The organism is Devosia sp. GW821-FHT12F11 (assembly GCF_058806655.1).
In genome coordinates this window covers 279390-505049 of the sequence record NZ_JBXAPX010000003.1, presented here as the reverse complement: position 1 = coordinate 505049, position 225660 = coordinate 279390, and the positions used below count along the sequence as shown (strand labels likewise).

The following is a 225660-nucleotide window of genomic DNA, read 5'->3' as shown; positions in this document are numbered from 1 at the left end:
CACATCGGCCGCCTGGAAGTAGCTGGGCGGGATCGAGGCGAAGGCCGAGTTGAACAGCATCATCGAGAACGCCGCGCCGCGCCAGGTGTTGAAGATGACGATCACCCAGAACGGCTGCTGCAGCAGGAAATCGCCAGCCGGCAGGCCAAGTCCCCTGAGGATCATGTTCAGCGTGCCGTTGTCGTAGTCGAGGAAGGCGAACCAGGCGAAGCCGATCACTACTTCCGGCAGGATCCACGCCGCGATGACCGCGGTCTCGACGATGCGCTTGAGGGCAGGGGGGATGGTCTGCATCAGCCACGCGAGCAGCAGCCCCAGCAGCGCCTGACCGACCAGCGCCGACAGCAGCACGAACTGCGTGGTGAGGATCAGCGAAAAGCCGAACTGCCCGCGCGTGAAGAACGTCGCCGGGTCGAATAGCTGGAAGTAATTCGTGAGCCCGACAAACTCCGGGCTGAGCGCGGTCTTCCCCAACAGCGTCCGGTTGGTGAACGAAACGAAGATCACCCAGAAGAACGGCAGCAGCACGAACACGCCAACCAGCGCAGCGGCAGGCGCGAGGAATGCTGCGCCGGCGCGGTGGGAAAGGAGCGAGAAGTTCTTCTTTTTCATGCTGAAAGATTGGAGCGCGCTGCTCCCCCCTCCCAACCTCCCCCGCAAGGGGGGAGGTGCCCGCCGGTGGAATTGGCGCGATCCTGCCAGGTACACTGAACGGCACCCTCCCCCTTGCGGGGAGGGTTGGGGAGGGGGGCGGCGAGCCCGGATGCCTCAGTCGCCAGTAACCGTCTCAATGTGACAAACCCCAATCGAAAAAAGGAACCTCCCCGGCCGCCCAGAGGGTGCCGGGGAGGCGTTCCCAGGGAGCGCCCGGCTCAGGGAGGGCCGGGCGTGGGAGGACTTCGGAGCGTGGTCAGCAAAAGTTGCGAGACTTTTGCGGTTCGACCACGCGACAGACCAGTAAGCCGAAGCTAGAGCTTCGAAACCGTATTGGCTTCGCCGACAATGGCGATCACCGCGGCCTTGTAGGCGGCCATCGCGTCTGCCGGGCTGGCCTCGCCCGAGACCACGCTTTCGGTCATACGCTGAATCTCGGCCGAGACCTTGTTGTAGTTCGGGTCGTTCGGGCGCGCTGTGGTCAGGGGCAACAGGCTCTCCTGCGTCTTCTGCAGGTAGACATTGTTCGGCGTCGCCACGTCGTCGCGGATGCGGCGGGCCTCACGGAAGCCCTGGAACGCGGTCAACGACTCCTGGCTGTTCATGTAGCTCAAGAGCGCCCAGGCCTCGGCCGGGTTCTTGGTGGCGGGATTCAGCACGAAGCCGGTGCCGCCCGAAACCGTCACATAGTCCTGCCCACGGTAGCCTTTGCCCGGCTCCTGCGCCGGCATGGAGGCCCAGGTGACTTCGGCATCGCGGTTCTCGAGACCGAATTCGGCGCCCGGCGCCATCACCGAGTTGAAGAACCAGTCGCCTTCGACGAGGAGCGCAGTCTTGCCGTCGCGGAAGTTGGTGAAGGTGCGGTTGCGACCGTCGCCGAGCAGCTGTGCGCGCTGATCGCCCAGTTGCTCGTCCACGTAGATGGTCTTGTAGAGGTTGAGGGTATCGAGAATGCCCTGGCTCGAAACGATGTACTTGCCGTTCTCGTCGACGACGCTTTCGCCCGTCCCGAGGATGGCCATGTAGTAGCCCTGCATGGTGGTGGCTTCGCCCATGTTCACGCCGGCATTGAGCTGCAGCGGGAACGAGTCGGGGTTCGCCTTCTTGATGGCGCGTGCCGCGTCGAGCAGTTCGGCCCACGATTTGGGCTGGAAGGTATCGGGGTCGAGCCCGGCCGACTTCAGCAGCTCCTTGCGCACGAAGATGGCGCGAACGTCCGTGCCGAGCGCCAGGCCATAAGCCTTGCCGCCATAGCTCATCAGCGACTTGGCGCCTTCCGAAATGTGGCTCCAGCCTTCCCAGCTGTTGACGTCGGCGCCGGCCACTTCATCGAGCGGCTTCAACAGCCCGCCTTCGACGAACGAGGGGATCAGGAAGCCGTCGAACGCGGCGACATCAGCGCCCGCGCCGGTCGAGAAATCGAGCGCCAGTTGCTGGGTCATCTGCTCGTCCTTGCCGCCGAACTCGTTCAGCGACACGGTGACGTCCTTGCCCTCGGCCTTCATCTTTGCGGTGAAACCGGGGATCACGCTGTCCTTGATCCAGGTCGCGGTCTCGCTGTTCACCCCCCCGACGACGCAGCGGCAGATCACCGTCAGGTCGACCGCGAAGGCGGGCGTGATCATCGTAGTGGCAGTTGCAAGCCCCAGATACAGGGCGCGCAGGCGATTGCTCATCGCGAAATTCCTCCCTTGGTGGCGCCGCTTTGCGGGCGCCGAATTGGCGAAAGCAGCGGTCAATCCTCCCCGCCGCAGCTCACGATCTCAGAATGAACACGCTTTCATTCATCGTCAAGGCGTAGAATGCCTGTTGCGAATGACAGCGATATGACGACTGAGTAGAATGTTTGTTCCATTCGCGCGCCGGTCGGTCATTGTTCCGTAACATCATGGGTTTAGCCTATTCTGGCGTCGGATCGGGTTGACAGCGCGGGAAACCGAACGGCAGAACAGTTTTGCACACGATTTCAATGCGGAGCGTTTCCAGGAAAGGGTGCAGACCTTTCCGGTTCGGAAGTGCAACAACGCAAAAACCTGGAGACGGTCGACGTTTCAGCGAAACGGCGAGCGGCTCGAACGCAGTAAGGCAGACCTTTTTGAGCGATCCGGCCACCCGCAACCGCAGCCGCGCGACCGCCGACATGGTGGCTCGCACCGCCAACGTGTCGCGCGTTGCGGTCAGCCGTGCCTTCAACCCGCATGCTTCGATCAAGCCGGAGAAGCGCGACCTGATTTTGAAGGTGGCGCAGGAGCTGAACTACACGCCGGATATGGCCGCCCGCTCGATGGTCACCGGCCGCTCGCATCTTGTCGGCATCATCGTGCCCGATATCTCCGGCCCCTGGGAGAGCCAGGAGCTCGACGCCATGACCACGGCGCTGCAGGCCGAGGGCTTCGCGACGCTATTGTTCCGCACCCGCGATGATCTCTCGCTCGACGAGACGCTCCTCACTTACATGAAGGGCTTCAACCCGGATTCGGTCATCGCCTATGCCGAGAACGTTCGCCCCACCACGCTTGCCCGGGTGCTCGATCGCGCCGTGCCGATCTATATCGGCTACCCCGATGAGGAAGCGGCGGAGGAGGAGGCCGCGCCACTGTTCGATCGGCTCGACGTGCTGCAGCGTGAAGGCATCGAACAGGCCGTGGCGCTGATGCAGGGTTATGGGGCCCGCCGCTTCGCCTTCCTCGCCGGCAAGAGCAACTCGCTCGCCACCCAGTCGCGCGAGCGTATGGTGCGCAAGGTGGTCGCCGAGCGCGGCCTGCCGCCGCCGATCCGCATCCAGGGCGACTACATGTACGATACCGCCTATCGCGAGACGCTGAACCAGTTCCGCCTCGGCGAGCCGGTCGATGCGATCTTTGCCGCCAACGATGTCGGGGCATTCGGCGCCATCGATGCGCTGCGCACCGAACTCGGCCTGCGCGTGCCGCAGGACGTCAAGGTCGTCGGTTTCGACGACATCCATCAGTCGCACTGGAAGAGCTACAACCTCACCACCGTGAAGCTCGACCTCGCCGAGCGCACCCAGGCGCTGCTGCGCCTGATCCTCCGCCGCCTCAAGAACCCCACCTCACCCTCGCTCACCGAAACCGTGTCGACCCGCCTGGTCGTCCGCGGCACCGTGGGCTGATCGCCAGAGTTATGACCCGCAAGATCCACCTGGTCTTCAAGACCCACCTCGATATCGGCTTCACCGACCACGCAACGAAGGTCCGCGCCCAGTACCACGAGCGCTTCATCCCGCAGGCGATCGATACCGGCGAGCACTTCTTCGCCGAGGATCCGGAGCATCCGAAGTTCATCTGGACCACCGGCGCCTGGCTGATCTGGGATCACCTGAACTCGCAAAGCGCAGAACGGGTGCAGCGGCTCGAGCGCGCCATCGATCGCGGCCTGATCCGCTGGCACGCGCTGCCCTTCACCACCCATTCCGAACTGATGTCGCCGTCCGTGTTCCGCGCCGGCTTGAGCTACAGCCAGGAACTCGACAAGCGTTTCGGCAAGCAGACGATTGCCAGCAAGATGACCGACGTCCCCGGCCACACCATCGGCATCGTGCCGCTGCTCGCCGAGGCCGGGGTCAAGTTCCTGCACCTGGGCGTCAACTCCGCCTCGCCGCCACCCGATGTCCCCGACGTTTTCCGCTGGCGCGCCCCGGATGGCGCCGAGATCGTCGTGCTGTATCAAAAATCCTACGGTGAGACCTCGTTTCCCGAGGGCTTTGACGAGGGTCTCGGCTTCGCCCACACCAACGACAATATGGGCCCGCAAAGCGTCCCGCAGACCGCTGACGCCTGGCGCGAACTGCAGGGGCATAACCCCGATGCAGAGATCGTCGCCTCGACCCTCGATGCTTATGGCGAAATTCTCTGGGCCCGCCGCGAACAGTTCCCGGTCGTCGACCTCGAACTCGGCGACAACTGGATCCACGGCGCCGGCACCGATCCCGACAAGATCAAGCGCTTCCTGCACCTGCAGCGCCTTTACGACGGCTTTGCCGAGCAGGCACCCAGCCCCAGCCGGCTCGCTTTCGGACGCGGCCTCACCATGGTTGCCGAACACACCTGGGGCGTCGACATCAAGTCGTACCTGCGTGATGACAAGGCCTGGGATCGCCCGGCCTTCGAAACCGCTCGTGCCGCCGACTACCGCTTCCAGTACTCTGAGGCCTCATGGGCCGAGCAACGCGCCTATCTCGATGCGGCCGTCGCTGAGCTCGACCCCGCCGACCGAGCTCTCGCCGAAGCCGCCGAAGATCCGGCGATCGAAGGCACCGGCTGGTTCGTCGAAACCGAGCCCGATACCGGCGACGTGATCCTTATCCGTTCCCCCGCCGGGGTCGAACTGCGCGGGGAGGGGGGCAGCCTCCTCGGCTATCGCTACGAGAGCTACGATGCCTCGGACGTTGCGGCGCACATGGATACTTATCTGACGCACCGCGCTCAGTGGGCCATCCTCGACCACATCAAGCCAGGCCTCGACCGCGCTGCCTCGGCGCGCTCCGCCACCTTCACCCCGAAACTGGTGGACGGCGCCGCGACCCTCGATGCCGGCGCGCACGCCGCTCTCGGCGCTCCGTCACGCATCGCCTACCGCTTCCGGGCGCTCGACAGCCGTCACCTCGAGATCACCGTCGAGTTGCTCGACAAGCCGGCGAACCGCATGCCTGAGGCGAGCTTCGTCACCTTCACGCCGGCAGGCGCGCATGACTGGCAGTTCCTGAAGATGGGGCAGTGGCTGCCGGCCAACCGCATCGCCCATAAGGGCGGTGGTCAGCTTCAGGCGGTCGCTGCGGTCCGGACTGCCGGCCTTGAGTTCCGTCCTCTCGACACGCCACTGGTCGCGCCGACTGCGACCAAGTTCATGCCGTTCAACCCCAGCCCGCCGGATTTCTCCGCCGGCCTGCGCTTCAACCTCCACAACAACAAGTGGGGCACCAACTTCCCCATGTGGTGGGGCGCCAAACGTTTCGAAGCGCGGTTCGTGCTGGAGCTCTAACCCGCATGGCGGGGGAGGGGGATGGCGACCGGACTATCGGCGCCAGACCTACCCCAGCACCGAAGCCGCAATCACGCCGGCAAAACCGACCAGCGCCACCGAGGCGACCTTGCGCACCACACCGGCGTGCCGGTCGCCGGCTGCCGCGCCGATCGCCCGTCCTAGAAGGATCCACGCGAACCCCACCAGCGGCACCAGCAGCGCAAAGCCGAGCACGTACCAGCCAAGCTGAGGGTTGTCGGTCGGGATGATGCTGAGCGAAAAGATCAACGCCTTGGGGTTGAGCAGCGTGGTGACGAACACCGCCTGCATGCCGATGCTGGTCTGGCCCTGCGTCAGCCCGGCATTGTGCCGCCAGAGCTTGATCGCCGTCCAGATGAGGTACAGCACCACCGCTGCCTTGAGCGTGATCCCCACCAGCGGGTAGCTGTGAATCACCGGCCCGAGCACGATGCGGATCGTGCCGACGGCGATCAGGTAACCGGCGAGTTCAGCCACCAGCAGCCGCACCGACCGCCGCACCCCCACCGTGGCTCCCGATGTTGCCAGGAGCGTATTGGTCGGCCCGGGGGTGCCGAGCAGGGTCAGCACCGCAAGCATGAACAGGATCGGGTCGGTCATCGGAATGAGGGTCTCATACGCGCTACGCGTGAGTGCAGCCGATCAGCGGCCGGCACGCAAGTGCCTCACCTGAGGTAATGCGCCCGCATCTGCCGCGGCGTCAGCCCATAAGCGTTGCGGAACTGCACGTAGAACTGGCTCAGCGCCGAGAAGCCGCTTTCGAACGCCACGTTCTCGATGCTGAGGCTGCCCTCGAACAGCAGCGAACGCGCTCGGATCAGGCGCATGCGCACCACGAACTTGTGCATCGGCACCCGCATCACTTCGGTGAACAGGTTCAGTGCGTAGTTGGGGTGCAGACCCACGACCTTGGCCACGTCCTCGGCCCGTAGCGGCTCGGAGAGGTTTTCGAGGATGTGGCGGATCATCGCTACCACGTAGCGCAGCGGCGAGGCCGCCCGTGTGGTCGAGCCGACGCACTCGATCCACGGCTCCATCAGGATGTCCCAGCCGGTCACCGCGGCGCGCCGCAGCATCAGCGCGATCTCTTCCTTGAGGATGTCGGTTCGCTCCGCATCGCCCGAGCGGTAATCCTGGTACCAGCGCGTCAACGTGTCGGCGCCGATCGTCTCAGGCGGCAGCATCACCACCCCGCCACCCATCATCGTCTCGGTGAGCTGCCCGAGGTTTGGCATGTGCAAGAAACTGTCGAGCGGCAGGTAGACATTGCACTGCCGGCTGTCGTGGTTCGTCCCGTAGTCGATTGCTGTGGTCTGGTGCGGGATGCCCGCCCAGAACAGCACCAGCCGGCCCGAGGGGATGCGTAGCGGCCGCCCGTCGATGACGTAGTCCATGCTGCCGGTGGTCAGCCAGTTCAGCTCGATATGACCGTGGAAGTGCTCTTCCGGCATGATCTGCGGATCGAACCAGCGGATGCCGAAACGGCCAAACGCCTGCGTCTGCGCGTAAAATCGCCGGTCCGGCCGCGGCACCGGAGCGGTGGCTTTCTCGCGCGGCTTGCCCGGCAGGAAGTGCTGCGGCTGCTCGTTCATCGGCTGTGCGACAATCTGTAAAAACCGGAAATACTCATTCAGATAATCGGATTGTTCGCTTTAGTGCAAGGTCTACCCTTTTGAGGCTGGGACAAGTGGTGGCGGGTTGGAGGCCTGCCGCCGGGTGCGTGTTGCGCCGGTCTCGAGCCTAGGGAGGAAACATGCGTAAACACCTATTTGCCCTTGGCGGGGCAAGCCTTCTGCTCGGCGTGTCGCTGCTTGCGGCGCAAGCCCAGACAGTCGCGCCGACCACGCCGCCCGATCCGCCGAAATTCGATGCCCAGGGCACCCCGAACTTCGTCGGTATCGCCGATGTCTATGAGTACAAGGCGCTGGCCGAGTACCACGAGCCCGACTACGTCAAGGCCTTCGTCGATGCGGGCAAGCTCCCGCCGGTGGCCGAGCGTCTGCCCAAGGAACCGCTGGTCTTCAAGACCGCCAACATGCCCGACGGCAATGGCGTCTATGGCGACGTGATGCGCCACGTGATCGGCGGCCGGCCGGAAGGCTGGAACTACATGGCCGGCCAGTCACAGGGCTGGGGCGGCATCGATATCGGCACCATGGAGTGCCTGACCCGTACCGGTCCGCTGTTCGAGATCAAGGCCGAGGAACTGGCGCCGATGCCAAACCTCGCCAAGAGCTGGGAATGGAGCGAGGACGGCCACAAGCTGACCATGCACCTGATCGAAGGCGCCAAGTGGTCGGATGGCGTGCCCTTCACCTCCGAAGACATCATGTTCTACTGGGAAGACAACATCGTCGATCCCAACGTCTCGCCGCTCAACGGCGCGACGCCCGAGACTTTCGGCGAGGGCACCACGCTCGAGGCCATCGACGACTACACCATCGTCTGGACCTTCAAGGACGCCTTCCCCAAGCAGTACATCTACCAGATGGCGTACGGCACCTTCTGCCCGGGCCCGGCGCACATCTTCAAGCCGCTGCATCCCAAGTACAAGGCCGGCGCGACCTACGACGAGTACAAGAACGCCATCAAGCCGGAATACATGAACATCCCGGTCATGGGCGCCTGGGTGCCGGTCGAGTACCGTCCCGACGATATCGTCGTGATGCGCCGCAACCCTTACTACTGGAAGGTCGACGAGGCGGGTAACCAGTTGCCCTACCTCAACGAAGTGCACTACCGCCTCTCGACCTGGGCGGACCGCGACGTGCAGGCCGTGGCCGGCACCGGCGACTTCTCCAACCTCGAGCAGGCCGAAAGCTATGTCGAGGCGTTGAAGCGGTCCGCCGATCCCAACGCTCCGGCGCGTCTGGCCTTCGGTGCCCGCACCATCGGCTACACGCTCTACCCGAACCTCTCCGGCAATGGCTGGGGCGAACCGGATGAGCGGCAGCAAGCCGTCCGCGAGCTCAACCGCAATGCCGACTTCCGCAAGGCCATCAGCTACGCGCTCGATCGTCAGCGCCTGGGCGAAGCCCTGGTGAAGGGCCCGTTCACCGCCATCTATCCGGGCGGCCTCTACGCCGGCACGACCTACTACGACAAAGACTCGACGGTGTACTATCCGTTCTCGCTCGAGGACGCCAAGGCTCTGCTGGAAAAGGCCGGTCTCAAGGACACGGACGGCAACGGCGTGGTCAACTTCCCGGCAGGTACCGCCGGTGGTGCAGACGTGGAGATCACGCTGCTCGCCAACGCCGACTACCAGACCGACAAGAACCTGGCCGAAGGCGTCATCTCGATGATGGAGCCGCTGGGCATTCGCGTCATCGCCAACTTCCTGACCGGCACCCAGCGTGACGCGACGGAACAGTCGGGCAAGTTCGACTGGCGTGTGGCCCGTAATGGCGCCGAACTGATCGCGGTGGTGCAGAACACCGTCGCGCTGGCCCCGACCGGTCCGCAGATCAGCAACTCGCACCGCGCCGGCACCGACGGCACGATGGACCTGCTGCCGTTCGAGCAGGAGATGGTCGACACCGTCAATGCGTTCATCGCGACCGACGATGCCGAGAAACGCAAGGACCTGATGAAGACCTACCAGAAGCTCTACACTGAGAACCTCTTCGGTATCGGGCTGACCCAGTACCCAGGTGCACTGATCATCAACAAGCGCTTCGCCAACATCCCGGCCGGCGCCCCGATCTTCATGTTCAACTGGGCTGAGGACAACATCATCCGTGAACGCGTGTTCGTGCCGGCCGACAAGCAGCAGGGCTACGAACTGCACCCCGACACCCTCCCGGGTGAGCCGGGCTCTGCCGGGCCGGTGAAACTCTAATCCCGACCTGACGGAATCCGGGCAAGGGGGCTCCGGCCCCCTTGCTACCTAGCCGGAGGAGATTTGATATGCAGCTGCTGCGCTTTCTGGTGACGCGAATCCTGGCCGCCCTGCCGGTCCTGCTGGTTCTGAGCGTCGTTACCTTCGCCATTATCCAGGCCCCTCCGGGCGACTACGGCGACTACATCCGCTCCATGCTCATCAACCAGGGCGGGGCGACGATCGAGGAAGCCGAGAAGCAGGCTGCGATCTACCGCGAGCAAAACGGCCTCAACGAGCCGCTGCCGGTCCAGTACGTCAACTGGATCAGCGGCATCGTCACCCGCTTCGACTTCGGTCACTCGCTCTACTACAACAAGCCAGTCGGCGACGTGGTGACGGAGCGCCTGCCGCGCACCATCCTCCTCGCGCTGACCTGCCACTTCTTCGCGTCGGTGATCGGCATCGGCATGGGTATCATCGCCGCCACCCGACAATATAGCTGGATCGACACCACCTTCGGCATCATCTCGTTCCTCGGGATGACCGTGCCGAGGTTCCTGCTGGCGCTGATCATCATCTACATCCTCGCCTTCAAGCTGAACGTGCAGGAGCTCGGAAGTTTCTTCTCGTCGAGATATGGAGGGGCGCCATGGAGCTGGGACAAGTTCATGAACCTGGTCAGCCACGTCTGGCCGGTGGTCTTCATCGCCACCTTCGGCGGCCTCGCCTACAACATGCGGGTGATGCGGGCCAACCTGCTCGACGTGCTCAATAGCCAGTATGTCGAAACGGCCCGCGCCAAGGGCTTGTCCGAGGGCGCCGTCATCATGAAGCATGCCGTGCCCAACGCGCTGCATCCGCTTATCGCCTACCAGGGCGTGGCGCTGCCCTACATGCTCACCGGCGAGATCGAAGTCGCCATCGTCTTCGGTCTGGCAACGGTCGGACCGGCCATCGTCGGTTCCATGGCGGTGGGCGACGTCTATGTCACCGCCACCTTCGTGCTCGTCCTCGCTGCGACGCTGATCATCGGCAACATCATCGCCGATCTCCTGCTCGCCGCCGTTGATCCGCGCGTCCGTCTGGGTGGGGAGAACCGCGAATGAGCACCATTGCCGACAAGCCCACGCTCAGTACGACAGAAACTGGCGCCGCCAACCTCGCCGAACTCGCCACCCCGGCCGGACACCAGTTGCCCCCGGCCGACCCGGTGGTCGACACTCCCGTCGCCAGCCGCTTCAGCCATGGCAACGAGACCTATGCCACGCTGGTGTGGCGCCGCTTCCGCCGCTCTACCATGGGCATGATGGGGCTGGTGCTCACCGTCGCGTTGCTCACCATGGCGATCTTCGGCGATTTCTTCGCACCGATGGATCCCAAACGCGCCGAGATCGCCTTCGCGCCGCCCGACCACGTCGAGTTCAGTGCCCCCGACGGCGGCTTCAGCCTCATTCCCTACGTGTACCCGATCGTCGAGACCGGTGAGTTCGACCCTGTCACCTTCCAGCCGATGACCGGTCCGGATCGTACCAATCCCACGGCGCTCGGCTTTTTCGTGCCGGGCCACCAGTATCACCTGCTCGGCGTCATCCCGTCCAACATCCACTTCTTCGGCTCCGTCGACGGCCGCCCCATCCACTTCCTCGGCACCGACAAGTTCGGCCGCGACATCCTTTCGCGCGGCATCGTCGGCTCGCAGATTTCGCTCACCATCGCGCTGGTGGTGGTGCTGCTGACGACCACTATCGGCACGCTGGTAGGCATCGCCTCGGGCTATATCGGTGGTCGGCTCGATGCCTGGGTGCAGCGCTTCGTCGACCTGGTGCTCGCCTTCCCGCAACTGCCGCTCTACCTGGCGCTCGCTTCGCTGATCCCGGTGACGGCGCCGTCGCCGGTGTTCATCGCCTTCGTCATCGGCGTCATGGCGGTGCTCGGCTGGGCCCAACTGGCCCGCGAGGTGCGCTCCAAAACCCTGGCGCTCGCCCGCATCGAATATGTGCGTGCCGCCATCGCGGTCGGCTCGTCCGATTGGCGCATCATCCTGCGCCACATCCTGCCCAACGTCTCGAGCCACCTGATCGTGGCGGTGACCATCGCCATCCCCTCGGTCGTGCTGCTCGAGAGCTTTCTCGGCTATCTCGGCTTCGCCGTGAAGCCGCCGCTGATCTCCTGGGGCCTGATGCTGCAGGATACCGGCACTTTCTCGGTGATCGGCTCCTATCCCTGGATCCTCTCGCCCGTCGTCTTCGTGCTGATCACCGTGTTCGCTTTCAACGCGCTCGGCGACGGCCTCCGCGACGCCATCGACCCCTACTGAGGTGAAGAGATGAGCACCATCGACAACAACGATCTCTCTCCGCCCGAGCGTTACGATCTGGGCAGTCACGGCCGCGAACTGATCCTCGACGCCCGCAACATCGCGGTCGATTTCAAGGTCGAAGGCGGCATCGTCAATGCCGTGCGCGATGTCTCGTTCCAGCTCCACAAGGGCGAGACCATCGCGTTGGTGGGGGAGAGTGGCTCCGGCAAGTCGGTCACCGCCCGCACCGTCATGCGCCTGCTGACCAAGCGCGCGACCATCAGCAGCAAGTCTCGTATCACGCTGGGCGACAAGGATATCCTCACGCTCCCCGACGCCGGGATGCGCAAGCTCCGCGGCAACGACATCTCGATGATCTTCCAGGAGCCGATGAGCTCGCTGAACCCGATCTACACCGTCGGCGCCCAGCTCTGCGAAATCCTCCACCTGCACAACCGCATCTCCGGAGCCGAAGCGATGAAGCGCGCCCGGCAATTGCTGGAGGACGTGCAGATCCCGGAACCGGAAGCGCGGCTCCGGCAGTATCCGCACCAGATGTCGGGCGGGCAGCGGCAGCGCGTCATGATCGCCATGGCGCTCGCCAATCGCCCCGATGTGCTGATCGCCGACGAGCCGACCACCGCGCTCGACGTCACCGTTCAGGCCCAGATCCTCAACCTGATCAAGGACCTGAAGTCGAAATACGGTATGGCGGTGATCCTCATCACCCATGACCTGACCATCGTCAAACAGTTCTCCGACTACGTCTATGTCATGCAGAACGGCCGGGTTCAGGAGCACAACACCACCGAGGCGCTGTTTGCCAACCCGCGCCACAGCTACACCCGGCACCTGCTTGCCTCCGAACCCAAGGGCTCGGCCAGGCCGATCGAGGCCAACTCGCCGACGGTGCTCGAAGGCAAGGACGTAAAGGTCGCCTTCACCCTGAAACGCGGCGGCTTCTTCAGCCCCGATTTCTTCGAACTGGTCGCCGTCGACAAGCTGTCGCTCAATTTGAAGAAGCACGAGACCCTCGGCCTCGTCGGCGAATCCGGCTCCGGCAAGACCACTTTCGGCCAGGCGCTGATCCGCCTGATCGGCAACCAGGGCGGCGAGATCCTGTTCGATGGCGAACGCATCGATACCAAGGATCGCAAAGCCATGCGCCCGTTGCGCAGCCGCATGCAGATCGTCTTCCAGGATCCGTTCGCCTCGCTCAACCCGCGCATGAGCGTGCGCCAGATCATCGAGGAGGGCCTGATCGTCAACGGACTCGGCGGCAACTCGCGCGAGCGCGGTGACCGGGTCCGCCAGGCGCTGCGCGATGCCGGGCTGCCCGATACCATCCTCAACCGCTTTCCGCATGAGTTTTCGGGCGGCCAGCGCCAGCGCCTCGCCATCGCGCGGGCCATCGCGCTGGAACCGGAGTTCATCCTGCTGGACGAGCCGACCTCGGCGCTCGACCTCTCGGTACAGGCCCAGATCATCGAACTGCTGCGCAAGCTCCAGGCGGAGAAGGGCCTCAGCTACCTGTTCATTTCGCACGACCTCAAGGTCGTCAAAGCCCTGTGCCACCGGGTGATGGTCATGCAATACGGCAAGATCGTCGAACAGGGGCCGGTCAACGAGGTTCTGGAGAACCCCAAGACCGAATACACATCGCGGCTCGTCAGGGCTGCCTTCGAAATCGCGGCCTGATCCGCCGCCGAACTGGACCTATCGGAGAGACTTATGGCCAACCCCAAGATCACCTTCATCGGCGCCGGCTCATCGGTGTTCATGAAGAACATCGTCGGCGACATCCTGCAGCGCGAGGCGCTGACCGGCGCCGAGATTCGCCTGATGGACATCAATCCGCAGCGCCTCGAAGAGAGCGCCATCATCGCTGGCAAGCTGGTGAACACCCTCGGCGTCCCCGCCACGGTGAAGACCTTCTCGAACCAGCGCGAGGCGCTCGACGGCACCAACTTCGTGGTCGTCTGCTTCCAGATCGGCGGCTACGAGCCCTCGACCGTCGTCGATTTCGAGGTGCCCAAGAAGTACAACCTGCGCCAGACCATCGCCGATACCCTCGGGGTCGGCGGCATCATGCGTGGCCTGCGCACCGTGCCGCATTTGTGGTCGATCTGCGAGGACATGCTGGAAGTCGCCCCCGAGGCGGTGATGCTGCAGTATGTCAACCCGATGGCCATCAACACCTGGGCGATCGCCGAGAAGTACCCGACCATCAAGCAGGTCGGCCTCTGCCACTCGGTGCAGGGTACCGCCATGGAACTGGCCCATGATCTCGACATTCCCTATTCCGAGATCCGCTACCGCTCGGCCGGCATCAACCACATGGCCTTCTACCTGAAGTTCGAGCATCGCCAGCCCGACGGCTCGTACCGCGATCTCTACCCGGACCTGGTTCGCGCCTACCGCGAGGGCAGGGCGCCCAAGCCGACCTGGAACCCGCGCTGCCCCAACAAGGTTCGCTACGAGATGCTGACGCGTCTCGGCTACTTCGTCACCGAGAGCTCCGAACACTTCGCCGAGTACACCCCGTACTTCATCAAGGAAGGCCGTGAGGACATCATCGAGAAGTTCGGCATCCCGCTCGACGAGTACCCCAAGCGCTGTGTCGAGCAGATCGCCAGGTGGAAGACCACCTCGGAGGAGTACCGCAAGGCCAACACCATCGAGGTCAAGCAGAGTAAGGAATACGCTTCCGAGATCGTCAACTCGGTGTGGACCGGTGAGCCGGGCGTCATCTACGGCAACGTCCGCAACAATGGCGTCATCACCAACCTGCCGTACAACGCCGCCGTCGAAGTACCGTGCCTCGTCGACGCCTCCGGCATCCAGCCGACCTATATCGGCGACCTGCCGCCGCAGCTGACGGCGCTGATCCGCACCAATATCAACGTGCAGGAGCTCACGGTCGCGGCGCTGATGACCGAGAACAAGGAGCACATCTACCACGCTGCGATGATGGATCCGCACACTGCTGCCGAACTCGACCTCGAGCAGATCTGGAACCTCACCGACGACCTCCTCGCCGCCCACGGCGACTGGATCCCGGCCTGGGCCCGCCCGGCCAAGAAGCAGCGCGTGGCGTAAGGCGCACTGACAGAGACGGCCCCTCTCATCCTCCCCTCATGGGGAGGCCGGGAGGGGAGCGTCTGCTTCAGCAACAAGCTCTCCTCCCTGACCTGGCCCCGCGGCATCCCGCGGGGTTTCTTTTTTACCCCTCTCGGCTAAGGGGAGGGCATGGCTACCCTGCTCAACCCCACTCCCGACGCCACCATGCTCAGCCGCGCCCTGGCGCGCTGGTCGCTGACTCGTCCGACCCTGCTCGTCGAGACCTCGACGAGCTTCGTCTACCGCGTCGAGCGTACTGGCCAACCGCCGGCCGTGCTGAAGCTCTTGAAGCCCGGCACCGGTGATGACGAGCGCAATGGCGGCAGCCTCCTGGTCTGGTACGCCGGCAATGGCGCCGCTGCCGTCTACGGTCTCGCCCGTGACGCCGTGCTGATGGAGCTGGCCGATGGTGAGACCCTCGGCGATGTCGCCCGCGCCGGTCGCGACGCCGAGGCCACCGAGATCCTCTGCGACACCGTCGAAAGGCTCCATACCCCTCGCGACGCCACGCCGCCCGCCGGTCTCACCCCGTTGCGCCAGCGCTTCGAGGCACTGTTCCGGGTCGGGGCTGCCGCCTGGCCGCGCCAGGCCCGCGATCTCGTCGGCCGCGCTACCGGGATCGCCTACAACCTGTTCGACAGGCCGATGGAAACCCTGCCGCTGCATGGCGATGTGCACCACGACAACATCGCGCACGGCAGCCGAGGTTGGGTCGCGATCGACCCGAAGGGCCTCATCGGAGATCCGGCCTACGACTACGCCAACAGCTTCCTCAACCCTGAGGAAGGCGACGACTTCGTCATAAGCGCCGCGCGCGTCGGCAGCCACTCCCGCACTATCGCCGCCCGCTCCGGCATCCCGCGCCGCCACCTGCTCGCCTGGGCTTCGGCCCACGCCGCCCTCAGCGCTGCCTGGGACATCGAGGACGGCAACCCGGTGACGCAGCAGATCAGCATCCTGCCGCTGCTGCTCACCGCCTACGACACTGCCTGACGAGAAATCTGTTTCACCCCGCGCGCTGAACTCTCTGCCGCTTGCTGCATTTCCCTCCGTCAGGGGCGGCGAGCCTCGTCGTCTCCGAGTCTTTGCTCAGTCGCGCTTTCGAACGGAAAAGTCTGCGATTTTTCCCGAAAGCGCTCCAACAGGGAGAACGGCCATGAAAGTCAGCGAATGCATGAGCACCGATGTCGAGCTTTGCTCACCCGATGACACCATCCGCTCCGTCGCGCGTACCATGCGCGAGATCGACGCCGGCTCGATGCCGGTCGGCGAGAACGATCGCCTTGTCGGCATGATCACCGACCGCGACATCTGCATCCGCGCCGTGGCGGAGGGCATGGGCCCCGAAACCCGTGTCCGCCAGGTGATGAGCTCCAGCCCGCGCTGGTGCTACGAGGACGAGGAACTGTCCGACGTCTCCGACCACATGGCCGAGTTCAAGATCCGCCGCCTGCCGGTGCTCAACCGCGAAAAGCGCCTGATCGGCATGATCTCGCTCGGCGATGTCGCTCTCGCCGACAGCGGTCGGGCCAGCGCCCACGCGTTGCACGAAATCTCCGAACCCGGCGGCATGCACAGCCAGCACTAGGGTTCGAGCCTCTCTCAGTCGGCTGATCCTCCCCCGCGCGGCGGGGGAGGATGGCACCGTCGGCTGCTTCAGTTTGCCGTCAGATCTTCCAGGCCAGCGTCACGGCTCCCAGCGCAACCAGGCCCACGCCGATCCAGCTCTGCACGGTCAGCTTCTCCCCCAGGAACAACACGCCGAAGATCGCGACGAGCACGACGCTCAGCTTGTCGATCGGCGCCACTTCCGCGGCCTGCCCAAGCTTCAGCGCCCGGAAATAGGCCAGCCACGATGCCCCCGTCGCCAACCCCGACAGCACGAGGAACAACCAGGTCTTGCCCGAGATCGTGTCGAGCGGCTGGAACTTTCCCAGCCCCAGGACAATCCCTGATAGCACCACGATGATTACCCCGGTCCGGATCAGCGTCGCGAAATCGCTGTCGATGTTCTCGATGCCGACCTTGGCGAAGATCGCCGTCAGCGCGGCGAACACCGCCGAGAGCAAGGCCCAGAACAGCCAGCTGTCGAATGGCGAGGCCATGATCATCCTTCCTGTCTGGTGAGAAATGCCTTGGGCGCCGCCCCGGTCAGCTTCTCGAATGCGTGGTTGAACGCCGCCTGATCGAAATACCCCAGCCGGTGTGCCAGCTGGGTGAGTGTTTCCGGCCCCCCGGCGTTCAGTGCTTCCACCGCCTCCAGCATCCGATATCGGTCGATGACCCATTTGGGCGGCACCCCGACATACTCGTCGAACAATCGCTGCAGCGCCCTGAGTCCGAGCCCGAACGCTCCGGCCAGCTCGCCGGCTGAGACCAGTTCGAGGTTCGCCTCGGCAAATCGCACGATCTGCCGCGCCAGCCCGGCCTTCTCGTCCGGTTGCGGTAACTGCGCCCGAACCAGTTCCTCCATCCGCTCGGCCATGCCGACGGGATCGTTGAGGCCGGTGAATTCCTCCTGCATGGCTGTCGATGTTCGCGAGAACACCGTCTCTACCGGCAGCCACGTGTCACTCAGCACACTCACCGCGCGCCCAAAGAACGGCCGGAACGCGCCCGGCCAGAACTTCGTCGCGAACACCCGGCCCGAACCGCTGAGAGTGGTCTCGAACACCCCGGTTGCCGCGCCGAAAATGCCGGTCTTGCCACGCGAGTCGATCACCACATGCTGGTTGGGGTGGCTGAGATTGCGCTGCGTATAGGGCGGGCGCTCGCCCAGGTCGTAGAGGATCATCCAGTGGTGCTCGACCCAGTCGGCCAGGTCTTCTGACGGCTCGAACCGCGTCAGCTCGAAATGCTCGAAGCTGGTCCGCTTGTGCAGCAGCCCGCGTGCCGGCTTCACGGCCGCATCGATCGGCCTGGGATCACTTTGCCGCATCAGGTCAGCGCACGCCGCTCATCTCAGAGGTCCGCACCACGTGGTGCTGCACGAACTCGGTCCGCTCCACCAGGAACGCGTCGTCCTCGGGGTAATACTGTGCCCGCTGGTAGTCCTCGCCGGCGAAGCGCTTCACCGCCTCGAGGTCGGTCCACCAGCTCAGCGTGGTGATGGTGCTGAGCCCGTCGGCTTCGGCGCTGGTGAGAATCTGGAAGCCCAGGTTGCCGGCGGTCGCGGCGTAGTGGGCGGCTCCCGTCTCCTCGATATAGGCGACGTAGCGTGCTTCGTCCGCGGTGCGGATACGGGCCGACCATTGGCGCAGGATCATCCGCTAACCTCCTCTGTCGCGAAACTACAATTCCAGACGGCGCCGCTCCGCTAGCTTCCCCGTCCAAGCAAGGAGAACCCGATGAAGACCGCCAAAGGCACGATTCTGCATAACAACTGGGACGAGAAACCCTACCACGAAGCTGCCCCGCTGAAATCGAGCGAAGCAAAGATCGACATCGTCATGCACGGTGCCATCGAAGCCACCGGCCCCGGCCGCTACCTGATGCAATACCCCACCACCGACACTTGCCACTATGCCGGCTACCTGGTCATGGACGGCACGCTCGACGGCAAGTCCGGCCAGTTCATCGTCTATGAGGTCGGCGACTGGACCAACGGCATCGCCGCCAGCAAATGGCAAATCGTCGAAGGCTCCGGCACAGGCGAGCTAAAGGGCATCACGGGGCAGGGCAGCTACGCCGCCGAGCACGACAAGACCGTGCATTACGAGCTGAGCTACGAAATTAGCTGAAGCAGACGGCCCCCTCCCATCCTCCGCCCTTAAAGGGGGAGGTGCCGCATCGAGTGTCGGTCACGATCGAGCCACAACCTCGACTCTTCACCTCCCCCTTCAGGGGGGAGGCCGGGAGGGGCCGTCTCTATCGGCTACGCGCCGCCCATCCCCCGAACCAGCTCCAGAAACTGAGCATGCCCCAGCGCCTTGCTGGCTGCCTGCTTGTATTCCTTCACCAGTCCAGCATGCGTCTCGCGCGCGAATTTTCTCAGCTTCGGATCGCGCGCCATCTCCGCCTTGGCCACCGCGGGATCGAGCAGCCCCAGGCCATCAAGCACCGGATAATGTAGCTGCGTTTCGACATGCGGCAGCCCGAACAGGTAGTCGGCAAAATGCTCGCGCCGCGGCATCTCGGTCTTCCAGCGCTCGAGCCGCTGTCTGGTCTCCGGGTGGATCCGGTGCGCTCGCACCTCGCGCCAGAACGGCGTGTCGTCCCGTTCCGTCATATAGTGGGTGTTCACGAAGGTGCGGAAATCGTCCACCTGCCGCCCGACGCGGCGGTTATAGTCGTCGCGCAACGGCTGCCCCATCTGGGCGGGGTCCCGCAGGTACTGCCCGGCGAACATCATCATCTGCACGATCGTGCCGTGGATCGAGGTCGATTCCAGCGGCTCGAGAAAGCTCGAGCTCAGCCCCACCGCCACAACATTGTTGATCCACGCCTTCTCGAGTCGCCCGATCTTGAACTGGATATCGCCGCGCACCTCGATCTTGCGCCCCAGCACCCGTTCCACCTCGGCATGTGCCTCGTCGGGGGTGCGGAATTCATCCGAGTACACGTAACCGCAACCATACCGGTACTGCGTCGGGATCTGCCACATCCAGCCCGCTTCCTGGGCCCAGGCGCGGGTATAGTTGGCGATCTCCTCACCCGGCTCCACTGGCAGCCAGAAGGGCAGGGCCCGGTTCACCGGCAACTCGTGCTGGCACGAAATCCATGGCGCCTGCATCTCGCCGACGATCAGGCGCTTGCGGAACCCTGTCGCGTCGATGAAGAAATCGCCCTCGAGCTTCTGCCCGTCCTCGAACACCAGCGCCGTGACGTCGCCGGTCTCGCCGTGCCGCTCCACCCCGGTCAGCACGTTGTCGACGATCTCGACGCCCTGAGACTTCTCCTTGAGGAACTTGCCGACCAGCGATTGGTCGAAGTGATAGGCCGGCAGGAACGGTCCGAGTGGGATCAGCGATCCGTCCGCCTTCCTGGCCCATGGCGCCTTCTTCTGCTTCAGCAGCGGCCCGAACAGGTGCATGTCCTGCACCGGCTCGTTCACCGACACCGCATAGACGTTGAGATAGTCCGACGGCGCCCCCGGCGGTGGCCGTACCACCGCGTGCGGATCATCGATCGGCCCGTAGTAGGTAAAACCCTTCCGCCGCCAGTCCTCGTGTCGGATCCCCAGCTTGTAGGTGGCCTCGGTCTTCCTGAAGAACTCGAAGATATCGATGCCGAAATGCGTCAGGAACACGTGGAACGCCGCGGTCGTCGCTTCGCCCACCCCCACTGTCGGAATCTTGGAGGATTCCACCACGCTCAGCTTCGCATCGAGCTTCAGCCGCTTGATCGAGTCCTGGATGATGAAGGCAGCGATCCACCCGGCGGTGCCGCCGCCCACGATAACGAAGTGCGGTTGTTCCGCCATGTTCGTAGTCCTCCCTCAGCGGAGGAAACGCGATGCAGGGCGGGGCGGCAAGAGGCGAGCGGCGACGGAAAGTCCGGAAAGCTAAGGTCGATCCGGCTGCTCGTCGGAAGTTACCGTGGAAGCCGATAAAGTTCTTCGATCAGGCCGTTTTCGTCCTCGATCGCCAAAGGCGTGCAGAACGACAGCCAAACGATCACAACAAACAGACAAACTCCCCACATGATCAGTGCGGCGATGAATATCCTGCGTCGATGTCTATCGTCTAACAGTTCTGGACTGCCGCGCGTCATAACGTCCCCGGTGGGAGTTGAAGCACGCGTTCACGAAGTCAGTCAAATCACGCTATCCGGCGGAGAACGACTGCGTGAGTCCTTGCGTTAGGTGCCGGCCTACTCGAAGGCGGAGATGGCCTGGCTACTTGAGAAGCTCTCTGGGCACAAACAGGATGATGATCGAGACGACCAGGTTGCCGTTGGCGCGCGGCAGTCCACCATCTGGATTTCTATAGATCGCATACCCTGCCGCGGCCCACAGGGTCGCCCCCAGGTACACCAGGGGAAGCAACAGCAACCACACTACGTAGGACGGGCTCGGTACAGGAGAACTCAGCAACGCCAGTGTGAGCGCGACTGCCACGATGGCGATGGCGATGAGGGTGTATCGCCAGCGATTGACGGTCAGATCCCGCAGAGTTGCCTTCGAATAGCCTTCCTCGGCCTTACCCATCATACCCGGTACACCCGCTCGGCGTTTTTCGAGAAGAGCTTCTCCTGTTCTGTCCGGCTGGCGCCGTTGACGATCTCCCGGCTGGCGTTCACCCACTTGGTGAGGTCGGCAAACAGCGTGACCACCGGATGGTCGCTGCCCCACACCACGCGGTCCCACCCGAACGTCTCGATGACGAACTCGACGTAGGGGCGGATCGTGTCCACGGTCCAGGAATCGTCCACGTTGGCCAAAATCCCTGAAACCTTGCACACCACGTTTGGCAGATCGGCGATCCGCTCCATCCGCGTCGTCCAGCTCTCCCATTCGCGCTCGGCGATCTTGGGGTTGCCGCAGTGATCAAGCACGAACTGCGTTTGCGGGCACGCCTCGATCAGCGGCGGCGCCAGCATCAGCTCGTGTGATTTCACGCAGATATCGAAGCTCATGTCGTAGCGCGGCAAGAGCCGGATATTGTCGATGAAGGTCTGCGTCTGGCTCAGTTCCGCCGGCTGCCCCTGCAGCAATCGCCGGATGCCTTTGACCTGTCCCAGCTCTCGCATCCTCTCGAGGTGCCTTTCGAAATCCGCGTGTTCCGGCCGCCCATTGGCGATCGCCCCGATCACCCGATCGAGCCCCAGAACGAACTCGGTTTCTGCGGCGATCTCGGGTTCGGCGACATCTACTTCCATATGCAGCGCCGCCTCGATGCCCAGCGGGGCCGCCTCCGCCCAGTAGCTCTCGACATGCCACGGCTTGTTGATCGCCGGCGCCCCACCCAGCCACGGATAGGAGAACCTGTCGGGATAGATCAGGTGCAGGTGCGTATCGACAATGCGCATGAAATCAGCCGTTTGAAGTGTGAATCCGAACTGAGAAGTTAGCCTGTCGACACCCCGCCTGACAGGCCAGTCTTTCGGCTATAGCTGCACCGCAAGCCCGCTCCGGATGCTTTCGTCCGCCGCGATGCAGATCCTGAGCGATTGCACGGCGTCATTCATGTGCCGGCTGAGGTCGATATCCTCGACGATGGCGCGATATACATAGTCCTGCTCCCGTGCGCAGAGCGCATCGTGGTGTGGCTCGCCCTGCATCGAGATGTACTCGTCGGCGTTGGCGAAGCTCCCGTCCGGCGCGAGCGCCGCCCGGTGCACCCGGATCTGGTCGGTCCGCGTGTGGGTGTCGAGATCGTCCGATCTGGCGCCCGGCTCCATGACGATCGACACCGCGCCGTTCGGGGTCATCACGTCCTTGATGAAGAAGGCGTTCTCCGAAACCATCGGTCCCCACGCCGCCTCGTACCAGCCGCGCGAGCCGTCCTCGAACAGCACTTGCAGCGCGCCGTAATTGTACATGTCCGGCGCGATCTCGTCCGAGAGGCGCACCCCCATGCCGCGCACCTCGACCGGCCTTGCGTCGGTGATCTGGCACATCACGTCGACATAGTGCACGCCGCAGTCGACGATCGGCGACGTCGTCTCCATCAGAGTCTTGTGCGTCTGCCAGTTGGCCCCGCTCGATTGCTGATTGAGGTTCAACCGGAACGCATAGGGACCGCCGAGCTTGCGCGCTTCCTCGATGAAACGGATCCAGCTCGGGTGGTGCCTCAGAATGTAGCCCACCACCAGCTTCCGCCCATTGGCCCTGGCGGCGGCGACCACCCGCTCGGCATCGGACACCGTCATTGCCAGCGGCTTTTCGACGAACACATGCGCGCCCTGTTCCAGCGCCATCACCGCATAGTCGGCATGCGTATCGGTGTAGGTGTTGATCGATACCAGGTCCGGTTTCAGCTCGCGCAGCGCTGCCTGATAGTCGGCCAGCACCTGGTAGCCGGCGAGCTCCACGTCGAGCTTCGGCGCCCGCCGGTTCACCAGCCCGACGATCTCGAACCCCGGGTGCCGGTGATAAGCCAGCGCATGGCTCCGCCCCATATTGCCCAGGCCCGCCACAAGTACACGAACGCTCATCTAAACTGCTCCAGGTCCTGCTCTCCCCGGCGAAGCCGGGCAACGTTTGGTTGGGCGGCGCCCCTTGCGCCTGCAATCACGCACAGAGTCATTCCTGCGAAAGCGGGAACCGCTGTTTTCCACGAGCGCTGCAAACCGAGATTCCCGCTTTCGCGGGGATAACCCTGCGGATAACTCGGCGGTAGAGCCGGCTCATGTACCCGACGAACCCGTGGCCCTGTCCAGCCTGGCGTTGAGCTCGATCGCTGCCGCCTCAAGCCGCTCGGCCGAGCCCTCCGCAAACGCCGCCGGCAAGCCATAGTAGCGGTGCGCCTCGAGCACCTCGTAGCCGCCGAACGGATATTCGGACGCCGGCGGAATATACCCTGGCACGCCATCGGCAAAGCTGTTGACGAAATGCACGCGCGCCGCATCGCCGCGCACGTTCAACGCTGACTGCGCGAACATCTCGCCCGGCATGAAGCTCAACCGCACCCCAGCCCAGTCGAGCACCGTCACCTTGCCGGTCCACGGCGCAGTCGGCCGCAGCGCGACGGTCCCGGCCCAGTCCGCCCAACACTCGTAGAGCGCCGCCCAGGCCGGATCGGACTCGGCCGCCTTGGCCCGCCATTCGGCTGCCAGTACGGACAGGGGCACCGTCTCGTTCCGCTCGAGATCGAGCGTCACCGCTTGGGTCGCCGCGGCAATCCTGCCATTGCACCGTTCGAGTCCTGCTGCCGAAACACTGGCGGCGATCCGCCGGCCCAGCCGTTCGGCCTCGGCATAGGTGCGATCCGCCGTTGGTACCGTGCTGATCGACGAATGCGGCGAGTGCCCCGTGCTGATGTCGCCCGCGCATCCGGTCAGGAACACCGCGATGATCCCAGGATCGGCGGCCTCCAGCGCCTCGCGCACATAGTGCGGAAAGTCGGCCGTGTACTGCCGATTATAGGCCGCGAGCACCACCGGGTGACAGGCGTGTGCAGCGAGGATGGCGATCGGCTTGCCGTCGACGCCGTCGATCCGCAGCACCGGCAGGGTCGGGTCGATGACGCCGCCGTCGTGCCGCCGGTTGAAGGCGATCCCGGGATTGTCGCCGGTGCCGGTCGAGAGGAGTGCTGGCCGCTGCGCCGCCACGGCCCGGTCGATCGCCTCGACGCACCCGTCTTCCAGCCGCGCCAGAAAGCCGGCGTCAAATTCGGTTCCGCCGCGACCGGCCATGCTCACTGGTCCGCCATGCGTATGCGTGGCGATCACCGCCACCCTGTCGTCGGGCAGCACGCAGCGCGAGCGGATTCGCGCGCAGCTCTCCTCGTGCAGCCCGATCACGTCGGCGACAACGATTGCCGTATCGCCTACGGCAATGGCCCGCGCCGTCAGCGCATCATGGCTGCCGGTCGCCGGCTGGGTGCGGGCTGCATAGCCGGACATCATCAGTCCGGCTGGCGGCGTAATATCGATGATCGAGGCGCCCGCCAGCAGCGGCGATATTTCCGGCATTCCAACCACGCTCCCATCGACTTCTTCGCGGGGCGGCATTAATGCCAAAAACATACCACTTGTCGAGCGTAGCCCTCGCAGAATCCGCTTCGACCGCCGGTATGGGACCGATCTCACAGAGGGCCGGGCCCTTTTGGCCTAGAAACCGCTTGGTCAATGGTCTTTTATTGGTATTATGGGATGAATGTGGGACGACACCCGCGCCGGGCCGATTTGCCCGGTGGTTTTGGTCCGGGACGGGCAATTTGACCAGCAACCTCTTCAGCGCCGAAGCCATCATCCTGCCGCAGGGCGGTCCGCTCTACCTGCAGCTGAAGCGCTGGATCGAGGATGCGGTGGCCCGGGGCGCCATCAAGCCCGGCGATGCGCTTCCCTCCGAGCGCGACCTAGCCGCCAAGGTCGAGGTTTCCCGCGTCACCGTGCGCAAGGCCGTACAACATCTGGTGCGCGATGGCCTGCTGATCCAGCGCCATGGCTCTGGCACCTTCGTTGCGCCGCAGCAAAGCCGGGTCGAGCAATCGCTGAGCCAGCTCACGTCCTTCACCGAGGACATGGCGCGCCGTGGCATGGCTGTGCGCGCCATCTGGCTCGATCGCGGCATCTGCGACCCATCGCCCGACGAGACCGTAATTCTGGGGCTTTCGCCCGGCGATCGGGTCGCCCGCGTGGCGCGCCTCCGCCTCTCCGGTGATATGCCGCTGGCCATCGAGCGCGCGGCGCTCTCCGCCGAGACGCTGCCCGATCCGGCTGCGGTGGGCTCGTCGCTCTATGCCCATCTCGACAAGACCGGCAATCGCCCGGTGCGCGCCATCCAGCGCATCCGCGCCGCCAATCTCGAGGAGGACGATGCCCGTCTCCTCGAAATCCCCGTGGGCGCCGCCGCGCTCCATATCGAGCGCATCGCCTATCTGCCTTCGGGCAAGGTTGTCGAGCTGACCCGCTCGGTCTATCGCGGCGACACCTATGATTTCGTCGCCGAACTCAGAGTCGGCGAAGCCGCCCGCAAATGATCGCAAACCGTGAGTGATGCCGTGACCACAGCCGCCAACGCCAGCTACATGCGCCAGGAAGTCGAGGAGACCCCGTCGGCGATCGCCCGCCTGCTCTCCGAGGGCAAGGCCGATTTCGCGGCCGCCGGCAAGGCGCTCCGCGCCGCCGACCCCACCGCCATCGTCACCATTGCGCGGGGCTCGTCGGACCACGCCTCGTCGTTCCTCAAATACTCGATCGAGTTGTTGGCCGGCGTGCCGGTCGCCTCGGTCGGCCCCTCGGTCTACTCGATCTACGGCCGCGAGCTGAAGCTCAAGGGCACTGCCGCCATCGCCATCTCGCAGTCGGGCAAGAGCCCCGACATCGTCGGCATGACCCAGTCGGCGAAAAAGAACGGCGCGCTCACCTTCGCACTGACCAACACCCCGGACTCGCCGCTGGCCCAGGCTTCCGACCAGACCATTGCGCTTCGCTCCGGCGAGGAGAAGTCGGTGGCCGCCACCAAGACCTTCGTCGCCTCGGTCGTCGCGGGCCTCGGCATCGTCGGAAACTGGTTGGAAGACAAGGCGCTGCTGGCGGCTCTGGACTCACTTCCTGAGGTGCTCGAGGAAGCCGTGCATTGCGATTGGTCGCCGCTGCTCGGCGCGCTCGACAAGCACCAGTCGCTTTATGTCCTCGGCCGCGGCCCGGCGCTCGCCATCGCCAACGAGGCGGCGCTGAAGTTCAAGGAGACCTGCGGCATCCACGCCGAGGCCTACAGCGCCGCCGAGGTCATCCATGGGCCGGCCCGCATCGTTGAGCACCACTTCCCGGTCCTCGCGCTTGCCGCGCGAGACGCCGCCGAAGCCTCGGTCGCCGAAGTCGCCGAGCGGCTGGCCGGGCAGGGCGCTCGTGTCTTCATCACATCGGTCAACGCGACCAGCGCCGAACGCCTGCCGTTCGCCGCCTCCGGCCACGCCATCACCGACGCCCTGGCGCTGATCGTCAGCTTCTACGGCTTCGTCGAAGCCCTCAGCCGCCGCCGCGGCTTCGATCCGGACCGCCCCCCGCACCTCAAGAAGGTGACGGAGACCATATGATCGGAAGGGCCCCGCGTGCAGGGCATGCTCCTCCGCGCCGTTCGTTCGCTGGGTACGCCACCCAGCACGGCGGCGTGGCGGGATTCGGCGCTCATTGGCCTTGCGGCGCTGCTGCTGATCGCCGGCCTGGCTGCCGCCTCGGGCCTGTTGCGCTACGAGCCACGCTTCGATCCACTGCTGCTGACGGTGTTCTTCATTCCCGCCCTGACCGAGGAACTGATTTTCCGCGGCCCGCTGCCGGGGAGGGGCGAAAGCGCACGCCCGATCGTCTGGTACGCAGCCGGTGTGCTGGTCTTCGTCTTGTGGCACATCGTCGAGGCGCTGACCTTTCTGCCGCGCGCCACTCTGTTCTTCACGCCTGGCTTCCTCTTGATTGCCGCCGTGCTGGGCACCGCCTGCGCCGCGCTGCGCTATCGCACAGGCTCGCTGTGGCCCGCGGTGGTGCTGCATGGCGTTGTGGTTCTGCTCTGGCAGGCGCTGTTCGGTGGTCCGAGCGCAGCCGAGCTGATGCAGGGATAATTCAAACTCAGACGAGGAGGCCGGCCGATGCCCGCCACTAAACAAGCCTTCACCGGAGCCCGCATCTTCGACGGCGCCGAATGGCACGACCACATGGCGCTGGTCGTCGCCGACGGCAAGGTCGAGGGCCTGATTGCCACGGATTCACCCACCGACGCCATTCGTGTTCCCGCCGATGGCGCGATGATCGTCCCCGGCTTCCTCGACCTGCAGGTCAACGGCGCCGGCGGCGCGCTGCTCAATGATACCCCGACGCTCGATGCCATCCGCACCATCTGCGCGACGCTGACGCAATTTGGCTGCACCGGGAGCCTCCCGACCCTGATCACCGATACGGTACCCAAGAACGAGGCCGTCATCGCCGCCGGTGCCACTGCGGTGGAGCAGCACGTTCCCGGCTTTCTCGGCCTCCACCTCGAGGGTCCACATCTGTCCATCGCCCGCAAGGGGGCGCACGATCCGGCGCTGATCCGCCCGATGGACGAAGCCGACCTGCAGCGGCTGCTTGCCGCCAAGCGCGCGCTCCCGACTCTGCTCATTACCGTCGCCGCCGAAACCGTTGGCCCGGAACAGATTTCCCGTCTCGCCGCGGCCGGCATCATCGTCAGCATCGGCCACTCCGACGCCAGCTACGTGCAGGTGGCCGCTGCCGCCAAGGCCGGCGCCTCGATGGCCACCCACCTGTTCAACGCGCAGAGCCAGATCGGCAACCGCGAGCCGGGCCTTGTCGGCGCCGTGCTCGACCTGCCCGGGCTCGATGCCGGGCTCATCGCCGACGGCATCCACGTCCATCCGACCTCGATCGGCATCGCGCTTCGCGCCAAGCGCGGCCCCGGCCAGGTCTTCCTCGTCTCAGACGCCATGTCGATCACCGGCACCGACTGGACTGAGTTCGAGCTCACCGGCCGCACGGTCTATCGCAAGGATGGCGCCCTGCGCCTTGCCGACGGCACCCTCGCCGGCGCCGACCTCGCGATGATCGACGCCATTCGTTATGTCCACCAGACCATCGGCGTGCCGCTCGACGAGGCCCTGCGCATGGCGAGCCTCTATCCCGCCCGTGCCATCCGCGCCGAAGCCGACCGCGGCCACCTCACCAAAGGCGCCCGCGGCGACTTCGCGGTCCTCAGCGATGACCTGAAGGTGCGCTCCACCTGGATCGGTGGCGAGAAGGTCTACGGGGCCTGACAAAACAAAGCGGCCGTCCGAGGGACGGCCGCTTCAAAACCCGCTCGGCTGTTATCAGAAGCCGAAGTTGAGGCCGGCCTTCACGGTGTGAAGCTGCATCGACACGTCGACATCTGCGTTGACCGGTGCGCCGAAGCTGTAGGTCTCGGCCCCGAGATCCGTGTAGGCATACTCGCCGAACAGCGAGATGTTGTCTGCAAGGGCGATTTCGACGCCGGCTCCTGCTGTCCAGCCCACATGCGTGTTGCTGACCTGCACCCCTGCCGCATCACCAGTACCGCCGCCATAGGCCACACCGGCCTTCACGTAGGGCAGCACGCCATCGAGCGCGAGACCAATACGCGCGGTAGTCGAACCGAGCCAGTCGACGGTATCGTCAGCGCCGCCACCATCCTCGTCGGAAGCGATGGCCGAGATGCTGAGATCGGTCTGCACGCCGAACACGATGGTATCCGCTTGCACGTTATAGCCCATCTGTACGCCGCCGAGGAACCCGTTGACGGGTTGTTCCTCGTCATCGGGATCGATGATGACGCCGTCCAGAAACATCGTGCCGGAGCCGTACCCGACATGCGCGCCAGCGTAGAAGCCGGACCAATCGACGCTCGAAGCCGCGGCGATAACCGCTGGCTCCTCGACAATGAGGTCGGCGGCTTGGGCCGCGCCGGTAACGGTCGCTACGGCAACGCCAAGCAACAGGATGTGTGCAATCTTCATGCTGAAAACCCCCAACAATATAGTGGAGTCAACATAGGTTGCGTCGGCGAAATCGGTCAAGCGACGATCATACTGCTGCCGTACTTTAGTCACGCGAAGCCAGATCGGCTTCCGGCAGAAGTCATGACGACGCCGATCTTACCCGCGACCGATATACGGCATCGTGGTCGCCATCACCGTCATGAACTGCACATTCGCCTCGAGCGGCAGCCCGCTCATATAGAGAATCGCATCGACCACGTGCTGCACATCGAAAGTCGGTTCCGGCTCCATCGTGCCGTTGGCCTGCAGTGACCCGGTGGTCATCCTGGCGGTCATGTCGGTGGCGGTGTTGCCGATGTCGATCTGCCCGCAGGCGATGCTGAAAGCCCGTCCATCCAGCGAGATCGCCTTGGTCAGCCCGGTGATCGCGTGCTTGGTCGCGGTGTAGGCGGCGGCGCCGGGGCGGGGCACATAGGCCGAGATCGAACCGTTGTTGATGATCCGTCCCCCTTGCGGCGTCTGGTCCCGCATGGCCCGGAACGCTTCGCGCGCCACGTAGAACGCGCCGTTGAGGTTCACGTCCACCATGCCTTGCCAGGTCGCGATATCGGTATCACCGAAGCTCGCCTGCGGGGCGAACCGTCCGGCATTGTTGAACACCACGTCGACGCGACCCAGTTTGGCTTTGAGATCCGTGAAGTAACGGTGCACTGCAGCCGGGTCGGTAACGTCGCAGACGCCGCTATACTGTGCCGAACTCAGCCGCGCCGTTTCCGCCAGCTCCGCCTCGCGCCGCCCCAGAATCGCTACGCGAAACCCCGCCTTGCCCAGCCCGATTGCCGTTGCACGCCCGATACCCGAGGTCGCGCCGGTCACCACCGCCACCTTGCCGTCTGTCATTTTCTGCTTTCCCGCCCTTTGTTGCCGTCATATGGACGAGGACTTGCGGCATAGGCAAGGCAGCCATTAGCAAGAGATACATGTCCCCTTCCCGTCGAGCGCCCAGCAACCAACCGCCAGATGGGACGGTGGAGAAGCTGCTGCGGCGCGGCATGGCATTGCATCAGGCCGGCCGCGGTCAGGAGGCGGCTAGCCTCTACCAGCAGGTGCTGCATCTCAACAGCCGCCACCCGGCAGCCAACCACCTGTTGGGGCTGACGCGGCTGCAGGCGGGAGAGCCGGCGACCGCCATCCGTCACATTGCCGTGGCGCTCACGGCCGAACCCTCCAACCCGCAATATCTGGCCAATATGGGGGTGGCGCTCAACGCCGCCGGTCGCAACGATGAAGCGGTGGAGGTGCTGCAGCGCGCTGTGGCGATCAACCCGGCCTCAGCGGAAACATACTCGAATCTCGGCATGGCCAACCGCGCGCTGGGGCGGTTCCGCGAGGCTGCCGACGCGTATCGGCACGCCACCAAGATTCGGCCGACTGAGGCCGCCTTTCACTTCAGACTGGCCAGTGTGCTGCGCCACGAAGGAGACCACGTCGCGGCGGAGGCGTCTTACCGCAAGACGATCGAACTGCGCCCCAACTATGCCGAGGCCTATGACCGGCTCGCCTTCATGCTGATCGACCAAGGGCGCGCAGTGGAGGCGCTGGAGTTGCTCGACAGGGGACTGGCTGTCCTTCCCGAGGCGGCTGCCCTCCATCTGCAGCGCGCGCGCGCGCTGCGTGCGAGTGGGCAACTGGAGCAGGCGATCGCCGGGTTCGATCGCACCCTCGCGCTGCAGCCGACCCTCGGCGAGGCGCACCTGCAGCGCGCTACTACCCTGCGCCACCGGCAGCGCGATAGCGCCGTGGCGGCGATGGAGCAGGTGTTCCGATCAGAGGATCACGACGCCCTGGACCGCATCTATGCCGGCTTCGGGCTCGGCAAGGCGCTGGCAGACATTGGGGATCACCTCGGTTCGATTGCGGCATTCATCGAAGCAAACCGCATGCAACGACAGCGCGTCGCCTTCTCGCTGAGCGATGAGATTCGCGTGCTGCAGTCGGATGTGGTGCGCTTTCGCGACCTCGATGCGGCGATGCTGAGCAGCGCTTCTTCGGAAGAAAGCCCGATCTTCATCGTCGGCCTGCCTCGGTCGGGGAAGAGCACGCTCGAACTGATCCTTGCCGCGCACCCGGCATTTGCGGGCGCCGGAGAGTTGCCGACCATGGGCAGGCTGGCGCGTGAACTGATCCGGGAGGGGGGGGGGCAACCATTGTCGGCGATTGCCCCCGACCGCTTCGCCGCGCTTGGGCGAACCTATATGGCTGAAGCTCAGCGGCTGGTTCAGGGTGGCAGACGCGTCGTCGACACGATGCCGGCCAACTACCACTATCTGGGCTTCATCCGCCTCGCCCTGCCCAAGGCGCGGATCATTCACTGCGTGCGCCCGCCCGCCGAGCATCGCGTCGCCATATTTGAGAAGTTCCTCACCGGCGCCGGGTTCGAATACTCGAACGATCTCGGCGAGTTGCGGGGCTATCACGCAGCCTATCTGCAAATGATGGGCGATTGGCATGCGCGCTTCCCGGGCTTCATCCACGATCTCGACGTTGGCGCCCTGCTGTCGGATCGTCGGGCGCTGATGGAGAGCCTGCTGCAGTTCTGCGACGCCGGCTGGGACGATGCGTGCCTGGCATCGGTGCAGTCGGAACCGCAGCAGGATGACTGGTCGAGCGACGAGCGCGCCGTCAATCATTTGGCCCACATGGCCGCCTGGCAACGGCTTCATCCGGAGCTCTGGACCTGAGTCCGGCGGAGCGGATGCCCCAGTTGGCGTCGATTCCGGCAGGCCCGGCTGCAAGTGTTAACGGCCCGTTTCCAAACCTGTGCCGAATTTGCAACAGCCAGTCTGCAACCACCTTGGCGCTGCCCCAATTCGGCCATTCTGCGATTGCGCCTCCCGAACTCCTGCGTAGAGTGGGTCTTGCGAATCCATGCATGGGATCGTTTGTCGGTCGCAAACGCGACGGCAACACACACAAAAGTGTGGTCGCGTTTCGACAAGCCGCCGGGCAACTGGCAAAACGAATGACTGACTTTGGAGGTCAATAATGAAAATCAGGAGCCTTCTTCTGGGTTCTGTGGCGGCAGCGGGTCTCTCGACCGGCGGCGCTTTCGCGGCCGATCTCGGCGTGCTGACGTCGCTCGACGTTTGCGACGCTCTGGGCCTGTCGGGTCTGACGATCTCGTCCGACACCAACTGCCTGCAGATCACCGGCGAAGTGAAGTACAAGTTCGTCTGGGGCGACTACAAGGATCTCTCGTCGGAAGCGGATCTGTTCCACGTTGCGACTCCGGCCGACGGTGGTCTGAAATGGATCGGTGGCGGTGACGGCGGCAACGGCCCCGACAGCAACCTCGACTGGCAGTCGCGCTTTGACGCCTGGATCAAGTTCGTTGCGACCGCCGACTCCGATTTCGGTCCGGCCAAGGCGGTTCTGAAGCTGAAGCAGGTGACCGACGCTCGCGTCGACAACGAGGGTGCCCGTTACTACGGCGGTTCCACCACCGGCGACGAGGGTACTGTCATCGTCGATGGCGTCACGTACGCCGTTAATGGTCCTGGCTCGGTCGTCCTCGACGAAGCATACGTCTCGATCGGCGACTCCACCGTGATCATGGCGGGCAAGAAGGGCTCGATCATGAACAAGGCTGATGACGAGCCGCTGACGTGGCTCAACCTGTTCAACGCGGAAGACGTTGACAATGGCGTCAGCTGGGGCCCGCTCGCGGGTACCGATGGTCTCGATGACGGTGGCATGGTCATCCAGGTCACCTCTGACCTCGGCAATGGCTTCACCATTAGTGCCGGTCTCGAGAAGCTCGACAACCAGCAGCAGCCGCTCGAGGGTGCTGGTACCGCTGTTGGCGTGATCGCCTACGCTGGTGAAGGCATCTCGGCTCACATCACCGGCGCCGCAGCTGGCGTGCTGGATGGCGAAGTTGAGGCTTGGGGCGTCCACGCCGGCTTTGCCGGCACGTTCGACAACTTCAAGGTCGTGCTGGCTGGTGCCTTTGGCCATGATGAAGTTGGCCCGACCAACGACTACTGGAACGTTCTGGCTTCCGCTTCGGCGACCTTCGACATGTTCACCATTGCTGGTGCTGTCGAGGCCGTTGATCAGGATGGTACGACCGACTTCGGTGCCTCGGGCTCTGTTAGCTTCGCAGTCACTGAGGGTGTTACGCTGAACGTCGGTGGTCGCTGGTACCAGGCGAACATCACCCCGGTCGTTGCCGACCAGGGCGACAGCTTCCAGGTTGCGGCTGGCGTTTCGGCTGCTGTTACCGAGTCGATCACCGTCACTGGCGAAGTCGGCTACGTGCAGAACCCGTCTGACGAGCTGTTCTACGGTTCGGCCAAGCTGGCTTGGGCTCCGGGCGGTGGTTACACCTCCTCGATCAAGGGCACTGTTACCTCCGAGACGCTCGGTGCGGACATGGGCTACAAGATCGAGACCGAGTTCAAGAAGACCTTCGAGTAAGCCTTACGGCCCAATCGGATTGGAAAGGCCCGGCATCAGCCGGGCCTTTCTGTTTGTGCGGGGTATTCACAGAGTTGTCAGGCTTCGTTCATTTGGCCGCATTTATCGGTTCATGCTGACATTGTGGAATTGTCAGTGGCGTTGACGCACTTCTCCGATTCAGTGTTTGGCGCTATGGCTCGTCGTCGGCATGGCGTCGGCGGATTTCTTGTTTCGGGGGCGGCATGAGCGGCATCTTCCTGCGCTGGGGTGTACCAGCCTTCGTCACGGTCATCGGCGGCACGGTCGCCGCCGTGGCGACGAGCGGAAGCGCCATCCCGCCGGATCTCGCGAGCCGCACCAGTGCCGTCATCGCCGGTCCGGAGTTCGAGTGGGCAAAGCTCAGTTTCGACATGCGCGATGCCACCATCACCGGCACCGCGACCACCCAGGCGATGATCGACGAGGCTGTTGCGAAAGTTGCCGCTGTGCACGGCGTTCGCAGCGTCACCTCGAAAGTGGTGCTCGCCGAATATGTCAGCCCATTCCCGTTCATCGCGACGGTCGACGGCGGCGTGCTCACCCTCTCCGGCGGCCTGCCGGACGAGGCGGCGCGAGCCGAGATCCTTGCGGTGGCCGGGCAGGGGGTGCGCGACGAGACGCGATTGATGTCGGGCGCCCCGAACCGGGCCAACTGGGTTGCCGCGGTGACCTACGCTCTCGGCTATGCCACGCAGCTCGATGAGGGCGAAGTCGCGCTCGCCGATCTCAATCTCACCATCTCAGGTCGAGCCAAGTCGCCCGAGGCATATGCCGCGCTCGCTGCAGCTGAGGCAGCGAAGGCGCCGACCGCCGTCAACCTCGCCTACCGCGAGGTGCAGCCGGCGCTGGCCTCGCCGTTCGAATGGCGCGCCGAGTATGACGGGCAGAAGCTGACCCTGTCCGGCGCCACGCCGAGCGAGGCGCTGGTCGGCGAACTGGAGGCGTTGGCGCCCGCCGGAACGAGCGTTTCCACCAGCCTGTTGCTTGCCTCCGGTGCGCCCGTCGAGTTCGCTGCCTCGGCGAAGTTGCTGCTGCAAAATCTCCTGAAACTGGAAAGCGGTAGCGCAACGATCTCGGGCAACACTTCAACGCTGGCCGGCTCTCCGGCCGATGCCGCGGCGGCCGAATCCGTCCGTGTCGCCATGACCCCGTCGGGCGCCGCGGTGACGCTCGGACCGCCGCATATCGGCGAGTACTGGCTGAGCGCCGAGCGCGGCGCGAACGGTATCGCGTTGGACGGTTTCGTGCCCGACGCGGCCCTGCGGGATCGCCTCGAGGCGCTCGACAATGTCGACGCTGCCGGGCTCGAGCTCGGCCGCGGCGCGCCGGAGCGGTTCGAGTCTGCCATCGATTTCGTGCTCGAGACGCTGCGCCGGATGAGCGAGGGACACGCCACCATCCAGGGGACAGTGATCACCGTCGAGGGCCGGGCCGCCACCGTCGCGGACTTCGAGGCAATCGAGACGCGGCTGGAACTGGGCGCGCCGCAAGGCCTGATCCTCGCCAACACCACGGTGAAGCCGCCTTTGGCGACGCCCTTCACCTTTGCTGCTGAAAAGAACGCCGCCGGGCAGTTCGCGCTGTCGGGCTACGTGCCGAGCGCGGCCGTGCGCAAGGCCCTTGCGGCGGGCCTGCAGCCTGCCGCGACCGATACGACCGTCATCGCCGACGGCAACCCGGCCGACTTCGAGGCCGCAGCGCTGAAGGCGCTCGGCGTGCTGCAGCTGCTCGATAGCGGCAAGATCAATTATGACGGTGCCAGCTGGAGCCTCAGCGGTGCCGTCGACACGCCGCAGGAGGCGTTTGCCGCTGAATCCGCTTTCGCCGCCACCGGTTTGCGGACCGCGGGCTGGACTTATGCCGTCATCCTGCCCGGCGCCGTCAAAACGGCGGCGCTGCCGGTTGTTGATCCCTATGTCTGGCGGGCGCAGAAGTCGGCCGATGGCAGCATCGCGTTCACCGGCTTCGTGCCGACCGAGCAACTGAAGCGCTACCTCGCTGGTCATGCCGGCGCCAAGGTGGTCGACGGAACGGCGCTGGGCGGAGGGGCCCCCGAGGGGTTCATCCCGGCGGCGATCGGCGGCCTCGATGCCCTGTTGGCGCTCGACGAGGGCACGCTGGCGCTGTCGGCCGGCAACTGGTCGCTGACCGGTAAGCTGCCGACCACCGCGGGCCGCTACGAGGTCGAAACGGCCCTGCGCGCGGCAACCGACACCTCGGCCTGGCACGTGGCACTTCAGGCGGCCGACGCGGCGCCGGTGGTGACGCCGTTCGTCTGGTCGGCGGTGAAGGCGGCCGACGGCAGCTTCACGTTCTCCGGCTACGTGCCGACCGAGCAGGTCCGCCGCTTTGCGGCCGTTCGTGCCGGCAAGGTCAGCAGCGACACCACGTTGGTCGGGTCGGGCGAGCCGCAAGGCTTCATTGCCGACTCGCTGGCCGGCCTCGACGCATTGCTCAAGCTCGAGAGCGGCGAGGTGATGTACGACGGCAAATCCTGGTCGATTTCCGGCCAGCCGCTCTCCCCAGCCGACGCCGACGCCGCGCGGGCAGCTCTCGCGACGGCGGCCGATGGTGGGGCCGGGTGGACAGAAGCTCTGGCCGAACCCACACAACCAGCGCCCGCGCCCGAACCGGCTCCCGTCGCACCGCAACCTGCCGACCCGGCCGCCGCCGAGGTCCCAGCAGCGCCGGTGGAACCGGCGCCAGTTGAGCCTGAACTCGCGACTGCTGTGGCGGAGCCCGCCGTCGAGCCGTCCCCGGCGGTCGAGGTTGCGCCCACCGAGCAGAACGTTGCAGCGGTCGAACCCGAGCCAACGGTCGAGCCGCAGCCGGTGGTGGAACCCGCAACGCCGGTAGTCCGCAACTACCTGTTCGAAGCCAGCAAGCCGCTCGGCGGGCCGATCACCTTCTCGGGCGCTGTGCCGGCGGAACCGATGCGACGGCACCTTGCTGTCATCGCCGGCAATGACTCGTCAGAGGCGCTGACCATCAGCTCCGACCTGCCGGGTGACTTTGTCACCAATGCCGATGCCGGCAGCCGTGCGCTGGCTTTGCTGGCCGATGGCGAGTTCGGGCTCGATGGCGACCGCTGGGTGTTCTCCGGCCGGGCCGAAACCGAGGAGGCCAGGCAGACGGCGCTCACCGCGCTGGCGGCGGTTCCGACGCTTGATCACTGGGAGACCAGTGTGACGTTGCTGCCGCCGCTGGATGTCTGCCGCGACAAGGTGACGGCGTTTGCGGCCCGCAACGCCATCGTGTTTCAGTCAGGTAGCGCCCGGATCGCCGAGGAATCGGTTCCGGCGATCGACGAGCTGGCCGGCTATCTGGCGCTTTGCCCTGAGGCGACGGTCAACGTCGAAGGACACACCGACGCCGACGGCGAGGATGAGGCCAACCTGGCCCTGTCGGTGTCGCGCGCCGAGGCTGTCGTGGATGCGCTGATCCTGCGCGGCATCGGGCCGGAGCGACTCTATGCCATCGGTTACGGCGAGAGCCTGCCGGTCGCCAGCAACGAGACGCGCGCCGGCAAGCAGGCCAACCGCCGGATCGTCTTTACCCTCGCGGACGAGTAACGAACGCATATGACCCTGGATTCTCTCATCTATCTGCTCGAGGTCTACTGGCCGTTCGTCATGGTGGCGGGAGCAATCGGTCTCGTCACCGGGTGGCTTTCCGTTCGCGTTCGGAAGGGTTGAGGTCTCAGATGCTGAACCCCGCCCACATTCTCGAAATCGCCCTTCTGTTGCTGGTGGCGTTCCTGTTTGGCGCAGTCATCGGCTCGCTCGCGCGACTGGCTGTCTCTCGGTTGGCGCCGTCCAGGGCAGTTGCCCCGACCGCGGTCATGACGGCCACAGCCGCCGCTGATCTACCCAAGCTGGAGGATGCGCCGGCGCTGGTGGCCGCTCCGGTGATTGGCGAAGTGACCAAGACGCCAACGCCCACGGCTCCCGCCGACGTTCCGGCGCCCGATTTCACCGAGGCGTTGTTGGCGCTGGCCGGCGACAAGCCGGGCAGCCTTGCGAGCAAGATCCGGATGCCGAGCATCGCGCCGCTGCCGGCCGTTGCTGTGACCAAGCCGGCCGAGGCGATTGGGCCTGCTCGAGTGGCGGGCGAGACCACTTCCGGTCGCGCCGTGGCGCATCCGCGTACCACAGTCCAGCCCGCCCGCGTCATCCCGGTAGCAGGGGCGAGCGCCGAGGTCATTCCATTCCCGCTCGAGCGGGTTGCAGTGGAGGCTTCCGAGCCAACGGTCGTCGTTGCCGCCCCCCCAATGCCGGCGGCTGAACCAGCCGTTGCCGTCGTGGCAGAGCAGCTGGCGCCGGAACCCGAAGTAATGACCGAGCCGGTCGTCGAGTTGGAAGTCGCTCCTTCCGTCGAAGCAGAAGTGCAGCTCGATGTTGCGGCAGCCATCGAAACAGAGGCCGGTGCATCCCTGGAGCTGCCCGCCGCAGTCGCCGCGGCGAATATTGACGCGGCAGACGTGTCCATCGAGGAGACGCCCGCCACGACTGCCGAGATCGCTCAGCCCGACATATCGTCGCCACAGGAGCCGGTGGCCGCCGCACCGGAACCGGTCACCCCCGCCGCGCCCGAGACCAGCGCCGAAGACGATGAGGCCGCTGCCATGCGGGCCATCGAGGGCAACTGGTCGCCGCGTCGCGCTGCGTCGCCACGGACCCGCAGGGCAGACCTGCCGGAAGTTTCAGCCGAGACCGCCGTCGCCGCGTCGGCTGCCGCTATCGGGACCGAAACAGAGGCCGCCAACCTGGCGGCGACAACCGAGCCTGCAGTGGCTCCCGGCAGACCCCAGGGCATTCCGGCGCCGCGCCTGGGCGTGAAGGATGACCTCACGCATGTCATCGGCATCCTGCCGATCATCGAGACGGCACTGAACAACCTCGGTCTCTACCATTTCGACCAGGTCGCCGAGCTCACCGATGAGAACGCCGGCTGGATCGAGAACCATCTCGGCATTCCCCAGCGGATCGGGCGCGAGCACTGGCGGGAGCAGGCGCGAGAACTTGCACTGGCAATGGCCGGGACGAAGAAGGCGGCGGGCCAGCAGTAGAGCACAGCTTCGATCTGGCAGCGCTGAGATAGCCGTTGGGCTGGACCATTGACTACCCACCGGCTGTCATCCCAGCGAAAGCGGACCCAAGCCTCAGCCTGCGCCAGCCGAGAGTTGGGTCCCTGCTTCCGCAGGGATGACATCGAGGGTGGGCAACGCATCGGTGACCTGGGCTGCTTCAGAGTCGAACGCATCGCTACGACGGCTCGGCTCAGACCCATACTCACCACTCAGGCTGCTTTGGCGCGCCGCTTGACCAGCCTTCGCACGAACTCGGCGATCGGGCCGACATCTTCGGGAGTGTTGAGCAGGGCAGGGGATCCCGAGCCCTCGATCACATAACCCTCGGCGTCACGGCGTCGCCGCAGCATCTCCTCGAACGTCTCCCGCCGCACCTGTTCCGTGAGTTGCGTGCGCATCAGCAGCAGCGGCGCACTGGCGAGCGCATCATAGAGCTGCCACTGCGGCACCAGGATATCGTCGTGCTCGAAGGCCTCGAGCAGGCCGGTCAGGTGCGGATCGAACAAGGCGCGGACCCGATTGCGCTTGTCGAGAAAGTGGGTGCGGGCCGCCAGCACATCGAGCAGGCCCTCGGTGGCCGCCGGATAGTCCGGCGCCAGCATGCGCCGTGCCATGGTGCGGAAGCCTGCTTCGGAGCGGTTTCCCTCGAGATCCCTGAGGTTGTTGCGCAGGCGGACCAGGCCGCGCGGATCGGAGACCGGGCCGGCATCGATGAGCACCGCGCCGGTCACCAGGTTCGGTCGCTCGGCAGCCAAGGCCATCACCACCTGGCCGCCATAGCCCTGGCCGACGAAAATGCCGCCATCGACCGCCAGCGCCGCCAGCACCTGGATCAGCTCCAGCGCATCGACCGTCGAGATGTAGCGCGATTTGTCGGTGCGATCAGTCGAACGACCGCGGCCTTTGAGGTCGACGAGGACGATCGGCCAGTCGTCGCCGTAGACGCGGTGGAAGTGGTTCGCGAAGTCGGCGTAATCCGACATGTTGCGCTGGTAGCCGGGCACGCAGACCAGAGGAATGCGCCCAACGGCCAGCCGACCGGAGACGTGGACCGCGATCTGTTCGTCCGCCAGCCCGACAATGTAGCGCGTCACTGGCAGCGCAGCGAAACTGCGATGATCGTCGGGCGAGGTACGCGGGCGGGAGAACATCATCGAGCAATAGCAGAGTTTGCGGCCGTCCCAACTATCGGCCCGCGGACTATCCCGGGATCTTTCTAAGCGCCTCGTCGATGCTCAGGTCGTCCTTGCCGAGCCGGGCTCGGTAGACGAGATAGTTGCCGAGCACGCGCTTCACATAGGTCCGCGTCTCCTGGACGGGGATCAGTTCGACCCAGACGACCGGGTCGATGGCGTCCGAACGCGGGTCACCGAAGGTATTCACCCACTTGCGGGCGTTGCCGGCGCCGGCATTGTAGGCGGCGGCGGCCAGCAGCAGCGAGCCATCGAAGCGTTCGAGCTGCGCCTTGAGGTAGGTCGAGCCGAGCAGCGCGTTGTACTCGCCGTCGCTGGTCAGCCGGCTGGCCGAGTACTTCACGCCAAGCTTGCCAGCGGTTTCCTTGGCGGTCGCCGGCATCAGCTGCATCAGGCCACGCGCCCCGGCTGACGAGATGGCGTCGACCTGGAAGCGGCTCTCCTGCCGGGTGATGGCATAGATCGCGGCCTGGTCCATCGAGGCCAGCTTGGTGCTGGGCAGACCGTCCTTGGGGAAGTTGAACAGGTCGAGCGGCGTGCCGCGCTTTTCTGCCGTGTCGGCGATGGCGATGGCGAGATGGTGCGCATCGAGCGTCTGGGCGAGCTTGGCCGAGAGCAACAGATCGGCGCCATCGGTAAAGCTCTCGGCAAAGCTGCGGAGCAGCGGGACCGCCAGGTCCTTGTGGCCATTGTCGGCGAGGAGCCGCACGGCGCGCACTGGTTCGCGGCTTTCGAATCCGGCCTCGGCCTGTTTCCAGGCGGGCATGTCGCGCAACTCGGTCGAAGGTTTGCCGAGGGCGGAGCGGGCCAGTTGGCCGTAGTAGATGGTGCCGAACGCCGCAGCCTTGGTGAACGCCTCGGTGGCTCCGGCTTCGTCGCCCAGCGCCTGCCGGGCCCGGCCGAGCCAGTAGTTCGCCTGCGTGACCGAGTCGGGCAGCGTCGAGTGCTTGGTCATCTCCTCGAAATGCGGAGCAGCCGCCTTGGCATCCTTGAGAAACGCCAGCGCGATCCAGCCGGCATGGAAATGCGCCTCGACCAGTCGGCCATCCGGGCCTTCGCGATAGCCATCGGCGGCGCGGTAGGCGCGCTTCACTTCGCCCAGCGCCAGCAATTGGCGGGCGAGGGTGCGGCGCTCGTACCAGAACTCGGCGGCGTCGGGCGGTGTGCCCTTGGCCTTGTCGAGCCAGTTGATGGCGTCGTCCCAAAGTTCGAACTGCCGGGCGCGCTGGGCGCGGCTGAACTGGTAGACCGAGTTGGTGCGCATCGACGGATCGACCGCGTCGAGCAGCTTCCTGGCGTTCTTGGCGTTGCGCGACACTGCGTTGCGGGCCACCGCCAGCGATTTCTGCGCCGGCGTCATGTACTGCATCAACCGTTCGACGCCGGTGGCCCGATCATGCATCATCAGGTGTATGGCGCGGGCCCAGTGCGCATCGCGATCGAGCAGCCCGCCGAGCCGGTCGAGCACCTTGGCCTCGGTGGCCTTGTCGAGAAAGTTCTCGGTCCAGATGGCGCGCGCGATGCGGGCGGCGCGCTCCTTCTGGCCAGCGCCGACATAGGCCTCGGCGAGCGCAATCTGCGCGGCCAAAGTGTTGGGCATGGCGCCGCCGAGCCGTTTGATCAGCGTCGGGCCGTCGGCCTTTTCCTTGGTCAGCGCCTCTTCGAGCCGGGTCTTGAATACGGCGCTGGCAGCAAAATCGGGGGCGTCGGCGATGAACTTCTGCACCGAGGCGGCCGGCACTTCGCCGTTGCCGTAAAAGATCGCGGCCCACTGGATGGCATGGCGTTCGGCGGTGTCGGTAATACCGGTGGCGAGCGCATAGGCGTCCGCCTGCCTGCCGTCGGCGAGCAGTTCGAGCGCGTCCTTGAACTTGGCCGAAGCGGTCTTCGTATCGGCGACCGGTGTCTGGGCCGAGATCGAACCGGTGGTGACGGGGTCGACCAGCGAGGCCTGAACGGCGGGCGTAAGCGGCTGTCGGGCGACGGGCACCACTACATCGGCGGTCGCAGCATCGTTGGCGCGCGAAAACAGGATCGGCAGCGTCGCAGCGCCGAGCACCCCCAGGCCAACAATCCCAGTAGCGATCAGGCGGCGGGCGCCTCTCGCAACAACCATGGTAACCGTCCTGTTGGTCCGCAATAGGAAGTCCAACAAGGTGCCCCCACCCTTGCAGCGTCCTAAGGTTGCACGGCGCGCGTGAACGTTTGGTTAGCCACTCGGTCCTTGTGGGTGTGCGTCACGCCCTCTATCGACAGCTTGCTTGTCGCGCCGCACGAGAAAAACTATGGTGCGCGATTGTGGCCCCCCGATGATCGGGATGTGGCCATGTTCTGGCCACACGGCCCCACCAATCACAGCCGCGACCGCCATGGGGCGGCGCCATACGACGAGGAACTGACCCGAAATGTTGCGAGGTTCGATCACAGCGCTCATCACTCCGTTCGCGAACGGGGCGCTGGATGAGAAAGCCTTCAGCAACTTCGTCGATTGGCAGATCAACGAGGGCTCGCACGGGCTGGTGCCGGTCGGCACCACCGGCGAAAGCCCGACCGTCAGCCATGAAGAGCACCGCCGCGTCATCGAGATCTGCGTCGACGTGACGGCCAGGCGCGTGCCGGTGATCGCCGGCGCCGGCTCGAACTCGACGGCCGAGGCGGTGTCGCTGGCGCGCTTCGCCGAAGAAGTCGGCGCCGACGCCGTGCTGTCCGTCGTGCCCTACTACAACAAGCCGACCCAGGAGGGGATGTTCCAGCACTTCTCCGCCGTGGCGTCGGCAACGGCGCTGCCGATCCTTCTCTATTCCGTCCCGGGCCGCACCGTGGTCGACCTCTCCGTCGATACCATCGTGCGCCTCAAGGAGGCGCATCCGAACATCCTCGGCGTCAAGGATGCGACGGCCAACATGGAGCGGGCCAGTGCGCAGCGAATGCGTCTGGGCGCTGATTTCGTCCTGCTGTCGGGCGAGGACGTGACGGCGCTCGGTTTCAACGCCCACGGCGGCCACGGCTGCATTTCCGTAACCTCCAACGTCGCGCCGCGTCTCAGCGCGCTGTTCCAGAACGCCTGCCAGCAGGGCAACTTCGCCGAAGCGCTGGCCCTGCAGGACAAGCTGTTCCCGCTGCACAAGGCGCTGTTCCTCGAAAACAATCCCGGCGGCGTCAAATACGCGGCCGCGAGGCTCGGGCTCTGCCGCAACGAGTTCCGTCTGCCGGTGGTGCCGGTGTCCAAGGACAACGAGAAGGCCATCGACGCGGCCTTGTCGCATGCGGGCCTGCTGCCCAACTAAGTGAGCGAGTAGCAAATAGGGAGTAGCCAGTAGGGCAAGGAGCCTTGCGTCTCTCTTTTCCGGCTATTCGCTGTTCGCCAACACCTATTCGCTGGAAACCATGGCTAAGACACCCAACAAACCGGCGATGATCGTCACCGGCCCGATCGCGGAGAACCGCCGGGCCCGGTACGATTACGAGATTATCGACACGCTCGAGGCCGGCATCGTTCTGACCGGCACCGAGGTGAAATCGCTGCGCACCGGCAAGGCCCAGATTACCGAGGCCTATGCCTCGCCCGAGCGCGGCGAGCTCTGGCTGATCAACGCGCATATCCCGGAATACCTGCAGGCCAACCGCTTCAACCATGAAGAGAAGCGCCCGCGTAAGCTGTTGGTCAAAAAGAAGGAACTGGCACGCCTCAGCCAGGACGTCGAGCGCGCCGGCAACACGATCGTGCCGATGAAGCTCTACTTCAACGAGCAGGGCCGGGCCAAGCTGCTGATCGGCGTCGGCAAGGGCAAGAAGAGTTTCGACAAGCGCGAAACCGAGCGCAACCGCGACTGGAACCGCGACAAGTCGCGGATCATGAAAGAGGGCGGGCGCGGTTAGGGCCGATTAGCCCGAAACACACGCGCCGCCCTCCATCATTGGGCGCTACTTCAGGGCTTCGCTGAAGAACTTCGCGAACGAGCTTTCCACCAGTGCACTGACCTCGGGCTGGTCGCTGTAAAAGCCGTAACCGTGGTCGGCTTCGGGGACGAGGACGATCGAGGCGGCGGGGTAGGCGGCAACGACTGCTTCGTTCTCGGCCGGCTTGATCACGACGTCCTTGTCGCCATGGACCACCAGCATGGCGCCCTTATAGGCGCTGATGTTCTCGAGCGGCTTGGAAGCCAGCAGTTCGTCGAACCACTGTTTGCTCAGCTTCTGCTGCTGCCCGAACATGGTCGTGTAATCGGCATAGCCCTTGTCGCTGGAAGCCTCGGCATAAAGCCGCTCGTACTCGGCTTCCGATCCGCCCGCGAAGAACAGCAGCAGATCCTTGCCCGGATTGGCTGATGGCGCGAGCAGGCCCATCGCCTTGTACGGATTGCCCTCCGTCTCGCCGATGGTCAGCGCGATGCGGCCGCCCATGCTGTAGCCGAGGATGCCGAGGCGAGCAGGATCGGCCGGGAAGTTCTGAAGCAGGTAGGCGAGGCTGGCGTTCGAGTCCGAGATCATGTTGCTGAGGTAGCCCTCGGTGAACGGTTCCTTGCTGTCGCCGCTGCCGGGGAAATCCATGCGGATGGTGAGGATGCCGGCATCAGCCAGGGCCTTGGCGAGGCGCTCGAAGCCGCCGCCCTCCTGCCGGCCACCGCCGTGGCCGTGATTCATCACCACCGCGGGAAAGGGGCCTTCTCCATCCGGAACGACAACGGTCGCGGGAACGGCACGGGCGCCGTTCATCACGGTGACCTCGCTCACCGTCTCGGCCTGCGCCATCGTCGCGACCACGAGGGCGAACGAAGCGGCGGCCAACATTGTCATTCCGGTCTTGACGACTTGCATAGGCGCTTCCCTTTGAAGGTGCTGAGAAAAATCCGACTGACGAGGGTGTCACCGGCTCTCCGGGAGTGTCAACGGCGACCTTGGCCCACTCCAGCGCTCAATCGCTTGCGTCTTCAGGGATTGTTCTTGCCCTTGCCTTTGCCGGGGTTGCCCTGCTCCGTTGGGCCTTCATCGCCCTCGCCGCCGTTGCCGAGGCCGTTATTCCCCTTCGCTTCGCTCGGGGGAGGGGGGGGCGGTGGTGATTCCGGCACGGGCACGATCGGCGGTGGATCGGTCGCGGCGAGGCGACGGGGCGACTCGCGCTCGATCTGCACGGGTGTAATGCACTGAGCAGGGCGGGTGACGCGGAAGTCCCGCAGCAACCGCGACTGCGAGGCGACATAGGGGAAGGCACCGGCGACCTTGAGCCGCTCGGCCTCGCGCGTCACAATGTCGGCCTCGCGTTTCGACACCAGTTGCGCCACGCCGCAGCGCTCGCTGAGCGTCACGCATTCTCCCTTTGTCGGGCAGAGGATGACGGCACCGTGGAACAGCACGACGCTGGTTTGCCCCGTCCGGCCTTCGACGGTGAAGTCGAACTCGGTGCCGCGGATGCCGATCGTGCCGGTGGGCGTTGCGATCCTGTAGGCGTTCTTGTCGCCATTGCCGGTGATGAAGCGGAAGGTGCCGGCCAGTGCGTTGACCGCGAACTTCTCCGGCGTCCCGTCATTGCGCATCAGGTAGCGCTCGATCACGAGGCTCGAGCCGCGGCCGATCACGAGGCGGGTCTGGTCGGAGAATACCACCTGGACTTCGCCGTTGAGGCCGGTGACCACCGTCTCGCCTTCGCGCAGTTCGGAGCCCTTGAGCAGGCTGACCCGGGTTTGGCCGAAGCCGCCCGTCGCTTCAGGCCGGACCTCAGCGACCTGGCCAAGTGAATCCGCTGCCTTGGCATTCGCCGCCAGCAGTGCGACCAGCAGTACAAAGAAAATTCGAAGACGCGCCATGACCGTGGACCTTGGTCCCTGTCCGTTCGCATATTAAGACTTTGTTTACGTGCGAGTTCAACTGTCGATTTCGTGAGCACGACAGATGACGGCGGCGTTGCTCTTGGCCGGGACAGGTCGTCTACGCGGCAATTGCCCGCGCCGCGCGCCCCACAACGTCCTCGAACATCGCCGTGGTCAGTACACCCGTGTTCGTGTTGTAGCGCGAACAGTGATAGCTATCGAACAGCGTCGCACCGCTCGAAAGCTGGTGCTCGACGCCGTGGCCGAAGGCGAATCTCGAGCGCTTCTCGCCCAGCGTGGTCAGCAACGAATCGTGCGCGATGCGGCCCAGCGCCAGGAAGGCGCGGGGGCGGTGATGCGCGATTGCGGCGCCGAGAAACGGCCGGCAGGTCTTGATCTCGTCGCCGGTCGGCTTGTTCTGCGGCGGCACGCAGCGGACCGCATTGGCGATCAGCACGTTCTGCAACTCGAGCCCATCGTCCGGCCGTTGCTGGTAGTGCCCGGTAGCGAGGCCGAACTTTTCGAGCGTGGCGTAGAGCAGGTCGCCGGCATAGTCGCCGGTGAACGGACGGCCGGTGCGGTTGGCGCCCTTGAGGCCCGGAGCGAGGCCGACGATCATCAGCCCGGGATGGGCGTCGCCCCAGGTCGGCACCGGCGCGTTGAAGAAGTCCGGATAGGCGCGCTGGTTGTCGTGCCGGAAGGCCACGAGGCGAGGGCAGCGCGGACAATCATGCGGTGGGTTGGTCTCAGGCAATGGCAACCGTCGGGCGTTCAGGAAAGGTTGCAGACTTTTCCGGTTCGAACGCGCGACAATCAAGAGATTCCAGCATTGCTCGGTTCGATGAACGAGAAATGCTGGGGGTGCTCAGCTTTCCTTAGGGTCCACGGTCGCCATGGTGCGGTCAACCGGCGCGCTCCGTTCTACCTGCGCGGACGTGCGATCGACCGGCGGCGTACGGCCGACGATCTTGGCGAGATCGGCAACATCCATGAAGAAATCCGCCTGTCGGCGCAGATCGTCGGCGATCATCGGGGTCGGTGTGGTGAGTGTCGAGACCACGGTGACGCGCTTGCCCTTGCGCTGCAATGCCGCGACCAGCGCGGTGAAATCGCCGTCGCCGGAGAACAGCACCAGGTGGTCATAGTACTGGCTCATCTCGAGGGCATCGACAGTGAGCTCGATGTCCATATTGCCCTTGATCTTCCGGCGCCCCGAAGCGTCGGTGAACTCCTTGGCGGGCTTGGTGACGACGGTGAAGCCGTTATAGTCGAGCCAATCGATAAGGGGCCGGATCGAGGAGTACTCCTGGTCCTCGACCAGGGCAGTGTAGTAGTAGGCGCGCAGCAAGTACGACTTGGACTGAAACTCCGCGAGCAGCCGGCGATAGTCGATGTCGACGCCGATGGCCTTGCTGGTCGCATAGAGATTCGCGCCATCGATGAAGAGAACTATCTTCTCGCGCGGATCAATTGACATGCCTGTTCTCCTGACCGGGGCGGCCGGCCTCTCAGGCTGCCCGGCATAAACTATCATTGGCTTACCGCTAGGATCGAAGGGTAGCCCATTTAAGGCGTGGTCCGCTCCCTAAGTTCGGAATACGCGCTTAATCCCGGGAATTTGCAATCCCCATAAATTCGGAGCCACCCGGTCGGGATTCGGCCCGGCGAGCCAAGCCGTTGTTCCGTCACACGAAACAAAAACTGCGTAGCCCCTACGTCCCTGTGGTAAAAACACGCCGCCGTGTGCCGGGAGCGAAATCCTTGTGCCCACCGGCCACCTCGTGTATGAGGGCCGCTTGATCCCACAACATCCTGGAGACGTACGTGGCCCGCGTCACCGTCGAAGACTGCATTGAGAAGGTTGAGAACCGTTTCGACCTCGTGCTGATGTCCGCGCACCGCGCTCGCATGATCTCGGCTGGTTCGTCCATCACCGTCGATCGCGACAACGACAAGAACCCGGTCGTGGCGCTGCGCGAGATCGGCGATGGCACCATTTCCCCTGAAGACCTGCGGGAGGACCTGATCCACTCGCTGCAGAAATACGTCGAGGTCGACGAGCCCGAAAAGCACGCCGCTCCACTGCTCGATGCCAATGCCGACGAAGACAGCGACACCTTCGACACCATCAGCGAAGACGAACTGCTGCGCGGTATCGAATCCCTGGCTCCGCCGGAGCGCCGGGACGACTAAGCTCCGATTGATCGGCGGCTGATCTCGCATATATAGTCTTGAGGCGTCGGGCGTTTCCGCCCGGCGCTTTTTTGTTTGCATCGTCGCTCGGGCGAGATCAGGAAGGGTCGTGGGACGTTTCCGGGCAACCTCGCGCCGAAGAGACGTGAGCCGCCGAGGCGGGGCCGCGTAGGAGAGTGCGGTAACCCTATGATGCGTCAGTACGAACTCGTCGAACGGGTGCAGGCCTACAACCCGAATACCGACGAGGCACTGCTCAACAAGGCCTACGTCTATGCCATGCAGAAGCATGGCACGCAGAAGCGCGCCTCGGGTGACCCGTACTTTGCCCACCCGCTCGAAGTCGCCGCTATCCTCACCGACCTGAAGCTCGATGACGCCTCGATCGCCGTGGCGCTGCTGCACGACACCATCGAGGACACCGATGCGACCCGCGCTGAGATCGACCAGCTGTTCGGGCCGGAGATCGGCGCCATCGTCGATGGGCTGACCAAGATCGACCGGTTGCAGCTGGTGACCCGCGAGGAAGCGCAGGCCGAGAACCTCAGAAAGCTCCTGCTCGCCATCTCGGCCGATGTGCGCGTGCTGCTGGTCAAGCTCGCCGACCGGCTGCACAACATGCGCACGCTCGACTTCATGCCCGAGAACAAGCGTAAACGCATCGCCACCGAGACGATGGATATCTATGCGCCGCTGGCCGGCCGCATGGGCATGCAGGATATGCGCCAGGAGCTGGAGGATCTGGCATTCCGGGTGCTGCAGCCGGATCACTACAAGGCGATCACCGATCGGCTCGACGAGATGAAGTCGGAGTTCGCCGACACCATCAAGACCATCAAGACCGAGCTCAGCGAGAAGCTGAAGGGCGACGGCATCGACGCGCGGGTTTCGGCGCGGGTGAAATCGCCATGGTCGATCTTTACCAAGATCGAGCGCAAGCAAATCGCGCTGGAGCAGCTGTCAGACATGATCGGCTTCCGGGTGATCGTGCCGAGCGTGGCCGATTGCTACCGGGCGCTGGGGATCGTGCATACCAACTGGAAGGTCGTGCCCGGCCGCTTCAAGGACTACATCTCGGTCCCCAAGCACAACGACTACCGCTCGATCCACACCACCATCGTTGGGGTGGGGCGGCAGCGTGCCGAGCTGCAGATCCGCACCGAGGAGATGCACCGCATCGCCGAGCTCGGCATCGCCGCACATGCTCTCTACAAGGAGGGCGCCACCGACATCCACAAGATCGAGAACGAATCCAAGGCCTTCGTCTGGCTGCGTTCGACCATCAGTCACCTGACGGCCGGCTCGTCGACCGAGGATTTCCTCGAATACACCAAGCTCGAGCTGTTCCAGGACCAGGTGTTCTGCTTCACCCCGCGCGGCCGGCTGATCGCGCTGCCGCGCGGCGCGACGCCGATCGATTTCGCCTACGCACTCCACACCGACATCGGCGACACCTGCGTCGGCGCCAAGATCAACGGCCAGATCGTGCCGCTGGTGACCCAGCTGCGCTCCGGTGACGAAGTCGAGATCATTCGCGACCAGAACCACCTGCCACCGTCGAACTGGGAGACCATCGCCGCGACCGGCAAGGCCCGCGCCGCCATTCGCCGCGCGGTGCGGCTGCAGGCGCAGGCCCGCGCCTACGCGCTCGGCGAGCACATGGTTTCGATCCTGCTCGAGCGCGAAGGCACCGGGCTCGACGATGCCGAGTTCAAGCTGCTCGCCGAAGGGCTGAACCAACCGGGGAAGCGCGAACTGCTGATCGCGCTGGGCGAAGGCAAGATCGGCGGTGAAGACCTCGACACCCAGGTCATGGAGGTCAAAGGCATCAAGCGGCGGCGCAAGAAGATCGACCTGCCGGTGCCCGACAAGGCCGAGGGCTGGTTTGCGCTGAAGGCAACAGACGAGTTCCGCTTCCGCGTGCCGGGCAACCCGCGCTCCGGGCCAAGGGCCAAGGCGGCGCTGACCCAGCTCGATTTCAACACTCGTGTCGAGGTGTCGCCGGAGGGCGTGGTGCCAGGCGACCGGCTGGTCGGCATCATGACGCCGGATACCCCGATCATCATCTATCCGATCCATTCGGACGCGCTGTCCGAGCTCTACGACAGCGATGTCGCCTGGATCGACGTGCGCTGGGACGTGGCGGGCCGCGAAGACCGCGATCATCCCTGCGTCATCTCGATGCAGGCCCAGAACAAGCCGGGCTCGCTGGCCCAGATCTCCACGGTGATTGCCGCCTGCGAGGCCAACATCCATAATCTGGTGATGCGCATGGAATCGCCCGATTTCCATCGGTTCATCTTCCAGATCGAGGTCCGCGACCTCGCCCAACTCACCGACGTGCTGAACTCGCTGAAGCTGGCGGCCGGGATCTCGGATGTGCAGCGTGCGACGGTCGCCGAGGCCCGGGCGCTCGACCGACTGGAATGGACTGCGCCCGAACGGCAAGAGGAGCCCGCGTGACCACCGACGAAGTACTGGACCTGTTCCGTGAGAGCGGCGCGCTGCTCGAGGGGCATTTCATCCTCTCCTCAGGCCTGCGCTCACCGATCTTTTTGCAGAAGGCCAAGGTGTTCATGCACCCGGCCAAGGCGGAGAAGCTCTGCCGCGCGCTGGCGGAAAAGATCCGCGCCGAGGGCTATGGCGACGTCAGCCAGATTGTCTCCCCGGCGGTAGGCGGCATCATTCCTGGCTACGAGACGGCACGGCACCTGGGCGTGCCGGCAATCTACACCGAGCGCGTCGAGGGCAAGTTCGAGCTGCGCCGCGGCTTCGAACTGCAGCCGGGCGAGAAAGTGATCATCGTCGAGGATATCGTCTCGACCGGTATCTCGATCCGCGAGTGCATCGAGGCGATCAGGAAGACCGGCGCCAATGTGGTCGCCGCCGCTTGCCTGATCGACCGCTCCGCCGGCGAGGCGGAAGTCGGCGTGCCGCTGGTCTCGCTGGTCGAGTACAAGGTGCCGGCCTATCCGGCCGACGCATTGCCGCCCGAGCTGGCGGCCATCCCGGCGATCAAGCCGGGGTCGAGGGGGCTTTCGTGATGGCCGCTTGGATCACCGCGACTCTGGCGCGCAAGGCGGAGATGCACCTGTGATCATCGGGCTCGGCAACGACCTCTGCGACATCGGGCGCGTGCAGAAGGTGCTCGACAAGTACGGCGATCGCTTCACGCATCGGATCTTCACCGAGATCGAACGGCAGAAATCGGATCGCCGCGCACAGCGCGCAGCCTCCTACGCCAAGCGTTTCGCGGCCAAGGAAGCCTGCTCGAAGGCGCTGGGGACCGGCCTTAGTTTCGGCGTTTATTGGCGCGACATGGGCGTCGTGAACCTCCCCTCGGGCAAGCCGACCATGAAGTTGACCAATGGCGCTGCCCGCATCCTGGAGCGGCTTGTTCCGGCCGGTCACAAGCCACATATCCACCTGACCATTACCGACGACGGCGGCATGGCCCAGGCGTTCGTCATTATCGAGGCGCTGCCGGTTGACCAGGCGGCGACCCTCCCGTAACCACTTGACCCCTAGGGGTAGAGGCGAGAAATGAGCCAGTCCATGTCGAAAGCCGAAGCCAAGGCCGGCAAGAAGAAGAACGAGCTGCTCGAGACGATCATCGTGATCATCGAGGCGCTGGCGATCGCCTTGATCTTCCGGACGTTCCTCTACCAGCCGTTCTCGATCCCCACCGCTTCGATGCAGCAGACGCTGATGATCGGCGACTATTTCATCGCCAACAAGTGGACCTGGGGCTTTGGCAAATACTCGTTCCCGATCGCCCTGCCGTTCAACGGCCGCATCTTCGGCAGCGAGCCCAAGCGCGGCGACGTGGCGGTGTTCCGCAACGAGATCACCAACGAAGACTACATCAAGCGCGTCATCGGCATGCCGGGCGACCGCATCCAGATGAAAGAGGGTCGGCTCTACATCAACGGCACCATGGTCGAGCGCGAGCAGACCGGCACGGCGACCGATACCGACAGCTATATGACCACCGTGCCGGTGACCGTCTACACCGAGACGCTGCCCAATGGCGTCAAGCACACCATCCAGGAAATCTCCGATAACGAACAGCTCGACAACACCGCCGAGTACGTCGTTCCGGCCGGGCATTTCTTCATGATGGGCGACAACCGCGATCGCTCGGCCGACAGCCGCGTGCTGAGCCAGGTCGGCTACGTGCCCCTCGACAACCTGATCGGCAAGGCCGAGGCGCGGTTCTTCTCGATCAAGAACAACCTGCCGCCGTGGCAGCTGTGGGAATGGCCGGCCAACGTTCGTTGGGACCGGATGTTCCAGTCCGTGAACTGATGGCGAAGGGACGCTCGCACGAAAAGCTCGAAGCTCGTCTGGGATATCGCTTTGCCGACCCGGACCTGCTTGATCGGGCGCTGACTCACTCCAGCGCCGTTTCTCCCGGCAAGCGCATCGAGCGCTCCTACCAGCGGCTCGAGTTCCTTGGCGATCGCGTCCTCGGCCTTGTGGTTGCCGATATGCTGTATCGCCGGATGCCCAAGGCCAATGAAGGCGAGCTGTCGCGCTCGCTCAACACCCTGGTGCGCAAGGAAACCTGCGCTGCCATCGCCCGGCAGCTCGACCTCGGCTCCGAGATGAATCTCGGCGACAGCGAGGCGCGGACCGGTGGCGCCAACAAGGACGCCATCCTCGGCGACATCGCCGAAGCGGTGATCGGCGCCATCTTCTGCGATGGTGGGCTGGGCCAGGCCTACGAGATCGTCGAGCGGCTGTTCGGCGAACAGCTTGACCATGCCGGGCATGTCCGCGCCGACCCCAAGACCACGTTGCAGGAATGGGCGCAGGGCAGGGGGCTCGAGCCGCCGCTCTATGCCGAGATCGAGCGCACCGGTCCCGACCACGCGCCGGAATTCACCATTGCCGTGCGGCTGGGCGATTTCCCCGCCATCACCGCCACCGGCCCCTCCAAAAAGCTCGCCGAGCACAAGGCCGCCGAGGCTTTCCTGATCCGCGAGAAAGTCTGGCGCGACACGATATGACCGACAAGAACGAAATGCCCGAGGCAGCCGAGCTGCCGGTGGCCGGCGAAAATACCCGCTGCGGCTTCGTCGCGCTGGTCGGTGCGCCGAACGCCGGCAAGTCGACGCTGCTCAACTCGCTGGTGGGCACCAAGGTTTCGATCGTCACGCACAAGGCGCAGACGACGCGCTCGATGATCCGTGGCGTGGTGACCGAAGGCGACGGCCAGATCGTCTTCATCGACACCCCGGGCATCTTCGCGCCCAAGCGGCGGCTCGATCGCGCCATGGTCGAGGCTGCCTGGACCGGCGCGGGCGATGCCGACCTCGTCGCCCTGATCGTCGATGCTGAGCGTGGCGTCACCCCGGAAATCGAGGCGCTGCTTCAGGGGCTCGAGAACGTCCCGCACCCCAAGGTGCTGGTGCTCAACAAGGTCGACCTGATCAAGCCGGAAAAGCTGCTCAAGCTGGCCGAGTCTCTCAACGGGCGCCTGCGCTTCGAACAGACCTTCATGGTCTCAGCCCTGACCGGCAGCGGCGTGCAGGACTTCCTCAACTGGGCCCTGAAGCGCATCCCGCTCGGCCCCTGGCACTTCCCCGAGGATCAACTCACCGACCTGACGCTGCAGATCACCGCTGCGGAAGTCACGCGCGAGAAGCTGTTCCTCCGCGTCCATGACGAAATCCCCTACAACGCCACGGTCGAGGGCGAGAAGTTCACCATCAACAAGGATGGCTCGTACCGGATCGACCAGGTGATCTACGTCACCCGCGACACGCACAAGAAAATCGTGCTTGGCGCCGGCGGCCAGACCATCAAGGCGATCGGCGCCGAGGCGCGCAAGGAACTGATGGAAATCTTCGAGGTGCCGGTGCACCTGTTCATTTTCGTCAAGGTTCGCGAAAAATGGGGCGACGACCCCGAGCGCTATCGCGAGATGGGGCTGGAGTATCCGCACCAGAAGTGAGGGCGCGCCGCGGCGCGACGGTCCATGCAATGGGACGGTGAAGGCCTCATTGTCGGCGTCCGCCGACACGGCGAGTCGAGCGTCATCGCCGAGGTGATGGTCGAGGGCAGGGGGCGGCATCTCGGGCTGATCCGTGGTGGACGATCCTCGAAGCTCGCAGCAACGCTGCAGCCGGGAAACTCCGTGCAGGTCAGCTGGCGCGCCCGGCTGGAAGAGCACCTGGGCACCTTTACGCTGGAGCTGCTGGAGGCACGCGCCGCCGGACTGATCGCCGACCGGGTGAAGCTCTATGCCAGCCAGATCGTCTGCGAGCACCTGCGGCTGCTGCCGGAGCGCGATCCGCACGATCGCCTGCTCGGCCTCGCCATCCGCATCCTCGACCAGGAGGGCTCGGTGCTCGAACTCGGCGCCTCGGTGGCGCGCTTCGAGTTGATCCTGCTCGACGAGCTGGGCTTCGGTCTTGATCTCTCGAGTTGCGCCGCAACCGGCACGACGCGCGATCTGACCCATGTTTCGCCCAAATCCGGCCGGGCCGTCAGTCGCGCCGCCGCCGAACCCTACCTGTCGCGGCTGTTGCGGCTGCCGCCGTTCCTGATCAGTAGCGCCGACCCCACGCCCGAAGATGTCGGCAACGCCTTCGTGCTGACCGGGCACTTCCTCGATATGCATGTCTGGCTGCCGCGCCAGCTCGAACCGCCGGCGATCCGCGAAACGTTCATCGAGCTGGTGTCCAGGCCTACCAATTGATCCATCGGCGCGCCTCGCGCGTTGCTGTCCCAAGGAGAGGGCCATGGCCGAGCATCTGCGCATCGACACCGCGTCGCGGATCATCGCCGCGCCTCCCGAGACGATCTATCAGGCGTTCGTCGATCGGGACGCACTGCTGGCCTGGCTCCCGCCCGACGGCATGACCGGCGAGATCCTTGAATTCGAGCCGCGCCCCGGCGGCACTTTCCGCATGGCGCTGCACTACAGCGTGCCCGGGCACGGCAAGACCACTGAGGACACCGATGTGGTGGACTCGGAGTTCGCCGAGTTGGTCCCCGCTCACCGTGTGGTGCAACTGGTGCGCTTCAAGAGCGACGACCCTGCCTTCGCCGGCACCATGCGCATGGTCTGGGACCTCGAGCCTGCCAATGGCGGCACCCGCGTGATCTTCCTTGCAGAGGACGTGCCGCCGGGTATCAGCAAGGAAGATCACGATAGCGGGCTGCGATCGTCGCTGGAGAACCTGGCGCGGTATGTGGAGGGGAAGTAGGGGCTGACGGGAGATCGGTGAATCAATGGTGGCATGTCCAACCGTAGTTCAGGAACTCCAAGCGTCCCCCACCCACGGTGTCACCCCGGCGAAGGTCGGGGCCCATCCTGAGATGCTGAGGTGAGTCGAAGCGCACAACCGCCCGCTGACGAACAACGCGAAGCATGCTTGAGTGCAAGGATGCGCAAGATCTTCATCGTCTACATTATGGCGAGCCGCAAAAACGGGACGCTCTACGTTGGCGTTAGCGGAGTTCCCGAGCATCTGGCAGCATAAGAACGATTGGTTCGAAGGCTTCACCAAACGCTACGGCGTCAAGCGGCTCGTCTGGTTCGAAGTGCATGAAGATGCCGAGGCCGCCATTCAGCAGGAGAAACAGCTGAAGGAGTGGCATCGGGCATGGAAGATCCGGTTCATCGAGGCACGCAATCCCGAGTGGCGCGATCTATATCCGGAGGTGACCGGCGAGCGGTGACTTACAGCAACATCTCAGGATGGGCCCCGGCCTTCGCCGGGGTGACTCCGCGGGTGGCTAGAGCTGGGCAGAACTCAGGTGCTAAGCGTACTTCGCCGGCTTCGGGCCAGGTGGCGGGGGCGGCTCCTCGATGCCGAGTCTGCGGCGCAGCTTGCCGAGCGCCAGCGATTGCATCTGGAAGCGGGTGGCGGTCAGCGGCGTGATCACCACCACTTCAGTGCCGGTTGCCTCGTCGATGGCGGCGACGCGCATCTGCTGGCCGAGTTGCGTGAACTCGAAGAGGACTCTATGCCCGGAAGGTTGTTGGCCGGACGGACGATTGTCGGGTCCGGCCATCGTGATCAGCCTTCGCCGAAGTTGACGATGCCCTGCGCGTCGAACTGATAGACGTCGTCGCGGAAGCTCACCGTGCCCTGCCGGTTGGCCCAGGCGGTGATGTAGGTGGTGTGGATCGGGATCTGCACGTCGAGCTTGATGTCCTCGCGCATACCCTGTTCCCACGCGGCCATGACGCTTTCGGGGGTCCAGCCGCCACCATTGTCGCGCAGCAGCCACGCGACCAGCTCTTCGATGTTCTCGCAGCGCATGCAGCCCGAGGAGTGGAAGCGGGCGTTTTCCCCGAACAGCGCCTTCTGCGGCGTGTCGTGCATGTAGACGTCGTACTTGTTGTAGAAATCGATCTTGCAGTGACCCATCGAGTTCTCTCCGCCCGGATCCTGCCGGAAGGTGTACTTCACCGCCTCGGTGGTCTGCCAGTTGATGGCGGTCGGGGGAATTTCGTTGCCCTTGCCGTCGAAGATACGGATGCGGAACTTGGTCAGGTATTCCGGATCCTCGTTCATGTACTTGATCATGTCCTTCTCGATGATGCTCTTGGGCACCGTCCAGTAAGGATTGAACTTCACCTGGAAGATCTTGGAATTGAGGATCGGCGTGGCGCGGTCGACCTTGCCGACCACCGAGTTGTGGCGCTGAACCACCTGCGCGCCTTCGACCGCCTCGACCGTCGCGGCCGGGATGTTCACGGCGACGTAGCGATCGGAGAGCGCCGAGGCCCACTGATCGATGCGCTGCGCGTTGAGGCGGAGCTGGTTGAGGCGATAGTCGGCCGGCACTGAGAGCGCGTAGAAGGTCGCTTCGTCCACCGTTCCGTTGATGACGAGGCCATGGCGCGCCTGGAACAGGCGCACGGCAGCGTCGAGCCCAGCGTCGAATTCATCGTTGACGCGCTTTTCGAGCGGCATGTCGCCGTTGATCATCAGGCGGCGCTTCAGGAGAGCCGCTGCGCGACGCGACTCGCCCAGCTTCAGCCCGAAGGTTTCCCGCGTCGGTGCTTCCCAGCTGCCATTGGCGGCGATGAACGCTTCATAGTTCTGGATCGCCAGCTGCAGGTTGTACGAGGTGTCGTAGCTGAGGATCGGTTCGATCGTGTCGACCAGGCTCTTGGCGGTGGCGGTGTTGCCTTCCTGATCGACGTTCTTGATCCGCTTCTCTTTGTTGAACGAGTCCCAGAAGTTGTCTTCCTGCGCCCTGGCGATGGCCGGCATCGCCAGGCCGGCTCCCATCGCCGCCATGGAGGTCAGGAGATTCCGTCGATTCAGCCGCATCAAGTCACCCAAAGTCGCCATTCCGAGAGGTTGTCCCTCATAGCATCGGCCCCAGTATGGCTCCAACGCGGTCAAGCAGGTGTGAACTGCCGGCCGTTTGAACGCACAAAACCCAGGGACTTGCAGTGACGAGGGATCAGCCTGCAATTGCTTCGATGCATAGCCGTATTCTGGGCATAAATAAGAAACGCCGGCTTAAAGCCGGCGTTTGCTGAACCTGCTGTGGCCGAGATGCCACACTGGTTGGGGCGGAGCGCGCTCCACCCGAAGTCAGAGCAAGCTCTGCCCGGGATCAGAGCTTGTAGAGGATCTGGTCGACCCAGAAGCGCTCCAGGCGGCCGAGCGCTTTGTTGAGGCCCTCGAACGTCTCGCCGTTGAGGCCGCCGACCTTCTCGATCGACTTCAGGTGACGATCGTAGAGCTCGTCGATCACCTCGGCCACTTCCTCCCCCTTGGGAGTGAGGCGGATGCGGACTGAACGGCGGTCGGAACGCGAACGCTCCTGGAAGATGTAACCAGTCTCGACCAGCTTCTTGAGATTGTACGAGACGTTCGAGCCGAGGTAGTAGCCACGCGAGCGCAGCTCGCCGGCGGTCATCTCGGCGTCGCCGATGTTGAACATGAGCAGCGCCTGGACGGGGTTGATATCGTCCCAGCCCATCCGGTCGAACTCGTCCTTGATCAGGTCGAGCAGCCGGCGATGGAGCCGTTCGACACGGCTGACGGCTTCTAGGTAGAGCGGCTTCAGCCCGAGAGCTTCTTCCGGAACCATTGCCTCTGCGGCGTTGGATTTGATTGCCATTGTTGCCTCACTGTCCTGTCGTCTTGCGCGATTTCTTCGCGTCTCATAGGCCCCAAACTACGGGGGCCCAAATAAGATGGCCTTAAGCCGTAGACTTAAAACTATCTTACGGAAAAAGTTCAGGAATTTGGCTTTACGAGAGGTAACCGCAGGTCAGAAAATTGTAACCTGAATCGTCCGTTACCCGCCGCATGTCTCCCGAAAGTGGGTACCGGTTTCGGGACAAAGACATGCGCAAAGAACGGCTAAGGCGCACGAGCGCATCTGCAAGATCGCGACGCGCCTTAGGCTTCAGTCGTGGGCGCGGCGCAGCCGGAAGCTGAGGAAGAACAGCACCGCGATGCCGCCGACCAGCAGCAGCCTGAGGGCAAACCCAAAGGCGCCCATCTCGGCGCCGGGCACTCCGCCCAGGTAGAGCGCCAGCTCGACGAGGGTGGCGCCGACCAGCAGAACGGCGCCCCAGCTGGCGCGGATCCACAGGCCCACCGCGGCGAACAGCCGGGCGAGGCAGAACACCGTGAGGAAGGCAAAGCCCGTCGGCCCGAGCTGGGCGATGGGGCTGACGGAGCCGGAGGAAACCCCGAGCAGGCGGGACGCATCGGCAAGGCCGAGCAGCAGCGCGATGATCGCGATGATCCTCAGATAGCGCCCGGCAAGTTCGCTCTTGAAATCCATCCGGCGTGGATAGCGCGGATGGCCGGGTGCGACAAGCGCAAGCCTTGGCGCAGGACTGCAGTGCCTGATAGAAGCGCGGCGACCAAGCCGAACGCTCGCAGGAAAAGGTGCGGACCTTTCCGGTTCGCGAGCGCGATCACCAATACTCGGAACGCCCCATGAGCACGAACTGGCCCAAGCACGATATGAGCTTTCTCGGCGGGCGGCGGCAACGCCGGCTGCGCGGCACCGGCTGGATGCGCAACATGGTGCGCGAAACGGTGCTGACGCCGCATGACCTGATCTGGCCGCTGTTCATCATCGAAGGGCACAACGAGCGCACCGCCATCCGCACGCTCCCCGGCGTCGAGCGGCTGAGCGTCGATCTCGTGGTCGAAGCGGCCAAGGCCGCCGCCGCCGAGGGCATCCCGGCGCTGGCGCTGTTCCCCAATACCCAGGACGATCGCCGCAACGCCGATGGCAGCGAAGCCTGGAACCCGGACAACCTGACCGCGCAGGCGCTGTGCGCCATCCGCGATGCCGGCGTCGATATCGGGCTCATCACCGACGTGGCGCTCGACGAGTATTCGTCCGACGGCCAGGACGGGCTGGTCCGCGATGGCGAGATCCTCAACGACGAGACGGTCGAGGCGATGGTCAAGGCCGCGCTGATGCAGGCGAGGGCAGGGGCCGACGTCATCGCCCCGTCCGACATGATGGATGGCCGCGTTGCCGCCATTCGCCGGGCGCTCGATGCCGAGGGCTTCGATCACGTCGCCATCATGGCCTACTCGGCCAAGTTCGCCTCGGTCTTTTACGGCCCGTTCCGCGAGGCGGTCGGCTCGGGCAGCCGGCTCATTGGCGACAAGCGTACCTACCAACTCGACTACGCCAATTCGGACGAGGCGCTGCGCGAAGTGGCGCAGGATATCGCCGAAGGCGCCGACATGGTGATGGTGAAGCCGGGGCTGCCTTATCTCGATATCGTGCAGCGCGTGAGCGACGCGTTCGACGTGCCGCTGTTCGCCTATCAGGTGTCGGGCGAGTACGCGATGATCCGCTTCGCAGCCGAAGCCGGGGCCATCAACGGCGAGGGCGCCATGCTGGAGAGTCTGATGGCCTTCAAGCGGGCCGGGTGCGATGGCGTGCTGACCTACTTCGCGCTCGAGGCGGCGCGCCTGCTCAACACCTAGCGGCGCAGGGGGCGCTTGCAGCCGATCAGATATCGATACGCCTGCCGCCGCTGCAGGTCCCCGATAGTTTCGATGGCGGGGACACCGATCCTGCTGGAGAGGTGCAGGACGAGGTCTGCTCCGACGCAAAGTCCGACATGCGCGCCCCAACTGTCGGGATTGTCGTGAACGAGCACCAGGTCGAACGGCTCCATTCGCTCAGCTTCGGCCGTATAGTCCCGATCCTGCCACAACTCGTCGGATCGCAGGTCGGGCAGGACGAAGCCGTGATGGCGGAGCACGGCGTAGGCGTATTGCTGGCAGTTCGCGCCGCCCTCGACCCCAAGCACGCCGGGCGCGCCTGGAAAATGGCCGGCATTGTAGCGCACAGCCCTCAGATGCGGCGGAATGGCAATGCTGGAACGGCTCAGATCAAGCAAGTCGACTCCCACGATTGCTCGCCCGGACGGGCAGGCTACCGAGCAGACTGGCGTTACGCTCGGCCGCTGGCCAGGGATTTTTCGGGCTCCCACTTGTGTGGGACCTCATGGTCCCCATCTTTCCCCTCATGAACCAGGGCAACACCATGAGCGACCATCTTCCCGACCCGTCCAACGCGCCGGAACTGTTCGATGGCGTGCTGCTGCGTCGCGCTGCGGCGTGGCTGATCGACTGCGTGATCATCACCTTCATCACCATCGCCGCACTGCTGGTCGGTGGCATTTTCGGCATCGTGACGCTGGGGCTCGGGCTGCTGGCGCTGCCCATCATCATCCCGGTGGCGATCCTCGGCTATTATGCGGCTACGCTGGGCTCGCCGATGCGGGCCACGGTCGGCATGCAGATGATGGATATCGTGCTGACGCCCGTGCGCGGTACGCCGCTCAACGGCTGGAGCATCCTCATCCACCCGATCCTGTTCTGGGTGACGGTGTGGATTTCCTGGCCGTTCTCGATCCTGTTCGCGCTGTTCACGCCCCGTCAGCAGATGCTGCACGACCTCGTCGTGGGCACGCTGATGCTGCGCCGCTCACCGATGCAGCGGTTCTGGCGCTCGGGCGGCATGCACTCGGCCTGATCCAGAGGCACTGATCGTGGTGCGCTGAGGCATGATGAGCCATTGCCGGGCCATCGGGTCACGTCTATCCTCTGGGCATCGCTCGAAGGACGACGATGACCGATCAGACGCCCGAGAACACCCAGCTCTTCCTTACGGCGGCCATGCCGTGTCCGTATCTGCCGGGCCGTCAGGAACGCAAGCTCTTCACTCACCTGACCGGCCGCCGCGCCGCCTCGCTCCACCACCTGTTGAGCGATAACGGCTTCCGCCGCAGCCAGAACCTGATCTACCGGCCGGCTTGCGATGGCTGCTCGGCCTGCCAATCGGTCCGCATCGTGGCGCAGGAATTCGTGCCGTCGGCGCGCTACCGGCGCATTCGCAAGGCCAACGCCGACATCGCGGTCGAGGTTTGCCAGCCGCGCGCCACCGCCGAGCAGTTCGCGCTGTTCAAGCGCTATCTGGATGCCCGCCATGCGGGCGGCGGCATGACCCAGATGAGCTTCGTCGACTACGAGTACATGGTCGAGGATACCCCGGTGCAGACGGTGGTGGTCGAGTACCGGCTCACCTCGCATCCGCGGCGACCTCTGGTGGCCGTCGCGCTGACCGACGTGATGCCGGACGGGCTGTCGATGGTCTACAGCTTCTACGACCCGCTGCTCGACAAGCGCGGGCTCGGCAACCTGCTGATCCTCGACCATATCGAGCAGGTCAAGCTCGCCGCACTCACCTATGTCTATCTCGGCTACTGGGTGAAGGACTCGCCCAAGATGGCCTATAAGGGCCAGTTCCGCCCGCTCGAGGTGCAGCGCGGCCCATTGGGCTGGCGGCGGCTCGAATAGCCGTCAGGCCTTTCCGCGCAGGCGGCGTGAGAATGACCGCACCTGCTGCAGCAGCGGAAACCACAGCGGACGCAACCTCTCGCTTAGCGACCATCCGGCCTTGACCGGATGATAGATGCGGTCGCGCTGGCGAAATTTACGCGGCGATTGCACGAAGTAGCTGAAGGCACGCGGCGGCCGGTAGGCATGCGTCGTGCTCGACGCCATCAGGTCTTCGAAGGTTCCGTCATAATGCAGGCCGCGACGCTCGGGTGGCGTCAGCGCGTCGTAGCCGCCGATCTCGGCGATCGAAAAGCCGCCGGCCCGTGCCATCGAAGGCAGCACCATCTCGAAATGCCCGCGCCAACCCGCCTGCAGCAGGCCAGCGCGGTAATGCTCGATTAGCTGTCGCGACAGACGTGAGATCGGCATGAAGGCGATGAGCGGGTCATCCGGAGCCGCCTCGGGTTGCTCGTAGATGGGGGCGAAGTAGAAGTCCCGATCGGCGCTGAGGGGCCGGAGCCGCGTGGTCAGCAAGTCGCCCTCGTAGGCCGCTGCGGCGCGGAAGAAAGTCGCCCAGTGACCTGAAAAGTCGACGTCGTATTCGACCAGCCAGAGGCGATCATAGCCGGCAAGCCTGGGGTTGAGGAAGGCGGTCATCCAGACCAGATCCACGTAGCCCCACGGGGTCGCGCGCTGCAGGTGTTCCTGGTAGCGCAGCGGGAAATGCGCTGCGGTCTCCGCCATTCGCAGCACGAGGTCGGGTGCCATCCCATGGGGGAAGCCGACCTCCTCATCGCCTTGCTGATAGGCGAGAAACACGTCGAGAACCGGACCGGCCTCACGCTTGAGCCGCGCATAGTGTCTGGCGATTTCCGGTCCCCAGACGTGGGTCACGAACACGGCACAGTCACGCCGCCCGACGTCGGGCTTCATTCTGGTCTCGGTCAATTCCAGCGTCCGCGCTAGCCGACAAACTTGTTGTTGCGCGGGAAACCCGTCGGGGGTTGCCTGCCGGCGGAGGCACGATCGCCCAGCCATTCGGTCAGCTCGGCCATGGACTTGCTGAAGGTGCGGCCGGAGGAGTCGGTCCAGGTGAGGCCGACCCCGGAGGGGAACGTCTTGAGGTCGCTGAGCCCGCCATCCTTGTACTTCTGCAGCCGCACGCCTTTGCCGCGGCCCATCTCGGGCAGTTGCTCAAGCGGGAACACCACCATCTTGCGGTTCTCGCCGATCACCGCGAGCATGTCGCCCTCGACCGGCGCGATCAGCCGTGCTTCCTCGGTATCGCCGACGTTGAGCACCTGCTTGCCCTTGCGGGTGTTGGCAATCAACTCGTCCTCTGCGACGACGAAGCCGTCGCCCTTGCGCGAGGCAATGACGCGCTTGCGGCCCGGCCGGTAGACGAAGAGATCGACGAGGTCCTGGCCCTCCTCGATATCGACCATCAGCCGCACCGGCTCGCCCTGGCTGCGTCCGCCCGGCAGGCGGTCACCCGCGAGGGTGAAGACCTTGCCGCCGGTGGAGAGCAGCAACAGCTTGTCGGTGGTCTGGGCATGCAGGAACAGTTTCAGCCGGTCGCCGGTCTTGAAGCCCTTGTCGTCGATCTCGGTGGTGTGGCCGCGCATCGAGCGGATCCAGCCCTTTTCCGAAAGGATCACCGTGATCGGCTCGCGCTCGATCATCTGCGTCGCCACTTCCTCGTGGTCGATATCCATCGCTTCGGAGAAATCGGTCCTGCGGCCCCAGCGCGGGTGGCGCGTGACACCATCCTTCTCGAACTTGGGGTAGGCCTTCTTGAGGTCGCCGATCTGCTTGGCGATCTCGCCCCACTGCTTCTTGTCCGAGGCGATGAGGGCGTTGAGATGCGCCTGCTCTTCGCTCAGCGTCTTGTGCTCGGTGCGGAGCTCGATTTCCTCGAGCTTGCGCAGCGAGCGCAGCCGCATGTTGAGGATCGCTTCGGCCTGCACGTCGCTCAGGTTGAAGGTCGCCATCAGCGACGCCTTGGCATCATCCTCCTCGCGGATGATGCGGATCACCTCATCGAGGTTGAGATAGGCGACGATATAGCCGTCGAGCACTTCGAGCCGGCGGGCGATCTCGGCCAGCCGGTTGTTGGTGCGGCGCACCAGCACGTCCTTGCGGTGCTCGAGCCAGGCGACGATGGCCTCTTTGAGGCTCATCACCCGCGGCACGACCCCGCGATCGAGGACGTTCATATTGAGCGAGATGCGCTGCTCGAGGTCGCTCAGCTTGAACAGCTGCTCCATCAGGATGGCCGGGTCGACCGTGCCTGCGCGTGGCTCGATGACCAGGCGGACGTCGTCGGCGCTCTCGTCGCGGATGTCCTTGAGCAGTGGCAGCTTCTTGTTGAGCAGCAGCTCGGCGATCTTTTCGACCAGCTTGGACTTCTGCACCCCATAGGGGATTTCGGTGACGACGATCTGGTAGACGCCGCGCCCCTTGTCCTCGCGCTCCCAGCGGGCGCGCAGACGGAACGAGCCGCGGCCGGTCTCGTAGGAATTGAGGATCGAGGCCTGGCTTTCCACCAGGATGCCGCCGGTCGGAAAATCCGGACCGGGGATGTAGCGCATCAGATCGGCGGTGGTGGTGCTGTCGCGCCCGTTGTTGATCAGGTGCAGCGCCGCGTCGCAGATCTCATCGACGTTGTGCGGCGGGATCGACGTCGCCATGCCGACGGCGATGCCAGTCGAGCCGTTGGCTAACAGGTTCGGGAAGTTGGCGGGCAGCACCGAGGGTTCCTCGGTGGCGCCGTCATAAGTCGGCTTGAAGTCGACCGCGTTCTCGCCGAGGCCCTCGAGCAGCCGCGAGGCCACCTCGGTCATGCGCGCTTCGGTGTAGCGGTAGGCCGCCGCCCCATCGCCGTCGATATTGCCGAAGTTCCCCTGGCCGTCGACCAGCGGGTAGCGCATGGCAAAATCCTGCGCCAGGCGGACCATGGCGTCATAGATCGACTGGTCGCCGTGCGGGTGGAAGCTACCGATCACGTCGCCGACCACCTTGGCCGACTTCTTGTAGGCGCCGCCGGGATCGAGGCGCAGCAGCCGCATGGCATGGAGAATCCGGCGATGCACCGGCTTCAGGCCGTCGCGGGCATCGGGCAGGGCGCGCTGGGTGATGGTGGAGAGGGCGTAGGAGAGGTAGCGCTCCTCGAGCGCCTCGCGGAGATCCACGACCCGCTTGTTCTCGCCATCGGGCGGGAGGGTATCGGGATCGTCGCTCATCGGGTGGTCTCAGTCATGCGAATCATTTTCGCACTATAGCGATTGGGGCCTCGAACCGGGCGTGCAGCAAGGCCGCATCCCCGAAGTTTAGCGGTTCGTCGCAGCCGGCCTGACGTGGGAGCAAAACCCGAGAAGCGCCGCAACGGGTTGCGCCGGCAACGGCTTGCGCTACGATCACCACATGCTTCGCCTCATCCTTGTTCGCCATGCCAAATCCGCCTGGGACGATCCGGGGCTGACCGATTTCGACCGACCGTTGGCGCTGCGTGGTATCGCGGCGGCGGCATGGATCGGCGACACCCTGACCAAGCACGGCTGGTTGCCCGACCGCATCGTCTGCTCCACCTCACGCCGCACGCGCGAAACGCTGGAACTTGCAATGGCCCGCCTGCCGGCCAACGGTCCCAGACCTGACGTGGTCTGGAGCGATGCCGTCTACGACCGGCGCGACCATGACTATCTGGGCCTGATCGCAGAGCAGGGGGGCGACACAAAAGTGCTGATGCTGGTGGGGCACAACAGCGCCACCGAGAACACAGCGCTGGCACTGAGCGCTGGCGGTGAGGCCTTGGGGAATTTTCCGACTGCAGGCATCGCTGTGATCGACTGTGAGGTCTCTGACTGGATGGAGCTGGCGCCTCGCTGCGGGCGCCTGCTGCATTTTCTGCGGCCGCCGAAGGGGTAGCCCGGGACGGGGCGCCGCAAGGGGCGCCCCGATGCTGCAATCAGAGATTGCAGCGATGGTAGCGGCCATCATAGCCAAGGAACATGTCGGTCTCGGCGTTGTACGAGCGATAGCGCGCCTCGCAGGCTGCGACATGACCATCGAAGCCGTCATAGCGGTCGACGTTGCGGTTCATGCTGCCGACGATTGCGGCGCCCACGGCAAAGCCGAAGATGCCGGCGGCGACGCCGCCGAGGTTCGGCTGGTTCCAGCGATACCAGTTGCGGTACTCGTTGGTGCCCCACCGATTGTGATTGCGGCGCCAGTCATCGCAACCGCGCCAGTTCGGGTGATCGAGGCAGCGCTCCGAAACGTAGCGCTGCTGCTGGCCGATACTGATATTGACGGAAGCCGCGCTGGCAGGGGCGGGGATCATCATGATGCCGGCAAGACCGGTACCGATAATCGCGGAGGCGAGCTTTTTCATGTGAGACTCCTGGTCTTCTTGTTATCGACGCTTGCCCTGACAACGTGCAGCGACACGCATAGTTGCTGCGGAGGCAGGGGGCAGGGGCTTTCATCGGCCGGCCAGTTCTGCGATAACGGGGCGTTCGCGCGACTGGCGAGATCAGATGGGGCACCATCGGGGAACGCGAACGAGCAGCTGCCGCTCGCCTGGGCACCCAACCGAAACCCCATGGGAGCCCGCATGAACCGGACCATCCAAAGATATTGCCAGGCTGTCGTCAGCTTGGAATCGCTTGGGCCAGCGTGCTACACGCACGCCAACCGAAACCCCAATCCTTCTGCCCCGGGAGACGCCAAATGAGCGCCGCCACGTCCCTTCCGCTCTTTCCCCGCTTCTTCACCAACACGCTGGCCGAGACCGATCCTGAGATCGCCGAGGCCATCAAGCTGGAACTCGGTCGGCAGCAGCACGAGATCGAACTGATCGCGTCCGAGAACATCGTGTCCAAGGCCGTGCTCGAGGCCCAGGGCTCGATCATGACCAACAAGTACGCCGAGGGTTACCCGGGCAAGCGCTATTACGGCGGCTGCCAGTACGTCGACATCGCCGAGAACCTCGCGATCGAGCGTGCCAAGGAGCTGTTCGGCGCCAACTTCGCCAACGTCCAGCCGAACTCCGGCTCACAGATGAACCAGGCGGTGTTCCTGGCGCTGCTCGAGCCCGGCGACACCTTCATGGGCCTCGACCTGAACTCGGGCGGTCACCTGACGCACGGCTCGCCCGTCAATATGAGCGGCAAGTGGTTCAAGGTCGTCTCCTATGGCGTGCGCCAGGACGATCACCTGCTCGACATGGATGAAGTCGCCCGTCTCGCCCGCGAGCACAAGCCCAAGCTGATCCTCGCGGGCGGCACCGCCTATTCCCGCGTGTGGGATTGGGCCCGCTTCCGCGAGATCGCCGATGAAGTCGGCGCCTTCCTGATGGTCGACATGGCGCACATCGCTGGGCTCGTCGCCGGCGGCGTGCACCCCTCGCCGGTGCCGCACGCACACGTCACGACCACCACCACGCACAAGTCGCTCCGCGGCCCGCGCGGCGGCATGATCCTTTGCAACGACGAGGCGATCGCCAAGAAGATCAACTCGGCGGTGTTCCCGGGCCTGCAGGGCGGGCCGCTGATGCACGTCATCGCGGCCAAGGCGGTGGCCTTCAAGGAGGCGCTGCAGCCCGAGTTCAAGGCCTACGCCCGCCAGGTGGTGGCCAATGCCCGCACCCTCGCGGCGACGCTGATCGAGAACGGTCTCGACGTGGTTTCCGGCGGCACCGACAACCACCTGATGCTGGTGGACCTGCGCAAGAAGAACGCCACCGGCAAGCGGGCGGAAGCCGGCCTCGGTCGCGCCTACATCACCTGCAACAAGAACGGCATCCCGTTCGACCCGGAGAAGCCGTTCGTCACCTCGGGCATCCGTCTGGGCACCCCGGCGGCAACCAGCCGTGGCTTCGGCGAGGCCGAGTTCCGCGAGATCGGCAAGCTGATCGTCGAGGTGCTGGATGGCCTGCGTGAAGCCAACTCCGACGAAGGCAATGCCGCCGTCGAAGCGGCGGTGCGCGACAAGGTCATGGCGTTGACCTCGCGCTTCCCGATCTACGCCGACTGAGCATAGCTTCGCTTTCGCGGAGCATCCCTGGAGCCTACCGATGCGCTGCCCCTATTGCGGAAACGACGACACGCAGGTCAAGGACAGCCGGCCGACCGAGGACTCCAACGCCATCCGTCGCCGCAGGATCTGTAATGCCTGCGGCGGCCGTTTCACCACCTTCGAGCGCGTGCAGCTGCGCGAGCTGCTGGTGGTCAAGAAATCCGGCCGCAAGGTGCCGTTCGACCGCGACAAGCTGGCTCGCTCGGTGGGCACGGCGCTCAGGAAGCGCGACGTCGAGCCCGAGCGGGTTGAGCGCATGATCTCGGGCGTGGTGCGCCAGCTCGAAAGCCTCGGCGATGTCGAGGTGACTTCCGATCAAATCGGCGAGTTCGTCATGGAGGGGCTGAAGGGCCTCGACGATGTCGCCTTCGTGCGCTTTGCCTCGGTTTACAAGAACTTCTCCGCGGCTGACGATTTCCGCTCATTCCTGACCGAGCTCGGCAACGACGAGCGCCTGAAGCCCAATCACGACGATTGAGATTGCGGTTCGTGCGCCCAGTGGCTAAGCCAAGGGCAGAACATTGCGCGCTTCGGCGCGCACAACAGAATGACTTTCCAATATGGCCCAGCCCAAGCCGCGTGATCCCTCCGCGCCCCGCACCGCCAACCAGCGCGGTGCGGCCCGCCTCGCCGCCGTCCAGGCCCTCTATCAGATGGATGTCGGCCGCCAGACGCTCGAGGATACGCTCAGCCAGTTCAGCGCCATCCACGTCGGCCGAGAGGTCGAGGGCGAGGAGTATCTGCCGGCCGATGCCGATTTCTTCCGCCAGATCGTTACCGGCGTCATCAAGGCGCAGCTGCAGATCGATCCGGCGGTCGACAACGCGCTGGTCGACGGCTGGCCGATGCCCCGCATCGACGCAACGCTGCGCGCAATCCTCCGGGCCGCGACCTTCGAGTTGCTGCGGCGCAAGGACATCCCGGCGCGCGTGGTGATCACCGAGTACGTCGACGTCGCCAAGGCGTTCTACGAGGATGACGCCCCCAAGATGGTCAACGCAGTTCTCGACGGCGTGGCCCGAGCGGCCGGCCGCGAAGACGAAGCGGCGAGAGCCAGGTAGGGCAGGATGGACGAGCGCGCCACCAGCATAGGCTCGCCGCTCCGCAATATCGGTCTGCTCGCCGTGGCCCAGGCGATCCTCGGCTCGAACCAGGCGATCATCATGTCGATCGCCTCGCTGACCGCCGCGACCATGGTCGCCGACAAGGGCTTTGCCACTGTCCCCGTCACCCTGATGATCATCGGCACCGCGCTGGCCACCGGGCCGGCGGCGCTGCTGATCCACTCGCTGGGCCGGCGAGAAGGGCTGATGCTCGGCGCCTCGATCGCCATTCCCGCGGGTGTGATTGCGGCGCTCTCGGCCTGGCTCGACCAGTTCTGGTTATTCTGCCTCGCACTTGCCGTGTTCGGTATCCCGGCGGCGTTCGCCAACCAGTACCGCTTCGCCGCGGCCGACAGCGTGCCGCCCAACCTCAAGTCGCGGGCCATCTCCTGGGTGCTGTTCGGTGGTGTGGTGGCGGGCTTTCTCGGCCCGCAGATCAGCGCCCACACCAAGGGCTGGATTCCCGGGCATGAATTCGCCGCCACCTATCTGGTGATGGGTCTGCTGGCCCTGGTTGCCATCGCGGTGATCAGCCGCACGCGCCTGGCGCCGACAGTAAAACGGGCGGAAGACCGCAAGGCTGGCCGTCCGCTGGGGGTGCTGCTGCGCGACACCGGCATCTGGGTGCCGATGCTCGTCGCTGCGATCAGCTACTCGCTGATGGTGCTGGTGATGGTCGCAGCGCCGCTGGCCATGGTCTATGTCTGCGGCCACACCACCGAGGAGGCGGCGTTCGCCATCCAGTGGCACATCGTCGCCATGTTCGCCCCGAGCTTCGTCACTGGGGCGATCATCCAGCGCATCGGCGCCAGGCTGACGGCAGCGCTTGGCTTGCTGCTGATTCTCTTCGCAGCCGGCGTCAACCTGCACGGCATCACCACGCTGCACTTCGATATTTCGTTGATTCTGCTTGGTGTTGGCTGGAATTTTGGATTCATCGCCGCAACCGCCATGCTCGCCGCCGCCTATCGGCCGGAAGAGGCTGCCAAGGTACAGGCCGCCAATGAGCAGGTGGTGTTCGGCGTCATGGCGCTGGCCTCGATCGCCTCCGGCCTGTTGCTGCAACTGATCGGCTGGGAAGCCATCAACCTGCTGGCCATCCCGGTCGCCGCCGCGGCGATCCTGGCGCTGGCATGGGTGAGCTTTCGGCCGAGCAGGGCGCAGGGGCAGGCGGGTTAGCTTTCGGGCACGCCCCACTCTCTGGCCGTCATCCCGGCGAACACCGGGGCCCAGTGCATCGGGCGCTCTGCGAGCACGAAACCATCCGACCTTGCTGCGATGGCCCGGCGCCGCTCACGCCTGGTCTGACCGTCCGAGCAGTGGTCCCGGCATTCGCCGGGACGACGGCCGGAGGGGTGGTCGATAAAGCAGGGTAGCGAGGCCCTAGATCGAGCTGATGATCGATTCGAGGAAGGTGCGATCCTGGCCATAGGACGGGGTGCGGCGGCTCTCGATCGAGAAGGTCTTGCCGTCCTTGACGCCCAGGCGCTCGGTATCGACCACCTTGTTCTTCTTGTCGAAGTAGACGACGAGCAGGGTACGCTCCTTGCTCAACTCCATGCCGAATGCGGTCTGCTGCACCTTCTCGCCGAGGTAGTACCAGGCGGTCTCGGTGGCAAAGGAGTTGGTGACCTGCGGCGAGCCCAGCACGGCGGTGACCAGCGCGGCGCTCTGGCCGACGCGAATCTGCGCTACCGCATCTTCCGATATCTCGTAGCCGCGCGCCTTGGACTGCGTAAGGCTCATGCCGCTGCCGCAGGCGGCGAGCGACAGGCTGACGAGCACGGCGGCGGTCATCGGGAAGAGGCGGCTAGTGACGGTGCGCAAAGGCATCAATTTGACTTTCCCGATCGCTGTCTACTATTAGCACGGCCTTGGCCGGCCGGGCACTGTGTAGCTGTCAAAGGCGCCCGCTGGCAAGCTGGCTTGCGTCCTTGCCCGAACCCTTCCACACCGGCAGCACCTTGTCCCGCAAAACCGCGGAGTGCGACTGATGATATTGAACTTGTTCAGGAAAAACCCGTCCTCCGACGCTGTTTATGCCGTCTATACAGCCATTGTGGCGCAATCCCGGCAGCCTGTCTTCTATGCCGACTGGGGCATTCCCGACACGGTCACCGGCCGTTTCGACATGATTTCGCTGCACATGTCGCTGCTGTTCCGGCGCCTGAGGGTCGAAAAGCAGGCCGGCCACGAGTTCAGCCAGGCGCTGTTCGACCTGTTCTTCAAGGACATGGACCGGTCGCTGCGCGAAATGGGAGCAGGGGACATGGCCGTGCCCAAGAAGGTTCGCAAGATGAGTGAGATCTTCTACGGCCTGATGACCAGCCTCAACGAGGCGATGGACCGCGATGACCGGCCGGGGGTCGAGGCCGTGCTGCGCCGCAATGTCTACGCCGAGGCCGAAGCGACCCACGCGCCGCAGCTGGCCGCCTACCTGTTCACCCAATATGACAAGCTCGCCGGCCAGTCGCTTGCCGACATCGCCGGGGGACGCCTCGAAATGGCGGCCGCGGCATGAGCACTGACCAGTTCCGTATCCCCGACGCCAGCATCCGGCTCGATTCGATGCCGGCCGCCGGGCGCGACCTGGCGCTGGTGGTGGGCCCCGCCGATCGGCTGGCGATCGCCGAGCAGCTCGGCATCACCGCCGTCGAAAAGCTCGAAGTGAAGCTGCACGCGGTGCGCTTCAAGGGCGGCATGCGCGTCACCGGCCGGCTGGTCGCCACCACCGTACAGCCGAGCGTGGTGTCGCTGGAGCCGGTGACCCAGGAGATCGCCGAGCCGATCGAGCGGGTGTTCCTGCCTGGTGGCGAGAAGGCCTATGCCGGCCCGGCCGACGCCGAAATCTTCGTCGACCTTGAAGGCGAGGATGTGCCGGACCATTTCGAGGGCAACGAGGCGGACCTTTCGGCACTGATCATCGAAACCCTGGCGCTGGCGATCGATCCGTACCCGCGCCAGCCGGGCGAAGCCTTGGGCGCGCTGCGCGACGATGGCGACACCGAAAGCGATTTGCCCTTCGCCGGCCTCAAAATCCTCAAGACTCCCGAGGACAAGGGCTAGAACGCTTCTCCTTGAAAACTGTGAAGCGCTCTAGGACCCCGCCACATCCGGGTGATATCTTGTTTGGGGTAAGCGTTTGAGTATGTTGAAACCCGTCTCCGTCAGGGGACGCTGGACCGGGCGGCGATGAGCGATTCCATCCGTATCTCCGTCGACGCCATGGGCGGCGACAAAGGGCCCCGCGTGGCCATCGAAGGCGCGCGGCTGTTCTGGCGCGAGCGCAAGAACACCACCTTCATCTTCCACGGCCGCGAAGCCGACCTGAAGCCGCTGCTCGACGAGTTCCCCGACCTCAGGAAGGTCTCGCGCATCGTCAACGCCGACATCGTCATCTCGATGGAGGAAAAGCCATCGCAGGCGCTGCGCAAGGGCCGCGGCACCTCCTCGATGTGGGCGGCGATCCAGTCGGTGAAGGACGGCGAGGCCGATGTCGCGATCTCCGGCGGCAATACCGGCGCGCTGATGGCGATGGCGACCTTCTGTCTGAGGCCGATCGAAGGAATTTCCCGCCCGGCGATCGCCGCGCTGTGGCCGACGCTGCGCTCCGACATCATCGTGCTCGATGTTGGCGCCACCGTCGGCGGCGACGCCAAGCAGTTGACCGATTTTTCGATTCTCGGAGCCGCCCTGGCGCGGGCGCTGTTCGATCAGGAGCTGCCCACCGTCGGCCTGCTCAATGTCGGCACCGAGGAGATGAAGGGCCACGACGAGGTGAAGGAAGCGGCGCGCATCCTGCACGCGGCGAGCGGCGAGGGCTTCATCTATCACGGCTTCGTCGAAGGCGATGATATCGGCAAGGGCACCGTGGACGTGGTCGTCACCGAGGGCTTTGCCGGCAACATCGCGCTGAAGACTGCCGAGGGGACCGCCCGGCAGGTCGGCGCCTACATCCGCAACGCGCTGAAGGCCGACATCATCTCGATGCTGGGCGCAGCCATCGCCGGCCAGGCGCTGCAGGCGCTGCGCCGCAAGCTCGACCCGCGCAACATCAATGGCGGGGTGTTCCTCGGCCTCAACGGCGTCGTCATCAAGTCGCATGGCGGCACCGACGAGGTCGGCTTCAAAGGCGCCCTGAGCCTTGCCTATGAGATGGCCCGCAGCCGCGTCATGGACAAGATCGGCGAGGGCATGCGCCGCTTTCCCACCCTCAGCGTGGTGCCCCCGACCGAGGCGGCGCCCACTCCCGAAACCGAGGCGAAATCCGCGTGACCGACAAGAAATCCATCATCCGCAGCGTCGGCTCCTACCTGCCGGCGCATGTGGTGACCAATGACGAACTGGCCAAGACTGTCGACACCTCCGACGAGTGGATCCAGCAGCGCACCGGCATCAAGCAGCGCTACATCGCGGCCGAGGGTGAGAACACCTCCGATCTCGCTGCTGCCGCCGGCCGCAAGGCGATGGAGAATGCCGGCATCACCATCGAGGACATCGACCTCATCCTCGTTGCGACGACCACGCCGGACATGACCTTCCCGGCGACGGCGGCGGTGGTGCAGCAGAAGCTCGGCATGCACCATGGCGCGGCGTTCGACATCCAGGCGGTGTGCTCCGGCTTCGTCTACGCCGTCGCGACCGCCGACTCGTATTTGAAGAACGGGCTCGCCAGGCGCGCCCTGGTGATCGGCGCCGAAACCGCCTCGCGCATCCTCGACTGGAACGATCGTACCACCTGCGTGCTGTTCGGCGATGGGGCCGGGGCAGTGGTGATGGAACTCGGTAAGGCCGGCGAAGAGCGCGGCGTGCTTGCCACCTCGCTCCGCTCCGACGGTCACTACTGGAACAAGCTCTACACCGATGGCGGGCCGAGCTCGACGCAGTCGATGGGCCACATCAGGATGGAGGGCAAGGAGGTCTTCAAGCACGCCGTCGGCATGATCACCGATGTGGTCTACAAGGTGCTCGAGGATACCGGCCACACCATCGACGACCTCGATTGGTTCGTGCCGCACCAGGCCAACAAGCGCATCATCGACGGCGCCGGGGTGAAGCTCGGCCTGCCGCCCGAGAAGGTGGTGGTAACCGTCGACCGTCACGCCAACACCTCGGCCGCCTCTGTTCCGCTGGCGCTCCACACCGCCGTCGCCGATGGCCGCATCAAGCGCGGCGACCTGGTGATGATCGAAGCAATGGGTGGCGGCTTCACCTGGGGCGCCTCGCTGATCCGCTGGTAAGGCCCCACGCCGCGATCGACTTCGGCGACGCCCTCAAGCCATCCAGTGGGTGCTGGAGGTCGTTCGCCGACCTCCGGGAGGCCGTTTGCCGACCTCGGGGAGGCCGTTTGCCGACCTCGGGGAGGCCGTTTGCCGACCTCGGGGAGGCCGTTTGCCGACCTAACGCCTTTGATTGGTAAGCCAGATTGCCAGTGACGTGACAGCGCGTTAATCTTTGCCACAAATCCGTGGGTGGGGGCGCCTGACGGGCACCTGTTATCCCAGCTGGGCAAAAAACGGAGGGGCGGCATATGACGCAGAGAACGGTCACGCGAGCCGACTTGGCGGAAGCGGTCTACGAAGCGGTGGGGTTGTCCCGCACCGAGTCGGCGGAACTGGTGGAGCGGGTGCTCGACCTCATCGGCGACGCACTGGTGGAAGGGCACAACGTAAAACTCTCCTCGTTCGGCTCGTTCCAGGTGCGCTCCAAGAACGAGCGAATTGGCCGCAATCCCAAGACCGGCGAGGAAGTGCCGATCCTGCCGCGACAGGTTCTGGTGTTCAAACCCAGCAACGTGTTGAAATCCAAGATCAACAAATCTATGGTCCGGTCTGGAAAATAAGACTCTTTCCGGGCGGGTGAGTCCTTTTGGACAAGTCTCCAGACGCGTTTCGCACGATATCCGAGGCAGCCGACGAGCTGGACCTGCCGCAGCACGTGCTGCGCTTCTGGGAAACGCGATTCTCCACCATCAAGCCGCTGAAGCGTGGCGGCGGCCGGCGCTACTACCGGCCTGAGGACGTGCTGCTGCTCAAGGGCATCCGGCATCTGCTCTATGATCAGGGCTTCACCATCAAGGGCGTGCAGCGGATCCTGAAGGATCAGGGCATTCGCTATGTCATCGGCATCGGCGAGGGCCGCCCGGTCGAGGCGCTGGAGCACCAGCCCGCCGACACCGAGCCCGAGGAGGATTTCACCTCCGAGTCGGCGGTGATCCCCGAAGACGATATGACCGATGCTCCGCCGGCGCCGTCGCGCCTGAAGCTTCCGAGCTTCAAGCCCAAGCCGGCCGGCCTCACGACCGCTGATCGCGACAAGCTCTCCGACGTGCTGCGTGAACTGCTCGACTGCAAGCGGCTGCTAGAGCGCGCTCGCGAAGGTTAGCGCTCGACGCCTTCGTCGGCGTTTTCGGATTCCAGCACGCCGAACGACTGCGACGAGCCGTTGCCGCTGTTCGACACAGCCCCATCGACACCAAGTCCGCGGCGCAGCAATTCGCGGACTGCTGCCGCACGGCTCGGCATGCGGTTGGCGAAGCGGAAGTCGTCGAGAACGCGCAGTTCGTCCGCTTCAAGCATGATCTGCAGCCGCTCGCCGCGGACTAAGTCGTTACCCTTGTAGGTTTTCTCTGACATCGCGAAGCAGGAATGAGGTTGCGTTACTCATTCAACTCATTGCAAGCAGAATGGTTGCCTGCAAGCGGAGCACTCATTCGCCACAAACCGCTGCAAAGCGGCAACGTGCTAACTCCCTTTTTCCTCGATTTGTCGACCGCACGGGCGCATGTGAAAGGGAAAGGAGACAGCCAGTGCTATTGAACACGCAATCGGATGGTTCAGGTTTTGGAACGGTGCTGATCGTCGAGGACGAGGTACTGGTCTCGATCATGATCGAGGATTTCCTGCTCGACCTGGGCGCAGCCGAAGTCATCACCTGTGTGACCCCGAACGAGGCCGAAGCCACGATTGGCAAGCGTTCGATCAACTGCGCCATTCTCGATGTCAAAGTCGGCGGCGCCGACAGCTTCGGATTGGCTGACGTGCTGACCCATCAGGATGTTCCATTCTTCTTCGCGACAGCCTCCGGGCCTGAGGCAATAGTGGAACGGCACCGGCACCGCCCCATCCTCGCCAAGCCATTCTCGAATGCGCAACTGCTGGAGTTTCTGCACGCCACGATGGCGGGGCAGGGCAGGGATCGTTAGAGCTTTTTCGTCTCGAAAGCTCAAGCAAAACAGAAGGGGGCCGGACGGCCCCCTCTTACTTTGCGACCTCGGCCGTCAGCCCCGCTTCGGGATCTGCACATCCTTGAGCATGATGGTGAAGATCATCGCCAGCACATAGACCCCGGCAAGGAACAGGAACAGCGTGTTGAAGCCGGCGGTGTAGTGGCTGAGAACGACTTCGCGCGTCGCCTCCGGCAGGCCGGCCGCGATGTGCGGGCTGAGGCTGGTGAGCCCGCCCGGCACGGCCGCCGCGATGTCGGCGGGGAGCTGCGCGTTCTGCTGTGTCAGCGCCCAGGTCATGACCGCGCCGTTGACGGCGAGCCCCAGCGAGGCGCCGATGGTGCGCGCCTGGGTGATGAGGCCGGTGGCGGCGCCGATATCCTGCAGCGGTGCGGCTGCCTGGATCGCGACCATCAGCACCTGGAACTGCAGGCCCATCGAGATGCCGAACACCGCCATCAGCAGCGCCATGATCCAGACGGGCGTGTGCGCGTCGACGAAGGTGTAGCCGACCATCAGCAGCGCGCCGACTGCCATCGCGGCCACCGGCATCCACTTATAGCGGCCGGTGGCCGCAATGACCCGGCCGGCAAGCATCGAGACGACCATCGAGGTTGCCGATGCAGGCAGGAACAGGAAGCCGACTTCGGCGGGGCCGAACCCGGTGATCACCTGGAAGTAGAGCGCGAAGTAGAAGAACTGGCCGAGAGTTACGACGCCCGCGAGCAGCGAGACCAGCGTCACGATGGTGATCGTGTGGTTCCGGAACAGCCGCAACGGCACGATTGGCTCGGCGGCGCGACGCTCGGTCACGACGAACCAGATGGCTGCGGCAATGCCGATGACCGGCAGGGCGAAGGTCAGCAGATCCGGGCCGGTCGGGTCGATCACATGGTCGCCCCAGTAGACGATGGCGGTGGTCGCGACGGCGAGGAGCACGCCGCCGAGGTAGTCCACCTTGTGCCGCTTCTCGACGAACTTCGAGCGCATGGCGAGGAAGATAAGCGCGAGGACGACGATGCCGACCGGCAGGTTGACGAGGAACACCCAGCGCCAGCCGAACAGGCTGGTGATGTAGCCACCGGCGACCGGCCCCAGGATCGAGCTCAGCGCGAACACTGCGGACGAATAACCCTGATACTTGGCGCGGTCGCGCGGTCCGAACAACTCGCCGATCATCGCGAAGGCGGAGACCATCAGCCCACCGCCGCCGATGCCCTGCAGCACGCGCGCGGCGATCAGCGATTCCATCGACCAGGCGAGACCGCAGGCGGCAGAGCCGATGAGGAACAGCACAATCGCCGTCATCACCACGTTCTTGCGGCCGTACATGTCACCGAGCTTGCCGTAGAACGGCGCCACTGCTGCGGTGGAGAGCAGGTAGGCCGAGCCGACCCAGCCGAACAGATGCAGATTGCCCAGTTCGCCGGCAATGGTGGGCAGCGCGGTGACGACGATCTGCATGTCGAGTGTCGCCATGAACATCGCGATCAGCGCGCCGAAATAGACGAGCAGCGTCGCGCGGTCGGGGCGCGATGGCGCCTCGGCGACCGGCGCGGCGCCGGAAATGGGGGATGAGTCAACAGTCATGAAATGCCTCCGAAACTCGGAGCGGGGTTATGTGCCTCGGGCAAAAGTATGTCAACGACAATTGCATGACACGCGCACATAATTGACCGAAGCATGCATTCATGCTACCGCGGCGCCCATGATCAGCAGCAAGAGCGGCGACGGCCGCGAACCATTTCCCGATCTTCCCACCATCTGCCAGACACGCGGCGATCGCGAGATGGTTGAGCTCGCCGAGCAGGCCGGTCTGTCGCCAAATGCAGCGGAGGCCGTAGCGGCCATCGACGCGGTGATGCACAAGGTTCGGCGCTCCATTCAGCGCCGGGATTTCGGTCGGCAGGTGATGGCCCAGATGGACCCCAGCCTCGACGTCAGCCATCTCGATGCGATCAGCGCCATCGCGCACAAAGGTGAGGAAATCACTGAGGTAACCGTTGGCCTCGTGGCGGAGCGGCTGGGCATCGACCCCTCGCGCGCCAGCCGCGTCACCTCCGACCTGGTAGAGCGCGGTTATGTGCGGCGGGTCGCCTCGCAGCAGGATGCGCGGAGGATCTGCCTGGAACTGACCAAGAAGGGCGGCAACTTCGTCGAGGCCGTCCGGCGTAACAAGGTACAGATATTCACCCGGGCGCTGGCGCAGTGGAACGAGCACGAGCTGATGGTGTTCGCGGCGCTGTTCGAGCGCTTCTCCAATTGGGCGACTGATGAGAACGGCGTGGCACGTTCGGCCGAGAATATCCGTCGCCTGCTCGATGAAGCAGAGGCAACACCTAGGGAAACCGCAGACGCCAAATAGCGGCTGGACGGGCGGCTTGCGCCGCCGTAACCGTTCTCCATGTCGAAAACCACCGCCGCGACGCTCGCGCTCACCAAGGCCGGCATCGCCTTCAGACACTTTCCCTACGACTATGACCCGGACGCGCCGCGTATCGGGCTGCAGGCGGCCGAAGCGCTGGGCAGGGCGCCCGAGCAGGTGTTCAAGACCCTGATGGCCGAGGTCGACGGGAAGCCGGTTTGCGTCGTCGTTCCATCTGACTGCGAAGTCAGCATGAAGAAGCTCGCCGCGGCCTTCGGCGGCAAATCCGCCAACATGATGAAGCCGATGGACGCCGAGCGCCTCACCGGCTTCAAGGTCGGCGGCATCAGTCCGTTCGGGCAGCGCAAGAGAGTTCCGACCGCCATCGACGAAACCGCCGAATTGTTCGACGAAGTGCTGATCAACGGCGGCCAGCGCGGGCTTCTGCTTGGGCTGACACCGGCCGACGCGGCGCGGTCGACCGAAGCGAAGCTGGTCGATCTCGTCGCCTAGAAGACCGCCAGGTACTTCAGCAGCGAAACGACGCCGATGATGATCACCACGATCTGGATGATCTGCTTGACGCGGGCATCGACCGGCAAGCGCTGGACCAGCCACAGGATCAGTACGACGACGAGGAAGGTGATGAGGATTCCGATGAGGACGGACATCTGAAGTCTCCGTGACGCTGCGGAAATGCAGGTGCTTGCTCAACGCGCAGGCGCGCAATTCGTGGCACGCGGCCGAAAACTTCGTGTCATATCCGAATGTTGGCAGCGACCGCGGAACCCTCGCAGGGCGCTGCAAGTTGCATGGCGATGACCGATCCGACCGATCTCATTGCACCGCCTGGGCTGCATTTTGGCCCCCTCGGGGCCAATTGGGTGCACCTGTGCATCGACATGCAGCGCATGTTCGCCGAACCGACCGAGTGGCATGCGCCCTGGATGGAGCGCGTGCTGCCCGAGGTGGTTCGGCTGGTCGAGATGGGGCCGGAGCGCACGGTGTTCACCCGTTTCATTCCGGCCCGCTCGGCTGACGATGTCGGCGGCACCTGGCGCCGCTACTACCAGCGCTGGGCCTCGATGACCGGCGAGCGTCTCGAGCCCGGGCTGCTCGAGCTGATCCCGGCCCTCGCGTTGCATGTGCCGCCGGCCCGCGTGCTCGACAAGCCGATCTACAGCCCGTGGCTGGGCAGCCGACTGCACGCCGACCTCTTGGCCGGCGGCGTCGACACGGTGGTGATCTCCGGCGCCGAAACCGAGGTCTGCGTCATGGCCGCCGTCATCGGCGCCATTGACCTCGGCTACCGCGTCATCATCGCCACAGACGCCATCTGCTCATCCGCCGACTCTACCCACGATGCCATGCACCACATCTATGACAGCCGCTTCGGCATGCAGGTCGAAACTGCCGAAGTGGCCGAGATTGTGGAAGCGAAGGGGCGATAAGGTGGCTATCCCCGCTGACCGCCGCGTCGCTAACCGCTCGTTAAGCTGTTGGCTCAAATGCCATTGATCGGCGGCCTTGGGTGGTGAACCTCAGCGCCCGGTAACTGCCTCTCACCGCTGACCCCACCATGACCACCGCCGACCACCTCGACGGGGCCGGACCCTTGCGTCCTGCCCAAAACTATCCCGAGATCATCGAGGTGCATGGAACGGCGCGGATCCACAACCGGATCACCCGCGGCCGTATCGGCATCGTCGCGATGCTGTTGGTGGCGGGCTTCCTGCTGATTGGCGGCCGGCTGGTGCAACTGGGGCAGGTGAAGGTCGACGACAGCATCGAGGGCGTCACGCGCGACATCATCCAGGCGTCGCGCCCACCGATCGTCGATCGCAACGGCATTGCCATCGCCGTCGACATCCGCGTCCCCTCGCTTTACGCCGAGCCCCGCCGCATCGTCGACGCAGCGAATACGGCGGCGCAGCTGCGCATCGTGCTGCCGGATCTCGATGAGGGCTGGCTGCGGCAGCGCCTCTCCGGCGACAAGGGCTTCGTGTGGCTCAAGCGTGAGCTGACGCCGGCCATCAAGGATCGGGTGATGGCGCTCGGCCTGCCGGGCATCGATTTCATCGAGGAGAGCAAGCGTTTCTATCCAGCAGGGGCCGAGCTCGCCCACGTCATCGGCAGCGTCAATGTCGACAACCAGGGCATCGCGGGGATGGAACTGGCCATCGACCGCGACGATCTTGCAGTGCTGCAGGAGGTCGGACTGGCGCGCGGCGCCGAGCTCGAGCCCAAGGTGCTGTCGATCGACAGCCGCGTGCAATACGTGATGCGCAGCGAGCTGCTGGCCGCACTGGCGCGCTTCCGCGCCATTGCCGCTGCCGGAGCGATTGTCGACGTGCGGACCGGCGAAGTGATCGCCATGGTCTCGCTGCCGGACTTCGACCCGAACGAACCCGCCACTGCGCTAAAGCCCGACAGCTTCAACCGCATCACCAACGGCACGTTCGAGCTGGGTTCGACCTTCAAGACCATCACTATTGCGGCCGCGCTCGACAGCGGCGCCGTCGGCATCGACGATATGATCGACGCGCGCGAAGGGGTCCGCTTCGGCCGCTTTCTGCTCGATCACGGCCGGCATGAGATCATGTCGGTCTCGGACGTGTTCCGCTATTCCGACAATATCGGCACCATCCGCATCATGGAGAGCATGGGGAAGGACAGGCTTCGGGCGTTCCTGGGCGCCGCCGGCTTCGACCAGCGCTCCGGGATCGAACTGCCCGAGCGCGCCGCGCCTCGGGTGCCTGAGAGCTTTTCCGATGTCGGCGCCGCCACTGCCTCCTATGGCTACGGCTTTGCTGCGACGCCGATGCACATGCTCACGGCCGTCGCCGCGCTGATGAACAAGGGCAAGCTCGTGCCGCCGACGCTGTTCCGCCGCAGCGAGTCGGAGGCCGCGCAACTGGCGCGCCCGATCGTCAGCCCCAGGACCAGCGACGAGATGATGTACCTGTTCCGCATGAACGCGCTGCTCGGCTCCGGCCGCAACATGGACGCCGAAGCCGTTGGCTACCGCACCGGCGGCAAGACCGGTACCGCCGAGAAGACCATCAACGGTCGTTACTCCAAGACCAAGAACGTCACCGTCTTCACCTCCGCCTTCCCGATGGAGGATCCGCGCTATGCAATGCTGGTGATGCTCGACGAGGCCCAGGCCGAAAACACTCGCTCCACCCGTGAAGCCGGCTGGAACGTCGCGGTGGTCAGCGGGCAGATCATCCAGCGGATCGCCCCGATGCTGGGCATTCTCCCTACCACCGCCGCCGGCATCGACGACCGGCTGATGCAGCTGGCTACGCGCCCGGACGCGATCGACAGGTGATCTTTCACGCTGTTTGTTCCGCCTGGAGCGCATTGCCGCAAAAATGCCTCTTGCCTCAAAAGGCTGGTTTCTGTAGGCCTCCGCACCAGTCGGGGTGTAGCGCAGCCTGGTAGCGCATTTGTCTGGGGGACAAAGGGTCGTCGGTTCAAATCCGGCCACTCCGACCATTTCTCCCAAAGCCTAGAGGATAGCGGATTGGATATTGCCCCCAGCGATCCGCTCCCGGAGGAACTGTCGCTTGTCGCCGGCAGCCTCGAGCGCTGGCCGGTTGCCGCAGGCGGCGCACCGGTCCTGATCAATCTATCCGAGAATCACACCTTCCGCATCGACGGGGCCAGCGGTTCGCGCCATGTTCTGCGCCTGCACCGGCCGCGCTACCAGTCGCGGACTGCCATCGGCAGCGAGCTCGCCTGGCTCGAAGCGATCACCGACGACACCGAAATCCCGGTGCCGCGGCCGATTCCCGGGGCGGATGGCGAGATTGTGCAGGAAGTGGCGCCGGACCGCTTCGCCGCCTTGTTCGCCTTCGAGAGCGGCGTCGAGCCTCAGCCCGATGCCGATCTCGTGCCGCTGTTCGCAACGCTCGGGCGCTACGCCGCGACGCTGCACAACCACATTGCCAACTGGCAGCAGCCTGAAAAATTCGTCCGTCCGATCTGGGACGCGGTTGGCATCCTCGAGTCCTCGGGGCTGTGGGGCGACTGGCGCAAGGCTCCGCATGTCGAAGGCGACACCCTGGCGACGCTGACCGAGCTCGATGCGGCGCTACGCGCCGATCTCAGGGCCTATGGCACCGACATCGACCGCTTCGGGCTGATTCACGCCGATATGCGGCTTGCCAACCTCTTGGTCGACGGCGAGCACACCGTGCTGCTTGATTTCGACGATTCCGGCTTTGGCTGGTTCCTCTATGACCTCGCCGCGAGTCTCTCGTTCATCGAGACCTCGCCGCAGGTGCCGGCGCTGATCCGTGCCTGGCTCGGCGCCTACATGGAAATCCGGCCGCTGAAGCCGGAAGATCTGCGGATGATCGATACGCTGATCCTGCTCCGGCGCATGGCGCTGTTGGCATGGATTGGCTCACACGGCGAAACCGACCTGGCCAAATCGCATGCGGAACGCTTTGCGCTGGACACGGCGACAATGGCGCGAAAGTATCTGAGCCGCTGACGGCCGGGGGAGGGCGCCATGCGCATCCTCGCCGTCGCCGATCTACACTACAACCTGCCGCAGTGCGATTGGCTCGTCTCGGTTGCCAGCCGCTATGACTTGCTGATCATCGCCGGAGACTTGCTGGACGGTAGCTCCCTGGTCACCACCAGCGCACAAATGGTGGTGGTGCTGAAATATCTCGAGCGGCTGCGCGCCATCGTGCCGCTGGTGGTCTGCTCGGGCAATCACGATCTCAACCACGCCTATTCGACCGGCGAGCGCTATGCGCGCTGGGTGCCCTACGCGCGCGGCAACGGGGCTCATGCGGACAATGAGAGCTTTGCCATCGGCGAGGACAGCATCACCATCTGCCCGTGGTGGGATGGCGATATCGCCAAGCACGCCATCGGCCGGCAATTGGCGGAAGCGGCGGCGACGCGCGGACGCAACTGGTTCTGGGTCTACCACGCGCCACCGGCAGAAGCGCCGGTGAGCTGGTCGGGCTCGCGCTACTACGGCGACGTGGAGCTCGCGGGCTGGATCGCCCAATACCAGCCGCAACTGGTGTTCAGCGGCCACGTGCACGAAGCACCGTTCGCCCGCGGCGGCTCATGGGCTTCGCGGCTGGGCGACACCTGGATCTTCAACCCTGGCCGGCAGGTGGGCGAGGTGCCGACGCACATCGTGGTCGATACCGAGCTCAGGCAGGCGGCGTGGTTCTCCTTCGAGGGGGCGGGGACGCTCGACTGGGGGAGTGGCGGCGTGCCGGAGGAAATGCTCGAGTGGCCGGCCTGGTTGCCGCGGGCAGCCTAGGGCGCGACCAAATCAATGACCTAGAGCCGCGGGTCGGGCTTGCCGTCGGCGCCGACCGGGGCGGCCGTCTGCGCCGGCAGTTGCTGGTTCACCAACGCCTCGAGCACTTCGTCGACCATGCCGAGGTGATCATCTCGGTCAGCGAACTGGTGCTTGAGATCGGCCAGATAGGTGGTGGCGTCGATCAGCCGGCTGGCAAGAATACGGGCAACGTGGAAGACGATCTCCGGCCGCATCTGCAGGAAACTCTCGGCATCCTCGATGCGGTGGACGGTCACCGGTTCGATAGCACGCACTGTGGCGCTATGTGGCCGGCCGAGCAGGGCGGAGATTTCGCCGAACACTGCGCCGGGCTCATCGACCAGCGAGACGCGGACATCACCGCGCAACACTTCGACGGCACCCTCAACCAGGATGTACAGCACGCCGCTGCTCGGACCCTCATTGATCAGCACGTCGCCAGTATCGTAGCGAACCTTGCCGAGGTCGACGGTAGAGGCGAGTACCGCCTGCATCGAGCTGTTCTGAGGTTCCACGGCTGCCCCTCGCTGTCGCATCTGGCAGCAATCATGCTCTCAGGGAGCCGGCGCCGCCAAGCCAAATCGCTTGTCGACCCCGCCGTAAGCGGCAGTGACGCCCCATATCAGGCCGGCGACGAGGAAGAAATGCCGCCAGTGGTCGATGTCGATGATCGCCGCCTCGCCGGCGAGTGGCACGAACACCGCGACCAGCGGGATCAGCAGCAGGCGGTTGGGACCGGGCCGGGCGATGAAGGTGGCGCTGCGCCACAGCGTCACGCCGATGAACAGGATGAAGGCAAACCCTCCACCCCAGCCATAGGCGTGCAGCACATTGACGTAGGTATTGTGCGGCTCTTCCTTGACCCGGAGGTTGCGGAACTCGAGCGGGCCAAGCCCGAGCGGATGCTGCAACGCCAGGTCGAACGCATAGCCCTGGCGGCCGAAGCGGCCGCTTTCGCCGGTATCGTAATTCTGCGATTGGGTCCTGAGCTCGATGAATGAGCGGAACTGCGGGATCGACAGGATACCGGCTGCCGCGACGACCAGCAGCATCAGGCCGGCCATGGCGAGCAGCAGCATGCGAACCCTCTGCCGGGCATGCGCTTCCAGCACGAACACCAGCACATAGACGATGGCGCTGGAGATGGCGATATGCCCCCAGGCAGCGCGCGAGAAGCTGGCGAACACCCCGACGACGAGCACTCCGTAGGCGAGCGCCGCCCAGATGGCGCGGCGCGGCGTCCCCAGCAGCACGCGCTGCAGCACGTACATGGCCGGGAGTACCAGGAACGGGCCGAAGACGTTCGGATCGTTGAAGAATGCTTTGGCGCGGTCATAGCGGGTGAACAGCTCGTGCCCGACGCCGAGATAGCCGAGCGTGCCGAGCACGGCCGAGAGTACGGCCGTGGCGAGGTAAGCGCCGATGATCAGCCGCATCCGGGCCTGCGGCGCGTCGGCAACGTAGTTCGCCACCCAGTACGAGGTAAAGAACAGGAAGATCGTCACCGCCTGGTAGACCAGCGCGTCGGGGATGGTGCTGAACCTCACCTGGAACGCCGCGATGATGGCGAATGGCACGAAACTCGCAAACAGCACCAGCAGCCCCAACGTCGAGCGGCGCAGCGTGAAGCCGGCGAACATCGAGACGCCGAGCACCGCGAGGAACGCCAGTTCGTATGGCGCCGGTTCGGTGATGACGAGCCCGCCGGCGAAGATCCAACCAACGACGAGGGCATCGAGCAGGGTGGTGGCGCGGGCGCGCAGCCAGGTGGCGGCGAGGACGGGGGAGGCCGTCGAAGCCGTAGCACTCATCGTGCCACCCACTGGGTGTCATCCCTGCGAAGGCAGGGACCCATTTCACGGCTCGCACCAGCTGCGAGTTGGGTCCCAGCTTGGCTCGCCCCGGTCATTTCAGAACGCGTTCTTGCGCTGGGTGAACAGCGAGATCGGGGTCATTGCGACGATCTTCACGTCCAGCCAGAGCGACCAGTTTTCAATGTAGTAGAGGTCGCATTTGACTCGTTGCATGATCTTGTCGACCGTGTCGGTTTCGCCGCGCCAGCCGTGGATCTGGGCCCAGCCGGTCATCCCGGGCTTCACCCGGTGGCGGGCGAAGTAGCCCTCGACCGCATCGTAGTAGAGCTGGTTGTCGGCCTTGGCCGCCAGCGCGTGCGGACGCGGACCGACGATCGAAAGTTCACCCAGCAGCACGTTGAAGAGCTGCGGCAACTCATCGATCGAGGTCTTGCGGATGAACTTGCCCACTTTGGTGACCCGCGGGTCGTCCTTGGTCACCAGTTTGATCGCATTGGCATCGAGCATGTCGGTCCGCATCGAGCGGAATTTCCACATGTCGATCAACTGGTTGTTGAAGCCGTGCCGCTTCTGGCGGAAAAACACCGGCCCCTTGCTCTCGAGCTTGATGGCGATCGCCGTCGCGATCATCACCGGGGAGAGCAGGATCAGCGCGGTGACGGCGACCAGTTTGTCGAACAGCCACTTGAACACCAGGTTCCAGTCCGAGATCGGCCGGTCGGCCATGTCGAACACCGGCACGCCGCCGACATAGGAATAGGCCTTCGAAGTGAAACGCAGCTTGCTCATGTGGGCGGAGAGCCGGATATCGACCGGCAGCACCCAGAGCTGCTTCAGCATGTCGAGCACGCGGTGTTCGGCGAACAGCGGCATCGAGACGATCACCAGGTCGATCCGGGTTTGCCGGGCGAACTCGATGAGCTCGACGACGCGCCCGAGCTTGGCGAGGCTGGCGACGGATTCGGGCGAGCGATCGTCGTTGCGATCGTCGAACAGGCCGAGCAGGTCGATATCGTCGCGCCCGGTGGTCTGGATCGATTCGATCAGCGCCTCGGCATCCTTGCCGCCACCGACGATAACGGTGCGGCGCTTGAGCTTGCCCTGCCGGGTCCAGTGCATCACCACCTGGTGCAGCACCATGCGATAGACCGCGAGCACGCCAAGCCCGGCGCCCCAGAAGGCGAGGATCCAGGGGCGCGACAGCGCGTGGCCACTATCGTAGAGCAGCACCAGCCCACCGAGCAGTGCGAAGGCGGCGGTCCAGCCGAGCGCTGTCTTCCAGAGCTGTGAGGCGCCGCGCCGGTAGGCCGCAATGCCGTGCAGTCGCAGCAGGTTGATGAACACCTGCGCCACGGCGACGACGCCGAGCGTGGTGACGACGCTGAGCAGGGTATCGCCGCCATTGAGCCCGAACAGCGCCACCCCGGTTGCAATCAACAGGACGATCTCCGCCACCTGTGCCACGCCGACGACGACCGCGGCGGAGTAGGTGGGGGCGATCGGCTGATCGGCGAGGGCAGCGGCAAGGTCGCTTAGCCGTGGTGGCGCAGCTTTCGGCTTGGGCGGCTGCGCGACATGCTCGAGGACGGCCTGCTGGGGGTCGAGGTGGAACATTGGGGGCTCTTCGTTGGGCTCTTGTTGTGTGGCGGCTCTAGGAGGAGAGGACTGAAGACGGAGCGAAACCACCGGGCGCGCGGGCGGCGAGAACCTGCCGGTAAAGCGCCTCGATCTGGTCGGTCATGTGCGCAACCGAGAAGCCGGAGCGGATATGAGCGAGCCGCATTTCGGCCTCGCGGGCCGCGGCGGCCGGATCGTCGAGAGTGGACTGCATGGCCCTGCGAAGCGCCGCGGCATCGGCGGCGGGCAGCAGGCTCGAAGCGGTGGGGCCGTAGATTTCCCTGACGCCGCCGACGTCCGTGGCGATCACCGGCCGGCCGGCGGCCGCAGCTTCGAGGATCACATAGGGCAACGACTCGGCAAGCGACGGCACGACGGCGATGCGGCCCAGATGCAGTGTCGGCCGCGCCGGCTTGACGCCGAGCAACGTGACCCGCCCGGTCAGGCCCAGGCTGGCGATCTGCGACCTGATCGCATCGAGATCCGGACCACCGCCTGCCATCACCAGCGTCGCTGGACGGCCGTCAGCGGCGCGGAGATCGACGAGCGCATCGAGCAGGTAGCTGATGCCCTTGACCGCGCGGAACTCGCCGATGAACACGAAATCGGCCGCCTCGGGACCGGGCACGATCGGCTCGAACTCCGCCGGCATCAGGCCGTTATGAATCACCGGGCCCGGGCAGGAGGGTTTGCCGATCTGCTCTGTGTAAGCCCGCTGCGCGAAACCGCTTTCGAAGACGATCGCGTCGGTGGCGCCAAGCAGCGCGCGCTCGATCATCCGAAACAGCTGGCCGGCGGCCGAGCCGGGCCGGTAGTTCAGCACGCCACCATGCGGCGTGTAGAGCGAAACGCGCTGCCGGGCGCCGATGCGGGCCAGCCGGGCGTTGAGCCCGCCCTTGGCGCCGTGGCCGTGCAGCACGTCGATCTGCAGCACGTCGGCGAGGCGGCGAATCCTCAGCGGCGTCGCGAGGTCGGCAGCCCCGAAAGTGCGGGGGATCGGCAACGAATGAATGCCAAGCGGCGCCAGCGGGCGGAGCTTTTCCAGCCGCTCATCGGTCAGCGCATCGGTGTGGAGGCTGTCGGCGACGATGCCGATCTCGTGACCGCGCGCCGCCAGTTCATGCGTCAGGTCGTAGACGTGCCGGAACAGCCCACCAACCGGGGCACGAAGGATCTGGAGGATGCGGAGCGGACGAGATGCGCTGGACATGGGCCAGCGTTAGAAGGGCCGGGGTTTCCGAACCCTTTAGAGCCAGCGCTCCGACACTACGATGGTATCTCCGGGGTAAATGGGGAAGTCGAGGTTGACCGATCCCTTCACCATCTGGTTGCCCTGGCGGCGGTAGATTACCGCCTTGCCGCGATCCGCCGTATCGGAGAATCCGCCCGCCGTACTGACCGCCGCACGCACCGTCATGCCGTAGACATAGGGGAACTGGCCGCCGTTCTTGACCGCGCCCTGGATGAAGAACGGCCGGTAAGTCTCGATCTCGACTGCAACACTGGGCTCGCGGATATAGCCCTCGGCCAGCGCCGCGGTGATCGAGGCGGCAGCGAGCTGGGTGGTCTTGCCACGGACCTTCACCGGCCCGACCAGCGGCAGCGCCACGGCGCCCCCATCGTCGACCTGGTAGCTCTTGGAGAGTTCGGCTTCGCCATAGACGCTGACCCGCACCACGTCGCCGGTATCGAGCGTGTAGGGGCCCTTCACCTCGACCAGATAGGTCGACGGCTTGCCGTTGATGGCACAGGCCGCAAGCGGCACGAGCAGCAAAATGAGAAGGAAACGCAGCCAGCGCATGGCTATCCCGAAAAACCCTGATCAGGGCGCCAGTGTCGCGGTGCTATGGTTAACATTCTGCTTAGAAAATCGCCGCGGGATCGTCAGATTGCGAGCGGCTTAACTGAATGCTTACCACGCTGGCCCCATAGCTCAGGGATAACAGTGAGGGCGGGCGAGTGAGTTCGGATTTCGAGCGCGCCGACGATATGCGGATGGATGTGGGGGCGCTGATCGCCGCCGTGCTGTCGCGCGGACTGCGCATCCTGCTCGTCACCGTGCTGCTGCTGGTCGCCTCTGCTGCGGTGCTGCTGTTCATTCCCAAGAGCTACGAGTCGTCGGCGAGCCTCTTGGTCGAGCCGCGCAGCAACATCTACACGCGCGCCGCCATGGACGTAACCTCGGCCGGCAATGCGGTGAACACCGAAGCGCTGATGTCGAGCCAGATCGAGCTGATCAAATCACGCGACCTGCTGCTCGAAGTGGTCGATTCGGAAAATCTCCGCTCGGTACCCGAATTCTCCAATGCCGGCTTCTCGCCCATCGGTTTCGTGCTGCGCCTGATCGGGCGCGGGCCGGAGCAGCGCAGCGTCGATGAGACTGTGCTCGGCAACCTTGCCGACCGCATGACGGTGATCCGTGAGCGCGATTCGGCGGTGATCTCGATCTATGTGCGCTCGATCGATGCCGAGCTCGCGGCGCGCATCGCCAACGCCATCGCCGCCGCCCATGTGAAGCGCCGCGGGGCGCAGTCGCTGACCGATACCGCCGACGCCACCGTGTGGTTACAGGAAGAGATCGACAAGCTGCGCCCCAAGGTGAGCGCAGCCGAGACAGCCGTCGCCAACTACAAGGTCGAGAACGACCTGTTCGTCGGCGCCAACAGCATCCCGGTGACCGACCAGCAACTGACCGTGGTCGCCACGCAGATCGCCGAAGCGCAGCAGCGCAAGAACGACGCGCAGGCCCGCTCGCAGGTGATCCGCGGGCTGCTCGACAAGGGCCAGTCGCTCGACGGCGTCAACGATGTCCGCAACTCGGTGGTGATCCAGGGGCTGCTCGAAACCAAGGCAAACCTGCAAGCCGAACTTGCGCAGAAATCGACGACCCTGCTGTCCAACCATCCGACCATCAAGGCGTTGAAGGCGCAGATCGGCGAGCTCAACAAGCAGATCACCAGCGAGGCCGACCGGGTTGCCGATTCGCTCGAGGCCGAGGCCAAGGTCGAGGCCGACCTCGAGCAGCGGCTGCGCGACGACCTGACCCGCGCCAAGCTGACGGCCGGTGACGCCACCAAGGGCGGCGTGACGCTCGACAGCCTCGAGCGCGAAGCCAAGGCGCAGCGCGACCTGTTGGAAAACTACCTCGCCCGCTACTCCGACGCGACGTCGCGCACGGCGTCGAACTCGGCATTGCCCGATGTCCGCATCGTCAGCGAGGCGGCGCCTTCGGTCGAGCCGGCCTCGCCAAAGATCCCACTGATCCTCGGCGCCGTCGGCTTCGTGGCGCTGGCGCTGCAGGTCGGCGCGATCCTGTTCGGCGAGCTGATGTCGGGCAGGGCGCTGACCGAGCGGACGCGTGCGGCAGGGCCGGAGCGGGAAGATCACGTCTATGACGCCGAACTCGCCCAGATCGACAGCGACATGGCCGACGAGGCGATCGACGGCGAGCTGGAGCATGCGGTGGAGTCCGGCATCGCCCCGCCGCCGGCAGCTGCCCGTCGGGCCGACGACGATCTGGCGCAGCTCTCGGCAGCCGTCACCACGCACCAGTTGCGCACCGTGCTGCTCGCCAGTCTCGATGGTGGCCAGGAAACGTTGGCGGTGATGGACCGGCTGCTCGAGGATGCGCTGATGAGCGATCTCAGCGCCGTGGTGGTGGACGCCGGCAGCGGCGAAACCAGCGCTCTGCTCGGCCTCACCGACCTCGCTGCGGAGCAGGCTGATTATGGCGACGTCATGCAGCGCGCTGGTGACAACCTTGCCGAAGTGCCCTGGGGGCGCCTCCCATCGCTCGACCGCCGCTCCTCCCGCCCTTCGATCTTGATCGAAGCGCTGGCCGATATCTATCACGTGGTGATCGTCGATACCGGTCGGGTCGGTGTCGCTTCCAGTCTGCCGCTGTTCGCAGGCGCCCGGGCGACCGTGGTGCTGGTCACCAGCGAGGACGCCAGCCCGGTGGCGATCGGCGTAGCCCGCCGCGATATCGCGGCGCTCGGCTTCGAGCTTGGTCGTGTCGTCCGCCTTCCCGCCGTCAGGGCGGACGTGGCCTAGGCTCGTGACAACGCTCAAGTACAGGCTGATCGGCGCCGCCTTCGAACTGTTGTGGGCAAGCGGCGTGACGCACCTGGTCCGCAGGCGCTCCAAAGCCCGCGGCGTGATCTTCACGCTACATCGGGTGCTGCCGGACGATCCGGCGGACTTCGCCCCCAACGCCATTCTCCAGGTCAAGCCCGACTTTCTCGCCTTCGCCATCACCCGCGTGCGCGAGCTGGGCTTCGATATCGTCGATATGGACGAGGCGGCGCGCCGCATCGAGGCCGAGGAGCCGGGCAAGCCCTTCGTCGTGTTCACCTTCGATGACGCCTACCGCGATAACCTCCGGTACGCCCTGCCGGTGCTGCGCCGGCAGCAATGCCCGTTCACCCTCTACGTACCAACGGCGCTGGTTGATGGGGTAGGGGAGGTGTGGTGGCAGGCGCTCGAGGACATTATCGCCGGCCAGAACGCGCTGGCCGTCACCTATGCCGGCGAGACCGAGTACCACGCGACAGCCAATCTGGAAGAAAAGCAGCGAGCCTATGACGCGCTCTACCGCCGGATGCGCACCATGCCCGAGGCGGATCGGGTCAAGCTGATCCGCGATATCGCAGGCCAATACGGGTTCGATCTCAAGCAGCATTGCCGCGAGCTGATCATGGACTGGACCGAGCTTCGGCACTTCGCCGCCGATCCGCTTTGCACCATCGGCGCCCATACCGTGCACCACTACGAGCTGGCCAAGCTCGGCCCGGTCGATGCCCGCAACGAGATCGAGCAATCGGTCCGCATCCTCAAGGCGCAGTTCGGCAAGACGCCGCTGCACCTGAGCTACCCGATCGGTGGCGCCGCCTCGGCCGGCCCGCGGGAGTTTTCGCTGGCCCGCGAGCTGGGGCTCAGAACAGCCGTGACGACGCGTCCCGGCGGGCTATATGCTGGGCACCGGCACAGCCTCCATTCGCTGCCGCGGGTGTCCCTCAACGGCCTGTTCCAGTCCAAACGCTATGTCGATGTCTTCGCGACCCCGGCCGTGTTCGCAATGCTGCCCGGTTGATCGCTTCTTTCTCATGTCCCTTCTCGTCCTGATTCCCCGGAGCTCTTATGGCTGACCTCATCGTCGATGGCGCGAACCCGGTGTCCGGCACCATCCGCCCGTCGGGCAACAAGAACGCGGTGCTGCCCATGCTCTGCGCCACCTTGCTGACCGACGAAGAGGTGACGCTCACCAACGTCCCCGAGATCAGCGATATCGACAAACTGGTCGAGTATTTCCGCTCCAAGGGCTCGCGCGTACAGCGCAGCCTCGAGGCACAGACGCTGACCATCCAGCATGACTTCAAGGCCTTCGCCACCTCCGACGCCGAACTGCCGGTGGGCATTCGCGCCGCCGTGCTGCTGCTGGCTCCGGTGCTGCTGCGCAGCGACCACCTGATCTTCGACACCGAGGCCAAGGGTTGTGCGCTGGGCGTGCGCGAGATCGACCCGCACCTCGAGATTCTCGAGCGCTTCGGCGGCACCATTGCCGGTACGCACCCCTACCGCATCGAGCGCCGCAACCAGATCAAGGGCGTCGACCTCTGGCCCGACTACGCCTCGGTCACCGCCACCGAGACCTTCGTGATGATCGCGGCGCTGGCGCATGGCACCTCGACCATGAACAACGCCGCCTCCGAGCCGCACGTACAGGCGCTGTGCGACATGCTGGCGGCGATGGGCGCCGATATCGACGGCATCGGCACCTCGCGGCTGACGGTGCGCGGCGTGGGCAAGCTCGTAGGCACCACCGCCCGCGTACCGGACGATCACCACGAGGTCGCAACCTTCCTCGCCATCGGCGCCGTCACCGGTGGCCGGCTGACCGTCGAGACCGACATGGGCCCGCAGCTGACGCTGATCCTCCGCCAGTTCGGTAAGCTCGGGCTGGAGTTCGAGGTCGAGGACGGCAAGGTCACGGCCACCGGCTGGACCCGCAAGGTCACCGAGCCCTACACCGCCGAGATGCTGCCCAAGATCGAGGCGGCGCCCTGGCCGTATTTCCCGGCCGACCTCTTGCCGCACGCCATCGGCATTTCGGTAGGCTGCACCGGCGACATCCTGTTCTGGAACAAGGTCTATGAGGGGGCGCTCGGCTGGAGCGCCGAACTCTTGAAGTTCGGCGCCCGCGTGCACCTCTCCGATCCGCATCGGCTGGTGGTGTTCGGCGGCAACCCGCTGCGCCCGGCAACGGTTGAGGCGCCCTACATCATTCGCGTCGTGGTGGCGCTGCTGCTGGCGGCGATTCAGATCCCCGGCGAGTCCCGCATCAAGAATGCCGACCCGATCCGCCGGGCCTATCCGCATTTCGTCGAAAAGCTAACCAAGCTCGGTGCCAAGGTGCGCTGGGAGTAAGGGGTCTTCGTAGCCGGTGCGTGGGGCTCCCCCCTCCCAACCTCCCCCACAAGGGGGGGAGGTGCCGTTCGGCGTGTGAGGCACGATCCAGCCAATCTCACCGGCCCGACACCTCCCCCTCGATGAGGGAGGCTGGGAGGGGGTGGGGCAGCAGACGCGATGCCAGGGCGATCGGAGACGAGTCGGGTGTTACTGGTCCGGCTTCGCCATCCAGCGGATGATCCAGGTCGCGGGGTAGAACCAGCTCATCCCCATCACCGCGAAGAAGCCGATCAGCAGCCACCACACCGCGGCGCCGAGGAAGCTCATGTAAATCCACATGCCGAGCACCGACCAGATGACGAGCGAGGCGAGGATCAGGACGGTGCCGAGGAGTTTGCGGGTGGACTGGGTCATAGCCTTGCTGGCGCGATGCGGCATCGCGCCCATTGAACGGGGTCGCTGCCGGGAGTAGTTCGGGGCCGAAAGGAACCCATCTTGGCTCTCAGCGCAACCGAACAATCCGTCACACCGTCGACGCCGGCGACCGACCGGCTGAAGCCGGTGCGCATCTGGCTCTACGGCATGGCGCTTCTAGTGCTGATCATGGTGGTGGTCGGCGGCGCGACGCGGCTGACCGAATCCGGGTTGTCGATCACTTCGTGGAAGCCGATTTCGGGCACCATCCCGCCGCTCAATGATGCCGACTGGCAGGCCGAGTTCGAGGCCTACAAGCAGATTCCGCAGGGCGTGCAGAATTCCTGGATGGGGATCGAAGACTTCAAGTCGATCTTCTGGTGGGAGTGGGCGCACCGCTTCCTCGGCCGCGTCATCGGCTTCGCCTTCGCCATCCCGTTCGTCGTGTTCCTGTTCCAGCGCCGCTTCAACTGGAACCTTGCCGCGCCGCTTGCCGGGCTGTTCGTGCTCGGCGGCTTCCAGGGGTTTCTCGGCTGGTGGATGGTCTCGTCCGGCCTGTCGGAACTCACTTCGGTGTCGCAATACCGGCTGGCCGCACATCTGGGCGCCGCTTCGCTGCTGTTCATCGCGTTGATCTGGGTGGCGCGGCGGCTCGAGCCCGCCAAGCCCGCCAAGCCCGCCAGTCCCGCCGGCTGGCCGGTCTGGGGGCTGCTGGCGCTGATCCTCATTCAGATCGTCGCCGGCGCCTTCGTTGCCGGGCTCGATGCCGGCATGGGCTACAACACCTGGCCGCTGATGGATGGAGCGCTGATTCCGCACGGGCTCGACGCAATCGACCCATTCTGGAAGAACCTGTTTGAGAACACCCTCACCGTGCAGTTCATCCACCGGATGATCGCCTATGCAGTGGTGCTCTATCTCGGCTGGCTGCTGTGGCGCCAGTCGAAGCGCGGCGGTTTTGGCGGCGTGCACGGCTGGCTGCCGCGCATCTCGCTGCTCATCCTGTTGCAGGTGGGGCTCGGCATCGCCACGCTCCTTAGCATGGTGCCGATCTCGCTGGCGCTCGGCCACCAGGCCTTGGCCTTCATGCTCGCCGGGCTGGTGACGGCCTATCTGGCGGATACGACAGTGCGCCGGGCCTAGGCACGACCCTGGCCCAGGACTCGGTGTCATCCCCGCGAAAGCGGGGATCTCCGTTTGCGATCGTGCCGTCGGCCAGAAAACAGAGGTTCCCGCTTTCGCGGGAATGACCCGGTGGACGGCGGCGACATTCGATCGGTGGTGATATTTAGAAAAATCAATGACTTAGCATGTGGTATCATAATACCGACAAAGCAAGCTATTGAAATTACAGCAAGAAATCTTTCCGCTTGACGCTTTCCAGTGGCGTCCGTATATCCGCGCCACGAATACGGGGCAGGGGACACTCTGCCTGCTTTCAAGGAAAACGAGATGAGCACCTACACGGCGAAGCCGGACGAGATCCAGAAGAAGTGGATCCTGATCGACGCCAAGGATCTGGTGGTTGGCCGTGTCGCCTCCATCATCGCCATGCGTCTGCGCGGCAAGCACCTGCCGACCTACACCCCGCACATGGATACCGGCGACCACGTCGTCGTGATCAATGCCGACAAGGTGAAGCTGACCGGCAAGAAGCTCGATCAGCGCCGGTTCTTCTGGCACACCGGTCATCCCGGCGGCATCAAGGACCGTACGCAGCGTCAGCTGCTCGAGGGCCGTTTCCCCGAGCGCGTGCTCGAGAACGCCGTCCGCCGCATGATCCCGGAAGGCCCGCTCGGCCGCAAGCAGTACGGCAACCTGCGCGTCTATGCCGGTGAGACCCACCCGCATGAAGCCCAGGCGCCCGTGAAGCTCGACGTCGCTTCGTTCAACTCCAAGAATGTGAGGGCCAAGTAATGGCCGAGACCATCAATTCGCTCGAAGACCTGGGCGCTGCCAACGTCGTCGCTGTTGCTGCCGACGCTCCCGTGCACGTGCAGAAGCTCGACGCGCAGGGCCGTGCCTATGCCACTGGCAAGCGCAAGAACGCCATCGCCCGCGTCTGGATCAAGCCGGGTGCCGGCAAGATCACCGTCAACGGCAAGGAATTCAACGCCTTCTTCGCCCGTCCGGTGCTCCAGATGGTGCTGCAGCAGCCGATCGTCGCCGCCTCGCGCGTCGACCAGTACGATGTCATCGCCACCGTTTCGGGGGGCGGTCTGTCGGGCCAGGCCGGTGCCGTCCGTCACGGCATCTCCAAGGCTCTGACCTACTTCGAGCCCGAGCTGCGCGGCGTGCTGAAGGCCGGCGGCTTCCTCACTCGCGACAGCCGCGTGGTCGAGCGTAAGAAGTACGGTAAGGCCAAGGCCCGTCGTTCCTTCCAGTTCTCCAAGCGCTAAGCTTCGAGTTCTCAGAATTTGCCGAGGGGCCGGAGCGATCCGGCCCCTTTGCTTTGTACTGGCGGGCAGCGACAACCCGACATTTGGTGGGGAGCACGGCCGCCGGCCCGTCAAGAGTGATCGCCGCGCTCACGGGAAGGGAAGGGTTGCCGTCGCTTGCCCCCCGCGATACCCATTGCCGCCCCTGAGTTGAGCCGCCAATGCCGCAGCCCAAGACCGTTCTCATCGTCACCGATGCCTGGCACCCGCAGATCAACGGGGTGGTGCGCTCGATCGAGCTGGTGATCAAGGAGATGGAGAAGCGCGGCATCGCGGTAAAGCTCCTGACCCCGAACGAGTTCAGGACCTTCCCGATGCCCGGCTATGGCGAGATCCGCCTGAGCCGCACGCTGATGAAGCCGGTCTATGCGCGGATCGAGGCCGCGGCGCCCGACGCCATCCATATCGCCACCGAAGGGCCGCTCGGTATCATGGCACGCCGCTGGTGCCGTAAGCGCCGGTTCGAGTTCTCGACCGCCTACCACACGCAGTTCCCGGAATACCTGCGCGCCCGCCTGCCGGTACCGCTGCGCTGGAGCTACCGGTTCCTGCGCTGGTTCCACGGCGCGGCGAAATACTGCCTCGTCGGTACGCCGCACCTCAAGATGCTGCTGGAACAGCGCGGCTTCACCAACGCGGTGATCTGGCAGAAGGGCGTCGATACCGAGCTGTTCAACCCGGCGCGGCGCGAACCGCTTGCCTACGATGGGCCGGTGTTCCTCTATGTCGGCCGCGTCGCGGTGGAAAAGAACATTGAGGCATTCGTCTCGCTCGACCTGCCGGGCACCAAGCTGGTGGTCGGTGGAGGGCCGAGCCTCGAGAAGCTGAAGGCCGAGTACCCCGACGTGGTATTCGTCGGCCCCAAGCAGGGCGAAGAACTGGCCAAGTTGTTCGCCTCGGCGGATGTGTTCGTATTCCCTTCCAAGACCGACACCTTTGGCCTCGTGCTGCTTGAGGCGCTGGCCAGCGGCACCCCGGTGGCGGCCTTCCCGGTGACCGGACCGATCGACGTGATCGGCGATGCCCCGGTCGGCGTGCTCGATCATGACCTCAGGGCCGCGGCGCTCAAGGCGCTCGAAGTGTCCCGCGATGGCTGCCGCGATTATGCGGAGCAGTTTTCCTGGGCCGCCAGCACCGACCAGTTTCTGCAATATCTGCCGGTGAAGGGCGAAGTTAGTTCGCCTTGACTCTAATTAGAGCAATCTCTAAATAAGCCCCCGTCGCAACGCGAGCGGGTCTTATGGGTATCAACGCCGTCTTCGAAGCGCTGTCGCACCCGGTGCGCCGGGAAATCCTCCAGCTCCTCAGGGGCGGGCCGATGTCGGCCGGCGCGCTGGCCGAGCACTTCACGCTGTCGAAACCCACGCTCTCCGTGCATTTCGCCAAGCTCAAGGAGGCCGAACTGGTGGCCGTCGAGCGGCAGGGCACCAGCCTCATCTACCACCTCAACATGTCCATTCTCGAAGAGGCGCTGTCCGGCCTCTTGAGCCTCAAGGAGCCCAAATGATGCGCCCGCTGTTCACCCCGATCCGCATCGCGCTGCTCGTCGCCCTCCTCGCGGCGTTCACCGCCGGCCTCGTGTTGGTCCCGGCCGACGCCATGCTGCCGGTCCATTGGGGCGTGAGCGGCGAGGCGGACGGGTTCCTGCCGCGCGAATGGGCGCTGCTCATCCCACTGCTGATGATCGTCCTTGTCTGGGCGATCTTCTACGTCGTCGGCCGTGTGGCCGAGCCTTCCGACGCCGCTGCGGGACGTCACACTGCGGGGGTGGTGATCACTGCGCTCACCGGCCTCGCGCTGGTGCTCGAGGCCGCTACAGTGCTGATCGGCATTGGCGTCGCGATCAACATGGTGCAGGTGCTTGGCCTGGCGCTTGGCGTGCTGCTGGTGATCCTGGGCAACGCCATGCCGAAATCCCAGCCCAACAGCTTCGCCGGCCTGCGCTTGCCGACGACTCTGAGCGACGCCGCCAACTGGCAGGCGACACACCGCCTTACCGGGCTGCTCTGCATGATCGCCGGCCTCGTGCTGATCGTCGCCGCGCTGCTGCTGCCCGCGCCAACCCTCGTCTGGTGGTTGCTCGGCTGCGTGTTCGCGCCGATCCTGATCGGCGTCGTGTACTCCCTGGCCTACGCCCGACGGCGGACTTGACCGGGAACCGTTTCCGCCACTAAAGCTCCGTAATCCTCGCTCACGGTTCGGACATGACTCAGGGAGTAGCAGCGCCAATCGCAGCCGCCGGCTTTGCAGCCGGAGCGGTCGCGCGCGCTAGCGCCCCCGCTCGCTAGCTCTCCCCGAGCGCCGCCATGCGGCTGGGGAGAGCGGAACCAAACGAGCCCGGCGGTCGTGATCGGCCGCTTAACCGAGTCAAAACCATAATTCCGCGATAATCGGCGCCTCACTGAAGGCGCCGCGGCATCAGGGAGCGCTTCCGGGAAAAGTTGCAGACTTTTCCGGCTCGGAAGCGTGACAAAGAAAGTCCCTAGTGCGTCGCGGTCCACCGAGGTTCCAATGAACGACGATTTCCACCGCATCCGCCGCCTTCCGCCCTACGTCTTCGCCCATATCGATCCGATCAAGGCCAAGCTCCGCGCCAACGGCGTCGATATCATCGACCTGGGCATGGGCAACCCGGACATGCCGACGCCGCAGCACATCGTCGACAAGCTCAAGGAGACGGTGAAGGACCCGCGCACCCACCGCTATTCCTCATCCAAGGGGATCCCCGGGCTCCGCAAGGCGCAGGCGAGCTACTACGGTCGCCGCTTCGGCGTGAAGGTGAACCCCGACACCCAGGTGGTAGCGACGCTCGGTTCCAAGGAAGGCTTCGCCAACATGGCTGCGGCGATCACTGCGCCGGGCGATGTGGTGCTGGTGCCCAACCCGACCTATCCGATCCACGCCTTCGGCTTCATCATGAGCGGCGGTGTCGTCCGCTCCATGCCGGCCGAGCCGGACGAGAATTTCATGCGCGCGCTCGATCGGGCTGTCAGGCACTCGATCCCCAAGCCAATCGCGCTGATCCTCAACTACCCGGCCAATCCGACCGCCTATACGGCGTCGCTGGATTTCTATAAGGAAGTGGTCAAGTACTGCCGCGAGCACTCGATCTTCATCCTCTCCGATCTCGCCTATTCCGAGATCTATTTCGATGACGAAGTGCCGCCCTCGGTGCTGCAGGTCGAGGGTGCGATGGACATCACGGTGGAGTTCACCTCGATGTCCAAGACCTACTCGATGCCCGGCTGGCGCGTCGGCTTCGCCGTCGGCAACGAGCGGCTGATCGCGGCGCTGACCCGCGTGAAGTCGTATCTCGACTATGGCGCCTTCACCCCGATCCAGGTCGCCGCCGCGTCGGCCCTCAACGGCCCGGACAGCGTCATCGAAGACGTGCGCACCGTCTATCGCGACCGCCGCGACGTGATGGTGGAGAGTTTTGGCCGTGCCGGTTGGAACATCCCGTCGCCCAAGGCGACGATGTTCGCCTGGGCCCCGATTCCCGATCAGTTCGCCCACCTGGGTTCGCTCGAGTTCGCGAAACTCCTGATCCAGGAAACCGGCGTTGCCGTCGCCCCGGGGGTCGGCTTCGGCGAGTATGGCGACCAGTACATCCGCCTCGCCCTGGTCGAGAACGAGCAGCGCATCCGCCAGGCGGCACGGAACATCAAGAAGTTCCTGCAGAGCCAGCCGAGCCACGGCAACGTGGTGCCGATCACCGCCGCGAAGTAAGGCGGACAGATCAGAGTTTGCAACGGCCCGGTCAGTGACCGGGCCGTTTGCTTGTCGGCGCTGCATCCCTGCAGCGGGCGGCGAATCCGCTTGCCCCAATAACATGACTGTGATTATCAGCTTTCAGCTTGCTGGAGGCCATGTCATGTTCCGCCCACTTCTTGTTGCGTTCGCGCTGTTGTTCGCCGCTGCTCCGGCGCTGGCGCAGTCCTTTCCAGTCACCATCAAGCACGCCTTCGGCGAGACGGTGATCGAGAAGGCGCCCGAGCGGATCGCTACCTGGGGCTGGGGCAACCATGATGCGCTGCTCGCACTGGGGGTGGTCCCGGTGGCCATGCCGTTCTCCACCTATGGCGGCGGCGACAATGGGCTGCACCCCTGGGTAGAAGAGAAGTTGAAAGAACTTGGCGCGGCGACGCCAGTGCAGCTTTCTGACAGCTCCGACATCCCGTTCGAGCAGATTGCCGCCCAGAAGCCGGATTTGATAATCGCAGTGTTCTCGGGCATCAGTGCCGAACAATACGCCCGCCTGAGCCAGATCGCGCCGACCGTCGCCTATCCAGACCAGCCCTGGAGCACGCCGTGGCAGGACGTGACCAGAATCGTCGGTCGGATCGTCGGCAAGCCGGCGGAAGCCGAACAACTGGTCGTCAATACGCTGAAATTCGTTGCCGACGAGGCAGCGAAATATCCGGAGATCGCCGGCACCACCTTTGCCGGGGTCAACGACTTCGACGGTTCGATCGCCGTCTATGACGCGCTCGATGCGCGCATGAAGTTCCTCACCGATATCGGGCTGGTGCTGGCGCCCAGCGTCACCGAGCTGTCGCCCAAGGACGGCTCGTTCTATTACCCGCTGAGCTACGAGCTGTTCGACCAGCTCACCAGCGACATCCTCATTACCTACTACGAGACCCAGGCCGCTTCGGACGAGTTCTTCGCAAAGCCCTACGCGCAGAGCCAGCCGCAGTATCAGAAGGGCGCTTTCGCCTCGCTGGTCGGCATCGAATATGTGGCCGCCGTTTCGCCGCCGAGCGCGCTGTCGTTGCGCTGGGGCTTTCCGCACTACGCCGAAATCATCGCCGCGGCCGCCCGCAACGCCAAGAAGTGAGATCTCACATGAAGCTGGTCCTCCACGCCATCGGGGCGCTGTTCCTCGCGCTGCTCGCTTCGCCTGCACTGGCGCAGAGCTTCCCCGTCACCATCAAGCACGCGCTGGGCGAGACGGTAATCCCGGCTGCGCCGCAGCGCATCGTGACGCTCGGCTGGTCCTCCACCGATGCTGCCATCGCGCTCGGCACTGTGCCGGTGGGCTTCCCGAGCTTCCGCTCGGCCGGCTTCGACAAGGACATCGTGCCGTGGGTAGAGGAGGGGATCGCCAAGGCTGGCGGCGCCACGCCCGTGACCTTCGATGACACCGCCGGTGCGCCGATCGAGAAGATCGCGGCGCTCAAGCCCGACCTGATCCTTGCAGTCTACTCCGGCATCACCGAGGACGAGTATAAGCTCCTGAGCCAGATCGCCCCGGTCGTGGCCTACCCCGAACATCCCTGGACGGCGACCTGGCAGCAGGTGATCACCATCTCCGGGGAGGCGATGGGCAAGCCTGCCGAAGCGACTGCGCTGGTTGCCGAGCTCGAGGCCTTCATCAAGGCCGAGGCGGCCAAGTACCCGGCGCTGTCAGGTAAGAGCGCCGTGACGCTGATCGACTACAATGGCGCTGCTGCCATCCATTCGGCCGACGACGCGCGTGCCAAGCTCCTGGCGCTGGCCGGGCTGGTGATCCCGGAGCGCTCGCCGGCCGGCGGCGAGCTGCAGGGCTTCTGGTATCCGCTGAGCTACGAGAATTTCGACCAGATCCCCGCCGACATCCTGATCGGCTTCTTCAACTCGCCCGAGCTGGCCGACGAGTTCTTCGCCCGCCCCTATATCGCGGCCGCTTCGCAGGTGAAGAGCGGCGCTTATGTGAAGATGGACGACCGCATCCTCAACATGTCGGTGATCTCTTCGAGCGCCCTGTCGATCAGGTGGGGCATGCCGCGCTACTTCGAAAAGATCGCCGCAGCGGCCGAACAGGTGGGGAAGTAAGCGATGCGCACATTGCTTAAGCTCGCAATCGGCCTGGTGCTGGTCGTCCTTGCCTCCGCGAGCGTGGCTGCGGAGGCGTTCCCGGTCACCATCAAGCATGTATTCGGCGCGACCACGGTGGCGAAGCCACCCGAGCGCATCGTCACCTGGGGCCTGTCCTCGCAGGACGCGCTGATCGCGCTGGGCAAAGTGCCGGTTGGCATGCCGACGTTCCGCTCGGAGGGCTTTGACCACGACATCCTGCCCTGGACGGCAGAGGGCATCGCTGCACTGGGCGGTGCCGAGCCGTTCATCTTCGACAACGCCACCGACATCCCCGTCGAGCAGATCGCGGCGCTGAAGCCAGACCTCATCCTCGCCGTTCACTCAGGGATTAGCGCCGAAGATTATGGACGCCTGAGCCAGATCGCTCCCGTGATCGCCTACCCCGGAGAGGCCTGGACGACGACCTGGCAGGACGTCATCACCATAACCGGCCGGGCGATCGGCAAGCCGGCCGAAGGCGAAGCGCTGGTCGCCGACCTGAAGCAGTTCGTCCTCGATCAGGCTGCTGCGCGCCCCCAGATGGCCGGCAAAAGCTTCGTCACCCTGATCGACTACAACAACGAGATCGGCATTCATTCGGCTGCCGACACCCGGGCCAGCTTCCTTGCCAGTGCCGGCATGGTCATCGCTGAAAAGGTCGATGGCGCCGGCGAGGGGGAACTCTACTGGTATCCCCTGAGCTACGAGCTGTTCGACACGATCCCGGCGGACATCCTGATCGGCTACTTCCACACTCCGGCGCTCGCCGATGAGTTCTTCTCGCGTCCCTTCGTCAAGGCGGCACCCCAGGTGGCGAGGGGCGCCTATGTCAAAATGGATGACCGCGCCCTCAACATGGCAATGATCTCGATGAGCGCGCTGTCGCTGCGCTGGGGCGTACCGCGCTATTTCGACAAGATCGCCGCGGCCGCCGAGCACGTTGGGAAGTAGGCCCGGTCCATCAATCCTATTGACGGATAGGGTCTTTCCTATCCATAGCTCTCGGACCAACTCCGAGAGCTTTTCTATGTCCGATATCCAGTCGTTCCGCCAATCCGTCGAAGCCTTCATTGCGGCGCGCGGCTGGACCCCGACCCGGTTCGGACGGACCATCGCGGGCGACCCGTTATTCGTGTTCGACTTGCGAGAAGGGCGCGAGCCGCGCTCGGATACGCGGACTCGAATCCTCAAGTCGATGCAGGACCATGCCGATGCCGCGCTCGAGGCGCCGCTCCGCATCGGCGTCGCCGGTCTCGGCAATGTTGGCGCGACGCTGGTCCGCATCATCCAGAAGGATGGCGAGGAGCTGACGCGCAAGTTGGGCCGCAAGATCACCGTCACCGCAGTGTGCGCCCGCTCGCGCAGCCGTGACCGGGGCATCGACGCGACCAATCTCGAATGGTTCGACGATCCGGTGGCGCTGGCCAAGTCCGACAGCATCGACCTGTTCGTCGAGCTGATCGGCGGCGAGGACGGGCCGGCGCTGGCCGCCGTGAAAGCCGCGCTGGAGATCGGCCGGCCGGTGGTCACCGCCAACAAGGCGCTGCTGGCGCGGCATGGCGTGAACCTCGCCAAGGCGGCCGAGGAATCGGGCGCCCAGCTTGGCTTCGAGGCGGCGGTGGCCGGCGGTATTCCCGTCATCAAGACGCTGCGCGAGGGCCTTGGCTCGGCCCGTATCGCCCGCGTCTACGGCATCATGAACGGCACCTGCAACTATATCCTCACCCGCATGGGCAACGAGGGCATCAGCTTCGCCGAGTGCCTCGCCGACGCGCAGAAGCTTGGCTATGCCGAGGCCGATCCCAGCTTCGACGTCGACGGTTTCGACACCGCGCACAAGCTTGCCATTCTCGCCTCGCTCTGCTTCGGCTGCGAGATCGCGCCGGATGAGATTTTCGTCGAGGGCATCACCAGCATCAGCCAGGCCGACATCAAGGTGGCAGGCGATCTGGGCTACAAGATCAAGCTGCTCGGTATCGCCCAGCGCTCGGCCGACGGCATCGATCAGCGCGTGCACCCGACGCTGGTGCCCAAGACCTCGGCGGTGGCCGGCGTCGATGGCGTGCTGAACGCCGTGGCGCTCGAGACCGACCATGTGCACGAGCTGCTGCTTGCCGGTCCCGGCGCCGGTGGCCCGCCGACCGCCTCCTCGGTGCTCTCCGACATCCTCGACATCGCCCGCGGCACGCGGGTGCCGCCGCTCGGCGTGCCCGTCGCAGAACTGACGCCGTATCGGCGCGCGCCGATCCGTGAACACGAGGGCGGCTACTACATCCGACTAAATGTCAGGGATGTGCCCGGCGCGTTTGCCGCTATTGCTACCCGCATGGGTGCCGCGGGCATTTCTCTCGAAAGCGTCATCCAGCGTCCGGATTTGCGTGTTAGCGAGCCGGGCGTGACGGGGACCGAGTCCCGCACGGTGGTGCTGCTCACGCACTCCACCATGGAGCAGACCGTCCGTGACGCCCTGCAGGCGATCAAGGGCGACGGCTTCATCGTCGGCGATCCGCAGATGATCCGGATCGAACAACTCTAGGAGCCCTCCCGGCACAGCGGTTCGGGACGGCGACCGCATAGGCCACGTACAGCCCCCATGCGGCGGGGCAGGGAGTGCTCATGAAGCTCAGCAAGTCCGATACCGACCGGCAGGCGGCCATCGATCGTTCGCTCACCCTCGAACTGGTGCGCGTCACCGAAGCGGCGGCGCTCGCTGCTGCCACCTGGCGTGGCAAGGGCGACGAGAAAGCGGCTGATGCCGCCGCCGTCGAAGCGATGCGCGGCGAGATGGGCAACGTGCACATCCACGGCCGGATCGTCATCGGCGAGGGCGAGCGCGACGAGGCACCGATGCTGTTCATCGGTGAGCAAGTGGGCGCCGGCGACGGCCCGGAAGTCGATATCGCTGTCGACCCGCTCGAGGGCACGACGCTGTGCGCCAAGAACCAGCCGGATTCGATCTGCGTCTTGGCGATGGCCGAGCGCGGCGGGCTGCTGAATGCTCCCGACGTCTACATGCACAAGATCGCCATCGGCGCCGGCTACCCCGCGGGCGTGGTCGACCTCGACCAGAGCGCCACGCTCAACGTCAAGGCGCTGGCCAAGGCCAAGGGCGTGCCGGTCAACGAGATCACCGCCTGCGTGCTGGATCGGCCGCGCCATGCCGCGCTGATCGATGACTTGCGCACCGCCGGCGTCGCCATCAAGCTGATCTCGGACGGCGATATCGCCGGCATCATCCACGCGGTGAACACTGAGGATACCGGCATCGACATCTACCTCGGCTCGGGCGGCGCTCCCGAGGGGGTGCTGGCCGCGGCGGCTCTGCGCTGCATCGGCGGCCAGATGCAGGGCAAGCTCATCCTCGATACCGATGACAAGCGCGCCCGCGCGCTGAAGATGGGCATCACCGATCCGAACCGGAAATACCGCACCGACGAGCTGGCCTCCGGCGACGTGCTGTTCGCCGCCACCGGCGTCACCGACGGCAGCCTGTTGAGCGGCGTGCGCTACGGCAAGAACTCGGTCCGCACCAACACCGTGGTGATGCGCTCGTGGAGCCAGACGGTCCGCTGGATCACCGCGGAGCACCGGCGGTAACGGTTCGGCGCATAGGGAACAACTTCAGCCAAACCCACCAGCCCAGCACCTCCCCCTTGATGGGGGAGGCCGGGAGGGGGTGGGGCCGCCCGTGGGGTGGTTGAGTTGTGGTGGGCGCTGGAACTGAATTCAGTGCGGGGGGCTCCCCCCTCCCAACCTCCCCCACAAGGGGGGAGGTGCCGTTCAGCGTTGATGGCACGATCCCGCCACCGGCCTACAAAAACAAAACGGGCCGCCCACTGGGCGGCCCGTTCGCATTCGGTAATCGGAAGCTTACGCTTCCTGGATGGCGCTGATCAGCCAGCGGCCGCCGTTCTGGCGCTGGAAGGTCCAGACCTCAGTGGTCTCGGTGACCCGGTCGTCGCCGGAGACGATCTCGCCAGTGCCGCGGTTGCGGGTGACATCGCGGCTTTCGTAGCGCATCGCCACGCTCGCGTAGTCGGTACCGCCTTCGCGCCAGGCCTCGGCCACGTCGCCGGCGAGGAGGTTGACGTCGAACACCTCGTTCCGCAGGCCCTTGGAAGCGTTCTCGCCCAGTTCCTCGGCGAGGTAACCCATCACCTCGGGTGTGGTGATCCGGCGGAGCGCCGCATAGTCCTCGCGCGAGTAGGCGTCCTGCATCTGCTTGAGCTGGTTCTCGAAGGCGCCGAGGTCCTGGTCGGTGATGCCGACCTCGTCGCGCCGGCCGGCACGCTGCGAAGCTGCCGAGCGCTGGCCGCGCGGAGCCGCAGTGCCACCGCCACCGCCGTAAGCGCGCGCCGTGTTCTGCGCCTCATAGTTCAGCGGGCCACCAGCCATCGCCGGGCGCTGCTGCCTGCGCCTGAGGAAGAAGCTGACGATCAGGCCGATGATCACCACCTGCACCAGGAGGGCGAGCATGCCGCCAAAACCACCGAAGCCGAACCCGAACAGCATGCCGAACAGGCCGGAGAACAGCAGGCCGCCGAGCAGCGCGCCGCCAAACCCGCCGAACAGGCTCGGGCGGGCCGGCGTCGTGGCATTACCCACGGTATTCCGCGTCGTGCTGTTGGTCATCGTGTTCTGCACCGGCGCCGTGGTGTTCGGCGACACCTGTGTCGACGGCACGCTCCGCTCGGTGCGGATGCCGCGGCTGCCGAAGCTGCCGCCGCGCCGCGCTTCTGCGGTATCGACCGCAACCAGCGAGAAGGCCATGATCAGCGTGGCAAGGAGGGCCGAAAACCTGAAGCCCTTCGAAGCGAACATTGTGGTTCCCCGTGTAAAATGTTGCAGCTGATATGGGGGCAAAGGCCCTAAAAGTTTAGGCCCCGGCGAGGGGGCCGTGCCGATTTTTCCAACCGGGCGGCGCTCGGCGAGAAAAACCACAGCCACACCCTCGACTATCACCCGCTTTCTGCTTACCTCGCGGGGTGATGGACGAGCCGCGCCCCAACTTCCTCGACGTATCGAATTCTGCCTTGGGCCGCGCCTGGGTGGATCGGCTCGATCCGGCAGCGGCGCGCACCGCCGCCGCGATCGGCCAGCGCACCGATCTCTCTGAAATCCTCGCCCGCATCGTTGCGGGGCGGGGCGTCAGTGTAGACGCGGCCGAGAGCTACCTGCAGCCGACCATCCGCGAGCTGATGCCCGACCCCTCGACGCTGGCCGGCATGGATGCGCTGGCCGAGCGGCTGGCCAAGGCCATCACTGACAACGAGCCGGTGGCGCTGTTCGGCGACTATGATGTCGATGGCGCCTGTTCCTGCGCGCTGATGGCCCGGTATCTGAGGCATTTCGGGCTCGACCCGCAGGTGCATATCCCCGACCGCATCTTCGAGGGCTATGGGCCCAACACCACGGCGATCGACAAGCTGGTCGACGGCGGCGCCAAGCTGCTGATCACGCTCGACTGCGGCACCACCAGCGACGGCCCGATCGCCCATGCCCGCGAGCGCGGGCTCGACGTGCTGGTGATCGACCATCATCTGTCCGACGCCGAACTGCCGCCCGCCAATGCGCTGGTCAACCCCAACCGTCCCGATGACATCTCCGGCCTCGGCTACCTCTGCGCTGCTGGCGTTACCTTCATGGTGCTGGTGGCGACCAACCGGCTGCTGAAGCAGCGCGGCGACACGGGCCTGCCCAACCTGATGACGATGATCGACCTCGTGGCGCTGGCGACGGTCTGCGATGTCGTGCCGCTCAAGGGCCTGAACCGCGCCTTCGTCGCGCGCGGCCTCGAGGTGGCGCGTACCGGTTCCAACCGCGGCATCGGCGCCTTGGCGCTGGCGGCGCGGCTTTCCGGGCCGCTCAACGCGTATCACCTCGGTTACCTGATCGGGCCGCGCATCAATGCCGGCGGCCGCATCGGCGATGCGGCGCTCGGTACAAGGTTGCTGTCGCTCGACGACGAGCAGCAGGCGCTGATGATCGCGGCGCAACTCAACGAACTCAACAGCGAACGCCAGCGTATCGAAGTCGAGGCGGTGGAGGAGGCAGCGCGTGCCGCCGAAGCCGAGATCGGTGGCGGCGAGGGGCCGCCCGTGCTGGTGCTGGCCTCGGCCAACTGGCACCCCGGCGTGGTTGGCTTGATCGCGGCGCGACTGCGCGAGCGCTTCGAGCGCCCGACCTTCGCCATCGCGCTGGCGCCCGACGGCACCGGCACCGGCTCGGGCCGCTCCATGCCCGGCGTCGACCTCGGCAGCTCGGTGATCGAGGCGGTGGAACTGGGTCTTGCCGCCAAGGGGGGCGGCCACGCCATGGCGGCGGGCGTGACGCTGAGGCCGGGGCAACTCGGGCCGTTCCGCGCCCACGTCACCGACCGGCTGGGCAACAGCGTCAGCGCGGCGCGGGCGCTCACCGCGCTCGAGATTGATGCGGCGATGACGGCGCGCGGCGCCAACCCGCAATTCGTGCATGAGATCGAGCGGGCAGGGCCGTTCGGCGCCGGCAACCCGCAGCCGGTGTTTGCCTTTCCGGCGCACAAGGCGAAGTTCGCCGAGATCGTCGGCACCGGCGGACATGTGAAGTTCACCCTTACTGCCGACGATGGTGCGCGACTCAAGGCTATCGCCTTCCGCGCCGCCACCACCGCGCTTGGTGAAGCGCTGCTGAGTGCCGGCAACGATACCCCGCTGCACCTGGCGGGGACGCTGTCGATCGACCACTGGCAGGGCCGCGAAGAGGTGCAGTTCCGCCTGCTGGACGCGGCCCGACCGGGCAGTCGCTAGCCGCCCGTGCGGGCGCTCTGAGGGTTGAAAGTCATGCTTGCATATCCACTTATGACGACTAAAGTGCTGCCCTAATTCACGGGGAGCCCCGTTGCCCGGTCGCGTCTTTGCGGCCCCGCTGCGGCGCTGGTTTGGCCGCTCGGCGGAGCGGACTTAGTCTGGAATGTTGCGTCATGGATAAGCTTGCGGTTGAAACGAGGGCAGCGTCGCCCACGCCGTGGACCCATCTGCTCTCGACCATTGCGGCCTTTCTCGGAAAGCGGCTGATCGGCCGCCCCAGGCACGGCGCGGTCACCATCACCTTCCCGAACGGCAAGGCCCGAACCTTCGGCGATCCGTCGACCGGGGTGCACGCACGGTTGACGCTGCACAACTTCAAGGTGCTGCAGAAGACCCTGCAGCGCGGTACCGTTGGCTTCGCCCAGGCCTATATCGACGGCGACGTCGAGATCGAGGACCTGACGGCGCTGTTCCGCTACTTCCTGCAGAACCGCGACGTGCTCGATAGCGGCGAGAACTCCTGGTATGGCCGCGCCGCCCAGGACATCACCTACCACCTGAGCCGGCACAACTCGAAAGAGGGGTCCAAGAAGAACATTTCCGAGCACTATGACCTCGGCAATGACTTCTATGCCGAATGGCTCGACCCCTCGATGACCTATTCTTCGGCCATCTTCACCTCCGACGAGCAGTCGCTCACCGACGCGCAGCACACCAAGTACCGCCGCGTTGCCGAGCTGGCCGGCGTCAAGGCAGGCCAGCGCGTGCTGGAGATCGGCTGCGGCTGGGGCGGCTTTGCCGAAACCGCCGCCAAGGATTTCGGCGCCGAGGTTTACGGCATCACGCTCTCGGCCGAACAGCTCAAGTATGCCAACGAACGCCTTGAGCGGCAGGGGCTCGACAAGCTCGCCACCATGCATTTCGAGGACTATCGCGACACCCGCGGTGAGTTCGACCACGTCGCCTCGATCGAGATGATCGAAGCGGTGGGCGAAGAACACTGGCCGAGCTACTTCAAGACCGTGCACGACCGGCTGAAGCCGGGCGGCACCGCCGCGATCCAGGCGATCACCATCGGCGAGCAGGATTTCCACGACTACCGGGCGCGTCCGGATTTCATCCAGCGCTTCATCTTCCCCGGCGGAATGCTGCTGACCAAGACCGCCATGCAGGAGCAGGGCGACAAGGTCGGGCTGGTCCTCGAGAACGTCGAGACCTTCCGGCTGAGCTATGCCAGGACGCTGAAGCTCTGGCGCGAGCGCTTCCTCGACCGCTGGAACGATATCAAGAAGCTCGGCTACACCGAGGAATTCCGCCGCAAATGGGTGTATTACCTGAGCTACTGCGAGGCGGGCTTCTTCGAAGGCTCGATCGATGTCGGCATCTACCAGTACCGGCGGCCGGCCTGAGAGCCGGTTCGCACTTGGAGCCGCCACGAACTCGATGTCATCCCGGCGAAGGCCGAGACCCATCCTGAGATTTCGCCGGCAACTGTGTGGCCCGATAGACCTCAGGATGGGCCCCGGCCTGCGCCGGGGGATGGATCGGGGCATCAACCCTCACCCCACCAGCGTCTCCCGATAGAACCGCAGCACCGCCTCGGCGTCGACGCCCACCGCAATCGTCTGGCTCGGTCGGCCGTCCCAGGCGCCGGGCGGATAGTTGCGTCCATCGGGCTTGATGATGGTCTGCCCGATGGCGATCCCCTCGGTGACCACCCGGATGGCGCCGGTCTCGGTCTTGTAGAATTCCGGATGCAGCGCCAACGCTACCGCGCTTGAGTCGTGCACGTAGAAGCCGTCGAGCCCGGCGCTTTCGCGGTGGAAGTTCTGGTAGAACGCCGAAATGGCGCGCACGAATGCCCCGTCGTCACCGGCGGCGGCCGCGAGTTCGGCTACGTAGGTTTCCGTCATCACCGTCGCCTGCGTCACGTCGAGCCCGGCAATGGAGATCGGCCAGGCCGCGCCGAACACGATGTCGGCGGCATCCGGATCGCCCCAGATATTGGCTTCGGCCACCGGCGTGACGTTGCCGGTATGGCCGTTGCGGCCGAAGGCGCCGCCCATCACCACGATCTGCTTCACCAACTCGACGATCTCCGGCGCCTGGCGCATGGCGCGCTCGAGATTGGTCATCCGTCCCACCGCGATGATGGTGATCTCGCCCGGGTTGGCCTTCACCAGGTCGATGATCAGTTGGTGCGCCGGGCGCGAATCCGCAGTCGCGGTGATACGAGGCAGGTCGATGTCGCCGAGCCCGTTCATGCCGTGAACGAAGGTCGGCGGCGCATCCGGCTCACCCACCAGCGGCGCGCCAGCGCCCGCAGCCACCGGAGCCGAGAAGCCGAGTTTCTGCTTGAGGTACAGCGCGTTGCGCGTCGTCGTCGCGATGTCGGCATTGCCGAACACAGTGGTGACGCCAACAAGCTCGATCCGCTTGTGGCGGGCGAGGAGGAGCAGGGCCATGGCGTCGTCGACGCCCGGGTCGGTATCGTAGATGACTTTGAGTGTTTGCATGCGCGATATCATGCATGCCGTCGCACCCGGCGCCAGTGTCGGCATCACGCGGCCCAATACTTGGGCAGCTTGCCTCCAGCATGTAAGGCGGTGGGCAGTTGCAGCTCAGCCGGCCCCGGTTAGTTGCGCTGGCCAAGTGTTCACCGTCACCGGGAACAGGGGTCCGGGCGCATCTAAGCTTGCATTGGCGCAATTTGAGCGCATCTTTGCATAAAATTCGCGGCGCCGGGCGGCTCGTCCCGACTACGCATTTGTGCGAAAACTCATTCCAGATGACGGAACGCCACCAGAATCGGTGATAACGGTTTCGTGAGCAACAGGGGTGACCTCTCGATGGCCAAGGCGCTCTACCTCGTGATTCAGAGCCGCGACAACTGGTGGGTCGATTTCGAGGGCAAGGCGCACGGTCCGTTCCCCTCCCGCTCCAACGCCGCCCTCGAGGCTCAGTCGCTCGCCCGCTTCCAGGCCCATAGCGGCCGCGAGGCCGAGGTGCTGGTCCCGGACGAGCAGGGCCGATACTGGGTGGTCTGGTCGAGCCTCTCCGATAACGGCCGAACGTTCAGCCCCTATCGGGTGGCGAGCTAACTCGCATTTCTTATCCCGACCACCGGGTCATTCCCGCGAAAGCGGGAACCTCTGTTTTCTTGGCCTGAGACACCATAAAACGGAGTTCCCCGCTTTCGCGGGGATGACATCCAGCGTGGGGCACCCATTGGGGACGCCCCTACCGGATCATCTTGCGCGGCACCTTGCGCACGAGGATCTCCTCGTGCCCGTCCTCATGCGCCCGCGTCATCCGGTGGACGCCATCGAGGATCAGCCAGCGGCCCTTCAGCCGGGTGATCTCGATCGGGAATACCAGGCTGGACGCCCGCACCCGCCGATACTCCGTGTCATAGCGATAGGGCGAACGCAGCACCTGGCGCGGCGTCAGCGCATAGCGGTGCCCGTCGAGTTCCCACAGCGGCACATCGAGGTGCCAGAGCAGCTTGTCGATCGGAAACGCCTCGGAGGGCAGGTCCAGCGCCCACAGCGCCTCGACGTCCCAATCGAAGGCGTACCAGTATTCTTCGATGGCCGGCGGCAGCTCGATCACGTCCCGGTCTCGCGTGTGGCCGCTAAGCCATAGCACCGATTGGTGAAACCCGCATGACTCACGGCCACGCGGCCGAAACATGACTTGACTAATCAGCATAGCGCGCTGATAGGTGACCCGAATAATCAACATATCCGGGTCCACCAATGTCCCTCAAGATGCTTGCCGCGACTGCCTGTGCGACGCTCCTGCTTTCAGTGCCGGGAGCCGCCCTGGCCGAGGCCTGGACCTATGCCGACGGCTCGGGCAATACGGTGACGGTGGACCACGTGCCGACCCGCATCATCGCCAGCCAGGACGCCGCCGCAGGCCTGATCCCGCTCGGCATCCGCCCGGTCGGCATTTATGCCGACAGCGCGGTTGCCGAGGCCAAGGCGCTCGAGGGGCTTGACCTCACCGGCATCGAGATCATCGGCGAGGCCTGGGGCGAGGTCAGCGTCGAGAAAGCTGCCGCGCTGAAGCCCGACCTGATCGTCGGCGAGTGGTGGCCGCTGGACAGCACCTGGAGCGGTGGCGCCGACGTGGTCACCGCGCTGAAGCCGCTGGCCCCGATCACCGGTCCGAAGCAGGGCGCTTCGATCGTCACCCTGATCGAGGACTACGAGAGACTGGCCGCGAGCCTTGGCGCCGACCTCTCGGCTCCGCAGGTCGCCGCCGACAAGGCCGCCTTCGAGACCGCGCGCGAAAAGTTCAAGGCGGCAGTCGCCAGCAAGCCCGATCTGTCGGCGCTCGCCGTCTGGGCCGGCACCGACGCGCTCTATGTCGCCGCCACGGAAGGCTCGTCCGAGCTGATGGATTTTGCCTCCTGGGGGCTCAAGCTGATCGATCCGGCGATTGCCGATGACCGCGGCTACTGGGAGACGCTGAGCTGGGAGAACGCCGACAAGTACCAGCCTGACCTGATCCTCGTCGACAACCGCTCGAAGGCCACCATCGAAACCGCCAAGTCCCAGGCCACGTGGACCACGCTACGCGCCGCCGCCGCAGGGCAGGTGACCGACTGGCCGGCATTCTGGCTGCGCAACTATGCCGCTTATGCCACGGAGCTCGACAAGCTCAGCACCGCCATCGACGCTGCCGACGTCAGCATCGGCGATTGAGTGTCGGCCTCCGCCACATCGGCGACAGGCCTGCCCGCAGCGGCACGCGCTGGCGGCTTCCTGCTGCTGGCGCTGACGCTTGTCGTCGTGCTGGCGCTTTCGATCACCGTCGGCGCGCGACCGATCGCGCTCGGTGACATCTGGAACGCATTGACGGCGTTCGACCCGACGCAGACCAACCACAAGGTCATCCTCGACCTGCGCCTGCCGCGCACCCTGGTCGGCCTCTTGGTCGGCGCAGCGCTCGGGCTCTCCGGCGCGATCCTGCAAGGCGCGACGCGCAACCCTCTCGCTGACCCCGGCATCCTCGGCATCAATGCCGGCGCGACGCTCTGTGTGGTGCTCGGCATCTCGGTGTTTGGCATCACCCAGCTCTCGGGCTATGTCTGGCTGGCCTTCCTCGGGGCAGGGGCGGCGATGCTGGTGGTCTACCTCGTCGCTTCGCTGGGCCGCGAAGGCGCAACCCCGGTGAAGCTGGCGCTGGCCGGCGCCGCGGTCACCGCCGCACTCACCTCGGTCACCAGTGCCATCCTCATCACCAATGTGGAAACCCTCGACCAGATCCGCTTCTGGCAGGTCGGGGCGCTGACCGGCCGCACCACCGACATCCTGCTGCAGGTCTCGCCGTTCATCCTCGCCGGCATCGTGCTGGCGTTGCTCACCTCGCGCATCCTCGATGGCCTGGCGCTGGGCGACGATGTCGCCCGCGGCCTTGGCCTCAAGGTGCAGCGCGGCCGCGCCATGGTTGGCTTTGCCGCGGTGATCCTCGCCGGCGCCGCCACCGCCGCCGCCGGCCCCATTGCCTTTGTCGGGCTCACTGTGCCGCATCTCGCCCGGGCTTTCACCGGCCCGAACTACCGCTGGATCCTGCCCTATTCGATGCTGCTGGCGCCCATCCTGCTGCTCGGCGCCGACATTATCGGCCGCATCATCGTGCCGCCGGGCGAGTTGCAGGTCGGCATCGTCACCGCGGCGCTCGGTGCGCCGTTCTTCATCGCGCTGGTGCGGCGCAGGAAGCTGGCCGAACTATGAGCGCCGCCTCGAGCTTTGCCCCGGTCGGCGCCGTCGTTGCGGTGCGCAAGCGCCTGCAGCGCCGCTATGGCCTCGTGGTGATCGGCCTGGCGCTGCTGTCGCTGGCCGTCGCCAGCCTCTCGATGTCGATCGGCGATTACCCACTGCCGCTTGCCGATGTGGCGCGCTCGCTGCTCTCGCCCTTCACCGGCAATGCCGATGCGGCGAACGACTTCATCGTCCTCGGCGTGCGGCTGCCGCGCGTCATGGCCGGGCTGCTTTCGGGAGCGGCGTTCGGGCTCTCCGGCATCATCTTCCAGACCATTCTGCGCAACCCGCTCGCCAGCCCCGATATCGTCGGCATCACCACCGGCGCCAGCGCCGCGGCGGTGCTGGCGATCATCATCTTCAAATGGTCGGGGCTCGGCGTTTCGATCATGGCCTGCGGCGGCGCGGTGCTGACGGCGCTGCTGATCTATGGGCTCGCCTGGCGTGACGGGGTCACCCCGTACCGGCTGGTGCTGATCGGCATCGGCATGGCGGCGCTGGCCGGGGCGGTGGTGTCCTATCTCTTCACCCGCGCCCGCATCATGGAAGTGCAGGAGGCGCTGAGCTGGCTCACCGGCAGCCTCAATGGCTCGACCTTCGAGAACCTCACCCCGCTCGCCATCGCGCTCCTGGTGCTGGCGCCGCTGGCGGCGCTGCTGTCGCGCTCGCTGCGCACCCTGCAGATGGGTGATGACGCGGCGCGGGCGCTGGGCACCCGTGTCGAGTTCTCCCGCCTCGGGCTGATCCTCGTGGCCGTGCTGCTCGCCGCCTTTGCCACGGCCGCCGTCGGTCCGGTGTCGTTCGTCGCCTTCATCGCCGGGCCGATCGCAAGGCGCCTGCTCGGGCCTTCCGGCAACGCGCTGCTGCCGGCGGCGCTGGTCGGCGGCCTCGTCACCAACGCCGCCGATTTCGTTGCCCAGCACATGCTCGGCCGCAACCAGTTGCCGGTCGGCGTGGTCACCGGCGCGCTCGGCGCCGTGTTCCTCATCTACCTGCTTGCCGCTGCCCATCGTTCGGGTCGCGGCGGCTGATTGGAGGCCCAGGATGTCAGTGAACCATCAGCTCTCGGCCGCCGACCTGACACTCGGCTATGGCGATCGCACCATCGTCGACAAGCTGAGCATCGACATCCCACCCGGCAAGTTCACCGTCATCGTCGGCGCCAATGCCTGCGGCAAGTCCACCCTGCTGCGCGGGCTGGCCCGCCTGCTGACCCCGAGCGCCGGCACGGTCTATCTCGATGGCCGCGCCATCCACCAGATGCCGACCCGCGAGGTCGCGACGCTGCTCGGCGTGTTGCCGCAGACCCCGGTGGCGCCCGACGGCATCACCGTTGCCGACCTCGTCGGCCGCGGCCGCTATCCGCATCAGGGCTGGTTCCGCCACTGGGTGGCTGCCGATGACGCAGCGGTCGCCACCGCGCTGCACGCAACCGATACGCTCGATCTCGCCGGCCGCGCCGTCGATGAGCTCTCCGGTGGCCAGCGCCAGCGTGTGTGGATCGCCATGGCGCTGGCGCAGGAAACCGAGCTGCTGCTGCTCGACGAGCCGACCACCTTCCTCGATATCAACCATCAGGTCGAAGTGCTGGACCTGTTGACCGACCTGGTACAGCAGCGCGGCCGCACCGTCGTTGCCGTGCTGCACGATCTCAACCTCGCCTGCCGCTACGCCGACCACATCGTCGCCATGCGCGACGGAAAGATCGCCGCCTCCGGCGCACCGGCCGAGGTGGTGACGGTCGAACTGGTGAAATCGGTGTTCGGCATGAACGCCGAGGTCTGCGCCGACCCGGTGTCGCACACCCCGATGATCGTGCCGGTCGGGCGGCACCGGGTGAAGCCGCGGCTGAAGGCGGCAGCCGAGTAGCGGGCGGGCCACCTGACTGGTAGAGACGGCACCCCTTCATTGGTCAGTCCTGGCGCTCGTCGTGCCGGGCGAGGAACTCGCGCACGGCATCCCAGAACAGCGGTTTGTTGACGGCCTCGTGGCTGACATTGGCGATGATTGAGAGCTCCCCGGCGCCCAAGTGCCGGTAGAGGCGATCGGCTTCATCGATCCCGCCCAGTTGGTCTCGATCGCCCATGATCACCAGGGAAGGCACCGAGATCGAAGCGAGCTGCCGGTCACTGTAGGTTGGTAGGGTGAGCCAAAGCGTGGAGATCTGCTTGAGGAACGCCCGCCAGTAGTCCGGACCGTAGTGATGGGCATGCGCGACCTTGATCTGTTCGAAATACGGGCCGAACTCCTTGGCCAGCCGATCGAGGTCGACCTCGCCCGGCACCGAAAACCCCCATGAGCGAAGTCCTTCCAGCATGGGTTGGGTCAGTCGGCTCACGGTGCCGCCCATGACCAGCGCTCCGGCCTTGCCCGGATGCCGGAGCCCGAATTCCAGCGCCGTCTGGCCACCGTCGCTATAGCCGACGATCAGTGGCTTCTTGAGCCCGAGCGCCGCGATGAAGCCGGCGACATCGTCGGCGAACTGGGGGTAGCTCATCTTCTGGGCAGGGTTGTTGGTCCTGCCGTGTCCTCGCGTATCGAGCGCGAAGACTCGATAGCGGTCGGCCAGTCGCGGCATCGCCTCGCCCCAGGAGTCGGCGGTCGCTGTTCCGCCGTGCAGCAGCAGCAGCGGCTGGCCGCGGCCTTCCTCGAGGTAGTGCACCTCGAGGTCGCCGATCATCACGCTGTGCGGCTTGGCGCTCATTGCTCGTCGAGCCACTTTCCCATCAGGTCGATCAGGTAGTTGGTGCCGGCCTCGCGATCGGCCATCTTGTCGAGGCCATCGAGGAAAGCGCCGTCTTCCTTCACCACCATGCGCGTGCCGGCCCCGTCGGGGAACAGCTCGATGGTGGCCAGAGACACCGAGATGCGCGCGCCGTTCTTCAGCATCTCGTAGGTGTAGATGATGCGGTTGTCGGGCACGATGTCGCGATAGGTGACGTCGAACACATAGGTGTCGCCGCCCATCTCGGCTTCGTTGAATTCACGGCCGCCGACGCGGAAGTCCATGACATCCTTCGGCTTGTCCGGGCTCGGCGAGCCGAACCACTGGCGCTTGAACTCGGGATTGGACCAGGCGGAGTACACCTTGCTCGGTGCATGCTTGTACTTGCGTTCGACGGTGAAGCTGCCATGGGCGATGGAACGTTCGGTCATTTGGTTTCCTCTCAGGCTTGGTTGATGACGTTGAATTCGAGGTGGGTGACGCCGGGCGAAGCCGCGACCACCCGGGTACGGGCGAGCTCGATCTGAGCATCCCCAAGTTTGTCGAAGAGGCGGGTGCCGCCGCCAAGCAGGACGCTGACCACCTGGACGCGGATGACGTCGGCGAGGCCGGCGCGCAGGACCTGCTGCGCTGCCGAAGCGCCCATCAGCACGACATCCTTGTCGCCTGCCGCCGTTCGGGCCTGTCGCACGGCGCTCTCCACTCCGTCGGTGACGAAGCGGAAGCTGGCGCTCTTCATCTGCTGCTCGGGCTTGGGGTTGTGGGTGAGGACGAACGACGGCACCGGGTAGGGTGTGTCGTTCCAGTGCTGCAGGCCGACGTCGTAGGTGCGGCGCCCAACGATCACCGCGCCGACCGTGCTGAAGGCGAGGTCGATCTCGGCGGCGTCCGCGGCCTCGGTGCTGCTGTAGCTGTCATCGCCGGCCTTGGTGCCGCTGCCCGCGAACATCCACTCGTGCAAGCGCTCGCCGCCCACTCCCATGCCGTCGCGAACCGAGACGTTCGGGCCCGCCACGTAGCCATCGAGCGACATCGAAAAACTCAACACAACTTTGGCCATTCGATCCTCCTGGGCAAAGCCCGCCCGCTGCCGGAAACGCGGTCTCCAGCCGATTGTCTCAGTTCTGTCGTTCATGACGCGCTGGGGGCGCGCTACTTCGCCGGTTTGTCCGGCCCACTGGGCAGCGCATCGAGGAACGCACCCAGCCGATCCAGCCGGTGCTCCCAGCCGATGCGTCGATCATTGATCCACTTCTCGGCCATGCTCAGCGCTCCCGTGTCGATGGTGCAGGTCCGCACCCGTCCCACCTTCTGCGTCGTCACCAGCCCGCTCTGTTCCAGCACCTGGAGGTGCTGCACGATGGCGGGCAGGCTCATCTTGAACGGCTCGGCCAGCTCGCTGACCGAGGCGGATCCCCGGCTCAGTCGTTCGATCATCCGCCGCCTGGTGGGGTCGGCCAATGCCTGGAACATGAGATCGAGGGGCTCTGTCTCTTGGTTAAGCATGATCTTAAGTATCTCGGTGCAAGGACGCTGTCAATACGTAAGTGATTGCTTAAGTGATTTAGTTGGCTGAGATGCTGACCGCCTGGACAGTCCAGGCGCTGGGCTGTTGGTCATCGAGGCGTTTGACGGAAATCAGTTTGGGCGGTCCGCTCAACTGGCCGAAATAGCTGGCAAAAGCCGAGTCCGCCGCGTCGCGGCCAATGCCGATCCGCATGATGCCGTCGATCGGGCAGAGCCGCGTCGCGTCGAACAGGTACCAGCGATCGCCCAGATAGGCTTCGAACACGGCATGGAAGTCCTGCGGGATCAGATCGAGCGCGTAGGCCGAGACGAACCGCGCGGGGATGCCGAGCGCCCGGGCGAAGGTGATGCCCAGATGCGCGAAATCACGGCACACGCCGGCCCGCAGCGTAAAGGTGTCGTAGGCCGAGGTGCTGATGTCGCTGGAGCCTTCGAGATAGTCGACATTCTCGAAGATCCAGTTGCAGATCGCCGTCACCTTTTCGTGGCCGTTGGCGATGTCGCCGAAGGTGCGCCAGGCGAACCGCCCGAGTTTGTCCGATTGGCAGTAGCGCGACGGCGACAGGTGGCCGAATACCTCAAAGGGCAGCGCGGCGACCGGCACCTGGGCGATCTGACCGGGGTCGCCGACGAATGGCCGGGTCTCGATCTCGGCGGTGTAGCTGATCTGGTGCTGCCCGACCGGCAGCACCATGCGGCGATAGCGATTGCCCGTCTCCGGCACCACATGCGAGTCGGTCGGCACGCCGCTCGAGATGCTGAACCGCTCGGCGAGAATGTTCTGGCCGGCATTGCGCTGCGCCTCGACATTGAGGATCAGCGTCGTATCGGCCGCCACATCGTATTGCAGGCTGCAGTTCACGGAAAACTTCATTGCACCACCCAGTTGTATGCGCCTCAATTCGGGGCAGGTCGGGAAGTTCCGCGGAACCGCCGCGACAGTTCGGCTGTTCTGACCACGGGCACAAAAGCGGAAGCGGCGATGACTGTTCTGAGAGTACGCCACATCACGACGTACAGCTACGCACGGCCAGTGCGCTTTGGCCAGCACCGGGTGCTGTTCCGTCCGCGCGACAGCCACGACCAGCGACTGCTGAGTTCGGCGATCACCGTGTCTCCGGACGCCGAGATCCACTGGATCCACGACGTGTTCGGCAACTGTATTACCGTCGCGGAGTTCGGTGAGGCGGCCAGCGAGCTGCGCTTCGAGACCGATATCATGCTGGACCACACGCCACTGACGGTGCCGCGCTTCAAGACCGAGGAGCGCGCCAAGACATGGCCGTTCGAGTATGACGCCGAGACGCTGCCGGACCTTGCGCCCTACATGCGGCCGCACCATCCAGCGCCAGAAGTCGAGGCGTTTGCGAGGAAGTTCGCTCATTCCGGCGTGGCGATGGAGACCGGACACCTGCTGATGACCATGACCGCCGGCATCCGGGAGAGTTTCAAGTACTCCCGCCGCACCGACCCTGGCACGCAGCTGCCGCTACAGACGCTGACCACTGGCACCGGCACCTGCCGCGACTTCGCACTGATGATGATCGAAGCTTGCCGCAGCCTCGGTTTCGCCGCGCGTTTCGTCACCGGCTACATCTATGTGCCGTCGCGGGATTCGGGCATGGCCATGCGTGGCGGTGGCGCCACCCATGCCTGGGTGCAGGTTTTCCTCCCCGGCGCCGGCTGGGTCGAGTTCGACCCGACCAACGGCATCATCGGCAACAAGGATCTGATCCGAGTTGGCGTTGCGCGGGAGCCGCGGCAGGCCAAACCGCTCAGCGGTAGCTTCATCGGCGACCGTGCGGATTATCTCGGCATGGACGTGCAGGTGAACGTTACTGCCGATGGCGGGCGTCACAAAGTGCAGGTCGAGGCTGAGGCAGCCGGGCGGCGGCTACGCGAGGCCAATGCAGCGAGATTTGCCGGACAGAATTAGCCTTCCGGACCATTGCGCAGGCGGACCAAGTCGTTACACCTCGGGGCCGCAACAATCGGACTTCGGGAGAGCGTGAGAATGGCCGGCAGCGTCAGGTGGGGAATTTTGGCGACCGGCTGGATTGCCGAGCAATTCGTGAAGGACCTGAACCAGCACGGCCATAAGGTCACCGCCGTCGGCTCGCGTAATGAGGCCAGCGCCAGCAAGTTCGCCGCCGAGTTCGGCATCCCCACGGCGCACGGCAGCTACGAGGCGCTCTGTGCCGATCCCAATGTCGACGCGATCTACGTCGCTACGCCGCACCCGATGCACGCCGAAAATGCCAGGCTGGCGCTGAGCCACGGCAAGCACGTGCTGATCGAGAAGGCCTTTACCGTCAATGCCCGCGAAGCGCAGGAGATCGTCGATCTCGGCGCGAGCAAGGGCCTCGTCGTGCTCGAAGCCATGTGGACGCGCTTCCTGCCGCACATGCTGCGCATCCGTGAGATCGTCCGCTCCGGCGTCCTGGGCGAGATCCGCTCGGTCGTCGCCGATCACACGCAGGACCTGCCGGACGATCCGAAGCACCGGCTCAACGCGCTGGAGCTCGGCGGTGGTGCGCTGCTCGACCTCGGCATCTACCCCATCTCGTTCACCTTCGACGTGCTCGGCGCACCCAAGACCATCGCCGCCACCGCGCGCCTCAAAGAGACCGGAGCGGATGGTACGGTCGCGACCATGTTCACCTATGAGTCCGGCGCCATCGCGCTGACGCTGTCCGGCAGCGATACTGCCGGGCGCAATATCGCCACCATCCACGGAACCGAAGGCCGCATCGAGATCGACAAGGTCTGGTACACCCCCACCAGCTTCCGCCGCTTCGACGCCAGCAACAGCGTGGTCGAGGAATACATCTCGAAGGTCGAGGGCCGTGGCATGCAGTACCAGGCTGCCGAGCTCGAACGCCTCGTCGCCGAAAAGCAGACCGCCGGCACCGTCCTCTCGCCCAGCGAGAGCGTCGCCATCATGGCCTGCCTCGACACCATCCGGCAGCAGATCGGGCTCAAATACCCGACCGAGTGATCCGCCTTTCCCTGTTCGATTTCGTATTCGGAGGAAACTGATGAAGTATCGCTATCTCGGCCGCAGCGGCCTGTTGGTCTCGCGCCTCTGCCTGGGCACCATGACGTTCGGCAATTCGCAGTGGGGCTGCGACCAGGAGACCTCGGGCGCCATCGTCAAACGCTTCGTCGAAGGCGGCGGCAACTTCATCGATACCGCCAACGGCTATTCGGGCGGCGCCTCGGAGACCATGCTCGGCGTGGCGCTGAAGGACCACAGCCGCGACCAGCTGGTGATCGCCACCAAATGCTGGTTCCCCGCGGACCCGGCGGTGACCTCGCGCGGCTTGAACCGCAAGCACATCATCGAGGCCTGCGAGAAGAGCCTGAAGCGGCTCGATACCGACTATATCGACCTCTACCAGTTCCACGGGCCCGATCCGTACACCCCGATCGAAGAGAGCCTGCGTGCCGCCGACGACCTGATCCGCGCCGGCAAGATCCGCTACCTCGGCTGCTCGAATTTCTATGGCTGGCAGATCGCCAAGACCAACGGCGTCGCCGCCCTCAAGGGCTATGAGCCGCTGGTTTCGGCGCAGCACCTCTACAACCTCGTCCGTCGCGACATCGAGCGCGAAATCCTGCCGGCCTGCGACGACCAGGGCCTCGGCATGATCTGCTGGAGCCCGCTCGCCGCCGGCATGCTCACCGGCAAGTACCGTGGCGAGGATAAGCCCGACGAGAAATCCCGCATCGGCCAGCAGGCGGCGATCACCCTGCCGCGCTACTGGTTCGAGGATTCGCTGAAGATGATCGACAAGGTCGTCGAAGTGGCGGGCCGCCTCGGCCGAACCCCGAGCCAGGTGGCGCTCAGCTGGCTGCTCGGCGATCCGAGGGTCACCGCCGCCATCATCGGCGCCCGCCGCGTCGACCAGGTCGCCGAGAACCTCGAAGCCGGCGATTTCGACCTGCCGGTCGAGGTGCGTCAGGAACTCACCGACGCCATGCCGCTGAAGCTCGGCTATCCCTACGAGTGGATGGACACCAACCTGCCGGGCACCTTCGGCAAGGCGGAACTGGAGCCGACCCACACGCAGCGGCTGCCGTAGTCACCGGCGGTGCCGTGATCCTCCCCCGCGTGGCGGGGGAGGGGGACCATCCGCAGGATGGTGGAGGGGGCGGCCAGACCCAGTCGCTCCTCACTTGCGCTCGGATCGCGCTGCGACCGCCCTAATTCCACGCCGGCACCTCTTGCTGCCCCCTCCACCGCCTTCGGCGGTCCTCCTCCCCCGCCACGCGGGGGAGGATCACTGAGAGGCCGGCGTTCAGTTCCAGTCCGGCTCTCCAGCAAACCGGTGCCCGCTGATCCAGTCCTGATCCAGCTCCACTCCCAACCCCGGCGCCATCGACACCTGCATCTTGCCGTCCTTGATCTGCAGCGGATTTGACAAAGCCCACTGGATACTGTCCGCCCGCCGGGTGCACTCGATGCGCGGGCAGTTAAACACCGCCGCCGCCAGTTGCTGGCTCGCCGCGTTCATCAACAGCCCGCTGACATTGTGCAGCGTGATTGGCGTGCGGTAGAGCGCCGCGAGATCGGCGATCTTCTTGGTGCCGGTGATGCCGCCCGAGCTGATGATGTCGGGCTGCAGGCAATCGACCGCCTGGTGCTGGAGGAACGGCAGCGCCCCCTCCGGCAGTTCGATATTCTCGCCGGTCATGATCGGGATGTTGGTCGATCGCCGGAGCGCCAGCCAGTTCTCCGAAAAGCCCGGCTGCAGTGGGTCCTCGTAATAGATCGGCTTGATCGCCTCCGCCGCCTCGGCCACCGCGATGGCGCTCGGCGCATCGAGCTCGTTATGGCAATGGACGATGATGTCGATCTCCTCGCCCAGGTGCTCGCGCGCCAGCTCGTAGGAACGTCCGATCTTGCGGATGTCGCCGGGCGACAGGCTCGGCACATATTCCTGCATCTCGATGCCGATGGCGTCGTGGATGTCGACCTTGAAGGTCTTGAAGCCATGCGGATCGGATTTCAGGTCATCAGCCGCTTCGGCCCAGGCGCCGGCATCGGTCAGGTCGAAATGCGGGCAGTGCGAATAGAGCTCGAGCTCGGTGCGGAACGCCCCGCCGAGCAGCCTATGCACCGGCTGGTTGAGCAGTTTGCCCGCCAGATCCCACAGCGCCATGTCAATGCCGGAGCAGATCATGATGTGCGCCGGGCGTTGCCGGTAGGCGTAGAACAGGTTGTGGTGATGCACTCCGATATCGAGCGGGTCCTTGCCGATCAGTTGCAGATGCGGCAGCCGCGCGCCGCCTTCGGCGTGGGTGAGCAGCGCCGCCCGCACCAGGTCGCCATCGAGGTCGCCGCATTCGCCATAGCCGGAGATGCCGGCATCGGTATCGACGCGGATCAGGCAGAAGCCGCTATCGAGCCGCAACGCCGTTATTGCGGTGATCCGCGCCTGTCCGCGATCCCCCTCCGACAGATGACCCACAGCCGACATCGCAATTCCCCTCCGTTTCGCCGCTCTCTATAGCGACGAGCAGAGGGGCGGCAAAGGCCGTCAAATGCCTCGCGCGCCGCGTTCCGGGATATCGAGCCCCAGATGCGAGCGCAGCGTCGTGCCCTCGTATTCGGTGCGGAACAGCCCGCGCTGCTGCAGGATCGGCACCACGTCCGAAAAGAACAGCCCGGAGCCTTCGGGATGGTAGGTCGGCATCACCACATAGCCGTCGCAGGCGTCGGCAAGGAAACGTTCGGCCATCTGGTCGGCGATCTGCTCGGGGCTGCCGGTCAGCGTCCAGTGCCCATCCGATCGGCCGGTGAGCTTTACCAGCTCGCGCAACGTCCAGCCGTCATTGAGCGTCAGATCGGCAAAGATCTTGTAGCGGCTCTGTCGGCCCTGCACCGCCGATACATCCGGCAGCGCCTCGCGCGGGATCGGCTTGTCGAGATCGAACCCCGAGAGGTCGACGCCGGGGATGTAGCTGTTGAGCTTCCTGAGCGACGCCTTGATGTCGATGAACTCGCCCAGCTCGCGCTCCGTGGCTTTCGCTTCCGCCTCGGTCGCCCCGATGATCGGGGTGATGCCGAGCAGCAGCTTCACCCGGCGCGGGTCGCGGCCGGCGGCGCTGACGCGGGCCCGCATGTCGCGGGCGAATTCAAGGCTGTCCTCCAGCGTCTGCTGCGCCGTGAACACCCCCTCGGCCGTCTCGGCGGCAAAACCGCGGCCGATCGGCGAGGCGCCGGCCTGGAACAGCACTGGCCAGCCCTGCGGCGGGCGCTGGATATTGAGCGGCCCGGCCACATCGAAGAACTTGCCGTGAAAATCGGTCGGCCGGATATCCGTGACATCGCCAAACTGCCCGCTGGCCCGGTCGATCTTCAGCGTTTGCTGGTCCCAGCTGTCCCACAGGCGCTTGGCAATCTCGACGAACTCGGCTGCCTGGGCATAGCGCACGTCCTGGTCGGGCAGGGGCGTCGCACCGTAGTTCTTTTCCCCGGTGGCCGAGGTGACGATGTTCCAGCCGGCCCGGCCGCCGGAAACGCGATCGAGCGAGGCGAACTGCCGGGCCACGGTGTAGGGCTCGGAGAAGCTGGTCGAAACGCTCGACACCAGCCCCACCCGGCTGGTGAACGCCGCGAGATACGAGGTCAGCACCACCGGCTCGAAAGCGTTGAGCACCGGGTTCACCCCGAGCGCCTTGGGGTCGAGCGAGGGGATATCGGCAAAAAAGATCGCATCGATCTTGGCCGCCTCGGCGGCCTGTGCGAACGCCACGTAGAAGCCCGGCGTATTGGCCAGCTCGATATTGCTGCCGCCGCGGCGCCAGGCGCCCTGGTGGTTGCCGCCGCCCGAAACGAGCACGGCGATGTTCATCTTGTCGTGGCCGGCCGGCCGGGCGTTGGGCATAGTCGAGGTCCTGGTGGAAATGGCTTGGACGCCGGCTGCTGCCGGCGCCCCCATGCGGATTGATCCGGCGATCAGCTCTTCGGCTTGGGCTGCACCCAGTTCGAGGCGTTCTGGCCGATATTGACGCCCGGAGCCTCGAGGTTGAGGTCCGGGATGTTGTAGGCGGCGAGGATCTCGGCGTATTTGCCGTTGTCGAACAGGATCTGCAGCGCTGCCTCGATGGCGCTGGCGAGCTCGGCATTCCCCTTGTCGACGATGAAGCCGATATAGAGGTCGCCCAACTCCGGCGCCGGCACGAGGATCTGGCCCGGGTTCAGCCCGGCCGCCTCACGGAAGCGCCCCACTGCGGTGGCCGAGATATCGGCGCGCGGCAAGCGGCCCGACTGGATCGCCTGGTCCTTGGCGGTGGCATCGGGGAACTCGATGAAGTTCGCCGGCTTCAGCCCCTTGCTCTCGCATTGTGACAGCGCCTTGAAGATGATGTTGGTGGTGCCCTGCACGACGCCGAGATCGCGCCCGCAGAGGTCGAACACCGTCTTGATGCTGTCCTTGTCGGCTTCGTCGATCAGCAGCTGGAAGGTGAGGCGGGTGTGGTCGATGAAATCCACCTGCTCGCGGCGCAGGTCGTTGTCGCCCAGATCGCCCAGCGACACATCCGAGCGGCCTGACTTCACCCCGGCGATCAGTTGCTGGAACGGCGCTTCGGTATAGATCGGCTTCACCCCGAGGATCTCGGTCACCGCGTTGAACAGCTCGATCTCGTAGCCGGTGAACTCGGTGGTGCCTTCCTTGAAGAACGAGTGCGGCGCGTAAACGGTCGAGGCGCCGACATTCAGCACGCCTGCATCGCGGTACTTGGCCGGCAGCAGGGCACGGGCCGCCTCGGTTGCGGCATCCTGCGCGAAGGCTGGAGCGGCGAACAGCGGCGCCGCGACGGCGAGCGTCAGGCCGGCAGCGCGTAGCCCCTTGGTTACCAGTGTCGAAAGCTTGGTCACGATCAGTCTCTTTCTTCTATGATGGGCGTCTGCCCGGTTGTTCAGGCGCGGTCGCGCCGGCCCTCGGCTGGAGCGAACCTGAAATGATCCTTGAGGAACTCGGCGGTGCGCGGCTGGCGCGGCCGGCTGAAGATCTCGCTCGCCGGTCCGTCCTCGATGATGCGGCCGGCATCCATCACCGCGATCCGGTCGCCAGCCTCCTCGGCAAAGCGCATCTCGTGGGTGACGACGACCATGGTCATGCCGTCGCTGGCCAGCGCCTGCATCACCCCCAGCACCTCGCCCACCAGTTCGGGGTCGAGCGCACTGGTCGCCTCGTCGAACAGCATCACCTTGGGGGTCATCGCCAGCGCCCGCGCGATGGCGGCGCGCTGCTGCTGCCCGCCTGAGAGCTGGCTGGGGTAACTGTCATGCTTGTCGGCGAGCCCGACCCGCGACAGCAGGTCCGTCGCCGTCCGCACCGCCGCCTGGCGGCTGGCGCCGAGCACCTGCACCGGACCCTCGATGACGTTCTCCAGCACCGTGCGGTGCGAGAACAGGTTTACGTGCTGCGATACCAGCCCGACCCGGCTGCGGAAGGCCGCCGCCTCCCGCCCGGTCCACGGCTTCAGCCTGCCATTGCGTTCGGTGTAGCCGACCCGGGTCTCGTCCAGCACCACGGCGCCGCTGTCGAAATCGGTGAGCGCATTGAGGCAGCGGAGCAGGGTGCTTTTGCCCGAGCCGGAAGGCCCGATGATGCAGCGCACTTCGCCCTGTCTGATATCGAGCGTGACGTCGTCCAGCACCCGGTTGGCGCTGTAGCTTTTGGTAACGTTGCGGATACGGATCAGCGCCGGCGCTTCCGCCGCGACGTGGAGGTCGGGAGGGGCGTAGTTCATCGCGCCACCCCGGCCGCGAAACGCCGCTCCAACAGACCCTGGATGAAGGTGAAGAGGATGGTCAGCGCCAGGTACCAGATGCTGGCGACGATCAGCAGCGGGATCACCTGATAGTTGCTGGCATAGATTCCCTGCGCTCGGGTCATCAGGTCGCCGACGCCCACCACCGAGACCAGCGAGGTGGCCTTCAACAGGTTGATCATGTCGTTACCGAGCGGCGGGATGATCGATTTGGCCGCCTGTGGCGCGATCACCCGGCGGAACGCCTTGGCCCGCGTCATCCCCAGCGCAATAGCCGCTTCGACCTGGCCCGGCTGCACCGACAGCAGCCCGCCGCGGATGATCTCGCCCATATAGGCGGCCTGGTTGAGACCTATGGCGATGAGGCACGCCACCAGCGGGCTCAGCAGCACGTTGGTATCGCCATAGAGCCCGATATCGGTGAACGGGATGCCGAAACCTAGCTCAGGAAAGAAGGTGCCCAGATTGTACCAGATGAGGATCTGCACCAGCAGCGGCACCGCCCGGAACAATCCGAGATAGCCCACCGCGATGGTCTTGATCAGCGGGTTGGCCGACATCCGCATCAGCGCAATCACCAACCCGCCGGCGAGCCCGATGACCGCCGACAGAAAGGTGATCAGCAGCGTCGTCACGAGCCCCTGGAGGATGATCGGCGCGGTCAGGAACTTGCCGATCGAATCCCAGCGCATCGCCGGGTTGGCGGCCACCACCGACGCTGCATAGGCGGCGATCAGCACTGCCACTGCCCAGACCAGGCCGCTCCGCACCCGATGCCAGTGGCCTGAACGCGGACGCTCCACTGGCCGGTCTTCGAGCGGCACGGTGCCCCGTTCGGCGATGTCGAGCGTCAGTTGCGTCAAGCCCAGCCCCCGCTGCATCCGGGAAGGATACAGTGTTGATTAAATCGACTGGATTAGTAGTCTATGCGTCGAAACCGGTCGAGGAACTCCGGCAGCGCGCCGGTCGCAGGTGACGAAAAAACCTGCTCTCGGAGAACGTTAGCTTAGGACGGACGTTTCAATCGGGACGTTTTGCGTCGTGACCAACCCGCAAGGAAACACGCATGAACGAAGCGCATCCACGCCTCTCCATCCTCATTATCGGCGGTGGCGCCAGCGGCGTGCTGCTGGCCGCGCACCTGTTGCGCAGCGCCGCCGACACCCGGGTTACGCTGGTCGAAAAGCGCCCCCAGCTGGGCCGCGGCGTCGCCTATTCGACCCGCCAGCTCGACCATGTGTTGAATGTCGCGGCGCCCGGGATGAGCGCCTATGCCGATGATCCCGACCACTTCTGGCGCTGGCTGCGCGACCACAAACTGGTAACCGAAGCCGAACGCTTCGTCTTCGTGCCGCGCCGTCACTATGGCAGATACCTCGCCGACGTGCTGGCCGAGGTCGAAGTCACGGCGCCCGGCCGGCTGCACATCGTCCACGACGAGTGCATCGACGTGCTGGCCACCGGGGCAGGGGTTGAGGCAAAGCTCAAAAGCGGCGCCAGCCTGATGGCGCATGCCGCCGTGCTGGCGGTGGGGCACGAAACCAACCCGGCCCGTGCCAAGGGCATCGCCGTGCGCGTCGGCTCCGAGGCCGATACCCCGCTCGATCCCGATGCCCCGGTGCTGCTGCTCGGCTCGGGCCTCTCGATGGTCGATGCCTGGCTGTCGCTGGCCGAGGCTCAACATCGCGGCCCGATCACCGTTGTCTCCCGTCACGGCCTCTTGCCCAAGGCACACCGCCAGGTGGCGCCGATCCCGCTCGAGGCGGCCGATGTGCCGTTCGGCACCGAGCTCCACTATTTCACCGCCTGGTTCCGCGACCTGGTGGAGGAAGCGGCCGGGCACGGCGAGGATTGGCGCAGCGTCGTCGATGCCTTGCGGCCCTTCAACCAGCGCATCTGGCAGAACTGGTCACTCGGCTCACGCCGCCGTTTCCTCAGCCATGTCAGGCCGTTCTGGAACATCCACCGCCACCGCCTGCCGCCGGAACTGCATGCGCGGCTGGAACAGGCAGTGGGGGCAGGGCAGGTCCGCCTCGTCGCCGGCACCTATCTCGATATCGAGCGGCGCGGCGCCGAGGTCCGCGCCACCGTGCGCCGCAAGGGCGCCAGCAATCTCACCTTCTTCGACGTCGCCCGCGTCTACGATTGCGGCGGCATCAGCGTCGACGTCGAGCAATCGAGCAACCCGACCATCCGCGCTCTGCTTGCCCGCGGCGACATCCGCCCCGACCCGTTGCATATCGGCCTCGAGGTGGATACCGAGTGCCGCACCATCGATCGCTTCGGCACGCCATCCGACCGGCTGCTGGCGGTCGGGCCGCTGACGCGCGGCGCCTTCTTCGAGATCGAGGCGATCCCGGATATCCGGGTGCAGTGCGCGGACCTGGCGAAGCGCGTGCTCGGCGAGGCGGCCGCCAGAGCTTTCGGCTAGTCGCTCGACGCCTTCTGCGCCCACATGCCGAGCCGGTTGGTCACGGCCACGAGGAAGGAAATCGACCACCCGACCATGATGATGCCGCTGAGCCCCTCGAGCGAAGCGAAGAACTGCCACGGCTCTTCAGTCTGCACCACACCGCCGCCGATCGTCGTGAACGTCGCCGCCGCAAAATAGAGCGCCGTGTGCACCGAGGCGATCGCGCCGGTGACCACATAGATCGCGGCGTAGACGGCGATCTGTACGAGGTGCAGCAAGAACAGCAGATAGACCACGAGCCCCATGATGGTGATCTGCCACGTCTGCGCCATCCCCTCCGGCCGCGCGCTGAGCCGGTTCACCAGCCGCGAGATCAGGCTGAGGCCCGCAATCTGAATCAGCACCGCCGCCGTTAGGCCGACCGCCAACCAGCCGAGTTGCAGCAGGATCAAGTCGGTCACGGTGTCCCCCATGACGGTCACCAAACACACACGAGGATATCCGACCAGTTGCGAGACGTCCCGCGTCGTATTTCAGGACCTTTCAGACATCGCGGAACTGCCAGTAAGTTGTTGTTGGCCCCTGACCCGACTCGTAGTCGAAACGGTCAGAAGCCCCGGAAGGTTGTGTACCGATGACGCCCTTCGACTACTGTGTTGAGAAACTCGACGCTGCCTTTGTCGCGATGGCAGCGGCGGTACCGCAACCGCAGAAGGTCAATTTTGGTGATGGGTTCCGCTATCGCTACGTTGAAAGATCCGATCAGCAGGCAATAGTCCTAAAAGTCGCCAGGCTGATTAGCTGTCTGCGAGCGGCCGAACTTCTGCTGAAGAGAGGTTATCTCCAAGAGCTTGCGATGCTTCAACGTGTCCTGGACGAAACAGATGCCGACATTTCGTTTCTGGCGGGTCCGTACATCGGGGCGCGCGGGAGGACCGACACGACCAGTTCTTGGAGTACTTCTGGGCCGAGGAGTTCGAAGACGGGGTGCCTCCGATAGAGAGCCGCGGCACCCGTGGCATGGTGAGTCGGGACAAGATTCTGGCCTACAATGCTCGGACCTTGCCAGGCGGGGATCCCTCCACCAACAAGAAAGCTAGTTCGGTGCTGCACAAGGCCTATTCGGGTTTTATCCATGGCGCTGCACCTCACCTGATGGACATGTACGGCCGAGATCCCCCGCGATTTCACACCGCTGGGCTGGCCAACACCAGCCGACAGGCCGAGAGTGCTAGAGATTTCCTTAACTATCCGTACCGGGCGCTAATGGTCGCTTGCGTGGCTGCGATTGCTCTGCGCCTTGAGACCGTACAGGCCGACCTTTATCAAGCTTCCAAATGGATAGGCAAGGTGACCGGACTAGGCGAGTGACAGAGTACTCGCAGCCAGTCGTAGCTCCGGATCAACGATGAGAGGAACGTGCCATAACTCTCGAAAAAGTTTGGCGCGCCCAAGGGGAATCGAACCCCTGTTCCCGCCGTGAGAGGGCGGTGTCCTGACCGCTAGACGATGGGCGCGGAGGAACTCTTTATCGGCGATGAGCGCCGTACCGTCAACCACCAGCCCATGAGGGGAAAGTGGCGCGCCCTAGGGGAGTCGAACCCCTCTCTGCACCGTGAAAGGGTGCCGTCCTAACCGATAGACGAAGGGCGCCGCGGTGGCGTCCGTATAGGGAGGTTCATTCGGGCTGGCAAGGGTGTTTTTGAAGAAACGCTTGGCTTATGCCAGCCCCTGTGGAACGTCAGCAGCCCGAGAAGGTGATGGGCTTCTTCCAGCCGCGCGGCCGGTCGCGCACATCGACATGGATGAAGCCGCGGCCCGGGTAGCAGCCAAGGCCGCCGACCTGCTCGTTGCGCATGGCGAAGGCGACGAGCTGGCCCTTGGAAACGCCGGGGATGAAGAAATCCACCGCCATGCAGCGCATGTGGTAGCTCGAATCCTCGCCGCCGCCGATGATGTTGCGGATCGGATCGCGATAGCCGGAGTTGACCACGATCTTCTTGCCGAACCGACGTTCGAACGAGGCGATCACCGAGCGCAGCTTTGGCGAAATGCAGGAATTGTCGACATCGGTCGACGACAGGAACATGCCGGCCCGTTGCACGTAGCCGCTGTAGGAGGCGCCGCCACCGCCGCCCAAGAAGAAGCAGCCGCTCAGCAGCAGGGCGCTTGCGAGCGCCGCAATCAGTCGGATCATTCGTCACTTCCCATGCCGCTTCAGGGCGGTAGCAGAACGCCGGCCCTTGCCCGGCCGGCGTTCGTGAGGAAGCTACAAAGTCTTGGCTAACCGCCCGCTAAGCCGATTGGTTAGCGACGGGTTACCTCAGGGGCAGCGGGACGGTGCCCCGAAGCCGGTTACCAGGCGCCGGTGTTCGGCATCGACAGCCACGGCTCGGCCGGGGCGAGGGCCGCGCCTTCCTGCAGGATCTCGACCGAGATGTTGTCGGGCGAGCGGACGAACGCCATGCGGCCGTCGCGGGGAGGGCGGTTGATGGTGTAGCCGAGTTTCTGCATATGGGCGCAGAACTCGTAGATGTTGGCGACCTCGTAGGCGAGGTGGCCGAAATTGCGGCCGCCGGTATAGACCTCGGGGTCCCAGTTATAGGTGAGCTCGACCGGGGTCTCGTGCTGGCCCTTGGCGGCGAGGAAGATCAGCGTGTAGCGGCCCTTCTCGTTCTCGGTGCGCCGGATTTCCTCGAGCCCGAGGCCGTCGCGATAGAATTTCAGGCTCGCATCGATGTCGGTGACCCGCACCATGGTGTGGAGATACTTCACGTCTGGTCCTCCCGGAAAGTGTGCTGGGTGCGGCCTACAACGGCTGGCTGCCTGCATCAAGTTGGACACTGGTCGAGATGCAGCACCGGGCTGACATCGCCAGTGTTGGCGGTCCTCCAAAGCGCTTGCGAAAAACCCCTGACAAAATCGTAAACGCTTCTTAACTTCCCGGGCTGAATCGGACACAGTGTCTCATATGTGGCGTACCCCGATCAGCGGCGGGGCGAGTACGAAAAGGCTTGAGGCATGGGGGCCAAGTTTACAGCCGACGGTGACGAACCCGGGTTCCGGTCCGACGAGACCAGCCCGCTCGGACAGCACCCGGCATCCGATCACGGCGGCGACGCCAATCTCGATGTCATCGAGGTGGTCGGATCGATCAAGTGGTTCGACGTTTCCAAGGGGTTTGGTTTCATCGTCCCCGATGATGGTCGCCCCGATGTTCTCTTGCACGTGACCTGCCTCAGGCGCGACGGCTACCAGACCGCCTATGAGGGCTCGCGCATCGTCGTCGAGGCGCTGGCGCGTCCGGGCGGGCTGCAGGCCTTCCGCATCCTCTCGATGGACGATTCGACTGCCAAGCACCCGGCCCAGATGCCGGCGCCGCGCACCCACGTCACGGTCGAGCCGACCAGCCGCCTCGAACGGCTCGAGGTGAAGTGGTTCAACCGCATCCGCGGCTTCGGCTTCCTCTCGGCCGGCGACGGCGCTCCGGATATCTTTGTCCACATGGAAACGCTGCGCCGCTTCGGCATCACCGAACTGCGCCCCGGCCAGCACGTCCTTGTCCGCTACGGCACCGGCCCCAAGGGCCTGATGGTCGCCGAGATCCGTCCGGACGGCTGGGGCGACGCGCCGTCCTCGCACTGACCTATCGCTCCTCCCCTGTGAAGGGGAGGGACGGTCTAGCCGTCGTGCCCTCCAAGGCCCCCTCTCTTGCAAAATCTAAGGCTTAGCCAAACGGCTAAACCTTAGATTTTGCTTTCTCCCCCGCCAAGGGGAGATGATCCGTGCCTTCCACTTGCGCCTGAGGATCAGTCGGGACTCTCCCCCTTGGCGGGGGAGAAAGCGAAAACTTGGGCTTAGCGCAGCTAAGTCCTTAGTTTTCGCCAGAGAGGGGGTCGCGGGAGCCACCCGGGCTATCGCTTATTCATGTGTTCCCCATCTGCCTGAGGGGGATGACGCCGGATCACCTCGATGCGAGGTGCGTCCCGTTGAGCGCCAGCATTCTGACTTTCGCTGCAACGCCGTTTCCGAACCCGGGATGCCGCGCTAAGGTGCCGTCAATTCGCACCTAACCCCCAATGCTCTCCATGAACATCCTCCGGGCCTTGCACGGCGCATTCGTCGCCTTCCTGTTTCTGACGCTCACCGCCTGCGCCTCCGATGACCGCCTGGTCATCGAGTCGCGCAACGGCAACCACCCCTTCACCGTCGAGGTGGTGGATACGCCCGAGTCCCGCGCCAAGGGCCTGATGTACCGCGAGACCCTCGCGCCCGATGCCGGCATGCTGTTCGATTTCAAGGAAAGCCGCGAAGTCAGTTTCTGGATGAGCAATACGCTGATCCCGCTCGACATGGTGTTCATCACGGCCGAAGGGCTGGTGGCCAATGTGCACGCCAACGCCCGGCCGCTCGACCTGACCTCGATTCCATCCGACGGTCCGGTGATGTTCGTGCTCGAAATTCCGGGGGGCCGCGCCAAGGAATTGGGCATCGCGGCTGGCGATCGGGTGGTGCACGATCGCATCAGGAACGGCGCTACAGCCGGCTGATCACCATGCAGTCGAGCACCGCCACCAGGTGGAGGCTCGCGCCGGCAACGACGAAGCCGTGCCACACCGCGTTGTGGAAGGTCAGCCGCTCCCACAGGTGGAAGATCAGCCCGACGCTGTAGCAGAGCCCGCCCGCCACCAAGAGCCACAGCGCGACGCCGGGCAGGTGCGAGGCCAGCGCCTGGAACACGAACACGCCGCTCCAGCCGATGCCGAGGTACAGGACGATCGCCCCCCGGCCGAACCGGTGCGGCACGAACAGCTTCAGCGCCATGCCGGTGAGCGCCGCGCCCCAGATCAACAGCCCGATGAGGATGCTCGAGGGGGTGGCCCCGAGCAGCACCAGGAACGGCGTATAGGTGCCGGCGATGAACAGGAAGATCGCCGCCTGGTCGAGCCGCGCCAGCGTGCGTTTCGCCGGCGAGGCGATCGGGCAGAGGTTGAAGGCGAGCGAAATGCTGAGCACCAGCAGCAGGCTCCCCACATAGAGCACCAGCGCGGGCAGCTCGTTCGGCGCTGTCTCGTAGCCGGCAAAGGCCAGCAGCACCGCCCCGAGCGCCACCGCCACGACGATGCCGATACCGTGCACCACCCCATCCGCGATCAGCTCGGGCAGGGTGAAGGGGCGGCCTCGGGTCCACCAGGTTCGGGCAATGGTCGTCTCGGTCGTCACGGCTCGTCGGGGCTCTCTCACAAGCGCTTTCAGGAAAAGTTGCAGACTTTTCCGGTTCGAAAGCGCGACAAAGGATAACGGCGTGGAGCGCTTCGACTTTTCGTCGAAACGCTCCGAAGCAAATAAGCTGTGACAATCCCGTCATTGGACTGTCACAGTCAACCCATTCGGCATTCCGGGCGCTTGACACGTAACGCAGTTGTTACAACTGTCCGCGCACTCCATTGTTTCGGAAGACGAAATGAGTCTCGCCGACCTCTATTCCGCCCTCGCCGATCCCACTCGCCTCCGGGTGCTCGAGCTGCTGCACGACAAGGCCCGCCCGGTGCACGAGCTGGCGGCCGCCTTCGATATCAGCCGTCCGGCCATCTCGCGGCACCTGAGGGTGCTCAAGGAAGCCGGCCTGGTGCAGGAAGAAAAGCACGGGCGCGAGAACCTCTATTCGTTCCAGCGCGACGAGCTGAAGCCCTGCATGGCCTGGCTGGAAACCCATCAGAAGAAGCCGGGCAGGGCGAGGAAGGCCGTCGTCGCGGTTGCCGTGGCGCCCGAAGCCCCGGAGACCGTGGAAGCGCCGGCACGTCTCGCGGAGCCGATCGCGCCTGAGCCGATCGCCGCGGTTCATGTGGTTGCGCCGGAGCCTGTTCTGGCCGTACCCGAGCCTGCTCCGGAGCCCATGGTCGCGGCTTCCGAACCGGCCCCTGAGCCGATCATTGTCGTCAAGCCCAAGACACCGGCCAAGCCGCGCGTCGCCAAGCCCAAGGCTGAGGCAGAGCCCGTCGCACCTCCGCCGCCCAAGCAGACCCCGCAGCTGTCGTTCTTCGACCTCTAGGCAGGTGCCCACCGCCGTCATTCCCGCGCAGGCGGGAACCTCGTGGGATGCCGCAGCGCCGGTGGAGGCTGAGCGATCGCACTGGGTCCCCGCCTTCGCGGGGATGACGCCGGTGGAAGGCGGTGGATACTCAGCAGGATGACGCGTCGAGAGCCGCCACCTTCACGGCCCCGGCAGCAGCTCGTCGATCCGCCCGCTCAGGTAGTACCCGAGCAGCCCCGCCCATTCGCGCAGCGCGAGGTTGCTCACCGAGACGTTCTCGGTCGATTGGTCCGGCTTGATCCGCACCCCTTCGGCGCCGCTCGCCAGATAGTCAGCCGGCCACGGAATGACAGAGAAGTCGGCCTTGCGGAACAACCCCACGGCGCGCGGCATATGGAAGGCCGAGGTCACCAGCAGCCAGGTTTCCCCCTCGCTGACCCTGGCCAACTGCTTGGCGAATTGCGCATTCTCCTCGGTGTTGCGCGATCGGTCGTCGATCAGGATGCGCTCGGAGGCAATGCCGAACGCTTCGAAGAAGCGTTTGCCCGCCAGTGCTTCGGGCTCCTGCTGCACCAGCGCCGCCGGCCCACCGGCGATGACGATCCTGGCGTTCGGGTATTGTAGCGCCAGCCGCAGCGCCTCGACGAAGCGGTCGCCCGAGCGGTTGAACTCGTACCCACCGCGCACCGAGTTCACTTCGCCATCCATGCCGCCGCCAAGCACCACGATGCCGTCGACCCGGGCGGGCTCGGCCGGCCGCTCGAAGCGCTGCTCGAGCGGCGTGACCAGCAGGTAGCCGAAGGTGGTGAAGCAGCAAAGGAACAGCAGCAGCAGTGCCAGCCCGACCAGCACCCGCGAGATCCACCGCCGCCTGAGCCAGCTCAGCGCCAACCCGGCCACCAGCAGCAACACCACCAGCGAAAGCGGCTGTACCAGAAGCCAGAAGATCCGGGTGAGATAAGGGAACAGGGCAGGGTCCTCGCGTGGTGGCGCGCACCCTGCCATCGCTGCCGGGAGTCGGCAAACCCGAGGCCTGACAATCGAGTCCGATTGCGCTACACCCGCGCCACGGCCTCGTAGCTCAGGGGATAGAGCAGCAGCCTTCTAAGCTGTTGGTCGCAGGTTCGAATCCTGCCGAGGTCACCATCCGCCCAACCAGCGTTGATCACCCCCCAGGGGGCCGCGAGCCGTTCTTCGTCAGCGGCCTGGTGTGAAGCTGCGCCTGTTCCGGCGTCACCCATCCTCGCATGGCGGTTGCCGACGCCACCGCCCTCGCCCTCAGCGGCCGGCGCAGAGGTGTCGCCCCCAGGTTACTTGAGGCGATAACCAACACGAGCCGCGCGGTCAGTCTCCCGACCCTTGCTCTGCGCTTATCACCAAAAGTTCGAGTCCATGTCGATTTGGCGATCGACCTGATGGAATCAAAAATGGGGCTTTTATTTCGCGAAGATTTGGTCTTTTCTGCAGCTGGCGACCTTAGTCCGTATTCGAGACGACCTTGGTCCGTATTCGAGATACTGTTCCCGTTGAAATGGAGGCCGCGGTGGCTGCCGAGGGTGCGAGGGCTTCAAGCAGGTTGGTCATTGGGCGCGCTTGGTACTGGCTGGGCGCCTTCTTGCTGTCGGGGGTGCTCTGGCTGCTGATCATCTGGGCTGTTTCCAGTGTTGCCAGCGCCGGAGTCGTTACGGTGCGCCAAATGATTGGCGACGCCCGGTATTGGCCCCCTGCATGCGAGCAGTCAGTGTGCGTGCTGACCGGGCTCGGCGGCATCGTCCAGGTGTGGGAGCGGCACGTCGACAAGCACAAGGGGCTTGGACGAACCTTCGTTGTCGAAGGCATATGCGCCAGCGCTTGCGAAATCGCCGCGCGCAGGGCAGGGGCGCGTATCGCTCCGGGAGCCACGCTGATCGTTCACGAACCGAGCCCGGCTCGATTGTCATAGGCAAGTGAGGTCCGATCCCGCAGCAAATGTGCGGCCCAGGTCGTCCGACCTGTTTGTTGATCTGCCGTCGTCGTTCGTTCTCGGCGCCTCCCGGACTTGCGATCGCTCAACCTGACCGCGCCGGTCGCCACCCACCACCGTTGCGGGGAATGGTGCAAGGCCATTTTCCCTGCACAACCAGCGACATACCGACCTTAGTCGGGATTGTGGCAGCGCCGGGCATGGCTGCTAATTGCCATGCCCGACACTGCGTCCACACTCGCTATCGGGTGGGCCGGATGCTGCTCTTTGTCGGACGGCATCCGGTTCCCCCTGTTCGGCCTGGAGCGCTCTCACGACGTTCGCGAGCGCGACAGCACCAAGGCTAATGTTTGCGCCAGACCTGCACCTCCTCCTCGGCGACAAGTCGCAGCCCGTCGCTGTTCTCCACATAGACCGACGCCGTCTCGCCCAGTGCCCGCAGCATCCTGGCCGCGAACAGCGCGTCCGAGATGGCTTCATCGCGCTGCGTGTAGGGGCGCGGGCCCGACGCCGTGTCGAGGTCGCGGCCGGGACTGGCGATTCGCCAGCCGGCTCCGTCGTGCCTCACCAGAATTCTCACCGTCGTCATGACTGCTCTCCGATCGGCTCTGAACGTCCGAGTGCGGCTCGCGGTTGCCTGCAACGCTTCCAGGAAAAGTTGCAGACCCTTCCGGTTCGAAAGCGCAAGAAATCAAAAAGCCCGTCCCACTTCGTCGTTTCAACGAAGCGGTGAAATGCCTAGCCGCGAATGGCGGCAGCAGTGAGTTAGCTCAAGCAGTGTTGTGCCGGCGTGATGCAGCTGTTTTGTCGGCCTGCGATCAGGGCCGGAGGCCGTGCCCCGGCAACTGGCAGGAGGTCATCTCGTTCGTTGCCGCGCGCTCTGCCCTCAGCCGGCGCGGCGCGTGCTTTCGCGTACGATCAGGTCCGAGTTGAGCACCACGTGGATGGGCTCGTCCTCGGGGGCGATGCCCTCGATGATGTCGATCAACGAGCGGGTGGCCATCCGGCCGATCTCCTCGCGCGGCTGCCGCATGGTGGTCAGTGGCGGGTCGAAGAAGCGCGCCACCGCAATGTCGTCGAAGCCGACCACCGAGATGTCGCGTGGGCAGTCGAGCCCTTCGAGCCGCAGCCGGTGGATCAGGCCGATGGCCATCTCGTCATTGCCTGAGAACACCGCGGTCGGCAGCTTGCCGCTGGCGAGCAGGTGTTCGGCCGCGGCGGTGCCCGACTCCATGTTGTAGGTGCCCGGGAACAGCCATTCCTCGCGCACCGCCAGCCCGGCCTCCTGCATCGCCTCGGCAAAGCCGATGAAACGCTCGTTGGTCGACTGGTTGCGCGATGGCCCGATGATGTGGCCGATCTCGGTGTGGCCGAGCCCCACCAGGTGCTTGATCGCGCGTTTAGCCGCGAGCCGGTTGTCGGTGATCACCGAGTGGATCTTGGGGTCGGGGATCTCGTCATAGGCGGCCACCAGCGGCAGGGCGACGCCATCGTCACGCAAGCCGTGCAGCCGGTTGGTGTCGAGCGAACCGTCGAACAGCAGCAGCCCGTCAGCGCGGTTGGACAGCAGGTAGTCGCTGAGCCAGCGGTTCGGGTCGTCGCCGATCCGGCTCGCCACCAGCACGCTGTAGCCGCGTTCTGCCGCCTCGCGGATCACCGCGTCGACGATGGTCGAGTAGAACGGGTTGCCGATATTGGGCGCCGCCATCAGAATCGTCCGCGCAGCCTTGAGCCGCAGCGATCGGGCCGCCTGGTTGATGGTGTAGCCGGTCTCGCGCACCGCCGCATAAACCCGCTCGCGCGTCGTCTCCGTCACCCTTTCAGGCGAACTGAGCACACGGCTGACCGTCGCCGCGGACACACTTGCGTGACGGGCAACGTCCTGAATCGTCGGTGTTTTTCTTGCCGGGACCATGAGTTCGCAGCGCTCCCTCACCGCTGCTCGCCCGCCCTGTCTAGATCGACCTTGACAGCCGCGCAAGGAATGTCTGAAACTCCTGCAATCGATTGCATTGACCTTCTGCAAGGGGTTGTGTAATCGATTACACGCAGCCAGCACCGGAGCTTTCCCAACAAGAGGGGGCCCTGCGCGGCTGGCGCAAATTTCGCGAGGGGCGTTTTGCTCCTGGGTGAACGTTGGGAGGACTACATTATGAAGTCAGTCGTGTCGGTGGTGGCCCTGGTGGCTGCCGCCCTGCTTGGCAGCACCTCGGTGCGCGCCGCGGACGTCGAAGTCATTCACTGGTGGACGTCGGGTGGCGAACAGGCCGCCGTGTCGGTGTTCGCCCGTGAGTTTGACGCCCTGGGCGGCGACAAGTGGGTCGATACTGCTATCGCCGGCGGCGAAAACGCCCGTTCGGCCACGTTGCAGCGCATTCTCGGTGGCGATCCTCCGGGCGCGGCGCAGTTCAACCCAGGCCGTCAGTATGAAGAGCTGATCGCCGGCAACATGCTGCTCGATCTCACTGATCTCGCAACCAAAGAGAACTGGGCTGGCTTCATCCGTCCGGCGTCCATCTCCGAGGCTTGCCTCGTCGACGGTCACTGGTGGTGCGTGCCGGTCAACATCCACTCGTGGAACTGGGCTTGGGCTTCGGTCCCGGCGTTCGAGAAGGCCGGCGTGCCGCTCCCGACCAGCTTCGACGACTTCCTCGCGGAAGCCCCGAAGCTCAAGGAAGCCGGCATCATCCCGTTCGCCATCGGCGGCGAAAGCTGGCAGATCAACGGCGCCTTCGGCGTGATCCAGACCTCCCTCCTCGGCCTCGAGAAGCGCGAAAAGATCCTGAAGGACAAGGATCTCGAGCTGGCCAAGGCAGAGATGCCGGCGGTGTTCGAGAAGTTCCGCCAGTTCAAGCAGTTCTCCGATGCGGGTTCGGCGAACCGCAACTGGAACGACACGACCAACCTCGTCGTGACCGACCAGGCGGCGCTGCAGATCATGGGTGACTGGGCGCGTGGCGAGTTCGGCGTTGCCGGCGAGAAGGCTGGCGTCGACTACGCCTGTCTGGCTCTGCCGATCGATCACCCGACCGTCTCCACCGGCGGCGACATCTTCCTGTTCCCCAAGCAGTCGGATCCGGCTGTCGAGGCGGCTCAGCTGAAGATGGCGTCCATGATGGTCAACCCGCAGGTCCAGGCGCTGTTCAACAACGCCAAGGGCTCCATGCCGATCCGCGACGACGTCGATATGTCGCTCGCTGACGACTGCATGAAGCGCGGCCTCGAGATCATCAAGGACCCGGCCAACATCGCCGTCGACGCCGGCCGTTGGCAGTCGAACGACACCACTGGTCAGATGAACGACCTCGTTGCCCAGTTCTGGGCCGACGACACGATGACCGCCGAAGCTGCCGCCGAGCAGTACGTGACGATCCTCCAGAACGCCGACTGATTTGGTGCTATGATGTCCGGGCGGTGCCAAAAGCACCGCCCGGCTCGTTTTTTTCGGCGTATCCGGGTGGGCAGGGGATCCGGGGCCGGTTGCTTCAACAACGCGGGGAGTGAGCCATGACCCAGATCGCCGAACCGGGCGAACGAGCGGCGCCTGGTTTTGCCGGCACGGTAGCGGAGCGCAAACCGCGCACGCGCCGTAAATTCAACATTCAGTCAGTGCTGGGCACCACGCCGATGATCGTCACGGCGGTCGGGGTGTTCGTGATCTGCATCATCTTTTCGATCATCTGGTCGTTCACCAATTCCAAGCTGTTCCCGAACTTCAACTTCATTGGCCTGGCTCAATATGAGCGGCTGTGGGCGAACGATCGGTGGAACATCTCGGTCCGCAACCTCGCCGTGTTCGGCGTGTTGTCGATCGGCGTCAGCATGGTGTTCGGCTACCTGCTCGCGGTCTTCATGGATCAGCGCATCAAGCAGGAGGACCTGTTCCGCTCGATTTTCCTCTATCCGTTCGCCATGTCGCTGGTCGTTACCGGCCTCGTCTGGCAGTGGATGTTCGACCCCAATCTCGGCATCCAGTCCGCTGTACGCCAGCTTGGCTGGACGAACTTCGAGTTCGCGCCGCTGGTAAAGCAGGAGACAGCGCTTTACGGCCTCGTTCTCGGCGGGTTGTGGAACGGTGTTGGGGTGACCATGGCCATTCTGCTGGCAGGCCTCCGCGGCGTCGACTCCGAGATCTGGAAGGCCGCCAAGGTTGATGGCATTCCGACCTGGAAGACTTACCTGTTCATCGTGCTGCCGATGATGAAGGGCGCCGTAGCGACCGCCTTCATCTTGCAGATGACCGGCATCGTACGCGTCTTCGACATTGTCATCGCCATGACCCAGGGCGGGCCGGGCGTTTCGACCCAGATGCCCGCCGTCTACGTCATCCAGCACATCACCGATCGCGTGAACGTCGGCCAGGGCATGGCTGCCGCGACCATGATGCTGCTGCCGGTCATGCTTCTCATCGCCGTGCAGTACCTGCTGCGCTGGAACGCAAATCGCAAGGCGGGTAGGGCATAATGACCACCGAAGCCATCTCACCGGGCCTCTCTGGCGGCACGCTCTCCGGACCGCGCGGCCCCAAGCCCAAGACCGTCACCATCGGACGCATCGGTGTCTACGCCTTCCTCATCATCTCGGCGGTCTTCTTCCTGATGCCGCTTTGGGTGATGATCGTGACGTCGCTGAAGACGATGCCCGAAATCCGCGAAGGGCATCTGTTCAACTGGCCGGCGCTGCTCACCTTCGATCCCTGGCTCAAGGCCTGGGACACCGCCTGTACCGGCCGCGACTGCAACGGACTGAAGCCTGGCTTCTGGAACTCGGTGAAGATTACCGCGCTCTCCGTGCCGGTCTCTATCGTCATCGCCATGATCAATGGCTATGCGCTGAGCTTCTGGAAGTACAAGGGTTCCGAGCTGTTGTTCGGCATCCTGATCTTCGGCGCCTTCGTGCCGTTCCAGGTGGTGATCTATCCGCTGATCATCGGGCTCTCGAAGGTCGGCCTGTTCGCGACGCTCCCGGGCATCGTGGTCGTCCATACCATCTTCGGCATGCCGATCCTGACGCTGCTCTACCGCAACTTCTTCGCTTCGCTGCCGATCGAATTGTTCAAGGCCGGCCGCGTCGACGGGGCAGGCTTCTGGGGCATCTTCTTCCGCATCATGCTGCCGATGTCGGTGCCGATCACCATCGTCGCCATCATCCTGCAGGTTACCGGCATCTGGAACGACTTCCTGTTCGGCACGGTCTTCGCCGGCCGCGAGAACATGCCGATGACGGTGCAGCTCAACAACATCGTCACCACCACGACCGGTACCCGCGAATACAACGTGAATATGGCTGCAACCATCCTCACGGCAGCGGTTCCGCTGGTGGTCTATTTCATCTCGGGTAAATGGTTCGTCCGCGGCATCGCCGCCGGTGCGGTGAAGGGGTAATCCTCTATGACGACTAGCGTTTCCATCAAGGATCTCAGCCTCAACTTCGGCAATGTGAAGGTCCTCGAGTCTCTCGATCTCGAGGTCGCGCAGGGCGAGTTCATCGTGCTGCTCGGGCCCTCGGGCTGCGGCAAGTCCACGCTGCTGAACTGCATCGCAGGCCTGCTCGACGTCTCCGACGGGCAGATCTTCATCTCCGGCAAGAACGTCACCTGGGACGAGCCCAAGGACCGCGGCATCGGCATGGTGTTCCAGTCCTATGCGCTCTACCCGCAGATGACGGTGGAGAAGAACCTGTCGTTCGGCCTCCGCGTCGCCCGAATGCCGAAGGCGGAAGTCGATGCCCGCGTCAAGCGTGCCTCGGAAATCCTGCAGATCGAGCCGCTGCTGCAGCGCAAGCCCGTCGAGCTCTCCGGCGGCCAGCGCCAGCGCGTCGCCATCGGTCGCGCCCTGGTGCGCGATGTCGACGTGTTCCTGTTCGACGAGCCGCTCTCCAACCTCGATGCCAAGCTCCGCAATGACCTGCGCATCGAGATCAAGCGGCTGCATGCCCGGCTCAAGAACACCATGATCTACGTCACGCACGACCAGATCGAGGCGATGACTTTGGCCGACCGCATCGCCATCATGAAGAACGGCGTGATCCAGCAGCTGGCCGACCCGCACACCATCTACAACAAGCCGGTCAACCTGTTCGTCGCCGGTTTCATCGGCTCGCCTTCGATGAACTTCATCAAGGGCGACCTGAGCGGCACCACGCTCAGCGTCGATGGGCAGGCCAACATTCCGCTCGCCAACTACCAGTTCGCCAACCAGACCAATGGTGCGTCGATCCTCGGCATCCGTCCCGAGCACATCGCTGTCGGCGAAGAGGCGCGGAAAATGCCGGTACAGATGGAATCGGAGATCGAGATCGTCGAGCCGATGGGCGCCGACACCGTCGCCTGGACCAAGATCGCCGGTCAGTCGCTCACCTTCCGCGCCGCCGCCGAAGTGCATCTCGAGCCGGGGCAGAAGGTCCTGATCGGTTTCGATCCGGGGCGTGGTTCCGTCTTCAACGCAGCGAGCGGCAACCGCATCTGACCTTTCGGCTCATTGAGCTTACCGGACGCGTAGCGGCCCGCCGAACGGGCTGCTACGAACCGCGATAAATCAGCACTGCGCCGCCCCGGCAACGACCGGGGCGGTGGCTTTACTGGAGCGCTTTCAGGAAGAGTTGCAGGCTCTTCTACCTCGAAAGCGCGACAAACCGAGGATCGAGTGCATATCACCGTTTCAGCGAAACGGAGAAATGCACGGGTGGAGGAGACATCTGTTGGACTTTTCTTTTCAGCTCTACAGCGCCCGGAATTTCCCGCCGCTGGACGGCGTGCTCGGGCGTCTCGCCAAGCTCGGCTACAAGCAGGTCGAGGGTTTTGGCGGGCTCTATGCCGAGGCCGATAGCCTCGCCGCCTCGCTGAAGCAGCATGGCCTTACCATGCCGACCGGCCATTTCGGCCTCGCCCAGCTCAAGGACACCGACGCCGCACTGAAGATCGCTGAGACGCTTGGCATGAGGTTCCTCTACTGCCCGGCGATTCCCAAGGAAGAGCGTGAGGCCGGGCAGGGCGACAGCAAGTGGGTCGAGCTCGGCGAGACTCTCGCCAAGCTCGGCGAAGCCTTCCGCCGGCGCGGCTTCGGCTTCGGCTGGCACAACCATGATTTCGAGTTCCGCCCCACCGCCACCGGCAAGCTGCCGATGGATATCATCCTCGACACGGCGCCCAACAATGACTGGGAAATGGACGTCGCCTGGGTGGTGAAGGGCGGCCAGGACCCGATCGAGTGGATCAGGAAGCACGGCCGCCGCATCAATGCCGTGCACGTCAAGGACATCGCGCCGGCGGGGCAGAATGCCAACGAAGACGGCTGGGCCGATGTCGGCCACGGCACGCTCGACTGGCAGGCGCTCTCCGACGCCGTCAAAGCCCACACCAACGCCCGCTACTGGGTGATGGAACACGACAACCCCGCCGACGTCGACCGCTTCGCATCCCGTTCGATCGCCGCCGTCACCGCCTGGAAGTGAAAGAGGCCACATAATGGATATCGGTTTTCAGCTGTTCAGCGCCCGCAATTACCCGCTCGCGGACGTGCTCAAGAAGGTCGCCGCGCTCGGCTACACCCATGTCGAGGGCTATGGTTCGCTCTACACCGACCCCCAGGCGCTGAAGGCGCAGCTCGACGCCAACGGCCTCACCATGCCGACCGCGCATGTGAGCCTGGGCGATCTCGAGGATACCTCAAAGACCCTGAAGCTGGCCGAGACGCTGGGCATCAAGGTCGTCGTCTGCCCCTGGCTCGCCCCCACCGACCGGCCGACCTCGGCCGATGGCTGGAAGACGTTCGGCGACCGGCTGCAGAAGATCGGCAAGCCGTTCCAGGATGCCGGCCTCACCTTCGGTTATCACAACCACGATTTCGAGTTCGTCTCATATGACGGCAAATACGCCATGGACTGGCTGCTCGAAGCGGCGCCGGCGGTGAATGTCGAAGCCGACGTCGCCTGGATCGTCCGTGGCAAGGCCGACCCGGCCACCTGGCTGCCCAGGTTCGGCGACCGTATCGTCGCTGTGCACGTCAAGGACATCGCCCCCGCCGGCCAGAACGCCGATGAAGACGGCTGGGCCGATGCCGGCCAGGGTGTCGTGCCGTGGAAGACCTTGTGGCCAATCGTCCGCAACCAGACCAAGGCGCAGTACTTCGTCGCCGAACACGATAACCCCAACGACATCGACCGCTTCGCCTCGCGCTCGATCGCCTTCATCAAGACCCTCGGAGCCTAAGATCATGGCAAAGACCTATGGCGTCGGCATCATGGGTGCCGGCAACATCTCGGCCGCCTATCTGCGCCTCGCGCCGCTGTTCAGGAACCTCGAAGTCCGCGCCATCGCCGACATCCTCCCCGAGGCCGCCAAGAAGCGGGCAGGGGAGTACAATGTCGCGGCGCAGACCCCCGACGAGCTGCTGAAGAACTCGGAGATCGACGTGATCGTGAACCTCACGATCCCCTCGACCCACTTCTCGATTTCCAAGGACATCCTCTCGGCCGGCAAGCACGCCTATTCCGAGAAGCCGTTTGTCCTCAGCGTCGAAGAGGGCATCCAGCTCAAGGCGTTGGCCGATGAGCACAAGCTCAAAGTCGGCTCTGCCCCGGACACGTTCCTCGGTGGGGCGCACCAGCAGGCTCGCGCCATCATCGACTCGGGCAAGGTCGGCAAGATCGCCTCGGGCACCATGCACGTGCTGAGCCGCGGCATGGAGCACTGGCATCCCAATCCGGATTTTTTCTTCCAGCCCGGCGGCGGCCCGATCCTCGATCTCGGCCCGTACTACATCACCAACCTGATCAGCCTTGTCGGCCCGATCAAGCGCGTCACCGCCTTCACCGGTTCGGCCCGCGCCGAGCGTGAGGTGACCACCGAGGGTTCGCCGTTCAAGGGCACGTTCATCAAGGTCGGCACCCCGACCACGATCCACGCCATCCTCGAGTTCCACTCCGGCGCCATCATCACTCTGGGCGCCAGCTGGGACGTTTCCAGCCACGGCCACCACAATATCGAGCTCTACGGCACCGAAGGCTCGGTCTATGTGCCCGATCCGAACTTCTTCAACGGCGACGTCACTATCACCAATCGCGCCGGCGACAAGGAGAAGGTGATCCCGTGGGATCACCCGTTCGGCAAGGCCAACCAGGATCTGGACAAGCCCAATCCGCGCGCCAACTACCGCAATGCCGGCCTCAGCGACATGATGGACTCGATCGAGACCGGCAAGAAGGCGCGCTGCGATCTCGATGTGGCGCTGCATGCGGTCGACGTCATGACCTCGATCCTCCGCGCCGGCGAGACCGGCCAGGTGATCACCCTGCAGACCACCTGCGAGCGCCCCGCCGCCCTCGGCATCGAAGAAGCCCGCGCCCTGCTGCGCTGAGCTTTTTCGCCGAACAGTCGAAAGGCCCGGGCGTACGCTCGGGCCTTCTTCTTTAGGCGATCACCCGCCGCCGCCACCGACCTCGGCCCCAAACACCGGGTCATGCCCGCGAAAGCGGGAACCTTCGTTCTCTCGCCGTGGCACGACCGCAAACGGAGCTCCCCGCCAGTCAAGGCGGAGTAGCGCAGGGGCGGCGCGACCCGAACGCTCACCTCTCGGCATTGCTTCAGCGCCGTACCAACGTATGCAGCAGCTCGAACCGTGCCTTGGGGTGGATGCCAGTGGGCAGGTTGGGCGCGACGTGCTGGGCAAAGAAGCGCCCTGCATCTTCGCGGCTCTCCCACACCTCCACGATCCTCCAGCCGCCCTCGGTGGCGTGGGCCGAGTGCATCAGGAAGCCCTGGGCGTCGGCATAGTGCGGCTGCACGGTCTCGAGCACCCGAGCGTAGCCCTCGGCGGTCTGGCCCGCGATGTCCGAAATCATCATGATTGCCATGTTCGTCTCCTTCAGCCCGAGAACCCGCCGTTGCGCAGGAACTCTTCCTCGTCGCTGGTCGCCTTGCGACCGAGGATCGGGTTGCGATGCGGGAAACGGCCGAACGTCTCGATGATGCCACGGTACTTCTTCGCGTGGTCGGTATAAGGCGGCCCCAGGTGCTCCAGCAGCTCGCCGCCGCGCACGTGGTCTGCGAGGCTCTCCGAGTGGCCGAAAGGCAGGTAGACGAACACCCTGAGGTCGAAGTCGATCATCAGGTCCTGGCCCCAGCCCGTCGCCAAGGTGGCGATCCGCCGGGCGTGAGCATCGGTGGCATAGGCCTTGGGCTCACCACGGAAGGCGTTGCGCGGGAACTGGTCAAGCAGGATGATCAGCGCCAGCGAACCGCGCGCCGTACTGGTCCAGTGGTCGAGCTGACCCTTGGCCGCCTGTTCATAGAGTTCGATGAAGCTCTCAGTGAACAGCGCATCGAACGCCGCATCCTTGGCGAACCACAACTCACGCCCCGCCTTGCGCCAGAACGTGATCAACTGCAGCGCCTCTTCCGGCGTCTGGTTGGAGAACTGAGCCAGCATCATTTCCCGGTCTCCTCGCGCGTCGCTGACGGTGTAGTGGGGGCCGGCAACCGAAGCGTAGTGGGCGGTGTGCGCTTCGGCTTCGAGATATTGTGGCGCGCCGCCCAGCGGTCGCCGATCATCATGAAGTTCAGGTACATCAGTTAGTCCTCAGGTCGCCCACCCGTCTGGCCGGGATGCCCGATTGCTGGCTCGTGAATCCAGTGATATGAATGCAGCGATATGCTGCATCAGATTGATCTATCGCGTACCGACCTGAATCTGCTCGTGCTTTTCGAAGTCGTGCTGCAGGAACTGCATGTCGGCCGGGCGGCGCAGCGCCTCAACCTGTCGCCTTCGGCGGTCAGCCACGGCCTCGGCCGGCTGCGCGCGCAGCTCAATGATCCCCTGTTCCTCAAGACCCCGCGCGGCGTCGTGCCCACCGAACGGGCTCTCAGCCTGGCCGAGCCGATCGCCGAGATCCTGTCGCGGGTCCGGCAGGTGGTTTCGTCGGCCGAGCCGTTCGATCCGTTGACGTCGCGGCGCCGCTTCATGATCGGTTCGCCGGACGGCAGCGCCATTGCGCCGCTGCCGTTGCTGCTCGCTGAGCTCTCGGCCAAGGCGCCGGGCATCGACATCGGCACCCGCCAGATCATGCCGGACGTTACCCGTGCGCGACCGTGGGAAACCGCGTTCGAGGAACTGGACTCGCGTGGCGTCGACCTTGCCGCGGTGACCTTTGGCGAAGTGCCGTCCCGGTTCGTATCGCGCCCGCTCTATCACGGGGATTTCGTCGTCGTTGCTCGCAGGGGGCACCCGTTCCTCGATGCCCCCTCGCTCGATGCCTATTGCGCGGCCAATCACGTCATGGTCTCGGCGCGAGGCGACCTCGGCAGCTACACCAACGACGTGCTGACCTCGCTCGGCCGCAGCCGACGGGTGCAACTTACCGTAACGCACTTCATCGTCGCGCTCGCCGCCATCGCCGAAACCGACCTCATCGGCACCGTCCCCACGCCTGTCGTCGGCGCCTATGCCCGCCGCTTCAGCCTTGGCACTGCGCCCGTGCCGTTCGATCAGAACAACCCCAGCTTCGTCCATCTGGTCGCGCCGCGCGCCGGGCTGATGGACGCCGGACTGGTCTGGTTGATGGAGACTGTTGAGCGTTTGGTGCTCGAGAGCCTCGGGTCCTGAGCCAAGCCTGCAAAAACCCCACCCGTTTCCGCTTGCCGTCACCTTGACAGTTCCGAGCCGAGCATGAAGGTAGCTGCCGACATGTCAGCGGCGGCCCGGCCTCATCCACACGCGGAACTCCAAGCGGGCAGGGCGTCGGACTGACTTGAGGTACGTGCACGTAGTGGCGACGGAACCGCGTCGTCCAAGGGAGGTATTCTGATGCGCACCATCAAAGGGCCGGCGATTTTCCTCGCCCAGTTCGCGGGCGATAAGGCCCCGTTCGACACGCTGGACAACATCTGTGCCTGGGCAGCCGACCTTGGCTACAAGGGCGTGCAGATCCCGACCTGGCTGACTCATTTCGTCGACGTGGAAAAGGCGGCGACCTCCAAGACCTACGCCGACGAGGTGAAGGGCACCGTGCAGAGCCACGGGCTCGAGATCGCTGAACTCGCGAGCCACATCATCGGCCAGCTCGTCGCCGTGCACCCGGCGTACGACACCCTGTCCGACGGCTTTGCCATCCCCGAAGTACGCGGCAACCCAAAGGCGCGCCAGGAGTGGGCGGTCAAGCACCTCAAGGCTTGCGCCGCGGCGTCGAAGAACCTCGGCTTAACGGCGCACGCCACCTTCTCCGGAGCGCTCGCCTGGCCCTATCTCTATCCGTTCCCGCAGCGCCCGGCCGGCCTCGTCGAAGAGGCCTTCGATGAACTGGCCCGCCGCTGGACCCCGATCCTCGACGAGTTCGACAGGCACGGCGTCGACGTCTGCTACGAGATCCACCCGAGCGAGGACCTGTTCGACGGCGCCACCTACGAGATGTTCCTCGAGCGCGTGAACAACCACCCCCGCGCCAACCTGCTCTACGATCCGAGCCACTTCGTGCTGCAGCAGCTCGATTATCTGCAGTACATCGATTTCTACCACGAGCGGATCCGGATGTTCCACGTCAAGGACGCCGAGTTCAACCCGACCGGCAAGCAGGGCGTCTATTCCGGCTTCCAGTCCTGGGTGAACCGGGCAGGGCGCTTCCGCTCGCTCGGCGATGGCCAGGTCGATTTCGCCGGCATCTTTTCCAAGCTCAGCGCTTACGGCTTCGACGGCTGGGCGGTGCTTGAATGGGAATGCGCCATCAAGTCGGCGGAACAGGGCGCGGCCGAAGGTGCGCCGTTCATCGCGAGCCACATCATCAATGTCACCGAGAAGGCGTTTGACGATTTCGCCGCGTCGGGCACCGACAAGGCGGCCAACCGCCGGATTCTCGGTCTGAGCTAAGCACCGGGGCAACCCCACACGCGGTGTCGTCCCGGCGTAAGCCGGGGTGACACGGTGGTTGTGGGACCGCCCCGTCAGAACGAATTGAGGGAGTAAGAAAATGGCAGAGAACGGCGCTCCGCGCATTCGCCTGGGCATGGTCGGTGGCGGCACCGGTGCCTTTATCGGTTATGTCCACCGTGTCGCCGCCCGCATCGACGGCGATTACGAACTGGTCGCCGGCGCACTGTCGTCCAACGCGGCGACGGCGCTCGAGAGCGGCAAGAATCTCGGCCTCGCCGAGGACCGTATCTACACCTCGTACGAGGAGATGGCCGCCAAGGAATCCGCCCGCAAGGACGGGATTCAGGCGGTCTCCATCGTCACCCCGAACCACGTGCATTTCGGCCCGGCCAAGGCCTTCCTCGAAGCCGGTATCCATGTCATCTGCGACAAGCCGCTCACCTCGACGCTGGACGACGCCCGGGCGCTGGCGGCGATCAAGCCGAAGAAGGGCGCCAAGTTCCTTCTCACCCACAACTACACCGGCTATCCGCTGGTGCGGCAGGCGCGTGAACTAGTGAAATCCGGGGCGTTGGGCAAGATCCGCGTCGTGCAGGTCGAATACCCGCAGGACTGGCTGACCAACGCCGCCGACCCCGGCAACAAGCAGGCGTCCTGGCGTACGGACCCCAAGCGTTCTGGCGCCGGCGGCGCCATCGGCGATATCGGCACCCACGCCTACAACCTGGCGCGCTTCGTCACGGGCCTCAAGACCGAGGCGGTGAGCGCCGAACTCACCAGCTTCGTCAAGGGCCGCAAGCTCGACGACGACGTGCAGATCAAGTTGCGTTTCCAGGGCGGCGCCAAGGGCATGCTGTGGGCCAGCCAGGTCGCGGTGGGCAACGAGAACGGCCTGCAACTGCGCGTCTATGGCGAGAAGGCCGGCCTCGAGTGGCGCCAGGATAACCCGAACTACATGTGGTTCACCGAGTTCGGCAAACCCAAGCAGCTGCTGACCCGTGGCGGCGCCATCTCCGCGCCGCCCGCCGCCTCGATGAACGTCCGCATCCCGGGCGGTCATCCCGAGGGCTATCTCGAAGCCTTCGCCACGCTCTACAGCCAGTTCGCCCAGATGATCCGCGGCGAAGGCAAGGATGTCGCCGGGCTGCTCCCCAGCCTCGCCGACGGCGTCGAAGGCATGGAGTTCATCATGGCCTCCGTCGCCTCGTCCAAGGCCGACGGCAAGTGGACCAAGCTCAGCGAGGTTTAGTTCGCCCGAATCTTCCGCTCCCCTCCCCCTTGAGGGGAGGGGTTGGGGGTGGGGGTGGTGAGGGACACTCGGTGCTGACTGCACCACCCCCTCCCTCAATCCCTCCCCTCAAGGGGGAGGGAGGCGACAGCTGCTAGGGCACGGCGTCACCTCAAGTCCACGCCACCACTGCACCCCAGATCAGCACCAGCCCCGACGCCGTCAGCCCGATCAGCACGACGCGTCGGAACCCCACTGTCGTCAGCCGCTTGAACACCAGCACGCCGAGGATGGCGAACGGCACCAGCACCACGCCGGTCAACGCCAGCGCGCCGAGCATCCTGGCTTCGAGCGTCCCCGCGATCAGGTAGACCGTCAGCGTTGCCGTGTGCATGGCGATGTTGAAGCCCTGCAGCACGCCGCGCTGCTCGTCCTTGCTCCAGCCGCGCAGTGTCGTCCACAGCGTCGGCACCGGCCCCGAGATTGCCGCCATGCCGCCGAGCACTCCGCCGATCCAGCCGATTGCCGTGTCGGCCACCCGTCCGCCCCAGCTGAACCGGAGGTCGGCTCGCAGCAGCAGCATCAGTGGGCAATAGGCGACGAGGAACAGCCCGAGCCCGAACTTGAACAGGTTCGGATCGGCCGCGCCCACCAGTTGCGCCCCGATCGGCACGCCGATCAGTCCGCCGATGATGAACGGCAGCGCCCCCTTGACGCTGAAGCCGCGCCACACGAAGGGCAGCGTCACCAGTTGCCCGACCAGCGAGCCGAATACCGACAGCACCACCGCCAGCCGGGGGTCGACGCCCCACGCCCACACTGACAGCGCTACCAGCGCGAAGGCGAAGCCGGAAACGCCCTGCGCAAACCCGGCCAGTGCCGCGCCGACGGCGATCAACACCAGCACCTGATCCATCGCGTTACCGGCGCCTGTTCGGTCTGCCGGCCGCGCTGGCGGGCGCCACCGAACGATCCATCCGCTCGACCTTGAATCCTGCTTCGCCGAGCAGTGTCGGCACCCCGGCCGGGCCGGCGAGGTGTCCCGCGCCGACGATGATCATGGCGTCTTCGTTGTTCGCCAGCATCTGGGCGATCTCAGTGGTCCAGCGGCGGTTGCGATCGCTCAGCATGCGCCGATAGGTCGGCGAGTCGACCGGCCCGAGCGCCGCGTTCATCGTGCGCGCTAAGGCCTCGACATCGCCGGCGTGCCACAGGTCGGCAAGGGCGCCCAGCGCCTGATCGGGGCTGTCGCTCGCCGCGATGGTGCGCATCAGCGCTTCGACCTGCTCCGCGTCGGGCAGCCCGGCCATCAGTCGGAACTGCGTCTCTGCGCTCTCCAGTTCGCGCCGCCGGTCTTCGGCAATCTCGTCGAGCAGCACCAGTTCGACACCGGCCTGCTGCGTCATGGCGCCTTCGCCGGAGCCGCCAGCCGAGAGCGTGAGGCTCATCAGCGTCAGGTCTGCCATCCACGGCCGCATCGGTTCGATCAGTTCACGCTGCAGCCCGCGCGCATCGAGGAAGGCCTGCAGGGTATCCTGCTGCTCAACCGTCAGATAGTCACTGAGCTGCCGCCCGTCGCGGTTATGGCCGTAAAGCATCGAGAGCCGGGTGAGCGTGGCATAGGCGTCCACATCCAGCACCAGCTCGAAATAGACATGCTCAGCCTCGGCGAGCGCCGCGTCGAAGCGTGGCGTCCGCCAGTCCCGGTCCTTGTCGAGAATGTGGATGGAGCCGAACAGCCAGACGGAGCTGTCAGCATCGCTGACCCGCCACAGGGCAGGGGCTGCCAGCGCCGCGGCGGGAGCGAGTCCAGCCAGCAGGGACAGCAGCAACAGGGTGCGGCGGAGGAAGGTCCTCATCGCCGCAAACCCTTAATGCGTCCAGGGCGTTTTGCGATCGGAGCGGAAATTGTCCGAGTAGGTGGTGCGCTTCACCGTCGGCTTGTGATCGGGCAGCACCTGATAGGCGATGCCGTTCTTGTGCGCATAGGCCTCGGCTTCTTCGAGGGTGTCGAAGGTGAGGCGAATCTGCGCGCGCGTGTCGGTGGAGGACGTGTAGCCCATCAGGGGTTCGATTTCGCGAGGCGCAGCCGGCTCATGCACCAGCACCCATTCCTTGGACTTGCCCCGGCCGGACTGCATGGCATTGGGCGCAGGCCGGTAGATTCGTGCCGTCATCGTTACTTCGAGTCCTGTTATCGAATTGGACGAAGTCATAAGGGCTTTTCGGCGCGCTTTCGAGTCTTTCCGTACCCCTCCGACCGGATGAACTCGATCAGGTAGGTCGGGGCGCCGGGCTCGGGGGTGACGGTAATGCGCTCCCCGGGCGCGATGCCCACCAGTGCATCGAACCGGCCGGCTTCAAGCGGCTCGTCCAGCCCTTCGACAGCCGTCGTGCCACCAAAGACCAGCACCGTTTCGTCGGCCACACCTTCGATGGACAAGCTGCCATCCAAGGGCAGTCGGCGCACCGTGTGCGTGAACCACCCACGCCGCGTCATCGCGTTGAGGTCAGTCGTCTCGCCTTCCATGACGCGGGCATGGACGGGCACTTCGCCGGCAAAGGAAAACGGTTCGCTGTGGTCGGTCACTGAGATCGTACGATCCGGCAGCTGCAGCGCGATGCCGCGCCCGGCCAGGACGGCGATCGTGCGGTCGATCCCGAGGAAGCTCGAGAACGGGCCGTCGGCATTGACCGTGGCGATGCTGAGGCGCCACAGGAAGTCGGACCCGGCGCCGGCGTCGTGGCGGGCGGCAACTTCGCGGGTGACGCCGCCGCCGTTTCGCCAGGGCACGGCCGGCAGGTCCGCGAACTGGATGAGCCGCACCACGGCCTCAGCCGAGAATGCCGGGGAGGTCGAGCCCCTTCTCGCGTGCGACATCGAGCGCGATTTCGTAGCCGGCATCGGCGTGCCGCATGACGCCGGTCGCCGGATCGTTCCACAGCACGCGCTCGAGGCGACGTGCAGCATCGTCGGTGCCGTCGGCACAGATCACCATGCCGGCATGCTGCGAAAAGCCCATGCCGACGCCGCCGCCGTGGTGGAGCGACACCCAGGTCGCGCCCGACGCGGTGTTGAGCAGCGCGTTCAGCAGCGGCCAGTCCGAAACCGCGTCGGAGCCATCCCGCATCGCCTCGGTCTCACGGTTCGGAGAGGCCACCGAACCGGAATCGAGGTGGTCGCGGCCGATGACGACGGGGGCCTTCAACTCACCAGAACGGACCATTTCGTTGAAGGCCAGGCCCAGCCGGTGGCGGTCACCAAGGCCGACCCAACAGATGCGCGCCGGCAGCCCCTGGAAGGCGATGCGCTCCCGTGCCATGTCGAGCCAGTTGTGGAGGTGCGTATTGCCGGGCGTCAACTCCCGGACCTTGGCGTCGGTCTTGTAGATATCCTCCGGGTCGCCGGAGAGCGCCGCCCAGCGGAAGGGGCCGATGCCGCGGCAGAACAGCGGGCGGATATAGGCCGGCACGAAGCCCGGGAAGGCGAAGGCATTCTCCAGCCCTTCGTCCTTGGCGACCTGGCGGATGTTGTTGCCGTAATCGAGCGTCGGAATGCCCCGGTCCCAGAATGCCAGCATCGCCTCGACATGCTCGCGCATCGAGGCGCGCGCCGCTTTCTCGACCGCCTTGGGGGCGCTCTCGCGCTTTTCCCGCCATTCGGCCATGGTCCAGCCCTTTGGCAGGTAGCCGTTGATCGGATCATGCGCCGACGTCTGGTCGGTGACGAGGTCGGGACGAATGCCGCGGCGCACCATCTCGGGCAGGATTTCGGCGGCGTTCCCGAGCAGGCCCACCGACTTCGCCTCGCCGGCTCTGGTCCAGCGCTCGATCATTTCGAGCGCCTCGTCCAGCGTTGTCGCCTTCTCGTCGAGGTAGCGGGTGCGCAGGCGGAAATCGATCGAGTCGGGATTGCACTCGACGGCGAGACAGGAGGCGCCGGCCATCACCGCGGCAAGCGGCTGGGCTCCGCCCATCCCGCCAAGGCCCGCCGTGAGGATCCACTTGCCCCTGAGGTTGCCATCATAATGCTGGCGGCCGGCTTCGACGAATGTCTCGTAGGTGCCCTGCACGATGCCCTGGGTGCCGATATAGATCCACGAGCCGGCGGTCATCTGGCCATACATGGCCAGGCCCTTCTTATCGAGCTCGTTGAAGTGATCCCAGGTCGCCCAATGCGGCACCAGGTTGGAGTTGGCGATCAGCACGCGCGGCGCATCCTGATGGGTGCGGAACACCCCGACCGGTTTGCCCGACTGGACCAGCAGGGTCTGGTCGCCCTCGAGCTTTTCCAGCGCCGCGACGATGCGGTCGAAATCCTGCCAGGTACGGGCCGCCCGGCCGATGCCGCCATAGACCACCAGTTCATTGGGGTTCTCGGCGACATCGGGATCGAGGTTGTTCATCAGCATGCGGAGCGGCGCCTCGGTGAGCCAGCTCTTGGCCCGCAACTGGGTGCCGCGAGGGGCGCGAACTTCTCTAGTGTTGTGGCGGGGATCGGTCATGGCTTTGCTTCCGCGAGAGAGGGGGCAAGCGCCTCGAGGCGCTTCAGCATTTCGCCCAAATGGGCGCGCAGGCGGTTCGACTTGATCGGGTCGAGCTGGAAGGGTGGCGCTTCCGCGACGAGGTGCGTGGCCTGCGCCAGTTCGAGCTGGATCGTCTGCACGCCGCCCGCCTGGTTGCTGTAATGGCGTGTCGTCCAGCCGCCCTTGAAGCGGCCGTTGAGCACGGAGGTGTAGCCCTCGGCCGCCCGGGCGACACCGTAAACGGCCGCCTCGACGGCGGGCGCACAGGATTTTCCGTCGGCCGTCCCGACGTTGAAATCCGGCAGCCTGCCTTGGAACAGGAACGGGATGTTGGAGCGGATCGAATGGCAATCGAACAGGATGGCCACGCCGTGCGCCGCGCGGACCCGTTCGACTTCCGCGGCAAGCGCCGCGTGGTAAGGGGCGTGGAACACCGCCAGCCGCCGCTGCGTCTCGGACGCGTCGGCGGAGCCGCCCTCGGTCCAGATCGGGGTTCCGTCGAAGTCGGTTTCCGGAACGAGGCCAGTGGTGTTCTGGCCCGGGTAGAGACTGGCGCCGGTGGGATCGCGGCCCACATCGATGACATAGCGGTGGTGGGTGGCGCGGATGGTCGAGGCGCCCGGCAGCAGGTCGCGATAGAGCTGGTGGATGTGCCAGTCGGTGTCGGCGAGGATCCTGCCGTTGTCGTTCAGCTGTTCCCGGATCTCTGGCGGCACGTAGGTCCCGGTGTGCGGGAACGCCAGGATGACGGGCGAGGTGCCCTGGTGGAGCTCGAAAATGTCCATCACTGCGCCAACTCCGGCAGGATGCCAGGTCCGACAGCGCCGGCGAGGCCGCCATTGGCGACCAGCGTCACCGCGGCGGCGATGTCGGGCGCCATGTAGCGATCCTCCTCGAGTTCGGGGACTACCGCACGAAGCGCCGAGCGGGCTTTGACCAGCTCGGTGCCGGTCTGCAGCGGCGCCCGGCAATCGACACCCTGCGTCGCCGTCAGCGCCTCGATGCCGATAATGCCGAACAGGTTCTCGGTCATCTGCAGCAACCGGCGCGCCCCGTGGCAGGCCATCGAGACATGGTCTTCCTGGTTTGCCGAGGTCGGGGTGGAATCGACCGAGGCCGGATGGGCCATCTGCTTGTTCTCGCTCATCAGCGCCGCCGAGGTCACCTCGGCAATCATCAGGCCGGAATTGAGCCCCGGCTTTTTCGCAAGGAACGCCGGCAACCCGTAGGAGAGGGCCGGATCGACCAGCAGGGCGATACGCCGCTGCGCAATTGCGCCGATCTCGCAGACCGCGATGGCGATCTGATCGGCCGCGAAGGCCACCGGCTCGGCATGGAAGTTTCCGCCCGACACTACGCTGCCGTCGGACAGCACCAGGGGGTTATCGGTGACGGCATTGGCCTCGATCTCAAGTGTCCGTCCAGCGTTGCGGAGCAGGTCGAGGCAGGCGCCATCGACCTGCGGCTGGCAACGGATGCAGTAGGGGTCCTGCACCCGTTCGTCGCCTTCGACATGGCTCTCGCGAATGGCCGAGCCGGCGAGCAGCGTGCGCAGCGCCGCTGCCGCATCGATCTGGCCCTGGTGCCCCCTGAGGGTATGGATATCGGGATGGAAGGGAGCGGAAGAGCCCATCGCGGCGTCGGTCGACATGGCGCCGGTGATCAATGCGGCCTGGGCGGCGCGGTGCGCGCGGAACAGCCCGGCAAGCGCCAGCGCCGTTGAGGTCTGCGTGCCGTTGATCAGCGCCAGTCCCTCCTTGGCGGCGAGCACCACCGGGGTGAGCCCCGCACGTTCGAGCGCCTCGCGGCCCCCAAGGCGGTCGCCCCGGAAGAACGCTTCACCCTCGCCGATCATCACCGCCGTCATATGCGCCAGTGGCGCCAGGTCGCCGGAGGCGCCGACCGACCCCTTTTCCGGGATCAGCGGGATGACGCCGCGCGCCAGCATGGCTTCGATCAACCGGATGAGCTCGATCCGCACGCCGGATGCACCGCGCCCCAGCGACACCAGCTTCAGCGACATGATCAGCCGGACGATGTTCTCCGGCAGCGGCGCGCCGACGCCGCAACAGTGCGACAGGATCAGGTTGCGCTGCAGCGTGGCGAGATCGGCCGCTTCGATCTTGATCGAAGCCAGTTTGCCGAAGCCGGTGTTGACGCCATAGACCGGGGCGTTGCCGGCGGCGATCTGGGCAATGCGGGCAGCGGCGCGGTCGACCGCGGCGTCGAATGACGGATCGAGCACCGCAGGGGTGCCGTTCCAGAAGATCTCGGACAGCGTCTCGAGCGAGACGCTTCCCGGCGTGAGCGTGATAGTCATGTTGCCTTGCCCTTGAAGATGCGGCGATGCAGCGGGTTGAAGCCGATGCGGTAGGTGAGTTCGGCGACCGAGGCGGAGTTCCAGACCGCGAAATCGGCGGATTTGCCCGCCTCGAGCGTGCCGGTCTGATCGAGCAGCCTCAGCGCCTGCGCCGCTGTCCGCGTCGTTCCGGCCATGCACTCGCTGACCGTCAGCCCGAACAGGGTGGCCGCCATGTTCATGCCGAGCAGTAGCGAGGTGAGCGGCGAGGTGCCGGGGTTGCAGTCGGTTGCAACAGCCATGCCGACGCCATGCCGGCGCAGCGCCGCGACATCGGGCTTGTGCGTCTCGCGGATGGCGTAGAAGGCCCCGGGCAGCAGCACCGCGACGCTTCCGGCAGCGGCCATCGCCTGCGCATCGGCGTCATCGATGTATTCGAGATGATCCGCCGACAGCGCACCATAGCGGGCGGCGAGCCTGGTGCCGCCCAGGTGGCTCAACTGCTCGGCATGAAGCTTCACCGGCAGCCCGAGCTCCTTCGCCAGCTCGAAGACCCGCGCGATCTCCTCGGGCGAGAAGGCGATGCCCTCGCAGAAACCGTCGACGGCGTCGACCAGCCCCTCGGCATGCGCGGCTCTGAGGCCAGGCAGCACGACCTCGTCAAGATAGGCCGCGTTGCGCCCCCGGTATTCCTCAGGCGTCGCATGGGCGCCGAGATACGAGGTGACGACGCGAACCGCCCGCCGGCTGCCTAGCTCGCGGGCGGCGCGCAGCATGTTCAGCTCCGCCTCGATGCTGAGGCCGTAGCCCGACTTGATCTCGATGGTTCCCAGGCCTTCGCCGAGCAGCGTGTCGAGGCGCGGCAGCGCCTGTTCGACCAGCTCTTCGACCGAAAGCGCCCGGGTGGCGCGGACGGTCGAGACGATACCGCCCCCGGCTTTGGCAATCTCGACATAGCTGGCGCCTTCGAGCCGCATCTCGAACTCGCGGGCGCGGTTGCCGCCATGCACGATGTGGGTGTGGCAATCGATCAGCGCCGGGGTCACGAGGCGGCCGCCGAGGTCGATCTGCTGCGCGCCACCGATATCGGGCGCATCCGACACAGCGCCCGCGAAAACGATGCGTTCGCCGGAGGTGACGATAACACCGTTCTCGATCGGCTCGACCGAGGGGGTGGCCATCGTCACGAGGCGGGCGTTCCGCCATAGTTTCACGTCGGCGTCGAGGTTGGGGATTGCTGTCGGCATTGTATGTCCGCTTTCAATCGTCCTAAAAGATGTATAGACATAATAAGGTCGATGACAAGAGAGTTTTTCCGTTGTCCCGTCAGGATCGCTCGATGACCAAGCTGTTCGCCGCCGCCGCCTTGCTTCCCACCGGTCTCGCCCACGATGTCAGCGTCGGGATCGAGAACGGGCTGATCACCTCGGTAGAGCAGGGGAGTGCGCCGGCTGCCGCAGCCGAGCGCCATGGGCTGCTGGCACCGGCGGTGCCGAACCTCCACAGCCACGCATTCCAGCGCGCCATGGCGGGGCTGACCGAGAAGCGCGGACCGGGAGACGACAGCTTCTGGAGCTGGCGGACCCAGATGTATCGCTTCGCCCTGTCGATGACGCCCGACGACGTCGAGGCGGTGGCCGCACAGCTCTATGTCGAAATGCTCGAGGCGGGCTTCTCGCGGGTCGGCGAGTTCCATTACCTGCATCACGACATCGATGGTCGCCCCTATGCCAACATCGCGGAAATGGCGGAACGCATCGCTGCCGCCAGCGCCGAGGCGGGCATTGGCCTGACGCTGCTGCCGGTGTTCTACGCTCACGCAGGCTTCGGGCCGAAGCCGCCGATCGAGGGGCAGCGACGCTTCATCAACGACACCGCTCGCTTCGCCGAACTCATCGTGGCGTCGCGGCGCGCGGTCCGCGGGCTCGAGGGGGCGGCGGTGGGCATCGCCCCGCATAGTCTCAGGGCAGCGACTATCGCCGAGATCAACGAGATCCTGCCGCTCGCCGAAGGGCAACCCGTGCACATCCACGTCGCCGAACAGGTGCTCGAGGTCGAGGATTGCGTTGCGGCCACCGGGGCTCGCCCCGTTGAGCTGCTGCTTGGTGGCGCCCCCGTTGATGACCGCTGGTGCCTGATCCATGCCACCCACCTTGTTGCCGAAGAGGTGGCAGGCATCGCCACTGCGAAGGCAGTGGCGGGTCTCTGCCCGATTACCGAAGCCAACCTCGGCGACGGCGTATTTGCCGGCGCCGCATTCGTTGCGCAGGGCGGTCGCCTGGGTGTGGGGTCGGATTCCAACGTCCAGATCTCGCTCGCTGGCGAGCTGCGCCAATTGGAATACAGCCAGCGTCTGGCGCAGCAGAGCCGCAACGTCATCGCGAGGGCCGGACAGTCGACCGCCGCGGAGCTCGTCAATCTGGCGGCGAAGGGTGGAGCAGCGGCTCTCGGGGTGCAGTCGGGCATTGCAGTCGGCAGCCCCGCCGACCTGGTTTCATTCTCGGCCGCCGGTGCGTCCTACCTGCCGCCGGCCGATCAGCTCGACGCTTTCGTCTTCGCTTCCGGCGTGTCGGTGGCGGATGTCTGGGTCGGTGGCCGGAAGCAGGTGATCGACGGCAAACATGTTAAGTCCGACACCGTTCGGCGGCGGTTCGAGTCGACCATGCACCGCCTGCTTGGGGCTTGACCCCATCGGCGGAACATCGGTTAGCTTTGGTTACAAGCACGGGATTGCATAGCGTGAGCACACTAGTGACTGCCGAGCGTGACACTGAAGCCGGCACGCTCCACCAGCGCATCCTCAACGACATCGAAAAGAAGATCGTTTCTGGGGAGTGGCCCATCGGCCACCGCATCCCGTTCGAGGTGGATCTCGCTCGCGAGTATGGCTGTTCGCGCATGACCGTGAACAAGGTCCTGACCCAGCTGGCGCGGGCCGGGCTGATCGAGCGGGTGAAAAAGAGCGGCAGCTTCGTCAGCCAGCCTCACACCCAGTCCGCGGTGCTCGAGATCAGCGATATCCGCAAGGAAGTGGAGTCGCTCAAGCTCCGCTATGCATTCAATGTCCCGCGGGTGGCGAAGCGGAAGGCCCAGGGCGCCGATCGGCTGCTGCTCGATGTGCCGGTCGGTACGGCGATCCTCGATATCACCTGCGTCCACCTGGCCGGCGGCAAGCCGTTCTGCCTCGAACAGCGGCTGATCAATCTGAGCAGTGTCGAGGGTGCCGACCAGGCGGATTTCACCAAGGTCCCCCCCGGACAGTGGCTGCTGAGCCAGGTGCCCTGGAGTTCGGCAGAGCACCGCATTCACGCTGCAGCAGCGGACGCCACGGCCGCCGAACAACTGGGGATCGAGCAGGGCACCGCATGCCTCGTGATCGAGCGGCGGACCTGGAGCGCCGGCGCTGCCGTCACCCAGGTGCGGCTGACCTACCCAGGGGATCGCCACGCCCTCGTCGCCACCTTCACCCCGTCGTCGTGACCGCGCGCCAGGTCACGCTGAGCTATCGACATTATGTATAGACATGAGCGACTGAAAGTGCTGATACTCGTCAACTGCATCTCTGGGAGGAGGCTGCATGTATAAGAAGACTGCCTTCGACCTCACGGGAAGGCGTGCCCTGGTGACCGGCGGCAGTCGTGGCCTGGGGCAGGGTATCGCCGTTGCCCTGGCGACAGCGGGCGCAGAGGTCTGCGTCACCGCGCGCGCCCGCTCCAGCCTCGACGCGACGCTGAGCCAGGTGGCCGCGGCCGGTGCGTCCGGCCGGGCGCTCGAGCTCGACGTCACCGATGTCGCCGGCATCACCGCAGCGATCGGTGAACTCGACGCGGCCTGGCCCATCGACATCCTTGTCAACAACGCCGGCTTCGAGAGCGTCGCGCCGTCGCTCGATGTCGATGAAGCGCTGTGGGACAGCATCGTCGACACCAACCTCAAGGGCAGCTTCTTCTGCGCCCAGGCAGTGGCCCGCGGCATGGCCTCGCGCGGTCGCGGCGGCTCGATCATCAACCTCTGTTCGCTGACCTCCTATGTGGGTGTACCGACTGCGGTCCCCTACGGATCGTCCAAATCCGGGTTGCTCGGCATGACCCGCGCGCTGTCGGCGGAATGGGCTCGACACGGCATCCGCGTCAACGCGGTCGCGCCGGGCTACTTCCGCACCGAGATGACGGAAGGCTTCTATGCCGATGAGGCCTGGGCGAGCGGCATGCTGGGAAAGATCCCGCAGGGCCGCTTCGGGCTGGCCGAGGATGTCGGCGGCCCTGTCGTTTTCCTCGCCAGCACCGCATCGGCCTATGTGACGGGGCAGTGCCTGGCGATCGACGGAGGCTATCTTGCCTCCATCTGATGCACCGTATGCACAATCCTTGTGCAGAAATGGAAACTGCACAAGTCGTGTTGACTCACGGGTCGATATGTATAGACATTATTGCCGTGGAGCGGCCTCGACAGGCCGCTTGCCAGGGTGTGAGCCTGAGCTATCCGAGGGGAACTTATGACGATTGAAGCCGGCATCGAAGGCCGTCCCGCCCAGGCGACTCGCGTCGCCGTATCGGTGCGCAACGTCGACATGACCTTTGCCGATTTCCATGCCGTCAAGGACGCCTCCTTCGATCTCGAGGACGGGCGCTTTCTCACCATTCTCGGGCCCTCCGGGTCCGGCAAGACCACGCTGCTGCGAATGATTGCCGGCTTTCAGAAGCCCAGCGCCGGGGAAATCTTCATCAACGGCAAGCCGGTCAGCGCCACGCCGCCGCACAAACGGTCGATCGGCATGGTGTTTCAGAAGCTGGCGCTGTTTCCGCACATGACCGCCGCCGAGAACGTGGCGTTCCCACTCAAGATGCGGCGCTTCGATGCGACCACCATCCCGGAGCGCGTCCAGCGTTATCTCGATCTGGTCCACCTCGGCGGCTATGCCGACCGCCGCATCCACCAGCTCTCGGGCGGGCAGCAGCAGCGCGTCGCCATCGCCCGCGCCTTGGTGTTCGAACCCGATCTGCTGCTGCTCGACGAACCGCTGGCGGCGCTCGATCGCAAGCTCCGCGAGGAAATGCAACTCGAGTTCCGCCGCATCCAGCGCGAACTCGGCGTCACCACCATCAACGTCACCCATGACCAGCGCGAGGCCCTCGTCGTTTCGGACGAGGTGATCGTGATGGACAAGGGGGTCATCCAGCAGAAGGCGCCGCCGTCGGCGACCTACCGCACGCCCGCCAATGCCTTTGTTGCTGGCTTCATCGGCGTCACCAACTTCATCTCGGGTAAGGTCACCGCGACCTCCGGTGATGCCGTCAGCTTCGATGTCGGTGGCAGCGAGGTGGCCGGCACCTGGGCGGCACAAGGCGCTGCGCCCTCGGTTGGTGCCTCGGTCACCGGCGCGCTGCGCGCCGAGCAGGTCCGGCTGGGATCGTCTGAGGCCGAGCTTTCCGGCTGCCAGACCACCAGTCGCGGCGTCGTCCGCGACGCCATTTTCGAGGGTGAGCGCCTCGTCTACGAGATAGACTTGGCCCCGGGCACGCTGCTGCGGGTGTTCGACCATGATCCAGCGGCTCACAAGCAATTCGCCATCGGGGATAACGTGGCGATGGGCTGGAATGCACGTGACGTGCTGACCTTCCCCAACTGAGCCGCGAGAGCGCTTTCAGGAAAAGCTGCAGCCTTTTCCGGTTCGAAAGCGCGACGAAATCAAAGACCTGGAGCATTTCAAGTGCTTCAGGTCCCGAACAACAGGAGAGAGACCACCATGACTGAGCACAAATCCATCCTTGCCCTGTCCCGCCGCAAATTTCTCGGCGGCGCGGCAGCGCTGAGCGGCATCGCAGCCTCCGGCTTTGCGACGCGCGTATTTGCCCAGGAACCGGCAAAGCCGGCCGAGATCATCGTGCGAGCCTGGGGTGGCTCCTGGGTCGATAGCCTCAAGGCGGGCGTTTCCGACCCCTTCACCGCTGCCACCGGCATCGCCGTCCGGCACGACCTGACCGAAGACAACGAGATCCAGCCCAAGGTGTGGGCGGCGGTGGCGCAGAACCGGGTGCCCCCGATCCACATCAACTGGGATACCACCACCAACGCCACCAAGTCGGCGCTGCGCGGCGTAACCGAGGATCTGTCGGATCTGTCGAACCTCGCCGGCACCACGGACCTCGCCAAGCCCGTCGGGCTCGAGGGCTACCCGATCGTCAACACCTACGGCTACGTCTACGTACTGGCCTACCGTCCCGAGGCGTTCCCGGATGGCGCGCCGACCTCGCTGCAGGTGCTGCTCGATCCCAAGTTCAAGGGCCGCATCGCACTCTACAACGATGGCATCGGCTTTCACTTCCCGGCCCAGGTCGCCGGCGGCGGCAAGCTCGAGGATATCCCCGCCAACATGCAGCCGGCATGGGACTTCATCCGCAAGGTCAAGGAGCAGGCGCCGCTGCTCGGCGAGGACCCGGATTTCACCACCTGGTTCCAGAACGGCGAGATCGACCTCGCGGTCACCATCTCGACCAATGCTCGCGAAGCCAAGAAGAACGGCGTGAACATCGCCTGGACCGTTCCCGAGGAAGGTGCCAAGTTCGACACCGACGGTCTGTGGATCCCCAAGGGCCTGCCCGAGAACGAGCTCTACTGGGCCAAGCAGTACATCAACTTCGCCATCACCAAGGAAGCTCAGCAGGTGTGGCTCGATGGCCTTGGGCTGCCGGGCGTCGTTCCCGGTCTCACCCCGCCGGCCGATCTCGTCAACGATCCGTCCTACCCGACCAAGCCGGAGGATTTCGAACATCTGATCCGCATCTCCTCGCAGGTTCAGGTCGAGAACGAGAGCACCTGGTTCGGCGAGTTCAAGAAGATCATGCAGGGCTGACGCGCTGCGCGTTCGCTCCCCTCCCCCTTGAGGGGATGGGCTGGGGGTGGGGGTCCATCCGCGATCACCGGACCACCCCCTCCCTCATTCCCTCCCCTCAAGGGGGAGGGAGGCGACCGCTGCGCGATTTTGACTGAGCGGGACGGCGCTGCTGTGCCGTCCCTCACTACCCCTGAGGAGCACCATGCGAACGTATCGAAAGGCCTATCCGCTGCGCTGGCGGATCATGGACGGTATCGAGGCCGCTGTGGCCGCGGTCTGGCCCAGACGCCTGTCCGGTGCTCTGCCCTACGTGATGGTCTTGCCGGCGATCCTGCTGGTGCTGCTGCTGGTGATCGGCATGGTGCAGATCGCCGACCAGAGCGCCCGGGTCCTCGACACCAGCACCTTCATGCCGTCGGCCGATTACCGGTCGACGAACTACGAGCAGATCTTCAGTAGCGGCCTCTACTGGTCGATCCTGTGGCGGAGCCTCCTCGGCTCGGTGATCGTCACCGTGCTCTGCCTCATCTTCGCGTTTCCCTACAGCTACCTGATGGTGCGCACGCCCTCGGCGCTGCTGCGCAAGTTCCTGCTGATCGCGCTGTTCCTGCCGTTCTTCATCGGCCAGGTGGTGCGCGCCTATGGCTGGCTCATCATCCTCGGCAATCAGGGGGTGGTGAACGAGGTACTGGGACTGGTCGGCGTTCCCCCCATGAGGCTGCTCTACAACTACCCGGCCGTGCTGTTCGGGCTGGTGCAGTACATGATCCCGTTCGCCGTGCTGATGCTGGCGCCGGCCCTCACCGCCATCCCCGAGGAGATCGAGTCCGCTGCCAGCAGCCTCGGCGCCAACTGGTGGCGCAGCTTCATCCATGTCGTGCTGCCGCTGGCCAAGCCCGGCCTGATCGGCGCCGGCCTCGTGGTCCTGACGCTGTCGCTGACCGATTTTGCCATGCCGGCCATCCTTGGCGGCGGCTCGCAGGATTTCATCGCCAACGCCATCTACGACCAGTTCTTTCGCACCTCCGACCAGGGCATGGGCGCCGCGCTCACCATCATCCTCGTCGGCATCGGCTCGCTGGTCGTGGGCGTCGTGTTCTCGATTTTCGGGGCCGGTACCCTCGCCATGGGGAGGGATCGCAAATGACCCAGCAACCCCTGGGCAAGTCGATCGTCATCTGGACGATGGTGGCCCTGGTCCTGATCGTCCTCTCGGCCCCGACCATCGTCGTGCTCGGCGCGTCCTTTACTTCGGGCAACATCATCCAGTTCCCGCCGCAGGGCTTTTCGCTGCAGTGGTATGCCAAGATCGCGCTGGCCGACGACCTGCGCAGCGCCTTCGTCCGGTCGCTGGCCGTGGCGTTGATCTGCACCCTGATTTCCATCCCGGTCGGTACCCTCGCGGGCATCGCGCTCAGCAAGTATGCGATCAAGTTCGAGCGGACTCTGCAGATTTACCTGCTGCTGCCCTTCACCATTCCGCTGATCGGCTCCGGCATCGGCCTGATGCTGTTGTTCGGCGAGATGCGCATCCTCGGGCAGATCTGGCCGGTTGGCCTCGCCTGCTGCGTCATCAACCTGCCCTTCATGATCTGGGCGGTGATGGCGAGCTCGGCGAGCCTCGATCCGGACCTCGAGCTGGCAGCGGCCAATTGCGGGGCAGGGCCGGTCTCCACCTTCTTCAACGTGACCATTCCGGGCGTGATGCCGGGGATCATCAGCGGCTCGCTGCTGATGTTCATCCTGGCGCTCAACGAGTTCCTGGTCAGCCTGCTCTTGACCGACGCCCGGACGGTGACGCTGCCGGTGCAGATCTACAATTCGATCCGCTCGATCATCACCCCGGACCTCGCGGCCATCTCCGTGGTCTTCATCATCTGCGCGACGCTGGTGATCGCGCTGCTCGACCGCCTGGTCGGTCTCGACATCTTCCTCAAATCGAAATGACGGTCCGCCGTCCGTACGCAAAGTGAGACGAACTATGTCTGACGTGTCCTTCTACGACTACGCGAAGCTCTCGACCGAGGAGCGGGCAGCGCTGCTGAAGCGGTCTGAGGCCGATCTCTCCGGCGTCATCGAGAAGGTGAAGCCGATTATCGAGGCGGTGCGGACCGAAGGCGACGCCGCGCTTGCCCGGTTTGCGCGAGATTTCGACAAGGCTGAGAACGTCACCGAAGCGACGCTGCAGGTCACATCCGCCGAGTTCGACGCTGCCTTCAAGGCGGTCGACGGCAAGGTCGTCGACGCCATCCAGTTCGGCATCGAGAACATCCGCAGCTTTCACGAGGAACAGAAGCCCGAGACCATGTGGATGAAGGAGATCCGGCCGGGCGCCTATGCCGGCGATCGCTTCACCCCCATTCAGTCGGTGGCCCTCTATGTGCCGCGCGGCAAGGGCTCGTTCCCATCGGTGACCATGATGACCTCGGTGCCGGCCGTCGTCGCCGGTGTGCCTAATCTCGCCATCGTCACCCCGCCGGCGCCCGATGGCAGCGTCGATGCCGCGACCCTCGTGGCGGCGCGCCTCGCCGGCGTCGAAACGGTCTACAAGGCCGGTGGCGCCCAGGCGGTTGCCGCCATCGCCTACGGGACGAAGACGGTGAAGCCGGCGCTCAAGATCGTCGGCCCGGGCAGCCCATGGGTGGTTGCTGCCAAGCGTCTGCTCTCCGGCGTGATCGACACGGGCCTGCCGGCCGGTCCCTCCGAGGCGGTAATCTTCGCCGACGACACCATCGACGGCGGCCTCGCCGCGCTCGATCTGCTCATCGAAGCCGAGCACGGCCCGGACTCGTCGGCCTACCTCGTCACCCACAGCCGGCGCGTCGCCGAGGAGGCAATGGCCGCCCTGCCGGGTCTCTGGGCCAGAATGACCGAGCAGCGCGTCGCCTTCTCACGCACCGTGCTGACCGGCGGCAAGACCGGCGGCATCATCCTGACCTCGTCGGTCGAGGAGAGCTACGACTTCGTCAACGCCTATGCCCCCGAGCACCTCGAGATCCTCTCCACCGAGCCCTACGACCATCTGGGCAAGATCACCGAGGCGTCGGAGATCCTGCTCGGCCAGCACACCCCCTGCAGCATCGGCAATTTCGGCCTCGGTCCCAATGCCGTGCTGCCGACCAGCCGCTGGGCCCGCACCTACGGTCCGCTCTCGGTTACCGATTTCGTCAAGCGCAGTTCGATCGGCTACGTCACCGCCGCCGGCTTCCCGCTGCTGGCGAAGCACGCCCACGAACTCGCCATCTACGAAGGCTTCTCGTCGCACGCCCTGGCGGTCTCGGACCTGCGCCAGAAGTTCGTGCGGTAGCCGATCTATGCGTGCGGTGCGCCTCCATGACGTCAAGGACCTGAGGTTCGAACAGGTCGATGTGCCCGGAACGCCGGGCCCCGGTTCGGTGCTCATTGCGGTCGAGGCCGCCGGCATCTGCGGCTCGGACCTCCACAACTTCTCGACGGGGCAATGGATATCGCGGCGGCCAAGCGTCGCCGGCCACGAGTTCTGCGGCCGGATCGCAGCCGTCGGGCAGGGGGTGTCCGGGCTATCGGTCGGACAGGCAGTGGTGGCCGATTCCCGCTTCTGGTGCGGAGAGTGCTCGCAATGCGGTGACGGCCATCGCAATGCCTGCGAGCGCCTGGGCTTCGTCGGCGAGGTCTGTGACGGCGGCTTTGCCGAACAGGTCATCCTGCCGGCGCGGTTGGTGCAGCCACGGCCCGAGACTATGGATCCGCGCGTTGCGGCAATGAGCGAGCCACTCGCCGTGGCCCTGCACGCCATCAACAAGGTCGCACCGGCGGACGGCGCTGCCGTGCTGGTGGTCGGCTGTGGCACCATTGGTGGCCTCTGCGCGCTGGCTCTCTCGCATCGCCACAATGGCCCGCTCCTCTTGGCGGATCGCAATGCCGATCGGGCGCAGATGGTCGCGAGCGTGACCGGCGGTCAGGTTGTCGATCTCACATCGGACGCCATCGCTGCCGTCAGCCAGCGCCGGCCGCTGCGTTTTGCCATCGATGCCACCGGCAGCATCGCCGCGTTGCGGCAACTGCTCGAGGTCATTGGTCCGAACTCCGTGCTGGGCCTCGTCGGCATCAGCCACGGCAGGCTCGACCTCGACCCCAATCAACTGGTGGAGCGTGAGATCCAGCTCGTCGGCTGTCACGCCTTCAAGGACGAATTGCCCGAGGCAATTGCCCTGGCCGACGTGCTCGGCGAGCAACTGCTCTCCCTGATCGACGAGGAGATCGGGCTCGAGCAGGTGCCGGCCGCCTTCGAGCGGTTGCTGGCCGGCAACGTCAAAGGCCTCAAGACCATCATCTCCATCGGCTAGCCCGGCAGACCCGACCATGACCCAGTTTTCCAGCCGGACGGCGGATATCCGCGCCGCCGCCAAGCACGATGACGGCCGGGCGGAACCGCTGCTCGCGGCGCTTCTCGCCGACCTGTTCAAGATCGAGGCGCGGAATGTCGCCATCAATCGCGACCAGTACAGTCTCAACTCGCTCAACGGCTTCTTCGACACCGCTGACGGCGCCTTCTTCTTCAAGTTCCACCAGGAAGAGGGCGAAGAGCAGATGAGTGGCGAGTATTATCGCGCCGACATTCTGGCCCGGGCCGGATTGCCGGTCGATCAGGCGGTCTACACCTCGACGCTCCCCGGCGAGCAGATCCTCGTCTACCGCCGTCGCACCGATCCGCGCTTCTCCGATGTGCTGCGGGCCCTCGATCTCGAGGATCACGCCGAGGCTCGTGCCGCAGCGGTCTCGGCCGAGGCGGTGCTGAGCGATCGCGTCACCGAGGTCTACCGCGAGACGTTGCATCCGATCACCCCGGCGCAGTCACAGAGCGAGCCGGTCCACCGGCTATTCTTCGAGCGCCTCGTCGATCCGGTCACCGGCGCCTATCCCGGCGGTCGCCTCAAGAGTTTCTATGTCGGCCAGAGCTTCGCGTTTCCGGGCGTCACACTGAGCTGGGCCGAGTTTGCCGGCGCCAGGCTCATCGTCAACGGCGTTGCCTATCGCCACTCGGTCGGCGAGCTCTTCGATCTGGCGCACCACCGCCTGAACCCGGCCCGCCTGGCTGACGCTGGCGGCGTGGTCGCACACGGCGACGCGCACAATGCCAATGTCTGGTACTCGGACGGGCAGGGCGGGCCCACCCTGTCGTTCTTCGATCCGGCATTTGCTGGCGAAGATGTGCCGACCCTCCTCGCCGAGGTGAAGACGACATTCCACAACATCATCGCCCACCCGCTCTGGCTCTATGATCCGGAAGAAGCCGCAAAGCGCTACGCGACCAGCGCGGCCTATCGGGACGGCACCCTCGCCATCGAAACCGACTGGGCCCTGACCCCGGTCCGCGAGGAACTGCTCCGGGTGAAGGCCGAACGCGCCTGGCGCCCGCTATTGCAGGATTTGCGGGATCGGAATCTGCTGCCGACCGATTGGCGTGAGGTTATCCGCCTGGGCCTCTTCCTCTGCCCCACGCTGGTGATGAACCTGCGGGCCGGCGCCGGCCGCCACAACCCGATCTCCTCGGCCATCGGCTTCGCCAACGCGGTGCGTGTTGGCAGCGAACCCAGCGCCGGCACGAACTTCGTCACCGCGTTCCTCGATTCGATCGAGCCCCGGTAGGTGTTCACGGTTGGGCGACGCAGTGCCGCTGGCGGTGACACAACGTCCCAAATGACTGCTTGTAGCCCGAAGCGGTCACTTGCGACCTGAGACAGGTGTCGGCAGGCAAAAGTTCATCCGTTGCCACTGCGGCGTCGATGCGGCGAACTCAGGTCGGAGTGCTGTACTGGACGCGATCGAGCGGCGGCGTGCCTGAGCCCAGCGTCTGCCGCTCCGGCTAGGTCTTGCTCAGTCGAGCAAGCACCGCTTCCGTCACGTCGGCGCCGAGCCGATAGGAAAACGCAGTGACACTCGTAAGGTCGTCGCTGAGCGTGCAGTCGAAAGCGAGCCCATACCACCTTTCTCCGGAGCGGAAGATCGCGCCGCTCGCTGCCAGGCGCGTGCCTGTCATCTCCGACCTGGCATAGGCTTCTGCCATCACCACGTCGGGCGCGAAGTGCTCCCCGGCATTTCCGATCTGGGCCAGGGCCTCAATGTTGCAGGTTTGCGCCAGCCGCTTTTCGGGCGGCAGCGTTTCGAGCATCGCGCGCGCCCGCGCCATGCTGGGAGCACTCAGCATCGCATCGAGATAGAAATGTTTGGCGCTGCGCAGCGCGCCCAGCTCAAGGGTCGCGACATCGGGCCTCGCCGACGGAGCAGGCGGGGCTGTTCCTTCCTCCATCTCGCCAGTGTCGGCCGTGACTGCGGTGATGGCTCCATCCGGCACGCTGGCTGGGGCAGTCAGCCCACTCACTCTGGGACGCGACAGCGGTATAGGGGCTCCCTTTGCCGAGGTCTCCGAACCCTGCACCGGCTCCGAAACTGCGGCGGCGGAGGAGGCCTTGTATGCGGTCTTTGGGTCCGCCGTTTCGGATGGCGTTTCGGGCGGAGATATCTCCGCGGCCGATGGAGTTGGATCGGCTGCTTGCTCTGCCGGTGGCGGTCCAACTGGGGGCGTCTTGGCCGGCGGCAAGGTCGCCGCCGAAGCCTCCTCCTCTGGCTCCTCCGCAGGCGGCTCGCTGGCGCTGATCGCCTCCGGGGGCCGCACTAGCTCCACGTCGATGGCCGCTGGCGGCGTGGCTTCGGCGCTGTCAGGCCGCGGCTGCCAGAGGAAGAACACCAGCACCCCCACATGCAGCATTGCTGAAGCCATCGTGCCCCAGACGGTCCATGGCTTACGCCTTGGCGGCTCGGGGAGCGTCGGCTCGGGCAGCGTGATTTCGCTCATGGTTCAGCCTGCCATGACGATTGTGGGCGTCCGGTGGGGGGAGCAAGAACATTTTCGCTCGCCAGGGACTTACTGGCAATGGTCAGGAGGGGCCCGAATAGTGCTGGGGCGTATGGGTGTCCGCTTCTGCGCATGGCGGACGCTTCTACTCACCTCGGCTCGGACAGAGGCCTGCAAGCTCCAGCGCCTGCCGCCTTAGCGATGGTCGGGGCAGAGTGATTCGAACACTCGACCCCCGGTTCCCAAAACCGGTGCTCTACCAGACTGAGCTATACCCCGAACTATCGCCCTTCCGTTATCGGGAGTTGCTGCAAAGCGCAAGCAGGGCAAGCCATTTGGCGCCCGGTTGACGTGAGGCGGCCTCTGCGTCGACAAGAGCGCCATGATCGATCTAAGCAAACCCTGGCCGTTTGGCCTCTCCCGCCGCCGCGCGCCCTGGTTCGTCCTGGGCTTCATCGTCTTGATCGCGGCGCTGCATCTGCTTGATCGACCGCTTTCGGCCTGGGGGCAGGGGCTGCCGGACAATGTCCGTGCGGTGTTCTTCTGGATCACCGAATGGGGGAAGTCAGACTGGATCCTGATCCCCACCTTCATCGCCTGGCTTGCAGCCTGGTTGCTCTCGCTGCTGACGCGCGACAACCTTCGTTTAGCGCTGCAGGAACTGGCCGCGCTCGCCGGCTTCATCTTCCTCGGCGTCGGCCTTCCTGGCCTCGTCTCGACGCTGCTGAAGCGCGCCATCGGCCGCGGCCGGCCTGAGACCTGGACGGCTGAAACGCCGCTCAGCTTCCGAAGCTTCAACTGGAGCGCTTACGACTACCAGAGCTTCCCCTCCGGCCACTCCACCACTGCCTTCGCCTTTGCCGCGGTCGTGGCATTCCTGTGGCCGCGGGCGTTCTGGCCGGCGATGCTGTTTGCCGCCGCCATCGCGGTCTCCCGCATCATTGCCGGCGAGCATTACCCCACCGACATCACGGCCGGCGCGGTGCTCGGCGTGCTTGGCGCCTATGCGGTACGCCAGCTCTTCGTGTCGCGCGGCTGGCTTTTTGCCAGCACGGCAAGCGGCACGGAGCGGCGGCCCTTCGCCGCGCTCCGCACGCTGTTCGTCAGGCGATAGCGCGGTAGCGCTCGAGCGCCGCCGCCATATCCGCCTTCAGGTCGTCGAGGTTCTCGAGCCCCACATGCACCCGGAACATCTGTCCGGGCGCGTTCCACGGCACGGCAGTGCGAATGTTCGACGGATTGAACGGGATGCAGAGGCTCTCGTAGCCGCCCCACGAGTAGCCCATGCCGAACAGCTCGAAGCCGTTGACCATCGCTGCCAATGCATCACGCGAGCGCTGCGTCAGCCGGAACGCGAACAGGCTCCCGGCGCCGCTGAAATCGCGCTTGAAGAGAGCGTGATCCGGATGGCTTGGGAGGGCAGGGTGGTAGACCTCCTCCACTTCCGGCTGCCCCTCGAGCCATGCAGCGAAGGCCAGCGCCGCCTCGTTGTGGTGCTTCATCCGCACCGCCAGCGTCCTGAGCCCGCGCAGCGTCAGGTACGAGTCGTCGGGCGACACCGCCACGCCGAGGATGCGGTGCGTGCGTTTCAGCCGACCCCACAACTTCTCGTTGGCGGACACCGTGCCCACCATGGCGTCCGAATGCCCCACGAACATCTTGGTCGCCGCGTGCATCACCATGTCGGCGCCCAGTTCTAGCGGCCGGTGGAACAGCGGCGTGCCCCACGAATTGTCGACGATCACCGTGATGCCGCGGGTGTGCGCCGCCGCGGCAATCGCCGGCAGATCATGCATCTCGAAGGTCAGCGACCCGGGGCTCTCGACAAAGATCGCCTTGGTCTTGTCGGTGAACAGCTCGGCAATGCCGGCGCCGATACGCGGATCGTAGTAGCGAGTCGTCACCCCGAACCGGGCCAGCCCTTCGTTCGCGAAGGTCCGCGTCGGCTCGTAGGCCGAGTCCGTCATCAACAGCTCGTCGCCCGCCGAAACGGCGGCGAGCAACGCTGTCGAAACCGCTGACAGCCCCGATGGCGCGATGATAGTGCCGGCCGCCCTTTCGAGCTCGCTGATCAGCTCGCACAGCGCCCGGGTCGTCGGGTTGTCGTTCCGCCCGTAGCGGTAGGGCGCCTTGTAATCTTCCAGTTCGTCCAACGACTTGAACAGGATCGTCGAGCCACGGAACACCGGCATGTTCACAAAGCCCAGGTGCTCGTCCGATGCCCGCCCGCCATGCGTGAGGACGGTCGCGAGGGATGCGGGGGTGCCGCTTTTCCCGTGATTATCAGTCATTTCAAACTCTGCCCAAAACGCAGTCACCAGAGAAATATGGGCAAAAAACAGTCAGGTTTGCTGCCCCATTTCGGCCATAGCGCTTGACGCAACCGTCAATTGCCGCTTCGATGCTTAACAGCATCACATCCGCCCTCCAAGGCGGAGGTGCCGTCGGGCAGCAGGCTGGGGCCACGGTGCCCGACGAACAGGGTCAGGAAACAAGGTAATAACAATGATCAAATCGCTTCTTTCCGTCGCGCTTGCGGCAGGCCTCGGCCTTTCCGCATCCGCCGCCTTCGCGCAGACGACAACCTCGGCGACGCTCGACGCGGTCAAGGCCAAGGGCTATGTCCAATGCGGCGTGACCGGCGGCGTGCCGGGGTTCTCCGCTCCGGACGCGAACAACAACTGGTCTGGTCTGGAAGTCGATTACTGCCGCGCTCTGGCGGCCGCGATCTTCAACAATGCGGACTCGGTCCGCTACACGCCGCTCACCTCGCAGGAGCGCTTCACCGCGCTCAGCGCCGGTGAAATCGATGTGCTGTCGCGTACCACCACCTGGACCATGAGCCGCGATACCCAACTGGGCATCAAGTTCATCGGCACCATGTTCTATGACGGCCAGGGCTTCATGGTCCGCAAGGCCGACAACATCGCTTCGGCGCTCGATCTCAGCGGCGCCGCCGTCTGCATCGAGTCCGGTACCACCACCGAACTGAACGCGGCCGACTACTTCGCCGCCAACAACCTCGAGTTCAACACCGTGGTGTTCGTCGATCAGGACGAAGTGGTGAAGGCCTACGAAGATGGCCGTTGCGACGTCTACACCACTGACTCCTCCGCGCTCGCCGCCGAGCGTTCGAAGTTCGCCAACCCGGCTGACCACATCATCCTGCCGGAGATCATCTCCAAGGAGCCGCTCGGCCCCGTGGTGCGTCAGGGCGACGATGGCTGGTTCAACATTGCCCGCTGGACCTACTACGCGCTGCTCGAAGCCGAAGAGCTGGGCGTCAGCTCGGCCAACGTCGACGAGATGCTGGCTTCCGACAACCCGGCGATCAAGCGCCTGCTCGGCGTTGAAGGCGACTTCGGCACCCCGATCGGCCTGACCAAGGACTGGGCCTACCAGATCATCAAGCTGGTCGGTAACTACGGCGAGGTCTACGACAAGCATGTCGGCCCGAACACGCCGATCGGCCTCGCCCGCGGCCTGAACGCCCTGTGGAAAGACGGCGGCATCCAGTACTCGCCGCCGATCCGCTAAACCTTCTGCAGCCCGGCGCTGAACTCCAGCGCCGGGCTGATCGTTTCCGGCGAGCGGCAGGCGGAACCCGCATACGCCGGGATTTTTCTTCTCCTGGGCAGGGAGATGCATAGCTCATGGCATCCATCGACACGGCGCAATCACCGCCGCGGGGCTTCTCATTCAACGATCCCGTCGTGCGGGGCGTCATCTACCAGGTCGTCGTCGCGGTACTGGTGGTGGTGTTCCTCGTCTGGATCGTCAACAACACCGCGATCAACCTCAAGGCGCAGAACAAGACCTCGGGCTTCGACTTCCTGTGGAAGACGGCCGGGTTCGACATCAGCTTCACGCTGTTCCCGTTCGATCGCACCTCACTCTACTGGCAGGCGTTCCTCGTCGGCCTCACCAACACCATTCTCGTCGCGGCGATCGGCATCTTCTTCGCCACGATCATCGGCTTCACCGTCGGCATCGCGCGGCTGAGTTCGAACTATCTGGTGTCCCGGCTGGCGACGGTCTACGTCGAGACCATCCGCAACATCCCGCTGCTGCTGCAGCTGTTCTTCTGGTACTTCGCGGTGCTGAAGACCATGCCGGCAGTGCGTGACTCGCTGGCGCTCCCGCTCGATACCTTCATCAATCAGCGCGGCCTGTTCGTGCCCAAGCCGATCCCTGACGAGCAGTTCGCCTGGGTCTGGGTAGGGCTCGCCGTCGCCGTGGTGCTGTGGATCGCCCTGCGGCAATGGGCCAAGGCGCGCCTCGAGCGCACCGGCAAGCGCTTCCCGGTGTTCCTCGGTGGCCTCGCTCTCACGGTGGTCATCGTCGGCCTGGTCTGGGTGGTGAGCGGGGCCTCCGTCACCTTCGATCCGCCGGTGCTCAACCGCTTCAACTTCAAGGGCGGGCTCGAACTGCCGCCCGAGTTCGTCGCGCTGGTCTTCGGCCTCTCCATCTACACAGCGGCGTTCATCGCCGAGCTGGTGCGTGGCGGCATCCAGTCGGTCAGCCACGGCCAGACCGAGGCGGCACAGGCGCTGGGCCTGCAGGATGGCGACCGGCTGCGGCTGGTCATCGTGCCGCAGGCGATGCGCGTCATCATCCCGCCGCTGACCAGCCAGTACCTGAACCTGACCAAGAACTCGTCGCTCGGCGCCGCCATCGGCTACCCCGAGCTGGTCAATGTGTTCACCGGCACGACGCTCAACCAGACCGGCCGCGCCATCGAGGTCATCGCGCTCACCATGCTGGTCTACCTCATCCTGTCGCTGGGCACTTCGGCGATCATGAACTGGTACAACGCCCGTGTGGCGCTGGTTGAACGCTAGGAGCGGCAGATGACCGATATCGCCTACGTCCGCTCCGAGATCGAGAAAGCCCAACCGGCGCCGCGCAGCCAAAGCGGCATAGTCGCCTGGCTGCGCAAAAACCTGTTTGCCAGCGTCTCGGACTCCATCCTCACCGTCATCGCGGTGCTGTTGCTGTTGTGGCTCGTCCCGCAGCTCTACGGCTTCCTCATCGGCCGTGCCGTACCGCCGGGCGGTACGGTCGAGCAGTGCCGGGTCGAGAATGTCGGTGCCTGCTGGGCCTATATCGCCAGCGAAATCGAGTTCTTCATCTACGGCTTCTACCCGATGGCCGAGTACTGGCGCCCGAACGTCGTGTTCGCCATGCTCGCGCTGATCGGCCTGCCGCTGCTGTGGCCGTCGGCGCCGTTCAAGATCGTCAACGCCATCCTGTTCTTCGTGGTGTTCCCGATCGCCTCGGTGGTCCTGCTGTCGGGTGGCATGTTCGGCCTGCGCTACGTGCCGACCGAACAGTGGGGTGGGCTCCTCGTCACGCTGATCATCTCGGTGGTCGGCATCAGCCTGTCGTTGCCGATGGGGATCCTCCTCGCGCTCGGCCGGCAATCCAAGCTCCCGATCATCAAGACCCTCTGCATCGCCTTCATCGAGCTGATCCGCGCCGTGCCGCTGATCACCATCCTGTTCATGGCTTCGATCATGCTGCCGCTGTTCATGCCGCAGGGGATGACGGTCGACAAACTGGTGCGCGCCCTGGTCGGCGTGACGCTGTTCGCCTCGGCTTACATGGCCGAAGTGGTGCGCGGCGGCATGCAGGCGATCGGCCGTGGCCAGTACGAGGCGGCGGCCGCCCTCGGGCTCGGCTATTGGCAGCGCATGGGCTTCATCATCCTGCCGCAGGCGCTCAAGCACGTGATCCCCGGTATCGTCGGCAATTTCATCTCGCTGCTGAAGGATACTTCGCTCGTCTACATCGTCGGCATGAAGGATCTGCTCGAAGCGGTGAAGACCAAGAACGACGCCATCGAATGGGCATCGCCAACGCAGTCGGTCACCGGCTATATTTTTGCCGCAGCCGTATTCTGGGTGCTCTGTTTCTCAATCTCCCGATACTCCCGATACTGGGAGCGCCGGCTCAACACCGGCCACAAGAGGTAGCTGATGTCAGACGTGTCTCCAGTCGTCGTCGATCGCGATATCGACACCACCAACATGCAGGTTTCCAAGACCGAGGTGGCGGTCGAGATCATCGGCATGAACAAGTGGTTCGGTGATTTCCACGTGCTGCGCGACATCAACCTCAAGGTGATGAAAGGCGAGCGTATCGTCATTGCCGGGCCGTCGGGCTCCGGCAAGTCGACACTGATCCGCTGCATCAACCGCCTCGAGGAGCACCAGAAGGGGCAGGTCATCGTCAACGGCGTCGAGCTGACCTCGGATCTGAAGCGCGTCGATGAAGTGCGCCGCGAAGTCGGCATGGTGTTCCAGCACTTCAACCTGTTCCCGCACCTCACGATCCTGCAGAACCTGACGCTCGCGCCGATCTGGGTGCGCGGCGTGCCCAAGGCACAGGCCGAGGAAACGGCGATGATGTACCTCGAGCGGGTGCGCATTCCCGAACAGGCGGCCAAGTACCCCGGCCAGCTCTCCGGCGGCCAGCAGCAGCGCGTCGCCATCGCCCGCTCGCTCTGCATGAACCCCAGGATCATGCTGTTCGACGAGCCGACCTCGGCGCTCGATCCGGAAATGGTCAAGGAAGTGCTCGAGGTGATGATCAGCCTCGCCGAGGAAGGCATGACCATGCTCTGCGTTACCCACGAAATGGGTTTCGCCCGGCAGGTCGCCAACCGCGTCATCTTCATGGATCAGGGTCAGATCATCGAGCAGAACGAACCCGAAGCGTTCTTCTCCAACCCGCAGCACGAACGCACCAAGCTGTTCCTCAGCCAGATCCTGCACTGAGTAGGGTCGGTCGGGCTGCAACACGCACCGTTCTACCTTCTCCCTTGTAGGAGAAGGTGGCGCGCAGCGCCGGATGAGGGGGCCGCAACACGAAGTGTTGCGCGATCGGAGCGAAGCGACGAACGACAGAGGGCGCGGAGAGAACCCCTCATCCGGCCTTCGGCCACCTTCTCCCACAAGGGGAGAAGGCACCGCCTCCATCGCCAGTGGCTCGCCGTGTGTCTTTGCCTGCTCCAAGGGGAGGGGAGACAATCCCCGCGGCCATGATGCCGCCTTGACCCGGTCACCCCCGATCGGGATATTGCGCGCCGAGGGCGAGTTGGAGCAGCGTTTAGACCATGACGGTTCAGGCCGTTTGGCGTGGCCTCGTCCGCGTCATCCTATCTATCGCGGTGTTGATGCCGTCGCTCGCCTCGGCGCAGCCCGCCCCGCCGGCCATGGCCGGCCCGACGCTGCAGGCGATCCGTGACCGCGGCCATCTGATCTGCGCCACCGCTGACCCGCTGCCGGGCTTTGCTCAGCCCGGCGCCGATGGCCGCTGGACCGGCTTCGATGTCGATTTCTGCCGTGCCGTCGCGGTTGCCGTGTTCAACGACGCCAGCAAGATGGAGTTCGTGCCGCTCTCGGGCGACAGCCGCTTCGCCCAGTTGCAGACCGGCAGCATCGACCTCATTGCCCGCAACGCCCCCTGGACCATGCGCCGCGACACCGGCTACGGCGCCAGCTACGTTGCCACCTCGTTCTATGACGGGCAGGCAATCATGGTGCCGCAGTCGCTCGGCGTCGTCTCGGCCTATGAGCTCGACGATGTCCGTGTCTGCATCGTCGATGCGCCCGAGGGGTTGGCCAACCTGCGTGAGTTCTTCTTCGGCACCCAGGCAACCTATACCGAGGTGCTGTACGAGGACCGCGAGGACCTGACCGTCGCCTACCGCGAGGGCCGCTGCAATGCCGTCTCCGCCTCGGCTAGCTTCCTCAACGCCATGCGCCGCAGCCTGCCGGAGCCGGCGACCCATCGCATCCTGCCCGAGCGTATCTCCAAGGACGCCTTCGGCCCGGTGATCCGCTCCGGCGATGACCAGTGGTTCGATATCGTCGAATGGACCCTGTTCGCGCTCATCGATGCAGAAGAGGCTGGCGTCACGTCGCTCAATATCGGCTCGCTTGCCGCCGCCAAGACCCACCGCATCCGCCGCCTGCTCGGCCTCGAAGGCACCTTCGGCCCCAGCATCGGGCTCGACCCACTGTTCATTGCCAATGTCATCAAGGCTGTCGGCAATTACGGCGAGATCTTCGAGCGAAACTTCGGCCCGGCCACCGGCGCCGCCGTGGTCCGCGGCCAGAACGCGCTGTGGATCAACGGCGGCCTGATCTGGGCCCCGCCGATCGAGTGAGGGGCGCCGGGCCGCGCCTCTACCCGAAAACCACCGACACCCGGCGGTTGATCGCACCTTTCTTCTCGATCTTGCCGAGCCGCAGCGGGCCGATCTCGCTGGTGTTCCTGACATGCGTGCCGCCGCAGGGCTGCAGGTCGACGTCGCCGATCCGGACCAACCGTACCCGGCCCTGGCCCATCGGCGGCTTGACGTTCATCGATTTGATCAGTCCGGGATTGGCCTCGAGCGCCGCGTCGGTGATCCACTCGGCCGAGACCGGCAGCGCCGCCTCGACCAGGTCGTTGAGCTTCCGCTCGACCTCGGCAGCGTCGGGTACATCGGGCAGGTTGAAATCCACCCGCCCCTTGTCCTCGCCCACCGAAGCACCGGTGATCGGGTAGGGGAGGACCACGGTCACCAGGTGCAGCGCCGTGTGCATGCGCATCAGCTTGTGCCGGCGCTCCCAGTCGAGATGCGCGATCACCTCATCGCCAACCGCCAGCGGTGCCTGGCCCTCAGCCGGCAGGTGCACGATTACCGTCTTGTCGCCATCGGGGTGGATGGTGCCCCCGAGGCTGACGAAGCTGCCATCGGCCCGTTCCAGCCGCCCGGTATCGCCCGGCTGACCGCCCGACGTCGCATAAAAGATCGTCCGGTCCAGCACGATCCCGCCCTCGGGGGTGATCGCTGTGACCAGCGTCGGCAGCGAGCGGACATAGCTGTCCTCTCGAAAGATGAATTCAGTCACGCAACAGGCTCCGCCTCAACGACTGACTGCCAGTCTATGGGCGTCCTCTCTTCAAGCCAATGCGGCACCGGCAGGTTCTTTGAACGCAGGAACTCGGGGTTGAACAGCTTGCTCTGATAGCGATTGCCATAGTCGGCGAGGATGGTGACGATGGTTTTGCCCGGCCCAAGGTCGCTCGCCAGTCGAACTGCCCCCGCGATGTTGATGCCGGACGAACCGCCGAGGCAGAGCCCCTCGTGCTCGAGCAGGTCGAACACGTAGGGCAGGGCCTCGCTGTCGGGGATCTGGTAGGCGCGATCCACCACGATATCCTTAAGGTTCGCGGTGATGCGCCCCTGGCCGATCCCCTCGGTGATCGAGTTGCCCGAACTCTTGAGCTCGCCGGTGGTGTAGTAGCTGTAGAGCGCTGCGCCCTCGGGGTCGGCGAGGCCGATCTGGATGTCCGGGTTCCTGGCCTTCAGGGCCATCGAGATGCCGCCGAGCGTACCGCCCGAGCCGACGGCCGAAACGAAGCCGTCGATCTTGCCGCCGGTCTGCTCCCAGATTTCGGGGCCGGTGGTCTCGATATGGGCCTGGCGGTTCGCGGTATTGTCGAACTGGTTGGCCCAGATCGCCCCGCCAGGCAATTCCTTGGCCAGCTTCTCGGCCAGGCGGCCGCTCAGCTTCACGTAGTTGTTCGGGTTCTTGTAGGGTTTTGCGGGGACCTGGATCAGTTCGGCGCCGAGCAGCGTCAGCGCGTCCTTCTTTTCCTGGCTCTGCGTCTCGGGGATCACGATCACCGATTTGTAGCCCAGCGCATTGGCGACCATCGAAAGCCCGATGCCGGTATTGCCGGCGGTACCTTCGACGATCGTCCCGCCCGGCCGCAGCAGCCCGCGCTTCTCGGCGTCGCGGATGATGAACAGCGCGGCGCGATCCTTCACCGACTGCCCCGGGTTCAGGAACTCCGCCTTGCCCCAAATCTCGCAACCCGTCGCGTCGGACACGCGGTTGAGCCGGATCAGGGGCGTGTTGCCGATGGCAGAGATAACGTCGCGGTGGTTGGTCATGGGGCCGGGAGGTGGGCTGTGGAGGTTGGCCTGAACCTAGGCGGCAGCCTCTCCACTGCCAAGGCTTAAGCGGCGGAATGGTATGGGATTTTCCGGCTCGCGGGAGAAAGGGCAGGATTTCGCGCAGTCATCTGGATTGACGGAATTTCGGACCTTGCCCACCGAGGCGCTAGAGCGCCTTGAACGCCTCCAGGGCCCTCTCGCGCGAAACGGACAGGTCGACGATCGGCGCGGGGTAATCGAGCGCTGCAGCATCCGGCGTCTCCCACGGGCGGTGCACCAGCTTGTCCGGCAACCCGGCTACCTCGGGGACCCAGCGCCGCACATAGTCGCCGGTCGGATCGAACCGTTCGCCCTGCGTCACCGGGTTGAATATCCGGAAGTAGGGCGAGGCATCGAGCCCGCTGCCTGCCACCCATTGCCAGTTGCCGGGGTTGTTCGCCGGGTCGGCGTCGACCAGCGTGTCCCAGAACCATTGCTCGCCCCTCCGCCAGTCGATCAGCAGGTTCTTGGCGAGGAGCGACGCGGTGAGCATCCGCACCCGGTTGTGCATCACCCCGGTTTCCCAGAGCTCACGCATCCCGGCATCGATGATCGGGATGCCGGTTCGTCCACGCTGCCAGGCTTCGAGCGCCGCATCGTCATGCCGCCATCTGAGCCCCGCATACTTCCCGACCATCGGCACCGTGGCGATGTCTTCCCGATAATAGAGCTGATTGTAGTTGAAGTCCCGCCAGGCGAGTTCGGAGAGGAACTTGTCGATTGCCGAAGCCTTGGCCGGCGCATGCTGGGCTATCGCCTGCGCCGCGTGCCAGACCTGCCGTGGGCTGATCTCGCCAAACGCCAGATGCGCCGACAGTCCCGACGTCGCCGCCTTCCTGGGGATATCGCGATCCTCAGGGTAGTCGAGCACCAGCTCGTCGAGAAACCGGTCGAGCCGCTGGCGCGCTGCCGTCTCGCCGATCTGCCAGTGCTTGCCGAGCTTCCGGCCCCAGTCCGCCTCGCGAAAGGCGCTGTCGACGCGCTGCGGCTGGATCGCGTCGCGGTGGTGGGGCCGAGGCAGCGGCTTGGCAATGTCCCGCTTTTTCAGCGCGTTCCAGAACGGGGTATAGACCGAGTAGGGCTTGCCGCTGCCGGTCGCCAGTTCGAACGGCTCGACCAGCACATTGGCGGCAAAGCTCTCGGTTTCGATGCCCTGGCGCTTCAGCCTGGCCTTGATGCCGGCATCGATCTCCCGCTCCGCCGGTCCATAACGACGGTTCCAGTACACCGCGTCGGCGCCATGCGCGCCGATCGTCTTGAAAAGTTCTGTCTCGGCCTCACCTTCGACCGTATCCAGCGGTATGCCCAGCTGCGCCAGCTCCCCCGCCAGCCGGTTGAGGCTGTTATGCAACCACCACCGGCTCGCAGCGCCGCGCCGCCGCAGCCCGCCATCGGTCGCTTCGATGTGGATGGCGCGCGCCCGGCCGTGCTTCAGTGCCGCGTGCAAAGCCGGGTTGTCGACGATCCGCAGGTCGTTTCGAAGCCAGACGAGTGCCGTTCCGGTCATGGAATAGATTTTCCTTTGCTCGGTATCCCCGACGCAGCCGTTCTTGTCATGACGATCATGCGACAAGCTCCACCTTTACAACGCCAGATACGCGCAAACGGGCGGAATAGTTGACGTTTTTGGTAGTCTAGTGGCGCTTGCCGCCCTTGTTGTGAGCGCGTATTTCACTGCCGTTGAAACATGGTTCCCCAGCGCCAATGAGTTCCGTCGGCCCGCGTGGCCTCAGCCACCTGAAGTCTCTCGAGTCCGAGAGCATCGAAATCTTCCGCGAAGTTGCGGCAAGCTTCGAGCGCCCGGTGATGATGTATTCCATCGGCAAGGATTCGTCGGTGCTGCTGCATCTGGCGCGCAAGGCCTTCTTCCCTAGTCGCATCCCGTTCCCTCTGCTCCACATCGACACGACGTGGAAGTTCAGGGAGATGATCTCGTTCCGCGACCGCATGGCAAGGGAACACGGCTTCGAGCTTCTGGTTCACACCAATCCTGAAGGGCTGGCCGCCAACGTCAACCCGTTCGACCACGGCTCGTCGCGTTACACCGACATCATGAAAACGCAGGCGTTGCGCCAGGCGCTCAACGCCGGCGGCTACGATGCGGCAATCGGCGGCGCCCGTCGCGACGAGGAGAAATCCCGCGCCAAGGAGCGCATCTTCTCGCACCGCAACGCCCAGCATGCCTGGGATCCCAAGAACCAGCGCCCCGAGCTCTGGCGCATCTTCAACACCCGGTTGGCCCCCGGTGAGAGCATGCGCGTCTTTCCGCTGTCGAACTGGACCGAACTCGACATCTGGACCTACATCTATTCCGAGGGCATCGAGATCCCGCCGCTCTACTTCGCCCGGCCCCGCCCGGTGGTCGAGCGCGCCGGCACCCTGATCATGGTCGATGACGAGCGCTACCGGCTCGAGCCCGGCGAGCAACCGCAGGAGGAAATGGTCCGCTTCCGCACCCTCGGCTGCTACCCGCTCACCGGCGCTATCCGCTCCGACGCGGCCGACCTACCGTCGATCATCATGGAAATGCAGGCATCCCGCACCTCCGAGCGCGAGGGCCGGCTGATCGACAGCGACCAGGCCGGTTCGATGGAAAAGAAGAAGCAGGAAGGGTACTTCTGATGGCCAGCGTACCCATGACCGCGCCCTCAGCCGAAACCGCGCTCGATCTCTGGCTCGCCGGACAGACCGACAAGGGCCTGCTGCGCTTCCTCACTTGCGGCTCGGTGGACGACGGCAAGTCGACGCTGATCGGCCGGCTGCTCTACGACAGCCAACTGATCCTCGATGATCAGCTCGCCAGCCTCCGCAAGGAGAGCCGCAACCGCACCACCGGCGACGAAGGCATCGATTTCTCGCTGCTGGTCGATGGGCTCACCGCCGAGCGCGAGCAGGGCATCACCATCGACGTCGCTTATCGGTTCTTTTCGACCGACAAGCGCAAGTTCATCGTCGCCGATACGCCCGGCCACGAGCAGTACACCCGCAATATGGCGACCGGCGCCTCGAACGCCGATCTGGGCATCGTGCTGATCGACGCCCGCAAGGGTGTGCTGACACAAACCCGCCGCCACAGCTTCATCCTGAGCCTGATCGGCGTGAAGCACGTCGTGCTGGCGGTCAACAAGATCGATCTCGTCGGCTACGATGCGGACGTATTCAACGCCATCGAGGCGGAGTACCGCGCCTTCGCCAAAGATCTTGGCTTCGAGACGCTTGTCGCCATCCCGCTCTCGGCGCTGAAGGGCGACAACATCCTTGACCCCAGCCCGCAGACGCCCTGGTACAATGGCCCGCAACTGGTGCCGTACCTCGAGAGCATCGAGGTCGCGACCGATCGCGTCACCCAGCCGTTCCGCTTCCCGGTGCAGTGGGTGAACCGCCCGAACCTCGATTTTCGCGGTTTCTCCGGCACGCTGGCTTCCGGCGAGGTGAAGGTCGGCGACGACATCCTGGTCGCCGCCTCCCGCAAACCCGCCAAGATCGGCCGCATCGTCACCATGGATGGCGACCAGCAGCGCGCCATTGCCGGCGAGGCGGTGACGCTGGTGCTCGATCGAGAGGTCGATATCTCGCGCGGCGACGTGCTGGTGCACCCCGGCGAGACGCCGGATTACTCCAACCAGTTCCAGGCGCGCCTGGTCTGGATGAGCGACGAGCAGGCCATCCCCGGCCGTTCCTACCTGCTCAAGCTCGGCGCCCAGCAGGTGCCGGCCTCGATCACCGCCCTGAAGTTCAGAACCAACGTCAACACGCTCGAGCAATCGGCTGCAAAGACTCTGGAATTGAACGAAGTCGGCACCGTCACCATCGCCACCGACAAGCCGATTGCCTTCGACAGCTACAGCGACAATCCGCTCTCGGGCAGCTTCATCCTGATCGACCGCATCAGCAACGCCACGCTGGGCGCCGGGGTGATCGAGTACGGCCTGCAGCGCGCCAAGAACCTGAGCTACCAGTCGTTCGACGTGAACCGCAGGGTCCGCGCCGAGATGAAGGGCCAGACGCCGCAGATCGTCTGGTTCACCGGCCTCTCGGGCTCCGGCAAGTCGACGGTCGCCAACCTGATCGAGAAGCGCCTCACCTCCGAAGGCCGGCACGCCTACATCCTTGATGGCGACAATGTCCGCCACGGCCTCAACAAGGATCTCGGCTTCACCGACGAGGCCCGCGTCGAAAACATCCGGCGGGTCGCCGAAGTGGCACGGCTGATGGCCGATGCCGGGCTGATCGTCATCGTCTCGTTCATCTCGCCGTTCCGCAACGAACGCCGCCTGGCGCGCGAAGTGGCAGGCGACGTGAAGTTCACCGAGGTGTTCGTCAACACCCCGCTCGAGGTGTGCGAAGCCCGCGATCCCAAGGGCCTCTACGCCAAGGCGCGCCGCGGCGAGATCAAGAACTTCACCGGCATTTCAAGCCCCTACGAGGCGCCCGAGAAGCCCGACATCGTGCTGCACGGCGCGCTGCAGGACCCGGTGCAGATGGCCGATGACCTCTATGCCCGCGTCTTCGAGTGGGACACCGGCTATTCGATCTAGAACGTCCCTGGGAAAGCGGATTAGGCCAAGGACGCGGAGCGTTTTCGCGCTTCATTGAAGCGAGCAGCGGGGTGTTGCGGTTCGAATACGTGACCTCACCACCAACTCGGTGGGGAGATGCTGGTGCGCGCATCGTACCACCACACTTCCTGTGAACACCTCGCCATCGGCTGGCGCCGCCCTCCGATCGATGCGACAATGCCGGTCGGGTTGATTGGCTAGTATCTCATGCGCAACGCGTTCCGGCTCCTGTTGTGGCTGCTGCTCCTGTGGGCATCGACCGCTGCCGCGTACGCGTCCTTCGATGATTCGAAGCTCTGGTTCGAACGCCTGAGCGACGAGGAGCGCTCGGCAACGCAGACCGACCTGATCCTGCTCGGCCACTATCAGTACCTGGTCGACGGCCAGTTCGGCCGCGGTACCTTCGACGCCATTGCCGCGTTCCAGAAGAGCCAGGGCAGGGCGACGACCGGCGTTCTCACCGATTTCGAACGTCGCTCGCTGCGCGATCTTGCCGGGCAGGTGGACAGCAAGTTCGGCATCGAGCTGGTCAGCGACACACCGGCGCATGTCGCCATGATGATCCCGCTGCGGCTGCTCTCGATCCGCAACCCGACCGACGCCGGAACCTCCTATGTCAGCGAGGATGGCGAGTTTTCGCTCGAGACCATGCATGTCTCGCTCGCCGACCAGTCGTTCGAGGCGCTGTTCGACGTGATGACCAGCCCCGATCCGGAGCGCACCGTCACCTATCGCAGTTTTGGGGCAGGGCGGTTCGTCGTCTCTGGCCAGATCGGCGACTATTCGTTCTATACCATGTTCGTCAGCGCTGCCGGCGAGGCGGTCGGCTACTCGCTCGCCTGGGGCAAGGACTACGCCCATGAGGGCGCGGTCACCTCCGTCTACATTGCCTCGCACTTCACCCCGCTCGGCAACCTGCCGCCGCCTGATGAACTGAAGAAGGCCGCGGGCACTGGCGGTGCACCGCCGCGCGGTGCCTTCAGCCTGCCCGAGGATCAGCCGGACCTGATCGTCCTCAATGCCGATATCACCGACCAGACCCCGGCGGAGTTCGATCGCGCGCTGGCGGCCCGGCCGGAGGTCCGGGTCGTGGCGCTCAACAGCCCGGGCGGCTCGGTCGATTCGGCGCTGAAGATGGCCTACGAGATCCGCAAGCGCGGGCTGACCACGTTCGTGCCGCGCGACATGGGCTGCTACTCGGCCTGTGCCTATATCTTCTTCGCCGGTGTCGATCGGCAGGCCGAGGGTGAGCTCGGCGTGCACCAGATCTCGGCCGAGGTTGCCGACCTGGTGCTGGCGCAGACCACGCTGGGCGATGTACTCGATGCGCTCGAGGCATTCGGCGTCCACCAGCAGGTCATCTCGCACATGCTGCGCACGCCACCCGACGACATGTACGTGTTCAGCACGGCTGAACTGACCGAATTCGGTATCCTGAATGGCGATCCGCTGAACATCACAGTGGCCCTTGAACAGCCACAGGAGGCGCCGGGCAGCAGTGGCGCGGCGATCGTGCACCTGTCGAGCCAGTCCGACGCAGCCGAGGCCGAGCGGTCGCGGGCCTATGTCGAGGGCCGCTGGAGCACGCTGTTCGGCGAGGCCAAGCCCGAGGTCGAGACCGCCGGCAACGTCTATCGCGTCCAGCTGCCGACCCCCTCGCTCGAACGCGCCAACGCCATCTGCGCCGCCATCAAGGCCGACGGCGGCGGTTGTTACGTGACGGCAGCGGGAAGCTGATGCCGACGGTGAAGGTTCGAACAAGCCTCTCGGCCGAAAGGCCGAGGGGCAACTGCGTGTGCAATCGGCTGCCGTGACTGATCACTTAGTGAACGAAGCGCGGGGCACCGGGGGCCGGCTTGCCGCCGGGCACCACGATGATCGCCAGCAGGGCGGTCACGCCGGCGACAATGGCCGAAAGTGTCAGGGCGTCAACAAAGCCGCCGGCAACCGCCGGGGCGGCAAGGCTGGCCGCCGCGACCGCAGCGAGGATGGCCGCGCCCATTGCTCCCCCCAACTCGTGGAACGTGTTGACGAGACCGGAGACGACGCCGGTTTCGTTCGGACCGGCATGGGCCATCGCTGTCGTTGTCGCGCTGACGAACACCATGCCCAGGCCGAGCGCGGTCGTCGCCACCGCGACGATCAGCAGCATGGGCGAGCCGAGTGCGGTCGTCGCGAACGCCAACGACGCGGCGGCGGCGAAGAGACCGATAACGGCGACGGTGCGACCGCCGAGGTGGCCGACGGCATGGCCAGCAAGGTGGGCGCCGATGATGGTCGCGACCGCGACAGGCAGGAAGCCGAGGCCGGTATCGAGGGCGGTCCAGCCGAAGCGGCTTTGCAGCGCGAACGAGAGCAGGAAGAAGGAGCCGACGAGGAGGCCGGTCGCGACCAGCATTAGCAGCGCTCCGGCCTGGATCGGCCGGCGGGCCAATAGCTGCAGATCAACCAGGGGCTTGGCGGCGAAGCTCTCGACCACTGCAAAGAGGCCAAGGATGATTACCGCGGCGCCGATGAACAGTAACCCATTGCCGGCGGAGCCGATCTGGGCGATGCCGATGATGAAACTCGCGGTGCCGAGCGTGGCGAGGATCGCGCCGATCACGTCGAACTTGCCGTCGCCAAGTCCGCGGCTGGCTGGCACGACCAGCGGTACCGCCACGGCAACGAGGATGCCGATTGGCACGTTGACGAAGAAGATCCAGCGCCAGCCCGGACCGGCCGTGAGGAGGCCGCCGAGCAGCACGCCAACCGCAGCGCCGGAGCCGCCGATGGCGCCCCAGACCGCAAGGGCGCGATGTCGCGAGTGGCCGGTGAACAGGCGGGTCACAATCGAGAGTGCGGAGGGTGACAGGAAGGCAGCGCCGACACCCTGAGCCGCGCGGGCGGCGAGCAGCATGGTCGCGTCGGTGGCGAAGCCCGCAGCGAAGGAGGCAAGGGTGAAAACGACCAGGCCAGCCATGAAGATGCGCCGCGAGCCGAGGAGGTCCGCAGATCGACCGCCCAGCAGCATCAGCCCGGCGAACGGGATGGCATAAGCGGCGATGGTCCAGGCGGCGGAAGTTGCAGAAAGGCCGATATCGCGGCTGAGATCGGGCAGTGCGACATTGATGACGGTGATATCGAGAATCAGCATGAACTGGGCGAGGCAGAGCAAAGCCAAGGCGAACCAGCGGCCGGGCACGGGGGCGTCTTCGGGTGCGGCGGGGTGGTGGGCTTGGGCGGATGGGTGATGGTTCATGGACGTTCCTAACATGAACATGTATGTTTGAGTTGGCGATTGAACATATACATCTGTGTTTGAGTTAGTAAAGGGCTGATGATGCCGACGACCGACGGTGAACGCGCCAGGCGCTCTGATGCGCTGCGCAACCGAGACGCGATCATGGATGCGACGTTGGCGTGTCTTGCGCTCAACCCCTCCGCGAGCATGGCCGAGATCGCCCAGGCGGCCGGCGTTGGCAGGGTGACGCTCTACGGACACTTTTCCTCGCGCGAGGAACTGATCGACGCGGTGTTCGAGCGCACGATGGCCAAGGCCGAGGCGGAGTTGTCGGCGGTCGATCTCGACGGCGACGCCCGACGGGCGATGCGGCGGCTCGTCCGCAGTTCGTGGCGTATCGTGGCGGCATCGCATGCGCTGCTGGGAGCCGCGGAGGCGGCTCTGTCGTCCGAACGCATCCGCAGCCATCACCATCAGCCGATGGCCCGCGTCGCCGCGTTGATCGCAAGGGGGCAGGCAGAGGGGAGTTTTCGCACCGATCAGCCGATCGAGTGGCTGACCGCCTGTTTCCACACGATCCTGCACGCCGGGGCGACCGAGGTTCGGGCCGGTCGCCTGACCGAGACGACGGCGGCCGAGATCATTCCCGACACCGTGACTGCGCTGCTCAGTCCACCGCGCTGACGGTCGAACTGACCGGAGTGCGGGCCGCGCTTTGGCTCAGGCCTTGCCGGATGCGGTTTCCTCAACCACCACTGGCCGCCATCAAGGCCGACGGTGGCGGCTGCTACGTGACCAGCGCAGGCGGCTGGGCCGTGCGGCCGGTGGCAATGGCCGACTATCTGGTCGTGCTAAGCCGCTCCAGAGCTTCAGTGAAGCCATTGGAACTCAACACAAACCTCACCGGCTTGCCGGTTGTGGTGGGGACGACGATGGCGGAGATCTTCGCCGCAGTATCGAGCTTGCTCAGGTAATCCGGCGCAAGGATCGCTTGAACGACGCACTTGCCGGCGCCGCATTGGGCGAATGGCACGGTCCGAAGCTTGCCGTCTCCGATATCGAGGGTCAGGCCGCGATCGGTTGCGACATCGGCGGGCGTGCGCCAGGTGGCATGGACGACGCCCTCGGCATCACGCCACACCGTCCACGCGAACACTATCCCTTTGGACTCTTTGGCGGAAAGCTGCTGCTCCATGTAGCAGGCAGTCCCGGCATCGGCCGGACAGATCACGAACCAGTCCTTGATCTGCTCGACCTTAGGGCTCGCGGCAACAGGAGCGGTGCCCTGCGCAGTCGGCGGGCTAGCTGAGGGCGTCGGGTCAGTCGCCGTGGCCGGAGTGGCGTCTACAGCCGCAACAGTTGGAAGCGATTGCCTCCACAGGAGGTAGCCAACGGCGGCCCCGACGACGAGCACCAAGGCAAAGGTGATCGAGAGGAGCCATGCAAGCCAAGGGCGTTTTCGACGTGGCGGGTGATTGTCGATCACATGGCGGCGCGGAAGTTCCTCGCTGTCCGGATCGTCCTCGAACTGTGGCTCGACTCGCGATAACCGCGGCATTGGCAACCGGTCCTTCGCCTTCAGGTCGCGCGTCGCCCCGCGCCATTGCGTTCGCGCCCGGCAGTTATGGGCCGCATCACTTCAGCTTCTCATAGACCGCTGTGAACCCGACCAGTGACATCTCCAGGGTCACTGACTGCTTGCTCATGCTCTGGAACACGATGTTGAGCTTCTGCCCGTTTTGCATCGCGGTGAGCGTCTCGGGTGAAACTGCGCCGCTGCCATAGCAGCCGCTACGGTCGCAGGTTTGCAGTTCCAGTTGCTGCGACGCTGCTCCGTCGATGTTGAACCCGATCCCCGCCCCCAGATAGATGCCCAGCGGCACTGAAACCTGCAGGCTGGGCGCGGCTCCGTCGGGCGGAAAGCGCAACGAAGCGGTGCCCACCACCTGGCGGTTGCTGCCAACGAAGGCGCGCACGATCATCGTGCAATCGGCGCCCGACGCGCGGGCATCGGAAACGCAGCGACCGCTCCACTGCGCGGTCGGCGCCGGTGCCGTATCGGCCTCGCCACCGAGAACCGGCTCCTGCGCCGAGGCCGGAGCCGCAGCAAAACTCATTCCGACGGCCACGATATACAGAAAACTGCGCAGTCCCATCTGCGTTCCCTCGTTTCCACGCCCCTGGCACGCAGGATGTACAGAATGACGATGAAAGCGCAAGTCCGGTATTACCAAAACGTCGTCTAAGTCTTTGAGATATACTGTAATCAGCGACTTTTCTATCCGCGAATTTTGCCGTATCGTGCGCCGACAACTGGCAGCGCGCGAACATGGTACGATCGAAGAACAAGCCGGCGACAGAACCTGCTGCAGCGTCGGTCGTCGCGACGGCGAGATCTTTGCAACCAGCGCTGCAGCGTCATCTGGTGATCGTGCACCAGCCGGGTTGGCAGGCTCTGAGTGACTGGTACGAGATTGCGCAGATGGTGCGCCGCATCGATCCGACAACCGGCGTCGTCATCGTCCGTGCCGATCGTCCCGACCCCCGGCTTCAGAAACAGGCTGCGACACTTCCCAGTCTGGTGTTCTCTGCCGGGCCGCTCGGCAAGTTCATGCCGGAGCGAGGCAAAGTCTATCACGGCCGCCCGATCCACAAATTCGAGCAGTTGCATCGCCTCGACCGGGCGGGGGTGCGGGTACCACCAACCACCATGCTACAGCCCGACACCAGGCTTGACCCGGGCCTTTGGGGCGAGTTCGTCGTGGTGAAGCCGACCGATATTGGCAGTTCATCGCATGGTGCCGGCATTCAGCTGATGCGCACCGAGCGCGTTCGCTACATCCGCCCCGAGGACTATCCGGACGATCATCCGGGCCGCAGAGGGCCGATGATCGTGCAGAAGTACATCGACACTGGCCCGCGTGTAGGGGTTTACCGGGTTCTCACGCTGTTCGGCGAGCCGCTGTACTTTCAGCATGTCGAGAGCAGGCACAACCGGGTTGGCCTCGACGCTGCCGATGAGCGGATCGAGACGGAAGTCATCGCCACTCAGAGCTTGTCGCAGGAAGAGAAGCGTAAGAGCTTCGTGTTCCACGCCGATATCGCGGCACTGGCGCGCGCCGCCTATCGGGCCGTTCCCGAAGCTCCGCTACAGGGCTGCGACGTCGTTCGCGATGCAATAACCGGATTGCCCTACATCCTCGAGCTTAACCCCGGCGGGAACACCTGGCACTTTTCCTCGGACTTTCAGGCGCCGATACGCGCTATGGACGGGGCCGAATTCGAGGAGCAACGACGCTGGCACCTGGACGCCTTCGGCACAGCGGCGCATGTGCTCGCCGATGTGGCGCGCCGCGAAGCGATTTAGCCGGCTCACTGTCGAGACTCGTCTGAGGCTATCAGGGGAGCCCCATCGCCCGGCTGGTGCTATCGCACAGGATAGGTGTGGCTTGCTCGCCGGTTCCGGGGCCGTCCTGTCGCTCCCTCGTCGGCTCTTCTCCTATGCGAGCCAACAAGGCAGGACGACATGCATCTCCCGAAAAAGAAAGGGCCGGTCCAAGGACCGGCCCTTCTAGCTTTGGAGGCTAGTCTTAGAAACCCTTGCGTATCCCGGCCTTGGCATCCACCGAGGTGAAGTCCTCGTTGAACTTCACACCCGCTGAGCCGAAGGCCGAGAAGCTCCGGTCGGCGCTGTAGACGGTAGCAGTGCCACTGAGTTCCCCGAAGACACCGCTGATGCCGTCGCTGAAGGTGGTGCTGTTGATGCCGTCGCTGATGGTGATCTGGTTCGCGTCCTCGAACTCGTTCCAGATCTTGCCCATCACCGAGACTTCGGTGGTGGTGTCGCCCGGGGTTCCGAGCGTCACGCCGGCACGGGCACCGATGCCGCCCTGCAGGCTCGTCCCGTTGCTGAACTCGACCGAGGCGCCACCGGCGTCGAAACCGTCGAGCTGGGTAGAGACGAACGCTACGGACGCGATCGGCTCGAAGAAGGCGCTGTCACCGAGCTCCATGCGATAGCCCGTGTTGGCAAGGATACCCACGCTGGTGGAGGCCCCCGAGACTTCGAAGCCCGGGCTGATCGGCGCGGTGTAGGTTACGTTGAGCAGGTCGGCCTTGACCTCGGCGTCGGCATAGAAGCCGCCGCTGGTGAAGGCAGCATAGGCACCGATCACGCCACCGCTATAGTCCGCGGCCGCTCCGTAGCTGTCGAAATCGAGGTTCGAGCCGACATAGCCGCCGAACACGCCAGCCCGCAGGCCGTCCTCCCCACCGCCCATCGGCTGGAAGTCGGCGCCGCCGAGGATGGAGAAGGTGTTCTGCACGAAGCTGGTGTCGATGGTGACCGGAGCGCCGGGCGGGATGTCCTGGGTGACCTCGGTGTTCTGGTCGGTCCAATTGCCCGTGACCTTGGCCCAGACCGCCGCACCCGGAGCAGCATTCGGAGCAACCGGCAGTTCGCCCACAGGGAGATCGGCACCGGCGCCACCACTGCCCGAAAGCGGGAAGTGATTGCCGTAGACGTGGTCGGCAACCACGCCTGCCGTATCGTGCCAGATGTTCTGAGCGGCCGTGATCAGGGTCGGCAACTGCGCCGCCTGCGGCGCCCAGCCGCTCTCGAGCACGAAGTACGGGTCGGGGGCCTCGCCTTCCTCGTAGAGGTACCAGGCGTAGAAGCCGTCCTGGATGGCGCCGACGCCGTCGACACTGATGTACCCCTCCGACGCGGAGTCGATGTACATCGTGTCGCCCTCAACGCAGGCCACCTCAAAGCACATCATGTCTTCGGGATTATTGTCCCACGACGCATAGGCCACATAGATCTTGTCACCCAGAAGGTCAGTCCCTTCCGAACCAACCTTGTTGATGATCAGGCCGGTACTACCCTCGATCTCGTCTTCGATCTCAAGGAAGTCGGCCCGCCAGGTCGACGGATCGCCAATGTCGATCGCGACTGTCTCAGGGCCGAAGTTCACATCGAGACCGACAAAGCTGGTCAGGCTGCCATCCTCGGCACCACGGAAGTTGTGATCGATCCAGGTGTAGTCGCCCGTCCCGTCGTCGATCATGCTGAGCAGACCGGCCTCGGCGTGGAAGCCTTCGTCGTAGTAGCCACCGTTGAGGAAGGTGTTGACCCCACCAAAGTTGGCCGTCTCGTAGGTGTCCCAGCCGAACGCCGTCTGGATCAGGCCAGCGTTCTGAATCTCATCGTTGGAGCTGCCGTGCATCTCGGTGCCCCACTCGCCGTTATCCGTGACCAGCCAGGTACCGAAATTCTTGATGCCGTTGCCTCGCACATCCGGCCAATCGTCACCATTGTGCCCGTCCATGTTGACGCGACCTACCATCACGCCGTGGTTCTCAACGTATGTCGCTCCACCGCGGGTCCACATCAGCATGTCGGACGCCGCATCGGCGTAGCTCGAGAGATTATCGACGAGCCCGACCTGGCCGCCATTCCAGACGAAGCTGCCGATATCGTCATAGTCCTGCAGGAGGCTAGCAACGGCCTCCTCGTCGAGCGGCAAGGCCGGTACGTCGATTGCGTCGGGCGCAGTCCAGTTGCGCTCGAAGTAGGGGATATTGTCGCTGGTCATCAAGCCGAGGTTGATGACGTCCGCGCCGCCATTGTCGTCGTTTGAGGTTTCAAGGTTGATCACCGGCTGCTGCCAGTCACCATCGCCGACGATCATGCCGCCGAGACCGTTGCCGATCCACACCTGGTCAGCGTTGGTGATGTCGATACCGTTGTCGGCACCCCAGATCAGGCCGCCGTCCAGACCCCAGTTCGGGTTGTAGCCGTCCTCGCTCAGCGGGTCCGGGTTACCGTCGAAATCGCCGTTGGCGATACCGACCCGACCGCCATACTCATCCCACGAGTTGACATCTTCCATCTTGATGCCATCGCCATAGAAACCCTGGATCCGGCCATCGGCATTGCCCACGAACACGTTGCCGCGCCAGGTATCATCCACCTGCAGGCCGTCCTCGATGCCGAAGATCGTTCCGCCTTCATTGTTGACGTCCACGTTGCCGTCGGCGTCGCGGATGTAGGCGCCGTCATCGCCGCCCCACATCAGGCCGTCCTGGTTTCCGAGGTTGACTGCTTGGTACCAGCTGTCGTCCCCATTTTCGCCATAGACGCCTTCGACGCCGCTAATGTGAACCGCATCGTCATTGACGCCGACGATCAGGCCACCGTTTTGAATGGGCCGGTCGAAGTCGTCCGTGTAGCTACCATTGTTGATTTCGACCATCCCGCCAACGTCGTAGACGTTGACGCCGCGGTGCTGGCCCCAGATACCCATCCCCGCGTCGATATCGCCGAACAGGGTGCCGGTGTCGAGCAAGCCATCCTCGTTGTTCGACACTTGGGGATCGAGGACACTTAGGTCGAATGCATCGCCCAGCGTGCCGCCGTTGTTGATGCGCAAGTTGCCGCCGATGTCGGAGACGTAGACGCCGTCCTCGTTGACGCCGACGATCAGGCCACCGCGCTGAAGCACGTCGTCGGTCGGATCTTCGTCAGTTCCCATCCAGTCGTAGTACGCGTCATTGTTGATCTGGACGTTACCGTTGCCGTCGTCGACGCCATAGACGTCATAGACGTAAACACCATTGCCGTAGCCGGCGATGACACCAGCGCTGTTGTTGTTGATCTGGACAGCGTTGCGGTCAGTGTCGTTGTCGACGTTGACGATGCGGACGCCGTCCCTGGTCAAGCCAGCGATCAGGCCGTTGCCGTTGCTGATCTCCGTCCAGATGATGTCGTCGTGAACGTAGACGCCGTCAACGGCACCGATCGACGACATATAGCTGTGGTTCTGCAGTTCGAAGATGAGGCTGCCGTCCTCGTTGCCGCCGGTGGCCTCGATCGCGGCCCCGTCCAACCCCTCAACGTGCCCGTTATTCTCGATACGAATGTGGCCATCGTTGCTGTAGGTGTTGCCGACGTAGATGCCGTTCGTGCCGCCAATAATGCTGGCCGGATTTAGGTTGGGATCGTCCCAACTTTCAATCCGGAACACCACCGGGCCGTCCTCTGATCCAGGGTTCAGGATGGCAACGCCGTCGCCGTCGTCATTGTTGATGGAAGAGTTGGGATACAGGCGAATTCCGTCGTTCTCGGTCGAGTAGCCGTCCGCGTCGATGGTGAGGGCGGCGCCGGGGTCGCTTATGTCCAGAACGAACGGGTTGTTGTTTGGGTTCGGCCCGAGGTCCACCTGGAACGTGCCATTCGGCAAGAGAGTAATCGTGTTGGTGTTTTCCGGACCGGCGCAGGTGTAATACGTGCTCGGGTTGGCGTTGCAGGCCGCGGCGAATGCCGGAGTAATGCCGAACAGCGCCCCGCCCATCGCGCCTGCCATCAGTGCAGTACTGCCCAGAAGCCATGAGCGCTTTGTCCGCGGTGCGTGAATTACCTTGAATTCGCGCCGCGCCGCCCCGCGAGCACCCTTCGTTGTCTTGCGCCTTGCCATAAACGACATGCAGTCCCCCGTCCTTCTGGTGCCGACGGCGCCAAACGTCTTTTGGGCGCCTGTGGCCGATTACCACGCGATAGCGAAATGCTTAGGTGGACTCCGCGATTACAGCAAGGAGAGTCTAACAACTCGTTCAAGGACTCCATCTGGAGTCTTCATGGTGTTGCAGGTGAGCCACAACTGCAGGGCGGCCAAGACGATGGATAGCGTTATCATGTAGGGAGATGTAGTTCATCTGCATCACGTCGGTTGTTCGCATGAGATCGACTCTAGGCGAATCAAGATCGTCTGTTGGACGACTCGATCGTCACGAAATTGACGCGGTGGCGCCTCGCCATCGTCGCCACGGCGGCGAGACGGTGCCAGAGTGGCCGTGGGCGGCGGAGGGCGGTATGCCAGGCATCCATCGAGTGATAGTTTCCATCCTGGTGGTCGCGATACTCACGGTCGCTCTACCGGTTTGGAGCCCGCTGCCTAGCCAAGCAGCCGGAAACCTTCGTGCCGGCCCGGCCGGCCCGGAAGGCGGACCGCAGCGCGAGCAGCTGTGGCTGGTGCCGTCACCGCTCAAGGGGGTGCTGATGCACTCCACCCTCTACAGGCCGCCGGGCGACGGACCGTTTCCGCTGGCGGTGATCAACCATGGCTCGGACGAGGACCGGTCACGCCGGGCCAGGGTGGCGCTGCCGTCCTTCCCGGCGCTCACGGCCTGGCTGGTGGCGCGTGGCTATGCCGTGTTGCTGCCGCAGCGCCCCGGGCACGGCATTACTGGTGGACGGTACCTCGAGGGGCAGGGGGCTTGCGGTAATCCGGACTTCAGGCGCGCCGGATTTGCTGCCGCCAATAGTATAGAGAGCGCGATAGACTTCATGCGGGCACAGAATTTCGTCGAGCCCGGCGGTATTGTGGTCATCGGAAACTCGGCTGGCGGTTGGGCTGCACTGGCCCTGGCGAGCCGCAACCCGGCCGGGGTTGCTGCGGTCGTCGACTTTTCCGGGGGGCGCGGCGGCCGCGACCGCAATAAGGCGTACAACAATTGCGCGCCCGACGAGCTGGTCGCCGCAGCCGCTGCCTACGGACGGGCGGCCCGAATTCCGACGCTCTGGCTCTATGCGGAGAACGACACCTACTTCGCGCCCGAGTTATCGCGCCGGATGGCCGATGCCTTCAGCACCGCCGGCGGCGACGCGGAGTATCACCTGCTTCCGGCGGTGCGCGGTGATGGGCACGCACTGATCTCGACGGCCGGCCGGGAGGCGACGTGGAAGCCACTGCTCGAGGCGTTTCTCGATCGCGTTGTGCGCAAGAAGCGGCAGAACTGAAGCAGAGCCGAGGCGTCGGACCCGCGAGCAACGCACAGCGGCGCGTAGGCAAAAAAAGACCCCTCGGCCGGATAACCGAGGGGCAGTTGGCTCGCGTCTCAGAACTGGAAGTTGAGCCCGGCGCGAACGACGTGGAACGCCACTTCGCTGTCGGCCGAGAAATTGAAGCCGTCGCCGAAGTCGGCGTCGATGATCTGTTCGCTGCCGAGGTCGGTGTAGAGATACTCGGTCTTGAAGGTGATGTTGTCGGTCAGCGCGTACTCGATGCCGGCGCCGATGGTCCAGCCGAAGCGATCGTTGGTGATCGACTCGTCGATGACGGTCTGTCCCACGATGGTGCCGCTGATCGACGATGTCGTCTGGGCCCAGGCGAGACCGCCGGTGGCGTAGACCACGAAGCGGTCGTTCACCCAGCCGATGCGCGGTCGTAGCGTGGCGAACCAGTCGAGGCGGGTGCCGAGGTCGAAGTCGGCGGATTCGCCCTCCGGCAGGAACACTCCGGTTTCATCGGTGATGTTGAGCGAGACGCGGCCGTCGATGGACGAGCCCTGGATGTCGGCTTCGATGCCGAGCAGGACGTTCTCGCTCCACTGCCAGTTGTAGCCGGCCTGGATGCCGCCGACGAAGCCGCCGGCCGTCACGTCGGCCGAGCCAGTGGCGAAGATGACCTCGCCAGGCCCCGGAGGAACCAGGGCAGGCTCGATCTCCTCCTCGGGCTCCGGCCCGATGATCTGGAACGGATGCTTGAACACCCCGCCGCCATAGCCCGCGTTGATGCCCGCGTAGAACCCGTTCCAGTCATAGAGCGGGGTAGAATAGATCGGCTCGATGATTGGGAGATCGGCCGCAACCGCGCCGGTGGCAAAAACGCAGGTTGCACCGAGAGCTAGAAGTCTCGTCCGCATAGTCAATCCTCCAATAATAGAGCGCAAGACGCCCCATGCATTGAAGAGTTTAGGTGGACTCGTCGCTGGAGTCCTTAACGAGACAGCAAATGCCGACTGTTGTTGCATTTTCGACAAACAGGCGACAATTGTGCGGAATGGCGCCGATCGTGATATGTTGCTGTAAGCTCAGCGAGAATCGAGCGATCGCGGTGGCGATTGTACGGTTTCGAACAATGTGAACTTGCAATAACCTGCGTCGTAGCGCGGGTGTTGCCAAATTTATGACGCATTTTGGGCAGTGCACGGGCCCACCGCGCGGGGGCGCGGCGCGAAGCAGTGGCTGCGGAACGACTTAGCGCTCGTCGCCCGCCGTGACCGGCTTCTCCTCGAGCGCAACGAGGGAGGTTTCGACGTCATTGTCGATGCCCCAGTCCAGCGCCTCGAGCTTGAGCGTCTCAAACAGCACATCTGCGCTGACCTGGCGGCCGTCGAGATTGGCGAGGACGGATGAAAAACGTGCGCCCAGATCGGCGGGTGCATCAACACCGGTTGCAGAGACCACGGCCACACTTTCTGAAAGGGAGCGGCGAAGTCGGACGAGCCCCCGACTGTTCGGGCGCGGGCCTACTGCAGAATCTTTTAAGGAACGCTTCTTGGACAAAGTACAATTTCGCTTTCATTCGGAAAGCGCGCTGTGGGCCAAGCAACAGAGCTTTAAGCGCAGTTTTCTACCGCGCTCTAACGGTACCTACCTGAACCCACGATGAAAAGCGCCGCCCGCCACATATTGGGCAGGCGGCGCCGTCATTCGGACGGAAGGGTTAACTAGTTGATGCCGGCAAACGTGCAACCCAATCACCCAGCCGGGTGAGGTTGCCGCCGAGCTTGGCGTGCGCCAGCGGGCGCAGCGGGGCGACGAACGCGTCGGTTGCCGGATCGGGGGCGTGGCGCAGCAGCGGCTCCACCCAGGCGAGCATGAAGGGCTCGAGCGCCTGTTTGCCGGTCTGGAACGTCTGCTCCTTGCCGTTGATCTTCTGGACGATCGAGGGGTCCTCGATGGCTCGGAGGCTGAACGCGGCGATGGTGCTGAGCTTGCCATCGCAGGCCGCATAGCCGTCATAGCCCGTCGCCTTCAACAGGTCCGCCGTAACGATCAGCGGCGCGGTGGCGTGGAGCTGATAGTTCAGCGCCTTGTCGGCCCGGTTCATCTCCAGCGGCAGGCTGCCATCCGGCGAAGCCTGGCAGGTAACGAGCTCGAAGCTGCCCTTGGCCCAGTCCAGCATTGCGCTGTCGCCATTCAGCCGCCCGATCGCCGCGGCCGCGAGCCCGGCCCAGGCACGCAGGTTCGCCCGCTTGGCGTTCTTTGGGGCGTCATTGTCGAAGAACTGCTCCATCGCGCTGGCCACATCGGTGAGCCAGGCGACGACGCGCGCGCGCTTGGCCGGATCGAGGGGGCCGGCGGTCTCTGCCTGTAGCAGGGCTATCGCCAGCCCCGCATAGCGGGCCGGGATGGCGAGCTTGACGTTCAGCGTCTCGAGTTCAGTGAGCGCGCCGGCCGCCGCCCATTGGTCGAGCCAGTCGAGCACACATCCGCCGCGGGCCGTGTCGCCGTCCATCAGCGCCGTGTTGGCCATCTTCATCAGTTCACCGATGAACTTCTCGACCGGCTGCAGGGCGCGATCGACTTCGGCATTCGAGACCTCGTCGATATCCGAGCGGGTCTTGCTGTCATCGGTGTAGCGGCTGCCGAAATTGAGCGCGACCACCGGGGCAGGGACCGCCGGGCAGGCGAACGGTTTCTCCTCTGCGCGCGGCGCCGTTGTCCCGAATACCAGCGTCATCGCCGCGATCAGTGGAAGCGCAGTCCGCATCTCAGTTCTCCACCGCCATCGACGCCAGCAGCCGCTGCGCTTCGGGATTGCCGAGTCCGGCCGCATCCTTCAGCAACACGGTCGCCTGCTGGATCGACGGTTCGATGCCGATGCCCATGGCGTAGGCCTTGGCCAGTTCGACCATGGCGATGGCGTCGCCGCCTTCCGCCGCACGTTTCAGCCACGAACTGGCATCCTGCGCCTCGGCCCCCGTGGTGCCGGTCGAGCGGAGATAGAGCCCAAGCTCGCGCATCGCCACCGCATCGCCCGAGGCAGCCGCCGCGGCGTAGCGAGCCGACCAGTCGACCTCCTCCATCACCGCAGTCTGGATGGCCGGTGGCGCCTTCAGCACCTTCTCGCGGATCTTGCCGAGATCGGCCACCTGGGCGTCATCGATCATCCGCTTGAACATCGCCACCGCCTTGGTCGGGGCATAGTCCTCGCTGTCCGGATCGGCATAGATCTTCACCAGACGACTGACCGCCGTATCGTCGCCGAGCGCCACTGCCTGGCCGAACAGCTCGATAGCGGTCCTGGCCCGCTCTTCGCCGCCCATCGCCATGTAGCGATCGGCAATTGCGGTGTGCCGCCAGCCATCCTCGCCGGCGAGCCGCAGGCTGACCTGCAGCCAGTGCTCGGTTTCGCTGTCGTCCTCGGTGGCAACGAACGCGCCCGCCAGCTTGATGGTGTTTTCGAAGGTGCAGTCGACCACGCTTGCGGCGCGATACAGATAATCGTGCCGCTGCGCCTCGTCCTTGGTGTTGGAGGCCGCGAAGATCAGCGCGTCGGCGTCGCCCCGCTGCTCGATCGCGTCGTGGTACCGGGCCAGGAGGTCGGCGTCGGAAACGCCTTCGGCCTGCATGATCGGCAGCAGGCGAAGGATCGCCTCGCCAGAGCCCTGTTGCGCTGCTTCGGTCAGGTAGCCGATGGCTTCCGTCCGCTTCTCGCTGTCGTTCGGGAAATAGTCGAGCAGTATCGAGCCGAGGTCCACTGCCGCACGCGGCAAGCCGTCCTCGCGCGCCCGCTTCAGCGCCGCGATGGACTCTTCGATCACTTCGGGCGTCGGCGATACAGTCAGCCGTTGCCGTGCAAGCGCATCGATGGTCGCCGGCACCGGATCGATGCGCGATTGCCAGAACGCCAGCATTTCCGGGCTGGCGCCGTTCCGGTTCAGGTAGTCGACGTAATAGGCCACAGAATTCGGCCGGCCGTAGAGCGCGTGGGTCTGCAGTTTCGCCAGCGCCAACGGATCGGCATCGGGGTCGAGTGCGCCGATATCGTCTGAATCCATGAACTCGGTCGAGTTGCCGGCCGCGTCTTCGGTGCGCTGCCAGAAGCCGGCAAGACGCATGTCGGCGCCCTTCGGCGCACGGCAGAGATAGGCCTGCCGCAGGTCGGTCATCGGATCGATCTTGCCGGCATTGGTCACCGCGAAGCTGAGCAACTCGGTCGCCCGTTCGAACACGCCCGGCTCGTCCCGGTGGCGCAGCAGGATGAAGGCGAGTTCCTGTGCCGAATCCGCATCCTCGAGCGCCACGCCCTTTTCAAGCAGCGCCTTGGCCTCCGCTTCGCCGGCCCAGCGGCCCTTGTCCGTCAGCACCAGCTTCGCCAGCTTGGAAAATGCCCAGCCCGGCGGCTGCGGCATCTCGACCAGCTGGTTGAGTCGCGCCTGGTAGGCCTGCTTCTTCTCGGGGATAACCTGTTCGCTTTCGAGCAGCGTCGCCAGCCGGAACAGCGCGTTACGGCTGCCCAGGTCCGAAGCTTCGGCATAGAGCGCCTCGGCCTTGTTCTTGTCCTCGGGCACGAGCGCGCCCGCTTCATAGAGCTTGCCCAGTTCCACCTGCGCCGCCGCCACACCGCGGTCGGAGGCGAGGTTGAGGTATTTCAACAGGTTGTCATTGTTCTTGACGATCAGCTCGCTCTCGAGATGCAGCTGCGCCACCTTCCAGGCCGCGCCGGCATCGCCGAGATCGGCCGCCAGCCGTAGCCACTGCTCGGCAATGTTGTGGTCCTGCTTGACCACCAGTCCCTTGGAATATTCGCGGGCGATGCGGCCGATACGGTCGCAGATCTCGGGGTCGAGCTTGCCCACCAGGGCGCCGAACGCCATCGTCACGGCCAGCTTGGGATCGAGCTCCCAACCCGGTACCTGCTCGCCGCCGATGTTCATCGAAGCGAGGCGGAGCAGGGCGTCGGCATTGCCGCCCATGGCGGCGCGGGTCAGGTAGCCCAGTCCCTTTTCCCGGTCCTTCTTCACCACCAGCCCGTCGAGGTAGAGCGTCGACAGCAGGTTGAGCGCCTTGGGGGCAAGGCCGGCCGCGTTGGCCTCGAGGCCGTCGATGACGCCGGTCTCGCGCAACTGCGGCACCTTGCCGGCCTTGAGATAGAGGTTGATCCGGTCGATCGCCGTATCCGGCACCTTGGGCGCCGGCATCTTGCTGACGATCGCCAGCATCTTGTCGACCAGTTCGAAATTGCCGGTCGGGTTGAGATCCCTGAGGCGCCGTGCATCGCGCAGCACCAGCTCGGGGTCGCCTTCAGGCACCGATGCCCCGTCCCACGCCTGCCAGCGCGCCACCACGTCGGGGTCGGCCTTCTTGGCAACACAGACCTCCTGCGCCGGAATCTCAGGCGGCAGGAAGGTGACCTCGACAGGCGCCGCCACAGCAGCGGATACCAGACCTGAGCCGAGCAGCAGGGCAGTGGCGAGGCGGGGGACGAATGAGGGCATCGGAGCCTCCGGTTGGACCGCTTTCGGGAAAATGCCTGTCCTCGCGAAGGCGGGGATGCAGGCTTTTCCGGTTCGAAAGCGCGACGAGATCAAGACAGTTACTGCGCGCGGAAGAAGGCGTTCTCGACGGCGGCGGCGGTATAGGTGCCGTTCGAGCCGCTGAAGATGATCGACACGCCGCCGCGACGCTTGAGGTCGAGCGCGGCAACCGTGGCCACCGGCTTGCCGTCGGCCTGCACCTCGAAGTCGAGGGTCAGCGGCGCCTTCAGCGCCACCGACTTGCCGGTATCACCCGCGATGGCTTCGATCGCCTTGGTCTTGGCGGCGGGCACGAACAAGTCGACGCTGGCAAGGTCGGAGAGGTTGTAGAAGTAGACGGTGGCCTTGCTGGGGTCGGAGGCCGGATCGTCCTGCAGCACCAGCGGCTCGCCTTCGACGCTCCAGGCGTAGGTGTAGTAGGCGCCCGGCGAGGTGGTCACCGAACCGGACACATCGCCGGCCGAGACCGGAATGTCGCCCGGCTGCACGTTCACATAGGCCGAGAGCCCATCCGTGATGTCGTCGACTGTGGTGCCGTTCACCACCGCAACGGCGGCGCCGGGCACCAGTACGCGCACGAAGGCGGAGTTCGGATCGACCGGCGCGTCATAGAGCCCATCGTCCTGGGCCAGCGCGGCGGGAGCGGCGCTGAGCAGCATCAGGGTTGTCAGCGCGATGAGTTTGGGGGTTGAGCGCAGCATGTTGGCTCTCCTTAGGTGTTGCAGAGGGAAATCGCCGCCTTCTCCTCGGACAGGCGATCAAACTGGATCGAGACCTTCGACAGCTCCAGGCTGTCGAGCGACTCGAGCGGGATGAAGAAGCGGCCGGTACCGCGGAAGCGGTCGCCGCGATGGACTTCTCGGGTGAAGGTGCGGCCGTCGGCGCTCTCGAAATTGAGCACCACGTCGCGGCTGCCATTGTCGCCGGCATCGGCCAGCAGCACCTGGTTCGGCGCGATCGGCGTGCCGGTCAGGTCGGCTTGGTACAGCCCTTTGGCCTTGTCGATCACCGGGGCCTTGCCGACCGGCTGGCAATCATTGCGTGCCGCCGCGATCAGCTCGGTCAGCGAGCCGGTGCCGAACTGGGCAAGGTTGTTGTAGATCGGGTTTTCCCAAACGAGGAATTTTGGCCGGTCGGCCTGGAACTCGCGTGAGGTGAGATACGAGGTGATGGCGCCGAACTGGTTGCCGCCGGTGATCGCCATATTGGCCACCGGCAGGCTGGCATATTGGGCGAGGAAGCCCGAAAAATTCGGGACCAGCGCGTCCGAGAAACTGGTGCCGACCAGCGCGATCTCGTCGTTGGTGGCGCCTTCCGCTTCCCCGCCGCCGCTATCGCCGAAGATATCGAGGCTGGCATCGGCGCTGGCGACTTCCACGGTTTCGTAGGAAGTGCTGATCACCGGCGGCAGGCTGAGCACGCAATAGGCCTGCAGTGTGCGGCGCATGCCCGACACGGCAAGCTCGGCGCCCGTCGCCTTGGTCTCATAGGTGACCGGGGTAACGTCTGCGTAGGCCGGCAACTGCTTGATCATCCCGCCGATCGTCTGCGCTGCCGTTTCGGCGCCGCGCGACGTCCAGTGGAAGTCGGAACGGAAGAACGGCGGATCACCGCCATTGGTAGTGCGCAGCGCCGACAGCAGGTCGACCGCGATCACGCCCTTGGCGTTGAGCCGGGCCACCTGGTCCTCGTAGACGGCGACCGCAACGTCTTCATCGAAACCGAAGAGCTTGGCCTCGTCAGGCAGGAAGGTCGGCAGCGTCACGCTCTTGGTGGGGATCGGCACATAGAGCATCGTCGTGCCGTGCGCCTTCAGCGCCTCGGCGAGCTTGGCCATCTGCGCCACCGTATCCTCGGTGAACGGATGCTGCATGCGCAGGTCCGCAAAGATGCGGAAGAAGAACCCGTCACGCCCTTCGACCGATGGCAGGGTCGGGTTGTCTTCCAGGTGTTTGCAGCCAAAGGCCGAGTTGGCGGCAAGCGCCGGACTGGCCGAAAGCGCGGCCGCAATAGCCGCACCGAGCAGCAGGGACTTGTTCATGGTGACGTCTCCGTGGAGGCGGTGAGTTGTGGTTCGAGCGTGCGGAGCAGGTTCTCCGCCATCGTCCGGATGTTGAGCGTGTCGGAGCCTGCAGCGACCTTGAGGTAGCCTTTGGCTTCCTCGATCCTGGCCGCGTCCGGCGTTCCCGAGAGCAGGGCGAAGGCGAGGTCGAGCGCCGCCTTGGCGTCGCCCCCCTTGGCCGAGGCGACCAGCAGCTCGTCGGCACGCGCCGGATCGAGCCCGAATGGCTTGCCGGCGCGATACATGGCGATGAGCCCGTCCCGCGCCGCGGCGTTGCCGTCGGCCGCCAGCTTCTCCAGCAGCTCCTGCGACGAGGTGAGGTTCTTCGGCTGGTCGAGGAACACATCGGCGTTGAGCAGTCGGATCAGCGGGCGGACGGCTGAAGTGCGGCCATTCTCGGCAGCCCGCCGGTAGTAGCGGGCAGCGGCGTCGAGCGTCGCCGGGTCGTTGTCGGCCTCGATGCGTTTGGCCAGGTGCAGCTGCGCCAGGTCGTCGCCGGAATCCGCCAGCGTCTGCATGTCCTTGTAGCTGACGTCCTTACCGGCAATCATCCGGTTACGGATCTGCTTCAGCGGATCAACCGGCTTGGCGACGCGCTTGGTCCCCTGGCCGGGCTTGCAGGGCCCCGGCACCATCGGCCGGGCGCGCTCCGAGCTGCTCGACAGCGACTCCGGCACCCGCACCATGCAGGTGGCGGCGCTGGCCGGGGCCGCGACGACGAAGCTCGCCGCCGCAAGGACCAGGCTTGCCGCTCCTAGCGTCAGCGCGCGGATCATTCGGTTGCCGCCTTCGCCGGCTCGGCGTTCCACAGCTGGGTCTGGCCGAGATAGCGGATCGGGAACTCCCAGATCACCACCTCGGGCGGCGTGTCGCGCAGCGTTGCGCTGTCGAGGAAGGCGCGCATCGGCGCCACCGGGCCCTTACCCTCTTCGGCGAGGTTCAGCACGTCCGAGGCCAGCGAAACCTTGAGGCTCTCGCCGAAGCTCCACTGCGGATTGGCGCTGTAGCTGGTACCGGTGAGGACGAAGGGAATAGAGGAGGGCCCGAAGATGTCGGTGCTCGAGGCTGCAGGGGGCGCAGACGCCTCGCGCGGCACGACAGTCTCCGGACCCAGACCGACGAGAGGTGCCAACCCGCCGGTAACGATGAATTTCGAGAGATCGCCTTCACGCTGCACTGGAGCGGTGTCGGCGATGGAGTAGGTGGTGTCGCGCTTGCCGAGCGCCGCCCCCACGGCGTCCGCCACCACCTCGGCGCCGAGCGGCGTCCAGTGGGTGTCGGTGGTAAGGAACAGCTGGCCCTTGTCCTTGGCCTCGAGCAACGGCGTGCGGGTTTCGATATTCTTGATCCCGGCATTGTCGAGCACGGTGCGGAAGTCTTCGTAGAGCCGCTCGAGATCGGTGGGGATCGCCGGATAACTGACGTGCTCGCGGTAGATATCGGCCTTGGCCGGCAACGGCACGACGACGAGCTCGATGCCTTTGGCGGCCAACTGGTCGCGAACTTCCGTCACTCCGGCGGCAGCCTCAGCGAGATCCGGCGTGCGCTTCAGCGTCGCCTCGAACTCCTCCTTGGAGAACAGCCAGCCGTCTTCGCCGACCACCACGCCGGGACGTCCCTCGCGGAAGGCGAGGTAGCGGGCCGCGCCCATGGCATCGATCGAGGGCAGCCGGTGCGGCATGATCTTCTTGTAGTAGGTGTCGATCTGCGCGGCGGCCTCGCCGCTCAGATAGGCCGAGGCGGTTTTGGGCATCTCGGCGATGTCGCGTCCGAGCCCGGTGACGAACTCGTAATTGGCGACCACCGCATAGCCGAGGAACAGCACCGGCAGCGCAAAGGCGGGAGCGGCCGAGGCGAAAGTCTTCACGGTGAAGTTGGATTCGACGGTCATTTCCGGCCTCAGAACTGGAAGTAGAGGAAGGGCGAGTAAGTCTGCTCGGCGAGCCGCATCAGGCAGAAGATGGCGAGCGCACTGAGGGCTCCGGCCTTGACCAGGCTGGTCGCGGCCGCAGTCGCCGTGCCGTCGGCATTGACGGTGATCTGCGGCTCCCACAGGTGGCGCATGCGCGGTTCGGCAATGGTGATGGCGATCGCGATGGCGAGCATGGTCATCGCCTCGCGGCTCACCATCCAGGCCACTTCCGGGCGGATGCCGATGCCGTTGAAGCCGAACATGCCGGCATACATCTGGAACGCCTGGCCGACATCGGGGGCGCGGAACATCACCCAGCCGAGCACCACGGCGACGAAGCAGAGCGGCAGGCTCCACCAGTAGTTCTGCGCCGTCTTGTCGTAGCCGGTGAGCCGTTCGACGACGAGAATGCCGCCGTGCCAGACACCCCACAGGATAAAGGTGAAGGCAGCGCCGTGCCACAGCCCGCCCAGCAGCATCACCAGGAACAGGTTGATATAGGTGCGGACCGTGCCCTTACGGTTGCCGCCCAGCGAGATGTAGAGATAGGTGCGCAGCCAGGTGCTGAGCGAGATGTGCCAGCGCCGCCAGAACTCGGTGATCGAGCGGCTGATATAAGGCATGTTGAAGTTCTCGGCGAAGCGGAAGCCGATCATCAGCGCCAGCCCGATCGCCATCGCCGAATAGCCGGCGAAGTCGAAATAGAGCTGCATCGAGTAGGCCAGCGCCCCCAGCCAGGATTCGACCACGGTCGGGTTCGGGGCGGAGAACATGGCGTCGGCCAGCGGCGCCACCGGGTCGGCGATCAGTACCTTCATGGAGAGGCCGATCAGGAAGCGCTGCCAGCCAGCGTTGAACAGCTCCCAGCTGTGTTCGCGGTGCTCGAACTGCGGCGCCAGATCCTTGTAGCGCAGGATCGGGCCGGCAACGAGTTGCGGGAACAGCGCGAGGAAAGCCGCGAAGTCGATGATGTTGCGCGAGACCTTGGCGTCGCCGCGATAGACGTCGACCAGGTAGCTGATCGAGTGGAAGACGTAGAACGAGATGCCGATCGGCAGCAGCAGCTGCCAGTGGATGCCGAGCGCGTCAGGCGTCGTCCCCCACAGCGCGGCGAAGCTGTCGACAAAGAAGTTGAGGTACTTGAACACCCCGAGGACGAGCAGATGTCCGGTGACGCCGATGGCGACGAACAGCTTCGCCCTGGGGGTGCCCTGATACTTCTCGACGAGGATCGAGAACACATAGGCCCACAGCGTATTGGCGCACAGCAGCATCAGGAAGTCGAAGCGCCACCAGCCGTAGAACAGGTAGGACTCGATCAGCAGCGTCAGGTTCCGCCACTTCGGCGGCGTCAGGTAGTACGCCGCGAGAAAGATCGGCAGGAACAGGAACAGGAACGTCTCGGACGAAAAGACCATCAGGCATCCCCCTCGAAGGTACAGCTTGTGGGGCGCAGGGCGCCGGTGGGTGTGAGCTTGGCGCCGGCCTTGAGCTGCAGGCCGTCGATGATCGTCGGCGTGCTGTCGGTGGCGCTGAGGTTGAAGAAGCGATCGGTGAACTGCACCAGTTCGCCGTCGAGCAGGCGGGGCGCCTGGCCGGTGAAATCGTTCATGGCGAACTGCAGTCGCGCCGTGGTCGAGCCCTTGATGCCGACCCGGTTGCCGTCGAGTTCGTTCGAGGCGATCTCGATCACCCCGTAATCGGGCTGATGCGTCACGCTGATCCCGGCATTGCCGTTATCGATCAGCCGGTTGGCGCTGACCTTGAGGCCAGCGCTGTCACGCACCGCTAGCCCGGACTGGGCGTTCTGCAGCAGCAGGTTGCCCGTGACGTCGATGCAATCGGCTGAGGCAACCGAGACGCCGGAACGCTTGCTGCCGGCGATGAGGTTGCCGTCGATCCTGAGGTTCGCGGCGCCGGCATCGGCGAAGATGCCATTGAGCCCGGCCGCGATGACGATGTTGCCAGCGAGCTCAACCGAACTCGCGCCGCCGGTGACCTTGATGCCATGCGCGCCTTGCCCGGCGAGCACGACGTTGCCGCGCGCCGCGATGTCCTTGCCGCCGCTCAGCAGCAGCGCCGGACCGGTCGAGGCTCCGAACACATTGCCGTCGATCACTGCCTCATCGGCATCGACCAGCGCCAGCGAGCCGACATTGTCGAAACGGCTGTCGCGTATCTGTGAAGGCGAGGGCTTGGTGTAGAAGCCACCCTCGAGGATGGTCACGCCGGTGAGCGGCGGGAACAGCCCATAGCCGAGATCGGCAAAGCTCATCCGCTCCAGCCTGGCGCTACCCGACAGGGCGACCACGATGAACGGGTTGAAATCCTTGAGACGCGCGTTGGGTTCGCCGGTTCCGGCGATCCCGGCGCTATCGCCGAAGAGGTTCCCCGCTGCGAGCAGGAACGCGCCCGTGGAGCGGTCGAGCAGCAGCGTCTCGCCCGGCTGCAGCGACAGCGTCGCGCCGTTCCACACTGCGATCGGCAGGTGTGCGACATAGCCCGCATCGGTCTTGTCGAGCACGCCGGTGAGCTTGGCTGCGGTCACCGCTTCGTAGAGCTGCGCGAGGCTGGCAACGCCGGCTTCGACCAGCAGCACTTCCGGCTTGGCCTGCGCCTGGCGCAGCGCCACGTGGTAGTTGGCGCCGGCCTGCAGCGCCAGCTGGCTCAGCACCAGGTCTATGGAGACGACGCTGACCTGCGCTCCGCCAAGCTCCACCGCTTTGGTCGGTTTCAGCTCGGCGGCCGTGTAGTTGAAACCGAGAGGCGCGGCCGCCGACTGGAGGTCGGTGGCCGGACGGCCGGCCTCGACCATCGCCGCGAGGGCGGCGACGGTCTTTTCATAGGCGAGGGTCCGCGCGTAGTCAGCTCCCGTGGCGGCCCAAGGGAGAGAGCATGCCGCGGCGGCAAAACCTGCGCAGACCCACGCCTTACGCATGTTCGCGGCTCCCGTCGGCCACCGCTGCCAGTTCGAGCAGCGGGGTGAGGTGCGTCAGGGGACCGTCCACATGGCAGGCGACCTCGATGACCTGCATCGGGCCTGTACCGTCATTGATCACTTCGGCGGTCTGTTCCGGGCCGATCTCGAAGGTGGCGCCGGCGCGGATCTCGCGGCGGCGGCTGCCCATGTGCAGCATGCCGCCACCCGAGGCGACGACCATCAGCCGCCGGAACTCCGAGCCGCTTTCCACCGGCAGCGTCGCGCCGGGGTTCACGGTGAGGTGCCGCAGCATGTAGCCGGCGCCCGAGGCGAGCTTGCCCTGCTTGCCCCAGTCGGTGGCGCCGAACGAGTGATCCTCGGCCTCGCGGCGGCTCTGCGCCTTGAGCTGCTCGACCACCTTCTTGACGTCCTGCGACTGGTCGCGGGTCGTCACCAGCAGTGCGTCGTGGGTGTCGACGACGACGAGGTTGTCGACGCCGACCAAGGCCACCAGACGGTCGGAGCCGCGGACGTAGCTGTCGCGCGAGTTGACCATCATCACGTCGCCGCTGACGACGTTGTTGTCCTCGGATTTCTTGCCGATGGTATGGAACGCCGCCCAGGCGCCCACGTCATCCCACTCGACGTCGGCCGGCGCCAGCGCCACGGTCTTCGACTTCTCGAATACCGCCCGCTCGGTGGGGAGGCTCTCGGCCGAGCCGAAGCTCGCTTCCTCGAGCACCAGGGCGCCGTCTTCGCTAACCGCGTTGGCGAGCGAGGCGCTGACCGCCCCGAAGGTCACCGGGTCGAAGCGGCGATATTCCTCGATCACCGTGTCGGCACGCATCAGCGAGATGCCGGAGGCCCAGTAGGCGAGCCCGGTCTCGATCAGCGACTGAGCCGTCTGGGCGTTTGGTTTCTCGATGAACTTCTCGGCGCGATGCACGCCGCGGTAGTTGGAGAACTCGCCGCCATCGATGATGTAGCCGTAGCCGGTCTCGTTGTAGCGCGGCTTGATGCCGAAGGTAACGATCAGCCCATCAGCCGCGGCCTTCTGCGACTCGCGGATACGCGAGTTGAGATCGCCTTCGATCACGTGGTCCGACGGGCAGATCAGCATCACCGCATCGGGATCGGTGCGGGCGATCAGCAGCGCGGCCGACAGCACAGCCGGCCCGGTGTTGCGCGCCACCGGCTCGGCGATGATCCGCGCGTTGCGCTGTACATCGCGAAGCTGGCGACGAACCGTGCCCAGGTGGCCGCCGGCGACCGATACCACCGGATCGTGGAACAGCTCGCCCCGGTGCCGCTGCACGGTGGCCTGGAAGAAGGTGATCGAGCCCTCATGGTCGATGGGCTGGAACTGTTTCGGTTGCTGGCTGCGGGACAACGGCCAAAGCCGCGTACCCACGCCTCCGCAAAGCACGACTGGATGGATGGCGTTCATGTTAGTGGCCCTCGTTCGCCGGTCCGTCGAAGGAGAAGAACCGACCCACCGCCGCCAGCGGGTCAGACTTGATCAGCACGTCGACCGGCGAACCCACGGTGCTCTGGTCGAGCTGGGTGGCCGGCACGAGCGTGACTGGGATGGCGGTGCCGTCAGTGGCGCTCCGCAGCAGCCCGGGCAGTTCCTTGGCGTCGAGCGACGCGGTGGTGACGGCGCCGTTCGGCATATGCACCTCGGCATGGGCGCCTGAGGCGAGCGCCCTGAGCCCGTTGCCGTCGACCTTGGAGGAGATCACCACCGGCGCTTCCTTGGGCGCCACGGTCATCACCGTGTCGCCGGCCAGCACCGTGGCGCCGCCCTGGGCGGCACCCGGCGCGACCACGCAATCGCACGGCATGGAGACGGCGAGCACTTCACCGGATGTGGTGCGGATGGCGAAGGCGATTTCGCCCTTGGTCGCCGCCGGATTGACGAAATCGAGCTGGCCCGGGCTGATCGCCCGGAGGTCCATGCCGTCGAGCGTGATGGTGGAGAGCCCGGTGACCGGCAGCACGAACAGCCGCTCATAGAGCTTCACCCCGACGAAGCCGACCAGCAGCAGGCCGAGGCCGGCAAAGGCGCCCCAGCGGATGCCGGTCATGATGCCCTGCGTAGCGGAGCGCTGCGCCTTGGGCAGTTCGGACTTCACCTTCTCGGGCTTGTCTGCGGTGCGGATCAGGCCGTCGACGCCGATCAGCTCGCCGCCGACGACCGAGTTGAGGATGTAACGCAACTGCGGCAGGTGCGGGCCGGTCGGCTCGAGGAAGCGGAGCGTCACCGTGCCCGCTTCCGGCGCGCCGGCGCCGATCGCCGCATCCACCGGCAGGCTGATGGCGTAGCCGGGGAAGTTGAACACCAACGTCACCAGTTGCACGCGACCATGCAGTTGCGGGTCGATCAGCCCGGTCGCTTCCGCCCCGACGATGCTGAGCGCATGGCCCTGGAACGAGCGGCCATTGATGATGACGTTGAACGGCAGCCGGATGACCGGGTGTTCGCCGTGCACGGCGGGTTCCGCCGCGAGTGGGGCAGGCGAGGCGCTTCTGCTGGCTTTTGGTTTGTCGAGTTCTGCATGCGCTTCGGTCATTGCTGGTGAGCCCTCAGTTGGCATGGATCGGGAAGGGGCTGAGGAGCCCCGTGACGAAGATCACTCCGGCAACGAGCAGGCCCAGGGCGAGCACGTGCATGTAGCTGGAGCTGATGGAACGGGCCCGCCCTTCGGAGCCGCCGCTGTTGCTGACGCTGGTCGCCGACTGGCGGGTCCAGCGCTGGCGGTCGAGGCGGAACATGACCGAGGTCTTGATCGCCGCGCCGAACAGCTGGCCGAAATAGAGCAGGAACGGATAGGTGATCGGGAACGGTCCGCCGAAGCTGGCAAGCAGCCAGCAATAGGCGTAGCGCGTCGCCATCACCCAGGCGATGTAGGCGACCGCGATCAGCGGATCGACGAACACCGAGAACAGCACGATGCCGACCGGCGCCGTCAGCGTCGTCCACATCGAGACGCGCTGGTCGAGGATTGACCACCAGGCGAAGGGACCGATCTTGGCCGGCGACAGCGCCAGGGCGCGGCCGTTGGTGCGCAGCATATTGCCGAACCAGCGGCGCATCAGCGTGATGGCGCTCTCTACGAAGCCGGGCTTGGGCTGGGTCTCCATCGAGACGCAGGCGACGTCTGGCAGGTAAGCCATCTCGTAGCCGTTCTTGAGCAGCCAGAACCAGGTCGACTTGTCGTCGCCGGTGAGAAACTTCACCCGGCCCAGCCGCCAGTGGTCGATATAGTCCTGCTCGACCGAGGCGATGAATTCCGGGTTGGTGGCGAGGTCGGCGCGGAACACCGACATGCGGCCGGTGAGCGTCAGCACCCGTCCGCCGAGCGCCACTGCGGACATCATCATCTGGCGTTGGGTGAAGCGCAGCTTGAACCAGTCGCGGAACAGCGGGGCGTCATCGATCTCGGCGCGCTCGTGAGTGGTGAGCGCCCCGACCTTGCCGTTGGCGAAGAAGGGGGCGGCGCGCTCGACGATGTCCTCGGGGATCTGGGTGTCGCCGTCGATCAGCAGCACCACGTCGTCGGCGCCGGGGTAGCGGCGGGCGATGGAGCGAAGCGAGGTGGCGAGCGCATCGCGCTTGCCGGTGCCGTCGATGCGATCGATCACCACCTCGACGGTGTTCGTACCGGCAAGCACTTGCGCCGCGACGGCGCGGATCAGTCGTTCATCGGCGAGATCGACCACTGAGGCGACGACCGTCGAGCCGCCCGGGGAACGGCGAGCGGCTGCAAAGATCGAGCGATAGACCCGGGAGGTGATCGCGGCGTCGATCTTGTAGCTGGTGGCGAGGAAGAAGGCGTGCGCCGGGCGGCGCGTGGCGTATAGCGCCTCGGCGGCAGCGCGCCGCCGAGGGTAGAAGACGCGAATATAGAGGTGCGCACGCACGAAGTTGACCAGCGCCCAGCTGTAGCGCCAGAGCCCGATGACCCCCAGGGTGAGGAATACCCCGGCGCCGCCCGAAAAGGCGGAGGCCGGCACCGCACTGGCGATAGCCGCGGCCGAGAGAACGTAGATGGCGTGCGCGATCAGGTTCATGGGCTTACCAGCAGATGCCTTCGTAGGTGCCGTTGGAGCGCAGCGAGGCATTGATGCGCGTCAGGTCGACCAGCGAGCGGTACTCGCTCACCGAGTTGAGCGGCGCGATGGTCTCCTCGTAGCGGTTGCCCACGAGGATCACGTCGGACCCGGCGATCAGGTCTTCGATCTTGCCGACCAACCGCGACGGCAGGTCCGGCACCACGTCATTGCCGCGGCCCATGGCGCTGACGCCGCCGGCCACTGCCTGCGACACGTACGGATCATAGACGCGCAGCTCGAGGCCCTTGGAGATCAGCCGGCTCGCGAGCTCGGCCAGCGGGCTTTCGCGCAGGTCGTCGGTGCCGGGCTTGAAGGCGATGCCGACGAGGCCGACGGTCTTGGCGCCGGAATTGGCCACCATCTTCTCGGCCCGATCGATCTGCGCGGCGTTGGCGATGAGCACGGAGTCGAGCAGCGGGGAGGGGACGCCCTTGGTGGCCGCGAGGTGCTGCAAGGCGCGGACATCCTTGGGCAGGCACGAGCCGCCGAAGGCGAAGCCCGGCTTCATGAAGTAGGGCGAGATGTTCACCTTGGTGTCGGCGCAGATGAGTTTCATCACCTGCTGGCCATCGACGCCCGAGGCCTTGGCGATGTTGCCAATCTCGTTGGCGAAGGTCACCTTCACGGCGCGCCAGGAGTTGGAGGCGTATTTCACCGCCTCGGCGGTTTTCAGCGTTACCACGTGCGAGGGCACGGGCATTTGGGCGTTGATATCCTTGAGGATCTGCGCCGTGCGATCTTCGAGCGCGCCGAAAACGATGAGGCCAGGATCGTAATAGTCGGCGATCGCCGTGCTCTCACGCAGGAACTCGGGGTAGTAGCCGACGCCGAAATCCTGGCCGGCGATCATGCCGCTGGCCTCCTCGAGCACCGGAATGCAGGTCTCATCCATGGTGCCCGGCACGATCGTCGAGCGGATGATCACCGAATGGAAGCTCTGCTTGTGCTTGATCGCCTGGCCGATATCGGCGCAGACGCCCTTCACGTATTTGAGCCCGACCGCGCCGGTTTCGTCGCTCGGGGTGCCGACGCACACGAAGCTGGCGTCGGTATCGAGCACCGCCTGCTGGCCGTCGGTGGTGGCGCGCAGCCGGCCCGAGGCCACGGCCCGGGCGATGATCTCGTCGAGGCCGTTCTCGACGATCGGCGAGAGGCCGGCATTGACGGCGCTCACCTTGGCGGGATCGAGGTCGACCGCCACCACCTCGTGGCCATCATCCGCCAGACACGCGGCGGAGACGACTCCGACATACCCGATACCAAAGACGCTGATTTTGGCCACGACGGTCCTCTTTCAGAAGGTTGAGCAATATTGTTCTCGCCAGACGGGCGAGTTGTTGAGTGGCGACTGAGTACAGAACGACGAGCTACAAGCTCGCTGGCCCCGTTACGCTAAGTGACATCGAACGTACTCTCCACCGCTGGAGTGATCGTTGCTGGAACTTAGTATTGGCATCCTTGCCGGTGGATGGCCGTTGTTCGCCATCCGATGTGGGAAAGCCTGTTCGCTGGCCCCCAAGCTGAGAAGCAACCCAGACTCATACTAGCCATGCGGCCGGCGCATGACGTACGATCGTCATCTTGCCGAAACGTTCGGAGCACGACCGTGCGGAACCGCACGCCGCCTGCGGCATTCCGTGCATCGGCCGCGCTTTTTATCCGTGCTCGAAGCATGGTCGCATTGCGGCGAAACCGTGCCTCGCTCCGAAGCTCACGCCGGCGTGATTACTTTTTGGGCACTTTTTGCCCATTCCGTCGCGGATGACGGCGGGATGACATCGATGCCGATTTGCATGCGGCCACCTCGGCGGGGTGCGCGACAGAGCCCGGAAATCCAAGCAAATCGGTCCTGTCGGCGCTTTTGTTCGGGGCTTTATCTAATCGTCGCACGGTTTCGGCGAGGATTCGTTAGGTCTTTATGCGCACCTCGCGCATGGAACGGGAGTGCGTCGTGCTGGTCGCGCTTTTGCCGTCGTTGAGCGAAAGGATTCGCATGGGCCGAGTCGAAGGGGTGCCTCTTCGGCTCGAATGCGTGGCGCCGGGAACGCCACGCGAATGGGTGACAAAATGCGGGTCTCTATAATTGACAATAACCGGAAGCAGCCGGCCACTGGTCCTCATCGTCGAGGACGAACCCATGATCATGCTTGGGGCAGTGCAATTGTTCGAGGCAGCGGGGTTTGAAGCCCTGGTCGCCTTCAGCTCCGACGAGGCGGTGGCGCATCTCGAGGGGCGCTCGGGCATCGTCGTGACATTCATAGAGTACGACGTGCCGGGCACGATCGACGGGGCGCAACTGGCGGAAACCGTGCGCAACCGCTGGCCGACCATCGAGATCATTGTCGTTTCGCGGCCGCGGCCCGGTGAGACGCCGGATCTGCCGCTGGGGGCGCGCTACTTCGAGAAGCCGTATACCCACGCCGAGATCGAGCGGGCGCTCGACCAACTGGGCCTGACGGGGACCGTGCCACGTGCCCGGACCAACCTGCCGCCGCGAGGGTAGGCAACGATCACGTAACGGCGGCAACGGCCAAGGGCTTGTGCGTCGCCCCCGTTGCGGACAAGACTTGGGAGTGCTTTCAGGAAAAGTTGCAGACGGTTCCGGTTCGAAAGCGCGACAAGTCTCACGTGGTTCGCATCCAGCCATGAGGGTGGCCAATGCACCGAGGACAACTGGCAGCAGCAATGCTGGCCTTTCTCGCATCGACCTCGGTCGGCTTTGCCGGCACGCTCGATGACGTCCGCGCCCGCGACAAGCTGATCTGCGGCGTCAGCGAGGGGCTCGGCGGCTTTTCCGAGCAGGACGGGGCAGGGGCCTGGCAGGGATTTGACGTCGACTTCTGCCGCGCCGTCGCGGCCGCGGTGCTCGGCGATACCGGGAAGGTCGAGTACCTGCCGCTCTCGGCCGAGGCCCGCTTCGCTGCGCTCAGTGACGGCAAGATCGACCTGTTGTCGCGCAACAGCACCTGGACCATGTCGCGCGACCTGGACCTCGGGCTCGATTTCCCGGGGACCAGCTATTTCGACGGGCAGGGCTTCATGATTCCCGCCATATTCGGTGCGATCAGCCCGCGCGAGCTCGACGGCGCCAGCATCTGCGTGGTCAGCGGCACCACGACCGAGGCCAACGCCACGGCCTATTTCGAGAAGGCCGGTCTCAAAGTGTCGTTCCTGAGTTTTGAGGAGCGGGACGAGGCGCGCGCTGCCTATGCCGAGGCCAAGTGCGATGCCTATACTGCCGATCGTTCAGCCTTGGCTGCCGAGCGCGCGGCACTGCCCGTCCCGGACGAGCACGTCATCCTCAAGGACGTCATCTCCAAGGAGCCGCTCGGCCCGGTGGTGCGCGACAGCGACCCGCAATGGACCACGCTTATCCGCTGGACCCTGTTCGCGCTGATCGATGCCGAGGAGCAGGGCCTCGATGCGGCTTCGATGACCGGCGCCGGCGCCGATGCGGCCAAGGCAATGGGAGCGCCGGCGGTGAAGGCGCTGGGCCTGTCCGAGGATTGGCTGGTCAAGGTGCTGGCCGGGGTCGGCAACTATGGCGAGGTGTTCGAGCGCAACCTCGGTGGGGAGACGCCGATGCAACTGAGCCGTGGCGTCAACGCCCTCTGGACCCAAGGCGGGATCCTCTATGCGCCGCCCATGCCCTGACCTGATCCGCAGCCTGTTCGTCGCGCTGCTGGCGCTGTTCCTTGTTGCGCCGGCGGTCGTCGTCCCGGCTTTGGCGCAGGATCGCGTCGACCTGTCGCCGCGCGATCTGGCGGTGGTCCGCATCAACATCATCGACCTGCTCGCCAACGAACCGCGCCTGCCGCTGCCGATCAAGCAGCGTCGCGATGTGCTGCGCACCTATTATGAGGAGCAGAGCGGTGACCTGCTCTGGCTCAACAGCGCCCGCGCCGCTGTCATGGTTTCGCGGCTGACCAACGCCACCGATGACGGGCTCAACCCGGACGACTACCCAGGCCAGCAACTCGCCGGCCTGATGGCCGCCGCTGGCGAGACCGACAAGCGCAGCCTCGCCATCATCGAGCTCTATTTCTCGGCGGCGTTCCTCGAGTACGCGTCGGACCTGAAGGTCGGCCGGTTCCTCCCGAACAAGATCGACCCCAACTTCTTCCTCGCTCCGCGCACTATCGACGAGGCCGCCGCGCTGGCGGGAGTCGCCAAGGTGGCCGATGTCGAAACGGTGCTGCACGCCTGGGAGCCGCAGAACGCCGAGTATCAAGCCTTGCGCAAGGCGCTCGACGACTACCACGCGCTGGCCGTGCTCGGCGGCTGGGGCACCGTGCCGCTCGGCGACACGCTGAAGCCGGGGATGACCGATCCGCGCATTCCCGCCCTCCGCGCCCGCCTCGCCGTTACCGACGGCGCTGCCGCCACCGCGCCGGGCGAACCGGAGCTCTACGACGAGTCGCTGGTCGAAGCGGTAAAGCACTTCCAGGCGCGCCATGGCCTCGATGTCGACGGTGTCGTTGGCCCCGCCTCGCTGGTCGCCATGAACGTGCCGATCGAGGATCGCATCGAATCGATCGACTTCGCCATGGAGCGCTGGCGCTGGATGCCGGACGACCTCGGCCGACAATACATCATCGTCAATATCGCCGGTTTCGAGCTGCGTCGTATCGCCGATGGCGAGATCAAGGAGAAGATGGCGGTGGTGGTGGGCAAGCCCTACAGCCGCACGCCGGTGTTCAGCGACGCCATCCGTTACCTCGAGTTCAACCCGTACTGGAACGTGCCGGCGGGCCTCGCCGCCAAGGAGGAGCTGCCCAAGCTGCAGAACAACCCGGCAGCGGTGGCCGCGGCCGGCTTCGAGGCGGTGCGCGGCAAGGATGTCTACGACGTCCGGCAGGTCGATTGGGCCCAGGTGACGCCGAGCCGCTTTCCGTTCCAGCTGCGCCAGAAGCCGGGCACCAACAACGCCCTGGGCCGGGTGAAGTTCATGTTCCCCAACGCTCACGATGTCTACCTGCACGACACCCCGTCACGCAGCCTGTTCGGCCGCGCCGAGCGCGCCTTCAGCCACGGCTGCATCCGCCTGTCCCGGCCGCTCGAGCTGGCCGATCAGGTGCTGGCTGCCGGGGGTGTCGACGGCTGGTCGGACCAGCGCATCGATTCCGTCGTGGCGTCGCTGAAGAACACCGTGGTGAACCTCAAGACGCCGCTGCCGGTGCACATCACCTACCTCACCGCCTGGGTCGAGGCCGACGGCGTCCACTTCAGCTCAGATATCTACGGCCACGACGAAAAGCTGCTCGCCGCGCTGGACGGCAAGTCGCTGGCCTGGTGAGCAACGCCAGAAGCGCCGGCTTGGGGCCTGCGCTTATCATCTCAAGGCTGAGGGGGAAGATTGGCTCCGCGGCTTGGACTCGAACCAAGGACCATTCGATTAACAGTCGAATGCTCTACCAACTGAGCTACCGCGGAACACGTGCCTCGTGTGAAGCAGCGCCCGTGTAGCGGTTTTGATTTCCTTTGCCAAGCCCGAATTTCCGATCTCGGAAACTCAATCGCGAAGGGACCCGGCCGTGGTCGCTCGCAGCTGCAGATTGGCCAGATCTTCCGGGGTGTTGACGTTGGCGAAGGGATCGCCGGCAGCGCCTTTCGGCCACTCGATGATGAGCCCCTGAGCTGCGGAACACAGCGATTTTAGACTGCGTGGTGCCGTTCCGGCCCGTACCCGCTCCGGCAGGTCGCGGAATCGCGCCACGCGCCAGATCGCGTTGGTGGGGTAGGGCTGTCCGCGATAGGCAGCGATCGCCGCGGGCGCCTCGCCGAGCCCGTCGACGAGGCGCGTGACGAAATCAGGCGGCAGGAACGGGGTGTCCACTGCGACGCTGACCAGCAGCTCCGGCGGCGTGGCCATGGCATTGAGGTAGGCGACAGCACCGGCCAGCCCCGCCAGCGGTCCGGCATAGTCACCCTGGAGGTCCGGTACCGCGTTCATGCCGGCAGAAAGGTGCAGTGCTGCCGGATCGATTCGCCCATGCCCCACCAGTAACGGCGAACAGGCTGCAAGCCGCGCTGCGACGCGCTCGAGCAGCCGCACGCCGCCAATCACCAGTTCGGATTTGATCACCCCACCCAGCCGCTCGCCGCGTCCGCCGGCGAGGATCAGGCCGGCGATCGAGTGTTGATTCTGTGCCATAGCAGAGTGCTCTACCGCCTTGGTGGTCTTGACAAATTCTCCGTCGCCATAGAGGAGCGGCGGTGGGGGGCTTCAGTTTACTGGAGTCTATATGACTACGCGTATCTTCGCCGCCCTGGCATTTGCCGGGCTGCTCACCGGCACCGCCAGCGCTGCCGATCTCTACGTTCCCGCTCCTGACCAGGCCATCGTAAGTGCCAGCCGCGACTGGACCGGTTTCTATATTGGCGCCAACGCCGGTTACGCCGATTTCGATGCGGCCCATTTCGGTGATGACAGCGACCTCGCCACGCTCAACGGTTGGCAGGGCGGCGTGCAGGCGGGCTACAACGCCCAGTTCGATTCCATCGTGCTTGGCGTTGAAGCCGATCTGTCGGCCGCCGGCATCATCGAAGGCAGTGATACCGACCACTGGGACGCGGATGATGGGATCAATGGGCTCGCCACTCTCCGCGGCCGCCTCGGTTTCGCGGTCGGTGATCTGCTGCTCTACAGCACGGCTGGTCTGGCCGTTGCCAATCTCGACGTCGACGATGAAAGCCAGACTATCGGCGGTTGGGTCGCCGGTGTGGGCGCCGAGTACATGGTGACCGACAGCGTGTCGCTGAAAGCAGAGTATCTCTACACCAACTTCGGCACCGTCGAAGTCGATGGCTACGGCGGCGACGAGTTCGACATCGACGGCTCGGCGGTCCGCGTCGGCGTAAACTTCCACTTCTGACCGCGCCGGCAATCGGCCGGGCCCCGCACGCGGGGCCCGGTTTTGGCTGCGTCAGCGCCCAAAGTACTCGCGATAATCGGTGTCGTAGCCGAAGTAGCGCGGCCCGACGAGTTCGATGCCGGCCGGCGTCAGCCATTGCGGGTTGGATGGCATGGCCAACGCCTTCAGCCTGAGGCCATAGCGCAGCGCGTCGGCGGTGACCGGCAGCCCCGACTCGGCGTCGAGCACGGTGATCAGGTCGGGCGTCGTGACCAGGATCTCGCCATCCCGCTCGGCCATCAGGAACTCGTTCTGGAAATCCAGCCGGAAGCTGTGACCCTTCCACTCCTCGACGCCCTCGAAACGGGCGGTGCCGCGGGCGAAGCCGCCGACGGTGCGGCGCTCGATATCCTTGATGCGGCCGTGGAAAATCACGTCGGCATCGAGTTTGTCGACGATGGCGTTGACCGGATCGACGTGGCCGGCCTTGGCTTCGCGCAGGGTGCGGCCCAGTTCCGAACAAAGTGTCAGCGTGCCGCGCACGATCGCCTTCTTCGCCACCGCGCCCGACATCGAGTAGAAGGCGAGCAGCGCCGAGCCGCCCATTTCCACCGTGGCAGCGCGGGCGAGGCGTTCGGTCCAGGCATTGCTGACCGTCTCGAGCACCAGCGAGTTGCCCTTGTCGTCGCAGAGCACCATCGGCGTTGCCGAAACACCGTGCATGGTGAAGGTCACCATCTGCAGCTCGGGATAGGCGCGACCCATGCCGTCACCATCGACCAGCGGCAGGCCGGCCATTGCCGCCACCACGAACGGGGTGGTGGAATTGACGCCACCGGCCTCGCCGCAGAGCACGGCGTCGATCTTCCTGCCGAGCAACTGCTCGAGCGCGCGGAAGGCGTTGATCAGCTCCTCGCCCTGCGGGAGCTTTTCGGTCATCACCGTGGGGGCGCCCATCATGCAGACGGGGACCACCAGCGCGTCGTCGGGCAGTTCGTCGATATCGACGAGGTTGACCGGGCCGTACTGCTTGATCGCCTGCTGGGCCATCAGTTTGCCGACATAGGGGTCGCCGCCGCCGCCGGTCCCGAGGATGGCGCCGCCAGTGGCGATATCTTCCATGTCCTCGGCATGGATGGTGCGAAGAAACTTCATTTTGCGGTTCCTTTCGCCTCAGGCCACGATGGGCTGGGGCTGCAGCGGGTTGAAGGTGAGTTCGGGGTAGCCGAAGGCCTTGGGGCCGACAATTTCCAGCGCTTTGGGTGTCTTCATCAGCTCGTGCACCGGGAGCCCGATCACTGCGATGCGCTGGCCGTAGCGCAGCACTTCGGTGGTGATCGGTTCGCCGGTATCGAGCTCGAGGTTGATGATCAGGTCGGGCACCATGATCACCGGCACGTCGTCGACCCAGAGTACGAGATTCTCGTTCTGGATGGCGATGCGCGCTTCGGAGCCCGCCCAATCGCCGACGCCGCTGATATGCGCATGGCCGCGGGCAAAACCACCCACCAGTTCACGCCGCACATCGGTGACCTTGCCGGTGAAGAACAGCTTGCCGCCGGTCGAGGCGACGACGCGCTCGACCACGTTCTGTCGCTTCTGGCGGGCATCGAGCACGGTGTCGCCGATCCGGAGGGCCTGCGTGACAGTGCCGGGCACCGCAGTGCGGCGGACGAACTCCATCGACATCGGGGCAATGGCGAGGCCAGCGGCGGCCCCCATGTTCACCGAGACACCGCGAGCGAAGGTCTCGAGCCAGAACATGTCGATCACTTCCTTGAAGACGACGACATTGCCCTTCTCGTCGGCGATGGCTGCCGGAGCGGCTTTCGCGCCGTAGATGAAGAAGGTGGTCATCTGCACTTCGGGGAAGGCCCGGCCCATGCCGTCGCCGTCGATCACCGGGAGGCCCGCATAGGCTGCCGCGATAACCGGTTCCAACGCGTTGGAGCCGCCGATCTCGGCCGAAATGGTGGCCGAGAGTTTCACTCCGGCCGTCTCTTCCACGGCGCGCATGGCGCGATAGCACTCGCCGCCTTCCTCGATCTTTTCGACGCCCACCACGGGTGCGCCGATGCCGCCGACCTCGCCGACCCAGGCGTCGTCGGGCAGCGCATCGAGCGGCAGCACGCGGACTTCAGCGCCCTTGCGGATCAGCTCGCGCGCCCTGAGCATCCCGACATAGGGGTTGCCGCCGCCACCGGTGCCGAGCAGCGCGGCGCCGATCGACAGTGGCAGCAGGTCGCTCTCCTTGAGCAGATACCCCTTATCCGACATGCAGTTCACCGACTGCCTTGACGCGGACGCGGGTGGCGTTGCCGGGCAGGTAGGCCAGCGGCACGTCCTCGACGTCGACGATTTCGATCGACGAGCGCAACGCGCCGGCGGCGACCGCCGCTTCGGTGGCGCGTTCCTTGGCGTCGGTCAGCGCCTGGTCGCGGCCGATCTCGGCCAGCGCATAGACGCGATCGACCTCGCCCGAAACCTGCGCAATGGCGGCGCCGACGGCGTTGGCCACGGCGAAATGGTTCGGCTTGATCACCTCGAGGCCGCCGATCGGGCCATCGACGAGGATCGAGCCGCCGCCCACCACGATCACCGGCAATGGTTCGGGCGAGAGACGCGAGCGCTCGACGCAATCCTCGAGCATCGACATGATCTTGGCTTGGGTGCGCGTGATGAATTCGGGCGTCAAGTGCGCGACCTTGGCCCTGTCGCCGAGTTCGGCGCGGCCAGAGGCGACGATGACGTCAGACGTGGTCAGCGTCGAGCCGCCGAAGATCAGCGCCTCGGTGACGATCCGGTAGCCGACTGAGGTCGGGCCCACCTTGATGGCATCGCCGGTCTCGACGACGTGCGAGCCACCCCCGAGGCCGATCGAGAACACGTCCGGCATCCGGAAGTTGGTTCGCACGCCGC

Annotated in this window: 213 protein-coding genes, 6 tRNA genes and 1 riboswitch (2 of these 220 running past the window's edge); of the genes, 120 read left to right on the top strand and 99 right to left on the bottom strand. The window is 65.1% G+C overall.

Translation table 11 applies throughout. The features are described 5' to 3' along the window. Both AC1ROK_RS12495 and AC1ROK_RS12490 read right to left on the bottom strand, forming a co-directional pair. Positions 1 to 612, bottom strand: the 5' portion of a protein-coding gene (locus AC1ROK_RS12495; RefSeq protein ID WP_492847265.1) for a carbohydrate ABC transporter permease. 306 nt of this gene lie to the left of the window's left edge; 612 of the gene's 918 nt are visible here — the first part of the coding sequence; the start codon lies at positions 610 to 612; the stop codon falls past the left edge of the window. Between the two features lie 356 nt (positions 613 to 968). After that, a complete protein-coding gene (locus AC1ROK_RS12490) occupies positions 969 to 2330 on the bottom strand; it encodes an extracellular solute-binding protein (RefSeq protein WP_492847263.1) in 1362 nt (453 codons plus the stop codon). Between the two features lie 419 nt (positions 2331 to 2749). On the opposite strand from AC1ROK_RS12490, the gene AC1ROK_RS12485 reads away from it, so the two are divergent. Continuing rightward, positions 2750 to 3787 (top strand): LacI family DNA-binding transcriptional regulator, encoded by a 1038-nt coding sequence (locus tag AC1ROK_RS12485; protein ID WP_492847260.1) that lies wholly within the window; start codon positions 2750 to 2752, stop codon positions 3785 to 3787. An 11-nt stretch (positions 3788 to 3798) separates the two neighbouring features. Beyond that, on the top strand, positions 3799 to 5655 hold the full coding sequence (locus AC1ROK_RS12480) for a DUF5054 domain-containing protein (RefSeq protein ID WP_492847258.1): 1857 nt from the start codon (positions 3799 to 3801) through the stop codon (positions 5653 to 5655). Positions 5656 to 5703: 48 nt separating this feature from the next. Here the strand turns inward: AC1ROK_RS12480 and AC1ROK_RS12475 are convergent, their stop codons facing one another. Together AC1ROK_RS12475 and AC1ROK_RS12470 are read right to left on the bottom strand one after the other, a co-directional pair. Further along, complete coding sequence (locus AC1ROK_RS12475) at positions 5704 to 6276, bottom strand: LysE family translocator (protein ID WP_492847256.1); 573 nt, start codon at positions 6274 to 6276, stop codon at positions 5704 to 5706. Positions 6277 to 6341: 65 nt separating this feature from the next. Further along, positions 6342 to 7268, bottom strand: coding sequence for a helix-turn-helix domain-containing protein (locus AC1ROK_RS12470; RefSeq protein WP_492847254.1), 927 nt, complete (start codon positions 7266 to 7268; stop codon positions 6342 to 6344). A 161-nt stretch (positions 7269 to 7429) separates the two neighbouring features. On the opposite strand from AC1ROK_RS12470, the gene AC1ROK_RS12465 reads away from it, so the two are divergent. From AC1ROK_RS12465 to AC1ROK_RS12435, 7 genes are all read left to right on the top strand, one after another. Continuing rightward, positions 7430 to 9517 carry an ABC transporter substrate-binding protein gene (locus AC1ROK_RS12465; protein ID WP_492847252.1) on the top strand — a complete coding sequence of 696 codons (2088 nt, stop codon included), beginning with the start codon at positions 7430 to 7432 and terminating at the stop codon, positions 9515 to 9517. Positions 9518 to 9591: 74 nt separating this feature from the next. Beyond that, the gene (locus AC1ROK_RS12460; RefSeq protein WP_492847404.1) at positions 9592 to 10605 is read left to right on the top strand and encodes an ABC transporter permease; all 1014 of its coding nucleotides are present in this window, start codon (positions 9592 to 9594) and stop codon (positions 10603 to 10605) included. After that, positions 10602 to 11816: an ABC transporter permease gene (locus tag AC1ROK_RS12455; protein ID WP_492847250.1), complete on the top strand. Its 1215-nt coding sequence runs from the start codon at positions 10602 to 10604 to the stop codon at positions 11814 to 11816. Before AC1ROK_RS12460 ends, AC1ROK_RS12455 begins: the two co-directional genes overlap by 4 nt. Before the next feature lie 9 nt (positions 11817 to 11825). Then, positions 11826 to 13496, top strand: a complete 1671-nt coding sequence (locus AC1ROK_RS12450) for an ABC transporter ATP-binding protein (protein WP_492847248.1) — start codon at positions 11826 to 11828, stop codon at positions 13494 to 13496. A 33-nt stretch (positions 13497 to 13529) separates the two neighbouring features. Next, complete coding sequence (locus AC1ROK_RS12445; protein ID WP_492847246.1) at positions 13530 to 14897, top strand: alpha-glucosidase/alpha-galactosidase; 1368 nt, start codon at positions 13530 to 13532, stop codon at positions 14895 to 14897. 150 nt (positions 14898 to 15047) lie between these two features. Then, positions 15048 to 15911 carry an aminoglycoside phosphotransferase family protein gene (locus tag AC1ROK_RS12440; RefSeq protein ID WP_492847244.1) on the top strand — a complete coding sequence of 288 codons (864 nt, stop codon included), beginning with the start codon at positions 15048 to 15050 and terminating at the stop codon, positions 15909 to 15911. A 163-nt stretch (positions 15912 to 16074) separates the two neighbouring features. Next, a complete protein-coding gene (locus AC1ROK_RS12435; protein ID WP_492847242.1) occupies positions 16075 to 16506 on the top strand; it encodes a CBS domain-containing protein in 432 nt (143 codons plus the stop codon). Between the two features lie 79 nt (positions 16507 to 16585). Here AC1ROK_RS12435 and AC1ROK_RS12430 read toward each other — a convergent pair whose 3' ends face one another. The 3 genes from AC1ROK_RS12430 to AC1ROK_RS12420 are packed head-to-tail and all read right to left on the bottom strand — an operon-like array spanning position 16586 to position 18184. Continuing rightward, positions 16586 to 17023, bottom strand: a complete 438-nt coding sequence (locus AC1ROK_RS12430) for an EamA family transporter (RefSeq protein WP_492847240.1) — start codon at positions 17021 to 17023, stop codon at positions 16586 to 16588. 2 nt (positions 17024 to 17025) lie between these two features. After that, positions 17026 to 17820, bottom strand: a complete 795-nt coding sequence (locus tag AC1ROK_RS12425) for a DUF6597 domain-containing transcriptional factor (RefSeq protein ID WP_492847239.1) — start codon at positions 17818 to 17820, stop codon at positions 17026 to 17028. 40 nt (positions 17821 to 17860) lie between these two features. Beyond that, complete coding sequence (locus AC1ROK_RS12420) at positions 17861 to 18184, bottom strand: hypothetical protein (RefSeq protein WP_492847237.1); 324 nt, start codon at positions 18182 to 18184, stop codon at positions 17861 to 17863. A gap of 81 nt (positions 18185 to 18265) precedes the next feature. Here AC1ROK_RS12420 and AC1ROK_RS12415 point away from each other — a divergent pair, with 81 nt between their 5' ends. Beyond that, positions 18266 to 18658: a DUF3224 domain-containing protein gene (locus tag AC1ROK_RS12415; RefSeq protein WP_492847235.1), complete on the top strand. Its 393-nt coding sequence runs from the start codon at positions 18266 to 18268 to the stop codon at positions 18656 to 18658. Between the two features lie 134 nt (positions 18659 to 18792). Here AC1ROK_RS12415 and AC1ROK_RS12410 read toward each other — a convergent pair whose 3' ends face one another. From AC1ROK_RS12410 to AC1ROK_RS12390, 5 genes are all read right to left on the bottom strand, one after another. Next, positions 18793 to 20340 carry a tryptophan halogenase family protein gene (locus tag AC1ROK_RS12410; RefSeq protein ID WP_492847233.1) on the bottom strand — a complete coding sequence of 516 codons (1548 nt, stop codon included), beginning with the start codon at positions 20338 to 20340 and terminating at the stop codon, positions 18793 to 18795. 414 nt (positions 20341 to 20754) lie between these two features. Next, entirely contained in the window at positions 20755 to 21069 is a 315-nt protein-coding gene (locus AC1ROK_RS12405) for a hypothetical protein (protein WP_492847231.1), read from the bottom strand. Then, positions 21066 to 21887 carry an amidohydrolase family protein gene (locus AC1ROK_RS12400; RefSeq protein ID WP_492847229.1) on the bottom strand — a complete coding sequence of 274 codons (822 nt, stop codon included), beginning with the start codon at positions 21885 to 21887 and terminating at the stop codon, positions 21066 to 21068. Before AC1ROK_RS12400 ends, AC1ROK_RS12405 begins: the two co-directional genes overlap by 4 nt. Positions 21888 to 21965: 78 nt before the next feature. Then, positions 21966 to 23015: a Gfo/Idh/MocA family oxidoreductase gene (locus tag AC1ROK_RS12395; RefSeq protein ID WP_492847227.1), complete on the bottom strand. Its 1050-nt coding sequence runs from the start codon at positions 23013 to 23015 to the stop codon at positions 21966 to 21968. 192 nt (positions 23016 to 23207) lie between these two features. Then, entirely contained in the window at positions 23208 to 24494 is a 1287-nt protein-coding gene (locus AC1ROK_RS12390) for a neutral/alkaline non-lysosomal ceramidase N-terminal domain-containing protein (RefSeq protein ID WP_492847225.1), read from the bottom strand. Positions 24495 to 24739: 245 nt separating this feature from the next. Here AC1ROK_RS12390 and AC1ROK_RS12385 point away from each other — a divergent pair, with 245 nt between their 5' ends. Genes AC1ROK_RS12385 through nagA form a run of 4 tightly spaced genes read left to right on the top strand, consistent with a single transcriptional unit; the run spans position 24740 to position 28270 of the window. Further along, positions 24740 to 25504, top strand: a complete 765-nt coding sequence (locus AC1ROK_RS12385) for a GntR family transcriptional regulator (RefSeq protein ID WP_492847223.1) — start codon at positions 24740 to 24742, stop codon at positions 25502 to 25504. 48 nt (positions 25505 to 25552) lie between these two features. Next, on the top strand, positions 25553 to 26563 hold the full coding sequence (locus tag AC1ROK_RS12380; RefSeq protein WP_492847402.1) for an SIS domain-containing protein: 1011 nt from the start codon (positions 25553 to 25555) through the stop codon (positions 26561 to 26563). A 24-nt stretch (positions 26564 to 26587) separates the two neighbouring features. Next, positions 26588 to 27082 carry a CPBP family glutamic-type intramembrane protease gene (locus AC1ROK_RS12375; protein WP_492847400.1) on the top strand — a complete coding sequence of 165 codons (495 nt, stop codon included), beginning with the start codon at positions 26588 to 26590 and terminating at the stop codon, positions 27080 to 27082. Positions 27083 to 27109: 27 nt separating this feature from the next. Further along, on the top strand, positions 27110 to 28270 hold the full coding sequence (nagA, locus tag AC1ROK_RS12370; RefSeq protein WP_492847221.1) for an N-acetylglucosamine-6-phosphate deacetylase: 1161 nt from the start codon (positions 27110 to 27112) through the stop codon (positions 28268 to 28270). Positions 28271 to 28324: 54 nt separating this feature from the next. Here nagA and AC1ROK_RS12365 read toward each other — a convergent pair whose 3' ends face one another. Together AC1ROK_RS12365 and AC1ROK_RS12360 are read right to left on the bottom strand one after the other, a co-directional pair. Then, positions 28325 to 28987, bottom strand: a complete 663-nt coding sequence (locus AC1ROK_RS12365) for an outer membrane protein (protein ID WP_492847219.1) — start codon at positions 28985 to 28987, stop codon at positions 28325 to 28327. A 138-nt stretch (positions 28988 to 29125) separates the two neighbouring features. Next, positions 29126 to 29869: an SDR family oxidoreductase gene (locus tag AC1ROK_RS12360; RefSeq protein WP_492847218.1), complete on the bottom strand. Its 744-nt coding sequence runs from the start codon at positions 29867 to 29869 to the stop codon at positions 29126 to 29128. 128 nt (positions 29870 to 29997) lie between these two features. On the opposite strand from AC1ROK_RS12360, the gene AC1ROK_RS12355 reads away from it, so the two are divergent. The 4 genes from AC1ROK_RS12355 to AC1ROK_RS12340 all read left to right on the top strand — a co-directional run bounded on the left by AC1ROK_RS12355 (position 29998) and on the right by AC1ROK_RS12340 (position 38537). Then, positions 29998 to 31710 (top strand): tetratricopeptide repeat-containing sulfotransferase family protein, encoded by a 1713-nt coding sequence (locus tag AC1ROK_RS12355; RefSeq protein WP_492847216.1) that lies wholly within the window; start codon positions 29998 to 30000, stop codon positions 31708 to 31710. Between the two features lie 304 nt (positions 31711 to 32014). Then, the gene (locus tag AC1ROK_RS12350) at positions 32015 to 33448 is read left to right on the top strand and encodes a hypothetical protein (protein WP_492847214.1); all 1434 of its coding nucleotides are present in this window, start codon (positions 32015 to 32017) and stop codon (positions 33446 to 33448) included. A gap of 224 nt (positions 33449 to 33672) precedes the next feature. Further along, positions 33673 to 37041: an OmpA family protein gene (locus AC1ROK_RS12345; RefSeq protein ID WP_492847213.1), complete on the top strand. Its 3369-nt coding sequence runs from the start codon at positions 33673 to 33675 to the stop codon at positions 37039 to 37041. 131 nt (positions 37042 to 37172) lie between these two features. After that, a complete protein-coding gene (locus AC1ROK_RS12340; protein WP_492847210.1) occupies positions 37173 to 38537 on the top strand; it encodes a helix-hairpin-helix domain-containing protein in 1365 nt (454 codons plus the stop codon). Positions 38538 to 38767: 230 nt separating this feature from the next. On the opposite strand, the gene AC1ROK_RS12335 is transcribed toward AC1ROK_RS12340, so the two are convergent. Next, positions 38768 to 39712 (bottom strand): alpha/beta fold hydrolase, encoded by a 945-nt coding sequence (locus AC1ROK_RS12335; RefSeq protein ID WP_492847208.1) that lies wholly within the window; start codon positions 39710 to 39712, stop codon positions 38768 to 38770. Positions 39713 to 39758: 46 nt separating this feature from the next. Beyond that, positions 39759 to 41867 (bottom strand): lytic transglycosylase domain-containing protein, encoded by a 2109-nt coding sequence (locus AC1ROK_RS12330; RefSeq protein WP_492847206.1) that lies wholly within the window; start codon positions 41865 to 41867, stop codon positions 39759 to 39761. 289 nt (positions 41868 to 42156) lie between these two features. On the opposite strand from AC1ROK_RS12330, the gene dapA reads away from it, so the two are divergent. Continuing rightward, a complete protein-coding gene (gene dapA, locus AC1ROK_RS12325; protein WP_492847204.1) occupies positions 42157 to 43038 on the top strand; it encodes a 4-hydroxy-tetrahydrodipicolinate synthase in 882 nt (293 codons plus the stop codon). 127 nt (positions 43039 to 43165) lie between these two features. Further along, positions 43166 to 43630, top strand: coding sequence for an SsrA-binding protein SmpB (gene smpB, locus AC1ROK_RS12320; protein ID WP_055878984.1), 465 nt, complete (start codon positions 43166 to 43168; stop codon positions 43628 to 43630). Positions 43631 to 43675: 45 nt separating this feature from the next. On the opposite strand, the gene AC1ROK_RS12315 is transcribed toward smpB, so the two are convergent. The 4 genes from AC1ROK_RS12315 to AC1ROK_RS12300 form a co-directional block, all read right to left on the bottom strand. Then, the gene (locus tag AC1ROK_RS12315) at positions 43676 to 44548 is read right to left on the bottom strand and encodes an alpha/beta hydrolase family protein (RefSeq protein WP_492847202.1); all 873 of its coding nucleotides are present in this window, start codon (positions 44546 to 44548) and stop codon (positions 43676 to 43678) included. 134 nt (positions 44549 to 44682) lie between these two features. After that, positions 44683 to 45555 (bottom strand): FecR family protein, encoded by an 873-nt coding sequence (locus AC1ROK_RS12310; protein WP_492847200.1) that lies wholly within the window; start codon positions 45553 to 45555, stop codon positions 44683 to 44685. Positions 45556 to 45676: 121 nt separating this feature from the next. Next, a complete protein-coding gene (locus tag AC1ROK_RS12305; RefSeq protein ID WP_492847198.1) occupies positions 45677 to 46312 on the bottom strand; it encodes a uracil-DNA glycosylase in 636 nt (211 codons plus the stop codon). Positions 46313 to 46423: 111 nt separating this feature from the next. Further along, on the bottom strand, positions 46424 to 47035 hold the full coding sequence (locus AC1ROK_RS12300; protein WP_492847196.1) for a LabA-like NYN domain-containing protein: 612 nt from the start codon (positions 47033 to 47035) through the stop codon (positions 46424 to 46426). Positions 47036 to 47382: 347 nt separating this feature from the next. Between AC1ROK_RS12300 and rpoZ the strand changes: the two genes are divergently transcribed. The 10 genes from rpoZ to AC1ROK_RS12250 all read left to right on the top strand — a co-directional run bounded on the left by rpoZ (position 47383) and on the right by AC1ROK_RS12250 (position 55443). Then, entirely contained in the window at positions 47383 to 47751 is a 369-nt protein-coding gene (gene rpoZ, locus AC1ROK_RS12295; RefSeq protein ID WP_055878973.1) for a DNA-directed RNA polymerase subunit omega, read from the top strand. Positions 47752 to 47940: 189 nt separating this feature from the next. Next, entirely contained in the window at positions 47941 to 50214 is a 2274-nt protein-coding gene (locus AC1ROK_RS12290) for a RelA/SpoT family protein (RefSeq protein ID WP_492847194.1), read from the top strand. After that, the gene (gene pyrE, locus AC1ROK_RS12285) at positions 50211 to 50795 is read left to right on the top strand and encodes an orotate phosphoribosyltransferase (protein WP_492847191.1); all 585 of its coding nucleotides are present in this window, start codon (positions 50211 to 50213) and stop codon (positions 50793 to 50795) included. The genes AC1ROK_RS12290 and pyrE overlap by 4 nt, the downstream gene beginning before the upstream one ends. 49 nt (positions 50796 to 50844) lie before the next feature. Then, complete coding sequence (gene acpS / locus AC1ROK_RS12280; protein WP_492847189.1) at positions 50845 to 51264, top strand: holo-ACP synthase; 420 nt, start codon at positions 50845 to 50847, stop codon at positions 51262 to 51264. A gap of 30 nt (positions 51265 to 51294) precedes the next feature. Next, positions 51295 to 52059, top strand: coding sequence for a signal peptidase I (gene lepB, locus AC1ROK_RS12275; protein ID WP_492847187.1), 765 nt, complete (start codon positions 51295 to 51297; stop codon positions 52057 to 52059). Next, positions 52059 to 52763: a ribonuclease III gene (gene rnc, locus AC1ROK_RS12270; RefSeq protein WP_326869799.1), complete on the top strand. Its 705-nt coding sequence runs from the start codon at positions 52059 to 52061 to the stop codon at positions 52761 to 52763. The genes lepB and rnc overlap by 1 nt, the downstream gene beginning before the upstream one ends. Beyond that, on the top strand, positions 52760 to 53710 hold the full coding sequence (gene era, locus AC1ROK_RS12265; RefSeq protein WP_492847185.1) for a GTPase Era: 951 nt from the start codon (positions 52760 to 52762) through the stop codon (positions 53708 to 53710). The genes rnc and era overlap by 4 nt, the downstream gene beginning before the upstream one ends. A gap of 24 nt (positions 53711 to 53734) precedes the next feature. Continuing rightward, complete coding sequence (gene recO / locus AC1ROK_RS12260; protein ID WP_492847183.1) at positions 53735 to 54457, top strand: DNA repair protein RecO; 723 nt, start codon at positions 53735 to 53737, stop codon at positions 54455 to 54457. A 43-nt stretch (positions 54458 to 54500) separates the two neighbouring features. Then, the gene (locus tag AC1ROK_RS12255; protein ID WP_492847181.1) at positions 54501 to 54968 is read left to right on the top strand and encodes an SRPBCC family protein; all 468 of its coding nucleotides are present in this window, start codon (positions 54501 to 54503) and stop codon (positions 54966 to 54968) included. Positions 54969 to 55206: 238 nt separating this feature from the next. Next, positions 55207 to 55443 (top strand): GIY-YIG nuclease family protein, encoded by a 237-nt coding sequence (locus AC1ROK_RS12250; protein ID WP_492847179.1) that lies wholly within the window; start codon positions 55207 to 55209, stop codon positions 55441 to 55443. A gap of 81 nt (positions 55444 to 55524) precedes the next feature. Here the strand turns inward: AC1ROK_RS12250 and AC1ROK_RS12245 are convergent, their stop codons facing one another. The 4 genes from AC1ROK_RS12245 to AC1ROK_RS12230 all read right to left on the bottom strand — a co-directional run bounded on the left by AC1ROK_RS12245 (position 55525) and on the right by AC1ROK_RS12230 (position 58527). After that, positions 55525 to 55779 (bottom strand): DUF6898 family protein, encoded by a 255-nt coding sequence (locus AC1ROK_RS12245; protein ID WP_492847177.1) that lies wholly within the window; start codon positions 55777 to 55779, stop codon positions 55525 to 55527. 5 nt (positions 55780 to 55784) lie between these two features. Then, positions 55785 to 57050, bottom strand: a complete 1266-nt coding sequence (locus AC1ROK_RS12240; RefSeq protein ID WP_492847175.1) for a L,D-transpeptidase family protein — start codon at positions 57048 to 57050, stop codon at positions 55785 to 55787. A 292-nt stretch (positions 57051 to 57342) separates the two neighbouring features. Then, positions 57343 to 57852, bottom strand: a complete 510-nt coding sequence (gene ldtR / locus AC1ROK_RS12235) for a transcriptional regulator LdtR (RefSeq protein ID WP_055997842.1) — start codon at positions 57850 to 57852, stop codon at positions 57343 to 57345. 291 nt (positions 57853 to 58143) lie between these two features. Next, positions 58144 to 58527, bottom strand: a complete 384-nt coding sequence (locus AC1ROK_RS12230) for a DUF6163 family protein (protein ID WP_492847173.1) — start codon at positions 58525 to 58527, stop codon at positions 58144 to 58146. 158 nt (positions 58528 to 58685) lie between these two features. Between AC1ROK_RS12230 and hemB the strand changes: the two genes are divergently transcribed. Beyond that, a complete protein-coding gene (gene hemB / locus AC1ROK_RS12225) occupies positions 58686 to 59699 on the top strand; it encodes a porphobilinogen synthase (RefSeq protein ID WP_492847171.1) in 1014 nt (337 codons plus the stop codon). On the opposite strand, the gene AC1ROK_RS12220 is transcribed toward hemB, so the two are convergent. After that, positions 59696 to 60118 (bottom strand): hypothetical protein, encoded by a 423-nt coding sequence (locus AC1ROK_RS12220; RefSeq protein ID WP_492847169.1) that lies wholly within the window; start codon positions 60116 to 60118, stop codon positions 59696 to 59698. The two genes, hemB and AC1ROK_RS12220, sit on opposite strands and share 4 nt — an antisense overlap. Positions 60119 to 60264: 146 nt before the next feature. Here AC1ROK_RS12220 and AC1ROK_RS12215 point away from each other — a divergent pair, with 146 nt between their 5' ends. Continuing rightward, entirely contained in the window at positions 60265 to 60756 is a 492-nt protein-coding gene (locus tag AC1ROK_RS12215) for an RDD family protein (protein ID WP_492847167.1), read from the top strand. A gap of 95 nt (positions 60757 to 60851) precedes the next feature. Next, a complete protein-coding gene (locus AC1ROK_RS12210) occupies positions 60852 to 61580 on the top strand; it encodes an arginyltransferase (RefSeq protein WP_492847165.1) in 729 nt (242 codons plus the stop codon). 3 nt (positions 61581 to 61583) lie between these two features. Here AC1ROK_RS12210 and AC1ROK_RS12205 read toward each other — a convergent pair whose 3' ends face one another. Both AC1ROK_RS12205 and parC read right to left on the bottom strand, forming a co-directional pair. Beyond that, complete coding sequence (locus tag AC1ROK_RS12205; protein ID WP_492847163.1) at positions 61584 to 62495, bottom strand: hypothetical protein; 912 nt, start codon at positions 62493 to 62495, stop codon at positions 61584 to 61586. Between the two features lie 29 nt (positions 62496 to 62524). Next, positions 62525 to 64804, bottom strand: coding sequence for a DNA topoisomerase IV subunit A (gene parC / locus AC1ROK_RS12200; RefSeq protein ID WP_492847161.1), 2280 nt, complete (start codon positions 64802 to 64804; stop codon positions 62525 to 62527). 181 nt (positions 64805 to 64985) lie between these two features. On the opposite strand from parC, the gene AC1ROK_RS12195 reads away from it, so the two are divergent. Next, complete coding sequence (locus AC1ROK_RS12195; RefSeq protein WP_492847159.1) at positions 64986 to 65489, top strand: SixA phosphatase family protein; 504 nt, start codon at positions 64986 to 64988, stop codon at positions 65487 to 65489. Between the two features lie 40 nt (positions 65490 to 65529). Here the strand turns inward: AC1ROK_RS12195 and AC1ROK_RS12190 are convergent, their stop codons facing one another. Next, a complete protein-coding gene (locus tag AC1ROK_RS12190; protein ID WP_492847157.1) occupies positions 65530 to 65955 on the bottom strand; it encodes a BA14K family protein in 426 nt (141 codons plus the stop codon). Between the two features lie 118 nt (positions 65956 to 66073). After that, positions 66074 to 66156: riboswitch (ZMP/ZTP riboswitch) on the top strand. A 137-nt stretch (positions 66157 to 66293) separates the two neighbouring features. On the opposite strand from AC1ROK_RS12190, the gene glyA reads away from it, so the two are divergent. From glyA to AC1ROK_RS12170, 4 genes are all read left to right on the top strand, one after another. Continuing rightward, positions 66294 to 67598, top strand: a complete 1305-nt coding sequence (glyA, locus tag AC1ROK_RS12185; protein ID WP_492847155.1) for a serine hydroxymethyltransferase — start codon at positions 66294 to 66296, stop codon at positions 67596 to 67598. A gap of 40 nt (positions 67599 to 67638) precedes the next feature. After that, positions 67639 to 68118 (top strand): transcriptional regulator NrdR, encoded by a 480-nt coding sequence (nrdR, locus tag AC1ROK_RS12180; protein ID WP_055997857.1) that lies wholly within the window; start codon positions 67639 to 67641, stop codon positions 68116 to 68118. Positions 68119 to 68200: 82 nt separating this feature from the next. Then, a complete protein-coding gene (nusB, locus tag AC1ROK_RS12175) occupies positions 68201 to 68701 on the top strand; it encodes a transcription antitermination factor NusB (protein ID WP_492847152.1) in 501 nt (166 codons plus the stop codon). Positions 68702 to 68707: 6 nt separating this feature from the next. Beyond that, positions 68708 to 69922 (top strand): MFS transporter, encoded by a 1215-nt coding sequence (locus AC1ROK_RS12170; RefSeq protein WP_492847150.1) that lies wholly within the window; start codon positions 68708 to 68710, stop codon positions 69920 to 69922. A 204-nt stretch (positions 69923 to 70126) separates the two neighbouring features. Here AC1ROK_RS12170 and AC1ROK_RS12165 read toward each other — a convergent pair whose 3' ends face one another. Continuing rightward, positions 70127 to 70576: an outer membrane protein assembly factor BamE gene (locus tag AC1ROK_RS12165; protein WP_492847148.1), complete on the bottom strand. Its 450-nt coding sequence runs from the start codon at positions 70574 to 70576 to the stop codon at positions 70127 to 70129. Positions 70577 to 70736: 160 nt separating this feature from the next. Between AC1ROK_RS12165 and AC1ROK_RS12160 the strand changes: the two genes are divergently transcribed. From AC1ROK_RS12160 to AC1ROK_RS12135, 6 genes are all read left to right on the top strand, one after another. Beyond that, entirely contained in the window at positions 70737 to 71264 is a 528-nt protein-coding gene (locus tag AC1ROK_RS12160) for a ubiquinol-cytochrome C chaperone family protein (protein WP_492847146.1), read from the top strand. Beyond that, positions 71261 to 71809, top strand: a complete 549-nt coding sequence (locus tag AC1ROK_RS12155; protein ID WP_492847144.1) for a YceD family protein — start codon at positions 71261 to 71263, stop codon at positions 71807 to 71809. Before AC1ROK_RS12160 ends, AC1ROK_RS12155 begins: the two co-directional genes overlap by 4 nt. 126 nt (positions 71810 to 71935) lie before the next feature. Continuing rightward, on the top strand, positions 71936 to 73018 hold the full coding sequence (gene plsX, locus AC1ROK_RS12150; protein WP_492847142.1) for a phosphate acyltransferase PlsX: 1083 nt from the start codon (positions 71936 to 71938) through the stop codon (positions 73016 to 73018). Continuing rightward, positions 73015 to 73983 carry a beta-ketoacyl-ACP synthase III gene (locus AC1ROK_RS12145; RefSeq protein ID WP_492847140.1) on the top strand — a complete coding sequence of 323 codons (969 nt, stop codon included), beginning with the start codon at positions 73015 to 73017 and terminating at the stop codon, positions 73981 to 73983. The genes plsX and AC1ROK_RS12145 overlap by 4 nt, the downstream gene beginning before the upstream one ends. A 290-nt stretch (positions 73984 to 74273) precedes the next feature. Beyond that, on the top strand, positions 74274 to 74585 hold the full coding sequence (locus AC1ROK_RS12140) for an integration host factor subunit alpha (RefSeq protein ID WP_055048678.1): 312 nt from the start codon (positions 74274 to 74276) through the stop codon (positions 74583 to 74585). A 26-nt stretch (positions 74586 to 74611) separates the two neighbouring features. After that, complete coding sequence (locus tag AC1ROK_RS12135; protein WP_055878905.1) at positions 74612 to 75127, top strand: MerR family transcriptional regulator; 516 nt, start codon at positions 74612 to 74614, stop codon at positions 75125 to 75127. Here AC1ROK_RS12135 and AC1ROK_RS12130 read toward each other — a convergent pair. After that, a complete protein-coding gene (locus AC1ROK_RS12130; RefSeq protein WP_492847137.1) occupies positions 75124 to 75378 on the bottom strand; it encodes a hypothetical protein in 255 nt (84 codons plus the stop codon). The genes AC1ROK_RS12135 and AC1ROK_RS12130 overlap by 4 nt on opposite strands. Positions 75379 to 75593: 215 nt before the next feature. Here AC1ROK_RS12130 and AC1ROK_RS12125 point away from each other — a divergent pair, with 215 nt between their 5' ends. Beyond that, positions 75594 to 75947 (top strand): response regulator, encoded by a 354-nt coding sequence (locus AC1ROK_RS12125; RefSeq protein ID WP_492847135.1) that lies wholly within the window; start codon positions 75594 to 75596, stop codon positions 75945 to 75947. Positions 75948 to 76022: 75 nt separating this feature from the next. Here the strand turns inward: AC1ROK_RS12125 and AC1ROK_RS12120 are convergent, their stop codons facing one another. After that, entirely contained in the window at positions 76023 to 77558 is a 1536-nt protein-coding gene (locus AC1ROK_RS12120) for an MDR family MFS transporter (RefSeq protein WP_492847133.1), read from the bottom strand. A 118-nt stretch (positions 77559 to 77676) separates the two neighbouring features. On the opposite strand from AC1ROK_RS12120, the gene AC1ROK_RS12115 reads away from it, so the two are divergent. Both AC1ROK_RS12115 and ybaK read left to right on the top strand, forming a co-directional pair. Further along, positions 77677 to 78333 (top strand): MarR family winged helix-turn-helix transcriptional regulator, encoded by a 657-nt coding sequence (locus AC1ROK_RS12115; RefSeq protein WP_492847131.1) that lies wholly within the window; start codon positions 77677 to 77679, stop codon positions 78331 to 78333. Positions 78334 to 78372: 39 nt separating this feature from the next. Further along, positions 78373 to 78846, top strand: a complete 474-nt coding sequence (gene ybaK, locus AC1ROK_RS12110) for a Cys-tRNA(Pro) deacylase (protein ID WP_492847128.1) — start codon at positions 78373 to 78375, stop codon at positions 78844 to 78846. On the opposite strand, the gene AC1ROK_RS12105 is transcribed toward ybaK, so the two are convergent. Continuing rightward, positions 78843 to 79004 carry a Thivi_2564 family membrane protein gene (locus AC1ROK_RS12105; RefSeq protein ID WP_492847126.1) on the bottom strand — a complete coding sequence of 54 codons (162 nt, stop codon included), beginning with the start codon at positions 79002 to 79004 and terminating at the stop codon, positions 78843 to 78845. The genes ybaK and AC1ROK_RS12105 overlap by 4 nt on opposite strands. Positions 79005 to 79151: 147 nt before the next feature. Between AC1ROK_RS12105 and AC1ROK_RS12100 the strand changes: the two genes are divergently transcribed. The 5 genes from AC1ROK_RS12100 to AC1ROK_RS12080 all read left to right on the top strand — a co-directional run bounded on the left by AC1ROK_RS12100 (position 79152) and on the right by AC1ROK_RS12080 (position 83632). Beyond that, positions 79152 to 79784, top strand: coding sequence for a cysteine hydrolase family protein (locus AC1ROK_RS12100; protein ID WP_492847124.1), 633 nt, complete (start codon positions 79152 to 79154; stop codon positions 79782 to 79784). 128 nt (positions 79785 to 79912) lie between these two features. Beyond that, a complete protein-coding gene (locus AC1ROK_RS12095) occupies positions 79913 to 81667 on the top strand; it encodes a peptidoglycan D,D-transpeptidase FtsI family protein (RefSeq protein WP_492847122.1) in 1755 nt (584 codons plus the stop codon). 90 nt (positions 81668 to 81757) lie between these two features. After that, positions 81758 to 81834: transfer RNA gene (locus tag AC1ROK_RS12090), tRNA-Pro, on the top strand. A 28-nt stretch (positions 81835 to 81862) separates the two neighbouring features. After that, on the top strand, positions 81863 to 82837 hold the full coding sequence (locus AC1ROK_RS12085; protein WP_492847120.1) for a phosphotransferase enzyme family protein: 975 nt from the start codon (positions 81863 to 81865) through the stop codon (positions 82835 to 82837). 18 nt (positions 82838 to 82855) lie between these two features. Further along, complete coding sequence (locus AC1ROK_RS12080) at positions 82856 to 83632, top strand: metallophosphoesterase family protein (protein WP_492847119.1); 777 nt, start codon at positions 82856 to 82858, stop codon at positions 83630 to 83632. A gap of 20 nt (positions 83633 to 83652) precedes the next feature. Here AC1ROK_RS12080 and AC1ROK_RS12075 read toward each other — a convergent pair whose 3' ends face one another. The 5 genes from AC1ROK_RS12075 to AC1ROK_RS12055 all read right to left on the bottom strand — a co-directional run bounded on the left by AC1ROK_RS12075 (position 83653) and on the right by AC1ROK_RS12055 (position 88885). Further along, a complete protein-coding gene (locus tag AC1ROK_RS12075) occupies positions 83653 to 84168 on the bottom strand; it encodes a Crp/Fnr family transcriptional regulator (RefSeq protein WP_492847117.1) in 516 nt (171 codons plus the stop codon). Between the two features lie 39 nt (positions 84169 to 84207). Further along, positions 84208 to 85464, bottom strand: a complete 1257-nt coding sequence (locus AC1ROK_RS12070) for an O-antigen ligase family protein (RefSeq protein ID WP_492847116.1) — start codon at positions 85462 to 85464, stop codon at positions 84208 to 84210. Between the two features lie 99 nt (positions 85465 to 85563). Further along, positions 85564 to 87081: an undecaprenyl-phosphate glucose phosphotransferase gene (locus tag AC1ROK_RS12065; protein ID WP_492847114.1), complete on the bottom strand. Its 1518-nt coding sequence runs from the start codon at positions 87079 to 87081 to the stop codon at positions 85564 to 85566. Between the two features lie 37 nt (positions 87082 to 87118). Continuing rightward, positions 87119 to 88294 (bottom strand): glycosyltransferase, encoded by a 1176-nt coding sequence (locus AC1ROK_RS12060; RefSeq protein WP_492847113.1) that lies wholly within the window; start codon positions 88292 to 88294, stop codon positions 87119 to 87121. A gap of 36 nt (positions 88295 to 88330) precedes the next feature. Continuing rightward, entirely contained in the window at positions 88331 to 88885 is a 555-nt protein-coding gene (locus AC1ROK_RS12055; protein ID WP_492847111.1) for a polysaccharide biosynthesis/export family protein, read from the bottom strand. A gap of 158 nt (positions 88886 to 89043) precedes the next feature. Between AC1ROK_RS12055 and AC1ROK_RS12050 the strand changes: the two genes are divergently transcribed. The 3 genes from AC1ROK_RS12050 to AC1ROK_RS12040 are packed head-to-tail and all read left to right on the top strand — an operon-like array spanning position 89044 to position 93510. Continuing rightward, positions 89044 to 91137, top strand: a complete 2094-nt coding sequence (locus AC1ROK_RS12050; RefSeq protein WP_492847109.1) for a GumC family protein — start codon at positions 89044 to 89046, stop codon at positions 91135 to 91137. Between the two features lie 4 nt (positions 91138 to 91141). Continuing rightward, positions 91142 to 92176 carry a polysaccharide deacetylase family protein gene (locus AC1ROK_RS12045; RefSeq protein WP_492847107.1) on the top strand — a complete coding sequence of 345 codons (1035 nt, stop codon included), beginning with the start codon at positions 91142 to 91144 and terminating at the stop codon, positions 92174 to 92176. A gap of 47 nt (positions 92177 to 92223) precedes the next feature. Beyond that, positions 92224 to 93510 (top strand): UDP-N-acetylglucosamine 1-carboxyvinyltransferase, encoded by a 1287-nt coding sequence (locus AC1ROK_RS12040; RefSeq protein WP_492847105.1) that lies wholly within the window; start codon positions 92224 to 92226, stop codon positions 93508 to 93510. A gap of 189 nt (positions 93511 to 93699) precedes the next feature. Here the strand turns inward: AC1ROK_RS12040 and AC1ROK_RS12035 are convergent, their stop codons facing one another. Beyond that, positions 93700 to 93906 carry a DUF2842 domain-containing protein gene (locus tag AC1ROK_RS12035; RefSeq protein ID WP_492847103.1) on the bottom strand — a complete coding sequence of 69 codons (207 nt, stop codon included), beginning with the start codon at positions 93904 to 93906 and terminating at the stop codon, positions 93700 to 93702. An 81-nt stretch (positions 93907 to 93987) separates the two neighbouring features. Here AC1ROK_RS12035 and AC1ROK_RS12030 point away from each other — a divergent pair, with 81 nt between their 5' ends. From AC1ROK_RS12030 to glpX, 12 genes are all read left to right on the top strand, one after another. Then, positions 93988 to 95049 carry a COX15/CtaA family protein gene (locus AC1ROK_RS12030; protein WP_492847100.1) on the top strand — a complete coding sequence of 354 codons (1062 nt, stop codon included), beginning with the start codon at positions 93988 to 93990 and terminating at the stop codon, positions 95047 to 95049. Positions 95050 to 95358: 309 nt separating this feature from the next. Then, entirely contained in the window at positions 95359 to 95823 is a 465-nt protein-coding gene (gene rplM, locus AC1ROK_RS12025; protein ID WP_055878849.1) for a 50S ribosomal protein L13, read from the top strand. Then, positions 95823 to 96305: a 30S ribosomal protein S9 gene (gene rpsI / locus AC1ROK_RS12020; protein ID WP_055878846.1), complete on the top strand. Its 483-nt coding sequence runs from the start codon at positions 95823 to 95825 to the stop codon at positions 96303 to 96305. The genes rplM and rpsI overlap by 1 nt, the downstream gene beginning before the upstream one ends. Positions 96306 to 96505: 200 nt before the next feature. Further along, positions 96506 to 97531 carry a glycosyltransferase family 4 protein gene (locus AC1ROK_RS12015; RefSeq protein WP_492847097.1) on the top strand — a complete coding sequence of 342 codons (1026 nt, stop codon included), beginning with the start codon at positions 96506 to 96508 and terminating at the stop codon, positions 97529 to 97531. Between the two features lie 53 nt (positions 97532 to 97584). After that, complete coding sequence (locus AC1ROK_RS12010) at positions 97585 to 97851, top strand: autorepressor SdpR family transcription factor (RefSeq protein WP_326869790.1); 267 nt, start codon at positions 97585 to 97587, stop codon at positions 97849 to 97851. Continuing rightward, positions 97848 to 98495, top strand: coding sequence for an SdpI family protein (locus AC1ROK_RS12005; protein WP_492847094.1), 648 nt, complete (start codon positions 97848 to 97850; stop codon positions 98493 to 98495). The genes AC1ROK_RS12010 and AC1ROK_RS12005 overlap by 4 nt, the downstream gene beginning before the upstream one ends. A gap of 360 nt (positions 98496 to 98855) precedes the next feature. After that, on the top strand, positions 98856 to 100073 hold the full coding sequence (locus AC1ROK_RS12000; protein ID WP_492847092.1) for an LL-diaminopimelate aminotransferase: 1218 nt from the start codon (positions 98856 to 98858) through the stop codon (positions 100071 to 100073). A gap of 145 nt (positions 100074 to 100218) precedes the next feature. Then, positions 100219 to 101184, top strand: a complete 966-nt coding sequence (locus AC1ROK_RS11995) for an iron-siderophore ABC transporter substrate-binding protein (protein WP_492847090.1) — start codon at positions 100219 to 100221, stop codon at positions 101182 to 101184. A gap of 8 nt (positions 101185 to 101192) precedes the next feature. Further along, positions 101193 to 102161, top strand: a complete 969-nt coding sequence (locus tag AC1ROK_RS11990; protein ID WP_492847088.1) for an iron-siderophore ABC transporter substrate-binding protein — start codon at positions 101193 to 101195, stop codon at positions 102159 to 102161. A gap of 3 nt (positions 102162 to 102164) precedes the next feature. Beyond that, the gene (locus AC1ROK_RS11985) at positions 102165 to 103136 is read left to right on the top strand and encodes an ABC transporter substrate-binding protein (protein ID WP_492847086.1); all 972 of its coding nucleotides are present in this window, start codon (positions 102165 to 102167) and stop codon (positions 103134 to 103136) included. A 244-nt stretch (positions 103137 to 103380) separates the two neighbouring features. Next, positions 103381 to 104721, top strand: coding sequence for a homoserine dehydrogenase (locus AC1ROK_RS11980; RefSeq protein ID WP_492847398.1), 1341 nt, complete (start codon positions 103381 to 103383; stop codon positions 104719 to 104721). Positions 104722 to 104801: 80 nt separating this feature from the next. Next, on the top strand, positions 104802 to 105782 hold the full coding sequence (gene glpX / locus AC1ROK_RS11975) for a class II fructose-bisphosphatase (RefSeq protein WP_492847084.1): 981 nt from the start codon (positions 104802 to 104804) through the stop codon (positions 105780 to 105782). A 273-nt stretch (positions 105783 to 106055) separates the two neighbouring features. Here the strand turns inward: glpX and AC1ROK_RS11970 are convergent, their stop codons facing one another. Then, positions 106056 to 107006 carry a Tim44 domain-containing protein gene (locus AC1ROK_RS11970; protein ID WP_492847082.1) on the bottom strand — a complete coding sequence of 317 codons (951 nt, stop codon included), beginning with the start codon at positions 107004 to 107006 and terminating at the stop codon, positions 106056 to 106058. Positions 107007 to 107173: 167 nt separating this feature from the next. On the opposite strand from AC1ROK_RS11970, the gene recJ reads away from it, so the two are divergent. Next, positions 107174 to 108970 carry a single-stranded-DNA-specific exonuclease RecJ gene (gene recJ / locus AC1ROK_RS11965; RefSeq protein ID WP_492847080.1) on the top strand — a complete coding sequence of 599 codons (1797 nt, stop codon included), beginning with the start codon at positions 107174 to 107176 and terminating at the stop codon, positions 108968 to 108970. A 173-nt stretch (positions 108971 to 109143) separates the two neighbouring features. Next, positions 109144 to 110379 carry a class I SAM-dependent methyltransferase gene (locus AC1ROK_RS11960; RefSeq protein ID WP_492847078.1) on the top strand — a complete coding sequence of 412 codons (1236 nt, stop codon included), beginning with the start codon at positions 109144 to 109146 and terminating at the stop codon, positions 110377 to 110379. Positions 110380 to 110529: 150 nt separating this feature from the next. Here AC1ROK_RS11960 and AC1ROK_RS11955 read toward each other — a convergent pair whose 3' ends face one another. Beyond that, on the bottom strand, positions 110530 to 111486 hold the full coding sequence (locus AC1ROK_RS11955; protein WP_492847076.1) for a nucleoside hydrolase: 957 nt from the start codon (positions 111484 to 111486) through the stop codon (positions 110530 to 110532). A gap of 309 nt (positions 111487 to 111795) precedes the next feature. Here AC1ROK_RS11955 and AC1ROK_RS11950 point away from each other — a divergent pair, with 309 nt between their 5' ends. Then, the gene (locus AC1ROK_RS11950; protein WP_492847074.1) at positions 111796 to 112071 is read left to right on the top strand and encodes a hypothetical protein; all 276 of its coding nucleotides are present in this window, start codon (positions 111796 to 111798) and stop codon (positions 112069 to 112071) included. A gap of 139 nt (positions 112072 to 112210) precedes the next feature. Here AC1ROK_RS11950 and AC1ROK_RS11945 read toward each other — a convergent pair whose 3' ends face one another. Then, positions 112211 to 112582, bottom strand: coding sequence for a hypothetical protein (locus AC1ROK_RS11945; RefSeq protein WP_492847072.1), 372 nt, complete (start codon positions 112580 to 112582; stop codon positions 112211 to 112213). Between the two features lie 146 nt (positions 112583 to 112728). On the opposite strand from AC1ROK_RS11945, the gene AC1ROK_RS11940 reads away from it, so the two are divergent. Genes AC1ROK_RS11940 through AC1ROK_RS11925 form a run of 4 tightly spaced genes read left to right on the top strand, consistent with a single transcriptional unit; the run spans position 112729 to position 116610 of the window. Beyond that, positions 112729 to 113682 (top strand): ABC transporter substrate-binding protein, encoded by a 954-nt coding sequence (locus AC1ROK_RS11940; RefSeq protein WP_492847070.1) that lies wholly within the window; start codon positions 112729 to 112731, stop codon positions 113680 to 113682. Next, entirely contained in the window at positions 113683 to 114714 is a 1032-nt protein-coding gene (locus AC1ROK_RS11935; protein ID WP_492847068.1) for a FecCD family ABC transporter permease, read from the top strand. Continuing rightward, positions 114711 to 115772, top strand: a complete 1062-nt coding sequence (locus AC1ROK_RS11930) for a FecCD family ABC transporter permease (RefSeq protein WP_492847066.1) — start codon at positions 114711 to 114713, stop codon at positions 115770 to 115772. The genes AC1ROK_RS11935 and AC1ROK_RS11930 overlap by 4 nt, the downstream gene beginning before the upstream one ends. Positions 115773 to 115785: 13 nt before the next feature. Beyond that, the gene (locus AC1ROK_RS11925) at positions 115786 to 116610 is read left to right on the top strand and encodes an ABC transporter ATP-binding protein (RefSeq protein ID WP_492847064.1); all 825 of its coding nucleotides are present in this window, start codon (positions 115786 to 115788) and stop codon (positions 116608 to 116610) included. Positions 116611 to 116653: 43 nt separating this feature from the next. Here AC1ROK_RS11925 and AC1ROK_RS11920 read toward each other — a convergent pair whose 3' ends face one another. From AC1ROK_RS11920 to AC1ROK_RS11900, 5 genes are all read right to left on the bottom strand, one after another. Continuing rightward, positions 116654 to 117445, bottom strand: coding sequence for an alpha/beta fold hydrolase (locus AC1ROK_RS11920; protein ID WP_492847062.1), 792 nt, complete (start codon positions 117443 to 117445; stop codon positions 116654 to 116656). Continuing rightward, positions 117442 to 117897, bottom strand: coding sequence for an SRPBCC family protein (locus AC1ROK_RS11915; RefSeq protein ID WP_492847060.1), 456 nt, complete (start codon positions 117895 to 117897; stop codon positions 117442 to 117444). The genes AC1ROK_RS11920 and AC1ROK_RS11915 overlap by 4 nt, the downstream gene beginning before the upstream one ends. 11 nt (positions 117898 to 117908) lie before the next feature. Next, on the bottom strand, positions 117909 to 118526 hold the full coding sequence (locus AC1ROK_RS11910; protein ID WP_492847058.1) for a dihydrofolate reductase family protein: 618 nt from the start codon (positions 118524 to 118526) through the stop codon (positions 117909 to 117911). Between the two features lie 92 nt (positions 118527 to 118618). After that, a complete protein-coding gene (locus AC1ROK_RS11905) occupies positions 118619 to 118939 on the bottom strand; it encodes an ArsR/SmtB family transcription factor (RefSeq protein ID WP_492847056.1) in 321 nt (106 codons plus the stop codon). A gap of 91 nt (positions 118940 to 119030) precedes the next feature. Beyond that, a complete protein-coding gene (locus AC1ROK_RS11900; protein ID WP_492847054.1) occupies positions 119031 to 119867 on the bottom strand; it encodes a transglutaminase-like domain-containing protein in 837 nt (278 codons plus the stop codon). A 108-nt stretch (positions 119868 to 119975) separates the two neighbouring features. Here AC1ROK_RS11900 and AC1ROK_RS11895 point away from each other — a divergent pair, with 108 nt between their 5' ends. The 3 genes from AC1ROK_RS11895 to AC1ROK_RS11885 all read left to right on the top strand — a co-directional run bounded on the left by AC1ROK_RS11895 (position 119976) and on the right by AC1ROK_RS11885 (position 123078). Continuing rightward, positions 119976 to 120929, top strand: coding sequence for a transglutaminase family protein (locus tag AC1ROK_RS11895; RefSeq protein ID WP_492847052.1), 954 nt, complete (start codon positions 119976 to 119978; stop codon positions 120927 to 120929). Positions 120930 to 121007: 78 nt separating this feature from the next. Continuing rightward, entirely contained in the window at positions 121008 to 121991 is a 984-nt protein-coding gene (locus AC1ROK_RS11890; RefSeq protein ID WP_492847050.1) for a Gfo/Idh/MocA family protein, read from the top strand. A gap of 40 nt (positions 121992 to 122031) precedes the next feature. After that, entirely contained in the window at positions 122032 to 123078 is a 1047-nt protein-coding gene (locus tag AC1ROK_RS11885) for an aldo/keto reductase (RefSeq protein ID WP_492847048.1), read from the top strand. Between the two features lie 216 nt (positions 123079 to 123294). On the opposite strand, the gene AC1ROK_RS11880 is transcribed toward AC1ROK_RS11885, so the two are convergent. The 5 genes from AC1ROK_RS11880 to AC1ROK_RS11860 all read right to left on the bottom strand — a co-directional run bounded on the left by AC1ROK_RS11880 (position 123295) and on the right by AC1ROK_RS11860 (position 128643). After that, a complete protein-coding gene (locus tag AC1ROK_RS11880; RefSeq protein ID WP_492847046.1) occupies positions 123295 to 124476 on the bottom strand; it encodes a mandelate racemase/muconate lactonizing enzyme family protein in 1182 nt (393 codons plus the stop codon). A 60-nt stretch (positions 124477 to 124536) separates the two neighbouring features. Then, on the bottom strand, positions 124537 to 125886 hold the full coding sequence (locus AC1ROK_RS11875; RefSeq protein WP_492847045.1) for an NtaA/DmoA family FMN-dependent monooxygenase: 1350 nt from the start codon (positions 125884 to 125886) through the stop codon (positions 124537 to 124539). Between the two features lie 71 nt (positions 125887 to 125957). Continuing rightward, positions 125958 to 126881 (bottom strand): transporter substrate-binding domain-containing protein, encoded by a 924-nt coding sequence (locus AC1ROK_RS11870; RefSeq protein ID WP_492847043.1) that lies wholly within the window; start codon positions 126879 to 126881, stop codon positions 125958 to 125960. 41 nt (positions 126882 to 126922) lie between these two features. Beyond that, the gene (locus AC1ROK_RS11865; protein WP_492847041.1) at positions 126923 to 127759 is read right to left on the bottom strand and encodes an amino acid ABC transporter ATP-binding protein; all 837 of its coding nucleotides are present in this window, start codon (positions 127757 to 127759) and stop codon (positions 126923 to 126925) included. After that, entirely contained in the window at positions 127756 to 128643 is an 888-nt protein-coding gene (locus AC1ROK_RS11860; RefSeq protein ID WP_492847040.1) for an amino acid ABC transporter permease, read from the bottom strand. The genes AC1ROK_RS11865 and AC1ROK_RS11860 overlap by 4 nt, the downstream gene beginning before the upstream one ends. Before the next feature lie 203 nt (positions 128644 to 128846). Here AC1ROK_RS11860 and AC1ROK_RS11855 point away from each other — a divergent pair, with 203 nt between their 5' ends. Next, positions 128847 to 130211 carry an FAD/NAD(P)-binding protein gene (locus AC1ROK_RS11855; protein WP_492847038.1) on the top strand — a complete coding sequence of 455 codons (1365 nt, stop codon included), beginning with the start codon at positions 128847 to 128849 and terminating at the stop codon, positions 130209 to 130211. Here AC1ROK_RS11855 and AC1ROK_RS11850 read toward each other — a convergent pair. Then, positions 130208 to 130654, bottom strand: coding sequence for an ion channel (locus AC1ROK_RS11850; protein WP_492847037.1), 447 nt, complete (start codon positions 130652 to 130654; stop codon positions 130208 to 130210). The two genes, AC1ROK_RS11855 and AC1ROK_RS11850, sit on opposite strands and share 4 nt — an antisense overlap. Positions 130655 to 131144: 490 nt before the next feature. Here AC1ROK_RS11850 and AC1ROK_RS11845 point away from each other — a divergent pair, with 490 nt between their 5' ends. Then, positions 131145 to 131564: a hypothetical protein gene (locus AC1ROK_RS11845; protein ID WP_492847034.1), complete on the top strand. Its 420-nt coding sequence runs from the start codon at positions 131145 to 131147 to the stop codon at positions 131562 to 131564. Between the two features lie 71 nt (positions 131565 to 131635). Here AC1ROK_RS11845 and AC1ROK_RS11840 read toward each other — a convergent pair. From AC1ROK_RS11840 to AC1ROK_RS11825, 4 genes are all read right to left on the bottom strand, one after another. Beyond that, positions 131636 to 131710 (bottom strand) — tRNA-Glu (locus AC1ROK_RS11840). 61 nt (positions 131711 to 131771) lie between these two features. After that, positions 131772 to 131846 (bottom strand) — tRNA-Glu (locus tag AC1ROK_RS11835). Between the two features lie 88 nt (positions 131847 to 131934). After that, the gene (locus tag AC1ROK_RS11830) at positions 131935 to 132390 is read right to left on the bottom strand and encodes a YcbK family protein (RefSeq protein WP_492847031.1); all 456 of its coding nucleotides are present in this window, start codon (positions 132388 to 132390) and stop codon (positions 131935 to 131937) included. A 158-nt stretch (positions 132391 to 132548) separates the two neighbouring features. Beyond that, complete coding sequence (locus tag AC1ROK_RS11825; RefSeq protein ID WP_492847030.1) at positions 132549 to 132968, bottom strand: VOC family protein; 420 nt, start codon at positions 132966 to 132968, stop codon at positions 132549 to 132551. A 246-nt stretch (positions 132969 to 133214) separates the two neighbouring features. On the opposite strand from AC1ROK_RS11825, the gene AC1ROK_RS11820 reads away from it, so the two are divergent. After that, positions 133215 to 133838, top strand: coding sequence for a cold-shock protein (locus AC1ROK_RS11820; RefSeq protein ID WP_492847028.1), 624 nt, complete (start codon positions 133215 to 133217; stop codon positions 133836 to 133838). Between the two features lie 443 nt (positions 133839 to 134281). Further along, positions 134282 to 134743, top strand: coding sequence for a DUF192 domain-containing protein (locus AC1ROK_RS11815; RefSeq protein WP_492847026.1), 462 nt, complete (start codon positions 134282 to 134284; stop codon positions 134741 to 134743). On the opposite strand, the gene trhA is transcribed toward AC1ROK_RS11815, so the two are convergent. Continuing rightward, positions 134730 to 135416, bottom strand: a complete 687-nt coding sequence (trhA, locus tag AC1ROK_RS11810) for a PAQR family membrane homeostasis protein TrhA (RefSeq protein ID WP_492847024.1) — start codon at positions 135414 to 135416, stop codon at positions 134730 to 134732. The two genes, AC1ROK_RS11815 and trhA, sit on opposite strands and share 14 nt — an antisense overlap. A 241-nt stretch (positions 135417 to 135657) precedes the next feature. On the opposite strand from trhA, the gene AC1ROK_RS11805 reads away from it, so the two are divergent. Beyond that, positions 135658 to 136245: an ArsR/SmtB family transcription factor gene (locus AC1ROK_RS11805; RefSeq protein WP_492847022.1), complete on the top strand. Its 588-nt coding sequence runs from the start codon at positions 135658 to 135660 to the stop codon at positions 136243 to 136245. A 162-nt stretch (positions 136246 to 136407) separates the two neighbouring features. Here the strand turns inward: AC1ROK_RS11805 and AC1ROK_RS11800 are convergent, their stop codons facing one another. Next, the gene (locus tag AC1ROK_RS11800) at positions 136408 to 137232 is read right to left on the bottom strand and encodes a YdcF family protein (protein WP_492847020.1); all 825 of its coding nucleotides are present in this window, start codon (positions 137230 to 137232) and stop codon (positions 136408 to 136410) included. 65 nt (positions 137233 to 137297) lie between these two features. Between AC1ROK_RS11800 and AC1ROK_RS11795 the strand changes: the two genes are divergently transcribed. Both AC1ROK_RS11795 and AC1ROK_RS11790 read left to right on the top strand, forming a co-directional pair. Beyond that, positions 137298 to 137373 (top strand) — tRNA-Arg (locus AC1ROK_RS11795). Between the two features lie 352 nt (positions 137374 to 137725). Next, positions 137726 to 138169 carry a hypothetical protein gene (locus AC1ROK_RS11790; protein WP_492847018.1) on the top strand — a complete coding sequence of 148 codons (444 nt, stop codon included), beginning with the start codon at positions 137726 to 137728 and terminating at the stop codon, positions 138167 to 138169. Positions 138170 to 138533: 364 nt separating this feature from the next. On the opposite strand, the gene AC1ROK_RS11785 is transcribed toward AC1ROK_RS11790, so the two are convergent. Both AC1ROK_RS11785 and AC1ROK_RS11780 read right to left on the bottom strand, forming a co-directional pair. Further along, positions 138534 to 138779, bottom strand: coding sequence for a hypothetical protein (locus AC1ROK_RS11785; RefSeq protein WP_492847016.1), 246 nt, complete (start codon positions 138777 to 138779; stop codon positions 138534 to 138536). 297 nt (positions 138780 to 139076) lie between these two features. After that, complete coding sequence (locus AC1ROK_RS11780; RefSeq protein ID WP_492847014.1) at positions 139077 to 140105, bottom strand: LacI family DNA-binding transcriptional regulator; 1029 nt, start codon at positions 140103 to 140105, stop codon at positions 139077 to 139079. 237 nt (positions 140106 to 140342) lie between these two features. Between AC1ROK_RS11780 and AC1ROK_RS11775 the strand changes: the two genes are divergently transcribed. From AC1ROK_RS11775 to AC1ROK_RS11745, 7 genes are all read left to right on the top strand, one after another. Beyond that, positions 140343 to 141581 (top strand): ABC transporter substrate-binding protein, encoded by a 1239-nt coding sequence (locus tag AC1ROK_RS11775; protein ID WP_492847012.1) that lies wholly within the window; start codon positions 140343 to 140345, stop codon positions 141579 to 141581. 116 nt (positions 141582 to 141697) lie between these two features. Further along, positions 141698 to 142654: a carbohydrate ABC transporter permease gene (locus tag AC1ROK_RS11770; protein WP_492847010.1), complete on the top strand. Its 957-nt coding sequence runs from the start codon at positions 141698 to 141700 to the stop codon at positions 142652 to 142654. Further along, positions 142654 to 143574, top strand: a complete 921-nt coding sequence (locus AC1ROK_RS11765; protein ID WP_492847008.1) for a carbohydrate ABC transporter permease — start codon at positions 142654 to 142656, stop codon at positions 143572 to 143574. The genes AC1ROK_RS11770 and AC1ROK_RS11765 overlap by 1 nt, the downstream gene beginning before the upstream one ends. Before the next feature lie 6 nt (positions 143575 to 143580). After that, on the top strand, positions 143581 to 144657 hold the full coding sequence (locus AC1ROK_RS11760) for an ABC transporter ATP-binding protein (protein WP_492847007.1): 1077 nt from the start codon (positions 143581 to 143583) through the stop codon (positions 144655 to 144657). A 229-nt stretch (positions 144658 to 144886) separates the two neighbouring features. Then, positions 144887 to 145642, top strand: coding sequence for a sugar phosphate isomerase/epimerase family protein (locus tag AC1ROK_RS11755; RefSeq protein ID WP_492847395.1), 756 nt, complete (start codon positions 144887 to 144889; stop codon positions 145640 to 145642). 10 nt (positions 145643 to 145652) lie between these two features. Next, positions 145653 to 146399: a sugar phosphate isomerase/epimerase family protein gene (locus tag AC1ROK_RS11750; RefSeq protein WP_492847393.1), complete on the top strand. Its 747-nt coding sequence runs from the start codon at positions 145653 to 145655 to the stop codon at positions 146397 to 146399. A 4-nt stretch (positions 146400 to 146403) separates the two neighbouring features. Beyond that, positions 146404 to 147546, top strand: coding sequence for a Gfo/Idh/MocA family protein (locus tag AC1ROK_RS11745; RefSeq protein ID WP_492847004.1), 1143 nt, complete (start codon positions 146404 to 146406; stop codon positions 147544 to 147546). 226 nt (positions 147547 to 147772) lie between these two features. Here the strand turns inward: AC1ROK_RS11745 and AC1ROK_RS11740 are convergent, their stop codons facing one another. Both AC1ROK_RS11740 and AC1ROK_RS11735 read right to left on the bottom strand, forming a co-directional pair. Continuing rightward, entirely contained in the window at positions 147773 to 148042 is a 270-nt protein-coding gene (locus AC1ROK_RS11740) for a hypothetical protein (RefSeq protein WP_492847003.1), read from the bottom strand. An 11-nt stretch (positions 148043 to 148053) separates the two neighbouring features. After that, positions 148054 to 148620 carry a DUF924 family protein gene (locus tag AC1ROK_RS11735; RefSeq protein ID WP_492847001.1) on the bottom strand — a complete coding sequence of 189 codons (567 nt, stop codon included), beginning with the start codon at positions 148618 to 148620 and terminating at the stop codon, positions 148054 to 148056. A gap of 219 nt (positions 148621 to 148839) precedes the next feature. Between AC1ROK_RS11735 and AC1ROK_RS11730 the strand changes: the two genes are divergently transcribed. The 3 genes from AC1ROK_RS11730 to AC1ROK_RS11720 all read left to right on the top strand — a co-directional run bounded on the left by AC1ROK_RS11730 (position 148840) and on the right by AC1ROK_RS11720 (position 152299). Then, positions 148840 to 149790 (top strand): LysR family transcriptional regulator, encoded by a 951-nt coding sequence (locus AC1ROK_RS11730; protein ID WP_492846999.1) that lies wholly within the window; start codon positions 148840 to 148842, stop codon positions 149788 to 149790. Positions 149791 to 149991: 201 nt separating this feature from the next. Continuing rightward, positions 149992 to 151047: a sugar phosphate isomerase/epimerase family protein gene (locus tag AC1ROK_RS11725; RefSeq protein ID WP_492846997.1), complete on the top strand. Its 1056-nt coding sequence runs from the start codon at positions 149992 to 149994 to the stop codon at positions 151045 to 151047. Positions 151048 to 151147: 100 nt separating this feature from the next. Then, positions 151148 to 152299 carry a Gfo/Idh/MocA family protein gene (locus tag AC1ROK_RS11720; protein ID WP_492846995.1) on the top strand — a complete coding sequence of 384 codons (1152 nt, stop codon included), beginning with the start codon at positions 151148 to 151150 and terminating at the stop codon, positions 152297 to 152299. Between the two features lie 151 nt (positions 152300 to 152450). Here AC1ROK_RS11720 and AC1ROK_RS11715 read toward each other — a convergent pair whose 3' ends face one another. Genes AC1ROK_RS11715 through hutI form a run of 8 tightly spaced genes read right to left on the bottom strand, consistent with a single transcriptional unit; the run spans position 152451 to position 160350 of the window. Then, on the bottom strand, positions 152451 to 153194 hold the full coding sequence (locus AC1ROK_RS11715) for a sulfite exporter TauE/SafE family protein (protein ID WP_492846993.1): 744 nt from the start codon (positions 153192 to 153194) through the stop codon (positions 152451 to 152453). A gap of 4 nt (positions 153195 to 153198) precedes the next feature. Beyond that, positions 153199 to 154137 (bottom strand): TraB/GumN family protein, encoded by a 939-nt coding sequence (locus tag AC1ROK_RS11710; protein WP_492846991.1) that lies wholly within the window; start codon positions 154135 to 154137, stop codon positions 153199 to 153201. A gap of 12 nt (positions 154138 to 154149) precedes the next feature. Then, entirely contained in the window at positions 154150 to 154455 is a 306-nt protein-coding gene (locus tag AC1ROK_RS11705; RefSeq protein WP_492846989.1) for an ETC complex I subunit, read from the bottom strand. Positions 154456 to 154490: 35 nt separating this feature from the next. Further along, complete coding sequence (locus tag AC1ROK_RS11700; protein ID WP_492846987.1) at positions 154491 to 155105, bottom strand: HutD/Ves family protein; 615 nt, start codon at positions 155103 to 155105, stop codon at positions 154491 to 154493. A 7-nt stretch (positions 155106 to 155112) separates the two neighbouring features. Next, positions 155113 to 156783, bottom strand: coding sequence for a urocanate hydratase (gene hutU, locus AC1ROK_RS11695; protein WP_492846985.1), 1671 nt, complete (start codon positions 156781 to 156783; stop codon positions 155113 to 155115). Further along, on the bottom strand, positions 156780 to 157589 hold the full coding sequence (hutG, locus tag AC1ROK_RS11690) for an N-formylglutamate deformylase (protein WP_492846983.1): 810 nt from the start codon (positions 157587 to 157589) through the stop codon (positions 156780 to 156782). The genes hutU and hutG overlap by 4 nt, the downstream gene beginning before the upstream one ends. Beyond that, positions 157589 to 159124 carry a histidine ammonia-lyase gene (gene hutH / locus AC1ROK_RS11685; RefSeq protein ID WP_492846981.1) on the bottom strand — a complete coding sequence of 512 codons (1536 nt, stop codon included), beginning with the start codon at positions 159122 to 159124 and terminating at the stop codon, positions 157589 to 157591. Before hutH ends, hutG begins: the two co-directional genes overlap by 1 nt. Then, on the bottom strand, positions 159121 to 160350 hold the full coding sequence (gene hutI, locus AC1ROK_RS11680) for an imidazolonepropionase (protein ID WP_492846979.1): 1230 nt from the start codon (positions 160348 to 160350) through the stop codon (positions 159121 to 159123). The genes hutH and hutI overlap by 4 nt, the downstream gene beginning before the upstream one ends. Positions 160351 to 160442: 92 nt before the next feature. Here hutI and AC1ROK_RS11675 point away from each other — a divergent pair, with 92 nt between their 5' ends. From AC1ROK_RS11675 to AC1ROK_RS11630, 10 genes are all read left to right on the top strand, one after another. Continuing rightward, a complete protein-coding gene (locus AC1ROK_RS11675) occupies positions 160443 to 161789 on the top strand; it encodes a formimidoylglutamate deiminase (RefSeq protein ID WP_492846976.1) in 1347 nt (448 codons plus the stop codon). Between the two features lie 53 nt (positions 161790 to 161842). Beyond that, positions 161843 to 162583 (top strand): histidine utilization transcriptional repressor HutC, encoded by a 741-nt coding sequence (hutC, locus tag AC1ROK_RS11670; RefSeq protein WP_492846975.1) that lies wholly within the window; start codon positions 161843 to 161845, stop codon positions 162581 to 162583. Positions 162584 to 162680: 97 nt separating this feature from the next. Continuing rightward, positions 162681 to 163451, top strand: a complete 771-nt coding sequence (locus AC1ROK_RS11665) for an SDR family NAD(P)-dependent oxidoreductase (protein ID WP_492846973.1) — start codon at positions 162681 to 162683, stop codon at positions 163449 to 163451. Between the two features lie 147 nt (positions 163452 to 163598). Continuing rightward, positions 163599 to 164732, top strand: coding sequence for an ABC transporter ATP-binding protein (locus AC1ROK_RS11660; protein ID WP_492846971.1), 1134 nt, complete (start codon positions 163599 to 163601; stop codon positions 164730 to 164732). A 117-nt stretch (positions 164733 to 164849) separates the two neighbouring features. Then, positions 164850 to 165956 carry an ABC transporter substrate-binding protein gene (locus AC1ROK_RS11655; protein WP_492846969.1) on the top strand — a complete coding sequence of 369 codons (1107 nt, stop codon included), beginning with the start codon at positions 164850 to 164852 and terminating at the stop codon, positions 165954 to 165956. Positions 165957 to 166140: 184 nt separating this feature from the next. Continuing rightward, positions 166141 to 167085 carry an ABC transporter permease gene (locus AC1ROK_RS11650; protein ID WP_492846967.1) on the top strand — a complete coding sequence of 315 codons (945 nt, stop codon included), beginning with the start codon at positions 166141 to 166143 and terminating at the stop codon, positions 167083 to 167085. After that, on the top strand, positions 167082 to 167885 hold the full coding sequence (locus AC1ROK_RS11645; protein WP_492846965.1) for an ABC transporter permease: 804 nt from the start codon (positions 167082 to 167084) through the stop codon (positions 167883 to 167885). Before AC1ROK_RS11650 ends, AC1ROK_RS11645 begins: the two co-directional genes overlap by 4 nt. Before the next feature lie 34 nt (positions 167886 to 167919). Next, a complete protein-coding gene (gene hisD, locus AC1ROK_RS11640) occupies positions 167920 to 169245 on the top strand; it encodes a histidinol dehydrogenase (RefSeq protein ID WP_492846963.1) in 1326 nt (441 codons plus the stop codon). A gap of 7 nt (positions 169246 to 169252) precedes the next feature. Beyond that, positions 169253 to 170263 carry a zinc-dependent alcohol dehydrogenase gene (locus tag AC1ROK_RS11635; protein ID WP_492846961.1) on the top strand — a complete coding sequence of 337 codons (1011 nt, stop codon included), beginning with the start codon at positions 169253 to 169255 and terminating at the stop codon, positions 170261 to 170263. Between the two features lie 16 nt (positions 170264 to 170279). Next, complete coding sequence (locus tag AC1ROK_RS11630) at positions 170280 to 171566, top strand: hypothetical protein (RefSeq protein ID WP_492846959.1); 1287 nt, start codon at positions 170280 to 170282, stop codon at positions 171564 to 171566. 217 nt (positions 171567 to 171783) lie between these two features. Here the strand turns inward: AC1ROK_RS11630 and AC1ROK_RS11625 are convergent, their stop codons facing one another. Both AC1ROK_RS11625 and AC1ROK_RS11620 read right to left on the bottom strand, forming a co-directional pair. Next, complete coding sequence (locus AC1ROK_RS11625) at positions 171784 to 172773, bottom strand: DUF930 domain-containing protein (RefSeq protein WP_492846957.1); 990 nt, start codon at positions 172771 to 172773, stop codon at positions 171784 to 171786. Between the two features lie 202 nt (positions 172774 to 172975). Then, a tRNA-Pro gene (locus tag AC1ROK_RS11620) sits at positions 172976 to 173052 on the bottom strand. Between the two features lie 103 nt (positions 173053 to 173155). On the opposite strand from AC1ROK_RS11620, the gene AC1ROK_RS11615 reads away from it, so the two are divergent. Continuing rightward, positions 173156 to 173887 (top strand): phosphatase PAP2 family protein, encoded by a 732-nt coding sequence (locus AC1ROK_RS11615; protein ID WP_492846955.1) that lies wholly within the window; start codon positions 173156 to 173158, stop codon positions 173885 to 173887. Here AC1ROK_RS11615 and metC read toward each other — a convergent pair. Beyond that, positions 173877 to 175064: a cystathionine beta-lyase gene (gene metC / locus AC1ROK_RS11610; protein WP_492846953.1), complete on the bottom strand. Its 1188-nt coding sequence runs from the start codon at positions 175062 to 175064 to the stop codon at positions 173877 to 173879. The two genes, AC1ROK_RS11615 and metC, sit on opposite strands and share 11 nt — an antisense overlap. Positions 175065 to 175278: 214 nt before the next feature. Here metC and AC1ROK_RS11605 point away from each other — a divergent pair, with 214 nt between their 5' ends. From AC1ROK_RS11605 to AC1ROK_RS11585, 5 genes are all read left to right on the top strand, one after another. Continuing rightward, entirely contained in the window at positions 175279 to 176310 is a 1032-nt protein-coding gene (locus AC1ROK_RS11605) for an amino acid ABC transporter substrate-binding protein (RefSeq protein WP_055878630.1), read from the top strand. A gap of 116 nt (positions 176311 to 176426) precedes the next feature. Then, the gene (locus AC1ROK_RS11600) at positions 176427 to 177614 is read left to right on the top strand and encodes an amino acid ABC transporter permease (RefSeq protein ID WP_492846951.1); all 1188 of its coding nucleotides are present in this window, start codon (positions 176427 to 176429) and stop codon (positions 177612 to 177614) included. A gap of 9 nt (positions 177615 to 177623) precedes the next feature. After that, positions 177624 to 178748 carry an amino acid ABC transporter permease gene (locus AC1ROK_RS11595; protein ID WP_492846949.1) on the top strand — a complete coding sequence of 375 codons (1125 nt, stop codon included), beginning with the start codon at positions 177624 to 177626 and terminating at the stop codon, positions 178746 to 178748. A 3-nt stretch (positions 178749 to 178751) separates the two neighbouring features. Further along, positions 178752 to 179552, top strand: coding sequence for an amino acid ABC transporter ATP-binding protein (locus AC1ROK_RS11590; RefSeq protein ID WP_055878623.1), 801 nt, complete (start codon positions 178752 to 178754; stop codon positions 179550 to 179552). 338 nt (positions 179553 to 179890) lie between these two features. Next, positions 179891 to 180946 carry an amino acid ABC transporter substrate-binding protein gene (locus AC1ROK_RS11585; RefSeq protein WP_492846947.1) on the top strand — a complete coding sequence of 352 codons (1056 nt, stop codon included), beginning with the start codon at positions 179891 to 179893 and terminating at the stop codon, positions 180944 to 180946. Positions 180947 to 180965: 19 nt separating this feature from the next. Here the strand turns inward: AC1ROK_RS11585 and AC1ROK_RS11580 are convergent, their stop codons facing one another. The 3 genes from AC1ROK_RS11580 to AC1ROK_RS11570 form a co-directional block, all read right to left on the bottom strand. Beyond that, positions 180966 to 181676 (bottom strand): alanyl-tRNA editing protein, encoded by a 711-nt coding sequence (locus AC1ROK_RS11580; protein WP_492846945.1) that lies wholly within the window; start codon positions 181674 to 181676, stop codon positions 180966 to 180968. Next, positions 181673 to 182725 (bottom strand): cysteine synthase A, encoded by a 1053-nt coding sequence (locus AC1ROK_RS11575; RefSeq protein WP_492846943.1) that lies wholly within the window; start codon positions 182723 to 182725, stop codon positions 181673 to 181675. Before AC1ROK_RS11575 ends, AC1ROK_RS11580 begins: the two co-directional genes overlap by 4 nt. 169 nt (positions 182726 to 182894) lie before the next feature. Continuing rightward, entirely contained in the window at positions 182895 to 184274 is a 1380-nt protein-coding gene (locus AC1ROK_RS11570) for a cryptochrome/photolyase family protein (protein ID WP_492846941.1), read from the bottom strand. Between the two features lie 197 nt (positions 184275 to 184471). On the opposite strand from AC1ROK_RS11570, the gene cysD reads away from it, so the two are divergent. The 3 genes from cysD to AC1ROK_RS11555 all read left to right on the top strand — a co-directional run bounded on the left by cysD (position 184472) and on the right by AC1ROK_RS11555 (position 189063). Next, positions 184472 to 185389: a sulfate adenylyltransferase subunit CysD gene (gene cysD, locus AC1ROK_RS11565; protein ID WP_492846939.1), complete on the top strand. Its 918-nt coding sequence runs from the start codon at positions 184472 to 184474 to the stop codon at positions 185387 to 185389. Then, positions 185389 to 187305 carry a sulfate adenylyltransferase subunit CysN gene (gene cysN / locus AC1ROK_RS11560; protein ID WP_492846937.1) on the top strand — a complete coding sequence of 639 codons (1917 nt, stop codon included), beginning with the start codon at positions 185389 to 185391 and terminating at the stop codon, positions 187303 to 187305. Before cysD ends, cysN begins: the two co-directional genes overlap by 1 nt. 228 nt (positions 187306 to 187533) lie before the next feature. Then, on the top strand, positions 187534 to 189063 hold the full coding sequence (locus AC1ROK_RS11555) for a peptidoglycan-binding protein (RefSeq protein ID WP_492846936.1): 1530 nt from the start codon (positions 187534 to 187536) through the stop codon (positions 189061 to 189063). 85 nt (positions 189064 to 189148) lie between these two features. Here AC1ROK_RS11555 and AC1ROK_RS11550 read toward each other — a convergent pair whose 3' ends face one another. Next, positions 189149 to 190567: an MFS transporter gene (locus AC1ROK_RS11550; protein ID WP_492846934.1), complete on the bottom strand. Its 1419-nt coding sequence runs from the start codon at positions 190565 to 190567 to the stop codon at positions 189149 to 189151. A 78-nt stretch (positions 190568 to 190645) separates the two neighbouring features. On the opposite strand from AC1ROK_RS11550, the gene AC1ROK_RS11545 reads away from it, so the two are divergent. Then, positions 190646 to 191233, top strand: a complete 588-nt coding sequence (locus tag AC1ROK_RS11545; RefSeq protein WP_492846932.1) for a TetR/AcrR family transcriptional regulator — start codon at positions 190646 to 190648, stop codon at positions 191231 to 191233. A gap of 154 nt (positions 191234 to 191387) precedes the next feature. Here the strand turns inward: AC1ROK_RS11545 and AC1ROK_RS11540 are convergent, their stop codons facing one another. Then, positions 191388 to 192107, bottom strand: a complete 720-nt coding sequence (locus tag AC1ROK_RS11540) for an invasion associated locus B family protein (protein WP_492846930.1) — start codon at positions 192105 to 192107, stop codon at positions 191388 to 191390. 76 nt (positions 192108 to 192183) lie between these two features. Beyond that, a complete protein-coding gene (locus AC1ROK_RS11535; protein WP_492846928.1) occupies positions 192184 to 192705 on the bottom strand; it encodes an invasion associated locus B family protein in 522 nt (173 codons plus the stop codon). Positions 192706 to 192878: 173 nt separating this feature from the next. Between AC1ROK_RS11535 and AC1ROK_RS11530 the strand changes: the two genes are divergently transcribed. Beyond that, a complete protein-coding gene (locus AC1ROK_RS11530) occupies positions 192879 to 193916 on the top strand; it encodes a hypothetical protein (RefSeq protein ID WP_492846926.1) in 1038 nt (345 codons plus the stop codon). Between the two features lie 223 nt (positions 193917 to 194139). Here AC1ROK_RS11530 and AC1ROK_RS11525 read toward each other — a convergent pair whose 3' ends face one another. Next, entirely contained in the window at positions 194140 to 198036 is a 3897-nt protein-coding gene (locus tag AC1ROK_RS11525) for an autotransporter domain-containing protein (RefSeq protein WP_492846924.1), read from the bottom strand. 386 nt (positions 198037 to 198422) lie between these two features. On the opposite strand from AC1ROK_RS11525, the gene AC1ROK_RS11520 reads away from it, so the two are divergent. Beyond that, positions 198423 to 199349: an alpha/beta hydrolase family protein gene (locus AC1ROK_RS11520; protein ID WP_492846922.1), complete on the top strand. Its 927-nt coding sequence runs from the start codon at positions 198423 to 198425 to the stop codon at positions 199347 to 199349. Positions 199350 to 199447: 98 nt separating this feature from the next. Here AC1ROK_RS11520 and AC1ROK_RS11515 read toward each other — a convergent pair whose 3' ends face one another. The 14 genes from AC1ROK_RS11515 to AC1ROK_RS11450 form a co-directional block, all read right to left on the bottom strand. Continuing rightward, a complete protein-coding gene (locus AC1ROK_RS11515) occupies positions 199448 to 200254 on the bottom strand; it encodes an outer membrane protein (protein ID WP_492846920.1) in 807 nt (268 codons plus the stop codon). A gap of 334 nt (positions 200255 to 200588) precedes the next feature. Continuing rightward, entirely contained in the window at positions 200589 to 200897 is a 309-nt protein-coding gene (locus tag AC1ROK_RS11510; RefSeq protein WP_492846918.1) for a hypothetical protein, read from the bottom strand. Positions 200898 to 201057: 160 nt separating this feature from the next. Continuing rightward, positions 201058 to 202107: an alginate lyase family protein gene (locus tag AC1ROK_RS11505; protein WP_492846916.1), complete on the bottom strand. Its 1050-nt coding sequence runs from the start codon at positions 202105 to 202107 to the stop codon at positions 201058 to 201060. A gap of 1 nt (position 202108) precedes the next feature. Next, the gene (locus tag AC1ROK_RS11500; RefSeq protein WP_492846914.1) at positions 202109 to 204838 is read right to left on the bottom strand and encodes a tetratricopeptide repeat protein; all 2730 of its coding nucleotides are present in this window, start codon (positions 204836 to 204838) and stop codon (positions 202109 to 202111) included. A gap of 98 nt (positions 204839 to 204936) precedes the next feature. After that, entirely contained in the window at positions 204937 to 205578 is a 642-nt protein-coding gene (locus AC1ROK_RS11495; RefSeq protein WP_492846912.1) for an alginate O-acetyltransferase AlgF, read from the bottom strand. An 11-nt stretch (positions 205579 to 205589) separates the two neighbouring features. After that, a complete protein-coding gene (locus AC1ROK_RS11490) occupies positions 205590 to 206918 on the bottom strand; it encodes an alginate O-acetyltransferase AlgX-related protein (RefSeq protein ID WP_492846910.1) in 1329 nt (442 codons plus the stop codon). Then, the gene (locus tag AC1ROK_RS11485) at positions 206915 to 207715 is read right to left on the bottom strand and encodes an SEL1-like repeat protein (RefSeq protein ID WP_492846908.1); all 801 of its coding nucleotides are present in this window, start codon (positions 207713 to 207715) and stop codon (positions 206915 to 206917) included. Before AC1ROK_RS11485 ends, AC1ROK_RS11490 begins: the two co-directional genes overlap by 4 nt. Further along, on the bottom strand, positions 207712 to 208830 hold the full coding sequence (locus AC1ROK_RS11480; protein WP_492846906.1) for an alginate O-acetyltransferase AlgX-related protein: 1119 nt from the start codon (positions 208828 to 208830) through the stop codon (positions 207712 to 207714). The genes AC1ROK_RS11485 and AC1ROK_RS11480 overlap by 4 nt, the downstream gene beginning before the upstream one ends. Positions 208831 to 208838: 8 nt before the next feature. Further along, the gene (locus AC1ROK_RS11475; RefSeq protein WP_492846904.1) at positions 208839 to 210269 is read right to left on the bottom strand and encodes an MBOAT family O-acyltransferase; all 1431 of its coding nucleotides are present in this window, start codon (positions 210267 to 210269) and stop codon (positions 208839 to 208841) included. Further along, a complete protein-coding gene (locus tag AC1ROK_RS11470) occupies positions 210269 to 211789 on the bottom strand; it encodes a right-handed parallel beta-helix repeat-containing protein (RefSeq protein WP_492846902.1) in 1521 nt (506 codons plus the stop codon). Before AC1ROK_RS11470 ends, AC1ROK_RS11475 begins: the two co-directional genes overlap by 1 nt. Then, complete coding sequence (locus AC1ROK_RS11465; RefSeq protein WP_492846900.1) at positions 211782 to 213218, bottom strand: mannose-1-phosphate guanylyltransferase/mannose-6-phosphate isomerase; 1437 nt, start codon at positions 213216 to 213218, stop codon at positions 211782 to 211784. Before AC1ROK_RS11465 ends, AC1ROK_RS11470 begins: the two co-directional genes overlap by 8 nt. Position 213219: 1 nt before the next feature. Then, positions 213220 to 214263, bottom strand: coding sequence for a hypothetical protein (locus AC1ROK_RS11460; RefSeq protein WP_492846898.1), 1044 nt, complete (start codon positions 214261 to 214263; stop codon positions 213220 to 213222). 94 nt (positions 214264 to 214357) lie between these two features. Further along, entirely contained in the window at positions 214358 to 215845 is a 1488-nt protein-coding gene (locus tag AC1ROK_RS11455; RefSeq protein ID WP_492846897.1) for a glycosyltransferase, read from the bottom strand. 4 nt (positions 215846 to 215849) lie between these two features. Then, complete coding sequence (locus AC1ROK_RS11450; protein WP_492846895.1) at positions 215850 to 217169, bottom strand: nucleotide sugar dehydrogenase; 1320 nt, start codon at positions 217167 to 217169, stop codon at positions 215850 to 215852. A gap of 801 nt (positions 217170 to 217970) precedes the next feature. On the opposite strand from AC1ROK_RS11450, the gene AC1ROK_RS11445 reads away from it, so the two are divergent. The 3 genes from AC1ROK_RS11445 to AC1ROK_RS11435 all read left to right on the top strand — a co-directional run bounded on the left by AC1ROK_RS11445 (position 217971) and on the right by AC1ROK_RS11435 (position 221183). Continuing rightward, complete coding sequence (locus AC1ROK_RS11445) at positions 217971 to 218390, top strand: response regulator (RefSeq protein WP_492846893.1); 420 nt, start codon at positions 217971 to 217973, stop codon at positions 218388 to 218390. Between the two features lie 155 nt (positions 218391 to 218545). Further along, the gene (locus tag AC1ROK_RS11440; protein WP_492846891.1) at positions 218546 to 219541 is read left to right on the top strand and encodes an amino acid ABC transporter substrate-binding protein; all 996 of its coding nucleotides are present in this window, start codon (positions 218546 to 218548) and stop codon (positions 219539 to 219541) included. Continuing rightward, positions 219522 to 221183: a L,D-transpeptidase family protein gene (locus tag AC1ROK_RS11435; RefSeq protein ID WP_492846889.1), complete on the top strand. Its 1662-nt coding sequence runs from the start codon at positions 219522 to 219524 to the stop codon at positions 221181 to 221183. Before AC1ROK_RS11440 ends, AC1ROK_RS11435 begins: the two co-directional genes overlap by 20 nt. Before the next feature lie 61 nt (positions 221184 to 221244). On the opposite strand, the gene AC1ROK_RS11430 is transcribed toward AC1ROK_RS11435, so the two are convergent. Both AC1ROK_RS11430 and mobA read right to left on the bottom strand, forming a co-directional pair. Next, positions 221245 to 221320 (bottom strand) — tRNA-Asn (locus tag AC1ROK_RS11430). Between the two features lie 79 nt (positions 221321 to 221399). Further along, the gene (gene mobA / locus AC1ROK_RS11425; RefSeq protein ID WP_492846887.1) at positions 221400 to 222041 is read right to left on the bottom strand and encodes a molybdenum cofactor guanylyltransferase; all 642 of its coding nucleotides are present in this window, start codon (positions 222039 to 222041) and stop codon (positions 221400 to 221402) included. Positions 222042 to 222132: 91 nt separating this feature from the next. Between mobA and AC1ROK_RS11420 the strand changes: the two genes are divergently transcribed. Then, positions 222133 to 222762 carry an outer membrane protein gene (locus tag AC1ROK_RS11420; RefSeq protein WP_492846885.1) on the top strand — a complete coding sequence of 210 codons (630 nt, stop codon included), beginning with the start codon at positions 222133 to 222135 and terminating at the stop codon, positions 222760 to 222762. A gap of 51 nt (positions 222763 to 222813) precedes the next feature. On the opposite strand, the gene AC1ROK_RS11415 is transcribed toward AC1ROK_RS11420, so the two are convergent. The 3 genes in view from AC1ROK_RS11415 to AC1ROK_RS11405 are tightly spaced (at most 18 nt apart) and all read right to left on the bottom strand, a layout consistent with a single transcriptional unit that may run on beyond the window. Further along, positions 222814 to 223896: an S-methyl thiohydantoin desulfurase family protein gene (locus tag AC1ROK_RS11415; RefSeq protein ID WP_492846883.1), complete on the bottom strand. Its 1083-nt coding sequence runs from the start codon at positions 223894 to 223896 to the stop codon at positions 222814 to 222816. Between the two features lie 18 nt (positions 223897 to 223914). Continuing rightward, positions 223915 to 225018: an S-methyl thiohydantoin desulfurase family protein gene (locus AC1ROK_RS11410; RefSeq protein WP_492846882.1), complete on the bottom strand. Its 1104-nt coding sequence runs from the start codon at positions 225016 to 225018 to the stop codon at positions 223915 to 223917. Then, positions 225008 to 225660, bottom strand: the 3' portion of a protein-coding gene (locus AC1ROK_RS11405) for a hydantoinase/oxoprolinase N-terminal domain-containing protein (RefSeq protein WP_492846880.1). It continues 895 nt past the right edge of the window; only the last 653 of its 1548 coding nucleotides appear in the window; the start codon falls outside the window, past its right edge — the gene reads right to left on this strand; the stop codon is at positions 225008 to 225010. Before AC1ROK_RS11405 ends, AC1ROK_RS11410 begins: the two co-directional genes overlap by 11 nt.

What these genes read in the sequence shown, in the direction of transcription:
- AC1ROK_RS12490 (WP_492847263.1), bottom strand. Translation starts at nt 2,330, where the DNA reads ATGAGCAATCGCCTGCGCGCCCTGTATCTGGGGCTTGCAACTGCCACT.
- AC1ROK_RS12480 (WP_492847258.1), top strand. Translation starts at nt 3,799, where the DNA reads ATGACCCGCAAGATCCACCTGGTCTTCAAGACCCACCTCGATATCGGC.
- AC1ROK_RS12475 (WP_492847256.1), bottom strand. Translation starts at nt 6,276, where the DNA reads ATGACCGACCCGATCCTGTTCATGCTTGCGGTGCTGACCCTGCTCGGC.
- AC1ROK_RS12470 (WP_492847254.1), bottom strand. Translation starts at nt 7,268, where the DNA reads ATGAACGAGCAGCCGCAGCACTTCCTGCCGGGCAAGCCGCGCGAGAAA.
- AC1ROK_RS12465 (WP_492847252.1), top strand. Translation starts at nt 7,430, where the DNA reads ATGCGTAAACACCTATTTGCCCTTGGCGGGGCAAGCCTTCTGCTCGGC.
- AC1ROK_RS12455 (WP_492847250.1), top strand. Translation starts at nt 10,602, where the DNA reads ATGAGCACCATTGCCGACAAGCCCACGCTCAGTACGACAGAAACTGGC.
- AC1ROK_RS12450 (WP_492847248.1), top strand. Translation starts at nt 11,826, where the DNA reads ATGAGCACCATCGACAACAACGATCTCTCTCCGCCCGAGCGTTACGAT.
- AC1ROK_RS12445 (WP_492847246.1), top strand. Translation starts at nt 13,530, where the DNA reads ATGGCCAACCCCAAGATCACCTTCATCGGCGCCGGCTCATCGGTGTTC.
- AC1ROK_RS12440 (WP_492847244.1), top strand. Translation starts at nt 15,048, where the DNA reads ATGGCTACCCTGCTCAACCCCACTCCCGACGCCACCATGCTCAGCCGC.
- AC1ROK_RS12435 (WP_492847242.1), top strand. Translation starts at nt 16,075, where the DNA reads ATGAAAGTCAGCGAATGCATGAGCACCGATGTCGAGCTTTGCTCACCC.
- AC1ROK_RS12430 (WP_492847240.1), bottom strand. Translation starts at nt 17,023, where the DNA reads ATGGCCTCGCCATTCGACAGCTGGCTGTTCTGGGCCTTGCTCTCGGCG.
- AC1ROK_RS12420 (WP_492847237.1), bottom strand. Translation starts at nt 18,184, where the DNA reads ATGATCCTGCGCCAATGGTCGGCCCGTATCCGCACCGCGGACGAAGCA.
- AC1ROK_RS12415 (WP_492847235.1), top strand. Translation starts at nt 18,266, where the DNA reads ATGAAGACCGCCAAAGGCACGATTCTGCATAACAACTGGGACGAGAAA.
- AC1ROK_RS12410 (WP_492847233.1), bottom strand. Translation starts at nt 20,340, where the DNA reads ATGGCGGAACAACCGCACTTCGTTATCGTGGGCGGCGGCACCGCCGGG.
- AC1ROK_RS12405 (WP_492847231.1), bottom strand. Translation starts at nt 21,069, where the DNA reads ATGATGGGTAAGGCCGAGGAAGGCTATTCGAAGGCAACTCTGCGGGAT.
- AC1ROK_RS12400 (WP_492847229.1), bottom strand. Translation starts at nt 21,887, where the DNA reads ATGCGCATTGTCGATACGCACCTGCACCTGATCTATCCCGACAGGTTC.
- AC1ROK_RS12395 (WP_492847227.1), bottom strand. Translation starts at nt 23,015, where the DNA reads ATGAGCGTTCGTGTACTTGTGGCGGGCCTGGGCAATATGGGGCGGAGC.
- AC1ROK_RS12390 (WP_492847225.1), bottom strand. Translation starts at nt 24,494, where the DNA reads ATGCCGGAAATATCGCCGCTGCTGGCGGGCGCCTCGATCATCGATATT.
- AC1ROK_RS12380 (WP_492847402.1), top strand. Translation starts at nt 25,553, where the DNA reads ATGCGCCAGGAAGTCGAGGAGACCCCGTCGGCGATCGCCCGCCTGCTC.
- AC1ROK_RS12375 (WP_492847400.1), top strand. Translation starts at nt 26,588, where the DNA reads ATGCTCCTCCGCGCCGTTCGTTCGCTGGGTACGCCACCCAGCACGGCG.
- nagA (WP_492847221.1), top strand. Translation starts at nt 27,110, where the DNA reads ATGCCCGCCACTAAACAAGCCTTCACCGGAGCCCGCATCTTCGACGGC.
- AC1ROK_RS12365 (WP_492847219.1), bottom strand. Translation starts at nt 28,987, where the DNA reads ATGAAGATTGCACACATCCTGTTGCTTGGCGTTGCCGTAGCGACCGTT.
- AC1ROK_RS12360 (WP_492847218.1), bottom strand. Translation starts at nt 29,869, where the DNA reads ATGACAGACGGCAAGGTGGCGGTGGTGACCGGCGCGACCTCGGGTATC.
- AC1ROK_RS12350 (WP_492847214.1), top strand. Translation starts at nt 32,015, where the DNA reads ATGAAAATCAGGAGCCTTCTTCTGGGTTCTGTGGCGGCAGCGGGTCTC.
- AC1ROK_RS12345 (WP_492847213.1), top strand. Translation starts at nt 33,673, where the DNA reads ATGAGCGGCATCTTCCTGCGCTGGGGTGTACCAGCCTTCGTCACGGTC.
- AC1ROK_RS12340 (WP_492847210.1), top strand. Translation starts at nt 37,173, where the DNA reads ATGCTGAACCCCGCCCACATTCTCGAAATCGCCCTTCTGTTGCTGGTG.
- AC1ROK_RS12335 (WP_492847208.1), bottom strand. Translation starts at nt 39,712, where the DNA reads ATGATGTTCTCCCGCCCGCGTACCTCGCCCGACGATCATCGCAGTTTC.
- AC1ROK_RS12330 (WP_492847206.1), bottom strand. Translation starts at nt 41,867, where the DNA reads ATGGTTGTTGCGAGAGGCGCCCGCCGCCTGATCGCTACTGGGATTGTT.
- dapA (WP_492847204.1), top strand. Translation starts at nt 42,157, where the DNA reads ATGTTGCGAGGTTCGATCACAGCGCTCATCACTCCGTTCGCGAACGGG.
- smpB (WP_055878984.1), top strand. Translation starts at nt 43,166, where the DNA reads ATGATCGTCACCGGCCCGATCGCGGAGAACCGCCGGGCCCGGTACGAT.
- AC1ROK_RS12315 (WP_492847202.1), bottom strand. Translation starts at nt 44,548, where the DNA reads ATGACAATGTTGGCCGCCGCTTCGTTCGCCCTCGTGGTCGCGACGATG.
- AC1ROK_RS12310 (WP_492847200.1), bottom strand. Translation starts at nt 45,555, where the DNA reads ATGGCGCGTCTTCGAATTTTCTTTGTACTGCTGGTCGCACTGCTGGCG.
- AC1ROK_RS12300 (WP_492847196.1), bottom strand. Translation starts at nt 47,035, where the DNA reads ATGTCAATTGATCCGCGCGAGAAGATAGTTCTCTTCATCGATGGCGCG.
- AC1ROK_RS12290 (WP_492847194.1), top strand. Translation starts at nt 47,941, where the DNA reads ATGATGCGTCAGTACGAACTCGTCGAACGGGTGCAGGCCTACAACCCG.
- lepB (WP_492847187.1), top strand. Translation starts at nt 51,295, where the DNA reads ATGAGCCAGTCCATGTCGAAAGCCGAAGCCAAGGCCGGCAAGAAGAAG.
- rnc (WP_326869799.1), top strand. Translation starts at nt 52,059, where the DNA reads ATGGCGAAGGGACGCTCGCACGAAAAGCTCGAAGCTCGTCTGGGATAT.
- era (WP_492847185.1), top strand. Translation starts at nt 52,760, where the DNA reads ATGACCGACAAGAACGAAATGCCCGAGGCAGCCGAGCTGCCGGTGGCC.
- recO (WP_492847183.1), top strand. Translation starts at nt 53,735, where the DNA reads ATGCAATGGGACGGTGAAGGCCTCATTGTCGGCGTCCGCCGACACGGC.
- AC1ROK_RS12255 (WP_492847181.1), top strand. Translation starts at nt 54,501, where the DNA reads ATGGCCGAGCATCTGCGCATCGACACCGCGTCGCGGATCATCGCCGCG.
- AC1ROK_RS12245 (WP_492847177.1), bottom strand. Translation starts at nt 55,779, where the DNA reads ATGGCCGGACCCGACAATCGTCCGTCCGGCCAACAACCTTCCGGGCAT.
- AC1ROK_RS12240 (WP_492847175.1), bottom strand. Translation starts at nt 57,050, where the DNA reads ATGCGGCTGAATCGACGGAATCTCCTGACCTCCATGGCGGCGATGGGA.
- ldtR (WP_055997842.1), bottom strand. Translation starts at nt 57,852, where the DNA reads ATGGCAATCAAATCCAACGCCGCAGAGGCAATGGTTCCGGAAGAAGCT.
- AC1ROK_RS12230 (WP_492847173.1), bottom strand. Translation starts at nt 58,527, where the DNA reads ATGGATTTCAAGAGCGAACTTGCCGGGCGCTATCTGAGGATCATCGCG.
- hemB (WP_492847171.1), top strand. Translation starts at nt 58,686, where the DNA reads ATGAGCACGAACTGGCCCAAGCACGATATGAGCTTTCTCGGCGGGCGG.
- AC1ROK_RS12215 (WP_492847167.1), top strand. Translation starts at nt 60,265, where the DNA reads ATGAGCGACCATCTTCCCGACCCGTCCAACGCGCCGGAACTGTTCGAT.
- AC1ROK_RS12210 (WP_492847165.1), top strand. Translation starts at nt 60,852, where the DNA reads ATGACCGATCAGACGCCCGAGAACACCCAGCTCTTCCTTACGGCGGCC.
- AC1ROK_RS12205 (WP_492847163.1), bottom strand. Translation starts at nt 62,495, where the DNA reads ATGAAGCCCGACGTCGGGCGGCGTGACTGTGCCGTGTTCGTGACCCAC.
- parC (WP_492847161.1), bottom strand. Translation starts at nt 64,804, where the DNA reads ATGAGCGACGATCCCGATACCCTCCCGCCCGATGGCGAGAACAAGCGG.
- AC1ROK_RS12195 (WP_492847159.1), top strand. Translation starts at nt 64,986, where the DNA reads ATGCTTCGCCTCATCCTTGTTCGCCATGCCAAATCCGCCTGGGACGAT.
- AC1ROK_RS12190 (WP_492847157.1), bottom strand. Translation starts at nt 65,955, where the DNA reads ATGAAAAAGCTCGCCTCCGCGATTATCGGTACCGGTCTTGCCGGCATC.
- glyA (WP_492847155.1), top strand. Translation starts at nt 66,294, where the DNA reads ATGAGCGCCGCCACGTCCCTTCCGCTCTTTCCCCGCTTCTTCACCAAC.
- nrdR (WP_055997857.1), top strand. Translation starts at nt 67,639, where the DNA reads ATGCGCTGCCCCTATTGCGGAAACGACGACACGCAGGTCAAGGACAGC.
- nusB (WP_492847152.1), top strand. Translation starts at nt 68,201, where the DNA reads ATGGCCCAGCCCAAGCCGCGTGATCCCTCCGCGCCCCGCACCGCCAAC.
- AC1ROK_RS12170 (WP_492847150.1), top strand. Translation starts at nt 68,708, where the DNA reads ATGGACGAGCGCGCCACCAGCATAGGCTCGCCGCTCCGCAATATCGGT.
- AC1ROK_RS12165 (WP_492847148.1), bottom strand. Translation starts at nt 70,576, where the DNA reads ATGCCTTTGCGCACCGTCACTAGCCGCCTCTTCCCGATGACCGCCGCC.
- AC1ROK_RS12160 (WP_492847146.1), top strand. Translation starts at nt 70,737, where the DNA reads ATGATATTGAACTTGTTCAGGAAAAACCCGTCCTCCGACGCTGTTTAT.
- AC1ROK_RS12155 (WP_492847144.1), top strand. Translation starts at nt 71,261, where the DNA reads ATGAGCACTGACCAGTTCCGTATCCCCGACGCCAGCATCCGGCTCGAT.
- plsX (WP_492847142.1), top strand. Translation starts at nt 71,936, where the DNA reads ATGAGCGATTCCATCCGTATCTCCGTCGACGCCATGGGCGGCGACAAA.
- AC1ROK_RS12140 (WP_055048678.1), top strand. Translation starts at nt 74,274, where the DNA reads ATGACGCAGAGAACGGTCACGCGAGCCGACTTGGCGGAAGCGGTCTAC.
- AC1ROK_RS12130 (WP_492847137.1), bottom strand. Translation starts at nt 75,378, where the DNA reads ATGTCAGAGAAAACCTACAAGGGTAACGACTTAGTCCGCGGCGAGCGG.
- AC1ROK_RS12120 (WP_492847133.1), bottom strand. Translation starts at nt 77,558, where the DNA reads ATGACTGTTGACTCATCCCCCATTTCCGGCGCCGCGCCGGTCGCCGAG.
- AC1ROK_RS12115 (WP_492847131.1), top strand. Translation starts at nt 77,677, where the DNA reads ATGATCAGCAGCAAGAGCGGCGACGGCCGCGAACCATTTCCCGATCTT.
- ybaK (WP_492847128.1), top strand. Translation starts at nt 78,373, where the DNA reads ATGTCGAAAACCACCGCCGCGACGCTCGCGCTCACCAAGGCCGGCATC.
- AC1ROK_RS12105 (WP_492847126.1), bottom strand. Translation starts at nt 79,004, where the DNA reads ATGTCCGTCCTCATCGGAATCCTCATCACCTTCCTCGTCGTCGTACTG.
- AC1ROK_RS12100 (WP_492847124.1), top strand. Translation starts at nt 79,152, where the DNA reads ATGACCGATCCGACCGATCTCATTGCACCGCCTGGGCTGCATTTTGGC.
- AC1ROK_RS12095 (WP_492847122.1), top strand. Translation starts at nt 79,913, where the DNA reads ATGACCACCGCCGACCACCTCGACGGGGCCGGACCCTTGCGTCCTGCC.
- AC1ROK_RS12080 (WP_492847119.1), top strand. Translation starts at nt 82,856, where the DNA reads ATGCGCATCCTCGCCGTCGCCGATCTACACTACAACCTGCCGCAGTGC.
- AC1ROK_RS12070 (WP_492847116.1), bottom strand. Translation starts at nt 85,464, where the DNA reads ATGAGTGCTACGGCTTCGACGGCCTCCCCCGTCCTCGCCGCCACCTGG.
- AC1ROK_RS12065 (WP_492847114.1), bottom strand. Translation starts at nt 87,081, where the DNA reads ATGTTCCACCTCGACCCCCAGCAGGCCGTCCTCGAGCATGTCGCGCAG.
- AC1ROK_RS12060 (WP_492847113.1), bottom strand. Translation starts at nt 88,294, where the DNA reads ATGTCCAGCGCATCTCGTCCGCTCCGCATCCTCCAGATCCTTCGTGCC.
- AC1ROK_RS12055 (WP_492847111.1), bottom strand. Translation starts at nt 88,885, where the DNA reads ATGCGCTGGCTGCGTTTCCTTCTCATTTTGCTGCTCGTGCCGCTTGCG.
- AC1ROK_RS12040 (WP_492847105.1), top strand. Translation starts at nt 92,224, where the DNA reads ATGGCTGACCTCATCGTCGATGGCGCGAACCCGGTGTCCGGCACCATC.
- AC1ROK_RS12035 (WP_492847103.1), bottom strand. Translation starts at nt 93,906, where the DNA reads ATGACCCAGTCCACCCGCAAACTCCTCGGCACCGTCCTGATCCTCGCC.
- rplM (WP_055878849.1), top strand. Translation starts at nt 95,359, where the DNA reads ATGAGCACCTACACGGCGAAGCCGGACGAGATCCAGAAGAAGTGGATC.
- rpsI (WP_055878846.1), top strand. Translation starts at nt 95,823, where the DNA reads ATGGCCGAGACCATCAATTCGCTCGAAGACCTGGGCGCTGCCAACGTC.
- AC1ROK_RS12015 (WP_492847097.1), top strand. Translation starts at nt 96,506, where the DNA reads ATGCCGCAGCCCAAGACCGTTCTCATCGTCACCGATGCCTGGCACCCG.
- AC1ROK_RS12010 (WP_326869790.1), top strand. Translation starts at nt 97,585, where the DNA reads ATGGGTATCAACGCCGTCTTCGAAGCGCTGTCGCACCCGGTGCGCCGG.
- AC1ROK_RS12005 (WP_492847094.1), top strand. Translation starts at nt 97,848, where the DNA reads ATGATGCGCCCGCTGTTCACCCCGATCCGCATCGCGCTGCTCGTCGCC.
- AC1ROK_RS12000 (WP_492847092.1), top strand. Translation starts at nt 98,856, where the DNA reads ATGAACGACGATTTCCACCGCATCCGCCGCCTTCCGCCCTACGTCTTC.
- AC1ROK_RS11995 (WP_492847090.1), top strand. Translation starts at nt 100,219, where the DNA reads ATGTTCCGCCCACTTCTTGTTGCGTTCGCGCTGTTGTTCGCCGCTGCT.
- AC1ROK_RS11990 (WP_492847088.1), top strand. Translation starts at nt 101,193, where the DNA reads ATGAAGCTGGTCCTCCACGCCATCGGGGCGCTGTTCCTCGCGCTGCTC.
- AC1ROK_RS11985 (WP_492847086.1), top strand. Translation starts at nt 102,165, where the DNA reads ATGCGCACATTGCTTAAGCTCGCAATCGGCCTGGTGCTGGTCGTCCTT.
- AC1ROK_RS11980 (WP_492847398.1), top strand. Translation starts at nt 103,381, where the DNA reads ATGCAGGACCATGCCGATGCCGCGCTCGAGGCGCCGCTCCGCATCGGC.
- glpX (WP_492847084.1), top strand. Translation starts at nt 104,802, where the DNA reads ATGAAGCTCAGCAAGTCCGATACCGACCGGCAGGCGGCCATCGATCGT.
- AC1ROK_RS11970 (WP_492847082.1), bottom strand. Translation starts at nt 107,006, where the DNA reads ATGTTCGCTTCGAAGGGCTTCAGGTTTTCGGCCCTCCTTGCCACGCTG.
- recJ (WP_492847080.1), top strand. Translation starts at nt 107,174, where the DNA reads ATGGACGAGCCGCGCCCCAACTTCCTCGACGTATCGAATTCTGCCTTG.
- AC1ROK_RS11960 (WP_492847078.1), top strand. Translation starts at nt 109,144, where the DNA reads ATGGATAAGCTTGCGGTTGAAACGAGGGCAGCGTCGCCCACGCCGTGG.
- AC1ROK_RS11955 (WP_492847076.1), bottom strand. Translation starts at nt 111,486, where the DNA reads ATGCAAACACTCAAAGTCATCTACGATACCGACCCGGGCGTCGACGAC.
- AC1ROK_RS11940 (WP_492847070.1), top strand. Translation starts at nt 112,729, where the DNA reads ATGTCCCTCAAGATGCTTGCCGCGACTGCCTGTGCGACGCTCCTGCTT.
- AC1ROK_RS11930 (WP_492847066.1), top strand. Translation starts at nt 114,711, where the DNA reads ATGAGCGCCGCCTCGAGCTTTGCCCCGGTCGGCGCCGTCGTTGCGGTG.
- AC1ROK_RS11925 (WP_492847064.1), top strand. Translation starts at nt 115,786, where the DNA reads ATGTCAGTGAACCATCAGCTCTCGGCCGCCGACCTGACACTCGGCTAT.
- AC1ROK_RS11920 (WP_492847062.1), bottom strand. Translation starts at nt 117,445, where the DNA reads ATGAGCGCCAAGCCGCACAGCGTGATGATCGGCGACCTCGAGGTGCAC.
- AC1ROK_RS11915 (WP_492847060.1), bottom strand. Translation starts at nt 117,897, where the DNA reads ATGACCGAACGTTCCATCGCCCATGGCAGCTTCACCGTCGAACGCAAG.
- AC1ROK_RS11910 (WP_492847058.1), bottom strand. Translation starts at nt 118,526, where the DNA reads ATGGCCAAAGTTGTGTTGAGTTTTTCGATGTCGCTCGATGGCTACGTG.
- AC1ROK_RS11905 (WP_492847056.1), bottom strand. Translation starts at nt 118,939, where the DNA reads ATGTTCCAGGCATTGGCCGACCCCACCAGGCGGCGGATGATCGAACGA.
- AC1ROK_RS11900 (WP_492847054.1), bottom strand. Translation starts at nt 119,867, where the DNA reads ATGAAGTTTTCCGTGAACTGCAGCCTGCAATACGATGTGGCGGCCGAT.
- AC1ROK_RS11895 (WP_492847052.1), top strand. Translation starts at nt 119,976, where the DNA reads ATGACTGTTCTGAGAGTACGCCACATCACGACGTACAGCTACGCACGG.
- AC1ROK_RS11890 (WP_492847050.1), top strand. Translation starts at nt 121,008, where the DNA reads ATGGCCGGCAGCGTCAGGTGGGGAATTTTGGCGACCGGCTGGATTGCC.
- AC1ROK_RS11885 (WP_492847048.1), top strand. Translation starts at nt 122,032, where the DNA reads ATGAAGTATCGCTATCTCGGCCGCAGCGGCCTGTTGGTCTCGCGCCTC.
- AC1ROK_RS11880 (WP_492847046.1), bottom strand. Translation starts at nt 124,476, where the DNA reads ATGTCGGCTGTGGGTCATCTGTCGGAGGGGGATCGCGGACAGGCGCGG.
- AC1ROK_RS11875 (WP_492847045.1), bottom strand. Translation starts at nt 125,886, where the DNA reads ATGCCCAACGCCCGGCCGGCCGGCCACGACAAGATGAACATCGCCGTG.
- AC1ROK_RS11865 (WP_492847041.1), bottom strand. Translation starts at nt 127,759, where the DNA reads ATGAACTACGCCCCTCCCGACCTCCACGTCGCGGCGGAAGCGCCGGCG.
- AC1ROK_RS11855 (WP_492847038.1), top strand. Translation starts at nt 128,847, where the DNA reads ATGAACGAAGCGCATCCACGCCTCTCCATCCTCATTATCGGCGGTGGC.
- AC1ROK_RS11830 (WP_492847031.1), bottom strand. Translation starts at nt 132,390, where the DNA reads ATGATCCGACTGATTGCGGCGCTCGCAAGCGCCCTGCTGCTGAGCGGC.
- AC1ROK_RS11820 (WP_492847028.1), top strand. Translation starts at nt 133,215, where the DNA reads ATGGGGGCCAAGTTTACAGCCGACGGTGACGAACCCGGGTTCCGGTCC.
- AC1ROK_RS11815 (WP_492847026.1), top strand. Translation starts at nt 134,282, where the DNA reads ATGAACATCCTCCGGGCCTTGCACGGCGCATTCGTCGCCTTCCTGTTT.
- AC1ROK_RS11805 (WP_492847022.1), top strand. Translation starts at nt 135,658, where the DNA reads ATGAGTCTCGCCGACCTCTATTCCGCCCTCGCCGATCCCACTCGCCTC.
- AC1ROK_RS11800 (WP_492847020.1), bottom strand. Translation starts at nt 137,232, where the DNA reads ATGGCAGGGTGCGCGCCACCACGCGAGGACCCTGCCCTGTTCCCTTAT.
- AC1ROK_RS11785 (WP_492847016.1), bottom strand. Translation starts at nt 138,779, where the DNA reads ATGACGACGGTGAGAATTCTGGTGAGGCACGACGGAGCCGGCTGGCGA.
- AC1ROK_RS11780 (WP_492847014.1), bottom strand. Translation starts at nt 140,105, where the DNA reads ATGGTCCCGGCAAGAAAAACACCGACGATTCAGGACGTTGCCCGTCAC.
- AC1ROK_RS11775 (WP_492847012.1), top strand. Translation starts at nt 140,343, where the DNA reads ATGAAGTCAGTCGTGTCGGTGGTGGCCCTGGTGGCTGCCGCCCTGCTT.
- AC1ROK_RS11770 (WP_492847010.1), top strand. Translation starts at nt 141,698, where the DNA reads ATGACCCAGATCGCCGAACCGGGCGAACGAGCGGCGCCTGGTTTTGCC.
- AC1ROK_RS11765 (WP_492847008.1), top strand. Translation starts at nt 142,654, where the DNA reads ATGACCACCGAAGCCATCTCACCGGGCCTCTCTGGCGGCACGCTCTCC.
- AC1ROK_RS11760 (WP_492847007.1), top strand. Translation starts at nt 143,581, where the DNA reads ATGACGACTAGCGTTTCCATCAAGGATCTCAGCCTCAACTTCGGCAAT.
- AC1ROK_RS11745 (WP_492847004.1), top strand. Translation starts at nt 146,404, where the DNA reads ATGGCAAAGACCTATGGCGTCGGCATCATGGGTGCCGGCAACATCTCG.
- AC1ROK_RS11740 (WP_492847003.1), bottom strand. Translation starts at nt 148,042, where the DNA reads ATGGCAATCATGATGATTTCGGACATCGCGGGCCAGACCGCCGAGGGC.
- AC1ROK_RS11735 (WP_492847001.1), bottom strand. Translation starts at nt 148,620, where the DNA reads ATGATGCTGGCTCAGTTCTCCAACCAGACGCCGGAAGAGGCGCTGCAG.
- AC1ROK_RS11730 (WP_492846999.1), top strand. Translation starts at nt 148,840, where the DNA reads ATGCTGCATCAGATTGATCTATCGCGTACCGACCTGAATCTGCTCGTG.
- AC1ROK_RS11725 (WP_492846997.1), top strand. Translation starts at nt 149,992, where the DNA reads ATGCGCACCATCAAAGGGCCGGCGATTTTCCTCGCCCAGTTCGCGGGC.
- AC1ROK_RS11720 (WP_492846995.1), top strand. Translation starts at nt 151,148, where the DNA reads ATGGCAGAGAACGGCGCTCCGCGCATTCGCCTGGGCATGGTCGGTGGC.
- AC1ROK_RS11715 (WP_492846993.1), bottom strand. Translation starts at nt 153,194, where the DNA reads ATGGATCAGGTGCTGGTGTTGATCGCCGTCGGCGCGGCACTGGCCGGG.
- AC1ROK_RS11710 (WP_492846991.1), bottom strand. Translation starts at nt 154,137, where the DNA reads ATGAGGACCTTCCTCCGCCGCACCCTGTTGCTGCTGTCCCTGCTGGCT.
- AC1ROK_RS11705 (WP_492846989.1), bottom strand. Translation starts at nt 154,455, where the DNA reads ATGACGGCACGAATCTACCGGCCTGCGCCCAATGCCATGCAGTCCGGC.
- hutU (WP_492846985.1), bottom strand. Translation starts at nt 156,783, where the DNA reads ATGACCGATCCCCGCCACAACACTAGAGAAGTTCGCGCCCCTCGCGGC.
- hutG (WP_492846983.1), bottom strand. Translation starts at nt 157,589, where the DNA reads ATGGACATTTTCGAGCTCCACCAGGGCACCTCGCCCGTCATCCTGGCG.
- hutH (WP_492846981.1), bottom strand. Translation starts at nt 159,124, where the DNA reads ATGACTATCACGCTCACGCCGGGAAGCGTCTCGCTCGAGACGCTGTCC.
- hutI (WP_492846979.1), bottom strand. Translation starts at nt 160,350, where the DNA reads ATGCCGACAGCAATCCCCAACCTCGACGCCGACGTGAAACTATGGCGG.
- AC1ROK_RS11675 (WP_492846976.1), top strand. Translation starts at nt 160,443, where the DNA reads ATGACCAAGCTGTTCGCCGCCGCCGCCTTGCTTCCCACCGGTCTCGCC.
- AC1ROK_RS11665 (WP_492846973.1), top strand. Translation starts at nt 162,681, where the DNA reads ATGTATAAGAAGACTGCCTTCGACCTCACGGGAAGGCGTGCCCTGGTG.
- AC1ROK_RS11660 (WP_492846971.1), top strand. Translation starts at nt 163,599, where the DNA reads ATGACGATTGAAGCCGGCATCGAAGGCCGTCCCGCCCAGGCGACTCGC.
- AC1ROK_RS11655 (WP_492846969.1), top strand. Translation starts at nt 164,850, where the DNA reads ATGACTGAGCACAAATCCATCCTTGCCCTGTCCCGCCGCAAATTTCTC.
- AC1ROK_RS11650 (WP_492846967.1), top strand. Translation starts at nt 166,141, where the DNA reads ATGCGAACGTATCGAAAGGCCTATCCGCTGCGCTGGCGGATCATGGAC.
- AC1ROK_RS11645 (WP_492846965.1), top strand. Translation starts at nt 167,082, where the DNA reads ATGACCCAGCAACCCCTGGGCAAGTCGATCGTCATCTGGACGATGGTG.
- hisD (WP_492846963.1), top strand. Translation starts at nt 167,920, where the DNA reads ATGTCTGACGTGTCCTTCTACGACTACGCGAAGCTCTCGACCGAGGAG.
- AC1ROK_RS11635 (WP_492846961.1), top strand. Translation starts at nt 169,253, where the DNA reads ATGCGTGCGGTGCGCCTCCATGACGTCAAGGACCTGAGGTTCGAACAG.
- AC1ROK_RS11630 (WP_492846959.1), top strand. Translation starts at nt 170,280, where the DNA reads ATGACCCAGTTTTCCAGCCGGACGGCGGATATCCGCGCCGCCGCCAAG.
- AC1ROK_RS11625 (WP_492846957.1), bottom strand. Translation starts at nt 172,773, where the DNA reads ATGAGCGAAATCACGCTGCCCGAGCCGACGCTCCCCGAGCCGCCAAGG.
- AC1ROK_RS11615 (WP_492846955.1), top strand. Translation starts at nt 173,156, where the DNA reads ATGATCGATCTAAGCAAACCCTGGCCGTTTGGCCTCTCCCGCCGCCGC.
- metC (WP_492846953.1), bottom strand. Translation starts at nt 175,064, where the DNA reads ATGACTGATAATCACGGGAAAAGCGGCACCCCCGCATCCCTCGCGACC.
- AC1ROK_RS11605 (WP_055878630.1), top strand. Translation starts at nt 175,279, where the DNA reads ATGATCAAATCGCTTCTTTCCGTCGCGCTTGCGGCAGGCCTCGGCCTT.
- AC1ROK_RS11600 (WP_492846951.1), top strand. Translation starts at nt 176,427, where the DNA reads ATGGCATCCATCGACACGGCGCAATCACCGCCGCGGGGCTTCTCATTC.
- AC1ROK_RS11595 (WP_492846949.1), top strand. Translation starts at nt 177,624, where the DNA reads ATGACCGATATCGCCTACGTCCGCTCCGAGATCGAGAAAGCCCAACCG.
- AC1ROK_RS11590 (WP_055878623.1), top strand. Translation starts at nt 178,752, where the DNA reads ATGTCAGACGTGTCTCCAGTCGTCGTCGATCGCGATATCGACACCACC.
- AC1ROK_RS11585 (WP_492846947.1), top strand. Translation starts at nt 179,891, where the DNA reads ATGACGGTTCAGGCCGTTTGGCGTGGCCTCGTCCGCGTCATCCTATCT.
- AC1ROK_RS11575 (WP_492846943.1), bottom strand. Translation starts at nt 182,725, where the DNA reads ATGACCAACCACCGCGACGTTATCTCTGCCATCGGCAACACGCCCCTG.
- AC1ROK_RS11570 (WP_492846941.1), bottom strand. Translation starts at nt 184,274, where the DNA reads ATGACCGGAACGGCACTCGTCTGGCTTCGAAACGACCTGCGGATCGTC.
- cysD (WP_492846939.1), top strand. Translation starts at nt 184,472, where the DNA reads ATGAGTTCCGTCGGCCCGCGTGGCCTCAGCCACCTGAAGTCTCTCGAG.
- cysN (WP_492846937.1), top strand. Translation starts at nt 185,389, where the DNA reads ATGGCCAGCGTACCCATGACCGCGCCCTCAGCCGAAACCGCGCTCGAT.
- AC1ROK_RS11555 (WP_492846936.1), top strand. Translation starts at nt 187,534, where the DNA reads ATGCGCAACGCGTTCCGGCTCCTGTTGTGGCTGCTGCTCCTGTGGGCA.
- AC1ROK_RS11550 (WP_492846934.1), bottom strand. Translation starts at nt 190,567, where the DNA reads ATGAACCATCACCCATCCGCCCAAGCCCACCACCCCGCCGCACCCGAA.
- AC1ROK_RS11545 (WP_492846932.1), top strand. Translation starts at nt 190,646, where the DNA reads ATGATGCCGACGACCGACGGTGAACGCGCCAGGCGCTCTGATGCGCTG.
- AC1ROK_RS11540 (WP_492846930.1), bottom strand. Translation starts at nt 192,107, where the DNA reads ATGCCGCGGTTATCGCGAGTCGAGCCACAGTTCGAGGACGATCCGGAC.
- AC1ROK_RS11535 (WP_492846928.1), bottom strand. Translation starts at nt 192,705, where the DNA reads ATGGGACTGCGCAGTTTTCTGTATATCGTGGCCGTCGGAATGAGTTTT.
- AC1ROK_RS11530 (WP_492846926.1), top strand. Translation starts at nt 192,879, where the DNA reads ATGGTACGATCGAAGAACAAGCCGGCGACAGAACCTGCTGCAGCGTCG.
- AC1ROK_RS11525 (WP_492846924.1), bottom strand. Translation starts at nt 198,036, where the DNA reads ATGTCGTTTATGGCAAGGCGCAAGACAACGAAGGGTGCTCGCGGGGCG.
- AC1ROK_RS11520 (WP_492846922.1), top strand. Translation starts at nt 198,423, where the DNA reads ATGCCAGGCATCCATCGAGTGATAGTTTCCATCCTGGTGGTCGCGATA.
- AC1ROK_RS11515 (WP_492846920.1), bottom strand. Translation starts at nt 200,254, where the DNA reads ATGCGGACGAGACTTCTAGCTCTCGGTGCAACCTGCGTTTTTGCCACC.
- AC1ROK_RS11505 (WP_492846916.1), bottom strand. Translation starts at nt 202,107, where the DNA reads ATGCGGACTGCGCTTCCACTGATCGCGGCGATGACGCTGGTATTCGGG.
- AC1ROK_RS11500 (WP_492846914.1), bottom strand. Translation starts at nt 204,838, where the DNA reads ATGCCCTCATTCGTCCCCCGCCTCGCCACTGCCCTGCTGCTCGGCTCA.
- AC1ROK_RS11495 (WP_492846912.1), bottom strand. Translation starts at nt 205,578, where the DNA reads ATGCTGCGCTCAACCCCCAAACTCATCGCGCTGACAACCCTGATGCTG.
- AC1ROK_RS11490 (WP_492846910.1), bottom strand. Translation starts at nt 206,918, where the DNA reads ATGAACAAGTCCCTGCTGCTCGGTGCGGCTATTGCGGCCGCGCTTTCG.
- AC1ROK_RS11485 (WP_492846908.1), bottom strand. Translation starts at nt 207,715, where the DNA reads ATGATCCGCGCGCTGACGCTAGGAGCGGCAAGCCTGGTCCTTGCGGCG.
- AC1ROK_RS11480 (WP_492846906.1), bottom strand. Translation starts at nt 208,830, where the DNA reads ATGACCGTCGAATCCAACTTCACCGTGAAGACTTTCGCCTCGGCCGCT.
- AC1ROK_RS11475 (WP_492846904.1), bottom strand. Translation starts at nt 210,269, where the DNA reads ATGGTCTTTTCGTCCGAGACGTTCCTGTTCCTGTTCCTGCCGATCTTT.
- AC1ROK_RS11470 (WP_492846902.1), bottom strand. Translation starts at nt 211,789, where the DNA reads ATGCGTAAGGCGTGGGTCTGCGCAGGTTTTGCCGCCGCGGCATGCTCT.
- AC1ROK_RS11465 (WP_492846900.1), bottom strand. Translation starts at nt 213,218, where the DNA reads ATGAACGCCATCCATCCAGTCGTGCTTTGCGGAGGCGTGGGTACGCGG.
- AC1ROK_RS11455 (WP_492846897.1), bottom strand. Translation starts at nt 215,845, where the DNA reads ATGAACCTGATCGCGCACGCCATCTACGTTCTCTCGGCCGCGGCTATC.
- AC1ROK_RS11440 (WP_492846891.1), top strand. Translation starts at nt 218,546, where the DNA reads ATGCACCGAGGACAACTGGCAGCAGCAATGCTGGCCTTTCTCGCATCG.
- AC1ROK_RS11435 (WP_492846889.1), top strand. Translation starts at nt 219,522, where the DNA reads ATGCGCCGCCCATGCCCTGACCTGATCCGCAGCCTGTTCGTCGCGCTG.
- mobA (WP_492846887.1), bottom strand. Translation starts at nt 222,041, where the DNA reads ATGGCACAGAATCAACACTCGATCGCCGGCCTGATCCTCGCCGGCGGA.
- AC1ROK_RS11420 (WP_492846885.1), top strand. Translation starts at nt 222,133, where the DNA reads ATGACTACGCGTATCTTCGCCGCCCTGGCATTTGCCGGGCTGCTCACC.
- AC1ROK_RS11415 (WP_492846883.1), bottom strand. Translation starts at nt 223,896, where the DNA reads ATGAAGTTTCTTCGCACCATCCATGCCGAGGACATGGAAGATATCGCC.
- AC1ROK_RS11410 (WP_492846882.1), bottom strand. Translation starts at nt 225,018, where the DNA reads ATGTCGGATAAGGGGTATCTGCTCAAGGAGAGCGACCTGCTGCCACTG.